The organism is Phenylobacterium koreense (assembly GCF_040545335.1).
In the GTDB taxonomy this organism is placed as follows: domain Bacteria; phylum Pseudomonadota; class Alphaproteobacteria; order Caulobacterales; family Caulobacteraceae; genus Phenylobacterium; species Phenylobacterium koreense.
In genome coordinates, this window is the sequence record NZ_JBEPLU010000001.1 from 1110051 (window position 1) to 1329628 (window position 219578).

228 protein-coding genes, 1 tRNA gene, 1 other RNA gene and 1 pseudogene (2 of these 231 cut by a window edge) are annotated in these 219578 nt (G+C 68.0%); 114 read left to right on the forward strand and 117 right to left on the reverse strand.

Annotated features, from left to right (window positions below; translation table 11 throughout):
- Window positions 1-544: the 5' portion of an NAD(P)/FAD-dependent oxidoreductase gene (locus ABID41_RS05480; RefSeq protein WP_354297269.1), read on the reverse strand. Its footprint begins 734 nt before the window's first position; the window shows 544 of its 1278 coding nt (coding positions 1-544); it begins with the start codon at window positions 542-544; its stop codon lies beyond the left edge, outside the window.
- Between the two features lie 85 nt (window positions 545-629).
- Between ABID41_RS05480 and ABID41_RS05485 the strand changes: the two genes are divergently transcribed.
- Genes ABID41_RS05485 through ABID41_RS05500 form a run of 4 tightly spaced genes read left to right on the forward strand, consistent with a single transcriptional unit; the run spans window position 630 to window position 5573 of the window.
- Entirely contained in the window at window positions 630-968 is a 339-nt protein-coding gene (locus ABID41_RS05485; RefSeq protein WP_354297270.1) for a rhodanese-like domain-containing protein, read from the forward strand.
- A 29-nt stretch (window positions 969-997) separates the two neighbouring features.
- On the forward strand, window positions 998-2035 hold the full coding sequence (locus ABID41_RS05490) for an efflux RND transporter periplasmic adaptor subunit (RefSeq protein WP_354297271.1): 1038 nt from the start codon (window positions 998-1000) through the stop codon (window positions 2033-2035).
- Window positions 2032-5244, forward strand: a complete 3213-nt coding sequence (locus ABID41_RS05495; RefSeq protein ID WP_354297272.1) for an efflux RND transporter permease subunit — start codon at window positions 2032-2034, stop codon at window positions 5242-5244. Before ABID41_RS05490 ends, ABID41_RS05495 begins: the two co-directional genes overlap by 4 nt.
- Window positions 5241-5573: an ArsR/SmtB family transcription factor gene (locus ABID41_RS05500; protein ID WP_269628132.1), complete on the forward strand. Its 333-nt coding sequence runs from the start codon at window positions 5241-5243 to the stop codon at window positions 5571-5573. Before ABID41_RS05495 ends, ABID41_RS05500 begins: the two co-directional genes overlap by 4 nt.
- A 13-nt stretch (window positions 5574-5586) precedes the next feature.
- Here ABID41_RS05500 and ABID41_RS05505 read toward each other — a convergent pair whose 3' ends face one another.
- Together ABID41_RS05505 and ABID41_RS05510 are read right to left on the reverse strand one after the other, a co-directional pair.
- Complete coding sequence (locus ABID41_RS05505) at window positions 5587-5961, reverse strand: ArsR/SmtB family transcription factor (protein WP_354297273.1); 375 nt, start codon at window positions 5959-5961, stop codon at window positions 5587-5589.
- Window positions 5958-6629, reverse strand: a complete 672-nt coding sequence (locus tag ABID41_RS05510; RefSeq protein WP_354297274.1) for a peroxiredoxin — start codon at window positions 6627-6629, stop codon at window positions 5958-5960. Before ABID41_RS05510 ends, ABID41_RS05505 begins: the two co-directional genes overlap by 4 nt.
- 92 nt (window positions 6630-6721) lie before the next feature.
- Between ABID41_RS05510 and trxC the strand changes: the two genes are divergently transcribed.
- The 7 genes from trxC to hpf all read left to right on the forward strand — a co-directional run bounded on the left by trxC (window position 6722) and on the right by hpf (window position 13284).
- A complete protein-coding gene (gene trxC, locus ABID41_RS05515) occupies window positions 6722-7165 on the forward strand; it encodes a thioredoxin TrxC (RefSeq protein ID WP_269628128.1) in 444 nt (147 codons plus the stop codon).
- A gap of 231 nt (window positions 7166-7396) precedes the next feature.
- Entirely contained in the window at window positions 7397-8017 is a 621-nt protein-coding gene (locus tag ABID41_RS05520) for a peroxiredoxin (RefSeq protein WP_374533461.1), read from the forward strand.
- Between the two features lie 68 nt (window positions 8018-8085).
- Window positions 8086-9006, forward strand: a complete 921-nt coding sequence (locus ABID41_RS05525) for an MBL fold metallo-hydrolase (RefSeq protein ID WP_293862465.1) — start codon at window positions 8086-8088, stop codon at window positions 9004-9006.
- A gap of 4 nt (window positions 9007-9010) precedes the next feature.
- On the forward strand, window positions 9011-9799 hold the full coding sequence (locus ABID41_RS05530; protein ID WP_269628125.1) for a sulfite exporter TauE/SafE family protein: 789 nt from the start codon (window positions 9011-9013) through the stop codon (window positions 9797-9799).
- 65 nt (window positions 9800-9864) lie between these two features.
- Window positions 9865-10473, forward strand: coding sequence for a class I SAM-dependent methyltransferase (locus tag ABID41_RS05535; protein WP_354297275.1), 609 nt, complete (start codon window positions 9865-9867; stop codon window positions 10471-10473).
- 1754 nt (window positions 10474-12227) lie between these two features.
- A complete protein-coding gene (locus ABID41_RS05540) occupies window positions 12228-12695 on the forward strand; it encodes a hypothetical protein (protein ID WP_331931473.1) in 468 nt (155 codons plus the stop codon).
- Between the two features lie 232 nt (window positions 12696-12927).
- Window positions 12928-13284: a ribosome hibernation-promoting factor, HPF/YfiA family gene (gene hpf / locus ABID41_RS05545; RefSeq protein ID WP_331931471.1), complete on the forward strand. Its 357-nt coding sequence runs from the start codon at window positions 12928-12930 to the stop codon at window positions 13282-13284.
- 70 nt (window positions 13285-13354) lie between these two features.
- Here hpf and ABID41_RS05550 read toward each other — a convergent pair whose 3' ends face one another.
- From ABID41_RS05550 to ABID41_RS05560, 3 genes are read right to left on the reverse strand one after another with little or no spacing between them, the layout of a single operon-like run.
- Window positions 13355-14833 carry an efflux transporter outer membrane subunit gene (locus ABID41_RS05550; RefSeq protein WP_354297276.1) on the reverse strand — a complete coding sequence of 493 codons (1479 nt, stop codon included), beginning with the start codon at window positions 14831-14833 and terminating at the stop codon, window positions 13355-13357.
- A complete protein-coding gene (locus tag ABID41_RS05555) occupies window positions 14817-16349 on the reverse strand; it encodes an MDR family MFS transporter (RefSeq protein ID WP_331927572.1) in 1533 nt (510 codons plus the stop codon). Before ABID41_RS05555 ends, ABID41_RS05550 begins: the two co-directional genes overlap by 17 nt.
- Complete coding sequence (locus ABID41_RS05560; protein WP_331927570.1) at window positions 16346-17440, reverse strand: HlyD family secretion protein; 1095 nt, start codon at window positions 17438-17440, stop codon at window positions 16346-16348. Before ABID41_RS05560 ends, ABID41_RS05555 begins: the two co-directional genes overlap by 4 nt.
- Before the next feature lie 146 nt (window positions 17441-17586).
- Here ABID41_RS05560 and ABID41_RS05565 point away from each other — a divergent pair, with 146 nt between their 5' ends.
- On the forward strand, window positions 17587-18531 hold the full coding sequence (locus ABID41_RS05565) for a LysR family transcriptional regulator (protein WP_354297277.1): 945 nt from the start codon (window positions 17587-17589) through the stop codon (window positions 18529-18531).
- Window positions 18532-18538: 7 nt separating this feature from the next.
- Here ABID41_RS05565 and ABID41_RS05570 read toward each other — a convergent pair whose 3' ends face one another.
- The gene (locus ABID41_RS05570) at window positions 18539-19930 is read right to left on the reverse strand and encodes an L-serine ammonia-lyase (RefSeq protein ID WP_331931990.1); all 1392 of its coding nucleotides are present in this window, start codon (window positions 19928-19930) and stop codon (window positions 18539-18541) included.
- 80 nt (window positions 19931-20010) lie between these two features.
- Here ABID41_RS05570 and ABID41_RS05575 point away from each other — a divergent pair, with 80 nt between their 5' ends.
- From ABID41_RS05575 to ABID41_RS05585, 3 genes are all read left to right on the forward strand, one after another.
- Window positions 20011-20559 (forward strand): GNAT family N-acetyltransferase, encoded by a 549-nt coding sequence (locus ABID41_RS05575; protein WP_354297278.1) that lies wholly within the window; start codon window positions 20011-20013, stop codon window positions 20557-20559.
- 90 nt (window positions 20560-20649) lie between these two features.
- Entirely contained in the window at window positions 20650-21762 is a 1113-nt protein-coding gene (locus ABID41_RS05580) for an S-(hydroxymethyl)glutathione dehydrogenase/class III alcohol dehydrogenase (RefSeq protein ID WP_331931553.1), read from the forward strand.
- A gap of 173 nt (window positions 21763-21935) precedes the next feature.
- A complete protein-coding gene (locus tag ABID41_RS05585; protein WP_331931554.1) occupies window positions 21936-22550 on the forward strand; it encodes a hypothetical protein in 615 nt (204 codons plus the stop codon).
- Between the two features lie 149 nt (window positions 22551-22699).
- Here the strand turns inward: ABID41_RS05585 and ABID41_RS05590 are convergent, their stop codons facing one another.
- From ABID41_RS05590 to ABID41_RS05605, 4 genes are read right to left on the reverse strand one after another with little or no spacing between them, the layout of a single operon-like run.
- Window positions 22700-23482, reverse strand: coding sequence for an aminoglycoside 3'-phosphotransferase (locus ABID41_RS05590; RefSeq protein WP_354297279.1), 783 nt, complete (start codon window positions 23480-23482; stop codon window positions 22700-22702).
- Window positions 23483-23524: 42 nt separating this feature from the next.
- Complete coding sequence (locus ABID41_RS05595; protein ID WP_331932566.1) at window positions 23525-25411, reverse strand: acetyl/propionyl/methylcrotonyl-CoA carboxylase subunit alpha; 1887 nt, start codon at window positions 25409-25411, stop codon at window positions 23525-23527.
- A 2-nt stretch (window positions 25412-25413) separates the two neighbouring features.
- Window positions 25414-27006: a carboxyl transferase domain-containing protein gene (locus tag ABID41_RS05600; protein WP_331932567.1), complete on the reverse strand. Its 1593-nt coding sequence runs from the start codon at window positions 27004-27006 to the stop codon at window positions 25414-25416.
- Window positions 27003-28160 (reverse strand): isovaleryl-CoA dehydrogenase, encoded by a 1158-nt coding sequence (locus ABID41_RS05605; protein WP_331932568.1) that lies wholly within the window; start codon window positions 28158-28160, stop codon window positions 27003-27005. The genes ABID41_RS05600 and ABID41_RS05605 overlap by 4 nt, the downstream gene beginning before the upstream one ends.
- Before the next feature lie 105 nt (window positions 28161-28265).
- Here ABID41_RS05605 and ABID41_RS05610 point away from each other — a divergent pair, with 105 nt between their 5' ends.
- Both ABID41_RS05610 and ABID41_RS05615 read left to right on the forward strand, forming a co-directional pair.
- Entirely contained in the window at window positions 28266-29123 is an 858-nt protein-coding gene (locus ABID41_RS05610) for a LysR family transcriptional regulator (protein ID WP_331932569.1), read from the forward strand.
- 179 nt (window positions 29124-29302) lie between these two features.
- Window positions 29303-32695, forward strand: a complete 3393-nt coding sequence (locus ABID41_RS05615; RefSeq protein ID WP_331932570.1) for an autotransporter family protein — start codon at window positions 29303-29305, stop codon at window positions 32693-32695.
- Between the two features lie 13 nt (window positions 32696-32708).
- Here the strand turns inward: ABID41_RS05615 and ABID41_RS05620 are convergent, their stop codons facing one another.
- The 4 genes from ABID41_RS05620 to ABID41_RS05635 form a co-directional block, all read right to left on the reverse strand.
- Window positions 32709-33125, reverse strand: coding sequence for an META domain-containing protein (locus ABID41_RS05620; RefSeq protein WP_331932571.1), 417 nt, complete (start codon window positions 33123-33125; stop codon window positions 32709-32711).
- Window positions 33126-33707, reverse strand: coding sequence for a beta/gamma crystallin-related protein (locus tag ABID41_RS05625; protein WP_331932572.1), 582 nt, complete (start codon window positions 33705-33707; stop codon window positions 33126-33128).
- 72 nt (window positions 33708-33779) lie between these two features.
- Window positions 33780-33989, reverse strand: coding sequence for a hypothetical protein (locus ABID41_RS05630; RefSeq protein WP_331932573.1), 210 nt, complete (start codon window positions 33987-33989; stop codon window positions 33780-33782).
- Between the two features lie 75 nt (window positions 33990-34064).
- Window positions 34065-34589: a GNAT family N-acetyltransferase gene (locus tag ABID41_RS05635; RefSeq protein ID WP_331932574.1), complete on the reverse strand. Its 525-nt coding sequence runs from the start codon at window positions 34587-34589 to the stop codon at window positions 34065-34067.
- A gap of 60 nt (window positions 34590-34649) precedes the next feature.
- Here ABID41_RS05635 and fghA point away from each other — a divergent pair, with 60 nt between their 5' ends.
- Window positions 34650-35483 (forward strand): S-formylglutathione hydrolase, encoded by an 834-nt coding sequence (gene fghA / locus ABID41_RS05640; RefSeq protein WP_331932575.1) that lies wholly within the window; start codon window positions 34650-34652, stop codon window positions 35481-35483.
- Between the two features lie 3 nt (window positions 35484-35486).
- Here the strand turns inward: fghA and ABID41_RS05645 are convergent, their stop codons facing one another.
- The 4 genes from ABID41_RS05645 to ABID41_RS05660 form a co-directional block, all read right to left on the reverse strand.
- Window positions 35487-36353, reverse strand: a complete 867-nt coding sequence (locus ABID41_RS05645; RefSeq protein ID WP_331932576.1) for a dienelactone hydrolase family protein — start codon at window positions 36351-36353, stop codon at window positions 35487-35489.
- Between the two features lie 80 nt (window positions 36354-36433).
- The gene (locus ABID41_RS05650) at window positions 36434-38179 is read right to left on the reverse strand and encodes a glucosidase family protein (RefSeq protein ID WP_331932577.1); all 1746 of its coding nucleotides are present in this window, start codon (window positions 38177-38179) and stop codon (window positions 36434-36436) included.
- 94 nt (window positions 38180-38273) lie between these two features.
- On the reverse strand, window positions 38274-38792 hold the full coding sequence (gene gloA, locus ABID41_RS05655) for a lactoylglutathione lyase (protein ID WP_331932578.1): 519 nt from the start codon (window positions 38790-38792) through the stop codon (window positions 38274-38276).
- Window positions 38789-39787, reverse strand: a complete 999-nt coding sequence (locus ABID41_RS05660) for a helix-turn-helix transcriptional regulator (protein WP_354297280.1) — start codon at window positions 39785-39787, stop codon at window positions 38789-38791. Before ABID41_RS05660 ends, gloA begins: the two co-directional genes overlap by 4 nt.
- 84 nt (window positions 39788-39871) lie before the next feature.
- Between ABID41_RS05660 and ABID41_RS05665 the strand changes: the two genes are divergently transcribed.
- The gene (locus tag ABID41_RS05665) at window positions 39872-40255 is read left to right on the forward strand and encodes a hypothetical protein (protein ID WP_331928597.1); all 384 of its coding nucleotides are present in this window, start codon (window positions 39872-39874) and stop codon (window positions 40253-40255) included.
- Between the two features lie 5 nt (window positions 40256-40260).
- Here ABID41_RS05665 and ABID41_RS05670 read toward each other — a convergent pair whose 3' ends face one another.
- Window positions 40261-41727, reverse strand: a complete 1467-nt coding sequence (locus ABID41_RS05670; RefSeq protein ID WP_331928595.1) for a lipopolysaccharide biosynthesis protein — start codon at window positions 41725-41727, stop codon at window positions 40261-40263.
- Between the two features lie 711 nt (window positions 41728-42438).
- On the opposite strand from ABID41_RS05670, the gene ABID41_RS05675 reads away from it, so the two are divergent.
- Together ABID41_RS05675 and ABID41_RS05680 are read left to right on the forward strand one after the other, a co-directional pair.
- A complete protein-coding gene (locus ABID41_RS05675; protein WP_331928594.1) occupies window positions 42439-42954 on the forward strand; it encodes a hypothetical protein in 516 nt (171 codons plus the stop codon).
- Between the two features lie 89 nt (window positions 42955-43043).
- Window positions 43044-44114, forward strand: coding sequence for a class I SAM-dependent methyltransferase (locus ABID41_RS05680; protein WP_331928592.1), 1071 nt, complete (start codon window positions 43044-43046; stop codon window positions 44112-44114).
- Between the two features lie 3 nt (window positions 44115-44117).
- Here the strand turns inward: ABID41_RS05680 and ABID41_RS05685 are convergent, their stop codons facing one another.
- Window positions 44118-45446 (reverse strand): SLC13 family permease, encoded by a 1329-nt coding sequence (locus tag ABID41_RS05685; protein ID WP_354297281.1) that lies wholly within the window; start codon window positions 45444-45446, stop codon window positions 44118-44120.
- A gap of 94 nt (window positions 45447-45540) precedes the next feature.
- Here ABID41_RS05685 and ABID41_RS05690 point away from each other — a divergent pair, with 94 nt between their 5' ends.
- Both ABID41_RS05690 and ABID41_RS05695 read left to right on the forward strand, forming a co-directional pair.
- Window positions 45541-46362 carry a hypothetical protein gene (locus ABID41_RS05690; RefSeq protein WP_354297282.1) on the forward strand — a complete coding sequence of 274 codons (822 nt, stop codon included), beginning with the start codon at window positions 45541-45543 and terminating at the stop codon, window positions 46360-46362.
- A 49-nt stretch (window positions 46363-46411) separates the two neighbouring features.
- The gene (locus tag ABID41_RS05695; RefSeq protein ID WP_331931986.1) at window positions 46412-46717 is read left to right on the forward strand and encodes a GNAT family N-acetyltransferase; all 306 of its coding nucleotides are present in this window, start codon (window positions 46412-46414) and stop codon (window positions 46715-46717) included.
- Window positions 46718-46737: 20 nt separating this feature from the next.
- On the opposite strand, the gene ABID41_RS05700 is transcribed toward ABID41_RS05695, so the two are convergent.
- The 4 genes from ABID41_RS05700 to ABID41_RS05715 form a co-directional block, all read right to left on the reverse strand.
- The gene (locus tag ABID41_RS05700) at window positions 46738-47034 is read right to left on the reverse strand and encodes a UBP-type zinc finger domain-containing protein (RefSeq protein WP_331931987.1); all 297 of its coding nucleotides are present in this window, start codon (window positions 47032-47034) and stop codon (window positions 46738-46740) included.
- The gene (locus tag ABID41_RS05705) at window positions 47031-47867 is read right to left on the reverse strand and encodes a hypothetical protein (RefSeq protein ID WP_331931988.1); all 837 of its coding nucleotides are present in this window, start codon (window positions 47865-47867) and stop codon (window positions 47031-47033) included. Before ABID41_RS05705 ends, ABID41_RS05700 begins: the two co-directional genes overlap by 4 nt.
- 61 nt (window positions 47868-47928) lie before the next feature.
- Window positions 47929-49005, reverse strand: a complete 1077-nt coding sequence (locus ABID41_RS05710; RefSeq protein WP_354297283.1) for an acyl-CoA dehydrogenase family protein — start codon at window positions 49003-49005, stop codon at window positions 47929-47931.
- 1 nt (window position 49006) lies between these two features.
- Window positions 49007-50194, reverse strand: coding sequence for an acyl-CoA dehydrogenase family protein (locus ABID41_RS05715; protein ID WP_331928874.1), 1188 nt, complete (start codon window positions 50192-50194; stop codon window positions 49007-49009).
- A 368-nt stretch (window positions 50195-50562) separates the two neighbouring features.
- On the opposite strand from ABID41_RS05715, the gene ABID41_RS05720 reads away from it, so the two are divergent.
- Genes ABID41_RS05720 through ABID41_RS05770 form a run of 11 tightly spaced genes read left to right on the forward strand, consistent with a single transcriptional unit; the run spans window position 50563 to window position 58250 of the window.
- Window positions 50563-50844, forward strand: a complete 282-nt coding sequence (locus ABID41_RS05720; protein WP_331928876.1) for an STAS domain-containing protein — start codon at window positions 50563-50565, stop codon at window positions 50842-50844.
- Window positions 50845-50855: 11 nt separating this feature from the next.
- On the forward strand, window positions 50856-51221 hold the full coding sequence (locus ABID41_RS05725; RefSeq protein ID WP_331928877.1) for a response regulator: 366 nt from the start codon (window positions 50856-50858) through the stop codon (window positions 51219-51221).
- A 25-nt stretch (window positions 51222-51246) separates the two neighbouring features.
- Window positions 51247-53511, forward strand: coding sequence for a chemotaxis protein CheA (locus tag ABID41_RS05730; RefSeq protein ID WP_354297284.1), 2265 nt, complete (start codon window positions 51247-51249; stop codon window positions 53509-53511).
- A 2-nt stretch (window positions 53512-53513) separates the two neighbouring features.
- Complete coding sequence (locus tag ABID41_RS05735; protein WP_414696003.1) at window positions 53514-53984, forward strand: chemotaxis protein CheW; 471 nt, start codon at window positions 53514-53516, stop codon at window positions 53982-53984.
- Window positions 53981-54859: a CheR family methyltransferase gene (locus tag ABID41_RS05740; protein WP_331932494.1), complete on the forward strand. Its 879-nt coding sequence runs from the start codon at window positions 53981-53983 to the stop codon at window positions 54857-54859. Before ABID41_RS05735 ends, ABID41_RS05740 begins: the two co-directional genes overlap by 4 nt.
- Window positions 54856-55896, forward strand: a complete 1041-nt coding sequence (locus ABID41_RS05745) for a protein-glutamate methylesterase/protein-glutamine glutaminase (protein ID WP_331932516.1) — start codon at window positions 54856-54858, stop codon at window positions 55894-55896. Before ABID41_RS05740 ends, ABID41_RS05745 begins: the two co-directional genes overlap by 4 nt.
- A complete protein-coding gene (locus ABID41_RS05750; RefSeq protein WP_331932495.1) occupies window positions 55896-56285 on the forward strand; it encodes a response regulator in 390 nt (129 codons plus the stop codon). The genes ABID41_RS05745 and ABID41_RS05750 overlap by 1 nt, the downstream gene beginning before the upstream one ends.
- The gene (locus tag ABID41_RS05755; protein WP_331932496.1) at window positions 56282-56842 is read left to right on the forward strand and encodes a chemotaxis protein CheD; all 561 of its coding nucleotides are present in this window, start codon (window positions 56282-56284) and stop codon (window positions 56840-56842) included. The genes ABID41_RS05750 and ABID41_RS05755 overlap by 4 nt, the downstream gene beginning before the upstream one ends.
- Window positions 56842-57195 carry a hypothetical protein gene (locus ABID41_RS05760; RefSeq protein WP_331932497.1) on the forward strand — a complete coding sequence of 118 codons (354 nt, stop codon included), beginning with the start codon at window positions 56842-56844 and terminating at the stop codon, window positions 57193-57195. Before ABID41_RS05755 ends, ABID41_RS05760 begins: the two co-directional genes overlap by 1 nt.
- Before the next feature lie 12 nt (window positions 57196-57207).
- Window positions 57208-57804, forward strand: a complete 597-nt coding sequence (locus ABID41_RS05765) for a response regulator (RefSeq protein ID WP_331932498.1) — start codon at window positions 57208-57210, stop codon at window positions 57802-57804.
- Window positions 57801-58250, forward strand: a complete 450-nt coding sequence (locus ABID41_RS05770; RefSeq protein WP_331932499.1) for a hypothetical protein — start codon at window positions 57801-57803, stop codon at window positions 58248-58250. Before ABID41_RS05765 ends, ABID41_RS05770 begins: the two co-directional genes overlap by 4 nt.
- Before the next feature lie 6 nt (window positions 58251-58256).
- On the opposite strand, the gene ABID41_RS05775 is transcribed toward ABID41_RS05770, so the two are convergent.
- Both ABID41_RS05775 and ABID41_RS05780 read right to left on the reverse strand, forming a co-directional pair.
- Entirely contained in the window at window positions 58257-58724 is a 468-nt protein-coding gene (locus ABID41_RS05775) for a hypothetical protein (RefSeq protein WP_331932500.1), read from the reverse strand.
- Window positions 58721-59317 (reverse strand): response regulator, encoded by a 597-nt coding sequence (locus tag ABID41_RS05780; RefSeq protein ID WP_331932501.1) that lies wholly within the window; start codon window positions 59315-59317, stop codon window positions 58721-58723. Before ABID41_RS05780 ends, ABID41_RS05775 begins: the two co-directional genes overlap by 4 nt.
- Window positions 59318-59473: 156 nt before the next feature.
- Here ABID41_RS05780 and ABID41_RS05785 point away from each other — a divergent pair, with 156 nt between their 5' ends.
- Window positions 59474-60604, forward strand: coding sequence for a zinc-binding dehydrogenase (locus ABID41_RS05785; protein ID WP_331932502.1), 1131 nt, complete (start codon window positions 59474-59476; stop codon window positions 60602-60604).
- Window positions 60605-60648: 44 nt separating this feature from the next.
- Here the strand turns inward: ABID41_RS05785 and ABID41_RS05790 are convergent, their stop codons facing one another.
- The 3 genes from ABID41_RS05790 to ABID41_RS05800 form a co-directional block, all read right to left on the reverse strand.
- Window positions 60649-63597, reverse strand: a complete 2949-nt coding sequence (locus tag ABID41_RS05790; protein WP_331932503.1) for a TonB-dependent receptor domain-containing protein — start codon at window positions 63595-63597, stop codon at window positions 60649-60651.
- Between the two features lie 338 nt (window positions 63598-63935).
- The gene (locus tag ABID41_RS05795) at window positions 63936-65075 is read right to left on the reverse strand and encodes a thiolase C-terminal domain-containing protein (protein WP_331932504.1); all 1140 of its coding nucleotides are present in this window, start codon (window positions 65073-65075) and stop codon (window positions 63936-63938) included.
- A 14-nt stretch (window positions 65076-65089) separates the two neighbouring features.
- Complete coding sequence (locus tag ABID41_RS05800; RefSeq protein WP_354297285.1) at window positions 65090-65494, reverse strand: Zn-ribbon domain-containing OB-fold protein; 405 nt, start codon at window positions 65492-65494, stop codon at window positions 65090-65092.
- Window positions 65495-65670: 176 nt separating this feature from the next.
- On the opposite strand from ABID41_RS05800, the gene ABID41_RS05805 reads away from it, so the two are divergent.
- Window positions 65671-66105, forward strand: a complete 435-nt coding sequence (locus ABID41_RS05805; RefSeq protein ID WP_331932506.1) for a DUF1810 domain-containing protein — start codon at window positions 65671-65673, stop codon at window positions 66103-66105.
- On the opposite strand, the gene ABID41_RS05810 is transcribed toward ABID41_RS05805, so the two are convergent.
- Both ABID41_RS05810 and rfbC read right to left on the reverse strand, forming a co-directional pair.
- Window positions 66102-66938, reverse strand: coding sequence for an acyl-CoA thioesterase (locus tag ABID41_RS05810; RefSeq protein WP_331932507.1), 837 nt, complete (start codon window positions 66936-66938; stop codon window positions 66102-66104). The two genes, ABID41_RS05805 and ABID41_RS05810, sit on opposite strands and share 4 nt — an antisense overlap.
- 10 nt (window positions 66939-66948) lie before the next feature.
- Window positions 66949-67503, reverse strand: a complete 555-nt coding sequence (rfbC, locus tag ABID41_RS05815; RefSeq protein ID WP_331932508.1) for a dTDP-4-dehydrorhamnose 3,5-epimerase — start codon at window positions 67501-67503, stop codon at window positions 66949-66951.
- A 30-nt stretch (window positions 67504-67533) separates the two neighbouring features.
- Between rfbC and ABID41_RS05820 the strand changes: the two genes are divergently transcribed.
- Window positions 67534-68583 carry a glycosyltransferase family 2 protein gene (locus ABID41_RS05820; RefSeq protein ID WP_331932509.1) on the forward strand — a complete coding sequence of 350 codons (1050 nt, stop codon included), beginning with the start codon at window positions 67534-67536 and terminating at the stop codon, window positions 68581-68583.
- Here the strand turns inward: ABID41_RS05820 and argE are convergent.
- From argE to ABID41_RS05840, 4 genes are all read right to left on the reverse strand, one after another.
- Window positions 68543-69724, reverse strand: a complete 1182-nt coding sequence (gene argE, locus ABID41_RS05825) for an acetylornithine deacetylase (protein ID WP_331932510.1) — start codon at window positions 69722-69724, stop codon at window positions 68543-68545. The two genes, ABID41_RS05820 and argE, sit on opposite strands and share 41 nt — an antisense overlap.
- A gap of 71 nt (window positions 69725-69795) precedes the next feature.
- Window positions 69796-70215 (reverse strand): hypothetical protein, encoded by a 420-nt coding sequence (locus tag ABID41_RS05830; RefSeq protein ID WP_331932511.1) that lies wholly within the window; start codon window positions 70213-70215, stop codon window positions 69796-69798.
- Window positions 70212-71234 carry a phosphotransferase family protein gene (locus tag ABID41_RS05835; protein ID WP_331932512.1) on the reverse strand — a complete coding sequence of 341 codons (1023 nt, stop codon included), beginning with the start codon at window positions 71232-71234 and terminating at the stop codon, window positions 70212-70214. The genes ABID41_RS05830 and ABID41_RS05835 overlap by 4 nt, the downstream gene beginning before the upstream one ends.
- Window positions 71235-71357: 123 nt before the next feature.
- A complete protein-coding gene (locus ABID41_RS05840; RefSeq protein ID WP_331932513.1) occupies window positions 71358-72488 on the reverse strand; it encodes a cytochrome P450 in 1131 nt (376 codons plus the stop codon).
- Window positions 72489-72824: 336 nt separating this feature from the next.
- Between ABID41_RS05840 and ABID41_RS05845 the strand changes: the two genes are divergently transcribed.
- Entirely contained in the window at window positions 72825-73907 is a 1083-nt protein-coding gene (locus ABID41_RS05845; RefSeq protein ID WP_331932514.1) for a hypothetical protein, read from the forward strand.
- A gap of 86 nt (window positions 73908-73993) precedes the next feature.
- Here ABID41_RS05845 and ABID41_RS05850 read toward each other — a convergent pair whose 3' ends face one another.
- Entirely contained in the window at window positions 73994-74467 is a 474-nt protein-coding gene (locus ABID41_RS05850; RefSeq protein WP_354297286.1) for a hypothetical protein, read from the reverse strand.
- A 16-nt stretch (window positions 74468-74483) separates the two neighbouring features.
- The gene (locus tag ABID41_RS05855; RefSeq protein WP_331930303.1) at window positions 74484-74957 is read right to left on the reverse strand and encodes an Lrp/AsnC family transcriptional regulator; all 474 of its coding nucleotides are present in this window, start codon (window positions 74955-74957) and stop codon (window positions 74484-74486) included.
- A gap of 178 nt (window positions 74958-75135) precedes the next feature.
- On the opposite strand from ABID41_RS05855, the gene phhA reads away from it, so the two are divergent.
- From phhA to ABID41_RS05870, 3 genes are read left to right on the forward strand one after another with little or no spacing between them, the layout of a single operon-like run.
- Window positions 75136-76011: a phenylalanine 4-monooxygenase gene (gene phhA, locus ABID41_RS05860; RefSeq protein WP_331930311.1), complete on the forward strand. Its 876-nt coding sequence runs from the start codon at window positions 75136-75138 to the stop codon at window positions 76009-76011.
- A gap of 53 nt (window positions 76012-76064) precedes the next feature.
- On the forward strand, window positions 76065-76496 hold the full coding sequence (locus ABID41_RS05865) for a PaaI family thioesterase (RefSeq protein ID WP_331930305.1): 432 nt from the start codon (window positions 76065-76067) through the stop codon (window positions 76494-76496).
- Between the two features lie 53 nt (window positions 76497-76549).
- Window positions 76550-77554, forward strand: a complete 1005-nt coding sequence (locus ABID41_RS05870; RefSeq protein ID WP_331930307.1) for a L,D-transpeptidase — start codon at window positions 76550-76552, stop codon at window positions 77552-77554.
- A gap of 2 nt (window positions 77555-77556) precedes the next feature.
- On the opposite strand, the gene ABID41_RS05875 is transcribed toward ABID41_RS05870, so the two are convergent.
- The 3 genes from ABID41_RS05875 to ABID41_RS05885 are packed head-to-tail and all read right to left on the reverse strand — an operon-like array spanning window position 77557 to window position 80431.
- Window positions 77557-78897 (reverse strand): aminotransferase class V-fold PLP-dependent enzyme, encoded by a 1341-nt coding sequence (locus ABID41_RS05875; RefSeq protein WP_354297287.1) that lies wholly within the window; start codon window positions 78895-78897, stop codon window positions 77557-77559.
- Between the two features lie 55 nt (window positions 78898-78952).
- Window positions 78953-79645, reverse strand: coding sequence for an MgtC/SapB family protein (locus ABID41_RS05880; protein ID WP_331929201.1), 693 nt, complete (start codon window positions 79643-79645; stop codon window positions 78953-78955).
- Between the two features lie 42 nt (window positions 79646-79687).
- Entirely contained in the window at window positions 79688-80431 is a 744-nt protein-coding gene (locus ABID41_RS05885; protein WP_331929199.1) for a YebC/PmpR family DNA-binding transcriptional regulator, read from the reverse strand.
- A gap of 116 nt (window positions 80432-80547) precedes the next feature.
- Here ABID41_RS05885 and ABID41_RS05890 point away from each other — a divergent pair, with 116 nt between their 5' ends.
- Window positions 80548-80766 (forward strand): hypothetical protein, encoded by a 219-nt coding sequence (locus tag ABID41_RS05890; protein ID WP_331929197.1) that lies wholly within the window; start codon window positions 80548-80550, stop codon window positions 80764-80766.
- On the opposite strand, the gene ABID41_RS05895 is transcribed toward ABID41_RS05890, so the two are convergent.
- From ABID41_RS05895 to ABID41_RS05915, 5 genes are all read right to left on the reverse strand, one after another.
- Complete coding sequence (locus tag ABID41_RS05895) at window positions 80720-81307, reverse strand: histidine phosphatase family protein (protein ID WP_331929196.1); 588 nt, start codon at window positions 81305-81307, stop codon at window positions 80720-80722. The two genes, ABID41_RS05890 and ABID41_RS05895, sit on opposite strands and share 47 nt — an antisense overlap.
- Entirely contained in the window at window positions 81304-81894 is a 591-nt protein-coding gene (locus tag ABID41_RS05900; RefSeq protein ID WP_331929194.1) for a histidine phosphatase family protein, read from the reverse strand. Before ABID41_RS05900 ends, ABID41_RS05895 begins: the two co-directional genes overlap by 4 nt.
- Window positions 81891-82679, reverse strand: coding sequence for an SDR family NAD(P)-dependent oxidoreductase (locus tag ABID41_RS05905; RefSeq protein ID WP_331929192.1), 789 nt, complete (start codon window positions 82677-82679; stop codon window positions 81891-81893). The genes ABID41_RS05900 and ABID41_RS05905 overlap by 4 nt, the downstream gene beginning before the upstream one ends.
- A gap of 26 nt (window positions 82680-82705) precedes the next feature.
- Entirely contained in the window at window positions 82706-83539 is an 834-nt protein-coding gene (locus ABID41_RS05910) for an alpha/beta fold hydrolase (RefSeq protein ID WP_331929191.1), read from the reverse strand.
- Window positions 83540-83701: 162 nt separating this feature from the next.
- On the reverse strand, window positions 83702-84664 hold the full coding sequence (locus ABID41_RS05915; RefSeq protein ID WP_331929189.1) for a quinone oxidoreductase family protein: 963 nt from the start codon (window positions 84662-84664) through the stop codon (window positions 83702-83704).
- A 217-nt stretch (window positions 84665-84881) separates the two neighbouring features.
- On the opposite strand from ABID41_RS05915, the gene ABID41_RS05920 reads away from it, so the two are divergent.
- Complete coding sequence (locus tag ABID41_RS05920; protein WP_331929188.1) at window positions 84882-85265, forward strand: hypothetical protein; 384 nt, start codon at window positions 84882-84884, stop codon at window positions 85263-85265.
- On the opposite strand, the gene ABID41_RS05925 is transcribed toward ABID41_RS05920, so the two are convergent.
- Window positions 85210-85470 (reverse strand): diacylglycerol kinase catalytic domain-containing protein, encoded by a 261-nt coding sequence (locus tag ABID41_RS05925; protein WP_331929186.1) that lies wholly within the window; start codon window positions 85468-85470, stop codon window positions 85210-85212. The genes ABID41_RS05920 and ABID41_RS05925 overlap by 56 nt on opposite strands.
- A 203-nt stretch (window positions 85471-85673) precedes the next feature.
- On the opposite strand from ABID41_RS05925, the gene ABID41_RS05930 reads away from it, so the two are divergent.
- Window positions 85674-86468 carry a site-2 protease family protein gene (locus ABID41_RS05930; RefSeq protein ID WP_331929185.1) on the forward strand — a complete coding sequence of 265 codons (795 nt, stop codon included), beginning with the start codon at window positions 85674-85676 and terminating at the stop codon, window positions 86466-86468.
- A gap of 150 nt (window positions 86469-86618) precedes the next feature.
- Here ABID41_RS05930 and ABID41_RS05935 read toward each other — a convergent pair whose 3' ends face one another.
- Together ABID41_RS05935 and ABID41_RS05940 are read right to left on the reverse strand one after the other, a co-directional pair.
- Entirely contained in the window at window positions 86619-86822 is a 204-nt protein-coding gene (locus tag ABID41_RS05935; protein ID WP_331929183.1) for a hypothetical protein, read from the reverse strand.
- A 137-nt stretch (window positions 86823-86959) separates the two neighbouring features.
- A complete protein-coding gene (locus ABID41_RS05940) occupies window positions 86960-87742 on the reverse strand; it encodes an NF038132 family protein (protein WP_331929181.1) in 783 nt (260 codons plus the stop codon).
- A gap of 406 nt (window positions 87743-88148) precedes the next feature.
- Between ABID41_RS05940 and ruvC the strand changes: the two genes are divergently transcribed.
- The 3 genes from ruvC to ruvB are packed head-to-tail and all read left to right on the forward strand — an operon-like array spanning window position 88149 to window position 90282.
- The gene (ruvC, locus tag ABID41_RS05945) at window positions 88149-88652 is read left to right on the forward strand and encodes a crossover junction endodeoxyribonuclease RuvC (protein WP_331929180.1); all 504 of its coding nucleotides are present in this window, start codon (window positions 88149-88151) and stop codon (window positions 88650-88652) included.
- The gene (gene ruvA / locus ABID41_RS05950; RefSeq protein ID WP_354297288.1) at window positions 88649-89254 is read left to right on the forward strand and encodes a Holliday junction branch migration protein RuvA; all 606 of its coding nucleotides are present in this window, start codon (window positions 88649-88651) and stop codon (window positions 89252-89254) included. The genes ruvC and ruvA overlap by 4 nt, the downstream gene beginning before the upstream one ends.
- Window positions 89251-90282 carry a Holliday junction branch migration DNA helicase RuvB gene (gene ruvB / locus ABID41_RS05955; protein ID WP_354297289.1) on the forward strand — a complete coding sequence of 344 codons (1032 nt, stop codon included), beginning with the start codon at window positions 89251-89253 and terminating at the stop codon, window positions 90280-90282. Before ruvA ends, ruvB begins: the two co-directional genes overlap by 4 nt.
- A 1-nt stretch (window position 90283) precedes the next feature.
- Here ruvB and ABID41_RS05960 read toward each other — a convergent pair whose 3' ends face one another.
- Entirely contained in the window at window positions 90284-91180 is an 897-nt protein-coding gene (locus tag ABID41_RS05960) for a LysR family transcriptional regulator (RefSeq protein ID WP_354297290.1), read from the reverse strand.
- Between the two features lie 100 nt (window positions 91181-91280).
- Here ABID41_RS05960 and ilvD point away from each other — a divergent pair, with 100 nt between their 5' ends.
- The 9 genes from ilvD to tilS all read left to right on the forward strand — a co-directional run bounded on the left by ilvD (window position 91281) and on the right by tilS (window position 100003).
- Window positions 91281-93128, forward strand: a complete 1848-nt coding sequence (gene ilvD, locus ABID41_RS05965; RefSeq protein ID WP_331932224.1) for a dihydroxy-acid dehydratase — start codon at window positions 91281-91283, stop codon at window positions 93126-93128.
- Between the two features lie 111 nt (window positions 93129-93239).
- The gene (gene ybgC, locus ABID41_RS05970) at window positions 93240-93683 is read left to right on the forward strand and encodes a tol-pal system-associated acyl-CoA thioesterase (RefSeq protein WP_331932225.1); all 444 of its coding nucleotides are present in this window, start codon (window positions 93240-93242) and stop codon (window positions 93681-93683) included.
- Between the two features lie 128 nt (window positions 93684-93811).
- Window positions 93812-94513, forward strand: coding sequence for a protein TolQ (gene tolQ / locus ABID41_RS05975; protein WP_331932226.1), 702 nt, complete (start codon window positions 93812-93814; stop codon window positions 94511-94513).
- Window positions 94514-94518: 5 nt separating this feature from the next.
- Window positions 94519-94995 carry an ExbD/TolR family protein gene (locus ABID41_RS05980; RefSeq protein WP_354297291.1) on the forward strand — a complete coding sequence of 159 codons (477 nt, stop codon included), beginning with the start codon at window positions 94519-94521 and terminating at the stop codon, window positions 94993-94995.
- Window positions 94996-95002: 7 nt separating this feature from the next.
- On the forward strand, window positions 95003-95830 hold the full coding sequence (locus tag ABID41_RS05985; protein ID WP_354297292.1) for an energy transducer TonB: 828 nt from the start codon (window positions 95003-95005) through the stop codon (window positions 95828-95830).
- Window positions 95831-95845: 15 nt separating this feature from the next.
- Window positions 95846-97141 (forward strand): Tol-Pal system beta propeller repeat protein TolB, encoded by a 1296-nt coding sequence (gene tolB, locus ABID41_RS05990; protein ID WP_331930251.1) that lies wholly within the window; start codon window positions 95846-95848, stop codon window positions 97139-97141.
- Window positions 97142-97253: 112 nt separating this feature from the next.
- Complete coding sequence (gene pal, locus ABID41_RS05995; RefSeq protein ID WP_354297293.1) at window positions 97254-97820, forward strand: peptidoglycan-associated lipoprotein Pal; 567 nt, start codon at window positions 97254-97256, stop codon at window positions 97818-97820.
- A 132-nt stretch (window positions 97821-97952) separates the two neighbouring features.
- Window positions 97953-98792 carry a tol-pal system protein YbgF gene (ybgF, locus tag ABID41_RS06000; RefSeq protein ID WP_354297294.1) on the forward strand — a complete coding sequence of 280 codons (840 nt, stop codon included), beginning with the start codon at window positions 97953-97955 and terminating at the stop codon, window positions 98790-98792.
- Window positions 98780-100003 carry a tRNA lysidine(34) synthetase TilS gene (gene tilS / locus ABID41_RS06005; RefSeq protein ID WP_354297295.1) on the forward strand — a complete coding sequence of 408 codons (1224 nt, stop codon included), beginning with the start codon at window positions 98780-98782 and terminating at the stop codon, window positions 100001-100003. The genes ybgF and tilS overlap by 13 nt, the downstream gene beginning before the upstream one ends.
- Here the strand turns inward: tilS and ABID41_RS06010 are convergent.
- Window positions 100000-100578 carry an NADPH-dependent FMN reductase gene (locus ABID41_RS06010; RefSeq protein WP_331932594.1) on the reverse strand — a complete coding sequence of 193 codons (579 nt, stop codon included), beginning with the start codon at window positions 100576-100578 and terminating at the stop codon, window positions 100000-100002. The two genes, tilS and ABID41_RS06010, sit on opposite strands and share 4 nt — an antisense overlap.
- 139 nt (window positions 100579-100717) lie before the next feature.
- Here ABID41_RS06010 and ABID41_RS06015 point away from each other — a divergent pair, with 139 nt between their 5' ends.
- Together ABID41_RS06015 and ABID41_RS06020 are read left to right on the forward strand one after the other, a co-directional pair.
- A complete protein-coding gene (locus ABID41_RS06015) occupies window positions 100718-102412 on the forward strand; it encodes a class I adenylate-forming enzyme family protein (RefSeq protein WP_354297296.1) in 1695 nt (564 codons plus the stop codon).
- Window positions 102412-104580: a beta-glucosidase gene (locus tag ABID41_RS06020; RefSeq protein ID WP_331932596.1), complete on the forward strand. Its 2169-nt coding sequence runs from the start codon at window positions 102412-102414 to the stop codon at window positions 104578-104580. Before ABID41_RS06015 ends, ABID41_RS06020 begins: the two co-directional genes overlap by 1 nt.
- A 240-nt stretch (window positions 104581-104820) precedes the next feature.
- Here the strand turns inward: ABID41_RS06020 and ABID41_RS06025 are convergent, their stop codons facing one another.
- Window positions 104821-105816 (reverse strand): aldo/keto reductase, encoded by a 996-nt coding sequence (locus ABID41_RS06025; protein ID WP_331932597.1) that lies wholly within the window; start codon window positions 105814-105816, stop codon window positions 104821-104823.
- Window positions 105817-105909: 93 nt separating this feature from the next.
- Between ABID41_RS06025 and ABID41_RS06030 the strand changes: the two genes are divergently transcribed.
- Window positions 105910-106812: a LysR family transcriptional regulator gene (locus tag ABID41_RS06030; RefSeq protein WP_354297297.1), complete on the forward strand. Its 903-nt coding sequence runs from the start codon at window positions 105910-105912 to the stop codon at window positions 106810-106812.
- 32 nt (window positions 106813-106844) lie between these two features.
- On the opposite strand, the gene ABID41_RS06035 is transcribed toward ABID41_RS06030, so the two are convergent.
- The 3 genes from ABID41_RS06035 to ABID41_RS06045 all read right to left on the reverse strand — a co-directional run bounded on the left by ABID41_RS06035 (window position 106845) and on the right by ABID41_RS06045 (window position 110345).
- Complete coding sequence (locus tag ABID41_RS06035; RefSeq protein ID WP_354297298.1) at window positions 106845-108191, reverse strand: amidohydrolase family protein; 1347 nt, start codon at window positions 108189-108191, stop codon at window positions 106845-106847.
- A complete protein-coding gene (locus tag ABID41_RS06040) occupies window positions 108191-109615 on the reverse strand; it encodes an amidohydrolase (RefSeq protein ID WP_331932385.1) in 1425 nt (474 codons plus the stop codon). Before ABID41_RS06040 ends, ABID41_RS06035 begins: the two co-directional genes overlap by 1 nt.
- A 241-nt stretch (window positions 109616-109856) precedes the next feature.
- Window positions 109857-110345: a DUF3617 domain-containing protein gene (locus ABID41_RS06045; RefSeq protein WP_354297299.1), complete on the reverse strand. Its 489-nt coding sequence runs from the start codon at window positions 110343-110345 to the stop codon at window positions 109857-109859.
- A 113-nt stretch (window positions 110346-110458) separates the two neighbouring features.
- On the opposite strand from ABID41_RS06045, the gene ABID41_RS06050 reads away from it, so the two are divergent.
- The 8 genes from ABID41_RS06050 to ABID41_RS06085 all read left to right on the forward strand — a co-directional run bounded on the left by ABID41_RS06050 (window position 110459) and on the right by ABID41_RS06085 (window position 117523).
- Window positions 110459-110935: a PaaI family thioesterase gene (locus tag ABID41_RS06050; protein WP_331932614.1), complete on the forward strand. Its 477-nt coding sequence runs from the start codon at window positions 110459-110461 to the stop codon at window positions 110933-110935.
- 3 nt (window positions 110936-110938) lie between these two features.
- Window positions 110939-111997: an alpha/beta fold hydrolase gene (locus ABID41_RS06055; protein ID WP_331932613.1), complete on the forward strand. Its 1059-nt coding sequence runs from the start codon at window positions 110939-110941 to the stop codon at window positions 111995-111997.
- 79 nt (window positions 111998-112076) lie between these two features.
- Window positions 112077-112310 (forward strand): aa3-type cytochrome c oxidase subunit IV, encoded by a 234-nt coding sequence (locus ABID41_RS06060; RefSeq protein WP_331932612.1) that lies wholly within the window; start codon window positions 112077-112079, stop codon window positions 112308-112310.
- A 209-nt stretch (window positions 112311-112519) separates the two neighbouring features.
- On the forward strand, window positions 112520-113653 hold the full coding sequence (locus ABID41_RS06065) for a Re/Si-specific NAD(P)(+) transhydrogenase subunit alpha (protein WP_331932611.1): 1134 nt from the start codon (window positions 112520-112522) through the stop codon (window positions 113651-113653).
- A 194-nt stretch (window positions 113654-113847) separates the two neighbouring features.
- On the forward strand, window positions 113848-114165 hold the full coding sequence (locus tag ABID41_RS06070) for a proton-translocating transhydrogenase family protein (RefSeq protein ID WP_331932610.1): 318 nt from the start codon (window positions 113848-113850) through the stop codon (window positions 114163-114165).
- A gap of 15 nt (window positions 114166-114180) precedes the next feature.
- Entirely contained in the window at window positions 114181-115602 is a 1422-nt protein-coding gene (locus ABID41_RS06075) for an NAD(P)(+) transhydrogenase (Re/Si-specific) subunit beta (protein WP_331932609.1), read from the forward strand.
- 144 nt (window positions 115603-115746) lie between these two features.
- A complete protein-coding gene (locus tag ABID41_RS06080) occupies window positions 115747-116580 on the forward strand; it encodes a M23 family metallopeptidase (protein WP_331932608.1) in 834 nt (277 codons plus the stop codon).
- Window positions 116581-116632: 52 nt separating this feature from the next.
- On the forward strand, window positions 116633-117523 hold the full coding sequence (locus ABID41_RS06085) for a dihydrodipicolinate synthase family protein (protein WP_354297300.1): 891 nt from the start codon (window positions 116633-116635) through the stop codon (window positions 117521-117523).
- On the opposite strand, the gene ABID41_RS06090 is transcribed toward ABID41_RS06085, so the two are convergent.
- Window positions 117520-117921 carry a hypothetical protein gene (locus ABID41_RS06090; protein WP_331931497.1) on the reverse strand — a complete coding sequence of 134 codons (402 nt, stop codon included), beginning with the start codon at window positions 117919-117921 and terminating at the stop codon, window positions 117520-117522. The two genes, ABID41_RS06085 and ABID41_RS06090, sit on opposite strands and share 4 nt — an antisense overlap.
- A 71-nt stretch (window positions 117922-117992) precedes the next feature.
- On the opposite strand from ABID41_RS06090, the gene ABID41_RS06095 reads away from it, so the two are divergent.
- A complete protein-coding gene (locus ABID41_RS06095; RefSeq protein ID WP_331931498.1) occupies window positions 117993-118868 on the forward strand; it encodes an alpha/beta fold hydrolase in 876 nt (291 codons plus the stop codon).
- Window positions 118869-118894: 26 nt separating this feature from the next.
- Here the strand turns inward: ABID41_RS06095 and ABID41_RS06100 are convergent, their stop codons facing one another.
- From ABID41_RS06100 to ABID41_RS06115, 4 genes are all read right to left on the reverse strand, one after another.
- Window positions 118895-119848, reverse strand: coding sequence for a DUF5996 family protein (locus ABID41_RS06100; protein ID WP_331931499.1), 954 nt, complete (start codon window positions 119846-119848; stop codon window positions 118895-118897).
- 13 nt (window positions 119849-119861) lie between these two features.
- Window positions 119862-121652 carry a M3 family oligoendopeptidase gene (locus tag ABID41_RS06105; RefSeq protein ID WP_354297301.1) on the reverse strand — a complete coding sequence of 597 codons (1791 nt, stop codon included), beginning with the start codon at window positions 121650-121652 and terminating at the stop codon, window positions 119862-119864.
- Between the two features lie 58 nt (window positions 121653-121710).
- Window positions 121711-123807 (reverse strand): PQQ-dependent dehydrogenase, methanol/ethanol family, encoded by a 2097-nt coding sequence (locus ABID41_RS06110; protein WP_331931501.1) that lies wholly within the window; start codon window positions 123805-123807, stop codon window positions 121711-121713.
- A gap of 80 nt (window positions 123808-123887) precedes the next feature.
- On the reverse strand, window positions 123888-124532 hold the full coding sequence (locus tag ABID41_RS06115; RefSeq protein ID WP_331931502.1) for a metal-dependent hydrolase: 645 nt from the start codon (window positions 124530-124532) through the stop codon (window positions 123888-123890).
- Between the two features lie 226 nt (window positions 124533-124758).
- On the opposite strand from ABID41_RS06115, the gene ABID41_RS06120 reads away from it, so the two are divergent.
- Entirely contained in the window at window positions 124759-126246 is a 1488-nt protein-coding gene (locus ABID41_RS06120) for a sigma-54-dependent transcriptional regulator (protein WP_331931503.1), read from the forward strand.
- A gap of 183 nt (window positions 126247-126429) precedes the next feature.
- Here the strand turns inward: ABID41_RS06120 and ABID41_RS06125 are convergent, their stop codons facing one another.
- Together ABID41_RS06125 and gapR are read right to left on the reverse strand one after the other, a co-directional pair.
- On the reverse strand, window positions 126430-126732 hold the full coding sequence (locus tag ABID41_RS06125; protein WP_331931504.1) for a hypothetical protein: 303 nt from the start codon (window positions 126730-126732) through the stop codon (window positions 126430-126432).
- Complete coding sequence (gapR, locus tag ABID41_RS06130) at window positions 126729-126995, reverse strand: nucleoid-associated protein GapR (protein WP_331931505.1); 267 nt, start codon at window positions 126993-126995, stop codon at window positions 126729-126731. The genes ABID41_RS06125 and gapR overlap by 4 nt, the downstream gene beginning before the upstream one ends.
- 133 nt (window positions 126996-127128) lie before the next feature.
- On the opposite strand from gapR, the gene folE reads away from it, so the two are divergent.
- A complete protein-coding gene (gene folE / locus ABID41_RS06135; protein ID WP_331931506.1) occupies window positions 127129-127713 on the forward strand; it encodes a GTP cyclohydrolase I FolE in 585 nt (194 codons plus the stop codon).
- A 139-nt stretch (window positions 127714-127852) separates the two neighbouring features.
- On the opposite strand, the gene ykgO is transcribed toward folE, so the two are convergent.
- Window positions 127853-127978 (reverse strand): type B 50S ribosomal protein L36, encoded by a 126-nt coding sequence (gene ykgO, locus ABID41_RS06140; RefSeq protein WP_056023006.1) that lies wholly within the window; start codon window positions 127976-127978, stop codon window positions 127853-127855.
- A gap of 143 nt (window positions 127979-128121) precedes the next feature.
- Between ykgO and ABID41_RS06145 the strand changes: the two genes are divergently transcribed.
- Window positions 128122-129411, forward strand: a complete 1290-nt coding sequence (locus ABID41_RS06145; RefSeq protein WP_354297302.1) for a lytic murein transglycosylase — start codon at window positions 128122-128124, stop codon at window positions 129409-129411.
- 208 nt (window positions 129412-129619) lie between these two features.
- Here the strand turns inward: ABID41_RS06145 and ABID41_RS06150 are convergent, their stop codons facing one another.
- The gene (locus ABID41_RS06150) at window positions 129620-130954 is read right to left on the reverse strand and encodes an MFS transporter (protein ID WP_331932563.1); all 1335 of its coding nucleotides are present in this window, start codon (window positions 130952-130954) and stop codon (window positions 129620-129622) included.
- A gap of 116 nt (window positions 130955-131070) precedes the next feature.
- Between ABID41_RS06150 and motA the strand changes: the two genes are divergently transcribed.
- A complete protein-coding gene (gene motA, locus ABID41_RS06155; RefSeq protein WP_331932562.1) occupies window positions 131071-131940 on the forward strand; it encodes a flagellar motor stator protein MotA in 870 nt (289 codons plus the stop codon).
- 50 nt (window positions 131941-131990) lie between these two features.
- Here motA and ABID41_RS06160 read toward each other — a convergent pair whose 3' ends face one another.
- Together ABID41_RS06160 and purE are read right to left on the reverse strand one after the other, a co-directional pair.
- On the reverse strand, window positions 131991-133070 hold the full coding sequence (locus ABID41_RS06160) for a 5-(carboxyamino)imidazole ribonucleotide synthase (protein WP_354297303.1): 1080 nt from the start codon (window positions 133068-133070) through the stop codon (window positions 131991-131993).
- 8 nt (window positions 133071-133078) lie between these two features.
- Window positions 133079-133570, reverse strand: a complete 492-nt coding sequence (gene purE / locus ABID41_RS06165) for a 5-(carboxyamino)imidazole ribonucleotide mutase (RefSeq protein ID WP_331928722.1) — start codon at window positions 133568-133570, stop codon at window positions 133079-133081.
- A gap of 127 nt (window positions 133571-133697) precedes the next feature.
- Here purE and ABID41_RS06170 point away from each other — a divergent pair, with 127 nt between their 5' ends.
- A complete protein-coding gene (locus tag ABID41_RS06170) occupies window positions 133698-134468 on the forward strand; it encodes a GGDEF domain-containing protein (RefSeq protein WP_331928720.1) in 771 nt (256 codons plus the stop codon).
- Between the two features lie 40 nt (window positions 134469-134508).
- A complete protein-coding gene (locus ABID41_RS06175) occupies window positions 134509-134877 on the forward strand; it encodes a VOC family protein (RefSeq protein ID WP_354297304.1) in 369 nt (122 codons plus the stop codon).
- A 6-nt stretch (window positions 134878-134883) separates the two neighbouring features.
- Here ABID41_RS06175 and ABID41_RS06180 read toward each other — a convergent pair whose 3' ends face one another.
- The 3 genes from ABID41_RS06180 to ABID41_RS06190 all read right to left on the reverse strand — a co-directional run bounded on the left by ABID41_RS06180 (window position 134884) and on the right by ABID41_RS06190 (window position 136317).
- On the reverse strand, window positions 134884-135102 hold the full coding sequence (locus ABID41_RS06180; protein WP_331932801.1) for a YdcH family protein: 219 nt from the start codon (window positions 135100-135102) through the stop codon (window positions 134884-134886).
- Window positions 135103-135269: 167 nt separating this feature from the next.
- The gene (locus ABID41_RS06185) at window positions 135270-135713 is read right to left on the reverse strand and encodes a TIGR02444 family protein (protein WP_331932800.1); all 444 of its coding nucleotides are present in this window, start codon (window positions 135711-135713) and stop codon (window positions 135270-135272) included.
- Window position 135714: 1 nt separating this feature from the next.
- Window positions 135715-136317 carry a UbiX family flavin prenyltransferase gene (locus tag ABID41_RS06190; RefSeq protein ID WP_331932799.1) on the reverse strand — a complete coding sequence of 201 codons (603 nt, stop codon included), beginning with the start codon at window positions 136315-136317 and terminating at the stop codon, window positions 135715-135717.
- A gap of 158 nt (window positions 136318-136475) precedes the next feature.
- Between ABID41_RS06190 and ABID41_RS06195 the strand changes: the two genes are divergently transcribed.
- Window positions 136476-136649: a DUF465 domain-containing protein gene (locus ABID41_RS06195; protein ID WP_331932798.1), complete on the forward strand. Its 174-nt coding sequence runs from the start codon at window positions 136476-136478 to the stop codon at window positions 136647-136649.
- A gap of 126 nt (window positions 136650-136775) precedes the next feature.
- On the opposite strand, the gene ABID41_RS06200 is transcribed toward ABID41_RS06195, so the two are convergent.
- Together ABID41_RS06200 and ABID41_RS06205 are read right to left on the reverse strand one after the other, a co-directional pair.
- Window positions 136776-137444 (reverse strand): DUF1013 domain-containing protein, encoded by a 669-nt coding sequence (locus ABID41_RS06200; protein ID WP_331932797.1) that lies wholly within the window; start codon window positions 137442-137444, stop codon window positions 136776-136778.
- A gap of 108 nt (window positions 137445-137552) precedes the next feature.
- Window positions 137553-138275, reverse strand: coding sequence for a DUF72 domain-containing protein (locus tag ABID41_RS06205; RefSeq protein WP_331932796.1), 723 nt, complete (start codon window positions 138273-138275; stop codon window positions 137553-137555).
- Window positions 138276-138396: 121 nt separating this feature from the next.
- Here ABID41_RS06205 and ABID41_RS06210 point away from each other — a divergent pair, with 121 nt between their 5' ends.
- A complete protein-coding gene (locus ABID41_RS06210; RefSeq protein WP_331932795.1) occupies window positions 138397-138747 on the forward strand; it encodes a hypothetical protein in 351 nt (116 codons plus the stop codon).
- A gap of 54 nt (window positions 138748-138801) precedes the next feature.
- On the forward strand, window positions 138802-139542 hold the full coding sequence (locus ABID41_RS06215; RefSeq protein ID WP_331932794.1) for a TylF/MycF/NovP-related O-methyltransferase: 741 nt from the start codon (window positions 138802-138804) through the stop codon (window positions 139540-139542).
- Window positions 139543-139549: 7 nt separating this feature from the next.
- On the opposite strand, the gene ribB is transcribed toward ABID41_RS06215, so the two are convergent.
- From ribB to ABID41_RS06245, 6 genes are all read right to left on the reverse strand, one after another.
- The gene (gene ribB, locus ABID41_RS06220; protein ID WP_331932793.1) at window positions 139550-140704 is read right to left on the reverse strand and encodes a 3,4-dihydroxy-2-butanone-4-phosphate synthase; all 1155 of its coding nucleotides are present in this window, start codon (window positions 140702-140704) and stop codon (window positions 139550-139552) included.
- Window positions 140701-141276: an NADPH-dependent FMN reductase gene (locus ABID41_RS06225; protein ID WP_331932792.1), complete on the reverse strand. Its 576-nt coding sequence runs from the start codon at window positions 141274-141276 to the stop codon at window positions 140701-140703. The genes ribB and ABID41_RS06225 overlap by 4 nt, the downstream gene beginning before the upstream one ends.
- A gap of 3 nt (window positions 141277-141279) precedes the next feature.
- Window positions 141280-142992 (reverse strand): class I adenylate-forming enzyme family protein, encoded by a 1713-nt coding sequence (locus ABID41_RS06230; RefSeq protein WP_331932802.1) that lies wholly within the window; start codon window positions 142990-142992, stop codon window positions 141280-141282.
- A gap of 142 nt (window positions 142993-143134) precedes the next feature.
- Complete coding sequence (locus ABID41_RS06235; RefSeq protein ID WP_331932791.1) at window positions 143135-144472, reverse strand: acyl-CoA dehydrogenase family protein; 1338 nt, start codon at window positions 144470-144472, stop codon at window positions 143135-143137.
- Between the two features lie 190 nt (window positions 144473-144662).
- Window positions 144663-146189 carry an MATE family efflux transporter gene (locus ABID41_RS06240; RefSeq protein WP_331932790.1) on the reverse strand — a complete coding sequence of 509 codons (1527 nt, stop codon included), beginning with the start codon at window positions 146187-146189 and terminating at the stop codon, window positions 144663-144665.
- Between the two features lie 145 nt (window positions 146190-146334).
- A complete protein-coding gene (locus ABID41_RS06245; protein ID WP_331932789.1) occupies window positions 146335-147738 on the reverse strand; it encodes an amino acid permease in 1404 nt (467 codons plus the stop codon).
- Between the two features lie 160 nt (window positions 147739-147898).
- Here ABID41_RS06245 and ABID41_RS06250 point away from each other — a divergent pair, with 160 nt between their 5' ends.
- Window positions 147899-149644: a DUF885 domain-containing protein gene (locus tag ABID41_RS06250; protein WP_354297305.1), complete on the forward strand. Its 1746-nt coding sequence runs from the start codon at window positions 147899-147901 to the stop codon at window positions 149642-149644.
- 101 nt (window positions 149645-149745) lie between these two features.
- On the opposite strand, the gene ABID41_RS06255 is transcribed toward ABID41_RS06250, so the two are convergent.
- Entirely contained in the window at window positions 149746-150381 is a 636-nt protein-coding gene (locus ABID41_RS06255; protein WP_331929080.1) for a TetR/AcrR family transcriptional regulator, read from the reverse strand.
- A gap of 154 nt (window positions 150382-150535) precedes the next feature.
- Here ABID41_RS06255 and ABID41_RS06260 point away from each other — a divergent pair, with 154 nt between their 5' ends.
- The 4 genes and pseudogenes from ABID41_RS06260 to ABID41_RS06275 all read left to right on the forward strand — a co-directional run bounded on the left by ABID41_RS06260 (window position 150536) and on the right by ABID41_RS06275 (window position 154147).
- A complete protein-coding gene (locus ABID41_RS06260; protein ID WP_331929078.1) occupies window positions 150536-151369 on the forward strand; it encodes a UDP-2,3-diacylglucosamine diphosphatase in 834 nt (277 codons plus the stop codon).
- A gap of 115 nt (window positions 151370-151484) precedes the next feature.
- Window positions 151485-151607 (forward strand): annotated as a pseudogene (locus ABID41_RS06265) (TetR family transcriptional regulator); the annotation flags it as partial.
- 111 nt (window positions 151608-151718) lie between these two features.
- Window positions 151719-152816, forward strand: coding sequence for a glycosyltransferase family 4 protein (locus ABID41_RS06270; protein ID WP_331929088.1), 1098 nt, complete (start codon window positions 151719-151721; stop codon window positions 152814-152816).
- Window positions 152817-152914: 98 nt separating this feature from the next.
- Window positions 152915-154147 (forward strand): bifunctional alpha/beta hydrolase/OsmC family protein, encoded by a 1233-nt coding sequence (locus ABID41_RS06275; protein ID WP_331929077.1) that lies wholly within the window; start codon window positions 152915-152917, stop codon window positions 154145-154147.
- Window positions 154148-154163: 16 nt separating this feature from the next.
- On the opposite strand, the gene phnE is transcribed toward ABID41_RS06275, so the two are convergent.
- The 3 genes from phnE to phnC are packed head-to-tail and all read right to left on the reverse strand — an operon-like array spanning window position 154164 to window position 156793.
- Window positions 154164-154973, reverse strand: coding sequence for a phosphonate ABC transporter, permease protein PhnE (gene phnE, locus ABID41_RS06280; protein ID WP_414695913.1), 810 nt, complete (start codon window positions 154971-154973; stop codon window positions 154164-154166).
- 9 nt (window positions 154974-154982) lie between these two features.
- Window positions 154983-156002 carry a phosphate/phosphite/phosphonate ABC transporter substrate-binding protein gene (gene phnD / locus ABID41_RS06285; protein WP_331929075.1) on the reverse strand — a complete coding sequence of 340 codons (1020 nt, stop codon included), beginning with the start codon at window positions 156000-156002 and terminating at the stop codon, window positions 154983-154985.
- Window positions 155999-156793, reverse strand: coding sequence for a phosphonate ABC transporter ATP-binding protein (phnC, locus tag ABID41_RS06290; protein WP_331929073.1), 795 nt, complete (start codon window positions 156791-156793; stop codon window positions 155999-156001). The genes phnD and phnC overlap by 4 nt, the downstream gene beginning before the upstream one ends.
- A 397-nt stretch (window positions 156794-157190) precedes the next feature.
- On the opposite strand from phnC, the gene ABID41_RS06295 reads away from it, so the two are divergent.
- From ABID41_RS06295 to ABID41_RS06305, 3 genes are all read left to right on the forward strand, one after another.
- On the forward strand, window positions 157191-158444 hold the full coding sequence (locus ABID41_RS06295) for a type III PLP-dependent enzyme (protein ID WP_331929072.1): 1254 nt from the start codon (window positions 157191-157193) through the stop codon (window positions 158442-158444).
- A 96-nt stretch (window positions 158445-158540) separates the two neighbouring features.
- Window positions 158541-159602: a 1,9-bis(guanidino)-5-aza-nonane synthase gene (locus ABID41_RS06300; RefSeq protein WP_331929070.1), complete on the forward strand. Its 1062-nt coding sequence runs from the start codon at window positions 158541-158543 to the stop codon at window positions 159600-159602.
- 82 nt (window positions 159603-159684) lie between these two features.
- Window positions 159685-160479, forward strand: coding sequence for an acid phosphatase (locus ABID41_RS06305; protein ID WP_331929068.1), 795 nt, complete (start codon window positions 159685-159687; stop codon window positions 160477-160479).
- 2 nt (window positions 160480-160481) lie between these two features.
- Here ABID41_RS06305 and ABID41_RS06310 read toward each other — a convergent pair whose 3' ends face one another.
- Both ABID41_RS06310 and ABID41_RS06315 read right to left on the reverse strand, forming a co-directional pair.
- Entirely contained in the window at window positions 160482-161255 is a 774-nt protein-coding gene (locus ABID41_RS06310; RefSeq protein WP_331929066.1) for a molybdopterin-binding protein, read from the reverse strand.
- Window positions 161252-162058, reverse strand: a complete 807-nt coding sequence (locus ABID41_RS06315) for a cytochrome b/b6 domain-containing protein (protein WP_331929065.1) — start codon at window positions 162056-162058, stop codon at window positions 161252-161254. The genes ABID41_RS06310 and ABID41_RS06315 overlap by 4 nt, the downstream gene beginning before the upstream one ends.
- A gap of 104 nt (window positions 162059-162162) precedes the next feature.
- On the opposite strand from ABID41_RS06315, the gene ABID41_RS06320 reads away from it, so the two are divergent.
- Window positions 162163-162357 carry a hypothetical protein gene (locus tag ABID41_RS06320; RefSeq protein WP_331929063.1) on the forward strand — a complete coding sequence of 65 codons (195 nt, stop codon included), beginning with the start codon at window positions 162163-162165 and terminating at the stop codon, window positions 162355-162357.
- Here the strand turns inward: ABID41_RS06320 and ABID41_RS06325 are convergent.
- Window positions 162354-162569 (reverse strand): alkylphosphonate utilization protein, encoded by a 216-nt coding sequence (locus tag ABID41_RS06325; protein WP_331929085.1) that lies wholly within the window; start codon window positions 162567-162569, stop codon window positions 162354-162356. The genes ABID41_RS06320 and ABID41_RS06325 overlap by 4 nt on opposite strands.
- A gap of 213 nt (window positions 162570-162782) precedes the next feature.
- Here ABID41_RS06325 and ABID41_RS06330 point away from each other — a divergent pair, with 213 nt between their 5' ends.
- Window positions 162783-163715, forward strand: a complete 933-nt coding sequence (locus ABID41_RS06330) for a thioesterase family protein (RefSeq protein WP_354297306.1) — start codon at window positions 162783-162785, stop codon at window positions 163713-163715.
- Here the strand turns inward: ABID41_RS06330 and ABID41_RS06335 are convergent.
- Window positions 163712-164590 carry an alpha/beta fold hydrolase gene (locus tag ABID41_RS06335; protein WP_331932035.1) on the reverse strand — a complete coding sequence of 293 codons (879 nt, stop codon included), beginning with the start codon at window positions 164588-164590 and terminating at the stop codon, window positions 163712-163714. The genes ABID41_RS06330 and ABID41_RS06335 overlap by 4 nt on opposite strands.
- A 261-nt stretch (window positions 164591-164851) precedes the next feature.
- Between ABID41_RS06335 and ABID41_RS06340 the strand changes: the two genes are divergently transcribed.
- The 3 genes from ABID41_RS06340 to ABID41_RS06350 all read left to right on the forward strand — a co-directional run bounded on the left by ABID41_RS06340 (window position 164852) and on the right by ABID41_RS06350 (window position 167466).
- On the forward strand, window positions 164852-165160 hold the full coding sequence (locus ABID41_RS06340) for a hypothetical protein (RefSeq protein WP_354297307.1): 309 nt from the start codon (window positions 164852-164854) through the stop codon (window positions 165158-165160).
- Window positions 165161-165240: 80 nt separating this feature from the next.
- Window positions 165241-167013, forward strand: a complete 1773-nt coding sequence (gene mnmD / locus ABID41_RS06345) for a tRNA (5-methylaminomethyl-2-thiouridine)(34)-methyltransferase MnmD (RefSeq protein WP_354297308.1) — start codon at window positions 165241-165243, stop codon at window positions 167011-167013.
- A 42-nt stretch (window positions 167014-167055) separates the two neighbouring features.
- Complete coding sequence (locus ABID41_RS06350) at window positions 167056-167466, forward strand: DUF6491 family protein (RefSeq protein ID WP_331932781.1); 411 nt, start codon at window positions 167056-167058, stop codon at window positions 167464-167466.
- A gap of 48 nt (window positions 167467-167514) precedes the next feature.
- Here ABID41_RS06350 and ABID41_RS06355 read toward each other — a convergent pair whose 3' ends face one another.
- The 6 genes from ABID41_RS06355 to ABID41_RS06380 all read right to left on the reverse strand — a co-directional run bounded on the left by ABID41_RS06355 (window position 167515) and on the right by ABID41_RS06380 (window position 177069).
- Window positions 167515-170685: a TonB-dependent receptor gene (locus ABID41_RS06355; protein ID WP_354297309.1), complete on the reverse strand. Its 3171-nt coding sequence runs from the start codon at window positions 170683-170685 to the stop codon at window positions 167515-167517.
- A 455-nt stretch (window positions 170686-171140) separates the two neighbouring features.
- Window positions 171141-174287, reverse strand: coding sequence for a TonB-dependent receptor domain-containing protein (locus ABID41_RS06360; protein ID WP_331932616.1), 3147 nt, complete (start codon window positions 174285-174287; stop codon window positions 171141-171143).
- A gap of 725 nt (window positions 174288-175012) precedes the next feature.
- Window positions 175013-175258: a hypothetical protein gene (locus ABID41_RS06365; RefSeq protein ID WP_331932617.1), complete on the reverse strand. Its 246-nt coding sequence runs from the start codon at window positions 175256-175258 to the stop codon at window positions 175013-175015.
- 96 nt (window positions 175259-175354) lie between these two features.
- Window positions 175355-175696, reverse strand: coding sequence for a DUF488 domain-containing protein (locus ABID41_RS06370; protein ID WP_331932618.1), 342 nt, complete (start codon window positions 175694-175696; stop codon window positions 175355-175357).
- A 144-nt stretch (window positions 175697-175840) separates the two neighbouring features.
- A complete protein-coding gene (locus ABID41_RS06375; protein ID WP_354297310.1) occupies window positions 175841-176260 on the reverse strand; it encodes a hypothetical protein in 420 nt (139 codons plus the stop codon).
- A complete protein-coding gene (locus ABID41_RS06380) occupies window positions 176257-177069 on the reverse strand; it encodes a hypothetical protein (RefSeq protein WP_354297311.1) in 813 nt (270 codons plus the stop codon). The genes ABID41_RS06375 and ABID41_RS06380 overlap by 4 nt, the downstream gene beginning before the upstream one ends.
- A gap of 51 nt (window positions 177070-177120) precedes the next feature.
- On the opposite strand from ABID41_RS06380, the gene ABID41_RS06385 reads away from it, so the two are divergent.
- Genes ABID41_RS06385 through ABID41_RS06415 form a run of 7 tightly spaced genes read left to right on the forward strand, consistent with a single transcriptional unit; the run spans window position 177121 to window position 186161 of the window.
- Window positions 177121-178749 carry a hypothetical protein gene (locus ABID41_RS06385; protein WP_354297312.1) on the forward strand — a complete coding sequence of 543 codons (1629 nt, stop codon included), beginning with the start codon at window positions 177121-177123 and terminating at the stop codon, window positions 178747-178749.
- Window positions 178746-179381, forward strand: coding sequence for an SPRY domain-containing protein (locus ABID41_RS06390; protein WP_354297313.1), 636 nt, complete (start codon window positions 178746-178748; stop codon window positions 179379-179381). Before ABID41_RS06385 ends, ABID41_RS06390 begins: the two co-directional genes overlap by 4 nt.
- 16 nt (window positions 179382-179397) lie before the next feature.
- Entirely contained in the window at window positions 179398-180789 is a 1392-nt protein-coding gene (locus tag ABID41_RS06395) for a hypothetical protein (RefSeq protein ID WP_354297314.1), read from the forward strand.
- Window positions 180789-181133: a hypothetical protein gene (locus ABID41_RS06400; RefSeq protein WP_354297315.1), complete on the forward strand. Its 345-nt coding sequence runs from the start codon at window positions 180789-180791 to the stop codon at window positions 181131-181133. Before ABID41_RS06395 ends, ABID41_RS06400 begins: the two co-directional genes overlap by 1 nt.
- 8 nt (window positions 181134-181141) lie before the next feature.
- Window positions 181142-182227, forward strand: a complete 1086-nt coding sequence (locus tag ABID41_RS06405; RefSeq protein ID WP_354297316.1) for a hypothetical protein — start codon at window positions 181142-181144, stop codon at window positions 182225-182227.
- Window positions 182227-184134 carry a lytic transglycosylase domain-containing protein gene (locus ABID41_RS06410; RefSeq protein ID WP_354297317.1) on the forward strand — a complete coding sequence of 636 codons (1908 nt, stop codon included), beginning with the start codon at window positions 182227-182229 and terminating at the stop codon, window positions 184132-184134. The genes ABID41_RS06405 and ABID41_RS06410 overlap by 1 nt, the downstream gene beginning before the upstream one ends.
- Entirely contained in the window at window positions 184131-186161 is a 2031-nt protein-coding gene (locus tag ABID41_RS06415) for a hypothetical protein (RefSeq protein ID WP_354297318.1), read from the forward strand. The genes ABID41_RS06410 and ABID41_RS06415 overlap by 4 nt, the downstream gene beginning before the upstream one ends.
- Here ABID41_RS06415 and ABID41_RS06420 read toward each other — a convergent pair.
- A complete protein-coding gene (locus ABID41_RS06420) occupies window positions 186154-186597 on the reverse strand; it encodes a hypothetical protein (protein ID WP_354297319.1) in 444 nt (147 codons plus the stop codon). The genes ABID41_RS06415 and ABID41_RS06420 overlap by 8 nt on opposite strands.
- Before the next feature lie 52 nt (window positions 186598-186649).
- Between ABID41_RS06420 and ABID41_RS06425 the strand changes: the two genes are divergently transcribed.
- From ABID41_RS06425 to ABID41_RS06450, 6 genes are all read left to right on the forward strand, one after another.
- Window positions 186650-187552 (forward strand): hypothetical protein, encoded by a 903-nt coding sequence (locus ABID41_RS06425; RefSeq protein WP_354297320.1) that lies wholly within the window; start codon window positions 186650-186652, stop codon window positions 187550-187552.
- Window positions 187549-188892 (forward strand): hypothetical protein, encoded by a 1344-nt coding sequence (locus ABID41_RS06430; protein WP_354297321.1) that lies wholly within the window; start codon window positions 187549-187551, stop codon window positions 188890-188892. The genes ABID41_RS06425 and ABID41_RS06430 overlap by 4 nt, the downstream gene beginning before the upstream one ends.
- Before the next feature lie 30 nt (window positions 188893-188922).
- Window positions 188923-189123, forward strand: a complete 201-nt coding sequence (locus tag ABID41_RS06435) for a hypothetical protein (RefSeq protein WP_354297322.1) — start codon at window positions 188923-188925, stop codon at window positions 189121-189123.
- Between the two features lie 3 nt (window positions 189124-189126).
- Window positions 189127-189453 (forward strand): glycoside hydrolase family protein, encoded by a 327-nt coding sequence (locus ABID41_RS06440; protein ID WP_354297323.1) that lies wholly within the window; start codon window positions 189127-189129, stop codon window positions 189451-189453.
- A 246-nt stretch (window positions 189454-189699) separates the two neighbouring features.
- Window positions 189700-189921: a hypothetical protein gene (locus ABID41_RS06445; RefSeq protein ID WP_354297324.1), complete on the forward strand. Its 222-nt coding sequence runs from the start codon at window positions 189700-189702 to the stop codon at window positions 189919-189921.
- Between the two features lie 648 nt (window positions 189922-190569).
- On the forward strand, window positions 190570-191391 hold the full coding sequence (locus tag ABID41_RS06450; RefSeq protein WP_354297325.1) for a BRO family protein: 822 nt from the start codon (window positions 190570-190572) through the stop codon (window positions 191389-191391).
- A 43-nt stretch (window positions 191392-191434) separates the two neighbouring features.
- Here ABID41_RS06450 and ABID41_RS06455 read toward each other — a convergent pair whose 3' ends face one another.
- Window positions 191435-191737, reverse strand: a complete 303-nt coding sequence (locus tag ABID41_RS06455; RefSeq protein ID WP_354297326.1) for a hypothetical protein — start codon at window positions 191735-191737, stop codon at window positions 191435-191437.
- A 68-nt stretch (window positions 191738-191805) separates the two neighbouring features.
- On the opposite strand from ABID41_RS06455, the gene ABID41_RS06460 reads away from it, so the two are divergent.
- The 3 genes from ABID41_RS06460 to ABID41_RS06470 all read left to right on the forward strand — a co-directional run bounded on the left by ABID41_RS06460 (window position 191806) and on the right by ABID41_RS06470 (window position 194074).
- Entirely contained in the window at window positions 191806-192195 is a 390-nt protein-coding gene (locus ABID41_RS06460) for a hypothetical protein (RefSeq protein WP_354297327.1), read from the forward strand.
- A 104-nt stretch (window positions 192196-192299) separates the two neighbouring features.
- Window positions 192300-192623: a hypothetical protein gene (locus tag ABID41_RS06465; protein WP_354297328.1), complete on the forward strand. Its 324-nt coding sequence runs from the start codon at window positions 192300-192302 to the stop codon at window positions 192621-192623.
- A 653-nt stretch (window positions 192624-193276) separates the two neighbouring features.
- Window positions 193277-194074 carry a hypothetical protein gene (locus ABID41_RS06470; protein ID WP_354297329.1) on the forward strand — a complete coding sequence of 266 codons (798 nt, stop codon included), beginning with the start codon at window positions 193277-193279 and terminating at the stop codon, window positions 194072-194074.
- A gap of 24 nt (window positions 194075-194098) precedes the next feature.
- On the opposite strand, the gene ABID41_RS06475 is transcribed toward ABID41_RS06470, so the two are convergent.
- The 5 genes from ABID41_RS06475 to cpdR form a co-directional block, all read right to left on the reverse strand.
- Window positions 194099-194584, reverse strand: a complete 486-nt coding sequence (locus ABID41_RS06475; protein ID WP_354297330.1) for a hypothetical protein — start codon at window positions 194582-194584, stop codon at window positions 194099-194101.
- A 309-nt stretch (window positions 194585-194893) separates the two neighbouring features.
- Window positions 194894-195193: a NadS family protein gene (gene nadS, locus ABID41_RS06480; protein WP_354297331.1), complete on the reverse strand. Its 300-nt coding sequence runs from the start codon at window positions 195191-195193 to the stop codon at window positions 194894-194896.
- A gap of 20 nt (window positions 195194-195213) precedes the next feature.
- Window positions 195214-195561, reverse strand: a complete 348-nt coding sequence (locus tag ABID41_RS06485; RefSeq protein WP_354297332.1) for a type II toxin-antitoxin system RelE/ParE family toxin — start codon at window positions 195559-195561, stop codon at window positions 195214-195216.
- A gap of 369 nt (window positions 195562-195930) precedes the next feature.
- Window positions 195931-196005: transfer RNA gene (locus tag ABID41_RS06490), tRNA-Val, on the reverse strand.
- Window positions 196006-196095: 90 nt separating this feature from the next.
- Window positions 196096-196455: a cell cycle two-component system response regulator CpdR gene (gene cpdR / locus ABID41_RS06495; protein ID WP_331932620.1), complete on the reverse strand. Its 360-nt coding sequence runs from the start codon at window positions 196453-196455 to the stop codon at window positions 196096-196098.
- Between the two features lie 112 nt (window positions 196456-196567).
- Between cpdR and ABID41_RS06500 the strand changes: the two genes are divergently transcribed.
- Window positions 196568-197464 carry an N-formylglutamate amidohydrolase gene (locus ABID41_RS06500; protein ID WP_331932621.1) on the forward strand — a complete coding sequence of 299 codons (897 nt, stop codon included), beginning with the start codon at window positions 196568-196570 and terminating at the stop codon, window positions 197462-197464.
- 6 nt (window positions 197465-197470) lie between these two features.
- Here the strand turns inward: ABID41_RS06500 and recR are convergent, their stop codons facing one another.
- From recR to ffs, 4 genes are all read right to left on the reverse strand, one after another.
- Window positions 197471-198073 carry a recombination mediator RecR gene (recR, locus tag ABID41_RS06505; protein ID WP_331932622.1) on the reverse strand — a complete coding sequence of 201 codons (603 nt, stop codon included), beginning with the start codon at window positions 198071-198073 and terminating at the stop codon, window positions 197471-197473.
- Window positions 198074-198172: 99 nt separating this feature from the next.
- On the reverse strand, window positions 198173-198496 hold the full coding sequence (locus ABID41_RS06510; RefSeq protein ID WP_331932623.1) for a YbaB/EbfC family nucleoid-associated protein: 324 nt from the start codon (window positions 198494-198496) through the stop codon (window positions 198173-198175).
- Window positions 198497-198503: 7 nt separating this feature from the next.
- Complete coding sequence (locus tag ABID41_RS06515) at window positions 198504-200297, reverse strand: DNA polymerase III subunit gamma/tau (RefSeq protein ID WP_354297333.1); 1794 nt, start codon at window positions 200295-200297, stop codon at window positions 198504-198506.
- A 78-nt stretch (window positions 200298-200375) separates the two neighbouring features.
- Window positions 200376-200474, reverse strand: an RNA gene (gene ffs, locus ABID41_RS06520) — signal recognition particle sRNA small type.
- Between the two features lie 60 nt (window positions 200475-200534).
- Between ffs and nudC the strand changes: the two genes are divergently transcribed.
- The gene (nudC, locus tag ABID41_RS06525; RefSeq protein ID WP_331930813.1) at window positions 200535-201464 is read left to right on the forward strand and encodes an NAD(+) diphosphatase; all 930 of its coding nucleotides are present in this window, start codon (window positions 200535-200537) and stop codon (window positions 201462-201464) included.
- Window positions 201465-201474: 10 nt separating this feature from the next.
- Here nudC and ABID41_RS06530 read toward each other — a convergent pair whose 3' ends face one another.
- The 3 genes from ABID41_RS06530 to ABID41_RS06540 are packed head-to-tail and all read right to left on the reverse strand — an operon-like array spanning window position 201475 to window position 203355.
- On the reverse strand, window positions 201475-201774 hold the full coding sequence (locus tag ABID41_RS06530; protein ID WP_331930811.1) for a hypothetical protein: 300 nt from the start codon (window positions 201772-201774) through the stop codon (window positions 201475-201477).
- Window positions 201771-202622, reverse strand: a complete 852-nt coding sequence (locus tag ABID41_RS06535; RefSeq protein ID WP_331930809.1) for a prephenate dehydratase — start codon at window positions 202620-202622, stop codon at window positions 201771-201773. The genes ABID41_RS06530 and ABID41_RS06535 overlap by 4 nt, the downstream gene beginning before the upstream one ends.
- Window positions 202615-203355, reverse strand: coding sequence for a 3-deoxy-manno-octulosonate cytidylyltransferase (locus ABID41_RS06540; protein WP_331930807.1), 741 nt, complete (start codon window positions 203353-203355; stop codon window positions 202615-202617). Before ABID41_RS06540 ends, ABID41_RS06535 begins: the two co-directional genes overlap by 8 nt.
- 139 nt (window positions 203356-203494) lie before the next feature.
- Here ABID41_RS06540 and ABID41_RS06545 point away from each other — a divergent pair, with 139 nt between their 5' ends.
- Entirely contained in the window at window positions 203495-204154 is a 660-nt protein-coding gene (locus tag ABID41_RS06545; RefSeq protein WP_354297334.1) for a c-type cytochrome, read from the forward strand.
- 4 nt (window positions 204155-204158) lie between these two features.
- Here the strand turns inward: ABID41_RS06545 and ABID41_RS06550 are convergent, their stop codons facing one another.
- Together ABID41_RS06550 and ABID41_RS06555 are read right to left on the reverse strand one after the other, a co-directional pair.
- On the reverse strand, window positions 204159-205004 hold the full coding sequence (locus tag ABID41_RS06550; protein ID WP_354297335.1) for a C40 family peptidase: 846 nt from the start codon (window positions 205002-205004) through the stop codon (window positions 204159-204161).
- Window positions 205001-206407, reverse strand: a complete 1407-nt coding sequence (locus ABID41_RS06555) for a leucyl aminopeptidase family protein (RefSeq protein ID WP_354297336.1) — start codon at window positions 206405-206407, stop codon at window positions 205001-205003. Before ABID41_RS06555 ends, ABID41_RS06550 begins: the two co-directional genes overlap by 4 nt.
- Before the next feature lie 79 nt (window positions 206408-206486).
- Here ABID41_RS06555 and ABID41_RS06560 point away from each other — a divergent pair, with 79 nt between their 5' ends.
- Together ABID41_RS06560 and ABID41_RS06565 are read left to right on the forward strand one after the other, a co-directional pair.
- Entirely contained in the window at window positions 206487-207329 is an 843-nt protein-coding gene (locus ABID41_RS06560; RefSeq protein ID WP_354297337.1) for a tetratricopeptide repeat protein, read from the forward strand.
- Window positions 207330-207428: 99 nt separating this feature from the next.
- Entirely contained in the window at window positions 207429-207725 is a 297-nt protein-coding gene (locus ABID41_RS06565; protein ID WP_331927790.1) for a hypothetical protein, read from the forward strand.
- A 165-nt stretch (window positions 207726-207890) separates the two neighbouring features.
- On the opposite strand, the gene ABID41_RS06570 is transcribed toward ABID41_RS06565, so the two are convergent.
- On the reverse strand, window positions 207891-208577 hold the full coding sequence (locus ABID41_RS06570) for a Crp/Fnr family transcriptional regulator (protein WP_331927792.1): 687 nt from the start codon (window positions 208575-208577) through the stop codon (window positions 207891-207893).
- A 79-nt stretch (window positions 208578-208656) separates the two neighbouring features.
- Between ABID41_RS06570 and ABID41_RS06575 the strand changes: the two genes are divergently transcribed.
- Window positions 208657-209484, forward strand: coding sequence for a TauD/TfdA dioxygenase family protein (locus ABID41_RS06575; RefSeq protein ID WP_331927794.1), 828 nt, complete (start codon window positions 208657-208659; stop codon window positions 209482-209484).
- 198 nt (window positions 209485-209682) lie between these two features.
- Window positions 209683-209868: a hypothetical protein gene (locus ABID41_RS06580; protein WP_331927795.1), complete on the forward strand. Its 186-nt coding sequence runs from the start codon at window positions 209683-209685 to the stop codon at window positions 209866-209868.
- Between the two features lie 34 nt (window positions 209869-209902).
- Here ABID41_RS06580 and ABID41_RS06585 read toward each other — a convergent pair whose 3' ends face one another.
- Window positions 209903-210361, reverse strand: coding sequence for a PaaI family thioesterase (locus ABID41_RS06585; RefSeq protein ID WP_331927797.1), 459 nt, complete (start codon window positions 210359-210361; stop codon window positions 209903-209905).
- A gap of 101 nt (window positions 210362-210462) precedes the next feature.
- On the opposite strand from ABID41_RS06585, the gene ABID41_RS06590 reads away from it, so the two are divergent.
- Window positions 210463-211059 carry a TetR/AcrR family transcriptional regulator gene (locus ABID41_RS06590; RefSeq protein WP_331927799.1) on the forward strand — a complete coding sequence of 199 codons (597 nt, stop codon included), beginning with the start codon at window positions 210463-210465 and terminating at the stop codon, window positions 211057-211059.
- Here the strand turns inward: ABID41_RS06590 and ABID41_RS06595 are convergent.
- The 8 genes from ABID41_RS06595 to ABID41_RS06630 all read right to left on the reverse strand — a co-directional run.
- Window positions 211056-212027, reverse strand: a complete 972-nt coding sequence (locus ABID41_RS06595; RefSeq protein WP_331927801.1) for a type II secretion system F family protein — start codon at window positions 212025-212027, stop codon at window positions 211056-211058. The two genes, ABID41_RS06590 and ABID41_RS06595, sit on opposite strands and share 4 nt — an antisense overlap.
- 9 nt (window positions 212028-212036) lie before the next feature.
- On the reverse strand, window positions 212037-213011 hold the full coding sequence (locus tag ABID41_RS06600; RefSeq protein ID WP_331927805.1) for a type II secretion system F family protein: 975 nt from the start codon (window positions 213009-213011) through the stop codon (window positions 212037-212039).
- Window positions 213012-213017: 6 nt separating this feature from the next.
- Entirely contained in the window at window positions 213018-214466 is a 1449-nt protein-coding gene (locus tag ABID41_RS06605; protein ID WP_354297338.1) for a CpaF family protein, read from the reverse strand.
- A complete protein-coding gene (locus ABID41_RS06610; protein ID WP_354297339.1) occupies window positions 214467-215900 on the reverse strand; it encodes an AAA family ATPase in 1434 nt (477 codons plus the stop codon).
- Window positions 215897-216580: a CpaD family pilus assembly protein gene (locus ABID41_RS06615; protein ID WP_331932580.1), complete on the reverse strand. Its 684-nt coding sequence runs from the start codon at window positions 216578-216580 to the stop codon at window positions 215897-215899. Before ABID41_RS06615 ends, ABID41_RS06610 begins: the two co-directional genes overlap by 4 nt.
- The gene (locus ABID41_RS06620; protein WP_435529979.1) at window positions 216577-218169 is read right to left on the reverse strand and encodes a type II and III secretion system protein family protein; all 1593 of its coding nucleotides are present in this window, start codon (window positions 218167-218169) and stop codon (window positions 216577-216579) included. The genes ABID41_RS06615 and ABID41_RS06620 overlap by 4 nt, the downstream gene beginning before the upstream one ends.
- On the reverse strand, window positions 218166-219011 hold the full coding sequence (gene cpaB / locus ABID41_RS06625) for a Flp pilus assembly protein CpaB (RefSeq protein WP_331929731.1): 846 nt from the start codon (window positions 219009-219011) through the stop codon (window positions 218166-218168). The genes ABID41_RS06620 and cpaB overlap by 4 nt, the downstream gene beginning before the upstream one ends.
- Before the next feature lie 139 nt (window positions 219012-219150).
- Window positions 219151-219578: the 3' portion of an A24 family peptidase gene (locus tag ABID41_RS06630; RefSeq protein WP_331929729.1), read on the reverse strand. It continues 100 nt past the right edge of the window; 428 of the gene's 528 nt are visible here — the last part of the coding sequence; the start codon falls outside the window, past its right edge; it ends in the stop codon at window positions 219151-219153.

Below are 219578 nucleotides of genomic sequence, written 5' to 3' on the forward strand. Positions count from 1 at the left end.
GGATCTTGCGCTTGCGCAGTTCGGTGTCGAGGATCAGGGCGAACTCGTAGGCCGGCCCGTAGCAGGACGCGCCCTGCACCGCGCCGACGACGATCGGGCCCGGCTGCTCCACGAAGGCGTCGAAGGCGTCGGCCGCGGCGGCGGCGTGAGAGGTCTGGCAGACTGAGACGGTGTGTCCTTGCGGCCCGAGCCCTTCGATCTCGTCGAAGGCGAGGTCCGGGCCCGTCGCGATTACAAGATAATCGTAACTGATAGAGGCGCCGTCATTGAGCTCCAGCCGCTTCTCGCCGGCATGGAGACGCTTTGCGCCCACCGAGGTGAAGCCGATCTTCTTCTTCGCGAACACCGGGGGGAGGTGGACCTGGATGGCTTCGGGCTCGCGCCAGCGAACCGCCACCCAAGGGTTGGACGGCACAAAACTATAGGCATCCGAGTCCGACACAACCATCACATCGGCGCGATCCTTGACGGCGGCCTTGATCTCAAAGGACGCGGTCGCGCCGCCGAGACCGGCTCCCAGCACGACGATCAACGGCTTGCCCATGTTGTGCTCCCTTCCGCCCTGCGGTCGCGTTGACTATATATGACGATTACATATTATAAGCAATCTACAAACTTAAGAGGCTCCCATGTTCGGATCGAAGAAAACCGGCGGCCACCGCGAGATCGGCGCGCGCGAACTGCATTCCATGCTGGAGGGCGGCGCAGCGCTTCTGATCGACGTGCGTGAGCCGGATGAGTTCGCGAACGGCCACATCGCCGGGGCCGTGAATATGCCGCTGTCGCGCTTTTCGCCGGCCGACCTTCCCGATCCGCAGGGGAAGACCGTGGTTCTGCAATGCGCGGGCGGAAAGCGGTCGGGGCAGGCGCTCGACCAATGCGCCCGGGCCCAGAGCGCCATCGACACCCACCTCGCCGGCGGGATCGGCGCATGGCGGGACGCCGGGCTTCCGGTGATCAGCGGTTAAGCGGCGCGGACAGGCGGGCGGTGAACGGCATGGCCAAGTGGGTCTGGTTGGCGGGCGCCCTGCTGGCGCTATCGGCCTGCGGGGGTGAACCGGAGCGCGAGCCGCCGGCGCCGCCCCTGCCGGCGGGCGACATCCTGCGTCTGGCGCCAAAGGAGATCGCCGACCTGAAGGTGGTCGGCGCGGAGATCGCCACGCGCGACCAGGCCGAGGCGCTGGCCCGCATTCCTGGCGTGCTGGCATCCCTCTCGGTGCGCGCGGGCGACGAGGTGCGAAAGGGCCAGAAGATCGGCCTGATCGTTGATTCCCGCCTAGGCTTCGAGACGCGCGCCTATGGCGCCCAGGTCGCCGCCGCCCAGGCCGAGGCCGCACGCGCCGACGCCGACCTCGCACGCATCCGGGACCTTTACGACAATGGCGTCTACGCCAAGGCGCGGCTCGACCAGGCCGTGGCCGCCGCGCATGCGGCCAATGCCCAGGTCGCCGCCGCGCGCGCGCAGCAGGGCGCCAGCGCCAGCGTGGCCGAGCAAGGCGCGGTCCTGGCGCCGGCGACCGGGCGTGTGCTTCGGGCGGACATTCCGGCAGGCTCGGTCGTCGCGCCGGGCATGTCGATCGCCACCGTCACCGCGGGCCCGCCGATCCTGCGCCTGATGCTGCCGGAATCGGTCGCCGGACAGGTGCGGCCCGGCGCGCGCGTGATCGTCAACGAAGCGAACATGCCTTCGAGCTCGTCTCAGGGCAGCGTGACACAGGTCTATCCCGGGATCACCGGCGGTCAGGTGCGCGTCGATGCGACTCTGCCCGGCCTCAGCGCCCAGTTCGTCGGCCGCCGCGTGAGCGCTTCCGTCGAGATCGGGACGCGCAAGGCGCTGGTGGCGCCCAAGACCTTCGTCACCACGCGCTACGGCATAGATCAGGTCCAGGTGGTGGCCGACGGCAAGCGTCTGAGCATGGTTCCAGTGCAGATCGCGCCCACCGACGATCCTGGCATGGTCGAGATCCTGAGCGGCGTGTCGCCCGGCGACGCCCTGTGGGCGCCGGCAAAGCCTGCGGGGACGGCCGGCCAATGAACCTCGGCATCTCCGGTCGCCTCACCAAAGCCACCATCGCATCACCCCTGACGCCGCTGTTCCTGCTCGCCGCGATAGCGGTCGGCTTGCTGGCGCTGATCTCCATCCCTCGGGAGGAAGAACCGCAGATCAGCGTGCCGATGGTGGACATCCAGGTGATGGCCCCCGGCTTCTCCGCCGCCGACGCGACCGAGCTGGTCGGCATCCCTCTGGAGACGATCGTCAAGAGCGTCGACGGGGTGGAGCACGTCTACACCCAGGCCCAGGACGACGGCGTGATGGTCACGGCCCGCTTCCTCGTCGGGTCGAACCCCGAGGATGCGGCCATCCGCATCGAGGAGAAGCTGCGCGCCAACTGGGACAGGAAGCCGGTCGGGATCCCCGACCCCAAGGTGACGGTGCGGGGCATCAACGACGTGCCCGCCGTCGTCCTGACCCTAACCCCCAAGCCGGGCGCCGCAGGCCAATGGAACGACGCCAGCCTCTACGACCTGGCCTCGAAGCTGCGCACCGAGATCGCCAAGGTCGACGATGTGGGCCTCACCTTCCTCGTCGGCGGCCGACCGGAGGAGATCCGCATCGCGCCCGATCCGGCAAGGCTGCGCCAATACGGCGTGCCGTTGGGCAATGTGATCGAGGCGGCGAGCCAGGCCAACCGCAGCTTTCCGCTCGGCCATATCCGCGAGGACGGCAAGGCGGTCGGCGTCACTGCGGGCCGGACCTTGTCGTCGGCGCAGGAGGTCGGGCTTCTGACCGTGCGCAGCGGCGCCGGCGCGCCCGTCTATCTGCGCGACGTCGCGACGGTCACCCAGGGGCCTCGCGAGGACCAGGCGCGAGCCTGGCGCTGGACCAAGGCGGAAAACGGCAAGTGGGATTCCGCGCCCGCCGTCAGCATAGCGTTCGCCAAGCGCGCCGGCGCCAATGCGGTCGTGGTGTCCGAGGCCATCCTCGAACGCGTCGAAAGCCTCCACGGCAAGCTGATCCCCGACGACGTCACCGTCGCCGTCACCCGCAACTATGGCGAGACGGCGAACGAGAAGGCCAACGAACTCCTGTTCCACCTGGGGCTCGCCACTGTCTCGATCGTGGTCCTGATCGGCTTCGCCATCGGCTGGCGCGAGGCCGGCGTCACCGCCGTGGTGATCCCGACCACGATCCTGCTCACCATGTTCGCCTCGAACCTGATGGGCTACACGATCAACCGGGTCAGCCTGTTCGCGCTCATCTTCTCCATCGGCATTCTCGTGGACGATGCGATCGTCATGATCGAGAACATCGCCCGCCACTGGGCGATGAACGACGGGCGCAGCCGCACCCAGGCGGCGGTCGAGGCCGTGGCCGAGGTCGGCAACCCGACCGTGGTGGCGACCCTGACCGTGGTCGCCGCCCTGCTGCCGATGCTGTTCGTCTCGGGGCTGATGGGCCCCTACATGGCCCCGATCCCGGTCAACGCCTCGGCGGCGATGATCTTCTCCTTCTTCGTCGCCGTGGTCATTGCGCCGTGGCTGATGGTCCGCTTCGCGCGGAAGACCCTCGCCCACGGCCACGGCCATGGACATGACGAGAGCGGCGGCCGGCTGGGCCGGCTCTACGCCCGCATCGCCCATCGCGTGATCGACACCCGCAAGTCGGCCCGCAACTTCCTGATCGGGGTCGGGGTGGCGACGCTCCTCGCCTGCTCGATGTTCTACTTCAAGGCCGTGACGGTGAAGCTGCTGCCGTTCGACAACAAGTCGGAGGTCCAGGTGGTGGTGGACATGCCCGAAGGCGCGGCTCTCGAAAGCACGAGCCGTGTGCTGGAGGACGTCGCCGGCGTCGCGCGCGGCCTGCCCGAAGCGACGTCGATGGAGGCCTATGTCGGCACATCGGCGCCGTTCAACTTCAACGGCCTGGTTCGTCACTATTTCCTGCGCTCGCAGCCCGAACAGGGCGACGTGATGGTGACGCTCCTCCCCAAGAGCGACCGCAGCCGCTCCAGCCACGAGATCGCGCTCGATCTGCGCCAGCAGTTGAAGGCTCTGAAACTGCCGGTCGGGGCCTCGGTCAAGGTCGTCGAGACGCCGCCGGGGCCGCCGGTGCTCGCGACGCTGCTGGCCGAAGTCTATGGTCCAGATGAAGCCACCCGCCAGAGGACCGCCGCCGAACTAGAAAAGATCTTCAAGTCCGTCCCCTTCATCGTCGACGTGGACAACAGCTTCGGCGCGCCCCGGCCCAAGCTGCGCCTCGACCTGCAGCGGGACCGCATCGACTATTACGGCCTCTCCGAGCGTGAGGTCGCCGACAGCCTCGCCATGCTGATGGGCAGCCAGACCGTGGGCTACGCCGCCCGTGGGAACGGGCGCTCGCCGCTCCCGATCACCGTCGCGCTAGAGCAAAAGGACCGGAGCTGGACGCAGACCCTTTCGAGCACGCCCATCGCACGGACGTCGAGCGGTCAGCTCATCGACCTGGGCGCCGTGGTCGAAGCCAGGACCGAGACCGGCGGCCTCGCCATCTTCCGGCGCGACGGCCGTTACGCCGACATGGTGACGGCCGAACTCGCCGGCGCCTATGAAGCGCCGATCTACGGCATGCTGGCGGTCGATCGCGCCGTGAACGAGTACGATTGGGCCGGCAAGGGCCTTTCAAAGCCCGTCATCCGGCTCAACGGGCAGCCGACGGACGAAAGCGTGTCATCCATGCTTTGGGACGGGGAATGGGAAATCACCTGGGTCACGTTCCGCGACATGGGCGCGGCCTTCATGGTCGCCCTGCTGGGGATCTATGTCCTGGTCGTCGCGCAGTTCCGCAGCTTCCGCCTGCCGCTGGTCATCCTGACCCCGGTGCCGCTGACCCTGGTCGGCATCGTCATCGGCCACATGCTGTTCCGGGCGCCGTTCACGGCGACGTCGATGATCGGCTTCATCGCCTTGGCCGGGATCATCGTGCGCAACTCGATCCTGCTGGTGGACTTCATCCGGCACGCGGCCACGGCCGACAAGCCGCTGCGGGACGTTCTCATCGAGGCTGGTACGATCCGGTTCAAGCCGATCCTCCTGACCGCGCTCGCCGCCATGATCGGCGCGGCCGTGATCCTCACCGACCCCATATTCCAGGGCCTGGCGATCTCGCTCCTGTTCGGGCTTGCCTCCTCGACCCTGCTTACTGTTCTGGTCATCCCGGCCATCTATGTGTTGCTTCGGGATGATGGGAGGCCCGCGACCCGATGATGCCCCTCGACACGCCGTTGGCGCAGTTGGCGGAACATGCGGCCGAAGCCGCGAACATCCTGAAGCTGCTCGCCAACGAGCAGCGACTGCTGCTGCTCTGCCGCCTCACCCAGGGAGAGTTGTCGGTCGGCAAGCTGGTGGAACTTTGCGAGCAGTCGCAGTCCAGCGTCTCGCAGCACCTGGGCAAGCTGCGCGCCGGCGGCCTGGTGCGCACGCGCCGCGAGGGAACGACGATCTACTATCGCCTCGCCGACGACGGCGTCCGCCAGCTGATCGATATGCTGTGCGACCAGTTCGGCCGGCCGAGGCCGCCGATCGAGGAGGAATGACGCGCCGCGCCGGCTACAGGATCTTGGCGAAGGCGGCCGCCGAACCCCGCGCGCGCGACTGAGCCCTTTTCGTCGTCACCGGCTCGCTCTTCGGGGAAAGGCCCCCCAATGCGCAAATCAGCCTCGCCGTGTCCCGCAACGCGTCCGAGGAAAGGCTGTAGAATACGAGCTTCGCATCGCGCCTCGTCTGCACCAGCTCGGCCTTGCGAAGAATGGCGAGCTGCTGCGACAGCCCCGGCTGGCCGATACCGGTGAGGGTTTCCAACTCGCCGACCGACTTTTCCCCGTTCTCGAGCAGCGTCCGCATGAGCTTCAGCCGGACGTCGTGGGCCAGCGCCTTCAGGACGTCGGTGATCGCATCGAGTTCCTTGTCCGTGAAGGTCGTCACTTGCCTGCCTTTGCCTGCCTGTCGGGCCGGGTGCGATGGAACCAGCACGCCTCGCCGGACGCATCCAGCGCGGACGCCTGATCCTGATGGGGTGGGAGGAGCACATCGTCGCCCGGCCGCCAGCCCTCGGGCGTCACCACGTTGTCGCTGTCGACCCGTTGCAGAGCGGCGATCACGCGCAGAAGTTCGTCCACCGATCTCCCGATGGTGGCCGGATAGCAGAGCTTGGCGCGCACGACGCCGTCCGGATCGATGAAGAAGGTCGCGCGCAGCGTCGCGGCGTCCGGCGCGTCCTCGGCCAGCATTCCGTAGGCTCGGCCGATGACCATCGACGGGTCTTCGACGATCGGGAAGCTGACGGTCACGCCGAAGTGCTCATGGATCGCCCGTATCCAGCCCAGGTGGGCGTAGAGGCTGTCGACCGAGATCGCGACCAGTTCACAATTGAGCGCCTTGAACCGGTCGCTCGCCCGCGACAGGGCGACGAACTCGCTCGTGCAGACTGGCGTGAAATCCGCAGGATGCGAAAACAGCAGCACCCAGCGGCCGCGATAGTCCGACAGGCTCATCTCGCCCATCGTGGTGCGCGCCTGGAAATTGGGGGCGACGTCGCCGATCTGGACCGTCCCCGGCCGCGATGGCGCGTCGTCGTCTGCACTGGGGTTCAAAATCCCACTCCCGTAACGGATTGAATCCATCTTTTACACGGTTACATCATACGGGTAAACGATCAGCCGAATTCGCCCTGGAGGACGCCCTCATGCCCGACCCCGTACTGGTGACGTGCCCGGCCTGCGCGAGCATCAACCGCATCCCCGAGGCCAAGCTCGACGCCGCACCGAAATGCGGCCGGTGCAAAGCCCCGCTGTTCCAGGGCCAGCCCATCGAGGTCGACGAGGCCGCGTTCAATCGCCACATCAATCGCGGCAGCCTGCCCGTCATTGTGGATTTCTGGGCGAACTGGTGCGGGCCGTGCCGCGCCATGGCTCCCGCGTTCAAGAGCGCGGCCGCGGAGCTGGAGCCGCACGTCCGCCTTCTGAAGGTCGACACCGAAGCAGAGCCGCGCCTGGCCGGGCGATTGGCCATACGCTCCATCCCCACCCTCATAGCCTTCAGGAACGGGAACGAGATCGCCCGAGTCGCCGGCGCCATGGACCGCACGCATCTCATGGCATGGGTAAGGCAGGTCCTATCGGCCGCCTGAGCGACGCCCCATCGCTTAGTTTCAGAAATTGAACGCAGCGGAGCGTCCAGAGACGCCTCCGCCGATCGCCGCCCGCGCAATATGCACAAGGGTTTCCAGGCCCATTGAAAAATCCGATCCTGAGCATCAATTAAATTATATTCACATGATTAAATGAAATATGTATCTCATAGCTATGCACCATAGCCGCAGGAGATCACGGTGACAGACCAAACCGACATCCGCCCCTCGATGCCGCGCATCAACGAGCCGGCGCCGGCCTTCAAGGCGAGGACCACCCACGGCGAGCGCTCGCTCGACGACTACCGGGGCAAGTGGCTGGTCCTCTTCTCCCACCCCGCGGACTTCACTCCGGTCTGCACGACCGAGTTCATGGGCTTCGCGAAAGCGGCCGACCGCTTCCAGGCGCTCAATTGCGAGCTGCTGGGCCTCTCCATCGACTCCGTGCATTCGCACATCGCCTGGATGCGCAGCATCGAGGAGAAGTTCGGGGTCGAGATCCCGTTCCCAATCATCGACGACCTGTCGATGAACGTCGCCAAGGCGTTCGGGATGATCCACCCCGGCGCGTCCGACACCTCGGCCGTGCGGGCGACCTTCCTGATCGATCCGGACGGGATCGTCCGGGCGATGGTCTACTACCCGATGTCGAACGGCCGCTCGGTCGAAGAATTCATCCGCCTGCTCACCGCGCTCCAGACGTCCGATGCGAACAAGGTGGCGACGCCGGAGAACTGGCGGCCCGGCGAGCCGGTGATCGTGCCGCCGCCCGCCACCGCAGAGGCGGCCAAGGCCCGCGCCAACGAGGGCTACGACTACACCGACTGGTACTTCAGCAAGAAGACGCTCTGAGCCGGTCGGCCGGCTTCGCGGGCCCGTCGCGCGAAGCCGGCGCCCGCTCGTCAGGAAAGGACAGGACCATGACCGACCCGCACATCGGTGAAGCCGCCCGGATCATCGCGGCCGCGAGCAAGGCGCGGCCCGCGGTCATCCGCAGCTTCTTCGACGAGGACACCTTCACCGTCACCCACGTCATCTCCGATCCGGCCACCGGCAAGGCCGCGATCATCGACAGCGTGCTCGACTTCGACCCGGCGTCGGGGCGCACCTCCTATGCGTCCGCCGACAAGGTGATCGCCTATGTCGAGAACGAGGGCCTGGAGGTCGAATGGCTGCTCGAAACCCACGCCCACGCCGACCACCTCTCCGCCGCGCCCTACCTCCAGGAAAAGCTGGGCGGCAGGCTCGCCATCGGCCGTCACATCCTCACCGTCCAGCAGGTCTTCGGAAAGATCTTCAACGAAGGCACGCGTTTCCCCCGCGACGGGTCGCAGTTCGACCGCCTGTTCGATGACGGCGACCGCTTCAGGGTCGGCTCGATCGAAGCGATCGCGCTGCACGTCCCCGGCCACACCCCGGCCGACATGACCTATGTGATCGGCGCCGCCGCGTTCATCGGCGACACGCTGTTCATGCCCGACTACGGGACCGCCCGCGCCGATTTCCCCGGCGGCGACGCACGCACGCTCTACCGCTCCATCCGGCGCCTGCTGTCGCTGCCGGACCGGACCAGCCTTCATCTCTGCCACGACTACAAGGCCCCGGGCCGCGACACCTACGCCTGGGAGACGACGGTCGGCGAGGAGCGCGAGCACAATGTCCATGTCCACGCCGGGGTGAGCGAGGACCAGTTCGTCGCCATGCGCCAGGCGCGCGATGCGACGCTCGGCATGCCACGGCTGATCCTGCCGTCCATTCAGGTCAACATGCGCGGCGGCCGCCTGCCGGAGCCGGAAGACAACGGCGCGAGCTACCTGAAGCTGCCGGTCAACAGGCTCTGACGCCATGACGCTGGAGCCCGTCCAATATCTGCTCGGCGCGGGATCGGGTTCGCTCGTCGGCTTTACGCTGGGCCTGGTCGGCGGCGGCGGGTCGATCCTCGCCGTTCCCCTCATGGTGTATCTCGTGGGCGTCGCCTCGCCGCACGTCGCGATCGGCACCAGCGCGCTTGCGGTCGCCGTCAACGCCGGAGCCAACCTCATGCCGCATGCCCGCCAAGGCGCCGTCAAATGGCGTTGCGCAGGCATGTTCGCCGCCGCCGGCGTCGCGGGCGCCTATGCCGGATCGATGCTCGGCAAGGCGTTCGACGGCCAGAAGCTGCTGTTCCTCTTCGCGCTGCTGATGATCGCCGTCGGCGCGCTGATGCTGAAGACGCGCGGCGATCCGGGCGACCCCGACGCCCAGTGCCGCCGGGAGAACGCGCCGAAGGTGCTCGGCTATGGCGCCGCGACCGGGCTGTTCTCAGGCTTCTTCGGCATTGGCGGCGGCTTCCTGATCGTGCCCGGCCTCATGGCCTCGACCGGGATGCCGATGCGCAACGCCATCGGCTCGTCTCTGGTCGCCGTCGCCGCCTTCGGGCTCACGGCCGCGCTCAACTATGCGGTTTCAGGTCTGGTCGATTGGCTGCTCGCGGCCGTATTCATCGGCGGCGGGGTGGTCGGGGGCCTGGTCGGCGCAGCGCTCTCGAAGCGGCTGTCCGCCCACAAGGGCGCGCTCAACACCATCTTCGCCCTCCTGATCTTCGCGGTCGCCGCCTACATGCTGTGGCGCAGCGCAGCGGCGATCTGGAGCTGACGCCTCCTCATCGCCCTTCACTCGTGCAAGCTTGCAACATGACGGCCCCGGAATGGAGATAGCTGATGTGGGATCAAAGATACTCGGGGGCGGACTATGTGTTCGGCGTCGAACCCAACCGCTTCCTGACCTCCTGCGGTCATCTTCTTGAACCGGGGCAGACCGCGCTCGCCGTCGCCGACGGCGAGGGGCGAAACAGCGTGTGGCTCGCCTCGCAAGGCCTGAGCGTAACGGCCTTTGACGCCTCGAACGCCGGTCTGAGCAAGGCCCGCCAGCTTGCCGCCGAGAAGCGCGTGGCGGTCGACCATCGGCTGTCGCAGATCGAAGACTGGGAATGGCGGGCCGAATGCTTCGACGTCGTCGTGGCCATCTTCATCCAGTTCGCCGCCCCCGAACTCCGATCGGTGATTTTCGAGGGCATGAAGCGCACGCTGAAGCCCGGCGGCCTTATCCTGATGGAGGGCTACAGGCCCGAACAGATCGCCTACGCCACCGGCGGACCGAGGCAGCGCGAACAACTCTATACGCGAGGCCTGCTGGAAGAGGCCTTCGCTGATTTCGAGATTCTCCAACTTGCCGAGCACGACAGCGAACTGCACGAAGGCCAAGGCCATTCGGGCATGTCCGCCTTGATCGACCTCGTCGCCAGAAAGCCGCCCGCTCCGGACGCGTAATGCGCATGACGAGATGCGCGCCTCGCGGGTGAAGCGCGCATCGGTCCCGTCAGCCACGGCGGCCAGGCTGGAGACGCGTTCGCGCCTGGCTATGCGATCCGCCAACGCTTAAAAGCGTTAAAAATCAAGACCTTAGAAAACACATTCCCCACTAGTTTCCCCCACTAGTCGGGGCATGTTTTTGCGCCCTGTGGCGCCGACATCACGGCTCACTTGGCCATGTCAGTGATGAACTGGTCGTGGTCGGCGGCCGCCTTCTGGCGTTCGGCGTCCCGCTCCTGGATGCGCTGCACCACCGAGCGCAGTCGCATCGTCCCCCCGGCTGCTTTCGATCAGAGTCTAGGGAGACCCAGGCGAACCCGCCGCGGAAACCCATCGCCGCTGCTCCGCCCAAGACGACGGCATGGCGATTTGCACCGATGCATCCAGTTGCCAAAAGGCGAGAGGTGCAAAGTGAGCAGCGCGCGCGCCCTCATAGCGAGGCTTCAGGATTGTGACGGAGCCGATGCCAACCGAGTCCTTGGCTAAGGACGCTCTCCATCTGGAACTGCGAGCAGACGACGGAAGCGACGCCGCATTAGGACAGTTGCGAGCGTCGCGCCAACAAGCAAAACAGTAGAAAGCGCAGCGACGGCGGGGCGAGCTTCACCAAAGCTGCTGCGCAACCAACTGGATGCAAGTCCCGCCAAGATCGAGCCGCAGAGGCAGAGCGAGACAAACCCGCCCCAGTTTCTTATCGATTGTAGGCGCTCAGCGACCTCGGGTGAAAGATTAGGGGGGACAAATTTTTCGAGACTTACGGACGAGGGATCGGACGCCAAAAAGGAGACCATGCCCGCCACGCAGGTAACGTTTGCGATTAGCGTTGGTACGCCGGGGGGCGCCCAGATTATTCCAAGAACGCCGAAGAAAAGGAGCACGGCCGCCACGCTGCTTCGCCAACCTGGTTTCGTCGACCTGTCTTTAATCGCAGTCATCGGTCCGCTCCGCAGCGTCTCAAATCTCACCGCTCAATTGAGCGCTGATGTCCTCCGCGATTCTCTTAACAGGACTGGCAATGGTAGCACGCATCGCCCGTAAGCGGCGCGCACCAGTGATGGAGGAACAGCCCAGATGACGCCGCCGACCTAACAAGTAGACGACGACGCCGTGCGTGAGCGGCGCTTGCAGACGCCGTCGTCGACGCGTCGGCCTGCGTCGGGACTTCCACTGCCTGCTTCAACGCCCGGGATCGCGCCGGAATGGACAATACACTGCGCTTCTCGCACGTCGTCCTCAGTGGCCTCGACGCGCGGATTTAGCCAGGGCCGGGACAGATCTCCGACACCTATTGTCGTTGGCGGGGCGCCGGCCTCAGCGAGTTCCTGAAGGCGCATGCATGCGACGAGGCTTAGTTCGCGCTCGATCGCGCCCTGGTTTGCTTCAGCCATGGTCTGGCTCCCATCGAGGATGGAACCTGACACCTAACACCGCCGAGAAGTCGTCTCCATCCGCCTTCGAGCAAATTTAAGTGATTGTTTTTACATTGTTTTTGGAGACCATTTCGCGTTTGACTGCCTCCACCGCCATTCAGTCTGAGAATTCGTCTCTCTTCCGGCGTGAGACGCGCAAGTCGCGGATAACGCGGCGGTATTTCTGCTCTCCATGCAACCGATCGGTCAGCCATACCGGCGAGCGACGCGATGACCATTCAAGCCGCCCAAATGTTCCATTTTTGTTCTTGACCAGCCCGGAAAGCGCTATAGCCTCTTTGGATGAGCCAATTGATCGACACCTTTTCGTTCCCGACGGGTGAAAACCTCGACTACGAAAGTGAGGAGGAACTCCGCGAGCTTGACGTGCTGCGAGCGGAGGCTTGGCGCTATCTGCATACATACAGCTGGGACCCGCCGATTGCGGATCTCGTTCTCGCTTTTGGCGTCGCCCCCGTCATCGCTCTCTTTCTCGCACGGCGTCAGCCTGGCGCGAGACCGGAAGACGCCGAGCGTTGGGTTGTCGTTGGCGACCTGCCGTCGATGCACTTCGAAACGGACGACACGCCGACGCCGGCTCTCGCCCTGCGGCTGTACTGCGCCATCGCGCAGGATTGGGCGGACAATGTTCTCGCGGGCCGCGACCTTTCGGAGAGCTACCCGATTCCGGTCGCTCCGACCCGTGAACTGGCCGAGAACCTTCTGGGCCGCGTCGATTTCATTCGGACGAGGCTTATTCCTCTGGCGTAGAAGGATGGCTCGGGGACAACTTGTCCGCCGACTGCCCCCCACCGCCATTCATTCCCCGAAAACATGAGCGCTTCCAGAAGCTCTTTATCGAGCAGCGAACGGAACGTTGCCCGGTCTGATTATTGTCAAGGTCACCGGACGGGCGCAGCCTAACCCTTGGATACCGGTCCGAACCGCCGCGGTTCGTTGCGGGGTCGGGCCGGCCATCGCTCAGAGGAGGCTTGGTCGTTCCATGCAAGTTCGGGTCACTGGCAAACAGGTTGATGTCGGCGCCGCTTTCCGGGAAAGGGCCGCGGATGAACTGTCGGCCTGCGTCGGCAAGCATTTCGAGCGCGGCGGCCGCGCCGACGTGGTGCTGGGCCGGGAAGGCCACGCCTTCAAGGTCGACTGCGAGGTCACGCTGACCTCGGGCCAGCAACTGACCTCGCACGGGACCGGGGAGGACGCGCACCAGGCGCTGGACGCGGCGGTCACCAGGATGGAGCAGCAGGTCCGCCGCCTCACGGAGCGGCTGAAGGATCACCACCCGCAGGCGCTCGCCAAGCAGCGGGAGCATGCCGCCCGCTTCGTCGCGCAGCCCACGGATTAGGCCGGGGGTGAAGTTCCGCGCAGAGGCTGAGATGGCGTCGTCCCGGGCGCCACCCCGGGACTGACGTCCGTCAATCGGCGCTGGCCGAAGCCTGACGCCAGTCGGCGCCGGTGGCGGCGAACAGGCGGACGGCGTCGGCCAGGCGTTGGCCCTCGGCGCGCGCCAGCGCCGACTGGGCGTTGTGCGAGCTGCGCTGGGCGTCGAGCACCTCGAGGAAGCCGCCGCCGCCATTCTGGAAGGCGAGCTTGGCCAGGCGCAGATGTTCCTCGGCCTGTTCCGAGACTCGCTGCTGAGCGGTGATCGCCTCGTCGTCAGCGGCCAGGGCCGACATGGCGTCGGCCACCTGGCCGAAGGCGGTCAGCACGGTCTGCTGGTAGCGGGCCGAAGCGATCGCCGCAGCCTCGCGCGCCTGCTGGCGCCGCGCCTTGAGCGCCCCACCGTTGAACAGCGGCGCCGTCAGGCCCGCGCCGATGTTCCAACCGGTGGCGTCGTAGGAGAACAGGTCGTCCGGCTTCAGCGAACCCTGGGCGATCGACGCGCTGAGGCCGATCTTCGGATAAAGGTCGGCGGTCGCCACGCCGATGTCGGCGGTGGCGGCGTGCAGGTCGGACTCGGCGGCCAGAATGTCCGGCCGCTTTCGCACGAGTTCCGAAGGCAGGGTCACCGGGATCTCCGAGCTGAGGCCCATTTCGGCCAGCTTGAACTCGGGAGCGGCCCAATCGGCCGGCGCTTTGCCCACCAGCACGGCCAGGGCGTGGCGGGCGGCCGAGAGTTCGCCGCGCAGCGGCGGCAGCAGCGCACGGTCGGCCTCGAGCTGGGTCTCGGCGGCGACCTTAGCGGTTCGGGTCGAGCCGCCAAGCGCGTTGGCCTTGCGCACCAGTTCGACGTTGGCCTCGTCGTCGGCGATCATTCCCTCGACCGCGTCGATCTGGGCCTGGAGGGTGGCGATGGTCACCGCCTGCAGGGCGACGTTGGCGGTCAGCGACAGATAGGCCGCGTCGGTTCGGCGCGCCTGCGCCTCCAGACGCGCCGCCGCGCCCTCCAGCTTGCGCCGTTCGCCGCCGAAGATGTCGAGATCGTAGGAGATTCCGCCGCCGACCGAATAGAGGCTGAAGGTCGGGTTGCTGAGCTGCACGTCACCGAAGCCGGTGAAGCCGAAGGCCTGCAGGTTGGCCCGCTGGCGATTGAAGCCGCCGTTGAGATCGGCCTGAGGCCCCGCCTCGCCGCGCGCCAGGGCCAGGGCCGAGCGGGCCTGCCGCAGGGTGGCGTCGGCCTCGGCCAGGGTCGGACTGTCGGCCAGGGCCTGGCGGACGACCGCATCGAGGGTCGGGGAGCCGAGGGCCGTCCACCAGGGCCCGCTCGCCGCGCCCGCGGCGTCCAGGCGAGCTTCCACGGGCGCGGCGTCGCCGGCCATGGCGTAGGCGCCGGTCGCAGGCGCGGCCGGCTGTTCGAAATCAGGCCCCACCGTGGCGCAGGCCGACAGCAGGGCGGCCAGGCTAATGCTGGCCAGGAGGGCCGCAGGGCGGCGGGCGTTAGTCGACGGCGACATGGACGTTATCTTCCGCCTTGGTCTTTGGGGTGCGCATGAGAAGGATGAGGGGCGCGCAGAGGATGGTGATCCCCAGCATCAGCCTGAAATCGTCGATGTAGGAGAGCATGGAGGCCTGGCGGTTGATCATCCCGCTGAAGCCGGCCATGGCGCTCTGGGTGTGGAAGAGCAGCGGCTCGTAGGCCTGGAACAGGGGATTGTCCGGCCGGGCGTGCTCCACCATCACGGTGCGATGGGTCTCGATCCCGCTGACGTACTTGGCCTGCATGATCGAGATGCCGGCGGCCGAGCCGATGTTGCGGATCAGGGTGAAGAGACCGGCGCCCTCGGCCCGGTACTGGGCCTGGACGGTCGCGAAGGCGATGGTCGACAGCGGCACGAAGACGAGGCCCGTCCCGACGCCCGACAGGAAGCCCGAGACGATGATCAGGTGGGTGTCCATGTCGAGTGTGAAGTGGGTCATCTGCCACAGGGACACGGCGCTGATCGTCAGGCCCGCCAGCAGGATGAGCTTGATGTTCACCCGGCCGATGAGCTGGCCCACCGCGAACATGGCGACAAAGGACCCGATCCCGCGCGGCATGCTGACCAGGCCGGTGAAGGCCACCGGATAGCCCAGCAGGGTCTGCATCATCGGCGGCAGCAGGGCGAGCGTCGAATAGAGCAGGATGCCGATGAAGAAGCCGAATATGCAGCAGGTGATGAAGTTGGCGTCCGCCAGCAGGGCGCGCGCCACGAAGGGCTTGGCCGCCGTCGCGAGCTGCACCCCGAAGATCCAGAGCGCGATGATCGTCACCACCAGATAGGTCCAGATCTCGGCCGAGCCGAACCAGTCCTGGCTGGGGCCGCGGTCGAGCAGGAGCTGGAAGGCGCCGATGGCGAGCGCCAGGCTCGCAAAGCCCAGGATGTCGAAGGGCCGCTTTTCGTCGCCCTTCTTCTCCGAGAGAAACAGGAAGACGCCGGCGAAGGCCAGGAGGCCGACCGGCAGGTTGATGAAGAACACCCAGCGCCAGTCGAGGTTGTCGGTCAGCCAGCCGCCCAGAGCCGGGCCGAGGATCGGGCCGAGCACCGCGCCGGCGCCCCACACCGCCATGGCCTGGCCGTGGCGCTCGGGTGGGTTGATGTCCAGCAGCACCGCCTGGGACAGCGGGATCAGCGCCGCGCCGAACAGGCCCTGCAGCAGGCGGAAGAGGACGATCTCCACCAGGCTCGTGGCGATGCCGCACAGCATCGAGGCGACGGTGAACCCGGCGATGGAGATCAGGAACACCGTCTTGCGGCCCAACCGATCGGCCAGGAAGCCGGTCAGCGGAGTCATGATCGTCGCCGCGACGATGTATGAGGTCAGCACCCAGGTGATCTGGTCAGCCGACGCCGAGACGCTGCCCTGGATATGCGGCAGCGCGACGTTGGCGATCGTCGTGTCCAGCGAGTTCATGATCGTCGCCAGCATGACGGCGATCGTAATGGGAACCCGGTTGGCGGCGTCGCCCTTGCCGTTGCCGGCTCCGGTCATCGCGCGGCCGCCGCCGTACGCAGCGCCGAGCGGACGTCGACCTTCACCTTGGCGCTGAGGCCGCCGCTGAGGTCGGGCGCAGCTTCATCGAGGGCCAGACGGACGGGCAGGCGCTGGACCACCTTCACCCAGTTGCCGGTGGCGTTCTCGGGCGGCAGCAGGGCGAAACTGGAGCCGGTGCCCGGGCTGAAGCTGGCCACATGGGCCTTCAGCTCATGATCGTAGGCGTCGATCTTCACCGTGGCGGCCTGGCCGACTCGCATGTGAGCGAGCTGGTCTTCCTTGAAGTTGGCCTCGATCCACGGCGTGCCGGAGATCAGCCAGAAGAGCGTCTGGGAGGCGTTGACGCGGTTGCCCACCTGGATCTGCTCGACCTTGGTCACCACGCCGTCGGCCGGGGCGGTCACCACCGTGTAGGAGAGATTGAGCTTGGCCTGGTCGAGGGCCGCCTTGGCTTGCAGCACCTTGGGATGCTGATCGACGGGCAGGGTCGCCCGGCCGCCGATGTCGGCCAGGGCCGAGGCCATCTGCTGACGGACCACCGGGATCTGCCGGCGGGCCTGCTCGGCCGCGTGGGCGGCTTCGTCTGCCTGGGCTTGGGTCGAAACGCCTGCGGCGGCCAGCGCCTTCTGGCGGGCGGCTTCGCGCTCGGTGTAGCTCACCGTCTCCTGCGCAGCCGCGAGGTCGGCCTGGCGTTGCTCGTAGACCGCGCGCGAACCGCTGACTTCATACTGCGCGGCGGCCAGCGCGGCCTCGGCCTGGGCGACCGCGACCTGATAGTCGGCGGGGTCCAGTTTGAAGAGCAACTGGCCCCTGCGGACCTGCTGGTTCTCCTTGACGTCGACCTCGATCACCCGGCCGTCGATGCTCGGGCTGATGCCTGCGCGGGCGGTCTGGACATAGGCGTTGTCGGTTGTCTGGAACCGGCCGCTTGTCAGCACGAAATAGCCAACCACCGCGATGATCAGCAGCGGGCCGCCGATCATCAACGGCCAACGCAGCCTTTGCCCGAGGGAAGGTTCCGGCGGCCGATGGCTCGCCGCGTCCTGCTCCACTTCGGCGATCGCCTGATAGCCTTCCGCGTCGCTCACGCGCTGCTCCACGTCTCTATGCGGCCGGCGAGCGCCGTCCGCGAAATTTCTGTCGGATGGGTAGGAGGCGGGCGGGGAGGCCTACCTTGACGGTGCAGATAGGCTTCCAGCTTTCATGATCCAAATGATAGTTTGTCACCACCATCATGAATGATACTCATCTTCGTAATCTCGATCTGAACCTCATGCGGGTCTTCGTGGCCTTGCTGGAGGAGGAGAGCGCCACGCGGGCGGGCGAGCAACTGGGCCTGACCCAATCGGCGGTCAGCCACGCCCTTGGCCGGCTGCGGGCGGCGCTGGGCGACGACCTCTTCGTTCGCGGCCCGCTGGGCCTGCGCGCCACGCCGAGGGCCGCGGAGATGGGCGGGGCGGTGCGCGCGGCCCTGAAGCTGCTGGAGGAGGCGATCGCCCCGGCCTTCGACCCGGAAACCACCCAGCGGGTCTTCAACGTGGCGGCCAGCGCCTATGCCTGTTCGGTGCTGATGCCGGCCGTGGTCAAGCGGCTGCTGGTCGAGGCGCCCGGCGCCAAGCTGCACCTGGCCAGCCCCACCTCGCACCTGGCCGAAGACCTCGACCGCGGCCGGCTGGACATGGCGCTGGGCGGCTTCGACCATGTCGCCGAACGCTTCACCCATACGCCGCTGTTCGAGGACACCGGGGTCTGGGTCATCCGCTCGGGCCACCCGGCGCTGGAGCATGGAGTCAGCGACGAGGTGCTGGCCGCCCTGCCCCGGCTGGTCATCGGGGCGCCCGACCCGCGCGAAACCACCCAGGGCCGAGGCGTCGGCCTGCAGCGTATCGCCAACTGGAGCGAGGAATACGCCCTGGGCGGGGTGAGCCTGCGGGAGGTCGACAGCCCGATCAGCGTGCCCGACCCCTATTCGGCCCTGGTGATGGTGGCCGACACCGACGTCGCCGCCCTGCTTCCGCGCAGGCTGGCGCAACTGGCCGAACAGGGCGGCCGGGCGGTGCTGATCGAACCGAGCCGCGAACCGACCCCGTTCGTCGTCGGGGCGGTGGTGCGCAGCGGCGAGACCGGCGCGGTCGAGTGGCTATTGAGGCTGGTCTGCGAGGTGGCGGCCGAGCTTTAGCCACCCGTCAGCACTCCACGACGTTTACGGCCAGGCCGCCCAGCGAGGTTTCCTTGTAGATTTCGCTCATGTCCTCGCCGGTGCGCTTCATGGTGGCGATGACCTTGTCCAGCGAGACGGTGTGCTGTCCATCGCCCAGCAGCGCCAGCCGCGAGGCGTCGATGGCCTTCACAGCACCCATGGCGTTGCGCTCGATGCAGGGGATCTGGACCAGCCCGCCGATGGGATCGCAGGTCAGGCCAAGATTGTGCTCCATGGCGATCTCGGCGGCGTTCTCGATCTGGGCGTTGGCGCCCCCCAGGGCCGCGGTCAGACCGGCCGCCGCCATCGAACAGGCGACGCCCACCTCGCCCTGGCAACCGACCTCCGCGCCCGAGATCGAGGCGTTGCGCTTGTAGAGCGCGCCGATGGCCGCGGCGGTCAGCAGGAAGGTTCGCCTTCCCTCCGGCCCGCCGCGGTGGAAGCGGTCGTAATATCTGAGCACCGCCGGCAGCAGCCCGGCCGCGCCATTGGTGGGGGCGGTGACGACCCGGCCGCCGGCGGCGTTCTCCTCGTTCACCGCAAGCGCCCAGAGGTTCACCCAGTCGAGCGCCGCCAGGGGGTCGGAGATGTTGCGCTCCACCTTGGCCATCAGTTCGTTGTGGATCTGGCGCGCGCGGCGGCGGACCTTCAGCCCGCCCGGCAGACAGCCCTCCTGCCGCAGGCCGCGGTCGATGCACGCCTCCATGGCCGCGAAGACATCGTCGAGGCCCTGGTTGACCTCCTCGGCCGTGCGCGTCGCCGTTTCGTTGGCGAACATCAGTTCGGCGATGGAGAGCCCGGCGGCGTCCGCCTGAGCCAACAGTTCGGCGCCGGAGGCGAAGGGATAGGGTTCGACGGCCGCCTGCGCCACCGTCGCGCCCGCCGCCATCTCGGCGGCGTCCAGCACGAAACCTCCGCCTACGGAGAAATAGACGTCTTCGGCCAGCAGCGCCTCGCCGTCATAGGCGCGCAGGGCCAGGGCGTTGGGATGCTGCGGCAGGCGCTCGCGCCCCGCCCACAGGATGTCGCGCGCCTCGTCGAAGCCGATGGTAGGGCCGACGCGGCCGAGGGGAAGCCGCCCCGTGGCCCTGATCTCCTCCAGCGCCGCCTCGGCGGCGTCCGGATCGATGGTGGCCGGTGCGAACCCGGCCAGGCCCAGCATGACCGCGCGGTCGGTGGCGTGCCCGCGGCCAGTGAGGGCCAGGGAGGCGTAAAGCTTCGCCTCCACCCGCGTCGTGCGCGCCAGCAGGCCCCGGCCCGCCAGCCGTTCGACGAAGCGGCCTGCCGCCGTCATCGGCCCCATGGTGTGCGAGCTCGAGGGGCCCACTCCCAGCTTGAACAGATCAAAGGCGCTCGCCATGCAGCTTAGGTAGGCCATCGCCGGAAAGCCGCCAAGCCGTCGCCGCAGACGGCGAGCTTGCAGGTGACGAGAGCGCAGGCCCTGGAGTAGTCGAGGGCATGGATACGGCCCTGACCATCCGCCTGGCCCTGGAGGCCGACATCCCGACGCTGCGCCAGGTGATGGAACGGGCGATCGACCAGTTGCTGCCGGCCTTCCTGCCGGCGCCGCAGGTGGCGGCCTCGCGCGAGGTGATGGGGCTGGACAGCCAACTCATCGCCGACCGCACCTATTATGTGGTCCAGGCGGGCGAGGCGATCGCCGGCTGCGGCGGCTGGAGCCGGCGCGCCACCCTGTTCGGGGGCGACCACTCGGCCGGCCGCGACGCGGCCCTGCTCGATCCGGCGACGGAAGCGGCCCGGGTGCGCGCCATGTACACCGACCCGGCCTTCACCCGCCGCGGCGTCGGCCGGATGATCCTGGCGACCTGCGAGGCCGCGGCCGCAGCCGAGGGATTCGACCGCTGCGAGATGGCCGCGACCATGGCCGGCGAGCCGCTCTACGCCGCCTGCGGCTACCGGCGCATCGAGCCCTTCGAAGCCGAAACGTCCGCCGGCGTGCGCGTGCCGCTGGTGCGGATGGGCAAGTCGATCGCGCGCCCGGCCTGATCGCCGCCGGGCTTTCACCACGCCTTCCGGGGCTTTCCCTTCGGCGCCGCTCGGCGTAGGTGGGGCGGGAAGCCATCCAACGAGGACGCCATGAAGACCCGCGCCGCCGTCGCCTTCGAAGCCAAGAAGCCGCTGGAAATCGTCGAGGTCGACCTGGAGGGCCCCAAGGCCTTCGAAGTGCTGGTCGAGATCAAGGCGACGGGCGTCTGCCACACCGACGCCTACACGCTCGACGGCCTGGATTCCGAAGGCATCTTCCCCTCGATCCTGGGTCACGAGGGCGCGGGCGTGGTGGTCGAGGTCGGCCCCGGCGTCACCAGCGTGAAGCCTGGCGACCACGTGATCCCGCTCTACACGCCCGAATGCCGGCAGTGCAAAAGCTGCCTCTCGCGCAAGACCAACCTCTGCACCGCCATCCGCGGCACGCAGGGCAAGGGCCTGATGCCCGACGGCACCAGCCGCTTCTCCTACAAGGGCCAGCAGATCGCCCACTACATGGGCTGCTCGACCTTCTCGAACTACACGGTCCTGCCCGAGATCGCGGTGGCGAAGATCCGCCCCGACGCCCCCTTCGACAAGGCCTGCTACATCGGCTGCGGCGTCACCACGGGGGTCGGCGCCGTGGTCAACACCGCCAGCGTCGAGCCGGGCGCCAACGCCGTGGTCTTCGGCCTCGGCGGCATCGGCCTCAACGTCATCCAGGGCCTGAAGATGGTGGGCGCCGACATGATCGTCGGCGTCGACATCAATCCCGACCGCGAAGAGTGGGGCCGCAAGTTCGGCATGACCCACTTCGTGAACCCCAATGACATCGGCGGCGCCGACATCGTCGCGCACCTGGTCGCCCTGACCGACGGCGGCGCGGACTACACCTTCGACTGCACCGGCAACACCAACGTCATGCGCCAGGCCCTGGAGGCCTGCCATCGCGGCTGGGGCGAGAGCATGATCATCGGCGTGGCCGAGGCGGGCAAGGAGATCTCCACCCGCCCCTTCCAACTGGTCACCGGCCGCGTCTGGAAAGGCTCGGCCTTCGGCGGCGCCCGCGGCCGCACCGACGTGCCGAAGATCGTCGACTGGTACATGGACGGGAAGATCCAGATCGACCCGATGATCACCCACGTCATGCCGCTGGAAGACATCAACAAGGCCTTCGACCTGATGCACGCGGGCGAGAGCATCAGAAGCGTGGTGGTGTTTTAGGGGGCGCACTACGGGAGTTATTGTTCCTAATTTGTTCTGGACAAATTCGGGGAAATCCTGGATGATTTGGTCATCGCTCGCCTAGTGGGTTTGAGCGGATACATCCAGCACAGCCGACCGCAATCACCGCGGGCCAGCGTGCGATTTCCCTTCAATTTGCAGAAAGAACGCAGATGGCGAAGATGCCTCTCGGCGAACCAAAAAGCGTACCCGATCCGGAAGGTGAACTCTACGACCGTGAGATGGCGAGAAGGAAGATTGCTCGCCCTACTACTCTTCAATCTTTCATTCCGGTCGTCGGGCCTGCTTGGGAGGCGGCCGCGGACTTTCAGGACGGCGACTACGCAAGCGCCGCATTCAATGGTGCGATGGCAGTAGCAGATGTTCTTCCCGTCGGGATTGCAGCGAAAGGCGTTAGGGCGGCAAGCAAGGGCGTAACGATGCTCAAAAAGGGCTCGGTCACCGCGAACGCTGCGGCAAAGTCCCTTCGACGCAAAGGCGTCGCCGGCAAAGGCCAAGAGATTCACCACACGATCCCACTAAAAGGGAAAAGCAGGACGGCACAGGACCCGCGCAACAACTACATGTTCCTCAAGGTCCTGCCCAAGGAACAACATCGACGCCTTACCGGCAGCTGGGATGGCAAGCCGCGATACGATCCGATCCGCCGCGTCTGGTATGGCACCAACGACTGGCAGAAGGCGCTTCCAACAACCCTCGTCGGCGATGCGATGGATACGCTAGAGAACTTTGTCGGCCGCGGACCGCAGCAAAGGAAGACGAACTAGGGAAGCAGCGCCCCCCAGAATTCGCACCCTCTCGCGGAGTTCCGCGAGAGGGCGCGAACAGCCGCTAAGGCCCGCATTCGCTACACGATCCCCGACGCCGAACCGGTCGTCCTGGATGTCTCAACCCCGATCTGCGACGCGCTCGCCGCTCAGAACAGCTCGTCCATCAGCCGGTAGAAGTCGCAGGCGGCCTCGTCGATCTGAGCCAGCGGATAGTGCTCGCGCAGGATCGCAGCGGCGTCGAGGTCCGGGTAGTTGTACTTAGCCGAGCGCAGGAAGAGGGCGAGGTCCTGGTAGGGGTCGGCGAGGCCCAAGCGACCGAGGTCGATCAGGCGGACGGGCCGGCCGGGGCTCCAGAGGAAGTTGGGCAGGCTGGCGTCGCCGTGGGTGAGGACGAGACGCTCCGTAGCCGGACGGGTCGCATGGGCGGCGTCCAGGGCCTGGCGGGCGGTCCAGCCGGCGCGCTCGCCGTCGAAGTCGCCCTCGTCCACCAGGCCGGCGGCGACGTGGCGTTCGGCCAGGGCGAACTTGACGTCCAGGCGCATGTCGAAGGGGCAGCCGGCGGGATCGCGGCCGTGCAGGGCGGCGAGGGCCTGCGCAGTCGCGGCCAGGCCGTCGGCAGCTTCCTGTGGCGAAAGATGCGAAACCGGACGACCAGCCAGGTTCTTCATCACCAGGGCGAGGCCGCCGTCCAGCTCGCCGCTCCAGAGAACCGGCGCCGTCGGCGCCTGCGGCCCCAGCCACTCCAGCACGGCGATCTCGCGGGCCAGCAACTCGATATTGGCAGAGGTCGAGGCGAACTTGACCACCGCCTCCCCCGCCCGCGCGACGAGGTCGCCGGACCGGCCGTGATCGACCACGCCGACGAGCGCTTCAGGCTGGGGAAGGCGCGCGGCTTCGAGGATGGCGCGGACATGCTGGGCGCTGGACATAGGGGCGAACCTAGCAGAAGCCGCGCCCGCGGCGCAGCTTGCCTAATCCGCCGCCTTGAGCCGCGCCAGGGCGACGCCCTCGCTGACCTGGTCGCCGACGCTGACGCTGATCGCCTCGACCACGCCGTCGAAGGGGGCGGCGAGCGCGTGCTCCATCTTCATGGCCTCAAGGGTCAGCAGGGTCTGGCCGCGGGCCACCGCATCACCGACCGCGACCGAAACCGCCACCACCTTGCCCGGCATGGGCGAGGCGATCGCCCCGTCCCCGCCGCCGCTGTGGGCCGCGTCCTTCATCGGCGGGCGCGGGGTCAGGACGAAGGTCTCGCCGGCGTCGAAGACCACGACCTCGCCGTCCTCGGTCAAGAGGACGTCGTCAGGCACGTCATCGGAGTAAAGCGGCGCGTCGAAGCCGCGGTCGCCCAGATAGAGCCGCATGGTGCGGCTGGACGGGGCGTTGAGCCGGAACCCGGTGAGCGCCGCCCAGGGACCGGCCGGCGCGGCGTCCTCCTCGGTCAGGGTCAGGGCCATGGCGGCGGCGGCCAGGGCGGGCTCGGTCGGGTCCGGTCGAGCGGCCAGAGCCTCGATCCGCGCCTCGATGAAGCCGGTGTCCACCTCGCCGGCGATGAAGTCGGGATGGTCCAGGCAGCGGGCGAGGAAGCCGGCGTTGGTCCTGACGGGCCAGACCTCGACCTCGCTGCATGCCTGGGCCAGCAGGTCTGAGGCGCCCTCGCGCGTGGGCGCATGGGCGATCAGCTTGGCGATCATCGGATCGTAGAAAGGGGTGATCTCGCCGCCCTCCTCGACGCCGGAATCGATGCGAACGAGGTCTTCGGGCAGGCGGAAGTGCTCCAGCACCCCGATGGAGGGCAGGAAGCCGCCGGCCGGGTTCTCCGCATAGAGCCGCGCCTCGAGGGCATGGCCGGAAAGCTCGATCTGGTGCTGGCCGAGCGGCAACGGTTCGCCGGCCGCCACGCGGATCTGCCATTCCACCAGATCGACGCCGGTCACCGCTTCGGTGACCGGATGCTCCACCTGCAGCCGGGTGTTCATTTCCATGAACCAGATCCGGTCGGGGCGCAGGCCCTCGCTGGCGTCGGCGATGAACTCCACCGTGCCGGCGCCGACATAGCCGACCGCCTTGGCGGCGTTGACTGCGGCCTGCGTGACGGCAGCGCGGGCGACCTCGCTCATGCCGGGGGCCGGGGCCTCCTCGATCACCTTCTGGTGCCGGCGCTGCAGCGAGCAGTCCCGCTCATAGAGGTGAACGACATTGCCGTGGGCATCGCCGAACACCTGCACCTCGATGTGGCGCGGGCGCTGGACATAGGTCTCCAGCAGCACGCGGTCGTCGTTGAACGACGCCAGCGCTTCCCGCTGGCAGGATGTGAGGGCGGCAGCAAAGTCCTGCGCATGCTCGACCTTGCGCATTCCCTTGCCGCCGCCGCCGGCCACCGCCTTGATGAGGACGGGATAGCCGATCTTGTCAGCCTCGGCCTTCAGCCGCTCGGCGGACTGGTCTTCGCCGAGATAGCCCGGGGTGACCGGCACCTCCGCTGCCGCCATCAGCGCTTTGGCAGCGTCCTTGAAGCCCATGGCGCGGATCGCCTCGGGCGGCGGGCCGACCCAGGTCAGGCCCGCGGCGACCACCGCCTCGGCGAAGTCGGCGTTCTCGGAGAGGAAGCCATAGCCCGGATGGATGGCGTCGGCGCCCGCGGCCAGGGCCGCGTCGATGATCTTCTCGCCGTCGAGATAGCTTTCGCGCGCCGCCGCCGGGCCGATCAGCACGGCCTCGTCGGCCATGGCCACATGCGGCGCGTCGGCGTCGGCCTCGGAATAGACGGCGACGGTGGCGAGGCCCATCGCCCGGGCGGTGCGGAAGACGCGGCAGGCGATCTCGCCGCGATTGGCGACCAGAATGCTCTTGATCATGGTCACATCCGGAAGACGCCGAACCGGGTCTCCGGGATCGGCGCGTTGAGGGCGGCGGAGATGGAGAGGCCGAGGACGTCGCGGGTCTGGACCGGATCGATGATCCCGTCGTCCCACAGGCGGGCGGTGGCGAAGTAGGGCGAGCCCTCCTCCTCGTACCTGGCGCGGATCGGGGCCTTGAAGGCCTCCGCCTCGGCTGGCGTCCACTTGTCGGCGTCGCGGTGGACGGTGGCCAGGACGCTGGCGGCCTGCTCGCCGCCCATGACGGAGATGCGGCTGTTGGGCCAGGTCCAGAGGAAGCGCGGGGAATAGGCGCGGCCGCACATGCCGTAGTTGCCGGCCCCGAAGGAGCCGCCGATCAGGACGGTGAACTTGGGAACCTCGGCGCTGGCGACGGCGGTGACCAGCTTGGCTCCGTCCTTGGCGATGCCGCCGGCCTCGTACTTCCCGCCGACCATGAAGCCGGAGATGTTCTGCAGGAAGACCAGCGGGATCTTCCGCTTGCAGGCCAGCTCGATGAAGTGCGCGCCCTTCAGTGCGCTCTCGGAGAACAGCACGCCGTTGTTGGCGAGGATCGCCACCGGATGGCCCCAGATACGGGCGAAGCCGCAGACCAGGGTCGTGCCGTAAAGCGCCTTGAACTCGTCGAAGTCGGAGCCGTCGACGACGCGGGCGATCACCTCGCGGACGTCATAGGGCGCGCGGACGTCGGTGGGGACGATGCCGTAGAGTTCCTCCGGATCGTAGGCCGGCGGGCGCGGCGCGCGCAGGTCCTGGTCGACCGTCTTGGTCGAGTTCAGGTTGGCGACGATGGAGCGGACGATGGTCAGGGCATGCTCGTCGTCCTCGGCCACATAGTCCACGACACCGGAGCGCCGGCCGTGTGTGTCGGCGCCGCCGAGTTCCTCGGCCGAGATCACCTCGCCGGTGGCGGCCTTCACCAGCGGCGGGCCGCCCAAGAAGATGGTGCCCTGGCCGCGGACGATCACCGTCTCGTCGGACATCGCCGGCACATAGGCGCCGCCGGCGGTGCAAGAGCCCATGACGCAGGCGATCTGCGCGACGCCCTCGGCGCTCATCCGCGCCTGATTGTAGAAGATGCGGCCAAAGTGGTCGCGGTCCGGGAAGACCTCGGCCTGGTGCGGCAGGTTCGCGCCGCCGGAGTCCACCAGGTAGACGCACGGCAGGCGGTTCTGCATCGCCACTTCCTGGGCGCGCAGGTGTTTCTTAACCGTGATCGGGAAATAGGCCCCGCCTTTCACCGTCGCGTCGTTGGCGACGATCATCACCTCGCGCCCAGCGACGCGACCTATGCCGGTGATGATCCCGGCGCCCGGCGCCTCGTCGCGATAGAGCCCGTGGGCGGCGAGCGCCGCCACCTCCAGGAACGGTGAGCCAGGATCGAGCAGGCGTTCGACCCGCTGGCGCGGCAGCAGCTTGCCACGCGAGGCGTGCCGATGGCGCGAGGCCTCCGAGCCGCCCAGCGCCGTCTGCGCGGTGTGCCTGGCGAGTTCCTCGGCCAGGGCGCGGTTGTGTGCGGCGTTGGCCTTGAAGGTCTCGCCGGCCTTGTCGATCGAGGTCGTGAGCCTGGTCATGCGCCCAGCAGCTCCCGCCCGATCAGGAAACGGCGAATCTCGTTGGTCCCGGCGCCGATGTCATAGAGCTTGGCGTCGCGGACCAGACGCTCGACCGGGAACTCCTTGGTGTAGCCCGCTCCGCCCAAGGCCTGCACCGCCTCCAGGCTGACGCGGACGGCGTTCTCGGAAGCCAGCAGGATCGCGCCGGCAGCGTCGAAGCGAGTGGTGAGGCCAGCGTCGCAGGCCTTGGCCACGGAGTAGACATAGGCCCGGGCCGAGTTCAGGGCCACGTACATGTCGGCGACCTTGCCCTGCATGAGTTGGAAAGAGCCGATCGGTTTGCCGAACTGCTGGCGCTCGCGGACATAGGGCAGCACCACGTCGAGGCAGGCCTGCATGATCCCCAGCGGCCCGGCGGCCAGCACCGCGCGTTCGTAGTCGAGGCCGCTCATCAGCACGCCCGCGCCGCCGTTCAGCGGCCCCAGGACGTTCTCCTCAGGGACTTCGCAGTCCTCGAACACCAGTTCGGCGGTGTCGGAGCCGCGCATGCCCATCTTGTCGAGCTTGGGCGAGACCGAGAAACCCTTCATCCCTTTCTCGATGAGGAAGGCGGTGATGCCGCGGCTCGCCTCGTCCGGCGAGGTCTTAGCGTAGACCACCAGAGTATCGGCGTGCGGCGCGTTGGTGATCCAGAACTTCGTGCCGTTCAGCACGTAGTGGTCGCCGCGATGGTCGGCGCGGAGCTTCATCGAGACCACGTCCGAGCCGGATCCCGCCTCGCTCATGGCCAGCGAGCCGACGTGCTCGCCGCTGATCAGCTTGGGCAGGTAGCGGCGCTTCTGCACGTCGGTCCCCCAGCGACGGATCTGGTTCACGCAAAGGTTGGAGTGCGCGCCGTAGGAGAGGCCGACCGAGGCCGAGGCGCGGCTGACCTCCTCCATGGCCACCACGTGTTCGAGGTAGCCGAGGCCAAGCCCGCCATACTCCTCCTCCACCGTGATCCCGTGCAGGCCAAGCTCGCCCATCTCGGGCCAGAGCTCGCGAGGGAAGGTGTTGGTGGCGTCCACCTGGGCGGCGATCGGCGCGATGCGGTCGGCGGCGAAGCGGGCGGTGGTCTCGCGGATGGCGTCGGCGGTCTCGCCGAGGCCGAACTGGAAGCTGGGACCGGTCATGGGCTCGGACTTCTCTGATGGGAGAGGCAGGTTCGCAAACCTAGGCCCGGAAGAACAATCCACAAAATTGAACGATCATGATGCATATGATAGGTCTCATCTATTATGGATCGGTACCTGCTCCGCTATTTCCTGGCCATCGTGGAGACGGGCAACTTCAGCCGCGCCGCCGCGCGCGAGAACGTGGCCCAGCCCACCCTGTCGGCCGGCATCGCCAAGCTGGAGGCCGAACTGAAGGCGCGGCTGTTCGACCGCACCAATCGCCGGGTCCACCTGACCGAGGCCGGCGCCCGCCTGCTGGTCCACGCCCGGCGGATCGAACATGAGTACAATCTCGCCCTGGCCGCGGTTTCGGGCGCACCGCAGAGTCGGCTGCTGCGCGTGGCTGTGCTGGCGACGATCCCGACGGCGCTCGTCGAGGAGATCCTGATCCGCCAGGCCGGCGGCGAGGAACGGATCGAACTGCTTGACGGCTCCGAGCGTGAGGTCGCCGCGCTGCTGGACCGCCGCCGCGTCGACCTGGCCCTGACCACCATCAGTCCGTCCACGGACCGGCTTCGCAGCGAGCGGCTGTTCGAGGAGGGCTATGGCCTGGCCCTTCCCGCCGGTCACCGGCTGGCCGGCGAGATTTCGGTGCCCGGCGAGGCCCTGGCCGACGAAGTGATGATGGTGCGCCGCCATTGCGAAGTCCTGGCCCAGACCAGTCGCTACTTCACCGGCCTGAACGTGCGGCCCTTCTTCAGCTATCGGGGAACCAGCGACGACAAGGTGCTGGCCCTGGTTCGCGCCGGGCTGGGGATCACCGTCATGCCCGACAGCCACCAGGCTGACGGCGTGGCCCGCGTGAAGCTGGACGGCTTCACGCCCAGGCGTACGATCGGGCTCGTCTATGCAGAGGAGACGGCGGGCCAAGGTGGGGACTTCGCCCAGGCGGCCAGAGAGGTGTTGAGTCCCGAGACCTAGGCGCGCAAGGAAACTCCTTCTAGTAGCGCTTTTGCATAATACCCCCATAGGTAAATATCCGATCAAGCCGCTGGAAAGACCTGATGGCTCCTTGATCGCCCTTCCTTCGATCCTGCGACCGATCCGGGCGCCGCCTTTTCGGGGCCGGCCTTCGACCCTGGTCGAATGGAGGGAACCCAATGCGCAGGCATCTCAAGGGACAGGGCCCGAAGCCGCCCCACCGCCGCGGTCGCCAGTATGCGGGCCCCCTCGGCTGGTTGCTGCTTCCAGGGCTGGCGCTGGCGGCGAGCCAGGCGAGCGCGCAGACGACAATCGCCCCCGGCGGCGCCGTGCCAGGTTCCATCGGGGCGGGGGCCACGCTGGTCTTCCAGGGCGATGCGACGCTGACCGGCGACTCGGCCCTGCCCACGAGCGCGACCACCGTGAACTTCCAGGCTGCATCCGGCTCGACGATCATCTCGATGGTCAGCAACGGCCATTTCACCAGCAATGGGGGCACAGGCGGACTAACCCTCAACCTGACCGGCGGCGACTTCGTGCTTCGGAACGGGGCCCGGCCGGCAGGATCGGGCGGCGCCATCCAGAAGATGCCGGCAGGAGCCGGAGGGCTGACCATCAATACCGACGCGACCCTTTCCCTCATCGGGAACACTGCGGGCGTGTTCGGCGGCGCGATCTATTCCGACCGAACCCTGACGATCAACGGGAGCCTGATCGCCCAGGGCAATACGGCGTTGGCCGAAGCTGGTGGAGCGATCCACGTGCAGAACGGCGACCTGACCATCATCGACGACTCCGGGGCCGGCGTGATCACCATCGACAACAATGTCGGCCGCGGCCCGGTGGTGGAGACGGACGCAGGCGGCGGCCTGTCGGACGATGATGGCATCCTGCGCGTGGGCGACGCCGACGACACGATCCAGATCACCAACAACTATTCCGGCTATCTACGCCCCGGCGGCGTCATCACCGTCGACAACACCAATTCGAACGGCGGCGGAATTCGCGCCAACAACGGAAGCGCCACCACCGCGAACGTCATCCTGACGGGCCAGTCGATCGCCCTTTCGAACAATCACGCCACACGGCACGGAGGCGCGATCTACACCAACAACGGCGCGGAGATCACCGGGCCGCTGGTCATGTCGAACAACGAGGGCTTCGGCGACGGCGGTGCGATCAAGACCCACCTCGGGTCGTTGCTGATCAACACGACCGGGACCGGCGCCACGACCATCACCGGCAACCGCGCGCTGGGAACCAGCGCAGGCACGTCGGGCGACGGCGGCGCCCTCGATGTCGGCGACAACAATCCATCGGACATCCGCATCGGCAATCCGGCCGGCGCGGTCGTCATCAGCGGCAATCAGGCCGCCGGGCGAGGCGGGGCGCTGAGCAGCTATCGGGACAACGAGATCACCGGCAGCGCCATCACCCTCAGCGGCAACCAGGCGGCCCAGGCGGGCGGCGCCATCTACACCGCCCGCAACACCACGATCGCCGGCGGGCTGACGGCCGAGGACAACAGCGCCGGAGGCCTGGGCGGCGCGATCTACAGCAACGGCGGCAATGTCACCTTGCAGGCGGTCGGCGCGGACATGAGCTTCAGCGGCAACCGGCACCAGACCGCGACGACCGCGCGGGCGAACGCCATCTATCTCGCCAGCACAGGCACGACGGCGGTCCTTACCCTCGACGCCGACACCGACCGGGCCATCACCTTCTTCGATCCGGTCGCGAGCGGGGCGATACGAACCAGCGTGATCAAGACCGGCGCCGGACGCGCCGGCTTCGACGGCTCGGAATACGTCGACGCCGCCGATCGCCACTCCACGATCTATGCCGTCACCGAGGTGAACGCCGGCGCGTTCGAGGTCGCCAACAACGCGGTCTATGGAGTGCGCGCCGCGGACGTGGGGGCGGCGGCGCCAAGCTCCTTCACGGTGGCGGGGGGCGCCACGCTGCAGGGCGGCCTGGCGGGGACGATCATCGCCAACCAGTTCGAACTGCAGGACGGCGCTACGCTTTCGGTGGCCGGCCGCCAGCCGAACGTGCGCGGGGTATTCACGATCGACGCCGACGCCGCGAACCTGGAAACCGGCAGCAACGTCCTCTTCAACACGGTGCTGAACAGCGGCGCGACCCAGGACACCGACTTGCTGGTCTTCAGCGGAGCGACGGTCACTGGCGTGGGCGCCAACGTCTTCGTCACTCGCGCGGGCGGCGCCGGCGCGGTGACCGTCGGCAACGGTATCCGGCTGGTGGACGCCCTGAACGGCGCGACGACGCCGGACGGGTTGTTCGTGCTGGGCGCCCCGGTGGCCGCCGGCCCGTACGAGTACAAGCTCTATCACGGCGGACCGGTCGCCGGCTCCGACAACGACTGGTTCCTGCGCTCGGAACTGAACTGCGCCTTGCCGGGCGCGCCCTCGCCCCCCTGCCCGGGCCCTGGACCCGGACCTGGGCCTGGGCCTGGGCCTGATCCGGGGCCTGATCCTGGTCCCGATCCCGGACCCGATCCCGGACCTGACCCAGGCCCCGACCCTGGCCCGGATCCGGGGCCTGGCCCAGCGCCGGATATTCCCGACTATCGGATCGAGACCTCGCTCTATACCGCCCTGCCAGCTCTGGCGGCGTTCTATGGCCGGGCGCTGCTCGACAACCTGCACGACCGGGTCGGCGAGGAGGAGCAGTTGCGCGGCCGCCCGGAGAGCCGCCGGAACTTCAACGGCGCCTGGGTGCGCGGGGTCATGTGGGACGGCCATCACGACGGCGGACCCTTGGGCATCTACAGCAACGAGGGGCCTGATTTCGACTACCGCCTGGCCGCGCTGCAGCTTGGCCTGGACCTCTACCGGCACGAGCACGACAACGGCCAACGGGATCACCTGGGCGCATATCTCGCCTATGGCGAGGCCAGGGCGGACGTCGACCACATCAACCACATCCGGGCCGGCACCGCGGGCATCGAAGCCTTCTCCATCGGCGGCTACTGGACCCACTATTGGGCCCGGGGCGCCTATCTGGACGCGGTTGCGCAGTACACTTGGTACGACGCCTGGGCCCGTTCCCCGCGCATGGCCGAACTGACCGGCGACGGCGACGGCTGGGCCCTGTCGCTGGAAGGCGGCTATCCCTTCCGGGTGCGTGAACACTGGGTGGTCGAACCCCAGGCACAGATCGTCTACCAGACCTTCGATGGCGGCGACGCCAACGACATCGCCGCCCACGTGACCTTCGACAGCACGAACTCCCTGGTCGGACGGCTGGGCCTGAGGGTGGCGCGGACCTGGCAGAACGACGACCCGCAGGAGCCGCTGCTGACCACCGGGTGGCTGCGCCTCAACTATCTCCACGAGTTCCTGGACGACCCCAGCACCACCTTCGACGCCGAGGACGGGCCGGTCACCTTCGAGTCCGACCTGGGCGCCAACTGGATGGAGCTCAACGGCGGCGTGACCAAGCAGATGTCGAAGAACGCTGCCCTGCTGATCAACGGCGGCTATCAGTGGAATCTCGATCAGGACAGCGAGGCCTGGACCGCGAAGGTCGGCGTGCGGTTCAACTGGTGAGGGCCTTGTGAGCCTAGTCCTTGCGGAACCTGAGCGGTCCCTGGGCGGTCCCGACCACTAGCGCGCCGTCAGGCGTGAAGGCGTAGTCGGCCGCGGTTTCCAGGGCGCGGAGGAACCTATCCTCCTGGTCCATCAGCGCGGGCGCGCAGGCCATCCGGCTGGAGCCCATCTGGCTGAGTGTGAGCTTGCCGGCGGACGGCCTGGCCCAGCTCCCGAAATAGCGGTTGCAGCCGCCAGATCCAGCCGCCGAGCCGCCCTCGGCCAGGGTCATGGTCACGTGCGAGTTGTCGATAATCCCGCCGCCGAGCAGGTCTTCGAGGCGCCATTCGGCCCCGATCAGGGCGTCGTTCCCTCCGCTGGGAGGGGCGCCCGGTGTGTTGGCGCAGGCCGACAGGACGATCGCGGCCAGGATCGGAAGAGCGTGTCGCATTCAGTTCCACTTCGAGCAAAGGACATCGGCCAAGAAGATGCGGCCGCCGACAGTTTCAGCGGCGCTGTTCCGGGCCCGGACATAGCCGATGGAGCGGCAGAAGGTATCGGCCTCGCGGGCGATGCAGGCCGCCGTTCCGCCCTCGCGCGCGCAAGCCTCGACCCGCTGTCCACGAACGTGGGGCGCAGGGAAGAACTCCGCCGCCATACCTCTCAGTGAGACGCCGTGACCCGATTGCGGAGGGAGCGGCGGAACCGGCCTGGCCGGAGCCGGGCGCACCGAACCGACGCCGCTGACGCCCAACTGGGCCTGCAGGTTGGAACTGGCGCCGCTGATCACCGTGCAGCGGCCACGGAAGGCGCGCTGTTCACAGACTTCCCAGGCGCTGCCGCCGCCGACCCGCACGCTGCGCGGCGCCCAGGTGGCCAGAAAGATCGGCATGGAGCCGGTCACGGTAAGGGTGCGGCCGGTGAAGTTGGTTCCGGAGAAGAATTGAGCGTTCGCCGCCATGCGGTCCTGGGCCAGCGACGGCCCGGCCGCGGCCGCAAGCGCGCCGCAGGCCATCAGGATTCCCAACCTCATCGCGTCCTCCCGGAATTCGCGCGTTCCAGGTGTAAATGGTCAAGCGCGGCCGTAGTTCCGTGGAAGGCGCGATCAGGCCCAGGCGGAAGGCGGCTTGCCCCGCTTGCTAACGGAGGCGAGCTTGACGTCGTCCAGCCAGATCTCGACGACGTCGCAGCTTGGATGATTGTCGAGGAAGCAGCGCGCCTCCTCCATCACTTGGGCGACATCGTCGCCCTCGGTGAACTCGGCGGTGGGCGATACACCGTCGCGGCGGCGGCCCATAAGAACGAAGCCCTGCATCTTCTTCGACCCGTCCCTTGATCTGAAAAGAGCTCCGTCACTCTGCACCCGGAAGACGAACGGGCAAGTTCACGTTTACGGGACTGTACGACCTCGCAGGTCGATGGTCATGTAGCGGGCATCATCCCCATAGCCCGCGACCTTGGCCGCGAGCGCCGCCGGCACGACGGCGGGGACGCGATAGCCCATCTTTTCCCAGAAGGCCCAGGCCCCCTGTACCGCCACAAGGTCGCCGCGTACGAGCCCCGCCGCCCTCGCCCGCTCGGCGGCGACGTCGACGAGCCGACGTCCGACGCCGTGGCCGCGCGCAGCCGGGCCCATGGCCAGATCGTGGACGAACCAGTTGTCGACGTCCGCGGCCTGCGCTCCCAGCCGCGTGCCGATCGCCGGCGGACTGGCGGCGGGCCACGGGTGGCTGAGGATGTAGGCGACCAGCTCATCGCCCGCGAACGCGCCCCAGCAGAAGCCCGGCCCGGCTAGGAGCCGGCTTTCCAGCACCTCCTGGTCCTCATGGTAGATTGGCTGATAGGCCAGGAGTTGCAGGTCCGCGACGGCGGGCATGTCGGCCGCGATCAAAGGGCGGACGATATGGTCGGTCATGATCGGCGGCTCACGAGGAAGCGGTTGGCCGCCCGCTTATAGAGCATGTAAGGGAGCCGCATGGCCCTCGAGATCATCCAGCAGCACAAGGTCCATGGCGGAACCTTGAGCTACGTGCGCCATGCGAGCCAGGCGACCGGCACGCCCATGCGCTTCAGCGTGTTCATTCCCGGCGAAGCGAAGGGTCCCCATCCCTACGCGATCTGGCTGTCGGGCCTGACCTGCACCGAGGACAACTTCACCACCAAGGCCGGCGCCTATGGCCACGCGGCGCAGGCGGGCCTGGCCATCGTCGCCCCCGACACCAGCCCTCGCGGCGAAGGCGTCGCCGACGACCCGGCCTACGACCTTGGCCAGGGCGCGGGGTTCTATGTGGACGCCACCCAGCCGCCCTGGGCGCCGCATTTTTCCATGGAGACCTACGTCACGGCCGACCTTCTGTCGGCGGTCGAAGACGGCTTTCCGCTCGATCCGGCGCGGCGGGGAATCTTCGGGCACTCCATGGGCGGCCATGGCGCGCTGACCCTGGCCCTGCGCCATCCAGAGCTCTTCCGAACCGTCTCGGCCTTCGCGCCGATCGCCTCGCCGACCCGCTGCCCCTGGGGACGAAAAGCGTTCGCCGCCTATCTGGGTCCGAACGAGACCGCCTGGGCCGAGCACGACGCCGTCCTGCTGATCGCCCAGGGCCGCGCCCGCGGACGCTCCATCCTGGTGGACCAGGGCGGAGCCGACAACTTCCTCGCCGAGCAGCTCAAGCCGGACCTGCTGGAAGCTGCGGCCAAGGAGGGCGGCGCCGACCTGACCCTGCGGATGCAGGACGGCTACGACCACTCTTATTTCTTCATCTCGAGCTTCATCGGCGACCACGTCGCCTGGCACGCGGCCCGACTTTAGTCGTTAGGCGAGCGCCCTCTTGTAGAGCGCCAGGAGCTCGGCCCAGGCCCGCTCGGCGGCTGCCTCGTTGTAGACTTGGCTGCCGCGGACGGTCCAACCGTGGGCAGCCCCCTGATAGACCTCGACCTTGGCCGGGCGGCCCGCCGAGGCGAACGCCGCCTTCAGCTTGTCCTTCGCGGCCGGATCCGCCTTGTCGTCGTTTTCGGCGATCAGCACCAGGAACTCGGCCTGTGTCTTGGGGATCAACAGGTGCGGGCTGGTCGGCTGGTCGGTCGCCAGGCCGGCGCCATGGAAACTCGCCACCGCCCCGACGCGCGAGGGGACCACGGCCGCGGTGCGGAACGCGAGCGGTCCTCCCATGCAGTAGCCCTGCGTCCCGACCTTCTTGCTGCGGTCGGTCTGAGGCTGGGCGTCCAGGAAGGCGACATAGGCCACGGCGTCGCGATCGGCGCCTTCCGGCGTCACGCTGGCCCGCAGGGGGGTGAGCTTGGCGCGGTCCTCGGGCGTGGCGAAGTTGAAGCCGCCCTCGATCACCGGCGCGGCTTTCACGCGGTAATAGAGGTTCGGCACGAGCACGACGTAACCCTCGGCCGCGAGGCGTCGGCCCATTTCACGGAACACCGGGCGCAAGCTGATCACGTCGGGCCAGACCACCACCGCAGGCCACTGGCCCTTGCCTTCCGGATAGAAGAGCGCTGCGTCGGCGACCCCGTCCGGGGTCTTCACCTGGACGTCCTTTTCCACGACCGGCGCGGCCGCGCAGGCCGCGGTCGCCACGAGGCCGGCCGCGGCCGCGCTCATCAGTCCGAACATTCGCCGCGAAACGGTGGGGTCTTCGATCAGGCCTTGGTGGATGTCGTCGTCGCACATTGGCGCGTCCTCCCTCGTCTTTGGCCGCATGGAGCCGGGCATTTGTTGCGCGGATGTTTCGCCGAGGGAAGCCTGCAACCTCAGTCGGAGTCACCGCGCAGGACCACGTCGCGGTACTTCAGGGCCACCGCCGCAGGCATGGACGACCAGCCCTGCAGTAGGGAGCCGCGGCCCCAGGGCGGCGAGAAATACTCCACTGCGCCCATCCAGCCCTCTTCGAGGCAGGTCCGCCACCAACGCAGCATCGGGTAACGCCAACCCGGCAAGCCCCGGCGCAGGCGCTCCTCGGCGTAGAGGCCATCGAGCCAGGGCCAGTCGGCGCCATTGTGATAGCGATAGGCGAAGGCGGACTTCGACCGGGTGTCGGCGCGGTGCTTGAAGGGCGGATATGAGCACATCACGCCCCAGTCGCCGAACCCTTGCGCCTGGTTGTGGCGGGTCTCCAGTTTGGCCCGGATCGCCGCCAGCACCTGCTGAGCGCGCTCCTCGGACACGGCGTCGTGGCGCAGCAGGGTGAGGCTGTCGAGGGCGAGATGATCTTCCAGCACAGGATCGACCTCGGCCAGGCCCTCGGGCGCCAGATAGTCGGCGTACCAGCCGTCCTCGCGCCAGAGCGTCGCCTCGATCACCGCGCGGGTGGACTCGGCCAGGCTGCGGGCCTCGGCCGCCAGCCCTGGCTCGATCCGCAGGCCGAGGGTCGCGATCGCGTCCAGCGCCCCGACCCAGAGGCCAAGGTCGTAGGCCACGAAGCCGCTGCGATAGACGTTATCGGTCCAGTCGCGCTCGTGCCGGGGTTTGACCGGCAGTCCCCGCTCGGTGAAGACCCGATAGCGCTGGAAGATCGCCTTGATCAGCGGCCAATGCCGCTCGGCCGGATCGTCATCCTCGCAGACGCGCACATAGTCGGCGATCGCCAGGATGAAGAGCAGCGGCGAGTCGAAGTGGTCGCTCCACCAGTCGATGGCGCGGGTATGTATCCAGTCCAGACCAAAGACCGTGGTCCGAAGCTCCTCCCAGGCCTGCGCCTGCTCGGGACCGGCGAGGATCACCCCGCTGGGCGCCTCGCCATCCGGCTGGATGCCGGAGGCCAGCATCTCGATCTCTTCGTGGACCAAGGCTGGTGCGACCTCCAGCAGCAACTGCAGGGTCCAGTAGCCGTCGCGATAATAGGTCCGCGCCGGGGTCGAGTAATGCAGGCCGGCGGCCAGGCCGTCGAAGCGGCCGCGCTCGTCGCGGCGGGCGCTGGAGAGCGCCGCATGGGTTCCCTGGATCACCATGCTGCGCAGCAGGGGATCGGCCTCCGGCAGGCGGTCGCAATGGGCTGCATAGCCATGCGCCTCGGCGATGATCGTCTCGACCGAAAACCCGATCGCCCGTTCGGCCTCGCCCGGGTCGGTCCCGGCCGCGATCACGAGGTCGGGGCCGCGCTGCTCGATGATCACATTGGCCCAGAAAAGATCGACGTACCGGCGGCCGTGCTCGCGCCGGATTCTCGATCGCGGATGCTCCATGCGGTCCCACGAGGCGCAGCGCCGCGCCGGCGAGAAGCCGCGATAGGTCACCCCGCAGATCACCATGACCGGGGCTTCCTGCGCGACGAACACGCCGCCCACCGCCGCGAGCAACATGTTCGGCGCATAGACGAAGGGGCCCTCCAGCGGCGAGAACCGCAGGCGTCCGAGGTCGCCCTCACCCCACAGCGCCAGTTGCGCGACGCCAGCCGCCGTCACCTCGCCCTGCAGCCTCGGCCCCATGATCGGCAGCAGCACCGGCTTGCGGCTCTCGACGAGGCCGTCGGGTCGCGGGGTCAGGGCAGGTTCGGGCATCGGATGCTCCACGCGGCGGACGCGAAGGAAAACGCAGCAAGCAGCGAAGCTTTCCCTCGGCCTTGCGCGAAACCCAATGCCGGCAAGGGTTCCCTTACCCTGCGGCGCGTCCGCTCGCTGCCCGCGAGGCGGTGATGAGGTCGCGGAGATTGGGGCCGGAGACGATCTCGATCCAGTAGCCGTCCGGGTCCTTGATGAAGGCCAGCCCCTTCATCGCCCCTTCATCGGGACGCTTGACGAACTCCACGCCCAGGGCGTCGAAACGCGCGCAGGCGCCGGCCACGTCGGGCACGGACAGGCCGATATGGCCAAAGCCCCGCGGCTCGGCGTTGCCGTTGTGATAGGCGAAGTCCGGATCGTCCTCGGTCCCCCAATTGTGGGTGAACTCCAGGAGGGCGGGCTGCTCGAACACCCACTTCACACGCTCGGCCGGATCGGACGGTATCTCGCCGCCCGGATAACCCATGAAGTAGAGTGAGAACTTCCCGGCCGGGAAGTCGTAGCGGTCGAGTAAGGTCATGCCGAGGACGTCGCGGTAGAAGGTCACCGTCTTCTCCGGGTCCTTGATGCGCAGCATGGTCTGGTTCAGCACGAAGCCGTCGGTGTCGCTCATTTCCGCCCGTTACCTTCTGGTGCATGAGCCCTGATCGCGGCGGCCAGTTCCTGTCGCATGACAGTCCGCAGCCGCTCCGGCCCAAGGATTTCCACCTTGTCGCCCCAGGTGAAGAGATGCCAGGCCAGCTCGCGCATCCCGCCGGCGGTGAACCGCACGATGACGTCGCCGTCCTCCTGCGGCTCCAGGCTCTGGGTCGGGTGGAAGCGCCAACCCATGGCTTCCTCGGCGCCATGGGGCAGTATGCGCAGCACCACGTCCTCCACCTCGTCCTGATAGATGCCGAAGCTGCGGTTCATGAACGCCTGCAGGGAGAAGCCCTCGGGCCGGCTGCCTACCGTCTCCAAGACCTCGATGTCGAGCACCCGGTCCAGGCGGAAGGTGCGCGGCTCGGGCGAATCCCCCTCCCCGCCAACCAGGTAGTTGGAGCGGCCGAACAGCAGGCCGAAGGGCGTCACCTCGCGCACCCGCCCCGGGGAGGAGCCGCCCTCGTAGCGGAAGCGCAGCCGGCGCAGGGACTTGATCGCCTCGCGCACGCAGCCGAGCACCACCTCGTCCTCGAAGGGCCGCGGTCCCGGGTGGATGGCCATGGTCTCGGCCTCCAGGATCGCCTCAAGGTCCGGCGCCAGCTTGCGGCGCGCGCCGGCTCGGATCGCAGAGAGCACCTTCTGCTCCAGCGACATGAGGGCGCTGGCCCGGGTGCGGGCGCCGGCGGCGCGGAACTGCTCGGCGGCGGCGCGCAGGGCCGCGAACTCGTCGGCGTTGGGGGCCTGGAATATCCCGTCCAGGCCCGCCGGGATGCGGAAGCGCCGGGTGGGCGGATCCTCCACCTCCTCCATCTGCGGGAAGGCTTCGCGCACGGCGTCGCGCATCCGCTCGACGGTGCGGCGGCCGACGCCCAGCCGATCGGCCATCTCGTCCAGGGTCAGCCCCTCGGCCGAGGCGGCCAGCATCCTGGCCAGCTCCAGCAGGCGGGCGGCCTTCTCATGACGCATTGGAACTTTCCCAGAACAAACATGCGTCCGATTCTGACGCATCCGCACTTTAACAAGAACATGCCGATTGGAAAGGAGCTTCCGATGCCCGCCGCCGCCCGAGTGACCTCATTCCGCCGTCCCTATGTCGAGCCGATGTTCCTGTTCGAAGCGCGCCGGCCGATCGTGCCCGCCAACGCCGAGATGATCGAGCAGGTCATCACCCATGCGGACGTGATGGTTCGCCAGTCCGGCGGCCGCATGAAGCTGCGCCTGACCCACGGCATGATCGCCGCCCTGCAGGCCGAGGGCCGCCTTGGGCCGGACGCTTCGCGCCTGGCCGACCTGACCGTGATCTGGGACGAGGCGGAGGGCCAGGTCGTCACCGTGCGCGACGACGCCCGCCTGCGCGACGCGGCCGCCCGCTGGGCCGACTGGGACGCCCTGTTCGACGAAGAAAGCTTCGCGCCGGTGAGCGAGGCGGCCTGACCGCCTCAACCCGGCAAGCTGGTCGTAGCCTGGCGCGCCACCACGCCTCGGACCTTTGCCAGCGCCTCCCGGCGCACCCGACCGCCGACGAACAGGATGAGCGCCAGCGCGTAGACCGCGGCGCCGAGCGCGACTGCACACGCAACGTAGAGCCACCCGTTGGCGAAGACCTCCCGTCGGCCGGAGAACAGCAGTACGGCGAGCGCCATCACCGAAGCGGCCAGGCCCTGCGGCAGGACCGCCCTGATCGCGTCCAGGATCAAACCTCCAGCGGCGCGTTTGAACACCCATAGCTGGAAGATCATCGCCAGATAGCACCGCGCGACGTAAGCCGCGGCGGTCGCCCTTAGCCCGAACGGAACAGCCAGGGCGCACAAGACCGCGGTCCCGACCAGATCGATCGCGGCCAGGCGAACGACCAGGTCCGCCCGTCCAAGCGCGGTCAGCGCCGGGCCGATGAAGAAGTTCAGCGCATAGGGCGTCACCAGCCAGGCCAGGATCTGCGCCAAGGCGATGCTGGGCGCCCATTTCGCCCCATAGATCAAAGGGATCAGCTCGTTCGCGAGCACGCCGAAACCGACGATGCAGGGAAAGGACACCGCCGCGCTGATCGCCACCATTCGCAGATATGACCGGCGAAAAGCTTCGCGATCGGATTGAAGCTTGGCCAGCATCGGCAGCGAGACCAGGGAGAAGGGTGTGATCGTGCCCTGGGAGATGAGCTCCGTCGACTTCCAGGCCATCCGGTAGAAGCCGACCGCTCCGGCGCCGAAGGCGTGCGAGATGATCAGGTCCTGCACCCGGGCGGTGAACAGGACGATGATCTGTGAGAGGGCGATGTTGCCGCCGAGCTGTAGTTGGGCCTTCAGGGTCGAAAACGAAAACTGGAAACCTGGCCGCCATCGGAAGGCGCTCCAGGCCACCAGGGTGTTGATGACCTCGGCGACGTACCGCTGGATGACCAGGCTCCAGACACCGAACCCGTTCAGCGCGGCCAGCACCGCCAGGCCGCTCGCGAAAAGCCCGCTCAACAGCGACCGCAACGCCAAGGACTTGTGCCCGAATTCCCGCAGATTGCGGGACATGTGGCTGGCTCCCAGCGCGGTGATCGGCAGCACGAAGCCGAGCGTCGCTACGACCGCGCCGCCCTCGGGTCGACCGAAAGCCACCGAGATCGGCTGCTGTGCGACCAGGCCGCCCAGCGCCAGGAACGAGGCCAGGCCCATGTTGCTCCAGAAGAGCGTGTCGGCGAGCTTCGGCGTGACCTCGCGCGCCCGATAAAAGCCGCTCACCAATCCGCCCGACACGATGATCTTGCCTGCCTCGGCGTAGACGAAGGCGACGGCGAAGAGCCCGAACTCGGCCGCCGACAGCAGCCGCGCCATCACGAAGAAGGCGACGAGATTGAAAATCTGGTCGCTGCCGAAACGCACGAAGGACCAAAACACCGACGCCGAGACCTTGCGGTCCAATCTGGGCGAGCTTGCCATGTACTACCGTGGGTTACGCGCAAACGGGGGCGCAAGAAACACCCAGTTTCACACCCCAGCAACCCACCTCGATCACGCCGGCGCCGATTGATGATCAATTGCCCATCTTACAGCAAAACGCCACCACACAGGTCACGCGAGGCCAATCATACTTGAAACAGGCTCGACCATACGCACGTACAACCCTCTAGAATCTGAGATTAATTACACAATCGGTTCCACAAGCTTCCGCGATTCTATTCGCATGGCTCGAAATTCTCGCAACGCGCAGGCCGTTAACACTTTATAAGCAAATGCAGCGAGATTGCACCACCCTCAGTTGAGGACGGGTGGCGTGATGCCTTTCCCTTGTACGGCTTTGAGTCAGGCGTTCGCGCACGGGTCGCTCGCTCCCCTCCGCGCACTCCGTTCCACGCCCGCATCGCCGCGCCAGAGCGCGCCTTGTGTCAGGCGGCCGCCCGCGGCCAGGCGGAGACCTGCGCCTTCCACGCCAAGTTCGACCGACAGCCGGAAAGTGTTGAAATGCACCCGATCCTAGCGACCCACCGAGGCTTACTGCTGGCCTCGACCACCCTGGCGTTAAGCGCCTCGCTCCTAGCCTCGAGCCCCGCCCTCGTCGCCTGCACGACAGCAGGCATTACCTTGCGACTCATTCGCAATCGCAATACAGTCGACGGGCATCAGGAGCACGCCATGCCCATTCCCGACGACCACGCCCGGCTGTCCGACCTGACCCAGGGCGAGCACATGCTGCTCTGGGCGTTCCGCGCCGCCGCCTTCGGGGTCGCCGACTGCCGCCTGGTCCGCCGCCAGTTCGAGGACGCCTGCGGCCCGGTAGGCATCGAGGCGCTGACCGCGCTGACCGTGTTCGTGAGCGAACTCGCCGCCAGCGGCCGGCGCAGGGTCACCCTGGCGGCTCCCGGATCCTATCGGCTGACCTGCGACGAACAGACGATCCTCGCCCTCTTCGCCTCCGCGCAGGCCGAGGACTACCCGCGCCTCGAGGCGCATCTGATCTGGCTGCTGGCCGATACGCCGCGCGCGCCCTTTGCGGCCGCCGCCTGCCTGGTGGCCCAGGCCTTCGCCATGAATGGCCTGCTCCTGCGACTACCGACCGTCGAGACTGCGCCCACGCCCCGCGAGCCCTCGAATCCGAAAGGAATCCTGCGATTTTCCTCGTTCGGCGCGGCCGCCTGCAATCACGCCTAGACGAGAGACGCTTCACGCACGGCAAGGTCTCTTCATTCAGCCCGACTTTGGTGGGAGAACATTGGTCTTCCAGCCCAAAGGAGGCTGACATGCCGAATGACAAACCTGTCGATCAGGGCAAGCTCGAAGCTTTTCAAGGAAAGATGGTCGGGGACATGGGCGCGGCGATCTCCGCGGCTCTCGTGCTCATCGGCGACAAGCTCGGCCTCTACCGGACCCTAGCCGAGATCGGCCCGGCCAGTTCGCTCGATCTGGCGAACGCAGCCGGCGCGGCAGAGCGCTATGTCCGCGAATGGCTCGCCGCCCAGGCGGCCTCCGGCTATGTCGAATACGACCGCACGACCGGCCGTTTCTCCATGAGCCCCGAACAGGCGATGGTCTTCGCCGACGAAGGCGGGCCGGCCTTCATGGCTGGCGGATTCGAAGTGCTCGCCGCCATGTTCCGCGACGAGCCGAAGGTCACCGACGTGTTCAAGAGCGGCAAGGGCCTGGGCTGGCACGAGCACGACTCCTGCCTGTTCCGCGGCACCGAACGGTTCTTCCGCCCGGGCTATAACGCCAACCTCACCTCGGCCTGGATACCGGCGCTGGAAGGGGTGGAAGCGCGGCTGAACGAGGGCGCGCGCGTAGCCGATGTCGGCTGCGGCCATGGCGCTTCCACCGTGCTGATGGCGAAGGCTTACCCCAAGTCGCGGTTCTACGGCTTCGACTATCACGGCCCATCGATCGAACGGGCGCGCCAGTCGGCACGCGAAGCCGGCGTGGAAGACCGCGTCGAGTTCGAGGTCGCCACCGCCAAGGACTTCAACGGCGGCGCCTATGACATGGTGGCGATCTTCGATGCGCTCCACGACATGGGCGATCCGGTCGGCGCCGCGCGCCATATCCGTGAGAACCTGGCGCCCGACGGCGCCTGGCTGCTGGTCGAACCCTATGCTCACGACGATCTGGCCGACAACCTGAACCCCATCGGTCGATTGTTCTATTCGGCCTCCACCATGATCTGCACGCCCGCCTCGCTCAGTCAGGAGGTGGGTCTGGGCCTAGGCGCCCAGGCCGGGGAGGCGAAGCTGCGCAAGGTCGCCGAAGAAGCCGGGTTCACTCGCTTCAAACGCGCCGCCGAGACGCCGTTCAACATGGTCTTCGACGTCCGCCCCTAAGGCTCAGAACGGGAAGAATATCGGGATCGCGATCATCGCGGCGACGTAGGTGACGAGGTTCAGCGGCGCGCCGACACGCACGAAGTCCATGTAGCTGTAGCCGCCCACCTGGAAGACCAGCACATTGGTCTGGTAGCCGAAGGGCGTGGCGAAGGCCGCGCTGGCGGCCATCATCACCCCGACCAGGAAGGGCCGCGGATCGACGCCCAGGCTTTCGGCCAGCGCTACGGCGACGGGCGCCAGCAACACGGCCACCGCTGCATTGGAGAGGAACTCCGTCGCCACCAGCGTCACACCGTAGAGGATGATCAAGGCGGCCAGCGGGCCGAACGGCCTGATGAAGCCGATCAGCAACTCGGTGCCGGCGGCGGCGAGGCCGGTGATCTCTATCGACATGCCGACCACCACCATTCCGGCGATCAGCAGCAGCACGTCCGGTCGAAGACCCGCGTAAGCTTCCTCGGCGCTGACGACGCGCATCAGGATCAGCGAGACCGCCCCCGCGAAGGCCGCCGCCGCGATCGGCGCCCAGCCCGCAGCCGCGGCGGCCACCACCGCCACGAACACGGCCAGCGAGAGGAAGGCCTTGCGGGGCTGCAATGGGCGGTCCGCCGCGCCGAACAAGGCGACATCTCCAAGGACCGCATCGCCGGCGCCGCCCTCATAGCCACGCTGCTCGCCGAGCGGAATCGGAGCCCGGGGCGATGCGATCTTGTCGTCCTCCTTCGGAAGAAGACGCGTGCCGACCAGATAGAGGTAGAGCGCCCCGGCCCCGGCCACGGTCAGTCCGACGGGGGTGATCTCGAAGAGGCTGAAGGCCGGCTGGCCGGCGTTGCGCGCCATGTCGTTGACGAGCAGGTTGGTCGAGGTGCCGATCAGAGTCAGCAGCCCGCCCAGCACCGTCACGTAGCTCAGCGGCATGAGGAAGCGCTTGGGTGAAAGCCCCAGAGAGGTCGCCACGTCCTTGATGATGGGCGCGGCCAGTACGACGATCGGGGTGTTGTTTAGGAAGCCGCCCACAGAGCCGCACAGGCCGATCACCAGCCAAAGCCCTCGCTCGCCCAGCCGGGCGCACATCCGCGTCGCCTGACGGATCAGCAGCCCGAGCAGGCCCGACAGCTCGATGGCGTAGGCGATGACGAACAGCGAAGCCAGCGCGAGGATGGCGGGGCTGGCGAAGGCGCCCTGCACCTCGCTCGGCCGGACGACGCCGAGCAGCAGCAGCGCGGCGGCGGCCGAAAGCGCGGCGACATCGGACCGGACCCGCCCATGAATCAGGACGCCGACAACGGCGACCAGAACGACGAGCGCCGCGATCTGATCGAAATTCATCTGTCCGTGCAGACCCGGCGAACCCGTTCACGTCAAGGTTTTTGACGCGCCTGCTCCCCGCCATGCTAGCTTGTCGGCCATGCCTCCCGCAGATGTGAAGAGAACGCTCCGTTCCCCGGCGCGCGCGGGCGCCGTCATCGCCCTGGCCCTGCTGGGCGCCTGCAGCCGCGGCGAGCAAGCCGCTCCGCCGCCCAAGATCGCGCCGCCGCCCGCCGAAAAGCCGGCTGTCCTGGCGCCGCCGCCGAACCTGGATCGGGCCGGACTCCTGGCCGCCATGGCGGACGCCGCCTCGGCCTATGCCGCGGGCGCCGCTGTGCAGAGCGCCGATCCTCTGGTGGGGCGGACCTTCGTGGCGCGCATGCCCTTCGGTTGCCTGGGCCCGCACGCGGCGAAGGACGCCCAGCCTGGCCTCGCCCGCTGGAGCTCCGGCGCCAATGGCCGGACCATCGAACTCGGCCTCGCCCCCGCCGACTGGACCAAGACCCCGCTGATGGCCGCCGCGGTCGGCGACAAGGTGTGGGAGCGAGTTGAAGGCTACTGGATCGACCGCCCCTGGCTGAAGGGCGAGGCGTGCCCGTCCACGCCGCAGGCAGGAGCTAGCCTGGTCGCACTCCCCTCACCCCAGACTATGGGGATCGCCGCGGTGTTCGCGCCTGACGACTCGCGACTGTCCCAACGCAAGGGCCGCCCCTACAGCTTCACCATCCGCGGCTCGGAGGATGTGCTGCCGGTCCCGCCGCCGGAAGGTTACCGCCTGGTGCTGGAGGGCCGGATCGTCGCCTTCCCGGACGGTCGCGCCGTCAATTGCCGCTCCGAGGGCCCCGACCAAAGACCCATCTGCATCGTGGCGACCCAGCTCGATCGCGTAGCCTTCGAAGACGGCGGGACCGGCGCTCAAATCAGCGAGTGGCGATGAGCCGGCCGCACGCTTAAGTTTGGCGTCGAATCTTCCAGAGAGGACCGCGATGATCGACCTGCCCGAAGTGGTGCGCACCGACAAACGCTTCGAGATCCGTGTCGGCGATGACGTCGCCTTCGCGGAATATCGCCTAAGGGGCGACAGCGTGATCTTTCCGCACACCGTCGTGCCCGAGGCCTTCGGCGGCCAGGGCGTGGGCAAGCGGCTGGTCGAGGCGGGCCTGGCCTTCGCGCGCGAGCAGAAGCTCTGGGTGCGGCCACACTGCCCCTTCTTCCACGCCTACATCGCCAAGCGCCCCGAGCTGCACGAACTGGTGCACCCCGACGAGCGCCCGTCGCTGATCAAGGCCTAGCGGAAACGCGCTCTAGGCGCTCAGTAGCGCCAGCCCGGCGGATGGGGCGTCGTCGCGCCTTCGAGGTCCAGCATGATCTCGTCCACATAGCACCAGCCCCAGCCGTCGGGCGGATCGTAGGTCTCCATGATCGGGTGGCTGGTGGCGTGGAAATGCTTGGTGGCGTGCTGATTGGGCGAGTCGTCGCAACACCCGACATGACCGCAGGCGCGACAGAGGCGCAAATGCACCCAGCCCGAGCCGATCTTCAGGCATTCTTCGCAGCCGTCGGCCGAGGGCGTGACCTCGCGAAGATAGGCGCCGTGCGTGCAGGTCATGGGCTCAGCCACTCCGCCAGGTTTCGATAGTAGCGTTCGACCGCCTGACGGCCGCGCGGGTCGGTGAGGATCCGATCGGAGGCCTGCTCGCTGACGAAGCTCGGGCAGCCGCTGCGCGGATCGAGATTGTAGTCGCAGAAGTGATGGAAGGTGGACTGGGCGACCGCCCGTCCCTGCCCGGGGACACGCCCTTCGAAGGCCACGATGAGGTTGAACCGCGCGCCGGTCGCCTCGCTGACTCCGGTGGCGATGACGTGCGCGTCGGGCTCGTCGGCCGGCGCTGTGACGGCGCCCTCATGCGGGTGCGAGGGCAGGAAGGCCAGGAGCCCGCCCGCCCCGTCGTCCAGCAACGGATGCGCCTCATCCTCGACCTGGATGGCCTGGAAATCGCCATTGGCGCCAGAGTGGTAGTTGGGCCAGTCGATATTGGTGGTCACCACGTCGTCGCGCCGGCGCCGACGCACGTCGGGCTCAGGGTTGGCGCTGTGGAAGTGGTGCGCCTTGCCCACTCCGCCGAGCGCGCAGACCGAGCAACCGAGATCCTGGTGGTCGCGGGTGACCAGAAGCCCTCCGCCCCCGGCGCGGAAACGGCTGATGGCGGCGCATTCGTCGGCATGGATGCCGTCGCCCGTATCCACGGCGAACAGCCAGAGCTGGTCGAAGTCGGCCTGGTCCAGGTTAGCCAGCACCGGATCGGCGCCGGCCTGTCGATCGCGGGCGACGACCTCGTGGCCCAGGCCGCGCAAATAGTTCGCCAAGATGGAGAAACGGCCGACATGCCAGTCGTCCTCCGCGGACGGAATCGTCGTCTGGATCAGTATCCGCTTGGCCATGGCCGACCTCCGACCAGTAGGCTAACGACAGGTGGCCGCCGACTGCAACCTGGACGAGGGTCTAGGCCGCCAGGCCCTGTATCTGCGCGGCGATGCGGCGGACCCGCTCGGGCCCGCCCAGCAATTGCCGATCGAGGCCGATGCGCTTGAACCAATAATGCAGGCCCAGCAGGTCGGTGATGCCCATGCCGCCATGGACCTCGGTGGCGGTGCGGGCGATGAAGCGGCCGACCTCCGACAGGTGCGCCTTAGCGTGGGCGGCCGTCAGCGAGGCCTCCTCGGGCGCGTCGTCGAAGGCGTAGGCCGCGTACCAGACCAGCGACCGGCAGGGTTCGAGTTCCGCGGCCATCTCGGCGCACATGTGCTTCACCGCCTGGAACGAGCCGATCACCCGGCCGAACTGGCGCCGCTCCTTGGCGTAGGCGACGGCTTTCTCGATCATCACCTGGGCCGCGCCCAGGGTGTCGGCCGCCAGCAGGGTCCAGGCCGCATCGCGAACAGCATCGAGGCCGTGAGCCGCCAGCGGCTCGGACTCCGTCCCCTCGAACCGCAGCTCGCCCAACCGCCGGGTGAGGTCGATGGTCGTCATGGGCTCGCGCGCAAGGCCCGCAGCATGGCCATCGACAAGATGCAGGCCGCCCGCATTGTCGGCGACCACGAACAGGTCAGCGCTCATGGCGTCCGTGACGAAGAGGGCCTTGCCGGTGAGGCGGTCCCCGTCGGCGTCGACGCCGGCCCCGTCGCGGGCGCCGGCGATCGGCTCGCTGATCGCCAGGCCTACGATGACCTCACCGGCGGCGATCTTCGGAAGCCAAGCCGACTGCTGGGCCGCCGATCCCGCGCGCGTCAAGGCCACCGAACCGGCCACCGCGCCGAGGAAGGACGTGGGCGCCACCGAGCGGCCGAGGGCCTCGGCGGCGAGCGCTGCGTCGAGCAGGCCAAGGCCAAGCCCGCCGTGCTCCTCGTCGACGACCACGCCCGGCAGGCCGAAATCGCAGAGCGCGGCCCAGATATCGGCGCCCGGGTCCTCCCGGTCGGCGGCGAACTTGCGGACGCGTTCCAGCGGCGCTGCGGCCTCCAAGACACGCGACAGGCTTTCCTGCATCAGCCGCTGGTCGGGGGTGATCGAGAAATCCATGTCAGGCGCTCGCCAGCTTCGGTTCGCGCGGCATGCCCAGGCCGCGCTCGGAGATGATGTTCTTCTGGATCTGGGCGGTGCCGCCGCCGATGATCAGGCCAAGGTCGAACATGTAGTCCCGCTGCCAGCCGCCCTTGGCGCGCAGATGCGGCCCATCCTCGTAGAGCACGCCCAGTTCGCCCAGGGCGTCGATCGCCAAGGCCGCGATCTGGTGGTTGAGTTCGCAGCCCTGCAGCTTGACCACCAGGCCGGCCATGCCCGGCGGCTCGCCGTTCAGGGACGAGGTCAGGTTCCGCAGGCCGTTGAACTTCATCGCCATGACCCGCGCCTGCAGGCGCATGGCGCGGTCGCGCAGGATCGGGTCGTCGATCAGCCGCCGTCCATCGACGCTCTCGGTCTTCATCAGCTCGATCAGCGAATGCAGCCGCGCCTCCGTGGCGTTGGGATCGCCCAGCATGCCGCGTTCGTGCTTCAGGGTGGCGTTGGCGACGAACCAGCCCTTGCCGCGCCCGCCGACCACCGCGCTCTTGGGCACGCGGACATCGGTGAAGAACACTTCGTTGAACTCGGCCGAACCGGTCATGGTCTTCAGCGGCCGCACCTCGATCCCCGGCGTCTTCATCGAGAACAGCAGGTAGGAGATGCCGTCGTGCTTGGGCGCGTCCGGCTCGGTCCGCACGAGGCAGAAGATCATGTCGGCCTGGGCCGCCGTGCTTGTCCAGATCTTCGAGCCGGAGATCAGGAAATCGTCGCCATCCTCCACCGCCTTGGTCTGCAGCGAGGCGAGGTCCGAGCCCGCGCCCGGTTCCGAATACCCCTGGCACCAGACCACCTCGCCGCGCAGGGTCGGGCCGATCCAGCGCTGCTTCTGCTCCTCCGACCCGACCTCGAGCAGGGTCGGGACCAGCATGGAGATGCCCTGGTTGGCGAAGCCTCGCGGCGCGCCGGCGGCGGTGAACTCCTCGGCGATGATGCGGGCCTTCAGGATGTCGGGCTCGGCGCCGTAACCGCCATAGACCTTCGGGATGGTGCGGGCCGCATAGCCGTTTTCGATGAGCAGGCGCTGCCACTCCAGCGCAGCCTCACGAGGACGGGCCGCCTCGCCCACATAGCGGTCCCGGTGCTTCGTCAGGAAACTGCGGACTTCCTGGCGAAAACCTTCCATTTCCGGGGTCAATCTAAGGTCCATCGGCATCCTCCCGGCCAGGATTTTCGCCTAGGCGAGCATCGCTGGAGGACCGGCGCAAGAGTGACCTTGCGGAACCGGAAATTCAGCGGCGGCGCGCCGCCCGGTAACCAATTGTAAAACGGCGCGCTCTAGCGAAAGACCGGGGGGACTTCTATTCGGCAAGGCCGGCGAAGCGCTGCTGCGGATGGCCAGCCGCGCGGCCGAAAGATCGCGGCTGGCGCCGTTAACCCGAATGGATCCAGTCACCCGGCAGGATACGGCCCCGATCGAGGCCGGACACGCGCTTGCACAGAGGTCGCAGGCCGCAGCCCGGCGGTTGGGGATTGTTCTAGACGGCCCGCAGTAGGCGGCGCCCACGGGGGAATACGATGTCGGATTCGCAAGCGCCGGCGGTGGTCAGCCTGCCGCCTATCCTTGACCTGCAGGCGGCCGAGCCTCTGCGGGCCGAGTTGCTGGCCCTGCGTGGCCGCCCGGTGCGCCTCGACGCTTCCCAGGTCACCCGGCTGGGCGGCCTTTGCCTGCAAGTGCTGATGGCTACGCGGAAAATTTGGGCCGAGGACAGCCTTAGCTTAACCGTGGATCAACCGTCGTCGGTCTTTTCAGAACAACTGGCCGCTTTCGGCGCGCCCGAGCTGCAATTCGAGGTCTAAGGGGGATTCTCGTGAGCAAGACCGTTCTGACGATCGATGACAGCCGCACCATGCGGGAAATGCTGAACCACGCGCTGGTCCAGGCCGGATACACCGTGATCCAGGCCGTGGATGGCGTGGAGGGGCTGGAAGTCCTGCAGGCCAACGGCGCCGACGTCGTCATCACCGATATCAACATGCCCCGCCTGGATGGCTTCGGGGTGATCGAGGGCGTGCGCGCCAATCCGGACTATCGGGCGACGCCGATCCTGGTGCTCACCACCGAGAGCGACGCGGCCAAGAAGGAGCGAGCTCGCGCGGCCGGCGCCACCGGCTGGATCGTGAAGCCCTTCAATCCGGTGAAGCTGGTCGAAGCCGTCCGCCGCGTCGCCGCCTGACCCATCCACGATCCGGAGCGCTCCGTTGGACCCGTTCGAGAGCATCAAGCAGACCTTCTTCCAGGAGTGCGACGAACTCCTGACCGACGCCGAGCAGGGTCTGCTGGCGATGGAGACTGGCGACGCCGACGGCGAGACGATCAACGCCGTCTTCCGGGCCGTGCACTCGGTCAAGGGCGGAGCCGGCGCCTTCGGCCTCGAGGAGTTGATCCGCTTCGCCCACGTCTTCGAGACGGTGATGGACGAGCTCCGCTCGGGGAAGATGGAGCTCACCAACGAGGTCGCCAAGACGCTGCTGCGCGCCTTCGACGTGCTGGCCGACCACGTGGCGGCCGCCCGCGACGGGACCATGGTCGACGAGGCCCGCTCCAGCGGAATGATCGCCGAACTGAAGGCGCTGATCGGCGACGACGGAATGGAGGAAGAGGGCGACCTCGGCGACGAGGACTTCGGCTTCGTGCCGATGGCGGTTTCGATCGACGACGAGCCTGTCGGCGAAGCGGCCGGCGACTTCGACCTGCCCCCGCCGGTCGCTCTGGACGAGCCGCAGGCTGCCGCCGGCGCCACCTGGATCATCGAGTTCGCCCCCAAGACCAGCATGTACGCCAAGGCCAACGAGGCCGGGCTGGTGCTGCGCGAACTGGCCCGCCTGGGCGAAAGCGAAGTGACGCTGGACGACAGCGCCCTGCCGTCGCTCGACCAGATGCAGGCCGAACACGCCTATCTGAGCTGGACCATCCGCCTGACCACCGAGGCCGACGAGGCCTCGATCCGCGAAGTATTCGAGTTCGTCGAGGACGACTGCGTCCTTTCGATCCGCTGCGAAGACGCCGCCGAGCCCGCCGCCACCCCTGTGAAAGCCTCGTCGAGCGACGATGAGCTCGCCCGCCGCAGCGCCGAGGAGCCGCTCGACATCGCCGCCCTGCTCGCGCGGGTCGCCGCCACCCCTGAGCCCGAGGCTGAAGCCGCCCCAGTCGCGGTCACGCCTGAACCTGCGCCTGAAGCCGCGCCGGCCGCTGCTGCTCCGGCCGCCGCGCCCGCCAAGACCCAAGCGCCGGCCAACACCAATACGGCGGCCGCCCCTCAGGCCACGATCCGCGTCGACCTGGACCGGGTGGATCGCCTGATCAACGCCGTGGGCGAGCTGGTCATCCAGCAGGCCATGCTGTCCCAGCGCGTCCTGGAGAGCGGACTGGCCCGGTCGTCCAATGTCGTCCTCGGCCTTGAGGACCTCGAACTGCTGACCCGGGAAATCCAGGACAGCGTGATGGCCATCCGCGCCCAGCCGGTGAAGAGCGTCTTCCAGCGCATGCCCCGCCTGGTGCGTGAGGTCGCCGACATGGTCGGCAAGCGCGTCAAGCTGGTCATGGAAGGCGAGAACACCGAAGTCGACAAGACCGTCATCGAGCGGCTCACCGACCCGATCACCCACATGTTGCGCAACGCCATCGACCACGGGCTGGAAGCGCCCGACGAGCGCGGAGCGGCCGGCAAGCCGGCCGAGGGCGTGGTCCACATGCGGGCCCTGCACCGCGGGGGACGCATCGTGATCGAGATCCAGGACGACGGCCGCGGAATCAACCGCCCGCGAGTCCGCGGCATCGCCGTCGAAAAGGGCCTGATCACCGAAGATGCGGTGCTGTCGGACGAGGAAATCGACAACCTGATCTTCCTGCCCGGCTTCTCCACCGCCGAAACCATTTCGAATGTCTCCGGCCGCGGCGTGGGGATGGACGTGGTCCGCCGCTCGATCCAGGGCCTGGGCGGGCGCATCTCGATCTCCTCGGAGCCGGGCAAGGGCTCGAAGTTCACCATGTCCCTGCCGCTGACCCTGGCGGTGCTGGACGGCATGGTCGTGACCGCCGCGGAACAGACCCTGGTGGCGCCGCTCTCGGCCATCGTCGAGAGCCTGACCCCGCGCGCCGAGGACGTGCACTATGTCGGCGGCAAGGACGCGGTGATCCGCATCCGCGAGACCTTCGTGCCGCTGATCGACGTCGGTGTGGCCCTCGGCTTCCGCGACGTCCCGACCGAGCCGTCGCAAGGCGTGGCCGTGCTGGTGGAAAGCGAAGGCGGCGGCAAGGCGGCCCTGCTGGTCGAGGCGATCCAGGGTCAGCGCCAGGTCGTGATCAAGAGCCTCGAAGCCAACTACCAGCAAATCGAAGGCATCGCCGCGGCGACCATCCTGGGCGACGGCCGCGTCGCCCTGATCCTCGACGTCGACGCCCTCGTCACCACCCAGCACCGACGCAAGCCGAGCCCTCGGGCCGAAAAGCGAATGGCAGGATGAGCATGAACGATCCGATGACCCCGGCGGCCGCCGGCGCGCGCCGCGAATTGATCGCCTTCCGCATCGCCGACCAGGAATTCTGCGTCGATATCATGCAGGTGCGTGAGATCCGCGGCTGGACGCCTGCGACTCCCCTGCCCCGCACCCCTTCGTTTATGAAGGGCGTCATCAACCTGCGCGGCGCGGTGTTGCCGATCGTGGACCTGGGCGCGCGCCTGGGCCTGACGACCAGCGAACCCAGCGCCCGCCACGTTATCATGGTGGTCAATATCGGCGGACGGACCATCGGCCTGCTGGTCGAGGCGGTCAGCGACATCATCAATGTCAGCGACGATATGGTGCAGCCTACCCCGGACGTGGCCTGCGACCAGGTGAAGACCTTCGTGAAGGGCCTGTTCGCCATCGACGGGCGCATGGTCAGTCTGATCTCGCTGGACCGCGTGCTGCCGGAGACCGAGGCCGAGGCTGCATGACGACCGGCGCCGACACGCGCGCCCGGGGGGGCGGAGCCGGCCTGGTCGAAGGCGAGTTCCTGTTCACCGACGAGGACTTCCGCAAGATCGCACAGATCCTGCACAGCCACGCCGGCATCGCGCTGGCCGAGGGCAAGGCCGCGCTTGTCTATTCGCGGCTGGCCAAGCGGCTGCGGTCGCTGGGCCTGCGCTCCTTCCGTGAGTATTGCGCCCTGGTCGAGGGCAATCAGGGTCTGGACGAGCGCCAGGCCATGATGGCCGCCCTGACCACCAATGTGACCCGCTATTTCCGCGAACCGCACCACTTCGACCACCTGCGTGAAGTGGTGATGCCGACCCTGGCCGAGCGGGCGCGCAAGGGCGGCCGCGTGCGCCTCTGGTCGGCCGCCTGCTCCAACGGCCAGGAGCCCTACTCCATGGCCATCACCGTCCTGCAGGCCCTTCCGGAGGCGGCCAGCCTGGACGTGAAGATCCTCGCCACCGACATCGACCCGAACATGATCGCCGAGGGCAAGGCGGGCGTGTATCGCGAGGACGCCGTCGCCCCGGTGCCGCTGGACCTGCGCCGCAAGTGGTTCAGGAAGGCGACCGGCGGCTGGGAAGTCGCGGACGACCTGCGCGACCTGGTGGCGTTCCGCGAGCTGAACCTCATCGGCGAATGGCCGATGCGCGGGAAGTTCGACGCCATCTTCTGCCGCAACGTGGTGATCTATTTCGACGAGCCGACCCAAGAGCGGATCTGGAGCCGTTTCGCCCCGATGCTGGAGCCGGGCGGCACGCTCTATATCGGCCATTCCGAGCGGGTCACCGGACCCGCCGCGTCCCGGTTCGAGACCACCGGCCTGACCACCTACGCACTGAAGGGAGCCGCCTGATGAGCATCGGGGTCCTGGTCGTCGACGACAGCGCGACCATGCGCGGCCTGATCGCCGCTGCGCTGAAGCGCGATCCCGACATCGAGGTGCTGGGCTTCGCCAACGATCCGATCGAGGCGCGCGAGCAGATCAAGAAGCTCAATCCCGACGTGGTCACCCTGGACGTCGAGATGCCGAAGATGAACGGCATCGAGTTCCTCGAGAAGATCATGCGGCTTCGGCCGACCCCGGTGGTGATGGTCTCGACCCTCACCCAGGCCGGCGCCGACGTGACCCTGGCGGCCCTGGAACTGGGCGCGGTGGACTGCATCGGCAAGCCGGTAGGCGGGGTCACGGCCCAGGAAGCCTTCTCGGAGCTCACCGCCAAGGTGAAGGCCGCCGCCCGCGCGCGGGTGAAGCCCTATAGCGGCCCGGCCGCTCCCGTCGAGCGGGACAGCGACTATCGCGCGTCAGACTGCGTCCTGGCGATCGGCTCGTCGACCGGTGGGGTCGAAGCGCTGATGACCATCCTGGCGACCTTTCCGGCCACCTGCCCGCCGACCGTCATCACCCAGCACATGCCGGCGACCTTCACCAAGAGTTTCGCCGCGCGGCTGGACAAGATCTCGGGGGCTCATGTCACCGAGGCCAAGGACGGCGATCGGCTGGTCCCCGGCCACGTCTACCTCGCCCCTGGCGGCGACCTGCATATGGAAGTGGCCGGCGTCTCTCAGCCCGTCATCCGTCTGCGAGCGGGCGAGCCGGTCAACGGCCACCGGCCTTCGGTGGACGTGCTGTTCGAATCGATGGCCAAATTGCACCGTCCGACGGTCGGCGTAATCTTGACCGGCATGGGCCGGGACGGCGCGGCCGGCCTGCTCACCATGCGTCAGTCCGGCGCCCGCACGCTGGGCCAGGACGAGTCCTCAAGCGTCGTCTACGGCATGCCGAGGGTCGCCTTCGAAATCGGCGCCGTCGAAAGGCAGTACGGCCTTTCCCGGATGGGCCCCGCAATATTGAACCTCTGCTCCGCCGCAGACCACCAAAGGACCGCGTGATGCCCGCAGCCGCCAGCATCAAGACCTTGATCGTCGATGACCAGCAGACCATGCGTTCGCTGATCCGCACCAGCCTGAACGCCCTGGGCATCTCCAACACCCGCGAGGCGCCGGACGGCGAGGAGGCCCTGCGCCAGTTGATCCAGGGGCCAGCGAACCTGGTGATCACCGACTTCAACATGCCCAAGCTGGACGGGCTGGGCCTGCTGCGCGCGATCCGCGCCCACGGCCCGACCTCCAAGACGGCGGTGATCATGCTGACCGGCCGCGCGGACCGCGAGCTCGTGCAGCGCGCCGTGCAGTTCGGCGTCAACAACTACCTGGTGAAGCCCTTCACCACCCAGACGTTGAAGGAAAAGATCGAAGCGGTGTTCGGCCCCCTCACATGATCGTCGAGAACGTCCCCGGACGACCTGGCAGACGGATCCATGTGGTGCAGGGCGAGCATCACATCTCGAACGATCCGGATGTCGTCTTGACCACGATCCTCGGATCGTGCGTGGCCGTGTGCATGCGCGATCCCAAAGCCGGGGTCGGAGGGATGAACCACTTTCTCCTGCCGGAAGGCCGCGCCGAGGGACTGGACGAAGGCCGCCGCTACGGCGCCTACGCCATGGAACTGCTGATCAACGACCTGCTGCGCGCCGGCGCGCGCCGTGATCGGCTGGAGGCCAAGCTGTTCGGCGGCGCGAGGATGTTCGGCGGGCTCTCGGACGTCGGCGCGTCCAACGCGGCCTTCGCGGAAAAATTCCTCCGCGACGAAGGTATTCCGGTCGTCGGATCGAGCCTGGGCGGGCTTTCGGCGCGGCGGGTTCGATACTGGCCGACCACCGGCCGCGCCCAGCAGCGGACGGTCACTGATAACGCCGAGCTAACCCATCTGCGCGAACCTGTGGCCAGAGTTCCGGCTCTCGTCTCCGACGAGGGATCGGTGGAGCTGTTCTGATGAGCCCTGTCCCCGTCCGCGCGCCCGAGGTCCTGTCGTCGATCGCCCAGGAGCTGGAGCATGCAGGCCAGCTTTGCGACCGCCTGGAGACCCTCGTCACCCAGTTGGTGCGCGCCACGCGCGGCGAGCCGCTGGCGATCGCCCTGCACGAGGCCCAGACCCTGGACGTGCTGACCCAGCATCTGGCGGCCCTGGCGACCTTCAGCCGCAACCTGTCGAGCCAGGGCGAGAGCGCCGGCTACGACCTGCGCCAGGCGGTGGCTGGAGTGACCCTCGGCGACCTGGCGGGGCGCTTGTCGGGCGTCAGCGCCGAGGCGGCCGGCGCCGACGCCGGCGACCTGGACCTTTTCTGAGACCGTCCGGTCATGGCCCTCGACCCCAAGATCAGGATCAACCTGGACCGCTCGGTAGTCCTGCTGGTCGACGACAATCCGCAGGCGCTCGAGGCGCTGTCCTCGATGTTCCGCGGCTTCGGGGTCCGCAAGCAGTTCAAGGCGGCCTCGGGGGCCGAGGCGATGCACATCGTCAAGACCCAGGAACTCGACCTCATCATCACCGACTCCTCCATGCCTGACATGGACGGCTACGACTTCGTCCGCTGGCTGCGCCGAGAGGGGCCGGACGCGGCCCGGTTCGCCCCGGTGATCATGCTGACCGGCCACGCCGCCCGCAGCATGGTGGAAAAGAGCCGCGATTCCGGCGCCAACTTCGTGGTCTCCAAGCCCTTCACCCCCGAGATCCTGCTGCAGCGGGTGTTCTGGGTGGCCAAGGATGAGCGCCAGATGGTGGTGGCCGCGAGCTATGTCGGCCCCGACCGCCGTTTCAAGAACGTCGGGCCGCCGCTCGGCATGAAGGGTCGGCGCAAGGACGACCTTTCAGGTCATGTGGGGGCTGCGACCACGCCGAACATGGATCAATCCGATATCGACATGCTGTTGAGACCTTCGAAGGTGCAGCTATGAGCGAAGCACAATTTGTCCGGGTCAAATATCGCCTGACCGAGCAGGTCGCCCAGCCGGGCGGCATGACCGCCGGCCTGGCGAGCGAACGCGCGCAACGCGAACTCGCCGCCTATGCGGGCGACGCCATGAAGTCGCTGGGCGCTATGATCTCGCGCATGGAGGCCATGAGCCGCGAGCAGACCGCCAGTCTCGACAGCGTCTATGAGGAGGCCTCGACCATCCTCGACATCGCCGGCGTGTTCGACAAGCGCATGCTCTGCGACGCCTGCTACAGCCTCTGCGAACTGGTGGATCGTCAGCGCACGCACCAGCGCCAGGACTGGGTCGCCATCGTCGTGCACGTCAACGCCCTGCGCCTCCTGTGGAGCAAGGACGGCCAGGAGCCGGACTCCCTGAAGTCCGTCGTCGACGGCCTCTGGACGATCACCGACCGCCTCGCCCCCTGACGACGTCTAGCGAGCGTATCGCTGGGTGACCTTGCGCAAGCCGGCGAGGATCACCTCGGCCCCGGCCTTGTCCGATGCGGGCGCGCGCAGCAGCAGGCGGAAGGCGGCCAGGTGGACGGCGATCGCCTCGGCGTCCCAGCATTCCTGGCCCTTCAGGTAATCGACCAGATCGGCCAGGCTGATCAGCACTGTGTCGACCGCATCCAGCCCCGAGACACTGGCGACCCCGATCGGCCTGGAGACGATCTCGTAGAGTTCGTTCACGACCACCGCGTCGTAGCCGTTCCTCGCCCGCGCGGCGCAGGTCTCGGCCTGCTCCAGCGCCGCTTCCAGTTCGGCCGCGCATTGGCGCTTGAGGCCTTCGAGCCGCTCGCCCGAGCGTGCGACCGCAACGGTTACAGGCAAGCCGCCGGGCGCCTGCAGCAGCTTGGCCAGGCGCACCGAGGGCGTGAAGATCTTCACCCCGCCGCTCATAGTTCCACGCGCCTTGTCCTGACCATGCCGTCGATGAGTTCCTGATCCATGTTGGGGCCCTCGGCCTGGCCGATCTCGCCCTTCAGGTCGTCGCGCCGGCGACCGACCATGCCCGGCGGCACGCCCGCGTTCTTGAAACGACGATCGGGGCCGACATAGGTATCGCACTCCACGAAGCACCGGCCCTCGCGGGCGATCCAGAGGATGCGTTCGAGCAGCGTGATCGGCGTCAGCGGCTTGGCCATGATGAAATGTGCGCCGCAATCGCGCGCCTTCGCGACCGCGTGGCTCGGCGTGTGGCCGGAGATGAGAAGGACCGGCACGTAGCGGTTGGGCTCGATCCGGCTGGCCCGCAGCCACTTGATGAACTCGTAGCCTTCGCCGCGCATGGCGTCGCAGATCACGAGGTCCAGCTCGACCCGGCCCACCGTCTCCTGGGCCTCCGCCACCGACTCGCAGCGATGCAGGACCTTGGCGCCGAACCCGGTGAGGATCTGCACGAGGATTCCCATCCCCATGCCCGAATCCTCCAGCAGGAGCACCGAGGCCCGCTCCAGATTGAAGCGGACGCGAGAATCCGGATTCAGCCCCATATGCTTCCCGACCAAGATCGTACGGCCAAGCTAGACCGTGGCGGTTAACAACTGATTCAGCGGCTTCCTCCCGCCCTTCGGCGCAAAGGAGAATTGCCGAGCCGCCGCGCCGTCCTTACTTGGCCTTGAGAAACAATCGGGATCGGAGGAACCCCCATGGCCGAGAGCCTGCAACTGCGTTCGCTGGTGAAGTCCAGCGGCGAACTGGAACTTTCCCTGGCGCGCGTGCCGATCCCCGAACCGGGCGCTGACGAGGTGGTGGTGCGGATCGAAGCCTCGCCGATCAATCCGTCGGACCTTGGCCTGCTGCTGGGCCCGGCCGACCTCTCCAAGCTCAAGGTGAACGGCTCAGGCGACGACGCCGTGGTGACCGCGCCCGTGCCGCAGCAGTTCCTGCGCGCCCTGACCGCGCGGCTGGACCAGTCGATGCCGGTCGGCAACGAAGGCGCCGGGGTCGTGATCGCCGCTGGCGCCTCGCCGCAGGCCCAGGGCCTGATGGGCAAGACCGTCGCCCTGCTCGGCGGCGCCATGTACGCGCAGCATCGCCTGGCGAAGGCGGCGGACGTGCTGGTGCTGCCCGATGACGCGACGCCGGCGGACGGCGCCTCGTGCTTCGTCAATCCGCTGACGGCGCTCAGCATGACCGAGGTCATGCGCCGCGAGGGCCACACCGCCCTGGTGCACACGGCCGCCGCGTCCAACCTCGGGCAGATGCTCCAGAAAATCTGCACCAAGGATGGCATCGGGCTGGTCAATATCGTCCGTAGCCAGCAGCAGGTCGAGCTGCTGAAGGGCATTGGCGCTCAGCACGTTCTGGACTCGACCGCGCCGGATTTCATGGACCGCCTGGTCGAGGCGCTGGACGCCACCGGCGCCACCCTGGCCTTCGACGCGATCGGCGGCGGCAAGCTGGCCTCGCAGATCCTGTCGGCCATGGAGATCGTCGCCAGCCGCAAGGCCACCGAATACAGCCGCTATGGCTCGGCCGTGCACAAGCAGGTCTACATCTATGGCGGCCTGGACACCCGGCCGACGGAGCTGGCCCGCAACTACGGCCTCAACTGGGGCGTCAGCGGCTGGCTGCTGACCCCGTTCCTCGCCAAGATCGGCCCGGAGGCCGCCGGCAAGCTGCGGGCCCGCGTCGCCGCCGAGTTGAAGACCACCTTCGCCAGCCACTACACGGCGCAGATCTCCCTAGCCGAGGTCCTCAAGCCGGAGGTCATCGCCGCCTACAACAAGCGCGCGACCGGAGAAAAGTATCTGGTGGCGCCGAACAAGGGCGCCTGATCGGAGAGAGGTGGCCTCGGGCGTCCCGAGGCCACCGAACCGGATCAGAACCGCTTGCGGACCCCCAGCTTGAAGGTGCGGCCCAGCGGGTTCGAGGTCAGTGCGTCGTAGTTCAGCTCCGTCCGCGCAAAGGACGGATCGCGGTCGAACACGTTCTGGACCGTGAAGGTCGCGGTCGTGTCCCAGGGCAGTTCCACGCGATAGGCGAGGTCGTGCTGGATGTAGGCCTCGATCTTCCGCCCGGAATAGGTGACCGCATTGGCCGGAACCGTCGGAGTCGGCGAGACCTGCGTGTTGGCGGCGGTGCTGGTGAACTGCGCCGTGCGCTGGTCGATGTAGCCGTCGATGTAGCGCACGGTCCAACGGAGGTTGTGCCTGTCGCGGGTGAACTCGGCATAGGCCTCGGCTTTCCACTCCGGAAGCGGATAGGCCAGGCTGTTGCCGAAGTTGGCGAAGCCCACGGCGTCGGTCTCGGGAGCGAAGGTCACGCCGCTGATCACCAGCTCGTTGACGGTGTAGTCGAGGATGTAGCTGAGGCTGCTGCCCAGTTGCAGATTGCCGCCCATCACGTCCGGAAGGTCCAGCGTCGCCAGCACGTCGATGCCCGAGGTCGTGGTATCGGGGCCGTTGATCTGCGAGAGCTTCACCGAGGCGACATTGGCCGCCGAACACGGACCGCTGAAGGTGAAGTGCTGGGCGATGAACGGATCGGACAGGTCGCACACGCCCGTGCCCGTCGGGAACGCCACGTTGAGCACCGCCTGGAGCGGCTCTGTGGTCAGCAGTTTCTCGAGCTTGAAGTCCCAGTAGTCGATCGTCGCCCGGAAGTTGCCGATGTCGAGGATCGCGCCGACGCTGTAGGTGAAGGCGGTTTCCGGCTCGAGCTCAGGATTGCCGGTCACCTCGACGGGCCGGAACGTGCCCAGGACGTTCTGCAGCGTAACGCCGGTGTCCGGGGCCAGCGAGGTCAGCGGCGGCGCGCGGAAGGTGGTGCCCACCGAGCCGCGGAAGGCCAGCCAGCCGAGCGCCTGCCAGCGCACCGAGGCCTTCGGGTTGAAGGTCGTTCCGCCCTGGTCGCCGAAGTCCTCGTATCGCGCCGCGAGCACCAGGTTGAGGTTGTCGGTGATCGGCGCGTTGAGCTCGACGAACCCAGCATAGGAGTCGCGGCTCAGGTCCTGCGGATTGAGGTTGCCCAGGAACACGAAGGGCGACGTCGGGGTCGGGAAGCAGGTGGTCGAACCGGTGATCGGGGTGTCCGGGCACGGCGTCTCGACATTGCTGCTAAGCGGGTCCGGATCGGTGTTGTACATCGTCCGCAGCCACTGGAAGCCGACGGCCCAGCCCACCTGCCCGCCCGGCAGGGTCAGGTCCGACTGGCCATTGAAGACCAGGTTGGTCTCGATGACCTCCTGGACCGTGAACTGCTCGTCCGCTCGGGTGAAGAACCAGGCCAGGAGGTCCTTGTTGGTGTTCTCCAGCGCCGGGTTGAAACCGGGATTCTGCAGACCGAGGATCGGGTGGCCCGAAATGCTGTTCGAGAACGGGTTCAGGTAGAAGCAGCCCGCTGCGGCGTTGCCGGCGTTGGCCGGGTTCTGCCAGGGACAGGCCGGCCCCCCCAGGCCGCGCAGGGCCAGTTGCAGTCGGCCGGTGACGGCGTCGTAGCCGTAGCGCTCGCTCTCGTAGCGGCCATAGGTGGTGTTGAGGTCCCAGCCCGCCTCGCCCAGGAAGCCGAGCTTGGGCGTCTCGCCCTGCAGCGAGGCCGAGAGCCGCAGGTTGCGCCGTTCGCGGTAGAGGATGGACTCTTTGTTGCCGAACAGCGGGTTGCCCCCGGTCAGGAAGGGACGCCATTGCGCCAGTTGGATCACGGCCCCGGCGGTGGGCGCCGGGCACTGGGTCGGATTGGCCGCGCAATAGGCGGCGAAGCCCGGATTGGTGATCGGCACATAGAAGAAGTTTGAGCCGGGCGGCTGGTCCGGCGCGGGCGTGGCCCAGGTCGAGACATTGGTGAAGCCGGCCGGCAGCACGGTCTGGCTGATAGGCCGGGAGGTCGTGTAGCTCGGCGTGGTGTTGACCGAAGGCGTCTCGGTGTAGGCGTACATGGCTTCCGCATGGAAGCGCAGGGTGTCGGTCAGGTCGGCGTTGAACTCGCCGTAGATCTGGGCCGAGCGAGTCTTGTCGACGATGTTGTCCCAGACCAGCGGCTGGCTGCGGCAAAGGCCATCGGCCGTGACGACGCCGCCCAGGACCGCACAGCCGACGTCGGCGCGGCGCGCGCCGACCGGGGTGAAGGTCGCCCCGACGGGAATGAAGCTCATCGGGCTGGAACCCGTAGACCAGGTGGCCTCGGGATTCTCGTGGAACTCCCGCATCGCCCAGTCGCGTTCGACGATCGGGAGGTCGGCGCGGAACTGGTAGCCGGCCGACACCAGCACGTCGAAGCGGTCCCAGGCCTTGCCGGCGGTGATGCTGGCGCTGTAGTCGCCGTCCGAACCGTCGATCGCGCGGTAGTCCGCGCTGACCTCCACGCCGGTGAAGTTCTTGCGCGTGATGAAGTTGACCACCCCGCCGATGGCGTCCGAGCCATAGGTCGAGGCCGCGCCGTCCTTCAGCACCTCAACCCGGCCGATGGCGGACATTGGCAAGGCGTTCGTGTCGTCGGCCGCGAGCCGGTGGCCGTTGAGCAGCACCAGGGTCCGCGTTGGGCCGAGGCCGCGCAGGTTCACCGAGCCTGCGCCTTCGGACGCCTGCCCGCGCCCGGAAGTGAACTGGTTGGATTCGCCGAGTACACCGCTCGAGGCGGTCAGCGACTTAATCATCTCGACCATGGTCGGAGAGCCCTGCTTCTGCAGTTCTTCCGAGGAGATCACGTCGACGGGAAGGGCCGCATCCTCCGGCGTTCCGCGAATGAAGGAGCCGGTGACCACCACCTCCTCGACCGTGGAGGCTCTCTGGTTCTGGGCGGAGGCGGAAGTCGCAGCAACTAGGGCGAGCACAGACGCACTCGCGAACACGTACGTGAATCGCACAGCTAATCTCCCCAATGGTCTGGCGCACGTTTCTTTGCCGCACGCCTAGGTTTTCCCCATCATGGGAGGAGGAACGCGATCTGCGCAATTCTTATTTTGGGTACGGGAAGCCCGGCCATTAAAATTGATGTTAATCAATTAGATAAACAGGATTACGCCCCGTAAAGCTGCATTCTTGTATCGATGGAATCGAAACAGCGTCCGACCGGCGCACGCCGACGCCTCAAGAAAACGCCCTCCCCGACGGCTGTCGGGAAGGGCGTTCCTGCCGCGCGGTGGACGCGCGGTCAGCAGTTCGGAGCGGTCTACTTCTCGTTCGTGAAGATGATCGTGCCCGAGGCCGCGAACATGCCGCCGACGCCATGGCAGACGCTGATCTTGGCGCCTTCCACCTGGGCCGGAGCGATGCCGCGCATCTGACGCACGCTCTCCTGCAGGGCGTACATGCCGTACATCCCCGAGTGCATGTAGGAGAGGCCACCGCCGTTGGTGTTCAGCGGAAGCTTGCCGCCGATCGCGGTGTTGCGCTCACGGATGAAGTCCTTGGCCTCGCCCGGCTTCACGAAGCCGAGGTCTTCCAGGCCGTAGAGCGGCAGGTGGGCGAAGGCGTCGTAGATCATCAGGTGATCGACGTCGGAGTGCTTGATGCCGGCCTCGTCGAACGCCTTCTTGCCGGAGATCTTGAACGCGGTGGACGACGTGAAGTCGTACATCTGCGAGACCATCGGGGTCTCGACGCTCTCGCCGGTGCCCAGCACGTAGACGGGCTTGTGCGGGAAGTCCTTGGCCCGGTCGGCGCTGGTCAGGATCAGGGCGCCGCCGCCGTCGGTGACGAGGCAGCACATCAGCATCCGGTAGGGCCAGGCGATCATCGGCGAGTTCAGGACGTCGTCGACGGTGATCGGGTCCTTGAAGCTGGCGCGGGGGTTCTTGGCCGCCCACTCGCGCTGGATGACCGACACCATGGCCAGGTCTTCCTCGGTCACGCCGTAGGTCTTCATGTAGCGAAGCACCGGCACCGTGAACATGGTCGGCGGCGAGGTGACGCCGAAGGGCATCTCGAACTGGCCCATGAGGCTGGAGGCCGCACGGCCGAAGCCGCCGACGCCGACCCGCGACTTGCCCGATTCCCCGTGGGTGATCAGGATGGTCTTGGCCAGGCCGGCGTTGATGGCGGCCGCGGCGTGGCGGACGTGCAGCATGAACGAGCAGCCGCCGACCGAGGTGCCGTCCGCATAGGTCGGCTTGATCCCCAGATAGTGCGCGAGCTCGACCGGGCTGATCCCGGCAGTGGCCACGCCGTCGATATCGGCGGGCGTCAGGCCAGCGTCAGCCATGGCGTTAAGGGCGGCGTCGGCGTGCAGTCCAATGACCGACACGTCCGGAATCTTGCCCATCTTCGTGGTTTCCGCGGCCCCGACGACCGCGACGGACTTAGGTTGCATATTGTCAGCCCCTCTTACGACTTGGCCGGTTGGAAGAAGGGCAGCGAGATGGTGTCGCTGAACTTTTCGAAGACGACCTCGAGCGGCATGTCGAGGACCAGCGCCTCAGGCGTCTGCGGGCAGTTGACGATGTTGGTCATCATGGTCGGGCCTTCCTCGAGCTTCACCACCGCGATGGCGTAGGGCTCGGTCCCCATGTCGGGGCGAGGCCGGTGGTTGATCACGTAGGACCACAGGACGGCCTTGCCGCTCGCCTTGAAGACTTCGACGTCGCGGGAGCCGGTCTTCGGGCAGAACGGGCGCGGCGGGAAGTAGGCTTCGCCGGTGGCCTTGTTGCGTTGCAGGAGCAGTTCGCCCCGGGCCGCCCCGTCCCAGAAATGCTGGGTCTCGGGCGTGGGTTCAGGCAAGATTCTCGCCATCTGGAAATTCGTCCCCAATCAAAATCGACGTTTGGAAATTGGCCCGCCGCGAAGCAGGCGCGGCAGCAAAGCCCGAGATAGGGGTGGTTGTCGATCCTGAGCGTGGGGTTTTCTCTAAAGAACTGGCCCGTTGGCCACGACCTAGCCTAATCGCGAGAGCCACCAGAGGAACCCCCATGTCCGATCCCTACGATCTCGCGAGGTTCATCGACGCTCAAGGGCCGGTCATCGACGAGGCGCGGGCGGAGCTGACGGCGGGGCGCAAGGCCAGTCACTGGATGTGGTTCGTCTTCCCGCAGATCGCAGGCCTGGGCGAGAGCGCCATGTCCCGGCTCTATGCGATCGGCTCGGCGGTCGAAGCGCGGGCCTATCTGGCCCATCCGGTGCTCGGCTCGCGGCTGCGGGACCTGACCGAACTGGCGTGCGAGATCCCTCAGCGGACCGCCCGGGAGGTGTTCGGCAGTCCGGACGACATGAAGTTCCGCTCCTGCATGACCCTCTTCCACGCCGTCGCGCCGCAGGAGACGGCCTTTACCACCGCCTTGGCGCGATACTTCGGTGGCGAGGAAGACGCCAGGACCCTGGCGATTCTCGCAGGCCTCAAGCCTTAGCGCGGCCGCTCGCGGTAGCGGATCAGGGCTTCCTGGGCGACGGAGGCCACCAGCTTGCCCCCTTCGTCGAAGATCGAGCCCCGGTTGAAGCCACGTCCGCCGGAGGCCGAGGGGCTGTCCTGCACATAGAGGTGCCACTTGGTGAAGTCGGTGGCGTGGTGAAACCACAGGGCATGATCGAGGCTCGCCACCTGGCCGGTCCCACCCTCCACCGCATGCGGACGCAGGGACGTGTCCAGCAGGGTCATGTCCGAGGCGTAGGCCAGGGCGCACTGGTGCACGTTGGGGTCAGAGCCCAGTGGATCGCGCGCGCGGAACCAGACCGACTGGTTCGGCTCCATCACCGGCGCCTTGCCCGGGCCATAGGGCATCGGGTCGACCGGACGGATCTCGATGGGCCAGGTGCGGCGCGGCTCGGTCTGGCCGGCGGCCTTGCGTAGCTCGTCCTCGTCCAGCAGCCCTTCGGGGCTGGGCGCCTTGGGCATCTCGATCTGATGCTCGAAGCCGGTCTCCGGCGTCTGGAAGGAGGCGGCGAGATTGAAGATCTGCTGGCCGTGCTGCAGGGCCGTGACCCGCCGCACCGAGAACGAGCCGCCGTCGCGGACCCGCTCGACCTTCAGGAGGATCGGAATCTTCGGGTCGCCGCCGCGGATGAAATAGGCGTGCATCGAGTGGCAGGTCCGCGCCTCGACCGTGCGATAGGCGGCGGTCAGCGCCTGGGCCACCACCTGGCCGCCATAGATGCGGCGGGTTTCGCCCTGGGGCGTGTGCCCGCGGAACATGTCCAGGTCGATGGGTTCGATGTCCAGGATGCGGACCAGTTCACTCGTCATCTAAGGGCCTTCAGAAGGTCGGGACCGGCATGTCCTTGAGGCGCGGCGCGATCCGGTCCTTGTCGGACAGGATCGCCTCCCCGCTGAACGGCCAGTCGATGCCGACGTCCGGATCGTTCCAGAGCAGGGCGCCCTCGGTTTCCGGCGCATATTGGCCATCGACCTTGTAGAAGAGCTCGCAATTGTCCGTGAGGGTGCAGTAGCCGTGGGCGAAGCCGCGCGGGACCAGCAGTTGCTCGCCGCCGTCGGCGGTCAGCTTGGCGCCGACCCACTTGCCGAAGGTGGGCGAACCGGCGCGGACATCGACGGCCACGTCGAAGATCTCGCCGCGCAGCACGCGCACCAGCTTGGCCTGCGGATGAGGCGCCTGCTGGAAGTGCAGCCCGCGCACCGTGCCAGCCTTGGCGTTGAAGGCCTGGTTGTCCTGCACGAAATCGTGTTCGATCCCGGCCGCCGACAGCGTGCGGCGGCTCCAGGTCTCGGAGAACCAGCCCCGCGCATCGCCATGGCGCTTTGGCGTGATAAGCAGGACCTCGGGGATTGAAAGCGGCGTGATCGACGTCATGGCTACCCGCAAGTTGGAAACCGCCACCGCATGAACGACCGCGCGCAGGAAGACAAGTCGCCAGCGCCCGCAAGCGTCCAAGTCACGGTCTGCATCATCGCTTACAATTCAGGCCCGACCCTGCGCGATTGCCTCCGTTACCTGGAGGCCCAGACCTTCCGCGACTTCGAGGCCCTGGTGATCGACAACGCCTCACCCGACCCGGGCGACGCGGAGATCGCGGCCGAATTCCCCTTCGCCCGCCTGATCCGCAACGATGAAAACCTCGGCTTCGCCGGCGCGGGCAACCAGGGCGCGCGGCTGGCCCGCGGGCGCTGGTTCGTGCTGCTGAACCCCGACGCCTATGCCGAGCCGGACTGGCTGGAGCAGTTGATCAACGCCGCCGCGCGCTATCCGAAGGTGCGGTCCTTCACCTCCCGTCAGGTGATGACCGAAGTTCCCGGCCACCTGGACGGCCTTGGCGACGTCATGTCGATCACCGGCATCCCCTATCGCGGAGGGTATCTGCAGCCCGATCCGGGAAATGTGCCTGAAGGCGAGGTCTTCTCCCCCTGCGGCGCGGCGATGATGATCGACCGCGAGCTCTTCCTCGATCTGGGCGGGTTCGACGAGTTCTTCTTCTGCTATTCGGAGGACGTGGACCTCGGCTATCGCCTGCAACTCGCCGACGAGCCGACCCTGCTGGTCCCCGGCGCCACCATCGGCCACGTAGGCTCGGCCTCCAGCGGCGGGCGCAAGTCTGAGTTCGCGGTGTTTCACGGCACCCGCAACCGCTTCTACGTGGTCTACAAGGACACGCCCTGGCCGCTGCTGCCGTTCGTCGTGCCGCTGCACCTGTTCTGCGTGGCCTACATCTCCAGCCGGCGCGAGAACCACCCGCACGCGCCCCTCGTCTGGCGCGCCTTCAAGGAGTCGTTGAAAGGCCTGCCCGTCATCCTGAAAAGCCGCCGCGCGGTGCAGCGGCGGCGGCGGGCCAGCACCCTTCAGATCGCCCGCGCCATGACCTGGAACCCGCGCGACCTCTTCGGCCGGCGCCCGGTCATCCGGCCCCTGCGGCCCACTCGATCAACCGCGCCATGAAGGCGCCGCCGCGCTCCATCTGACTGCGCTCGACATACTCGTTCGCCTGGTGCGCCTGGTCGATGGAGCCCGGCCCGCAGATGACGGTGGAGAACCCCGCCTGCTGGAACTGCCCGGCCTCGGCGGCATAGGGCACGACGCGCGCCGGGCCATTGTCGCCGGCCAGCCTGCGGGCGAAAGCCTCGGCGGCCCCGTCCTGCTCAGGCGAGAGCGGCGGCGTGCCCGAGCGTTGCACGACCTTGGCCCCGGCCTCGGCGAACAACGCTTTCAGCCGCCGGTCCAGTGCCTCGACCTCGGCATAGAAAGGGGCGAGCACCTTCAGCGGGTCCTGGCCCGGCGGGCAGCGCAGGTCGAACTGGAAGGCGCATTCGCGAGCCAGGATGTTCCCCGCCGTGCCGCCGTTCAGCAGGCCGATGGTGAGCGTGGCGTGCTTGGGGACGAAAGGAGAGGCCGGGTCGGCTTCCTCCTCCAGGCGACGGGCGAGCGCTCTGAGCGAGGCCAGCAGCGGGATCGCCTCCATCACCGCCGAGACGCCCAGGTGCGTCTGGCTGGAGTGGGCCTCCTTGCCGTTCACCGTGACCGTAAAGGTGGCGATGCCCTTGTGGCCGGACACGGCTTCCATGTTGGTGGGTTCGCCGACCACCACCAAGGCCGGGCGCGGCAGTTCGGCGCCGATCGTGCGGATCATGTCCGGCGCGCCCAGGCAGCCGATCTCCTCGTCGTAGGAGAAGGCCAGATGCACCGGACGCCTGAGCCCGGCGGCGACCAGGTCCGGCGTTGCGGCCAGCGCGAGCGCCAGGAAGCCCTTCATGTCGCAGGTTCCGCGGCCATAGATCCGGCCGTCGTCCTTCGGCGTCAGCTTGAAGGGGTCGGTCGACCAGGCCTGACCGTCCACCGGCACGACGTCGGTATGGCCCGAGAGCACCACCCCGCCCTCGATGGCCGGGCCAATGGTGGCGATCAGGTTCGATTTGCTGCCGTCCGCGTTGGGCACGCGGCGGTGGGCGACGCCGTGCCGGTCGAGATAGGACTCGACCCATTCGATCAGGGCGAGGTTGGAGAGCCTGGAGGTGGTGTCGAAGCCCACCAGGGTTTCGAGAATATCCAGGGCGCGCAGCGTCAAGCTTTCGGCGGATGACATGGGCGCGAGCCTAGCTCCTGGACGTGTGAGGTTCCAGGCTCGCCGGATGCCCCCTCAAGAAGGGGAGGATCTCAGGCCGGCGAGTTGGCCAGCTTCCGGCGCTCGGTCGAGGCGACCAGTTCGGCCCAGATGGCGGCCTGGAGATCGGTTGCGCCGCGGTGCTCGGCCCGGGCCTGCAGTTCGATCAGGGCCGCGCGCAGGGTGTCGTTGGCCGCCTTCAGCGACGAGATGCGCAGGTCCTCGTCGGCCGCGGAGGCCAGGTCGAAGAAGTCCAGCCCGATGGCCGGCCCCCGCGCCAGGAGAGTCCGGATCGCGCGGTTTTCCTCGAACAGGCGGGCGGCCATACCATCCCAGACCTCGGCGGCCATACCCAGTAGCGCCGCCGACAGACCCAGCGAACTGGCGCGGTCGGCGGGATGAACAGACGGATCGGCGTTGCGGACGGCGATGCCGGCGATCTCGGCGAGGACGGCAGGAACAGCAGGGGTCATAGGCGTCCCATCACTTTCAGAATGGCGCGATCCTGGGCGTTCTGCAGGGCCCAGGGCGGATAGGCCATGATCGGCTCGCGGTTGCCGCCGTCGATCCAGGCGCGGGCCGAGGATATCCAGATCGCCTGGCCCTTCACGCAGTTGAACAACTCCCACCAGTGGAGCGCGTCGGGGTCGGCCTTCATGCCGCTGGAGCGCTCCCAGATGGCGATCGCCTGATCGCGCGGCAGCAGGCCGCCGGCCAGGCCCGAGCCGAACGACCAGACCAGATTGAGGCTCCAGCCCAGGTCCTCCAGCGGGTCGCCCAGGTGCGCCATCTCCCAGTCGAGCACGCCGTGGATGCCGCCGGCGTCGTCGTAGAGGAAATTGCCGGTCCGGAAGTCGCCGTGCACCACGCCGATCTTCTGGGCGGGCGGCGGCATGTGGGCGCGCAACCAGCGGATGGCCGCCCGGGTGATCGGCAGCGGTTCGGCCTGGTCCTCGTCCAGCACCTTTTCCCAGTAGGAAAGCTCGTGGTCGGCGCAGCCGGCGGCGGTCACCGCGGGCATCACCCCGACCAGGCCCACGGCCGCGGGATCGGCCTTGGCGATGTCGCCGAGGATCGTCCATTTGCGCTCGCCCAGCTTAGCCAGGGTCGTGACGTAGGGCGGGGCGAACAAGGCCTGGGGCGAAGCCTGGAAACCGCAGATCTCCTCGGCGATGAAGAACGGGTGGTCGAGGGCCTCATTGGCCTCCTCGAGCCACAGCATCTCCGGCACCGGGACCGTGCTGCCTCGAAAGGCGCGATAAGCCTCGAACTCGATCCGCCGCTCGGTGTCGATCAGCGAGGCCGGCGGGTCACGCCGCAGGATCAGCCGTCGCTCGCGCCCCTCCCCGCCCTCCGACCAGGTGAGGCGGAAGCGGTAGGTTTCGCGCGAGGCGCCGCCGGAGATCCGCGTCAGGTCGGCGACGGCCACCTCAGTGGCGGCCGGCATGCGCGCGGCGATGTAGGACGCAAGGCGAGGTTCGAGAGCGCTCATACGGATAAGCCCCAAATCAGACCCTCTCCCCGCAAGAAGAGGTGGATCGCGGCGCGGGCCGCGAGACGACGGGGGCCGGCGGCGACGCCGAACAGCCCCCTCACCGGACTGCCGCCCATGGCTTCAGTGCATCGCGAAGCGGATGGGCAGCGTCTTCGGCCCGTTCACGAAGGTGGCCAGGCTCTGCTTGGGCTCGCCGGCCAGCTCGACGCTGTCGAGCCTGGGCAGCAGTTCCTCCCAGAGGATGCGCATCTCCATCTTGGCGAGGTGCTGGCCAAGGCAGACGTGGGCGCCATAACCGAAGGCCAGGTGCTTGTTCGGCTTGCGCTCGACCTTGAAGGCCGCCGGATCGTCGAAGACCTCCTCGTCGCGGTTGCCGGACGCATAGCAGAGCATCATCCAGTCGCCCTTAGCGAGCTGGCGGCCGGCGAACTGGGTGTCCTCGGTGGCCGTGCGCATGAAGGTCTTCACCGGGGTGATCCAGCGGATGCTCTCGTCCACCAGGCCCGGAATGAGCGACGGATCGGCCTTCACCTTGGCGAGCTCGCCCGGGTTCTGCGCCAGGCCCCAGATCGCGCCGGCGGTCGAGGAAGAGGTGGTGTCGTGCCCGGCGGTGGCGACGATCATGTAGTAGCTCATGGCTTCCAGCTCGGAGATCGGCTGGCCGTCGATCTGCGAATTGGCGATCACGCTGGCCACGTCGTCCTTGGGATTGGCGCGGCGATCGGCCGAAAGCCTGGCGAAATAGGCGTAGAAGTCGGCGATGACCCCCTCGGAGAGCATCTTGCTCATGTCGCGCTGCTCCAGCTGCCCGGACTTGCGGCCGAGTTCCGGGTCGGCGGCGCCGAAGAGCTCCTGGGTCAGGGTCAGCATCCGGGGCTCGTCCTCTTCCGGAACGCCCAGGATCTCCATGATCACGTGCAGCGGATAGCCAAGCGCCACCTCGCGGACGAAGTCGCACACCCCGCCCGTGGCCGCCATCTTGTCGACGGCGCGGCGGGCGATGCCGCGGATCCGGTCTTCCAGTCCCTTGATGTTGGCCGGCATGAACCAGGCCTGGGTCAGGGCGCGGTACTTCGGATGGTCCGGCGCATCCATCTGCACCAGGCTGCGCACCAGGTGCGGACTGCCGCCCATCAACTGGCGCACCGCCGTGTCGGCGGCCTTTGTGGTGATCACGGTCGAGCGATCGCCGTTGTGGAACAGGGCGTTCTGGCGGCTGATCTCGAGGATGTCGGCGTGCTTGGTCGCCACCCAGAAGGGGTCGAAACCTTCCGCCTCAGCCAGGCCAAATGGATTGTTCGCCCTAAGCCACCCATAAGTTTCGTGAATGCGACCATCCGCATAAGCGGCAGGATCGACGAGGTTCGCCGCGTGTTCGTCTGGTATGCGCGCGCCGCTGATGCCCATGGCTACTGACGTCTCTTCGCTGGTTTACGCCCCGTAAGCTTACGCGGCGTCAGCAAAAAGCCTTCTCCCTTGTCTTGTTATCTTTGATCACTTTGATACTGCGCATACGGGCGACGTCGCAATACCGTCAATCGACAAAGACAAGATCGCACCCACACGAGACGTCAGGGAGGACGCTGCATGCTGACCAAGGCCGACGATTTTCCGATCCACCAGACCGCCGAACCGATCGCGTATGCGGGCACGGACCGGAATTTCTACGATCGCTACTTCTTCAACGGCTATCAGCCGGATGGGACGGAGTTCTTCGCCGCGGCCTTCGGGGTCTATCCCCAGCTCAACGTCGCCGACGCCCATTTCTCGGTGATCCGCAACGGAATCGAGCACTGCCTGCACGCCTCCAAGGTGATCCACATGGAGCGCCTGGACCTCTCCTGCGGGCCGATTCGCATCGAGGTGATCGAGCCGCTGCAGAAGCTGAAGCTGATCGTCGAGCCGTCCAACGGCTTCGCCGCGGAGATCGTGTTCGAAGGCCGCTCCTTCCCGATCGAGGAGCCGCGCTTCACCCGCCGCAACGGGCCGCGCGCCTTCATGGACTACACGCGCCTGACCCAGAACGTCCGCTGCACCGGCTGGATCGAAGTGGACGGGGTTCGCAAGGAGCTGGCCGCCGGAACCGTCGGCACCCGCGACCGCTCCTGGGGCATCCGCCCGATCGGCGCCCCCGACCCGCAGCCGCCGGTCCCGATGACCATCACCGGCTTCTTCTGGCAGTGGACCCCGCTGAACTTCGCCGACCGCAGCGTCTTTTTCCACATCAACGCCGATCCGGACGGCCGTCCCTGGAACACCCGTGCAGTGATCGCCCCGGACGGGGCCGGGCACGACGGCTTCTACGAGACCGAAGGCGCCGCGATGGACGAGGTCGCCCTGATCCCGGGCACCCGCCACGCCAAGGGCGGAACCCTCAGCATCCCCCTCGCCCAGGGCGCCGCCAGCATCCGCTTCGAACCGTTCCTGACCTTCCTGATGCGCGGCATCGGCTATGGTGCGCCGGCCTGGCGTCATGGGGGCTACAAGGGGGACCTGGTGGTCGAGCGCGAGGACATCGACCTGGCCGCCGCCGACATGGCCGCGCCCGAGAACGTCCACATCCAGGCCCTCTCGCGCGTCACCCTGAACCTGCCGGGCGAAGCGCCGGTGACTGGCATGGGCGTCTTCGAACAGCTCATCGCCGGGCCGTATCGGCCGTACGGGGTATAGGCGTCAGGTCCTCCCCCACTGCGGGAGATGGCGCGCGCAACGCGACGGAGGGCGCCGCAGGCGGTCCCACCTATCCGCTACGTCCCCTAAAGCCCCGCCACCTTGGCGAGGTTCGGCTTCGGGATGGCCGAGATGAACGTCCCCTGGGCGTTGGCCTTGTCCCGCGCCAGTTCCGCCCAGGCCGCGGCGAAGCCGGTGGGGCTGGCCTTCGAGGGCCCGGCCAGGGCGAAGCTCGTCTTGCGTCCTGTCAGAGCGGCGGTGAGCGCCGCCCAGAGGTCGAGGTCCTCGGTCGGCGCGTCCTCGCCCTGCGGCGGCCGGCCCGCGGCGATGCGCGCCGCGAGGGTGGCGACCGCGCGGTTGTCCATCTGGATGGAGGTCTCGCCGACCGGTGCGTCCTTCAGCGCCGCCAGCAGACCTGCCAGGGCGATGCGGTCGGGGGTGGTGTAGCGATCGCCGCCGGCCTGGCCGACCGGTGCGCCCTTCCCGGCCCTGACATAGGCCCAGCCGCCGCACTTGAACGCGGTGTGGTAGCTGGTCTGGATCCAGATGCGCGTCGTCATGCGCAAGTCTATCGGCCTAACGCCCTCGCAGGGGAAGGGCCTGGGTGTTCTTCACCTCGGAAAGCGCCACCGTGGAGTGGATTTCCTGCACCGTCGGCAGGGTCAGCAGGCGGCCGAACACGAACTGCTCGTAGGTCCGCATGTCGCGCGTGACGATCCGCAGCATGAAGTCGAACGCCCCGAGGATGGTGTAGCACTCCATGACCTCCGGGAACTGGGCCATGGCCTCGGAGAACTCGGCCACATTGGCCCGGCCGTGGGCCGAGAGGCGCACATTGGCGAAGACGATCGTGTTGAAACCCAGCTTCTCGGCGTCGAGGCGGGTGATCTGGTCGCGGATATAGCCGGCCTCCTTCAGCCGGTTCAGCCGCCGCCAGCAGGGCGACTGCGACAGCCCCACGATCTCGGCCAGCTCGGCGGTCGAGAGCGAGGCGTCCTTCTGCAGGGCCTCGAGGATGCGAAGGTCGAGGTCGTCCAGGGTTTCGGCCACACCCAACTCCGGAATGTTCAATTTAACATAAGCGGAACTTTCACCACACACGACGTCGCGCAAGCAAATTATCAGCTCATCCGAGCCACAGGATAGCCATCAATCGGATAAAACGATCCATGCCGGACAAACAATCGACCAAGCTTCTCCCCGGCCCGGGCGGTAATTTTACGGGATGATGGACGCAAAGGCCGAACTGCTGAACGGGCCGCCGCCGGGAGCGGCCGCCGACTGGACCATTCCTCAGGACTGGGCGGCCTATACGCCAGGCGAGCACGCCATGTGGGACAAGCTGTTCGCCCGCCAGGCGGCCATGCTGCCCGACCGCGTCACGCCGGCCTTCATGAAGGGCCTGGACGTCCTGCGCCTGTCCAAGCCCGGCGTGCCCGACTTCGAGGAACTCTCCGAGCGCCTGCAGAAGCTGACCGGCTGGAGCGTGGTCGCCGTCCCTGGGCTGGTGCCCGACGACGTCTTCTTCGAGCACATGGCCAACCGCCGCTTCGTCGCCGGGCGCTTCATCCGCAAGCCCGAGCAGATCGACTACCTGCAGGAGCCGGACGTCTTCCACGACGTCTTCGGCCACGTGCCGCTGCTGGCCGACCCGGTCTTCGCCGACTACATGCAGGCCTATGGCGAGGGCGGGCTGCGCTCGCTGAAATTCGGCGCCCTGCACAAGCTGGCCCGCCTCTACTGGTACACGGTGGAGTTCGGCCTGATCCGTGAAGAGGGCAGGCTGCACCTCTATGGCGCCGGCATCGTCTCCAGCTATGGCGAGTCGATCTTCGCCCTGGACGATCCTTCGCCGAACCGGGTCGGCTTCGACCTGAAGCGGGTTATGCGGACCAACTACAAGATCGACGACTACCAGCAGACCTACTTCGTCATCGACAGCTTCGAAGACCTGCTGCGCCAGACCCTGGAGACGGACTTCGCGCCGCTCTACCGCGAGCTCGAGACCGCGCCGGACCTTGCGCCCGACGCCCTGGAGGAAGGCGACCGCATCTTTACGGCCGGCGCCCAGGAATATGCGAGATCCAAAGCCAAGCTCGGCTAGCCTTCCCCCGGCTTCGTCGCCATGATCCGCCCCCAATAAAAGGGGGATACGTCATGGCCGCGACCAGCAACCACACCAGCGTCGAAAAGCTCAACGGCGCGAACGAGGGCAAGCTGCCCGAGCACCTGGGCCTCACCATCACCGAGGTTCAAGACGGCAAGGTGGTGGGCCGCTTCAAGGTGCGCCCGGACCTCGTGGCCCACACCGGTTATCTGCTGGCCGGAGCCGTCCTGTCGGTCGCCGACATCCTCTGCGCCTATGGCGTCTCCACCGCCTGGCCGGAGGGCGCGAGCGGCTTCACCACCGCCGAGGTGAAGGCTAATTTCGTCGGCACTCTGCGCGAAGGCGAGGTGATCTGCACCGCCAGCCTGCTGCACGGCGGTCGCACCACCCAGGTGTGGGACGCCAAGGTCGAGGACGCCGCCACCGGCAAGCTGATGGCGGCCTTCCGCTGCACCCAGATCATCCTCTATCCGCGCGCCTAGACGGCCGTTGGAAAGAATGCACCCTAGGCGGCGTGCGTGTTGGGAGCATTCGGATGCGTGTGTGGTCGGCTGCGCTGGCGTGTGTCTTGGCGCTGGGGGCGGGCGAACTGGTCCAGGCTCAGGGTTCCAAGGTCAGTTCCGCCGCCGAGCTGGCGCGCCGGGCCGATACGCTCAAGCCCGGCCAGTGGATCTGGGCGCCGGACTCCAGCCCGACCGGCACGGTCATCGTCTATGTCGACCTGAGCCGGCAGCTCGCCACCGTCTACCGCAACGGGGTGCGGATCGCCGTCAGCACCATCTCCTCGGGCAAGCCGGGCTACGAGACGCCGACCGGCGTGTTCCAGATCCTCCAGAAGGACAAGGACCACCGCTCCAACACCTATGACAACGCCCCCATGCCCTATCAGGAGCGGCTGACCTGGGACGGGGTGGCGCTGCATGCCGGAGGCCTGCCCGGCTATCCGGAGAGCCACGGCTGCATCCACCTGCCCTACCAGTTCGCCAAGCTGCTGTTCGGCACGACATCCATGGGCGGGACCGTCATCGTCGCCGGACGCCACGGCGACCCGATCCGCGCCGATGCGGCGGGCGTGCTGGCGCCGGCCAAGGTCTCCGACCACACCCGGTTGGAGCTGACCGAAGGCCAGGCCTACCGCTGGCATCCTGAACTCTCGCCCAAGGGTCCGATCTCGGTGGTGATCTCGCGCACCGACCATCAGGCGGTGGTGCTGCGAAACGGGGTCGAGATCGGCCGCGCCCACGCGACGATCGACGGCGATTCCACCGGCGTGCGCGTGGCCACCCTGACCACCAGCAGCACCGGCGCGCCCCAATGGGTCATGGTCGGAGTGCCTGGGAACGACGCCGACGCCGGCCGCCCGGTCGACGCCAACGAGCTGGACCGCCTGCGGGTGCCGCACGGCTTCATGGAAGACCTGCAGGCGGTCATGACGCCCGGTTCCACCGTGCTGGTGACCGACTCGCCGGTGACGGCCCAGAGCACGGGCGAGCATCTGACCGTGCTCAGCGACGACGGCCCGACCGGCGAGAAGAAATAGGCTCAGGCCAGGGAAGCCACCGCCTGAAGGGCGAAGGCGATGTCCTGGGGCGTGTTGCGGATACTCGGCGTCAGGCGCACGTGCGGCGTCGCATAGGGTGCGTCCGAGCCGAGGATGCGCCAGCTCCGCAGGTGTGAGACGACGGCCTGCGCCGACATGCCGGCGACGTCGAAACTGACGATCCCCGCCGACATCTGCGAGCCCTGCGGCGTCTGCACCCTCACATGCGGCATCACCGCCAGGCCGCGCTTGAGCTGGTCGGCCAGCTCGTAGGTCCGGGCGGCCACATGCTCCTTGCCGACCATCTGCAGGAACTGGAACGCCTCGCCCATGGACCAGACCTGTTCGAAGGCCTTGAAGCCGCCGGGCGTCATGTGGGCCGCCGTGACCGGCCCGGGGTCGTAGTCGCCGATCCAGGCCGAATAGGCGCCCGAGGCCAGGAAGGTCGGGATGGTCGGGGCCAGCCGCGCCAGGGCCAGGGGGCTGAAGAAGATCACGCCGGTGCCGCGCGGCCCGAAGATCCATTTGTGGCAGCCGGAGACCAGCACATCGCAGCCAAGCTCGGGAAAGGTGGTGTTCTCGACACCGAAGCCATGCACGCCGTCCACGAAGAACAGCACCTGGTCGGCCGGCTGGCGCTGGGCGTTGATCGGCCGCAGAGCCTCGGCGATGGCGCGGATCGGCAGCTTCAGGCCGGTGGAGGAATGCACCCAGGTCAGGGCCAGGACCCGCGTCGCCGGGGTGATCCCCCCCAGCACCCGGCGCACAATCTCGGGCGTGGAGGCCGTAGCCGTTCCATCGTGCAGGACGATCTTGCGGACGCCCGCGCCGGTCCGGCGGGAGGCCAGGCGCAAGGCCTCGTGGGTGACGTAGTAGTCGTGGATGCTGGTCAGCGCCTCCTCGCCGTAGCGGAGGTTGAGGCCGGCATAGACCAGGGCGATGCCCGAGGTCGTGCTCTCGCACAGGGCCACCTGCTCCATCGGCACGCCGAAATAGGCGCCGGCGGCCCGGCGCGAGGCGTTCTGCAGGGCCTTGTTGTTGCGCTCCAGGTAGGTGATCGGGTTGCGGTCCAGCGCCTGGCGGTGACGGGAGATCGCATCGCGCACCGGCTTGGGATTGGAGGCGAAGAGCATGGCCGAGAGGTCGACCTCGCTCCAGTCGAGGTCCCACTGGCTGCGCAGCCGGTTCCAGTCGGGCGCGTGGCGCGTAACGGGCGCCGCGGGCGGAAGCGGCTGGAGCGGCGGCGCCTGGGCGGCCGCAGCGGCGGGCCCGGCGGCGAGACCCAGGGCAAGCAGCGAGCGTCGGCTAACGTCCGGCGCATCCCCGTTCAGGTTCGCCCGCATCCCAGCCTCCAGTCCCCCGTTGAACAATGCGCAGCTTGTTCAACGGTTTCCCGGGCTACTCGTGGCGCGGAGACACGTCGAAGGAGATGACGGCCGGGTCGGCCAGGAGTTTGTCCACCATGCCCTGGCAGAAATGAGCGTTGCGGCCACGCAGGGTCGAGGCGAGCTCGACGCCGGTGTCGTCCGGCAACAGGCGGGTGGCGACCGCGTCGGGCTTCAGGCCATGCTCGGCGACGAAGGCGGTGAACTGGGCGGCGGTCGGCGCGCTGCCGCGGACATAGCGGACGACGACATCCACATGCTGGATGTGCGGCAGCCACCCGTCGGCGACGCGCAGGCCGGCCAGCACCAGCAGGGTCGCCAGGGTCCCGGTGATGGCCAGCCAATGCAGGCTGATGCCGTACAGCAGCCCCAGCGAGGCGGTGATCCACAGGGAAGCGGCGGTGGTCAGGCCTCGGACCGAGAAGCCTTCGCGGAAGATCACCCCGGCGCAGAGGAAGCCGATGCCGGTCAGCACGCCGTGCGCCATCCGCACCGGGTCGATCCGGATGACGTCGTGCGGCGTCCCGGCCATCCACCTGATCTGATGCACGGCGGCGAGCATCAGCAGGGTCGAGGTCAGGCAGACCAGGATATGGGTGCGTATCCCCGCCGCGCGGCCGCGGTACTCGCGCTCGTAGCCGATCACGCCGCCGGTGGCGATGGCGGCGAGGATCGGCACGACATAGGTAGGATCGAAGAAGTCCATCGCACCGGAAACGCGCGAGCTGCGGTTAAGCTTCCGTGCGCCTTAGGCGTACTTCTCCATGTCCTCTTCGGAGATGTCGTAGTCGCCGTAGACGTTCTGCACGTCGTCGTCGTCCTCGAGCGCGTCGATCAGCTTCAGCAGCGTGGCGACGGTCTCGCCCTCGACGGCCGTGGCGCTCTTCGGACGCCAGACGATCTTGCTCGACTTGGCCTCGCCCAGCACGCCTTCCAGGGTGGCGGCGACTTCGGCGAAGTCCTCGAAGGCGGTGTAGATGACGTGGGTTTCGTCGTCGGATTCGACGTCCTGGGCGCCGGCCTCGATAGCCGCCTCCATGACCTTGTCCTCGGAGCCGACCGAGGCCGGATAGGTCAGCTCGCCCATCCGGTCGAACTGGAACGTCACCGAGCCGGAAGCGCCCAAGTTCCCGCCGTTCTTCGAGAAAATAGTCCGGATGTTCGAGGCCGCACGGTTGCGGTTGTCGGTCAGGCCCTCGACGATGATGTTCACGCCACCGGGGCCGAAGCCTTCGTAGCGGACCTCTTCGTAGTTCTCGCCGTCGCCGCCGGCGCCCTTCTTGATCGCGCGTTCGATATTGTCCTTGGGCATCGACTCGGCGCGGGCGTTGGCGACCGCCAGGCGCAGGCGCGGGTTCATCGCCGGGTCAGGCATGCCCGTCTTCGCCGCCACGGTGATTTCGCGGGAAAGCTTGGAGAACAGTTTGGACCGCGCCGCGTCCGCGCGGCCCTTGCGGTGCATGATGTTCTTGAACTTGGAATGTCCGGCCATGGGTCTCTCTGAAAGTTCAGTGGGCGGCTTCTAACGCCAGCCGCGCCCGAACGCCAGCGGCGCGGAACCTGCGCCCGCGGAAGGGGTTAGGGCTGCGCAGAGCGCAGGAGAAGGCCATGGTCGAATATTACGACGACTATCTCGACGAGGAGCCGACGCGCTCGGTGGTGCGCTGGATGGATCGGCCGCCGGTCCAGGTGGGCGTCGCGGGGCTCTCGACGGCGGTCGCCGGAGCCTTCCTGCTGGGCGTGGTCGCGGCCTTCGGCGTGCTGGCCGTAACCGGCCACTTCAGCCTTCGGCAGGTTGACAATCGAACCTCACGATCGATCCATTAGCCAAGCAGAACACGGCGTCCTGAGGCGTCTCCAGATCCCAGATCGCCTCCGGGCTTAGCCCCAGGAAGGCGCCGCGCAGGACGCGGCCCGAGCCGCCGTGGCTGACGACGATCACCTTTCTGTCGGGTTCCGGCGGCAGGCTGGCCATCCAGTCCGCGAGCCGATCGTGCACCGCCTGGTAGGTTTCGCCGCCGGGCGCGGCGAAGCGCCAGGCCTTGCTGGCCAAGGCTTTGGGGTATTCGAGCGCCAGTTCGTCGCGCAGACGCCCGTCCCATTCGCCGAAGGAGATTTCGATCACCCGCGGGTCCGTCTCGACCGGCAATCGCAAGGTTTCCCCGATGATCGAAGCGGTGGCCTGGGCCCGCCCAAGGGGGCTTGCGACAAGGCGCCAATCGGCAGGTTTTCTTACCAATCTGGCCAGCAACCTGCCGACCGCGGCGGCCTGAGCCCGCCCTTGAGCGGTCAGCGGCGAGTCGAGGCGCCCCTGCTGGCGCCCCTGGGCGTTGAAGACCGTCTCGCCGTGCCGGACCAGATAGATCAAGCCGCGAGCACCGGGCGGCAGGCCAGCCGGTCCACCCTGCCCTCGGTCAGCCGGAAGATCGCGTCCTGGGGCGTGTCCTGGATCAGGGTCAGTTGCGAGGAGAGGCCGAGATAGGCGCCGCGCAGCAGGCTGCCGGAAATGCCGTGGGCCACGGCGATCACCTTGCGCTCGCCCTCCGGCGGCAAGGCGCGCAGCCAGGCCCGCACCCGGTCGTCCACATGCTCGAACCGCTCCCCGTCCGGCGAGCGGAAGCACCAGCCAGGGCCGGTGAAGTCCTTGGGATAGGCCGCTCGGAGGTCGTCGTAGAGCTGGTTCTCCCAAACCCCGCAGCCGACCTCGATCAGCAGGGGCTCGATCTCGACCTCGAGCCCCAGGGTCTGCGCCACGATGGCGGCCGACTGGCGGGTCCGCTTCAAGGGGCTGGCGGCGATGCGCCAGCCCGGCTCGTCGCCGATCTCGCCTTTCAGGAGGTCGGCCATGGCCTGGACCTGAGCCATGCCCAGCTCGGTGAGCTGGGACTCGGTCTGGCCCTGCAGGCGGCCCTCGCGGTTGTAGTCGGTCTGACCGTGGCGCAGGAGGTAGATCATCGCTTGCGGCGCACCACCGGGTGGGACGAGGAGAGGCCGCCGTCGACGACGATGGCCTGGCCGTCCACATAGGAGCTCTCGTCCGAGGCCAGGAAGAGGCCGGCGTTGGCGATCTCGATGGGCGCGCCGGCCCGGTTCATCGGGTTGAGCTGGCCGATCTTGTTCTCGCTGCCGCGGGCGCGGGCGCCGTCGAACATCGCCTGGGTCATGCCGGTCTCGATCAGGCCCGGGCAGATGGCGTTCACCCGCACGCCGGTGCCGTAGAACTCGTTGGCCGAGGTCTGGACCAGGCTGATGACGCCGGCCTTGGAGGCCGAATAGGGCGTGCCGCCGGCGCCGGAACGGATGCCGGCCACCGAGGCGGTGCAGATGATCGAGCCGCCCTTGCCGGCCGGGATCATCACCCGGGAGGCGTGCTTCACCAGCAGGAAGGCGCCGATCAGGTTGACCCGCAGCACCTCGGCCCAGAAGGCGCCGTCCTGATCGTCAAAGGTCTTCCAGCCGCCGGAGATGCCGGCGTTGGCCCAGGCGACGTCGAGCCCGCCATATTCGGAGACCGCCTTGGCGACCAGGCTCTCGACGAAGGCCTCGTCGCCGGCGTCGCCCTGCAGCCCGACGACCTTGCCGCCGGCCTCGGCGACCAGGCGCGCGGTTTCATCGACGCTGTCCATCTTGTCGGCGACGACCAGGTTGGCGCCCTCACCCGAGAACAGCAGCGAGGCGGACCGGCCGATACCGGAACCGGCGCCGGTGATGATGGCGGTCTTGCCGGAAAGACGTCCCATGGGTGTTCCTTTTCGTCGTGAAATCTTTAGGCGCGCGCCACGGCGGCGAGAATGGCGTCGATGAAGGTGTCGTAGAGCGAAGGCGGCAGGTTGTGCCCCATGCCCGGAACGACCCGCAACTCCGCATCCGGGATCGCCCTGGCCGTCGCCTCGCCGCCGGCTACCTGGACCAGGGGATCGTCGGCGCCGTGCAGGACCACGGTCGGGACCTTAAGCTTGCCGAGGCGTTCGGTGCGGTCGCCGTCGCCGCGGATGGCGGCCATCTGGCGCTGGCTGGCGGTGGGGGTGAAGGCGCGTTCGTACTCGTCGATCACCCGCTGGCGCAGGGCCTCCTCCTCGAAGGGATAGCCGGGGCTGCCGATGATCTGGGCGTTCTTCACGCCATGGGCGACGAAGGCCTCGAAGTCGGTCTTGGGATCGGGGGCCGGCGCGGAGAGGACGGTGGCGGCGGAGGGCGCCGGGTCCAGGGTTCCAGGCGCACCGGTCGCCGACATGATCGAGGTCAGGGAGAGCACCCGGCCCGGATGCTCGATGGCGACGAGCTGGGCGATCATGCCGCCCATGGACATTCCCGCGACGTGCGCCTTGGCGACGCCCACGGCGTCGAGCACGGCCATGGCGTCGGCGGCCATGTCGGAAAGGCTGTAGGCCTGGCCCGGCTGGAACCAGGTGGACTTGCCGACGTCGCGGTTGTCGAACCGGACGACCTGGTGGCCGCGGCCCGCGAGGCGCTGGCAGAACTCGGCCGGCCAGCGGGTCATCTGCGAGCCGAGGCCGTTGATCAGGAGAATGGCCGGCGCCTCGGCGACGCCGAAGGTTTCGTACTCGAGTTCGACCGGGCCGTTGGTTGCGCGGGGCATGGCGTTCTCTCTCGGAGGCTAACCTTGAGTGTCATCCCGGCTGCAGCGAAGCGGAAGGCCGGGACCCATACACACCGATCCATCCGGAATGGGCGGCGCGTATGGATCCCGCACAAGCGCTACGCACTTTCCGGGATGACACTTGATGTCAGGGCGCGGTTCTTACGGCACGAGGACCACGCGGCCCACGGCGGCGCGGCTTTCGATGTAGGCGTGGGCGCCGGCGGCGTCCGAGAGCGGGAAGACCTTGTCGATGACGACTTCCAGTTCGCCGCGGGCGGCCTCGTCGATCAGGCGCTGGACGTTGTCGTGGACGCGGTCGGTCATGATCTCGGCCCCGAGGAAGACGCCGCGGAGCTGGCGGTTGCCGCCCATCATCGTGCCGACGTCGACCACCATCGGCTCACGGCCGGCGGCGCCGACCATGGCGACCCGGCCGCGATAGGCCAGTGCGTTGATCGAACCTTGCAAGGTGGGACCGCCGACCGAGTCGACGACCACGTCGACGCCCTTCTTGTCGGTGAGGCGCATGACCTCCTTCACCACGTCCTCGCGGGCGTAGTTGATGCCGTGATCGAGGCCGAGAGGCTTCAGGCGCTCCAGCCGCTCGTCCGAGGATGCGGTGGCGAGCACCGTGGCGCCGGCGCGCTTGGCGAGCTGGATGGCGGCCACACCGACGCCGGAGGCCCCGGCCTGGACGAGGACGGTCTCGCCGGCCTTGAGGCGGCTGGCTTCGAACAGGCAATCGTCGGCAGTGCCGAAGGTGACCGGGATCGCCGCGGCCTTCTTCACGTCGAAGCCGTCAGGGATGATCCAGCAGTTGCGGGCGGGAACAGAGCGAAGCTCGGCGTGGCTGCCCCAGTTGTTCACGGTGGCGACCTTCTGGCCGACCTTCAGGTGCGAGACCTCGGCGCCGACGGCGACGATCTCGCCGGCCGCCTGGTAACCGACCACGTGCGGGTTGGTCATCAGCGGGCCGCGGAAACGGTTGAGAGTGTCGCCGCCTTCGATGGCGATGGCCTCGACCTTGATGATCACGCCCTTGGGGTGGAGGCTGGGGTCGGGGAAGTCCTCGTAACGCAGAACCTCTGGACCGCCGTTCTCGTAATAGACAGCCGCCTTCATCCGTCTTCTCCCAATGAATTAAACAATTGTTTGCCTTGGGTCCTCCCACGCCCCGCGGGCGGACGCAAGGGAAAGCGGGTCTTGGGGACGCGCTTGAGCCCCGTCCTCGCCTCCAGAGCCTAGCCCGACGGCGGAGGGAGAAGGTCTCCGCGTCGGCGGGACGGGGGGTTCATTCCGGCCTATAAAACGTCTCGCCGAAGCCGAGAGAGGACCGCACATGCTCGCTAGGATCATCGCAGGGGTGCTGGCCGGAAGCCTGATCGCGGGGGCGGCGGAGGCCGCTTCGCCCAGGTTCGGCACGCGGGAGGGCGACCTAGGCTGCGCGGGCCTGCTGGCCGTGGCCTATGAAGGGGCCAAGGCGTCGGCCAAGCCGCAGGAGCAGGTGCTGTCGGCGACCATAGCGGCCTACGGGGTCTATATCGGGCGGCTGAGCGCGACCTCCGGCCCGATCACCCGGCAGGCGATGGGCCAGGTGGTCGACAAAATGTCGAACGAGGAGCGGAACGCCTTCGGGCGGGCCTGCCTGGCGAGGGCCGGAGAGCTGCTCAAGGCTCCTTTCGCAGGCGCCCAACCCTCAGCACGACCCCGGCCGGGAACATGAAGGCGCGCAGCCAGGCGTTGAATTCGCTCATCTCGGGCTGCAGGGTCGTCACGACGTCGCCGCCCAGGCAGATGACCACCGGATAGCCAAGGGCAAGGAGGGAACGGCCGCACTCGCGCGCGTGCTCGTCGTCCCGACAGAGCAGCGTACGGGTATCGAATGTCTCGCCCAGGTGGTTACGGCAAGAGAAGGTATATTCCGGCATACGGCTTCTCTGGAGGACCTGACCTATGAAAACACAGGCGCCGCGAGAGACAAGCTAGGTAATCACCTAATAGACCTGCGTAAAATGCGTACTCCAGAACAACCTGAAGAGCGACCGGACCAAGACTTGGACATGAGCGATATCATCGGGCCCCCAGCCGCCTTTCGACCCGCACGAGAGCCTGCCGCCGCGGTGAAGCGCCGATGAGCGAGGCGACGATCACCGAGCGTCCGCCGATCAGCCCCAACGCCTTGATCCTGCTGGCCGGCTGGATCGCCTCCGGCGTCGCCCTGGCGCTGGCGCCCAGCGAGATGGTCGGGCGGATACTGACCTTCGTCTTCGTGATCCTGGGCTGGGTGCTGGCGGTCATGGCCCACGAGTTCGGCCACGCCTTCATCGCCCACAAGGCCGGGGACCATACGATCCGCGCCAAGGGTTACCTGACCCTCGACCCGCTGAAGTACGTGGATGTCGGGGTCTCGATCGTCATCCCGATCCTGGCGGTGGTGTTGGGCGGAATCGGCTTTCCGGGCGGGGCGGTCTATCTGCGCGAGGACCTGATGCGCAGCCGCGGCTGGCGGGCGCTGGCCTCCCTGGCCGGGCCGCTGGGGACCTTGTGCGTGCTGGTGCTGCTGACCGCGATCGCCTGGGGCGTCGCCCTTTCGGCGCTGGCTACGCCGGGCGCGGCCATGCTGGTGGAAGGCCTGGCCTTCCTGGCTTTCCTGCAGGCGACCGCCTTCGTGCTGAACCTGCTGCCCGTGCCGGGGCTGGACGGCTATGGCGTGATCCGGCCGTTCCTGCCGGACGGCGTGAGGCAGGCGATGCGGCCCATCGAGGGCCTGGCGATGATCGGGCTGTTCCTGGCGATCTTCTTCATCCCCGGCGCGTCAGCGGTGATCTTCGCTCCGGCCCTGGCGATCACCGACCTCGTCGGCCTGCCGCGGGGGGCGATCCAGGCGGGGTGGGACGCGTTCCGGTTCTGGGCGCAGCGGGGATAGCGGGGCGTCGCTTCGCGACCCGGCCGCGACGAAGAGGAGTCGCGGCCACGTGCGCGCCGCCGCCTGAGAACGGCGCGGCCTGATTCATGGGCCCCGGTCTTCGGCCTGGGGCCGAAGCCGGGATGACACGCACGTTTTACCCATGTCGCCCTAAGCGCGGGAGGTCTCCGCGGGGCGGGGGGTCATCGGGCCGGAGAAGGTGCTGAGGCGCTTTTCGCCACGCCAGAGTTCAGCGCCATAGGCGTGGTCGTGGCGGGCGGCGCGCTCCATGGCGGCCACGTCGGAAGGACAGTTCCATTCCTCGACGTCCGCGAACTTGCCAGCCGAGTTGAGCAGGTAGAATCGATAGTCCATGGCTTCGCCCGTCCTTCTTGTTGGCATGGAGGACGAACCCCGCTGACGCGGAGGAGTTCCCGCCCGGCAAGGGCGACCGGGCGGGAACCTTCCCCCAGCCCCTCGAGCCGCATCGGGTCTGATGCGGCTCGGGACTCTTAGGCTGCCGCTACGCCCGCCATGCGGCGGCCGCGGCGCAACGCCGACCCCAGGCCGAAGAAGCCGAGCAGCATCATCGCCCAGGTCGAGGGTTCGGGAACGGCGTTGCCGATCGGCTCGCCGGCGATCGTCAGGCCGGCGTAGGCCATCCCGGAATCGTAATCTTCATCAAGGAAATTGGTGACGCCGAACTTGACCTTGTAGTTGCCGGTGTCACCGATGTTGTAGACCGACTTGATCCAGCCGGTGTAGCCGCAGCCTGGTCCAAAGCAGGTGTTGCTGTGGCCGCCGAGGGCGGACCATTCAGGCGCGCCGCCGACGATCGGAGTCGTGGCCGGCGTCAGGGTGGCGCTGTTGGCCGGCAAGCCGAAACCCGGGCTGGTGTTGCCCGATGGCGTCGTTCGCGCGGTGAACAGGTATGCGACGTGCGAACCAGCCGCGGTCAACAGCTCGGCAAAGCCGTATTCGGTGAACTGGGAACCGTCGGACGTGACGTAGTTGAAGTAGAAGGCGAGCGGATCGCCGGCCTGGGCGCCGAAGACATCGCTGATGAATTCGGAACCGTTGGTCCCGCCCACGCCAGCAATCTGGCCGACCCCATCGACGCCGTTGACGGTGGAGACGTAACCGTAGTTCGGCCCGCCTTCCGGCGGCGCGGTGACATCGCCGTTAGGCCCCAAAGTCCCGCAGTTGCCGACGCAGGTGCTGGCCGACGCCGCAGAGGCGCCGAACAGAGCGGCCGCGGCGACAGCCGAGCTCAACAACAGGTTTCTCACTCTCATCGTGGAAGCTCCCGCCCACGCGCGCCCCGAGCGGCGCGCGTCCTGGCCGCGGAATTTGGATACCTGTGTTATTTGAAGTCAACAGTTGTTTACCATTTACCGGCGCGGGCACGGATCATTCGCGTAAACGGCGAGAAACGCCGGGCCGACGAGAAGCAACACGATCTCGACGAGAGCGTCCGGCGACGCCCGACATCTCGGCTACAGCTACGCTTGAAGGCCTATTCCGGGGTTCACATCCCGCCCCATCCGGCTGCGTTGTTTGAATCGCTGCGCCGACTACAGCTCAGCTTTGGCGTTAAGCTTGACGGTATAAGGGGCGGGCCGTCGCTCCCCCTCAACGTTTGCTTAACCTCGCCGACGTCCTGTACGACTGCCGGAACAGATGACGAACGCGCCGATTCCCATGCTTGCCCCCCTGACCATCCTCGGCCTCGACCCTGGCCTGCGCCGCACGGGCTGGGGCGTAATCACCGTCGAGGGCGCGCGGCTGAGCCACGTGGCGCACGGAGTGATCGCGCCGAAGGACAGCCTGCCGTTCTCCGAGCGGCTGCTGGCGCTGTTCGAGGCGATCAGCGAGGTGGTCGAGCGGCACCGGCCGCACGAGGCGGCCGTGGAAGAGACCTTCATGAACAACAACGCCGCCTCGGCCCTGAAGCTGGGCCATGCGCGGGCCATGGCGATGATCGTGCCGGCGCGGGCCGGGCTGCCGGTGGCCGAGTATGCGGCGACCGTCGTCAAGAAGTCGGTGGTCGGGACCGGGGGCGCGGACAAGGACCAGGTCGGCTTCATGATCCGCCGCCTGCTGCCGACGGCCGGAGAGACCACCGCCGACGCCGCCGACGCCCTGGCGGTGGCCATCGCCCACGCCCACCACCGCAAGGTCCGCCGCCTGGGAGCGGCCGCATGATCGGGCGGCTGCGCGGGCTGGTCGCCGAGATCGGCGAGGAAGAGGCCCTGATCGACGTGGCCGGGGTCGGCTATGTGGTCCGCTGCGGATCGCGCACACTGGGCCACCTGCCGGCGCTGGGCGAGGAGACGGTGCTGCACGTGGAGAGCATCTGGTCCGAGGCCCAGGGGCTGAAGCTCTACGGATTTCTCGGCCGCGACGAGCGGCGGGCCTTCGTGGTCATGCTGGCGATCCAGGGCGTGGGGCCGAAGGCGGCCCTGGCGGTGCTGGACGTGCTGTCGCCGGCGGAGCTCGTCGGCGCGGTGGCGCGCGAGGACAAGGCCGCGCTCGGCCGGGCCAACGGGGTCGGCCCCAAGCTCGCCCTGCGGCTGATCACCGAGCTGAAGGACAAGCAGCTCACCGACGGTCCGGTGGCCGCGTTCCACGCGCCCGCCGCGCCGCCCGCCCCCAGCAACGTCGGCGAGGCGGTCGCCGCCCTGCTCGGCCTGGGCGTCGCCGAAATCAACGCCCGCCGAGTGGTCGAACAGGCCGCCCTGCGGCTGGGCGACGACGCGACGATCCCGGCGCTGATCAAGGCCGGCCTGCAGGAGCTGGGACGGTGACCCGCATCGTCTCCGGCGAGGCCCAGCCGTTCGAGGGGCACGACAAGGCGCTGCGGCCGCAGACTCTGGCCGAGTTCGTCGGCCAGGAGCAGGCCAAGGGGAACCTGAAGGTCTTCATCGAGGCGGCAAAGTCGCGCGGCGAGGCGCTGGACCACGTGCTGCTGTTCGGGCCGCCGGGCCTGGGCAAGACCACCCTGGCGCAGATCGTGGCGCGCGAACTGGGGGTGAACTTCCGGGCGACCTCGGGACCGGTGCTGGCCAAGGCCGGGGACCTGGCGGCGATCCTGACCAACCTGGAGCCACGGGACGTCCTGTTCATCGACGAGATCCACCGGCTGGCGGCGAACGTCGAGGAGATCCTCTATCCGGCCATGGAGGACCACGTCCTCGACCTGGTGATCGGCGAAGGGCCTTCGGCAAGATCGATCCGCATCGACCTGGCGCCCTTCACCCTGGTGGCGGCGACGACGCGGGCGGGCCTGCTGGCCACGCCCCTGCGCGACCGGTTCGGCATTCCGCTGCGGCTGGAGTTCTACACCCACGCCGAGCTCGGCAAGGTGCTGAGCGGGGCTGCGGCCAAGATGGGGCTCGCCCTGGGAGCCGACGGCGCGGCGGAGATCGCCGCCCGCTCGCGCGGGACGCCCCGGGTGGCCGGGCGGCTGCTGCGCCGGGTGCGCGACTTCGCCGACGCCGATGGGGTGGAGATCATCGACGCCAAGGCCGCAGCCCGGGCGCTGGCGCGGCTGGACGTCGACCAGGCCGGGCTGGATTCCCTAGACCGCCGCTACCTGCAGGCGATGATCGAGAACTACGGCGGCGGGCCGGTGGGGGTGGAGACCATCGCCTACGCCATCGCCGAGGCCAGGGACGCGGTCGAGGACGTGATCGAGCCGTTCCTGATGCAACAGGGCTTCATCCAGCGCACGCCGCGGGGGCGGATCGCCTGCGCCAAGGCCTATGCGCACCTGGGCCTGACCCCGCCGCCGCAGCCGACGCCCGGCGGCCAGCCGACGCTGTTCGACGAGTAGCTCAGGGCTGAGCCACGGCCAGGAAGCGGGCCAGGGTCGGGGTCGTGTCGGCGGCGCGCCAGACGACGCCGCTTTCGAGATAGGGCCCCTCGCCCGGCAGGCGCATGTAGCGGACGCCGGTGCGGGCGAGATTGCGCAAGGAGGCCGGGACCAGCGCCACGCCGAGGCCGGCCGAGACCAGGCTGATGATGGTCTGCATCTGGATCGCCTCCTGGACGATCCGCGCCCCGCCGCTGATGGCGGTGAGGGTCGACACCACCAGGTCGTAAAAGGCCGGCGCAGAGCGGCGCGGGAAGATGATGACCGGCGCGCCGTCCAGCGCCTCGGGCGCGAGGCGGTCGCCGGAATGGGCCAGGCGTCCCTCCTCGATCCAGCTTTCGGGCACGGCGGCGATCAGGGGCTCGACCAGCAGGCGGCGGTAGGCGAGTTCCTGCGGCAGGGCGGCGTCGGCCGGCGGGATGACGATGCCGGCATGGCCGCGGCCGTCCAGCAGGGTGGCGATCTGAACGTCGCTGGTCGCCTCGGTCAGGGCGATCTCGACCTCGGGATAGAGGGCCGAATAGCGGCGGACCAGGGTCGGCAGGATGCTGTAGTCGGCGGTGCTGACGAAGGAGAGTTCCAGCGCCCCGGCCTCGCCGTCGCGGAGCTGGCGGGCGATCTCCGGCAGGCGGCCCAGGCCGTCCAGGGCCGCGCGGACGTGGACCAGCCACTGGGCGCCGAATGGGGTCAGGGCGACGCTGCGCCGTGTACGGACGAAGAGGGGGGCGCCGAGTTCGCGCTCCAGCGCCATGATCGACTGGCTGAGCGGCGGCTGGGTCATGCCGAGCTGCTGCGCCGCCCGCCCGAAGTGCAGGGTGTCGGCCACCGCCTGGAAGTGCCGGAGCTGGCGGGTATCCATGACTTATATCCCGAGCGACTTAATCAGCACGCCCTAATATATTTCACCATGAGCCGGCGATTGGCTATCTGGTTGGCGAGATTTGCCTGAGGGTTCCGCCATGCCGACCTATCGTTCCCGCACCACCACCCATGGCCGCAACATGGCCGGCGCGCGCGGCCTGTGGCGCGCCACCGGCATGAAGGACAGCGACTTCGGCAAGCCGATCATCGCGGTGGTCAACTCGTTCACCCAGTTCGTGCCGGGCCACGTCCACCTGAAGGACCTGGGCCAACTGGTGGCGCGCGAGATCGAACGGGCCGGCGGCGTGGCCAAGGAATTCAACACCATCGCGGTGGACGACGGCATCGCCATGGGCCACGACGGCATGCTCTACAGCCTGCCCTCGCGCGAACTGATCGCCGACAGCGTCGAGTACATGGTCAACGCCCATTGCGCCGACGCGATGGTCTGCATCTCCAACTGCGACAAGATCACGCCCGGCATGCTGATGGCCTCGCTGCGGGTCAACATCCCGACGGTGTTCGTCTCCGGCGGGCCGATGGAAGCCGGCAAGGTGGTCCTGAAGGGCAAGGAAGTGGCGCTGGACCTGGTCGACGCCATGGTCGCGGCCGCCGACGACAAGATCAGCGACGAGGAGGTCGCGGCCATCGAACGCTCGGCCTGCCCGACCTGCGGCTCCTGCTCGGGGATGTTCACAGCCAATTCGATGAACTGCCTGACCGAGGCCCTGGGCCTGTCGCTGCCGGGCAACGGCTCGGTGCTGGCCACCCACGCCGACCGCGAGCGGCTGTTCCTGGAGGCCGGCCGGCTGATCGTGGACCTGGCCCAGAAGTACTACGAACAGGACGACGCCTCGGTGCTGCCGCGCTCGGTCGCCTCGTTCGAGGCCTTCGAGAACGCCATGAGCCTGGACATCGCCATGGGCGGCTCGACCAACACCGTGCTGCACCTGCTGGCCGCGGCCCACGAGGCGGGCGTCGACTTCACCATGGCCGACATCGACCGGCTGTCGCGCAAGGTGCCGTGCCTGTGCAAGGTCGCCCCGGCCAAGGCCGACGTGCACATGGAAGACGTCCACCGGGCCGGCGGCATCATGGCGATCCTCGGCCAGCTCGACCGGGCCGAACTGCTGCACACCGGCCTGCCCACCGTCCACAGCAAGACCCTGGGCGAGGCCTTGGAGCGCTGGGACATCAGCCGGACCAACAGCGAGACGGCGCAGACCTTCTTCAAGGCCGCGCCGGGCGGGGTTCCAAGCCAGATGGCGTTCAGCCAGGACCGCCGCTGGAAGGAGCTGGACCTCGACCGGCAGGGCGGCGTCATCCGCGAGGCCAAGCACGCCTTCTCGCAGGACGGCGGGCTGGCGGTGCTGGCGGGCAACCTGGCCGACGACGGCTGCATCGTGAAGACCGCGGGGGTCGACGAAGAGCTGCTGACCTTCGAGGGAACGGCGCGGGTGTTCGAGAGCCAGGACGCGGCGGTCAGCGCCATCCTGACCGGCAAGATCGTGGCCGGCGACGCGGTCATCATCCGCTACGAAGGCCCAAAGGGCGGGCCGGGCATGCAGGAGATGCTGTACCCGACCAGCTACCTGAAATCGAAAGGGCTTGGCAAAGCCTGCGCCCTGATCACCGACGGCCGCTTCTCCGGCGGGACCTCGGGCCTGTCGATCGGCCACGTCTCCCCCGAGGCGGCCGAGGGCGGCGCCATCGGCCTGGTGGAGGACGGCGACCGGATCGTCATCGACATCCCCAAGCGCGTGATCAAGCTGGACGTGCCGGACGCGGTGCTGGCGCAGCGCCGCGCGGCCATGGAGGCCAAGGGCGCCGCCGCCTGGAAGCCGGCCAGCCGGCAGCGGACGGTCTCCCCCGCCCTGCGCGCCTATGCGGCCCTGACCACCAACGCGGCCCGCGGCGCAGTGCGCGATGTCGGGCAGGTGGAGTAGGGGCTCGCGCCCTTCCCCTTGCGGGAGAAGGGCAACGAGATCCTCCCCCGACGGGGAGGGAGAAGGTGGGCGGCTGTTCAAGATGCGCCTGCGCCCGTAATGCTTGCGGGCATGCAGACCCCGATCCCCACCGCCGGCGTCATCGACGGGCGCGAGCATGTGTTGCCGGTGCGCGTCTACTACGAGGACACCGACTTCACCGGCGTCGTCTATCACGCCAACTACGTCCGCTATTTCGAGCGTGGGCGTTCGGACTTCCTGCGGGTGGCGGGCGTCCATCACGCCGACCTGCTGGACCGGGATGACCCGGCGGCCTTCGCCATCGTCCGCATGGAGCTGGAGTTCAAGCGGGCGGCGCGGATCGACGACGCCCTGGCGGTGCGGACCACCTATGACGCCGCCAAGGGGCCGCGGCTGTTCATCAGCCAGCGAATCACCCGTGACGAGGAGCTGGTCTGCGCGGCCAAGGTGGAAGCCGCCTGCATCGACCTGCAGGGCCGGCCGCGCAAACCGCCGGCGGGCATGCTGGAAACCCTCCGCCCCTTGTTTGCTTAAGGTTTCCGTAAAGGCGCCTTCACTATTTCGGCGTTAGAAGCCGGTTAACCAGACCGCACGGCCTTAAGTTCGCCACCGGGCGCGGCTTGAAAGTCGTGCGCCGCCACCAAACGGAGTCCCAGGAGAGCATGGAAGCCGCCCCGATCACCGCTGACAGCTTCAGCTTCATCAGCCTGTTCATCCGCGCCGACTGGGTCGTGAAGCTGGTGATGGTCGGGCTGATCCTCGCCTCGCTGTGGTCCTGGACCGTGATCATCGACAAGACCGTGCGGCTGACCAAACTGAACCGGCAGGCCAACGACTTCGAGGACAAGGTTTCGTCCGGCCGGCCGCTGGAGGACATCGCCGCCGAAGCCGGCGAGCGGCCCACCGCCGCCCTGCCCCGCATGCTGCAGGGCGCGCTGAAGGAATGGCGCGACGCGCGCCAGCGGGGCCTGATCAGCGAGAACCAGACCGCCTTCCTGATCCAGCGCATCGACCGTTCGCTGGACAACATCATCGCCCGTGAGAGCGCGCGGGTGGAGAACGGGCTCGGCTCGCTGGCCATCGTCGCCACCGCCTCGCCCTTCGTCGGACTGTTCGGCACCGTCTGGGGGATCATGAAGGCGTTCCAGGCCATCGCCGTCGAGAAGTCGACCAACCTGGCGGTCGTAGCGCCGTCGATCGCCGAGGCGCTGTTCGCCACCGCCATCGGCCTGATGGCCGCCATCCCGGCCTATATCGCCTACAACAAGTTCTCCACCGACGCGGGCCGCTACGCCGGCCGGCTGGAGGGCTTCGCCGACGACCTCTCGACCGCCATCCAGCGCCGCCTGGCCGAGCGGGGCTAAGGGCCATGGCGCTTTCCTCGCACGACGCCTTTTCCGCACCGGCCGCCTCGCGCCGCCGCCGCGGGCGGGCGCGCCGCGGCGCGCTGTCGGAGATCAACGTCACCCCGCTGGTGGACGTGATGCTGGTGCTGCTGATCATCTTCATGGTCTCGGCCCCGCTGCTGACCAGCGGCGTGGAGATCGAGCTGCCGAAGACCGAGGCCGGGGCCATGGAAGACCCCAAGGAGCCGCTGACGGTCTCGATCCGCCAGGACGGCTCGGTGTTCATCCAGGAGGACGCGGTGCCGTTCGGGAGCCTGGCGCCGCGGCTGCGGGCCATGGCCGGCGACGACCAGGCCAAGCCGATCTATGTGCGGGCCGACGGGCGCGCCTCCTATCAGGTCGTGGCCCAGGTGATGGCGGCGCTGTCGACCTCGGGCTTCACCAGCATCAACCTGATCACCGACACCGGCGGACCGTCGTCGGGCGGCGAACAGCGCTGAGGCGCCGATGGCCCGTGAACGGTCCGAATTTTCCGGGGCGATGGTCGCCTCCGCCCTGCTGCACGTGGGGATCTTCGCGGTCGCGCTGATCGGGTGGCCGTGGGGCAAGGAGCTTCCCATGGGCAGCGCCGTGCCGATCAACATCGTGGCCAACGCGCCCTCGACCAACCTCGCCCCCGCGGTCGAGGGTCCCGAGGAGCTGCCGGCCCAGACCGAGGAGCCGGTCCCGGACGCCCCGACCCCGCCGGCCGCGCCTGAGCCGCAGCCGGTCCCAACCCCGCCGCAGCCGACCCCGAAGGCCGCGCCCCAGCCAGCGCCGCAGGCCAAGCCCGCACCGGCCCCGACGCCGAAGCCCGCGCCCAAGCCAGCCGCCAAGACTCCGGCCAAGCCTGCGCCCAAGGCCGAGAAGGGCCTGGACCTGGACGCCCTGGCCGCCAGCGTCGCCAAGAGCGGAGGGCAGCGCTCCTCCGCCGCCAAGGGCCCTTCGCGCCCGGCCACGGCCCAGCAGGCGCGCCCTGACCTGGGCACCGGCCAGGCCGCCGCGGCCATCTCCGGCATGAGCGGCGAGATCGAGCGGCGCTGGAACCCGAACTGCGCGGTGGAGGGCGGCCGCGACGTCAAGCTGAAGCTCTCCGTGACGCTCGGGACCGGCGGCCGCGTGGTCGGCGAGGTGACCGCGGGCGGGGCCGAGCGCTCCAGCAACGCCGTGGTCCGCGCCGCCGCCGAGCGGGCGATCCGAGCGGTCTACGCCGCAGCGCCCTTTCCGAACGTGCCTCGCAGCTTTTACGGCGACCCGATCATTCTGAACTTCAACACCAGAGACGCCTGTTCCTAAATGGAGATCCGTCCCATGCGCCTGAAGACCCTGGCCCTGGCCATCGCGGCGACGCTCCTGTCGACCACAGCCCTGCCTCCTGCGGCCCACGCCCAGGTCGAGGTCGACATCAACCGCGGCGAGGTGCAGCCGATGCCGATCGCGATCCCTGCGTTCGGCGGCCAGCAGGGCGCCGAGATCGCTCAGGTGATCACCGGCAACCTCGAGCGGTCCGGCCTGTTCGCCCCGATCCCGCAGAGCGCCTATATCGAGCAGGGCATGGATGTGAACGTCCAGCCGCGCTTCCCCGACTGGAAGTCGATCAACGCCCAGGCCCTGGTGAACGGCCAGGTGACCGTCGAGGGCGGCCGGCTGACGGTGAACTTCCGCCTGTGGGACGTCTATTCCGAGCAGCAGCTCCTGGGCCTGCAGTTCACCTCGACGCCGGACAACTGGCGGCGGGTGGCGCACAAGATCTCCGATGCTGTCTATGAGCGGCTGACCGGGGAGAAGGGCTATTTCGACACCCGCGTGGTGTTCGTCTCCGAGAGCGGCGGCAAGCTGAACCGCCGCAAGCAACTGGCCATCATGGACCAGGACGGGGCCAATCCGAGCTATCTGACCGACGGCTCCTACATCGTCATGACGCCCAGGTTCTCCTCGACCAGCCAGGAGATCACCTACATGGCCCTGCGGCCGGACGGTTCGTCGATCTACCTGTTCAACCTGGAAACCGGGCGGCGCGAGACCCTGGGCAACTTCCCGGGCATGGTGTTCGCGCCGCGGTTCTCGCCGGACGGCGGCCGGGTGGCCTTCTCGGTCGAGCGGGCCGGCAACAGCGACATCTATGTGATGGACCTGCGCAGCCGCTCGTCCAGCCGCCTGACCACCGACGCCTCGATCGAGACCTCGCCTTCCTTCTCTCCGGACGGCTCGCAGATCGTCTACAACTCCGACCGCGGCGGCACGGCCCAGCTCTATGTGATGGGCGCCAGCGGCGGCGGAAGCCGGCGGATCTCCTTCGGCGAGGGCCGCTACACTACGCCGGTCTGGAGCCCGACCGGCGAATACATCGCCTTCACCAAGCAGACCGGCGGCGAATTCCATATCGGGATCATGCGCCCCGACGGGTCGGACGAGCGGATTCTGACCAGCAGCTACCTCGACGAAGGCCCCACCTGGGCGCCCAACGGCAGAGTTCTGATGTTCAGTCGTGAAACGCCTGGAGCTGGACCGCGTTTGTGGACTGTGGACGTGACGGGCCGGATTCTGCGGCCTGCGCCGTACCCGGGCTCAGGGACGGACCCGGCTTGGTCGCCGCTCCTGAATTAAAGTCTTGTTAGGTGTAATTTTCCCGCTTTCGCGGCCTTTTCAAATGTCCGGTGTCAAAAAACCCGGATAGAAGCTGAAACTGGCTGTGGGGACCCGCCGTCGTCGTAACTCTATGAATAGGAGAAGCCTCGTGCAGAGCTTCAGTATCAAGCACGCCCTTCGACTCGCGCTCGTCGCGACCGCCGCCGTTTCGGTGACGGCCTGCGCCTCGCGGCCGAAGCCGGCCGCGCCGGAACCGGCGCCGGCGCCGGCCCCTGCTCCGGCTCCGGAGCCTGCGCCCGCGCCGCCGCCCCCGACCTCGTCGGTCATTCCGGGCTCGACCCAGGACTTCGTCGTCAACGTCGGCGACCGCGTCTTCTTCGACTTCGACCAGTACGAAGTCCGCGCCGACGCCTCCCCGATCCTCGACGCCCAGGCCGCCTGGCTGGTGCGCTATCCCAACGTGCAGGTCCGCATCGAAGGCAACGCCGACGAACGCGGCACCCGCGAGTACAACCTGGCCCTCGGTTCACGTCGCGCCAACTCGGTGCGCGAGTACCTGGTCCAGCGCGGCGTCGCGCCCTCGCGCATCTCGACCGTCTCCTTCGGCAAGGAGCGTCCGATCGCTGAAGGCTCCGACGAGGAAGCGTTCCAAAAGAACCGGAACGCCCACACCGCGATCACCAGCGGCGCCCAGTAAGGCCCGTCTGGACATCGTGGGAGGGGGCCTTCGGGTCCCCTCTTCTGCATTCCTCCGCCGGCTGGCTCCATCCGCTGGCCTATGGGCGGGGAAGCCCCATTTTGGCCGTCCGTCCCACAGATGATGCCCTCCATGAAGCTCGCCCGCCTGGCTTTGCCGCTCGCCCTCGCCCTCGTCTCCACGACCGCCCTGGCCCAGACGCCGATCGACCCGCTGGACGCCCGCGACGCGCGCCGGGTCGACAAGATGGAGCAGGTGGTGCGCGAGTTGCGGTCGATCGTGTTCCAGGGCCGCGACTCCGGAAAGCCGGTGGTCGTGCAGCCGGCCGAGACCGACTACCAACTGCAGGAAGTGTCGCGCCGGATGGCGGACCTGGAGCAGGCGGTCACCCGCATGAACGGCGAGCTCGAGAACGCCGTCCGCCAGGCGGACCTCGCCAAGCGGGACGCCGAGACCCTGCGGGCTGAGAACAAGGCGCTGAACGACCGCATCGCCGGGCTGGAGAGCCGAGCCCTGGCCGACACCGTCGCGCCTGACGGCCTGGGCGGCGGACTGGCCGGCGGTCCTTCGCCGAGCGCGGGGCTGCCGGCGGGCGAGGCCTTCAGCCAGTCGCGGCAGGCCATGCTGGCCGGGGACTACGCCGCCGCCGAGGCCGGCTTCCGCGACTTCGTGGACCAGCATGGCGACAACGCCAAGGCGCCCGAGGCCCGCTACTGGCTGGGCAAGACGCTCAGCGCGCGCGGGGCGCACGCCGATGCGGCCGGGGTCTACATCGCCGCCATCCGTGGCTGGCCGAAGACGAGCTGGGCGCCGGACGCGGTGCTGGAGCTGTCACGCTCGCTGATCGCGCTGAAGAAGCCGAGCGACGCCTGCGCCACCCTGGCCGAGCTCTCCAAGCGCTATCCGAACGCGCCGGCCGGCGTGCAGAGCCGTGCGGCCCAGGCCCGCGGCCAGGCTAAGTGCGCGGCCTGACGGACGCGCTTTCCGAGCAAGTCCACGCCGTCCTCGACCGGCGCCTGAACGCCCGCTCGGCCGCACCGCTGGCGGTGGGCCTGTCCGGCGGCGGGGATTCCCGCGCCCTGACCCTGATGGCCGCGCAGTGGGCGGCCGCTCATGGCCGCAGGCTGCTGGTCCTCAGCGTGGACCACCAGATCAATCCGAAGAGCGCGGCCTGGACCCGGGATTGCGCGGCGCTGGCCCAACGGCTGGGGCTTGGCTTTCGAGCGCTGGCCTGGGAAGGCGAGAAACCGGCCCAGGGCCTGCAGGCCGCCGCAAGGGCCGCCCGGCACCGGTTGCTGGCCCAGGCCGCGCGGGAGGCCGGGGCAAGCGTCGTCCTGCTGGGCCACACGGCCGACGACCTGCGGGAGGCCGCCGCCATGCGGGCGGCGGGCTCGACCACGCCCTCGCCGCGGGAATGGGCGCCCTCCCCGGCCTGGCCCGAGGGGCGCGGGATGTTCCTGCTGCGCCCGATGCTGGAGATCGGCCGGACCGAACTGCGAGCCTGGCTGAGCGAACGGGGCGAGCGCTGGATAGATGATCCGTCTAATGACGATCTGCGCTTCGCGCGGGCCAGGGCGCGTGCGGCGGGGCGGGAAGGCGGAGCCGAGCCGGAAGCGCTGCCGGAGGATCTCGCCAGGCGCGCGCTGGAGGCGGCGGTCGATGCGGGGGGCGTCGTCAGCCTGCCGCGAGAGGGCCTGCCCGGCCGGCTGGTCGCGGCGGCCTGCCTGTGCGCCGGCGGGTCGAGCCGGCCGCCGCGGGGCGAGCGGCTGGCGCGGATCGCAAGCCTGATCGCGTCGAAAAAGGACGGCGTCGCCACCCTGGCCGGAGCGCGGATAGAGGCCGGCGAGGGCGTGGTGCGGTTCATGCGCGAGCTGGGACGCGGCGGCGGCGCGGAGCTGACGCTGGAGCCGGGGCGGCCGGCGGTGTGGGACGGCCGCTTCGAGTTGACGGCGGACTTTCCGATGAGCGTCGCGCCGCTGACCGGCCACGCCGCCCGGCTGGGCGAGGCGGAGAAGCGGGCCCTGGCGGCGATCCCGGCCAAGGCGCGGGGCGCCCTGCCCGCCGTGATCGAGCAGGACGCCGTGCGCTGCCCGATCCTGGCGCCGGTGGCGGGGCTGTCCGTCCGCGGACTGGTGCGCGAGCGGCTGCTGGCGGCCTGCGGGGCGGTGGCGCGCGAAGCCTAGAGCCCGCGGCCGGCCTTCTGCGCCGCGACGTAGGCGGCAAAGCCCCGCATGTAGTCGCGCAACTGCTCCTCGATGACCGGGTCGAGGATGGCGCCGGCGTCGTCGAACACCTTGTGGGCGCGCGAGACCATCAGCCGGCCGCCGAAATAGGGAGCGGTCCGAAGGGTGCGCAGGACCGGGAGCCACGCCTCCTGGCTGAGGATCGTGCCGAAGCCCCCCGGCGAGGCGCCGATGAACCCGACCGGCTTGCCCTCGAAGACGCGCGGAATGTCGGCCGGCGGGCGGCTGAGCCAGTCGATGGCGTTCTTGAACACGCCGGGGATGGAGTTGTTGTACTCCGGCGTCACCAGGAAGAGCCCGTCGGCGCCGGCGATGGCGTCCTTCAGCGCCTCGACCTCGGCAGGCATGCCCTGCGCCTCGACGTCGGCGTCGTAGAGCGGGACGCCGCGGATCGTCCCGATCTCGATCTGCAGCTCCGGCGGCGCCAGGCGCGCCGCGGCCCGCAGCAGGTGGGCGTTGAGGGAAGCTTGGCGGAGGCTTCCGGAGAGTCCGACGATGCGGAGGGGCTGGGTCATTCGCGTCCTGGGGGCGTGGAATCAAGCTTGGGCGAGGCTATCTCGGATCAAAGGCTCTTGCGTTCCGTAACGTCGGCCTTTGTCGTGTTGCTCAGCCGGCGACGAAGACCCCTCGCCGAACAACGACATTGGGGAGCCCATGCACTATCGCGAGCTGAAAGAGGCCTGGTCGGAACTGACGGCGCCCGGCGCGCCCTTCGAGGTCGTCGAGATCCCGGTGCGCGGAAACATGATCCGCATGTTCAAGAACGCGCCGCCGTCGGTGCGAGAACTTTGGCTTTCCACCGCCGCCTATGGCGACCGCGACTACCTGGTCTACGACCAGGATCGGCTGACCTATGCGCAGGCCCACGCGCAGGTGAACGCCATCGCCGCCTGGCTGTTCGAACAGGGCGTGAAGCCGGGCGACCGGGTGGCGATCGCCATGCGCAACTATCCCGAATGGCTGCTGATCTACTGGGCCTGCGTCTCCACCGGCGTCGCGGCGGTGGGCATGAACGCCTGGTGGGTGACCGACGAGATGGAGTACGCGCTGCAGGACTCCGCGCCCAAGGTCATCTTCGCCGACGCCGAGCGCCTGGCCCGCATCCTGGAGCGCCCGTCGATGACGGGAGGCGCCAAGGTGGTGGCCGTGCGGACCGAAGCGCCGACCGGTGTGATCCCCTATGCCGAGGTGATCGCCGGCGGCGGCGCCATGCCGGAGGTGAGCGTCGATCCGGACGCCGACGCCTGCATCTTCTACACCTCGGGCACGACCGGGGTTCCGAAGGGGGCGCAGCTCACCCATCGCGGCTGCATCGCCAACCTGCTGAACATGGGCTTCTCGGCCCAGGTGCAGGGACTGGCCGTGGCCAAGGCGACGGGGGTGGCTCCGAACCCGGCCGCCGCGCCGATCCCGGCAGGCCTGCTGACCACGCCGCTGTTCCACGTGACCGCCAACAACTGCGGAGCCTACGCCACCACGGCGGCGGGCGGCAAACTCGTCCTGATGTACCGCTGGGACGCCGGCGAGGCCCTGAGGCTGATCAAGCGGGAGAAGATCACCGCCATGAGCGGCGTGCCGACCATGGCCCGCGAGCTGATCAACCACCCCGACTTCGAAACCACCGACACCTCCAGCCTGATGACCCTCGGCGGAGGGGGCGCGCAATTGCCGCCGGACCTAGTCGGCAAGATCGACGGCCAGGTGAAGACCGCCCGGCCGAACACCGGATACGGCATGACCGAGACCAGCGGGATCATCACCGCAGTCTCGGCCGACTTCTTCGTGGACAAGCCAGAGAGCTGCGGCCCGGCCATGCCGAGCTTCGAGGTCAAGTGCGTCGACGACGACGGCGAGACCGTGCCGCCCGGCCAGGTCGGCGAGCTGTGGGTCAAGGGCGCGCCGGTCATCAAGGGCTATATCAACCGGCCCGAGGCGACGGCCGAATCCATCACCGACGGCTGGCTGCACACCGGCGACGTCGCCCGGATCGACGAGGACGGCTTCATCTTCATCGTCGACCGCAAGAAGGACATGGTCCTGCGCGGCGGCGAGAACGTCTATTGCGCCGAGGTCGAGGCGGCGATCTTTCGACATCCGTCGGTGGCCGAGGCCACGGTGTTCGGGGCGCCCGACGAGCGGCTGGGCGAAGAGGTCGGGGCGGCCGTGGTGCTGCGACCGGGCATGGAGCTGACCGCCGATGAGCTGCGCGACCACCTTGGCGGCTTGCTCGCCCGGCACAAGATCCCCCGGTACATCTGGTTCCTGAACGATCCGCTGCCGCGAAACGCCAGCGGCAAGTTCCTCAAGCGCCAGCTTCGGGAGACGCTGAAGCCGGAAGCGGCGGCCTGATGCAGCCTTGGATGGACAAGGCGCTGTCGGCGGACGAGCGGGCCAGGCTGCTGGTCGAGGCGCTGACCCTCGACGAGATGATCTCGCTGGTCCACGGGCCGATGCCGGCGATGCTGGACACCCCGCCGGGCGATGCGGCCATGGGCGCGGGCTACATTCCTGGCGTGCCGCGGGTGGGCATACCGCCCCTGAACGAGACCGACGCGAGCCTGGGGATCGCCAACCCCCGGAAGGTCCGGCCGGGAGACGGCGCGACGGGGTTGCCCTCCGGCCTGGCGCTGGCCTCCACATGGGATCCCGAACTCGCCTATCGGGCCGGGGCGATGGTCGGGTCCGAGGCGCGGGACAAGGGCTTCAACGTACTGCTGGGCGGCGGGGTCAACCTGACCCGAGAGCCGCGCTGCGGCCGCAATTTCGAGTACCTGGGCGAGGACCCGCTGCTGGCCGGGGTGCTGGCCGGCGAGGCGATCGCCGGGGCGCAATCGAACGACATCGTCTGCACGATCAAGCACTTCGCCCTGAACGACCAGGAGACCTGCCGGCACGTGGTCAACGCCGAGATCGACGAGGGAGCCCTGCGGGAGAGCGATCTGCTGGCTTTCCAGATCGCTATCGAGAGGGGCGATCCAGGCTCGGTCATGTGCGCCTACAACCGGGTGAACGGCGAGTGGGCGGGCGAGAACGACTTCCTGCTGAACCAGGTGCTCAAGCGCGACTGGGACTACCGCGGCTGGGTAATGAGCGACTGGGGCGCGGTGCATTCCACGGTCAAGGCGGCGCTGGCCGGCCTGGACCAGGAGAGCGGCGAGCAGCTCGACCGCGAGGTCTATTTCGGCGCAGCTCTGAAGGCCGCGGTTGAGCAGGGCGAAGTCCCGTTCGAGCGGTTGGCCGATATGGTCCACCGCATCCTGCGCAGCCTGATCGACAAGGGCGTGTTCGACCGCCCGGCCGAGCGGCGAGAGATCGACTACAAGGCCAATGGCGCCATCGCCCAGGCCGCGGCTGAGGCCGGGATCGTGATGCTGAAGAACGACGGCGCGCTGCCGATCGGAGAAGGCGTTCGAAAGATCGCGGTGATCGGCGCCCATGCGGACGTCGGGGTGTTGTCCGGCGGCGGGTCCTCGCAGGTGATCCCGGTCGGCGGAGCGGGGCTGGAACTCAAGGTGTCGATGGGGCCTTCCTCGGCCTTTTCGCAAGTCACCTACCATCCATCGGCGCCGCTGGCGGCCATTCAGGAGCGGGCGCAGAACCTGCAGGTGAGCTATAATCCGGGTACGGATCATAAGTCCGCCGCCGCGGCGGCGGCCGAGGCCGATCTCGCCATCGTCTTCGCCGACCAGTGGGCGACGGAGGCCGAGGACCTGCCAACGCTTTCGCTGCCGAACGGCCAGGACGAGCTGATCACGGCGGTGGCGGCGGTCAATCGCAAGATCGTCGTGGTGCTGGAGACCGGGACGCCGGTGCTCATGCCCTGGCTGGATCAGGTCTCCGCCGTGCTGCAGGCCTGGTATCCCGGCACGCGCGGCGGCGAGGCGATCGGGCGCATCCTGTTCGGCGTGACGAACCCCTCGGGTCGGCTGCCGATCAGCTTCCCGCGAGATGTGAGTGACCTGGTGCGGCCGGAGATCCCCAGCATGATCTTCGGCCCGCCGGTGGAGGGAAAGACCTTGCCGACCAGCTTCGAAGGCGTGCAGCAGCACAAGGGGCGGTTCTCGGTTCCGCATCCGGAGGGGGCGGACGTGGGCTATCGCTGGTTCGCCAAGACCGGGCGCAAGACGCTGTTCCCGTTCGGTTTCGGGCTTTCCTACACGAGCTTCTCGCATGGGCGGCCGACGGCGGAAGGCGGCGACGGCTTGAGCGTCAGCTTCGAGGTGACCAACACCGGCGCAGCGGCCGGGATCGACACGCCGCAGGTCTACGCGTTCGTCACCGGCGCGCACGGCCAGGAGAGCCAGCGGCTTGTCGGCTGGACGCGAGTGGCGTTGGCGCCGGGCGAGACCAGGACCGTAAGCGTGACCGCCGACCCGCGGCTGCTGGCCAGTTACGACGCCGCCCTGCCCGGCTGGCGCGTGGACGAGGGCGAGATCGCCGTGGCGGTCGGGGCTTCGGCCGAGGCGCTGGGGCCGCGAGTGAAGGTGAGGTTGAAGGGGACGACGCTGAGGCCGTAGCTCCTTTCCTCCCCTGCGGAGCGGGGGAGGCGGACCGGCGCAGCCGGTGGAGGGGGCAAGCCCCGAGCTCCGTGCGCGCCGCTCGCCCCCTCCACCACCCTATGGACGGTCCCCCTCCCCCATGAATGGGGGAGAAAATCGCATATGCGCCTTGACGCCGAGGCTGAAACCGCCTGGCGGCGGCTCCGTCTCGTCGCTTTGCGCCGAACCACCTCACCCAGCCGGGGAGGATCTAAGAGATCAGCGGCGTTCGCTGTCGAGCATGGCCATCTGCTCGGGATTGTAACGCTCGCCGGCCGCGGCGCCCTTGGGGACGATCGTTTCGAGTTCGGCCAGGTCGGCGGGCGTCAGGGTGAGGTCCAGGGCGCCGAGCGCCTCGGTCAGCCGGTCGGGGCGGCGGGCGCCGATCAGCGGAACGATGTCCTGCCCCTGGGCGGCGACCCAGGCGATGGCCAGTTGGGCCGGGGTCGCGCCGCGCGCGGCGGCGAAGGCCTTGAGCTTCTCGACGAGGCCCAGATTGTGCTCCAGGGCCTGACCCTGGAAGCGCGGGCTGTGGAGGCGGAAGTCGGTGGCCGCATCCTTGCCGCCCGACCAATGGCCGCTGATCAGGCCGCGGGAGAGCACGCCGTAGGCGGTGATCCCGATCCCCAGCTCGCGGCAGGTCTGCAAGACGCCATCTTCGATGCCCCGCGAGATCAGGGAGTATTCGATCTGCAGGTCGCTGATCGGATGGACAGCGGCGGCGCGCCGCAGGGTCTCCGAGCCGACCTCGGATAGGCCGATGTGCCGGACGTAGCCTGCCTGCACCATCTCGGCGATGGCGCCGACCGTGTCCTCGATGGGGACGTTGGGGTCCAGGCGAGCCGGGCGGTAGATGTCGACATAGTCCGTGCCGAGGCGCTTGAGGCTGTAGGCCAGGGCGGTCTTCACGGCGACCGGCCGAGCGTCGAAGCCGAGCCAAGCGCCGTCGGGGCCGCGCTGGGCGCCGAACTTGACGCTGACGATCGCCTGGTCGCGCGGGACCTGGCGCAGGGCCTCGCCCACCAGCAGCTCGTTGTGGCCCATGCCGTAGAAGTCGCCGGTGTCGAGGAGAGTGATCCCGGCCTCGCGGGCGACGGCGAAGGTCGCCTGGGCGGCCTCGCGGTCAGCGGGGCCATAGAGGTCGGACATGCCCATGCAGCCAAGGCCGAGGGCGGAAGAAACGGGGCCGGTGCGGCCAAGCTGGCGAGTGATCATGGCGGGTGCTCCTTCTGTTGACGCCAATCTAGGGCTGGCCCATTCATTGGATAATCCGCCCATTCACCCACAGGCCGTCCGGAAATCCGCACAATGCGAAATCTGAACCTGGCCGATCTGGAAGCCTTTGCCGCCGTCGCCCAGGAACGCAGCTTCCGCCGCGCCGCGCGTCTGCGCGGCGTGTCGGCCTCCACCCTGAGCCAGGCGGTCCGCGACCTGGAGGGCCAGCTTGGCGCGCGCCTGCTGAACCGCACGACCCGCAGCGTGCTGCCGACGGAGGCCGGGCAGAGGTTGCTGGAACGCCTGCTGCCGGCGCTGGGCGAGATCGGCGCGGCGGTGGAGGGCGTGCATGCCACGGGCGACGAGCCGGCGGGCCTGCTGCGCATCAATGCGCCGCTGCCGGCGATCGACCTGGTGCTGGCCCCGTTGGTGGCGCGCTTCCTCGAGCGCCATCCGCGCGTGCGGCTGGAGATCGTCAGCGAGTCCAGCCGCATCGACATCGTCGCCGGAGGGTTCGATGCGGGCGTCCGCTGGGAGGAGCATCTGGAGCAAGACATGATCGCCGTCCCCTTCGGGGGGACGCAGACCTATGCGCTGGTGGCCGCGCCGCAACTGATCGCGACCCACGGACGACCGCAGCACCCGCGCGACCTGGCCGGCGCGCCCGCGATCCGCCAGCGGTTCAGCAGCGGGATCATGTTCCCATGGGAGTTCGAGAAAGCCGGCGAGATCGTTCGGATCGACCCTCCGCCGCGCCTTGTCTCCACCGACATCGCGCTGCAACGGCGGGCGGCGCTGGACGGCGTTGGGTTCTGGGCGGCTTTCGACGGCTATGTGCGCGAGGACATCGCGGAGGGGCGGCTGGTGAGCCTGCTGGAGGACTGGCTGCCGAGCTTCCCCGGCCCGTCCCTCTACTATCCCAGCCGCCGCCATACGCCTGCGCCGCTGCGGGCGTTCATCGACTTCATCCAGGCCGAGCGGCAGCGGCAGAGCTGAGCGCCGGCGAGGCCGACGCCCAGGCGGAGCGACTAGCGCGGATAGGCGACCGGATAGGGCCCGGAGAGGTCCTTGTAGCGGTCGCGCAGCTCGATCTGGCGCGAGGTCAGGGGCTGGGCCTGGCCGCGGATCAGGACCGCGGTCGGCTGGGAGAGCGGTTCGAAGGGATCGCCGGTCCAGACCACGAGGTCGGCGTCCTTGCCCGGCTCCAGCGACCCGACCTGGTCGGCGACGCCGAAGATCCTGGCGGGGTTGATGGTCACCGCGGCCAGGGCCGCCTGGTAGGGCATGCCGTTGGCCACGGCGTTGCCGGCGTTGTAGCGCAGCTCGCGGATGCGGTGGGCGCCGCCGGTCCCTTCGAGCGCCACGGTCACCCCGGCGGCGGCGAGCTTGCCGGCGTTCTCCATGGTCGCGCCCAGGACCTGGAAGGTCTCGGGCCGGTCGCTGAGCGGGTCGAGGATGACCGGGACGCCGGCGGCGGCGATCTCCTGGGCGACCATCCAGCCTTCCTCGGCGCCGGAAAGGATCAGCTTCACCTTTTCCTCGCGGGCCAGCTTCAGGACCGCGCGGATGTCGGAGGCCTTGTGGACCCGGGCGATGATCGGCATGCGGCCCTCGACCACCGGGATCAGGGCGTCGAGGTCGGCCTTGGAGAGAGCCAGGTCGCGGACCCCGGCGCGCTCATAGGCGGCCTTGTTGCGCATGTAGTCGCGCACGTCGCGGAAGGCGGCCTTCAGCGCCACGATCTGGGCCCCGCGCGCGCCGCCGGCGACGCTGGCCCCGCCATCGCCGAAGGGCACGACCATGCCGACCTTGGGCTTGACCAGCGGGTCGGGCCCCTCGCCCAGGTGGATGACGGCGGCCTGGCCGGCGAACAGGGCCGCGGCTTCGGTCCCGCCGGTTCCGCCGGCCGTGAACACCTCCTCGCCGTCGTCGGCATGGAAGCTGGCCCCGCCGCCGCCGGCCGAGATCGGAGTGACGATGGCGCGGGTGATGCCGCCCATGCGGGCCACCGGGATCAGGGTGGAGGCTGGATCAAGGCCGTACTGGACATCGAACGCCGCGCCGATGTCGGGATTTACCACGGTGAGGTCGTTGCCGACGGCATGGACCTCGACCGCGCCGAGCAAGGCGTTGGGCGCGACGAAGCCGGGGGTGACCACTCCACCCTTGGCGTCGATCACCTGGGCGCCGGCTGGAGCTGCGCCCGCGCCCACCGAGACGATCTTCCCGTCGCGAACGACGACAGTTCCCTGGGCGATCTCGCCCGCCGGTCCGGCGGTGAGGATGCGGGCATTGGTGATCGCCACGGTCTGGGCGAAGGCCGGAGCGGCGATGGCGGCGGCGAGCGCCGCGAGACTGACTGCAAGCTTGCGCATCAGCGATACGCTCCCTGGCCGAGTTCGAAGTCCGACTTGGGCTGGTAGCGCGGGTCGCGGCGGTCGTAGGCGATGCCGCCGTCCAAATAGACCCGCTCGGCCTGGGCGTAGATCGAGAAAGGGTTCTTGTCCCAGACGACCACGTCGGCGCGCTTGCCGACCTCGAGGCTGCCGGTCTCCTTCTGCACGCCGATGGCCTTGGCGGGGTTGAGGGTGATCCACTTGATGGCGTCCGCCTCGGAGATGTCGAGACCGCCGGCGCGGCCGGCCGCGAGGGCCTCGGCCGCCTCCTGGTTCAGGCGCTGGATGACGTCGGGGTCGTCGGACTTGATGATCGCGCAGCCGCCGGCGGCGTGGATCAGCGGGGCGTTGGCCTCGACCGCGTCCCAGGCCTCCAGCTTGTTGCCCCACCAGTTGGCCCAGGTGGCGACGCAGATGTCCTCCTTGGCCAGGATGTCGGCGATCTTGTAGGCCTCCAGCGCGTGGTGGAAGGCGGTGATCTTGTAGCCGAACTCGTGGGAGATCCCGATCATCTGGGCCATCTCGTCGGCCCGGTAGCAGTGGTTCTCGACCAGGATCTCGCCATCGAGGACGGCGGCCAGGGTCTCGAGCTGCAGGTCGCGCTTGGGGGGATCGGCCTTTTCGCCCTTGTCCTGCTTGTCGCGATATACGTCCCACTTGCGGGCGTAGTCGGCGGCGTTGATCCAGGCGGAGCGATAGCCGGCGACGTTGCCCATGCGGGTGGAGGGCGCGCGGTTGCGGCTGCCGTAGACGCGCTTGGGGTTCTCGCCGCAGGCCATCTTCAGGCCGTAGGGCGCGCCGGGGAACTTCATGTCCTGGACGGTGCGGGCCGGGATGTTGCGCAGGGTCACCGAACGGCCGCCGATCAGGTTGCCGGAGCCGGGCAGCACCATGATGGTGGTCACGCCGCCGGCGCGGGCGCGGTTGAAGCCGGGGTCCTGCGGCCAGACCGAATGCTCGGCCCAGACGCCGGCGGTGTTGGGATCGGTGAGCTCGTTGCCGTCCGAATGGGCGTCGACCGAGGGCGAGGGATAGACGCCCAGGTGCGAGTGGGCGTCGATGAGGCCGGGGGTGACGAACTTGCCCTTGGCGTCGACGAGGTCATAGGCGGCCGGGGGAACGACGGCGGCGCCGACCGCCTCGATACGGCCGTCGCGAATCAGCACGGTCCCGTTCTCGATCCGCTCTCCGGTCCCGGTGAAGATGGTGGCGCCGACCAGGGCGGTCGGGCGGCTGGGCAGCGACCGGTAGGTCGAGGCGAAGGCCTCGGCGTTGCGGGACGAATCGAGCCCCTTAGGCAGGGCCTTGCCGCCTTGAGCGCTGTGCGAAGGCGCGGCGGCGGTGGCGCAGCCGCTCAAGGCTGCCGCCGCTGCGACGGCGAGCGCCGTCTCTAGCAATCTCATAAGTGGTCCCCCGGCGCCTGATCCCGATAAACGATAGGACGGAAACCGCATCGGCGGGAAGGGGGGACGGATTTTGTCGTCTTCGTCCGCGGCGCCCGCCTCCAGCTCGTCATCCTAGGCCTTGCGCCTAGGATCCCTTGGGCCGCTGGCATTGAGGCGGACGCGTTGGCGCTCGGTCTCGACGGCAGCAGGAGCCGAAAGAGAGGTCCTAGGCACAAGGCCTAGGATGACGACGAGGTGGTCAGCAATCTCCCAGCCGCTCGGCGGTGACGCGGATGGTGGTTTCCTTCATGGCCGGGGTCGGGGCCGGGTCCATGACGGTGCGGCTTTCCATCACGTAGCGGGTGTTGAAGTCGCCGGTGAAGCGGCTGTCGATGGTGGCCTTCATGCCGCCCGGATAGCTGCAGGCGGCGTGGGCGACGAAGTCGGCGCCTTCGCGGCGGAAGGTCTGTTCGGAGCAGGTGACGTCGGACTGCTGTTGGGCGGTCTGCATCTCCTTGAAGCTGGTCTTGGCGAGGCAGGTCTCGACCACCAGCGGCTGGGGCGCGGCGGCCAGCTCGGTGGTCATGCGCCACTTGCCGGGCTTGGGACCTTCGATGTCGGCCGCGGCGGTGGTCGCGGGCGCCGCCGGAGCCCGGGCCGTCTCGGCGGCGGGGGCGGCGGCGTCTTCCTTCTTCGAACAGGCGGCGGCCAGCAGGGCGGCCAAGGCCAGGCTCACGACGATGCGCATGCAAATTCTCCCTGAACAGCTATGCGCCGCCACCTTAACGGGTGGTCCCGCCGATAGGGAACTGGCGATCCGCGCTTGCCATTCTTCAAACGCCCGTTCATCTGCATGACGCCATGTCCGATGACCTCACAGAAGTTCAGGCCGCCGTCATTCCCGACGGCTTCGTTATCAATCTCTGGCAGCGGGGGTTCGGCCGTACGGTCGGGCCGTTCTACTCCAAGCGCGATCCCGTCACCCAGGACGAGGTGATGGCCTTCCGCGTCGAGGAGCACCACGCCAACGGCATGAACAACTGCCATGGCGGCATGCTGATGAGCTTCGCCGACATGGCCTGGGGGCGGGTGGTCTCCAACAAGCGCGAGGTCGGCTGGGTCACGGTCCGGCTGATGACCGACTTCCTGTCCGGCGCCCACATGGGCGACTGGGTCGAGGGGACCAGCGAGATCATCGGCGAGCAGGACGACCTGTTCACCGTGCGCGGGCGCATCTGGTGCGGTGACCGCACGCTGCTGACCGGCACCGCCGTCTACAAGGGCATTCGCTCGATGTCGCGCAAGCCGGGCTATCGGGAAGCGCGGGGGGGCGCTTAGGACATGGCTATGGATCCCGCGATCAAGGAAGGCGCGCCGGTCGGCTATTACGACGACGACCGCCCGGTCCACACCGCGCCCGGCGAACTGCCGCCGGAGGTCCAGGCCCCGCTGCTGCCGTTCCGCGGCCGCGAGCCCGACGCCCCGCAATGGTTCCTGGACGCCATCGCCGAGGAGCCGGAGCGCAGCCTCGTGGACTCCATGGGCAGCAAGCTCGAGCTGCTGACCTGGGGCGAGGTGGGCAAGCCCGGCCTGCTGCTGGTGCACGGCAATTCGGCCCACGCCGACTGGTGGAGCTTCATTGCGCCCTATCTGGCGGCGGACTTCCGCGTGGCCTCCATGTCGCTGGCCGGCATGGGCGCTTCGGAGTGGCGCCAGACCTACGCCTTCCAGGATTTCGCCGAGGACGCCGAGGCCTGCGCCCGGGCCGCGGGCCTCTATGAGGGCGGCAAGCCGATCTATGTGGGCCACTCGTTCGGCGGCTCGCAGGTGTTCTTCGCCGCGGCCGCGCACCCGGAGCGGATGCGCGCGGCGGTGCTGGTGGACGTCGGATTCGGCGGCCCGCCCCCGGACACCCCCGAGGGCAAGCGGATGGCCGAGGAGCAGCGCCAGCGGGTGCGCAACATTCCGACCGCCGATCGCGCCCAGCGGGTCTATCCGACCCTGGAAGCCGCACTGGCGCGCTTCCGGCTGATGCCGCCGCAGGTCGCGGGCAACCTGTTCATCGCCGACTTCATCGCCCGCCGCTCGCTGAAGCGCGCGCCCCTGGAGGACGGAGTGGGCGAGGGCTGGACCTGGCGGTTCGACCCGAACATGTGGAACAAGCTGGACCGCTCGGTGATGGAGGCCATGACCGCTGGCGGCAAGCCGAAGGTCGAGGTTCCGCTGGCGCACATCTATGGCGACCGCTCGGTGGTCATGACCCGCGGCGACGCGCACAGCCCGCTGCCGGCCGACACGCGGAAGATCGCCATTCCGGATTCGGCCCACCACGTGATGATCGACCAGCCGCTGGCGCTGGTGGCGGCCCTGCGCTCGCTGCTGAGCGTCTGGCCAGCCTGATCAAGACGAAAGCTTGAGGCGAGCCGGAGCTTCGTGTAGTCCGGCCATAACATCCTTCGAAGAGAGAGACGCCAGGACCATGGCTTCCGACTATCATCGCGGCGACATGGAAATCCAAGAGCAGGTCGCGACCTACCACCTGTTCGTGATGCTGGCGAAGTGGGGCTCGCTGGCCCTTGCCGCCCTGCTGGTCTTCCTGGTGCTGGTGTTCTGCACGCCGACCGGCTTCTTCGGCAGCCTGATCGTGGGCGCCGTGATCTCGGTGGCCGGCTGGTTCGTCCTGCGCGAACACGAGGGCGAAGCGGCCCACTAAGGGCCCCTCTTTCGGAAATCGGAGAAAGGGCGGGCGCCGTGAGGCCCCGCCCTTTTTCTTTCTGGCGGCCTGGACTCCCCCGCAGCGCCGCCAGGAACGCCGCCCATCAAACATTCGTTTGAATCGGGGTCGGCGTTCGCTGGACAACGATCGGCGGCGGCTCTTATGGTCAGCTCAAGGTTCGAATTCGAGTTGGGGGAAGCGGGCGTATGACGACCATCGCCGTCACCAAGGAACGGCGCTCGGGTGAGACGCGCGTCGCCGCCACGCCCGAGACGGTGAAGAAGCTGATCGGGGCCGGGTTCTCGGTGGTGGTCGAAGCCGCAGCCGGAACCTCCGCCGACTTCATCGACGCCGACTACCAGGCCGCCGGCGCGACCCTGGCGGCGAGCGCGGCCGAGGCGATCGGCAAGGCCGACATCCTCTTCAAGGTCCGTGCGCCCACCGACCAGGAGATCGCGGCCCTGAAGGCCGGCGCCATCGTGGTCGCCACCCTCAATCCTTACGTCGAGAAGGACGCCCTGAAGGCGCTGGCCGCCAAGGGCGCGACCGCCTTCGCCATGGAGTTCGTGCCGCGGATCACCCGGGCGCAGGTGATGGACGTGCTGTCCTCTCAGGCCAACCTTGCGGGCTATCGCGCCGTGATCGAGGCGGCCGAGGCCTATGGCAAGGCCATGCCGATGATGATGACCGCCGCCGGCACGGTGGCCGCGGCGAAGGTCTTCGTCATGGGCGTCGGCGTGGCCGGCCTGCAGGCGATCGCGACGGCCCGGCGGCTGGGGGCGGTGGTCACCGCCACCGACGTGCGTCCGGCGACCAAGGAGCAGGTGGAAAGCCTGGGCGCCAAGTTCCTGGCGGTCGAGGACGAGGAGTTCAAGAACGCCCAGACCGCCGGCGGCTACGCCAAGGAGATGAGCGCCGAGTACCAGGCCAAGCAGGCCGAACTGGTCTCCAGCCACATCGCCAAGCAGGACATCGTCATCACCACCGCCCTGATCCCCGGCCGGCCGGCGCCGCGGCTGGTGAGCGCGACCCAGGTCGCGTCCATGAGGCCGGGTTCGGTGCTGGTGGACCTGGCCATCGAGCAGGGCGGCAATGTCGAGGGGGGCCGGCTGAACGAGGTCGTGGAAACCCCCAACGGGGTGAAGATCCTGGGCAAGGCCAACCTGCCCGGCCGCATCGCCGCCGACGCCTCGGCGCTCTACGCCCGCAACCTCTTCGCGTTCGCGGGCCTGTTCCTCGACAAGGAAGGCAAGTTCGCGCCGGACTACGAGGACGAGATTCTCAAGGCCGCGCTGGTCACCAAGGGCGGGGCGGTCGTGCATCCGTCGCTGGGGGCGTGATGCCGACCGACGCAGCAAAACGAGCGTGTCATCCCGGTTTGCGCAGCAAGACCGGGACCCATATGCGCCTGAACGTGCAGGACGGCCCAGGACGCTTCCGCCGCCATCCGGTGTTCATGGGTCCCGGCCTTCGGCTTCGCCGAAACCGGGATGACACCTTCTGTGCAAAGCCCATACGAGAAAGCTGAAGAACCATGGAAGCCGTCGACCCTACAGTCTTCCGCCTGGCGATCTTCGTCCTGGCGATCTTCGTGGGCTACTACGTGGTCTGGAGCGTGACCCCGGCCCTGCACACGCCGCTGATGGCCGTCACCAACGCCATCTCCTCGGTGATCATCGTCGGCGCCCTGCTGGCCGCAGCGGCGAGCGGGACGGACGGGGAGCTGACCAAGAACGTGCTGATCTCCAAGGGCGCCGGCGCGGTCGCCGCGGCCTTCGCGGCGGTCAACATCTTCGGCGGGTTCCTCGTCACCCAGCGCATGCTGGCCATGTACAAGAAGAAGCAGAAGTAAGCGGGGTTCGGGGGAATGAACGCCAATCTCGCCGCCGTCGCCTATCTGGTTTCCGGCGTCCTCTTCATCCTGGCCCTGCGCGGCCTCTCCTCCCCGACCACCAGCCAGGCGGGCAACCGCAACGGCATGATCGGGATGGCCATCGCCGTGGGCACGGCGCTGCTGACCCTCTGGGGCCAGGGCAAGCTGGACGGCCTGACCCTGGCGCTGATCGGCGGAGGCGTGGCCATCGGCGGCGGCGTGGGCGCGGTGATCGCCCGCAAGGTCGCCATGACCTCGATGCCGCAACTGGTCGCCGCCTTCCACAGCCTGGTCGGCATGGCCGCCTGCCTGGTGGCGGTCGCCGCCATCCACACGCCGCAGGCCTATGGCATCGCAACCGCCGACGGGCACATCCACCTGAACTCGCTGATCGAGCTGTCGCTGGGCCTGGCTATCGGCGCCATCACCTTCACCGGCTCGGTGATCGCCTTCGCCAAGCTCAACGGCAACATGTCCGGCGCGCCGATACTGCTGCCTGCGCGGCACCTGCTGAACATCGTCATCGGCCTGGGCATCATCGCCCTGATCGTGGTGCTGGTGATGAGCGGCGGCCAGGCGCTGTGGGCCTTCTGGGCGATCTTCGCGCTGGCCCTGCTGATCGGCGTGACCCTGATCATCCCGATCGGCGGCGCGGACATGCCGGTCGTGGTCTCGATGCTCAACAGCTATTCGGGCTGGGCGGCGGCGGCCCTGGGCTTCACCCTGGAGAACGTCACCCTGATCATCACCGGGGCGCTGGTGGGCTCCTCCGGCGCGATCCTCTCCTACATCATGTGCAAGGGGATGAACCGGTCGTTCGTTTCGGTGATCCTGGGCGGCTTCGGCGCCGACGACAGCGCCGCGGCGGGCGGCGGCGGCAAGGTCGAGACCCGGCCGGTCAAGCAGGGCTCGGCCGACGATGCGGCCTTCATCATGAAGAACGCCAGCAAGGTGATCATCGTGCCGGGCTACGGCATGGCGGTCAGCCAGGCCCAGCACGCCCTGCGCGAAATGGCCGATACGCTGAAGGAGGAAGGCGTCGAGGTGAAGTACGCCATCCACCCGGTGGCCGGCCGGATGCCCGGGCACATGAACGTGCTGCTGGCCGAGGCCAACGTGCCCTATGACGAGGTGTTCGAGCTGGAGGACATCAACTCCGAGTTCTCGACGGCGGACGTGGCTTTCGTCATCGGCGCCAACGACGTCACCAACCCGGCGGCCAAGACCGATCCGCAAAGCCCGATCTTCGGCATGCCGATCCTGGACGTGGAAAAGGCGCGCACGGTGCTGTTCGTGAAGCGCGGCATGTCCTCGGGCTATGCCGGGGTCGAGAACGAGCTGTTCTTCCGCGACAACACCATGATGCTGTTCGGCGACGCCAAGAAGATGGTCGAGGGCATCCTCAAGGCGCTCTGAGGCCGCGGCCAAATCCCGAAATCAGCGAAGGGCGCGCGTTCATCTGCGCGCCCTTTTTTCGTCCCGAAGGCCGCCCATTAAGCTCGCCGCGGGTCGGGGGGCATCGTCGTAAGTTCGCTGGACGGGGTCGCTCAATTGATTCCGATGACTTTGGCCGCGCATGGCGGCATGCGCCATTTCTGGGCCGAGGGGCTGGTGGCCTTCGGGCTGACCCTGAGCCTCGCCGGCGCAGCCTACGGGACCGCCGTGATCTCGCCCAGGCTGGCCGACCACGCGGTTGCGCCGGCGCCCGTCGCCGCCCCTGCTCCGGCGGTCGCCGCACCACTCGAACCCGAACCTGCCTTCGACTTCGCCGAGCCCGTGCCCGGCCACGGCGTGAATTCCCCTTTCGGCCTGCGGCGAATGCCCTGGGAGAACCATGGGCGACTGCATGAGGGCGTCGACATCGCCGCCCCGTCGGGGGCCAGGGTGGTGGCGGTGGAAGATGGCATGATCACCCGCGCGGGGACCAGTTCGTCCTATGGCCGGTTCGTGGAGATCCGCCACGCCCACGGCCTCACCAGCCTCTATGCCCATCTCGGCCGCATCGATCCGGCGGCCCAGGCCGGAGCGCCCATCAAGGCCGGCGTAACCTTGGGCAGGATCGGATCGACCGGCGTCTCGACCGGCCCGCACCTGCACTTCGAGCTGCGCCGCGACGACAAGCCGCTCAACCCGACCGCCTTCATCGGCCGGGAGTTCGACACCCTGGCCGATCTGCCGCTGCGGGCGGCGAGCTATTATTCGCACAAGGTCCGCGTGGTCCATGGCTCGAAGATTCCCGCCAGCAAGACGCGGGCGATGGCGGCCAAGAAGGCGAACGACGGCGAGGTGAAGACGACCAAGGAAGGCCGCGTCATGGCGACCCTGCAGGTGGCCCGCTGCGACGAGGCCTGCGCCGCAGCGAAATCCGCGCCATCGGAAGTCGCCGCAAACTAGGCGCTCGGTGCTACAAGCTGAGCTTCCCTCGCCTCGCACACGGGAGCTCGCCTTGCTGTTCCACGGACTGTCGGCCTTTCCCATCACCCCCGCCGACGCGCAGGGGCGCGTGCTGGAAGGCGACCTGGCGCGCCTCGTCGGCCGCCTTGGCGGGGCCGGCGTGGACTCGGTCGGCCTGCTCGGCAGCACCGGCTCCTACATGTACCTCCCGCGCCAGGAACGTCGGCGGGCGGTGGAGGTCGCGGCGCAGGCCCTGGCCGGAGCGGCGCCGCTGATGGTCGGGGTCGCGGCGATGCGCACCGACGAGGCGATCGCCCTGGCGCAGGACGCCGCGGCGGCCGGGGCCGACGCCCTGCTGCTGGCGCCGGTGTCCTACACGCCGCTGGGCGAGAAGGAGGTCCATGAGCACTTCGTCGAGGTGGCCTCGGCGACCGACCTGCCGCTCTGCATCTACAACAACCCGACCACGACCCATTTCACCTTCAGCGACGTCTTGATCGCCAGGCTGGCGGCCCATCCGAAGATCGTGGCGGTGAAGAACCCGTCTGCGCCGGTCGCCGAGAACCCGGAGCGGCACGCCGCGCTCGCCGCCTTGCTGCCGGGCGGCTTCGCCCTTGGCTACAGCGGCGACTGGAACGCCGCCCGGGCGGTGCTGGCCGGCGGGGTCGGCTGGTACAGCGTGATCGCCGGGCTGCTGCCGGAGCCGGCGCTGAAGCTGATGCGGGCGGCGCAAGCCGGCGACGTCTCGGAGGTCGACCGGATCAATGCGGCGTTCGGGCCGCTCTGGGGCCTGTTCCGCGAACTGACCGGCTACCGGATCGTCTATGCCGTTGCCAACGCCATGGGGCTGACCGACGCCCAACCGCCGCGGCCGATTCTGCCTCTGGCCGCGGCCGACCAGCAGCGCGTGATGATGGCGACCCGGAAGCTCGCCGAGGTCTAGAGCCGCCGGCGGCCGAAGGCGCGCTCGGCCAGCACCCCGGCCGCCAGGATGGCGGCCACGGCCGCGACCATCATCCAGACCGGGTGGACGATGGTCGTCATGTTGAAGATCGACAGGGCCAGGACCAGCAGGGTCACGATACGGCCCGCCCAGGCGCGGCGCCCGGCGATCAGGTTGGCGCTGGAGGCGCCGGCCACCGTGCCGAACAGCCAGGCCAGCAGGATCGCAATCTTGGCCTGGAACGGGATGACCGACATGACGGTGGCCATCTGGGCCGGGTCGGTCAAATTCACGCCAGCCGGCGGCGGGAAGATCGTGTGACCGACCCCCTCGACCGCGAAGATGACGATCATGCCGACGATCAAGCCCACGATCACGCCAAGGATCAACCGCACCATCCGCCCAAAGAACTCCTGCCTCGACCGGGGCGCAACCTCGTCTAGATTGGCTCGATGCTCAAGGTTCTGAGATGACGACGGCCGGATTTCATCCGTCCCGGGGTCGGCTGGTGGACATCGGGGGACGCCGCCTGCGCGCGGTGGCGGCCGGTCCGGCCTCGAGCGCGCCGCTGATCCTGCTGGAGGCGGGCTCCTTCGGCTGCGCGGCCGATTGGGCGATCGTGCAGGAGAAGCTGGCGGCCAAGGGGCTGCGGAGCCTGGCCTATGACCGGGCCGGGTTGGGCTATTCCGATCCTGGGCCCTCGCCGCGCGACGGCCGCGCGATCGCGGCCGACCTCGAAGCTTTGCTGGCGGCACTGGGGGAGACCGGCCCGTTGGTGGCGGCGGGTCACTCGATGGCCGGGCTGATGCTGCGGGTGTTCGCGCCGCGCCACCGCGAGCAGATGCTCGGGCTGGTGCTGGTGGACGCCGTGACGCCGGAGATGATGGACGTCCGCGGGCCGGCGCTGGGATTCCACGCCTATCGCAGCGCCATGAAGCTGGTGGGGCCCTTATCCGGGGCCGGCTTCATGCGGCCGGTCTCCCTGGTGATCGGCGACCTGATCGGGCTGGAGGGCGAGGCGCGGAAGGAGAAGCGCCGGGTCTACGGCTCGGCCGTCCACGCGCGGTGGTCGGCCGACGAGGTGCAGAACTGGATGCGCACTGTCCGGCAGGCGCGCGAGCCGTTCGATCCCGACCTGCCGGTCGCGGTGGTCACGGCCGGCGATGGCGCCAAGGCCGTGCGGATGAAAGCGCTGCAGGTCGCGCCGGCCCAGGCCTCGAGGCTCGGCTATGTGGAGCATGCGCCGGGCGCCAACCATGCCAGCCTGCTGGGCAAGAGCTTCGCCGATCCGATCGTGCGGGGCGTCGAGCACGTGCTGGCCAGCGCCCTGAGCAAGGCGGCCTAGAGCCCGCTGGAAAGGGCTCTACTTTCTTAGCGTTGGAGCGCGCGGGGTTCTCCCGGCCGGCCGAAATCGCATTCGAGCTCGGCGCGCGGCCAATGACCCGCATCGGCCGCCGCCGCATAGGTCGAGGAGAGGAACGCCATCAGCGCCGCGGCGGGATCAGGCGCCGAGCGCACCGCCTCGTAGGACAGGACGAACTCGCCCAGCCCCTCATGGAAGAACGCGGCCGGCGGCTCGACGAGGCGGCCGCGGAAGCCCTCCGGTTCCGGATAGGCGTAGGAATAGAAGGCCGGATAGTCGATCGCGCCGCCCCCGGGCCAGAAGCCGGCGCTGGAGACCTCGTGCGAATAGGCCTCGCGGGCCACGGCGTCCGGCAGGTTCGGGATCCCGCCGGGATGCAGCGGGGCGGGACGGCCGGAAAAGCGGGTGACCGCCAGATCGAAGCTGCCCCAGAAGAGATGGACGGGACTGATCTTACCGAGGAAGCCGGTGCGGAACGACTCGAACACCTGGGCGATCTGGATGAGGGCGCGCCAGAGATGGAAGGCGGCGTCGGGATCGTAGGGCCGGTCCGCCACATCGGATCGGAAGAGGATGGCGCCCTCGATCTCGTTGGGCCGGCCGTCGATCCGGACCGGCAGGCCGGCGTCCGCCAGCAGGCCGCTCACGCCGTCATAGAAGCCGGCGATGGTCTGGCCGCCGAGGGGGATGGTCCCCGCAAAGCCGTTGCTGGCCCGGCAGCGCAGGACCTGGTCGATGAAGTCGAACTCCAGATCGAAGACGTCGCGACCATGCGGCACCGACGAGGTGGTGAACCCGCGCGGGGAGACATAGAGCGCCACCTGCCAGCCGTGGTTGATCCAAGGCGCGCAGGCGGTGCGCGCCTTGCCGACCACCTGGGTCATCAGGTGCAGGGTCTCGAAGGTCCCGTGGTCCTTCGCGTAGTCGAGCCGTGGCCAAAGATCCGAGACAGCGCTGGCCATGGCTCTCTCCTCCTCACACCAGGTCGTCGAACTCGTCGACGAGGCGTTCCAGTTGCGACATGCCGGCCGCCCAGAAGGCCTTTTCCCGCGGGTTGAGGCCGAAAGGCTTGAGCGCCTCGACATAGGTGCGGGTTCCACCAGCGGCGAGCAGATCCTCGTAGAGCGGCGCGAAGGCGACTGGATCCTCGCGGCGCGTCTCCATCAGGCCGCGCACCAGGAGGTCTCCGAAGGCGTAGGCGTAGACATAGAACGGCGCGTGTACGAAGTGGCTGACATAGGCCCAGTAGTGCTCGTAGCCGGGGTTCAGCTTCACCGCCGGGCCGAGGCTTTCAGCCATCACGTCCAGCCAGAGGGCGCTGATGTCCTCGGGCGCCAGCTCCCCTTGCTGCCGGGCGGCATGGAAGCGGGTCTCGAAGCGGTGGAAGGCGATCTGGCGCACGACGGTGTTGAGGCCGTCCTCGATCTTGCCGGCCAGCAGGCCCAGGCGCTCCTGCTTGGAGGCTCCGGCCAGTAGGCGTTCGAACACCAGGCCCTCGCCGAAGATCGAGGCGGTCTCGGCCAGGGTCAGGGGCGTGTCCGCCAGCAGAGTGCCGAGCGGCGAGCACAGGGTCTGATGCACGGCGTGGCCGAGTTCGTGGGCCAGGGTCAGGACATCCCGGCGCTCGCCCATATAGTTCATGAACACATAGGGATGCCGGTTGGCGGTGACCGGGTGCGAATAGGCGCCCGACTGCTTGCCGGCGCGCGGGCGCGCGTCGATCCAGGGGTGGGTGAAGAAGGTCTTGGCGGTCTCGGCGAACTTGGGCGCCAGGTCCGAGAAGCTTTCCAGCACCATGCCCTTGGCCTCGTCCCAGCCGTAGGTGCGCGGCTGGGCGGTGTCGAGCGGGGCGTTGCGGTCCCAGTAGTCGAGGGTCTTGCGGCCCATGACCTTGGCCTTCAGGGCGTAGTAGCGGTGGCTGACCGAGGGATAGGCCTCGACCACCGCGGCCTCCAGCGCCTCGACGGCGTCGGCGTCCACCTCGTTGGCGATGTGACGGGAGGCGGCCGGGTCGGGATATTTGCGCCAGCGGTCCTCGACCTGCTTCTCGAAGGCCAGGGTGTTCATCGAATGGGCGAGGATCGGGGTGCGTTCCTCCAGCGCCTTGGCCAGGCCCTGGGCGGCCTGCTTGCGGCGCGCGGCGTCGGGGTCGGAGAGCCGGTTCAGGGCTTCGGGCAGGGTCAGGCTCTCACGGCCGACCTTGGCGACCAGGCGGGCCAGGGTCTCGTCGAACAGGCGGGTCCAGTTGGCCACGGCCGGGCCGCGGTCGATGAGCATGCGCTCCAGGTCCGGGCTCAGTTCGTGCGGCCGCGACAGGCGCACGCGACGAATCCAGGGACGCCAGCGGGCGGCGGGCGGATGGGCCTTGAAGGCCTGCTCGATCTCGCTGTCCTCGAGCTGGTTGAGCTCCAGGGTGAAGAACAGGCTCTCGGCGGCGACCTGGGAGGCCCGGGCGCGCAGGTCGGCCTCGAACTTGGCCCAGGCTGCGTCGTCCCGGGCGACGGAGGCGGCGAGCGCGGCATAGGCGCCGACGCCCCAGAGGCCGTTGGTGGCGGTCTCGTAGAGATTGATCCCATGGTCTAGGACCTCGCCCAGATGCTGCGGGTCGCCGCGCAGGGCGATGAACCGGCCCTTCAGCTTGACCAGTTCGTCATTGGCGGCCTTGGCGGCGGCCAGATCGGTCTCGATCTTCGGGTCCTCGCGACCTGCATAGAGGTCGGCGAGGTTCCATTCGGGCAGGGCGTCGAGTTTGGCGGGAGCGTTCATGGAGCCAGAGATAGACCTTCGCGTGCGGGGTCGCCAGCGCGCTCCCCTCTTCGTCATCCTAGATCGCGGGGGCGCCTCCCCTGGCTTCGGAGAGAACATAGGCGCGCAGGTCCTCGGCGCCCTTGGGGTCGATGAAGCGGCTGAAGCTGGCCATGCCACGGTCGGCCAGGGCGCCGTCGATCAGGACCGACTTCCAGCTGTCGGCCGACAGCAGCATCTGCGAGCGGCGCAGGTCGGGCAGATAGGTTCCGGTGGCGTTGGGGCCGTGGCAGACTTGGCAGTTCTGGTGGAAGAGCGCGAAGCCGTGCCTGGCGTCGCCCGTGGAAGTCACGCCGCTCAGGTCGATATCGACGCGCTCGGGATGTTGATAGGCGGGGGCGACAGCCGTGCCGCCCAGCTTGAAGACCATCAGCCTGCCCGGCAGGCGCGGGCGGTCAGGCAGCATCATCGGCGCCGAGAGCGCGCCGGCCCCGCCATAGCCGACCATCTGGGCGACGTACTGCTCGCCGTCCAACTCATAGGTCATGGGGGCGGCGATGACGCCGTTGTCGGTCTTGTAGGACCAGAGCTTCTTGCCGTTGGCCGCGTCGTAGGCGGCGAACTGGCCCTCGGCCGCGCCCTGGAAGATCAGCCCGCCGCCGGTCGAGAGCACGCCCGCGTTCCAGAAATAGGGGTGCTGGATGGTGAAGCGGGCCTTCTGGGCCACCGGGTCCCAGGCGATCAGTTCGCCCTTCACCATGGCCTTGACGGCGGCGAGCTGGGCCTTGTCGCTGGGCAGGGCGTTGGCGAGGAAGTCCGTGCCGACGTTCCAGGCGCCGGGGCGATAGGTGTAGCCCTTGTCCGGGGTGTAGGCGAAGGGCACGACCTGGGCCGGGATGTAGACGAGGCCCTCCTTCGGATTGAAGGCCATGGGGTGCCAGTTGTGCGCGCCGAAGGGGGCCGGGATCTGCACGGAGGCGGCGTTTTCGTAGCGCACGCCGGGGTTTTCCATCGGTCGGCCGGTCTTTGGATCGACGCCCGAGGCCCAGGTGATCGGCACGTAGGGCTTGGCCGAGATCAGCTCGCCGGTGGCGCGGTCGAGGACGTAGAAGAAGCCGTTCTTGGGCGCCTGCATCAGCACCTTTCGCGCCGATCCGCCCACATTCATGTCAGCCAGGATGATGTGCTGGGTGGCGGTGTAGTCCCAGCTTTCGCCAGGGGTGGTCTGGTAGTGCCAGACGTACTCGCCGGTCTCGGGCTTCAGCGCCAGGATCGAGGACAGGAAGAGGTTGTCGCCCTTGCCTTCCGAGCGCTTCACATGGTTCCAGGGCGTGCCGTTGCCGACCCCGACATAGAGGATGTCGAGCTCGGGGTCGTAGGCCATGGCGTCCCAGACGGTGCCGCCGCCGCCGGTCGCCTTCCAGCCGTCGCCGAACCAGGTGGCCGCAGCCTTTTCCTTCATGACCTTGTCGGAAGCGGCGTTGTCGGGCCGGCCGTCGGGATTGGGCGTGGTGTAGAAGCGCCAGGCCAGCTTGCCGTCGGCCGCGTCATAGGCCGAGAGATAGCCGCGGACGCCGTACTCGCCGCCGCCGTTGCCGATCAGGACCTTGTCCTTGATGACCCGCGGCGCGCCGGTGATCGTATAGGGTCGCGAGGTGTCGGTGGTCTGGACCGACCAGGCTGGCGTTCCCGTCGCCGCATCGAGGGCGATCAGCCGGCCGTCGAGGGTTCCCACATAGACCCGCCCCTTCCAGACGGCGACGCCGCGGTTGACCACGTCACAGCAGGCGTCGAAGCCCTTCTTGCCCTCGACCTTCGGATCGAACGACCACTTCAGCGCGCCGGTCCTCGCGTCGAAGGCGTAGACCTTCGACCAGGCGGTGGTTGTGTAGAGCACGCCGTCGACCACCACGGGGGTCGCTTCCTGCCCGCGGTCGGTGTCGAACTCGTACATCCAGGCCAGGCCCAGCTTGCCGACGTTGGAGACGTTGATCTTGTCGAGCGGGCTGTGGCGCTGCTCGTCATAGGTCCGGCCGTAGGAGAGCCATTCGCCGTCGGTGGCCGCGGCGATGATGCGGGCGCCGTCGACATCGGCGCTCCCTTTGAGTCCGTCCTGGCCGCAGGCCGCAAGGACCATGGTCGCAGCGAGCGCCGCCGCCTGCCTCAAGCTCTTCACCGATGCGCCTCCCATTGGCCCGCTGAGCGGGGCCATTGGGTGGAACTATGCGCGGTTGGCGCGGGCCGGCAAGCGTGCCGTCAGGTCAGCTTGCGGGGACGGTCGAGCGCCCAGGCCGCAAGGGCGAGGACCAGATAGGCGGCCAGCGCCGAGACGGCGAAACCGGCGGGCTCCCCCTCCCCCGGCATCAGCATGGAGACGACCTGCACGGCTACCAGCAGGCCGGTGAAGACCAGCACCGGCGAGAGGGATCGCCCGTCACGCCCGCGCGTCCACGCCCAGGCCGAGGCGGCGAGGCCCAAGAGCCCGATCTCGACCGCCTGCTCCGGGACCGGGTAGTTCCAGAGGCCCAGCCCGACCTTGGGCCCGCCCGGCCAGAGCGCCAGGTCGGGGCGATGGACGACCAGATCCAGCAGCCAGTGGGAGAAGACCGTCAGGGCGATGGCGATACTCGCGCCCCAGGGGAATTTAGCCGCTCTAGCAAGAACGAGGCCAGTCAACGCCCACAGGACCGCGGCCGGCAGGCTGTGTGTAAAGGGCATGTGATAGAGGTCGAGGGTGCTGCCGGGCAGGGTCGGATCGATGCGGACCTTTTCTACTCCAGCGATAACCAGGGCGCTCCAGCCGATGTCCACGGCCTGGGCCGCGATCACGTAGCTCCACAAGGGCGCGCGCGGGACGACCGCCTTGGCGGCGAGGGAAGCGGCGTAGTGTCCAACGAACATGACCGGTCCTTATCCTGGGTTGAGGGCCATGGTCGGACCGGGGCGCGGCGGCCGCAACCGCCAGGGCCGAACCCCCTGCCATGCGGTTTCGTATGGTGACGCTCGTTAACCCCTGACTCAGGAGTCCGAAACCCTGCCTTTACCCAGAGGCTGTATCAAACCGGATCAACGAGAGCCTCGTCGGCCGTTCGGCGAAGACGAGCCGCGTTCCAGGTGGGTGTTTGAAATGACCAAGACAGTTCTGGTGGTGGACGACGATCCGACGCAACGGCGGCTGATTCAGGCCGTGCTGGAGCGCGAGGGCTTCGCCGTCGCCCATGCCGAGAACGGCGACGCCGCCATCAAGCACCTGCAGTCGGGAGCGTCCGCCGACGTGATCCTGCTGGACCTGGTGATGCCCGGCATCAGCGGCCAGGACACCCTGAAGGAACTGCGCGCGCGCAATTTCGCCCAGCCGGTGATCATGCTGACCGCGACAGGGGGGATCGACACCGTGGTCCAGGCCATGCAGGCCGGCGCCAGCGATTTCTTCGTCAAGCCGGCGAGCCCGGAACGGATCATCGTCTCGATCCGCAACGCGCTTTCGATGGGCGCGCTGAAGGGCGAGGTGGACCGCCTGAAGAAGCACGCCAGCGGGCGCACCAGCTTCTCGGACATGGTGGGCAATTCGCCGGCCATGACCATGGTCAAGCGCATGGGCGAGCGGGCGGCCAAGTCCTCGATCCCGATCCTGGTGACCGGCGAGAGCGGCGTCGGCAAGGAAGTCATCGCCCGGGCGGTTCACGGCTCCTCCGAGCGGGCGGGCAAACCGTTCGTCGCGGTGAACTGCGGCGCCCTGCCCGAGAACCTGGTGGAATCCATCCTGTTCGGCCACGAGAAGGGCAGCTTCACCGGCGCGACGGACAAGCACCTGGGCAAGTTCCAGGAGGCCAACGGCGGCACCCTGTTCCTCGATGAGGTGGGCGAATTGCCGCTGGACATGCAGGTCAAGCTGCTGCGGGCGCTGCAGGAGAGCGAGATCGACCCGATCGGCTCCAAGCGTTCGGTGAAGGTGGACGTGCGCATCGTCTCGGCCACCAACCGCGACCTGGCCCAGGCGGTCAACGAAGGCCGCTTCCGCGAGGACCTGTTCTATCGCCTGAACGTCTTTCCGATCGAGGCCCCGGCCCTGCGCGACCGCCGCGAGGACGTGCCGGCCCTGGTCGACCACTTCATCCGCCGGTTCAACGTCGAGGAAGGCAAGAGCGTCGTCGGGGCCTCGGCCGAGACCCTGGCCCTGCTGACCGGCTACGACTGGCCCGGCAACGTCCGCCAACTGGAGAACGCGGTCTATCGCGCCATCGTGCTGGCCGACGCGCCCTATCTGCAGGCCTACGACTTCCCGGCCATTTCCGGCGTCGCGGCCCCGCCGCCCGAGGTCGAGTCGGTGGCCAGTCAGCGGCCCCAGACCCTGCCGACCGCCGAACAACTGGTCGCCGAGATGCCGCACGACCCGCCGGTGCGGATCCTGGACGCCCGAGGCCATCTGCGGACCCTCGAGGAGATCGAGCGCGACCTTATCGCCCTGGCGATCGAGATCTATGCCGGCCACATGAGCGAGGTCGCCCGGCGCCTGGGCATCGGCCGCTCGACCCTCTACCGCAAGGTCCGCGAGCAGGGCCTGGAAGACGTGGTGAAGGGCGCCGGCGGCGAGGGCGACACGGCGGCGGCCTGAGGGGCTCGTCCGCCACCGGTTCCGAGCTAGACGCGCCCCCGTTGGGGGAGCTGTCGGCAGAAGGTCCGACTCAATCCTTCTGCGATCGTCGTCCTCGGCCGCTTGAGCGTGTCGGGGATCCACATGCACCGGCGCGCATCTGGGCCCCGGCCGTGCTTCGCAAACCGGGGCGACACGTTGTGTCTAATCTTCCGAGTAAGACTTGGGACGCCGTTTGAAGGGCTTTTTCTCGCCCTTGGCCTTGGCGGCGATCTCCCTGAGCTTCACGGCCTGCAGGACCGAGAGCGCCTCGCCCGCACCGCCCTTTTCCGGGTCGCCGAAGGCGCGGCCGTAGGTCTTTACGCGGTCCTCGACCGAGCCGAGGAACTCGCCTTCCCAGTCGGACAGCTTCACCTCGGCGCGCTCCGCCTGGCGGCGGACGCGCTTCAGTGCGTTCAGCGCGGCCCGCTTGGCCTGCGCCTTTCGATCGGGCGGGGCCCGCTTCAAATCTCTCCGATCGCCGAGAGATAGAGGTCGAGGATGGCTTCTTCCTCAAGCCGCTTGGCGCGGTCCTGCTTGCGGATGCGGACCACCTTGCGCAGCACCTTGACGTCGAAGCCGTTGCCCTTGGCCTCGGCGAAGACTTCCTTGATCTGCTCGGCGATCTCCGACTTTTCCTGCTCCAGGCGTTCGATGCGCTCGATGATGCTCTTGAGCTGGCCCTGGGCGGCCTGGTTCAGGATGTCGCCGTGGGCGTTGTCGTCGGACATGGGTTACGCGTCTCGTAAGGCTCGAGTTTGTAGGGAGGCGGCGGAAACTAGCGGGACGGCCGCCCGCTGTCATCCGCCGCGCTGAACCTTCGCCATGATCGGCCGTTCAGACGGACGACGCGGAGACGCCCACATGACCGAACCCAAAAGACCGCCGACCCAGGAAGACGCCGAGGCGGCGGTGCGGACCCTGATCGAATGGGCCGGCGACGACCCCGACCGCGAGGGCCTGCTGGACACCCCGGCGCGGGTGGCGAGGGCCTATAAGGAGCTGTTCTCGGGCTATGAGAGCGACCCGCGCGAATACCTGGAGCGCACCTTCGAGGAGGTGGGCGGCTATGACGAGCTGGTGGTGCTGCGCGACATCCGGGTGGTGAGCTTCTGCGAGCACCACATGCTGCCGTTCCTGGGCAAAGCGCATGTGGGCTACCTGCCGTCGAACCGGGTGGTGGGAATCTCGAAGCTGGCGCGGGTGGTGCACGGTTTCGCCCGGCGGCTGCAGATCCAGGAGAAGCTGACGGCGCAGATCGCCGAGTCCATCCAGGACATCCTGCAGCCCAAGGGGGTGGGCGTGGTCATCGTCTCCGAGCACAGCTGCATGACCATGCGCGGGGTGAACACGCCCGGCTCGCGCCTGACGACGAGCCACCTGCTGGGGGTGGTGCGCGACGACCCGCGCACGCGCCAGGAGTTCCTGGAGCTGGTCCGGAACGGCTGACTAGAGGAGGCCGCGGGCCTGAAGCGCGGGCCGCCTATTCGTGGCGCGGACATGCAAAAAGAACCGGTCGATTTCGGCCGGTTCCTTCAGACCTTGTCGTAGAGCGTGCGCCGGTTCCAGCGCACGCTGACCAGACATCTTAGCCTTGCTTGGCCTTGAAGCGCGGGTCGGTCTTGTTGATGACGTAGACGACGCCCTTGCGACGCACCAGCTTGCAGTCGCGGTGGCGAGTCTTGAGCGACTTGAGCGAGCTTCTGACCTTCATGGACCTATCTCGGGTACTCCGGACCAGGTCCGGTTGTTGTCTAAGAGCGGGCGCGTATACGGGCCGGGGCCAGAAGAGTCAACGCGAAAGCCATGACGGCCTTGTGATTGAGGGGTTTTACGGGCGCCGCTAGGCTGACCTTCATGGCACGTCGCGTTCTTATTGTCCTCCTGCTCGCCGGCTGCGCGAGCCCTGCCCCGTCCCCTGCGCCGCACGCCCCGCAACCGGCGCCGAGCGCCCAGGCGCCTGCACAGCCCAGCGCGCCGATCGCCCCGGCGACCTCCGGCGATGCGGGCTTCGACGCCTGGCGCGACGCCTTCCGCAGCAAGGCGGTCGCCGCAGGGCTTTCGACCATGGTCGTGGACCGCGAGCTGGCCGGCCTGACCCCGAACACGCGGGTGATCAGCCTGGACTCGGCCCAGCCGGAATTCTCCAAGCCGATCGGCGACTATATAAAGGGCGTGGTCAGCGACGAGCGCATCGCCCGCGGCCAGCGCTATCGGGTCGAGCTGCCGTTCTGGGACAGCGTGGAGCAGCAGTACGGCGTGCCCCGGGACATCCTGATGGCGGTCTGGGCCATGGAGAGCGCATTCGGGGCGGTCCAGGGCGACTTCGACGTGGTCCGTTCCATGTCGAGCCTGGCCTATCACGGCCGCCGGCGCGCCTGGGCCGAGGGCGAGCTGATCTCGGCCCTGCGGATCATCCAGTCGGGCGAGGCCACCAGGACGCAACTGAAAGGCTCCTGGGCGGGCGCCATGGGCCAGACCCAGTTCCTGCCCTCGAACTATCTCTCCACAGCGGTCGACGCGGACGGCGACAGCCGGCGCGACATCTGGCGTTCGCCCAACGACGCCCTGGCCTCGGCGGCCAACCTGCTGGCCAAGGGCGGCTGGCAACGCGGCGGCGCCTGGGCGCGGGAAGTCGCCCTGCCCCAGGGCTTCGACTACAGCCTGACGGAAGGCCCGAGGGAGCCGGTGAGCTACTGGGAAGGCCTGGGGGTGCGGACGGCGGACGGACAGGCCTGGAAGCCGTCAGAGCAGGGAGCGCCGGCCCAGCTCGTCGCGCCGGCCGGGGCGAGCGGGCCGGTCTTCCTGCTGTTCCCGAACCACTTCGCGATCCGCAAGTACAACAACTCCACCTCGTATGCGCTGGGCATCGGCCTGCTGGCCGACCGGTTCGCCGGCGGCGGGCCGCTGGTGGCGGCATGGCCGGTGGAGCAGCCGATGGCGATCGGCGACCGGATCGCGGCGCAGACGGCCTTGGCCAGGCTGGGCTTCAACCCCGGCGCGCCTGACGGGGTGGTGGGCGTCAACACCCGAACCGCCCTGCGCGCCTGGCAGAAGGCCCGTGGCCTAGTGGCCGACGGCTACCTCTCGGCGGAGATGGTGCGGCGGCTGAACGTCGAGGCCGGAGCGCTGCCGGCGCAGAACTGAGGCGCTCGTCAAAGAGAAGCCCCTCAGACGCCGCCCCCCGAAACGAAGGTGTCATCCCGGTTTGCGAAGCAAGACCGGGACCCATACGCGCCGTGCTCGACGAAGACGGCGCCGCTTAGCCGCATTTGAGAAATCTGGTGTTCATGGGTCCCGGTCTTCGGCCCGCGGCCGAAGCCGGGATGACGCGGGGGAATTAGACCCCAAGCGCTCAAACCCCGCCTTCGTCGCTCTTTTCCAGGGTCGCGATGGCCGCGTCGGCCCGGGTGGCGGGCATGGGGTCGGCGTTGCGGAGCTGTTGGTTGCGGAAGGCGAAGACCAGCATGCCGGCCAGCAGGGCCGCGCAGATCAGGAACGGAGCCGGGGCGACGTGCTCATAGAGCCAGACGAAGCCCGGGGCGAGCACGACATTGACCCCGTTGACCGCGGCGATGGCGCCGGCGACGCGGGCCTGCTCGTGCATGTCGACCGCCAGCGAGGAACCGGCGGTGAAGCCGGGCCGGGCCAGGCCGAAGCCGAGGCTGGCGATGGCGTAGCCGGCGACGACGGCCGCGTAGCTCGGCTGGAAAGCGACGATGAGGTTGCCGAGGGCGGCCACGCCGACGCCCCAACGCAGGAGCTGGCGCGGGGTCATATCGAACATGCGGATGATGCCCCACTGGGCCAGCAGGCCGGCCATCGCGCCGAACATCATGGCGATGGCGATGTAGCCCTGGGCCGCGGTCGGGCTGACGTGCAGCTTGTCGATGATCAGGAAGCCGAGGGTCTGGGCCTGGGCGGTCTGGCAGACCGCGACGATGAAGCCGTAGATCAGGAAGGGGCGCACCCGGCGGTCCAGCCACATGGGGCTTTCCTTGATGACCGCCTCGCCGGCCATGGTCCCGATGGCGGGCTCAGCCTTCACCGGCGCGGCGGGCATGTGGGTGCTTTCAGGCAGGAACTTCCAGACCACGAACAGCATGGCCGCCGCCAGCAGGGCGAAGCCGAACAAGGGGCCGGCCAGGTCGATCTTGACCCCAGGAATTACGAACAGGGGCGCGACGAAGGGGCCGATGACGGTGCCGAGGCCGAAGGCGCCGGCCAGGGCCGACATCGACTGGGTGCGCTGCTCGGGCGCGGTGTGCTCGGCCACATAGGCCTGGGTCGCGGGGTTCGAGGCCGAACCGAACAGGCCGAACAGCGCCCGCGCCAACAGGAACAGGCCGAAGATCACCATGGGCGTCGCCAGATGCAGCAGCCCCGCGCTGACCACCAGGCCGCAGGCGATCATCGAGGCCATGAACCCGGAGAGCCCGATGAGCATCAGGGGCTTGCGTCCGTAGCGGTCGGAAGCCTTGGCCCAGAAGGGCGAAGAGGCGGCCCAGAGCAAGGCCGAAAGCGAGAAGATCGCCGCCACCATCGGATCGGGAATGCCGATCGAACGGCCGATGGCCGGCAATACGGATATCATGCCGGTATTGCCCATGGCCGTGACCAGGGAGACGCCGAAAATGGTAGCGAAGACGCCTCTCGGCAGACCCGCGGGCGCTGAAACGAACTTGGGCATGCGAAGGCTGTTAAGCCGCCCCGAGCCGATGCGCAAACGCTCTCCGCAGGAACATACGGGCCATTAAGCATTAATCTGCATGGTGGCCGGCGACAGTCGCGGGGACGCTTTTTCCTATGTTTCAGATTATCGGCATCGTGCTGCTCTTCGCACTGGTGTTCGGGAGCTTTCTGATCTCCGGAGGCAACCTCGCGGTGATCTTGCATGCCCTTCCGCACGAGATGATGGCGATCGGCGGGGCGGGCGTCGCTTCGTTCCTGATCGCCAACTCGCTGCCGGTGATCAAGGGGACCGGGGCGGGCTTCGGGAAGGTGTTCAGCGGGCCGAGATGGAAGGCCAACGACTACCGCGACCTGCTCTCGCTGCTGTTCCTGCTGACCAAGACCATGAAATCCAAGGGCGTCATCGCCCTGGAGAGCCACATCGAGACGCCGCGGGAGAGCACGATCTTCGCGCGCTTCCCCAAGGTGATGAAGGACCACTTCGCCGTCGACTTCATCTGCGACACCCTGCGGATGATGACCATGAACCTCGAGGACCCGCATCAGGTCGAGGACGCCATGGAAAAGCAGCTCGAGAAGCACCATCACGAGGCGCTGGCGCCGGCGGCCGCCCTGCAGAGCCTGGCCGACGCCCTGCCCGCCCTGGGCATCGTCGCGGCCGTGCTGGGGGTCATCAAGACCATGGGCGCTATCACCGAGCCGCCGGAAGTGCTGGGCGGGATGATCGGCTCGGCCCTGGTCGGGACCTTCCTCGGGGTGTTCCTCGCCTACGGCCTGGTCGGACCGATGGCCAACCGCCTGCGCGAGGTCGTGGAGGAGGAAGGCTCCTACTACAAGATCATCCAGTCGGTGCTGGTGGCGCACCTGCACGGCAACGCCGCCCAGATCTCGGTGGAGATCGGCCGCGGCAGCGTGCCCTCCGGCGCGCAGCCGAGCTTCCTGGAACTGGAAGAGGCGCTGTCGGCGATCCCGGCGGAGGGGTAGACGCGCTCGGGGCGGACAGCCGTCAGGCCAGGCCGCTCCGATCTCAAACCCTACAAGGGCCGCAGGCGGTTGATGTGCCCCATCTTGCGGCCGGGGCGGGCTTCGTGCTTGCCGTAGAGGTGGATGCGGGTCTCGGGCTCGCCAGCGAGCTTGGCCCAGGCGGAGGCCTCGTCCCCCAGCAGGTTCAGCATCTCGACCCTGGCGTGGGCGTGGGTCGGGCCGAGCGGCCAGCCGGCGACGGCGCGGATGTGCTGTTCGAACTGGTCGACCTCGCAGCCGTCCATGGTCCAGTGGCCGGTGTTGTGGACCCGGGGCGCGATCTCGTTGACCAGCAGCTTGCCACCCTGCATCTCGAAGAGCTCGATGCCGATCACACCCACATAGTCGAGGGCGCCGAGGATCTGGGCGGCGATGCGCTCGGCCTGGGCGGCGGTGTCCTTGGAGACCTCGGCCGGGGCGAAGGAGCGGCGCAGGACGCCCTTCTCGTGGTGGTTCTCGGCCAGGGGATAGACGGCGATGCCGCCGTCGCGGCCGCGGGCGGCGATGATCGAGAGCTCGCGCACGAAGTCGGCGGGCGCTTCCAGGATCACCGGCTTGCCGCCCACCGCCTCGAAGGCGGCCGGCGCGTCGGCGATGTGCTCGACCCAGCGCTGGCCCTTGCCGTCATAGCCCTCGCGGCGGGTCTTCATCAGGACCGGCGCGCCCATGGCCGCGACCGCCTCGCGCGCAGCCTCGGCGCTGTCGGCGGCGGCGAAGGCGACGGTCGGGACGCCGGCGCCGTTGAGGAAGGTCTTCTCCGCCACGCGGTCCTGGGCGACGGCCAGGGCGAGCGCCCCCGGGGCGACCTGCACGCCGAGCGAGGTCAGGTGCTCGACCGCCGCGGCGGGGACGTTCTCGAATTCGTAGGTGACGACGCTGGCCAGCTTGGCCAGCTCGGCCAGGGCGGTCGGATCGTCATAGGCGCCGACCACCGTATGGGCGGCGACGCGGCTGGCCGGCGCATTGGGCTCGGGCTCGAGGATGGCGACGTCGAAGCCGAGACGCCCCGCAGCCAGGGCCAGCATGCGTCCAAGCTGCCCCCCACCGAGAATCCCGATCGTCGAGCCGGGGGGCAGAGGCAGGGCGGGCATGGTCGTGCTCAGTCTTCGACGGTTTCGGCGACGCTCGCCGTGTTGCGCGCGCGGAAGTCGGCAAGGCGCTGGGCCAGGGCCTCATCCGAAAGCGCCAGGATCTGGGCGGCAAGAAGGCCTGCGTTGCGGGCGCCAGGCTCGCCGATCGCCAGGGTGGCGACCGGAATCCCGCCTGGCATCTGGACGATGGAAAGCAAGGAATCCATGCCCTTGAGCGACTTGGACTCGACCGGAACGCCGAGCACCGGCAGCTCGGTCAGGGAGGCGGTCATGCCCGGCAGGTGCGCTGCGCCGCCGGCGCCGGCGATAATCACCTTGAAGCCGGCCGCCTTGGCGCCCTTGGCGAATTCGTACATGCGGTCGGGCGTGCGGTGGGCGGACACCACCTTGGCCTCGTAAGCCACCCCGAGGGCTTCGAGGCAGTCGGCTGCAGCCTTCATGGTGGGCCAATCCGAGCGGCTGCCCATGATGATGGCGACCGGCGCGTTTCCTGCGCTCATTCCCCAATGCCCCTTCGCGGAAAGGCGCGGAGTATAGGCGCCGCCCTTGCGCCCGCAAGCGAGGAGGTTCAATTTCCTAATCGATATGGTTAGCGCCGGGTTTACGGCTGGGCTTTGAAGGGCTGTCATGAAGGTCACCAGCGCGCGCACCGAGCCATTCTCGGCGATCCGCAAGCGAGCGCTTGTACACGCCGGCGCCCAGGCGGCCGCCCGGATGGCCGCTCAGGTGGACAGGACCGCGTTCCTTGGCCTGTCGGAGGCCGAGCTGACCCCGCAGGTTCAGGCCGCCCTGCTGACCCTGCTGTCGGAGATCGACGACCTGCGTGGCGAGGTGGCGCGGCTCAAGGTCAGGCTCGGCGAGATGGAGGAACTGGCCGATCGCGACCCGCTGACCCCCCTTCTCAACCGGCGCGCCTTCATGCGCGAGCTGGCGCGGGTCCGGACCTTCTCCCAGCGCTACGGATCGCCGGCGAGCCTGGTCTATTTCGACCTGGACGACTTCAAGGCGGTGAACGACCGCTACGGTCATGCCGCGGGCGACGCCTGCCTGTGCGCGGTCGCCGAGCGGCTGCTGTCCCATGTGCGCGAGAGCGACGTGGTCGGGCGGATGGGGGGCGACGAATTCGCGGTCATCCTGGCCCAGGCCGACCGTCCGACCGCCATGGCCAAGGCCGAGGCCCTGGCCGGCGCGATCGAGGCCACGCCGATCCGGTTCGGCGCCTGGACCGCCCCGCTGCATATCTCCTTCGGCGTGCGGGAGATCTCCCAGGAGCTGGCGGCGGACTCGCTGCTGTCGGAAGCCGACGCCTCGATGTTCATCAGCAAGCGCGAGCGGCGCGGCTCGATCGTCGGCCGCCAGGCAGAAGTCGCTTCCATGACGCACACGTCACCGCGCTAAAGGTCCCCGGCTCGAACAGAGCAGAAAAAGGGGAAACACCATGATCGGCTACATGACGGTCGGCGCCAACGACCTGGAGAAATCCAAGACCTTCTATGACGCCGTGCTCGCCCCGCTGGGCGCCAAGCGTTCCATGGCCAGCGACCGGATGCAGTTCTATGGCGCGCCAGGCGGCGCCGGGGCGATCGCCGTCTGCACGCCCTATGACGGCGGCCCGGCCTCGGCCGGCAACGGCGCCATGGTGGCGCTGGCCAGCCCGTCGCGCGAAGTGGTCGACCAGGTGCACGCCGCCGCCCTCGCCGCCGGCGGCGCCTGCGAAGGGACGCCCGGCGAGCGGATGCCCAACTTCTACGGCGCCTATTTCCGCGACCTGGACGGCAACAAGTTCTGCGTCTTCAAGATGGGCTAGGCCCCGTCAGGCGATGATATCGGGCGTCTGCTGATCCTTGAGGCGCTCGATCTCGTCCTTCAGGGAAAGCTTCTTCCGCTTCAGGCGGGCGATGACCATCATGTCGGGCACCGGCGACACGGCGATGGCGTCGACCGCCACGCCCAGGTCGGCATGCTCCTGGGTCAACGCATGGAGCCGGGCCTCGAGCCTGGCCTCAGGATCGTTGCTGTCGTCGTCGTTCATGCCATCACCCGCCCCAGCACTGACGCCATCATGCCACGCAGACCCACGCCGGCCTAGAGTACGATGCGATCGGACGGAATCGTCCGATCGCTGAATCGTGCTCTAGATTCAAAAGGTTGAGCGCGTTCTGATCGCAAAAGCCGGTTTCCACTTTTGCGGAACGCGCGCTAGCTCAGGGCGCGCGCCAGGCGAGCCAGGGCGTCGTCGGAAGCCGGTTTTCCCCAGGCGCGGGACGCCGCTCGAAGAGCCTCGAGGGCCGGCGTGCCCCCCGGCCTCTCGGTCATTTGCTCGAAGGTCTCCAGCAGCACCCGTTCGGCGCGCAGCTCGGCATCCTTGATGTCTTCGCGCAGGCCCTCACGGGCCCGCTCGTCGATGGGCGGAAAGGAGGGCTTGAGCCGCCGGCGGATTTCGCGGATCGGCGCGAGCACCCGGGCCTCCCAGGCCCGCGCCGTCTGGGCCGCGGAAGCGAGCAGCCTGGCGTCGGAGGTCTCGGCCCAGACGGCCCAGAGCAGGAGCGAGACGTTCTGGCCGTGATCGTCCTGCAGGGCCAGACAGGCCTCGGAGACATCGGGACGCGCATAAGCGCCCAGCGCCCACTCCCAGATCGCCAAGTCAGGCCTCCGTATCCGCGAGCGGCCCGAGGTCGACGCCCCATCTGCGCACCGGCCGCCAAGAGAGGCCGAAGATGTCGAGGGCTCGACCGACCGACTGGTCGACCATCTGCTCCAGGTTGGTCGGCCTGGCGTAGAAGGCCGGCAAAGGCGGGGCGATCACCGCCCCCATCTCCGCCAGCCGGACCATGGTGCGCAGGTGGCCCAGATGCAGCGGGCTTTCGCGCACCATCAGGACCAGGGGCCGCCGCTCCTTGAGGGTGACGTCAGCGGCGCGGGTCAGGAGGGACGAGGTCACGCCGGTGGCGATCTCGCTCATCGAGCGGACCGAGCAGGGAGCGATGACCATGCCCAGGGTCGGAAAGGAGCCCGAGGAGATCGAAGCCCCGATGTCGCCGACCTTGTGGACCACGTCCGCCCGGCCTTGCGCCTCGGCCAAGGTCAGGGACGTTTCCTGGGAAAGGGTCAGGGCTGCGGCCTTGGAGAAGATCAGGTGGCTCTCGACGCCCAGTTCGCGGCAGGCGTCCAAGACCCGCAGGCCGTAGACCACGCCGCTGGCGCCGGAGACACCGACCACCAGGCGCGAGCGCTCAGAACCGCTCATGCCCGGAACTGCCCATGACTGCTCATGACTTGTCACTCCGCGCCCGGTTTCAAGGCGTCCGCGGCCGATGCCGGACTGCAAACATATGTGATCTGACAGGCCAAACCAGCGGGTGTTCACTCCTTAGTCGAAGTAATTCGACAAGGAGATGACACGTCATGGCCGTCGAAGCCCGTATCCGTGAACTTGGCGCCCGGCATCAGAATCTCGAACAGGCGATCCGGGAAGAAACCATGAGACCGGCTGCGGACGCCATGCGGTTGAAGGAGCTGAAGCGCAAGAAGCTGAAGCTCAAGGAAGAGATGGAAGCCCTGGGCGCACAAGCCCACTAGCGACCTTCACTTCCAGTCCGCGAGGGTGGGGCCGGACGCCAGACGGCCCTGCTCGGTCGCTTCCACGGGTCCCCGGAGGCGACCGACAGGGTCGGCTGCGCTTGCCGCGCAGCCCCCTTTTCGGACCTAGTCCTCGTCGTCCTCGCCCTGGTCGAACAGCGGACGCTCCGCCTCGTAGGGCTGGTCGTCTTCGGCGAAGGCGGCGCCGGTCTCGGAGGCCGGCTCCAGGGTCGGGCCGTCGACGATCCCGCGACGGGCGTCGTCCTTGGCCTTCTTTTCGGCGGCCTTGCGCACCACGGCGTCCAGTTCGAGCTGGGTTGCGAGACCGAGGGTGACCGGATCGACCGGCTTGATGTTGGCCGCGTTCCAATGGCTGCGGTTGCGCACCTGGTCGATGGTGGCCTTGGTGGTGCCGAGCAGGCGGGCGATCTGGCTGTCGGCCACTTCCGGGTGGTTGCGGATGAACCAGGCGATGGCGTCCGGACGGTCCTGACGGCGCGACACGGGGGTGTAGCGCGGGGCCTTCTTCACCGGCTTCAGCAGTTCGGCGTGACGGCTCTTCTGAGCCTTCATGCGGTACTTCGAATTGTTCTGCGCCTTGTCCAACTCCTCGCGCGAAAGCTGGCCATTGGCGATCGGGTCGGCGCCGCGGATGTCGCGCGCCACTTCGCCGTCGGCGATGCCCTTTACTTCCAGCGGGTGCAGGCCGCAGAAGTCGGCGATCTGATCGAAGGTGAGGGACGTGTTGTCGACCAACCAGACGGCGGTCGCCTTCGGCATCAGAATGTCGGTCATAACGGTCTTTCCAAAATGACGGCGCCCGGCCTTTCGGCCGGGCGGTGCGATCAAGCAGAACGTCATATAGGCCCGTTCTGCCCGCAAGAAAACGACAATTGCTCCGGCTCAGCTTGCGATCAACTGCTTGAGAAGGGCCGCATCAGCCGGCGCCGCGCTTTTGATATCGTTGTCGAAGTAGGCGTAGACATCGGCCCCTTGCCGCCTCCAGCGCCGGATGCGGACCGCCCAGGACTTGAGCTCTGCTTGCGGATAGCGGTCGCGATACCGGCCGCCCGGCCCATGACCACGCACATAGACGAAGGGCGCGGTCTTCTCCCAGGGCGCGGGCGCATGATGATGGTCGGAAATGCAGAGGCTGACCCCACGGTCGGCCAGCAGGTCGAAGACCCTCTTCTCGAACCAACTGGAGTGGCGAAACTCGACCACATGACGGCCGCGTGGCAGCAGGTCCAGGAAATCGGCGAGACGCGCATCGTCCCGCCGCAGGCCGGGCGGCAACTGGATCAGCGACGGCCCCTCCCGGTCTCCCAGCCCGCTCATCCGATCGTAGACCAGATCGATGGAGTCCGCGCAGTCGCGGAGCTTCTTGTTGTGGGTGATGTAGCGGCTGACCTTCCAGGAAAAGCAGAAGTCCTTGGGAACCGAGGCCGCCCAGCCAGCCACGACCTTGGCGCTGGGCAGGCGATAGAAGCTGGCGTTGATCTCGGTGGTGTCGAACCGGCTGGCGTAGAAGGTCAGCAGGTCCTTGGACCTGGTCCCCTTCGGATAGAAGGGCCCCACCCAATCGCGGTAGGCCCAACCCGAGCAGCCGATCCTGAGCGCCGTCACCAGCCGCGCCTCCGTCAAGCACTCAAGGGAAAGCGATCGGCCGGCGGTTGTTCCCTGGCGACATCGGCGAAAGTCGTGCCAAGGTGGTGAAAACATCGACCCTTTAGGGAGGGCCTGGGAAATGAGAGCAGCGGTCCTGCCGATCGCCGCCGCAGCCGTGTTGTCGGCATGCGCCACGCCAAACGCGAAGGTCGCGGCCAGCGCCGCGCCCCAGGCCGATTTCAGCGCCTGGTCCTGTCGCGAGCTTGCGACCGAGTTGAGCCTCACGGAGCGGGCCTATTTCACGGCGGCGCGCCGGGAACGCCAGAGCCGCGAAGGGGCGAGCGCCCAGGCCTTCTATTCGCCCGCCTCCTATTACCCCGCTCCGCCCAAGAGCAGCGCCAAGCTGCGGGCGCGGCTGGACGACCTGCGCAAGGCCTCGCGAGCCAAGCGCTGCACGAGCCAGCAACTCATCGAGGCGACAACAGCATAACTCGTTCAACGAACTACGATTGCCGAATCGCGCAAGCCCGGTAGCAATGTCGCCATGACCGCCATCGCCCTCCCCGAAATCGGCACGCCCGCCCGCGTCGTGCGCGGCCGTTCGATCCATGACGGCTACCAGCGCGGCTGGGGCCTGATGCATGCGGGCCTGGCCGAGCAGGTGGCCCGCAGCCCGCTCTACCAGGCGGGGCTGGAGGCGTCCGGCGGGTGGTCGGTGATGGTCGAGGCCAAGCGGATGAACCTCTTCCTGATCCTGACGCGCTTCCTGGAGCGGCTCGAGGGCAAGGACGTGATCGAGTTCGGCTCCTATCGCGGAGGCAATGCGCTGTTCATGGCTCGGGTGATGTGGGAGATCGACCCGACCGCGAAGGTCTATTCCTGCGACACCTTCGCGGGCATGCCGGTGACCGACGCCGGGCGCGACCTGCACGCCAAGGGGGACTTCAGCGACACCTCCTACGAGGCGTTGCTGGATCGCCGCGACGCCCTGGGCCTGACGAACCTCGTGGTGGTGAAGGGCCTGTTCCAGGATACCTTTCCCGGGATCGCCAAGTCACGCCCGCGCTTCGGCCTCGCGCACATCGATTGCGACATCTATTCCGGCGTCAAGTACGCCCAGGACGCGGTCTGGCCGCGTATGGCGCGGGGCGGCTACCTCGTCTACGACGACGCCGACGCGCCCTCGTGCATCGGCGCCACCGAGGCCGTCGAGGACCTGATCATGAAGCGCAAGCTTCACGCCGAGCAGGTCTGGCCGCACTGGGTGTTCCGCGCGCGGCTGTGACCCGCGCTCAGTCGAACTGACGGCGCCCCACGATCCGCAGGCCATAGCCGCCGGAGCCCGGCAGGACGGTCTGGGAGTTGGACAGCAGCTCCATGTCGCGCACGCCGAGGTCCAGCAGGATCTGCGCCCCGACGCCATAGTCCCGCAGGACATTGGCCCCGTGGTCGGCGCCGGTCTCCGCGCCGTAGCGCTCGGAGAGCCAGGCCGGGTTGGAGTCGCGGATGAACACGGCGACGCCCGCGCCCTCGTAGGCGGAGATCGCCTCCAGGGCCTTCGGCACATAGTCCCGGCGCGTCTCGGCGTGGCCGAGCATGTCGGCGGCGATATCGACCCGGTGCATGCGCACGAGGGTGGCCTTGTCGGGGTCGATCTTGCCCTTGGTCAGGACTACGTGCTCGGTCTTGTCGAGGATGTTCCGGTAGATGATCATCCGGAAGCGGCCGCCGTAGGCGCTGTCGAAGGGCGTCTCCAGCACACGCTCGACCTGGCGCTCGGTGCGGCGACGATAGGCGATCAGGTCGGCGATGGTCCCGATCTTCAGGCCGTGAAGCTGGGCGAAGGAGATCAGATCCGGCAGGCGGGCCATCGACCCGTCGTCCTTCATGATCTCGCAGATGACGCCGGCCGGGTTGAGGCCGGCCATGCGGCTGATGTCCACCGCCGCCTCGGTGTGACCGGCGCGGACCAGGACGCCGCCGTCCTTGGCGACCAGCGGGAAGACGTGGCCGGGCGAGACGATGTCGTCGGCGCCCTTGGTCGGGTCCACCGCCACGGCGATGGTATGGGCCCGGTCGTGGGCGGAAATGCCGGTGGTGACCCCTTCCCGCGCCTCGATCGAGACGGTGAAGGCGGTGCCGTGGCCGGACTGATTGTCGACGGCCATCGGCGGCAGGCGCAGGGCGCGGGCGCGTTCGCCGGTGATCGACAGGCAGATCAGGCCGCGGGCGTGCTTGGCCATGAAGTTGATCTGTTCGGGCGTGGCGAACTGCGCCGGGATGATGACGTCGCCCTCGTTCTCCCGGTCCTCGGCGTCGACGAGGATGTAAGGACGGCCGTTGCGGGCGTCCTCGATGATGTCCTCGATCGGGGAGATCGCCGACTCGTGCGGCGCCTCGGCGTCGCTGGAACCGTTGGCGGGATTGACGAGGTGCGGGCGGGTCATAGTCCAGCTTTCATCTTGGCGAAGTCGAGCACCTGCTCGCCGACGGTCGCAAGCTGCCAAGCATCCTTGGCCTCGATGCAGGCGCCGTCGGCGTCGAAGAGGCCCGACGCCGCGTTCAGGGCCGCGCCGAACGGCGTCGGCCAGCCCCGCAGTGCATGTATGATCGATCGCAGCGCGGTCAAAGTGGTGCCGGCGGCCTGCCAGCCGTCGGCGGTGATGATGCAGCCCACGGCGCGATCGGTCAGATAAGGACGGGCGTCGTCGCGCAGGACTTCCAGCGAGTCCAGCGCATTCTTGATCATGCCCGAGATGGAGCCGTGATAGCCGGGGCTGGCGACGATCAGGCCGTCCGCGGCCCGCACGGCCTCGGCCAGCTCGAGCTGCGCCGGATCACGGGTGTGGTCGGACGGATTGAAGATCGGCAGGCGGGCGAGGAAGTCCCCGCCCAGCAGCCGCGTCTCGCCGCCGCCGGCCTCGACCGCGCGCAAGGCCACGGCCAGGGCGCGCTCAGATGTCGAGCCGGGACGGACGGTGCCGCCGATACCGACGATCAGCGGCTTTCGCGAACTCATTCCCTACCCCTCGAACAGTTTCTTCAGCTCGGTCTTCACGATCTTGCCGTTCGCGTTGCGCGGCAGCATTTCCGGCAGGAACACCACCTGGACCGGGACCTTGAAGGCCGCCAGCCGGCTGCGCACGAAGGCCTGGAGTTCGGCCTCGTCCGCGGTTCCGCCCGGCTTCAGGTGCACCACGGCCACGGGCTCCTCGCCCAGGGTCTTGTGGGGCTTGCCGACCAGGGCGGCGTCCATCACGTCCGGGTGGTCGTACAGCACGTTTTCCACCTCGACGCAGTAGATGTTTTCGCCGCCGCGGATGAGCATGTCCTTGGCCCGGTCGATGATATAGAGGAAGCCCTCCTCGTCGAGGCGCGCCAGGTCGCCGGTGCGCAGCCAGCCCTCGACGAAGGTTTCGGCCGTGGCCTCGGGCTTGTTCCAGTAGCCCCTCACCACCTGCGGCCCCTTCACCCACAGCTCACCCACCGCATTGGCCGGCAGGACGGTCTTGCCGTCGGCCGGATCGCGGATCTGCATCTCGCCGACCGGCGCGGCGGGCCCGGCGCTGGTGGGGCGATTCTCGTAGTCCCGGCCCATGTGCGAGGTGAAGGTGGCGGTGGTCTCGGTCATGCCCCAGCCGTTGCCGGGCTGCGAGGCGGGGAAGGTCTCGACGATCTTGCGGACCAGCTCCGGCGCCGAGGGCGCGCCGCCATAGGCCACCGAGGTCAGGGACGAGAGGTCGTACTTCTCCCGCGCCGGGTGCTCGATGAGCTGCCAGGCGATGGTCGGCACGCCGCCGGTGGAGCCGACCTTCTCGCGTTCGATGAGCTGCATGGCCTGCTCGGCGTCCCAGCGCCGCATCAGGACGATCTTGCCGCCGGAATTGAGGTTGGGCGACAGGTTGGCCGACAAGCCGGTGGCGTGGAACATCGGCACCACCAGCAGGCCGACGCGCTGGGGCAGCTTGTGCGGATCGGACTCCGGCAGGGGCAGGCCGGCGCGCAGGAAGTTGCGCGAGGCGGAAATCCCGCCGGCCATGATGTTCGAGGTCATGTTGCGATGGGTCCCGAGCGCGCCCTTGGGCTTCCCGGTGGTGCCCGAGGTGTAGAGGATGGTCGCGTCATCCTCCGGCGCCAGCGGCACGTCGGGCAGCGGGCGGTCGGGAAGTCGGCCCCAGTCGTTGACCTTGCCTATCACGTCCTCCAGGCGGCGCACCTTCGGATCGGCGGGCTCGCCCGGCAGGCGCGGGACATAGACCTTCTCCAGGCCCGGCAGCGCGCCGAAGGAATCCTGGATGCGTTCCAGGCGCTCGTCATCGACAATGGCGATCTTGGTTCCGGAATCGGCCAGCCCGTATTCCAGCTCCGGCCCGGTCCACCAGGCGTTCAGCGGCGTGACGATGGCGCCGGCGAGGATCCCGGCCCAGAAGGCCACCGGCCATTCGGGCAGATTGCGCATGATGACGGCGACCCGGTCGCCCTTCTTCACCCCATCGGCCTGGAGCTGGTGCGCCAGGGCGATGGTGGCGCGCGCGAAGCTCTCGAAGGTGGCGCGGTCGTTTTCGTAGACCAGGAACTCGCGATCCTTGAAGGTCCGGCCGTTGAGGAAGATGTCGCGGAGGGTCGGAGGCGCGTTCTTCCAGGTGCGGGTGGCGATCCCGCGGATCACCTTTTCCTCGATCTCGAAGCGCTCTCCCGGGGCGGTGAGGCGGGCATGAGCCTCGGCCACGGTCATCACAGGCCAAACGGGTACTGACGGGGCGGTCTGGGTCTCTACGTCGCTCACGAAATCCTCGATGTGAAAAACTCAAAGAAAAAAGGGCGACTCCGGAAGGAGCCGCCCACAGTAGACCGATGCTCGTCGGCTGGAAGTCCTATCAGGCGTTTTCGGACGCCTTGGCACGCTCCGCGCCCTGGGCCTTGTAGGCCTCGCGGAGTTCCTTCAGTTCCGTCGCGTACTTCTCCTCGGCCGCCTCTTTCAGGCGCGGGATGTGGTAGTTCGGGAACAGGTCGTTGTCGGCGCGGTAGTCCTTCAGGACCTGCTTGGCCAGGGTGACCTTGTGCACTTCGGTCGGGCCGTCGGCGATGCCCATGACCAGCGACGAGGTCACCATGTGCATGAAGGGCATTTCGTTGGAGACGCCCAGCGCGCCGTGCAGGTGGGCCGCCTTGGTCGCCACGTCGTTGTAGACCTTGGGCATCGCCACCTTGATGGCCGCGATGTCCTTGCGGACCAGGTTGTAGTCCTTGTGCTTGTCGATCAGCCAGGCGGTGCGCAGCACCAGCAGGCGGAACTGCTCGACCGCGATCCAGCTGTCGGCGATCTGCTCCTGGACCATCTGCAGGTCGGAGAGCTTGCCATCGCGCGTGGTGCGCGAGACGGCGCGGCGGCACATCAGGTCCAGAGCGTGCTTGCAGGCGCCGACGGTGCGCATGGCGTGGTGCACGCGGCCGCCGCCGAGACGGACCTGGGCGATCACGAACGCAGCGCCGCGCTCGCCCAGCAGGGCGTCGTAGGGCACGCGGACGTTGTTGTAGCGCACGTAGCCTTCGCTACCGCCGCCGATCTCGCCGGTGCCGACGCCGACGTTGCGGATGATCTCCACGCCGGGGGTGTCGGTGGGCACCAGGAAGATCGAGGTGCGGCGGTAGGGGTCCTTGGCGTCCGGGTCGGTGATCGCATAGAGCACCAGCACCTGCGAATAGCGGGCGTTGGTCGAGAACCACTTCTCACCGTTGATGACCCACTCGTCGCCGTCGAGCACGGCGCGGGTCTTGAAGGTCAGCGGATCGGAGCCACCGGTCGGTTCCGACATCGAGAAGGCCGAGCGGATATCGCCGTTCAGCAGCGGCCAGAGGTACTTTTCCTTCTGCTTGTCGGTGCCGTAGTGGGCGATGATCTCGGCGTTGCCGGTGTCCGGCGCCTGGCAACCGAACACGGTCGGGGCGAGGCTGTTGCGGCCCAGCTTCTCGTTCATGAGACCCAGCTTGAGCTGGCCATAGCCTTGGCCGCCGAGTTCGGGGCCGAGGTGGCAGGCCCACAGGCCCTGTTCCTTAACCTTCTCCTGCAGCGGCTTGATGAACTTCTCGCGGCCCAGCGAACCCCGGACAGCGAGGCCCAGTTGCGAGAGGGGTTCGACCTCTTCGCGCATGAAGTCCTCGATCCAGTCGAGCTTCTTCTGGAATTCGGGGTCGGTTTCGAAATCCCAAGCCATCTAACATCTCCCATTCATCCGCCCGAACGGCCGGATTTTCCAAAAATCGGTATGGTCGGCCGCGCAGCCGACGTCAAATCCTGCGCCCGGACAGCCCCTTAGCTGTCCGACCCTGTGGACATTATCAAACGCTTGTTTGCTTGACGCAACGTCCAGCAGGCGGCCGGGCCGCGTTTTTCTACGCCCTACCCTACTCGGCCGGCGCCTTGGCGGGAATCGTGACGTGCGCAGCCTCTTCCACCGCCTCGGTCTCCTCGGCGACCGCGGGGGTGGCCATGCCCGTGTCGGGCGCGGCGCCGCGCGGGATCCCGGCCATGAGCCGAGCCTTGCGCCAACCGCCGAAGCGGTAATAGCCGGCGGCCAGGACCAGCGACATGATCGAGCCCAGCGGGAAGCTCCACCAGACGGCGTCCTGGCCGAGGTGGGGTTCAAGATAGTGCGCGAACGGGACGCGCACGAACCACATGGAGATCAGCAGGCCGATCAGCGGCGGCCAGACCGAGCCTGTCGCCCGGATGATCCCGTTGAGGATGAAGGCCATGCCGAAGGGGATGAAGCCCCACAGCACGAAGGCGTTGATGTGGATGGCGATCGGGATCGAAGCGCTGCCCGCCGGCAGGAAGAGCAGCAGGACCCAGGGCTCCACCAAATAGATCAGGGCGACCGGAATGGCGGTCATCAGGGCGGCGATCATGACGCCCTTGCGCGCCACCTCGCTGACCCGGTCCATGCGGCCGGCGCCGACGTTCTGGGCGGCCATCGACGACACCGCCGCCCCCAGCGCCATGGCGGGCATCTGGATGTAGGTCCAGAGCTGGATGGCCGCGCCGTAGCCGGCCGCCGTCTGCGAGCCGTAGGCGTTGACGAAGCGGATCATGATCACCGCCGCACCTGAGATCACCAGCATCTGCAGGGCCATGGGGAAGCCCTTGACCACCAACGTCCTGATGATCGCGAACTCAGGCCAGAAAAGGCGCCAATCCTGGCGCTTGAGGATCAGGACGCTGTCGCTCCGGTAGAGGTGGATCAGCATCACCGTCAGGGTGACGGTCTGGGAGATCAGGGTGGCGGTCGCCGAGCCGGCGATCCCCAGGCGCGGGAACGGGCCGAAGCCCGTGATCAGCATCGGATTTAGGATCACGTCCATGCTGGTCGCGCAGACCGAGAACCAGAAGGGCGTGCGGCTGTCCCCCGCCCCCCGCTGCGCCATCATCACGAACGAGAAGAAGTACATGAACGGCATGGCGACGAAGATCACCCGCAGATAGGTGATCGCATCGCGTGTGGCGTCCGGCGGGGTGTTCATCACCCGCAGGATGCTCGGCGTCAGCAGGAAGCCCGCCACGCCGACCGTCAGCGAAAGAATGAAGAAGAAGGTGGTCGCCGAGCCGACCACCCGCTTGACCATGGCCAGGTCCTTGCCGCCCACCGACTGGGAGATCAACAGGTTGGCGGCCATGGTCATGCCGAACACAGCGCCCAGCATCAGGAAGAAGATGTTGTTGGCGTTGACCGTGGCGGTCAGGGCCGCCTCGCCCAGGACGTGGCTGACCCATATGGCGTTGGCCGACCCGTTCAGGGACTGGAGGATATTGGACCCCAGCACCGGCAGGGCGAAGATGATCAGCGTCTTGCCGATCGGTCCTTGGGTCAGGTCCTGCATGCCATGGGGAGCAGGTCCGCGGGCGCCGGGCGCCGGTTTCGTCGAAGAATTCATTCGCTCCCCAGTGCGCCGATGAATAGGCGCGGCCTACGTCCCGACCTCGCCCTTTGAAAAACGGACGATGTTCTGCTCACGCCCGGGAAGCAGGCGAAGCAAGTTTAGGTCGGGCGGGGGCGCGGCTTCAAGCGCCGGAAATCAGTCAGGCGTTCGCCAGCGCGCTCTGGGTCCGCCCATAGGCCAGATAGACCACCACGCCGACGCTGTTCCAGATGAGGAAATTGATCATGGTGCTGACCGGCAGGGTCGTGAAAAGATAGAGGCAGCCGATCACGGCGATCGGCCCCACCAGCCACCAGAGCGGCGTGCGGAACGGGCGCTGCGCGTCCGGAGCGCGGCGGCGCATCAGCATCATGGCGAGCGCCGTGGCGATGAAGGCCAGCAGGGTTCCGGCGTTGGCCAGGGCGGCGATCTCGTCCAGGGGCAGGAAACCGGCGATGCTGGCGGCTACGATGCCGGTCAGCACGATCACCGGCGCGGGCACGCCGCGGCGGCCGACCCTGGAAAGGCCGCGGGGCAGCAGTCCGTCGCGGGCCATGGCGAAGAAGATTCGGCTCTGGCCGAACATGAAGACCATGATCACGGTGGGCAGGGCGACCACGGCCGCGCCGGCCACCACCGCGGCCACCTGCGGATGGCCCATACCGCGCAGGATGAAGGCCAGCGGCTCGGGGCTTCTGGAAAAGACGTCATAGGGCGAGGCGCCCAGGGCCGCCGCGGCGACGATCATGTAGATCGCCGTGCAGGCGAACATCGAACCGACGATCCCGATGGTCAGGTCCTTGCCCGGGTTCTTGGTCTCCTCGGCGGCGGTCGAGATGGCGTCGAAGCCGTAGAAGGCGAAGAAGATGATCCCGGCCGCGGCGGCCACGCCCCGCTTGACGCCGTCGGCGCTCATGGCCGCTCCGAAGCCGTAGGGCGCGAAGGGCTCGAAATTCGCTGTGTCGAAGGCCGGCAGCGTCAGGGCGACGAAGGCGGCCAGGGCGAAGATCTTCACCAGCACCAGGATGAAGTTGACGGTGGCGCTCTCGCGAGTGCCGACCAGCAGCATGCCGGCGACGACGATGGTGATCAGGATGGCCGGCAGGTTGATGATCCCACCCGCATGCGGCCCGGCGAGCAGCGCTTCGGGCACGTTCCAGCCTGCCTGCAGCATCAACCCGCCCGCATAGCCGGACCAGCCGACCGCCACGGTGGAACAGACCACCGTGTATTCCAGGATCAGGCTCCAGCCGACGATCCAGGCGATCATCTCGCCCATGCCCACATAGGAATAGGCGTAGGCGCTGCCGGCCTGCGGCATCATGGTCGACATCTCCGCATAGCAGAGCGCCGCGAAGGCGCAGACCGCGCCGGCCAGGGCGAAGGAGAGGATCACCGCCGGCCCGGCCAGGCCCGCAGCGACGCCGGTCAGCGTGTAGATGCCGGTGCCGATGATCGCGCCGACGCCCAGCGCCACGAGATGAGGCCAGCTTAGGGTGCGGACGAGGGCGTGCCCGTCCTGCCTCGGCGGCTGCATCGGCTTGCGGCGCGTTGCGAAACTCATCGGCGATTCCCCCCGGAAAGAACCGCGAGCATGGACCGGGCGGCCGGCGACTTGAAGAGCGCCCTTGCCGTCAAATCCGCCCTTCAGGTTGAAAATGCCCTTGGCTGGCCGGTGGGGGGGGGCGCCAGCTTGGCTGTCCCCTTCACTTACTGGACCGATCATGCGCCCGGCTCTGCTCGCCCTCATTCTCGCGCTCGCCGCCTCGCCTGCGCTCGCGGACGACGCGGCCCTGAACCGGCTGATCTCCGAATACGAGGCCTATAGCCTCGCCGAGAACCCGATCGCCGCCGGCGACCAGGGCGATCGCGCAGCCCTGTCGCTGCTGCCGGACAACTCGCCGGCCGCCGATGCGCGGCGCGCGGCCAGCGTGAAGGACTTCCAGGCGCGGCTGAAGGCGGTGACGCCGGACGACCTCTCCGAGGAAGGCCGCATCAATCGTGAGTTTCTCGGTTGGACGCTGGAGCGGCAGGCGCGGAGCCTGGCCTTCGACGAGGCCCGGATGCCGTTCTCGTCGGACGGCGGCTTCCACTGGACCATGGGCTATATCGCCGCCTCGCTGCCGATGCGCAGCACGGCGGACGCGCGGGCCTGGATCGACCGGCTGAACGCCACGCCGGCCTATTATGACACCGAGATCGCCAACGCCCGGCGCGGCGCGGCGAGTGGCTTCACCCAGCCGCGATCCACGGTCGAACAGGTGATCTCGCGGGCGAGAGCTCAAGCGGGCGCGCCGCTCGAGACCGACCCCCTCCTGGCCCCCATCGACCGGCTGCCGGCGTCGATCCCGCAGGCCGAGCGCGCCGCCCTGCGCGCCGAGGCGCTGGCGGCGATCGCGGGCAAGGTGCGGCCGGCCCAGGTCCGCTTCGTGACCTTCCTGGAGACCGAGTACCTGCCCGAGGCCCGCAAGTCCCTGGCCGCGCGCAGCCTGCCGGGCGGCGATGACTATTATCCGTGGCTGGTGAATATCTACACGACCACCGACCTGACCCCGGACCAGGTCCATCAGAACGGGCTGGCCGAGGTGGCGCGGATCCGCAAGGAGATGGACGCGGCCATCGGCGAAACCGGCTTCAAGGGCGACTTCGCCGCCTTCCAGGCCTACCTGCGCAGCGATCCGCAGTTCTATGCCACCGACCGCCAGGACCTTCTGGAGAAGGCCTCGGAAATCGCCAAGCGCATCGACGACCAGCTTCCGGGCTGGTTCGCCACCCTGCCCCGCCTGACCTATGGCGTGCGGCCGGTCCCGGCGGACATCGAAAAGGTCTACACCACCGGCCGGTACTTCTCGGGCAATCCGAAGCTGGGGATCGCCGGCGGCTACATGGTCAATACCTATGACCTCGCCCAGCGGCCGCTCTACGAACTGCCTGCCCTGACCTTGCACGAGGCGGTCCCCGGCCACCACCTGCAGATCGCGCTGGGCCAGGAAGCCGAGGGCGTGCCGCTCTTCCGCCGCGAGGCGGACGTGGGCGCCTTCACCGAGGGCTGGGGCCTCTATGCCGAGAAGCTCGGCGGGGAGATGGGGATCTATCGCAACGCCTATGAGCGGTTCGGGCGGCTGTCCTACGAGATGTGGCGCGCCTGCCGGCTGGTGGCCGACACCGGCATCCACTGGAAGGGCTGGAGCCTGGACCAGGCGCGCGAGTGCTTCACCAGGAACACGGCGCTGTCACCGCTGAACATCGAGGTGGAGCTAGCCCGCTACGTCTCCTGGCCGGCCCAGGCGCTGGGCTACAAGACCGGCGAGATGAAGTTCGTCGAACAGCGCGAAAAGGCGCGCGCGGCCCTCGGCGACAGATTCGACATCCGCCGCTTCCACGACGCGGTGCTGCTGGCAGGCCCCATGCCGCTGAACATGCTGGAGGAGCGGGTGGACGCCTGGATCGCGGCGGAGAAGGGACGGTAACCGCCGCGGGGGCCTCGCTCGAACCATTACGCTGAAGCCGTCCTTGCGGGCGGCCTTCAGTGACTTCGCCGACAGCTCCCCCAGCGGGAAGCATCTGCAACTTACTCCGGCCAGAGTTCCTGGACGTCGCCCTTGCGGTTCAGGACGCGGACGGCGCGCTTCACGACGGTGAGGAGACGTTCCTTGCGGGCCTTCTCGTCATAGGTCAGCGCCCCCTTGGCCAGGCCTTCCAGCAGGAAGCGGCCGAGATCGCGGCTGGTCTGGAAGCGCGGATCGACGCCGGCCTGGGCCAGGGCCAGGAAGCGGTCGCCGACCTGGTTGCGGTCGAAGGCGCTTTGGGCGTTGGCCAGCCGCACGCGCAGCATGGTGTCGGTTCGCGCGGCGGCCTCGAGTTCGGCGAAGGCCACGAACGGGATCTCGTGCAGCAGCGCCCAGTAGGCGTCGATGGCGTGCTCGGCGGCGTCGACGCCGGCCGCTACCGGACCGGAGGCGGCCTGCTCGAACAGGCGCGCCCGCTCGATCTCGATATAGGCGATCGCCGCCTCGACCAGCTCTTCACGACTGGCGAAGTGATAGAGCATCGCGCCGCGCGTCAGGTTCGCGGCGTCGGCGATCATGGCGTTGGTGGCGGCGTGATAGCCGACCTCGGAGAACAGCCGCATGGCGGCGTCCAGGATACGCGCGCGAGTACGCCGAGACTTCGGCGTCTCCTTCGCAGGATAGGTTCGGGCGTCCATTGGGCCTTGGTTGACGGAAGACCTGGGGAGGGTAGGTCGTAGCAAACCAATAGTTCAAAAGGCCCTGTGACAAAAGAGGCGCTCACGGTTTCATGAGGATGACACGCAATCAGCCTAGCGGGTGTGCAGGCCTTTGCAGCCCGGAGGGCAGAGAGTGTCGGAGACGGCGACCCGCAAATACCGGAGCGTGTTTATTTCGGACGTTCACCTCGGCACCAAGGGATGCCAGGCCGAACTCCTGCTGGACTTCGTCCGGCACATCGAATGCGAGACGCTTTACCTTGTCGGCGACATCGTCGACGGGTGGAAGCTGCGCTCCGGCTGGCACTGGCCGCAGGCGCACAACGACGTCGTCCAGAAGATCCTGCGCATGGCCCGCAAGGGCGTGAAGGTGATCTACGTGCCCGGCAACCACGACGATCGGATCCGCGAGTTCGTCGGGGTCCATTTCGGCGGGGTGGTGGTGGCGCGCGACGCGATCCACGAAACCGCCGACGGCCGCCGGTTCCTGGTGCTGCACGGCGACGAGTTCGACGGGGTGGTGCAGCACGCCAAGTGGCTGGCCTTCGTCGGCGACTACGCCTACCGGGTGCTGATCGTCGCCAACACCCTCTTCAACCGCATCCGGCGACGGATGGGCTTCGGCTACTGGAGCCTCTCGGCTTTCCTCAAGACCAAGGTCAAGAACGCCTTGCAGTTCGTGGAGAACTTCGAGGCCGCGGTGGCCGACGAGGCCCGGCGGCGGGGCGTGGACGGGGTGATCTGCGGCCACATCCACAAGGCGGAGATGCGCGACATCGACGGGATCGCCTATATCAACGACGGCGATTGGGTGGAAAGCTGTTCAGCCCTGGTCGAGCACGAGGACGGGTCGCTGGAAATCCTGGAGTGGGCCAAGCTTCGCTCCTGGTCGGCGATCGACCGCACCATCCGCTTCCCCGAGCCGGCGCACGAGCCCGACCTGCTGCCGACGCCCGCCGCCGCCTGACGCGACCAATTGACAGCCAGACTGATTTGGTGACAGTTCCGCTGTCATGATGCCGCCGACCCGATACGCCTCGAGCCTGCGCGATCGACAGAAGCAGGCGACGCGCGACCAGATCATGCATGCGGTGGCCCGCAAGCTGGAATCCGGCCCGCTGGAAGACCTGAGCTTCGCCGAGATCGCGGCGGAAGCCGAAGTCGGCGAACGCACCGTCTACAGACATTTTCCGACCAAGGAAGCTCTTCTGGGCGCCTTCTGGGCCTGGCTGCAGGCCCAGGCCCTGGCCCCGACCCGCCCGGCGGCGCGGGGCCGGGAGGCCGTCGCCGCTCCGCACGAGAACGGCCACAAGCCGATGCGCATCCTGTTGGTGACGGACGCGTGGGAGCCGCAGGTGAACGGGGTGGTCCGCACCCTCACCCGCGTGGTCGGCGAGCTGAAAGGGCTGGGCCACCAGGTCGAGGTCATCAGCCCGGACCAGTTCAAGACCTTCCCCCTGCCGACCTATCCGGAGATCAAGGTCGCCTTGGCCGCCCACGAGCCGGTGCAGGAACGGTTCAAGGCCTTCGAGCCGGAGGCGATCCACATCGCCACCGAAGGGCCGCTGGGCCTGGCCGCGCGGCGGATCTGCGTGGAATGGAAGCTGCCCTTCACCACCAGCTATCACACGCGTTTTCCGGAATATGTCTCGGCCCGACTGCCTTTGCCGCTGGCGGCCGGCTACGCCTACATGAAGTGGTTCCACAAGCCGTCCGGCCGCATGATGGTGACCACGCCGACCATGCGCGACGAGCTGGAGCGGCACGGATTCGGCAATATCTCGGTCTGGTCGCGGGGCGTGGACACGGTGATGTTCCATCCCAAGCGCGAGGATGAGCCCGACGTCTATGCCGGCCTGGCGCGGCCGATCTTCCTTTCGGTCGGCCGGGTGGCGGTCGAGAAGAACATCGAGGCCTTCCTTGGCCTCGACCTGCCGGGCACCAAGGTCGTGGTGGGCGACGGGCCACAGCGCGAGGAGTTGCAGCAGCGCTATCCGGGCGTGGTCTTCACGGGGGCCAAGTTCGGGGAGGAACTGGCCGCGCATTTCGCCTGCGCAGACGTCTTCGTCTTCCCGTCCCTGACCGACACCTTCGGCCTGGTGATCCTGGAAGCCATGGCCGCAGGGGTTCCGGTGGCCGCCTATCCCGCGCCCGGCCCCATCGACATCATCCCAGGCTCCACCGCCGGCGTCCTGGCCCACAGCGCCACAGAGGGGCTGCGCGAGGCCTGCCTGGAAGCCCTGAAGCTCGATCGCAAGCAGGTGCGCGCCTTCGCCGAGGGCTTCTCATGGAAAGCCTGCGCCGAAGACTTCGTGAAGAACCTGCAACCCTATCCGGAGCCGGAAAAGACCCGGTTCTGGCGCAAGCTGCGGCGCCTGGCCCGCGTGCGCCGCCGGCGGCCCGAGGCGGCCTAGCCGGCCCTGGCGGAAGGCTCCATCCCGACAAATCCGGATGGCGCCTGGGCAATGTCGGTGGCCAATCTCTACATTGAGCCTAGCTTAAGGAGATCGCCATGGCCGAAGCCGTCCAGCACGTCGAGTTCCCCGGCCGCTCAGGTGCGACCCTGGCCGGACGCCTGGAGCTGCCGAACGGGCCGGTGCGGGGCTACGCGCTCTTCGTCCACTGCTTCACCTGCTCGAAGGACCAGATCGCCGCCAAGCGCATTTCGGCCGAGCTGGCGCGCGAGGGCCTGGCGGTGCTGCGGTTCGACTTCACCGGCCTGGGCTCCAGCGGCGGCGAGTTCGCCAGCACGAACTTCAGCTCCAACATCCAGGACATCTATTCGGCCGCGGACTATCTGCGCGACCACTACCAGGCGCCCGCGGTGCTGATCGGCCACTCCCTGGGCGGGGCGGCGGTGCTGGCGGCGGCCAAGGAGATCCCCGAGGCGCGGGCGGTCGTCACCATCGCCGCGCCGGCCGAGCCGCACCACGTCCTGAAGCATCTCGGCTCCAGCCTGGAGGAGATCAGGGCCAAGGGCGAGGCCGAGGTCGAGCTGGGCGGCCGCCGGTTCCGGGTCGCGCGGCGATTCGTGGAGGACGTGGAAAGCCATCGCCTGAGCGCGGCGATCAAGGCGATGCGCAAGCCGCTGCTGATCCTGCACTCTCCGCTCGACCACACGGTGGGCATCGAGAACGCCACCGAGATCTTCGTGGCCGCCCGCCACCCCAAGAGCTTCGTTTCGCTGGACAAGGCCGACCACCTGCTGACCGACCCGGCGGACGCGGCCTTCGCCGCCCAGGTGATCAGCGGCTGGACCAGCCGCTACCTGCCGCAGGACGAACCGCAGGGCGAGGAGCCCATCGAGCATGTGCGGGTCATGGAGACTGGCGTCGGCAAGTTCCAGAACGCTGTCCAGGCCGGCCGCCACCGGCTGTTCGCCGATGAGCCGGAGAGCGTGGGCGGCATGGATAGCGGCCCCTCGCCTTACGATTACCTGTCCATCGCCCTGGGCGCCTGCACCTCGATGACCATCAGGCTCTACGCCCAGATGAAGGGGCTGTCGCTCGGCCGGGTGCGGGTGGACGTCTCGCACGAGAAGATTCACGTCCGCGACAGCGATGCGGTCGGCGGCGGCCCGAAGAACAAGATCGACTGCTTCAGCCGGGTGATCACCGTCGAGGGCGAGGTCTCAGAGGACCTCGCCGCCAAGATCGAGGAGATCGCCGGCAAGTGCCCGGTCCATCGCACCCTTGAGGCGCGCTCCGAGGTGCGGACGGAGGTGAGGTCGGCGACGGCCGCCTGAGCCGCTCCACTGCGCCTTAGAGCAGGCGGCCGCGGATGGTCTGCGACAGCAGGTCGATCAGGGTCACGGCGACGACGATCACGATCGCGATGGCCGCGACGCGCGAATAGGCGAAGCTGTTCAGGCTGTCGAACAGGATCTGGCCGATGCCCCCCGCGCCGATCAGGCCGAGCACCGTGGCCGCCCGGCTGTTGGATTCGAAGCGGTAGAGCGCATAGGAGGTCCACAGCGGCGCGACCTGCGGGATGACGCCCCAGACCACCTCCTGCAGCGGCGCGGCGCCGGTGGCGCGCACGCCCTCGACCGGGCCTTTGTCGATGGACTCGACCGCCTCGGAGAACAGCTTGCCGAGCACCCCGCCGGTGTTCAGCGCCAGGGCCATGACCCCGGCGAACGGGCCAAGCCCCACGGCGACGACGAAGATGGTGCCGATGACCAGGTCGGGCACCGAGCGCAGGGCGTCCATCAACCGGCGGATCGGGAGCTGGACATAGGGCGGCGTGACGTTGCGCGCGCCCAGCAGCCCGAGCGGAATGGCCAGCAGGACGGCGATGGCCGTACCCCAGAGCGCGATCTGGATGGTCAGCCACATCTGGGCGATCAGGAACGTCCAGTCGGTGAAGTCCGGGCGCAGGAACTCCTGACCGAACTGGCGCATGTTCTCCGAGTTCTGGAACAGCAGCGGCAGCTTGGCCATCTCGGCCGGGCCGAAGCTGATCACCAGCAGGATGGCGATGCCGCCCCACAGGCCGAGGTCGAACAGGCGCTGGCCGAGCGGCCGCTCGGGCGGCTTCAGCAGGTCGGCTTGGGTCACGCTGGCGGTCACTTCGGATTCCTACTGGACGCTCACCGGCTCGCCGGTCTTGGCCTGGAGAGCGGCGCGCTCGGCCGCGATCCCGTCGAGCGTCTTCTGGGCCTGGGCTTCCTTGACCTTGTCACCGCTGTTGCGGGCCTCGAGCAGTTGCTCGGTCGCCTCCATCTCGCGCACTGGCAGCAGGTGGTTGTTGTCGGCGGGGCGGAAGCCGCCGATGGACAGGGCCGAGAGCAGCTTGCGCTGGCGCTCGGCCTCCGGGCCTTCGCCCTGGGCGTAGGTCAGGAAGAACTGGCGCAGCTTCTCCTTCAGGGCCGGATCGAGATCCTTGCGCCAGATGATCGGGTCCTCAGGCAGCTTGGGGCTCTCCCATATCACGCGGATCTGGTCGGCCACGGGCGACTTGCGCTCACGCTGCAGGCGGATGGCGGTTGAATTGTTGGTCGCCACGTCCAGGACGCCCTTGGCCACCGAGAACAGGTTGGCCTGATGGTTGGCGGTGCGCACCTGCTTGAAGCAGGCCTCGGGGCGGATGCCCTTGGGCGCGAAGAGGTAGGTCATCGGCGCCAGGGTGCCGGAGGTCGACTTGGCGTCGCCGATCCCGAAGGTCAGCGTCTTGTCGCACTTGAGCACGTCTTCCAGCGTGGTCTTGGAGTTGGCCGGCACGATCAGCACCGAGGTGTAGCCATCGGATCCGCTGGGATCGAAGGTCCGGGCGAACACCTCGCCGTTGGAACGGCGGACCGCTTCCAGGCCCGACTGGTTCGAGAACCATCCGGCGTCGGTCTGCTTGAAGCGCAGGGCCTCGATGAGCGCCGTGTAGTTCGAGGCGAAGAACGGCTTTACCGGAATGCCGATCGACTTTTCCATGTCGGCCAGGATCGGCTTCCAGAAGGTCTCCATGCTGGAGGAGTTCTCGGTCGCGAGGATCGAGAAGTTCAGCACCTTGGGCGGGCCGCTGGCGGGGGTCTGCTCGGACTTGCCGCAGGCCGACAGGCCAAGGGCCGCGAGGCTTGAGCCGATGAGGAGGCGGCGGTCGATCATTTCGGCGCTCCTTCCCAGAAGACGTCTTCGAATTCCGGGCCGTAGATGTCGATGAGCTGTTTGCGTTCGAGGCCGGCGGCAGGGCCGTCATAGACGATCTTGCCGGCCTTCAGGGCGACCACGCGATCGCAGTAGCGCATGGCGTAGTCGACCTGGTGCAGGGTGACGACGACCGTCAGGCCGTCCTGCTGGTTGAGCTCGCGCAGGATCTCCATGACCCGGCGGGCCGAGACGGGGTCGAGGGAGGCCACCGGCTCGTCGGCCAGGATGATCTTGGCCTTCTGGACCAGGGCGCGGGCGATGGCGCCGCGCTGCTGCTGGCCGCCGGAAAGGGTGTTGGCGCGCTGGCCGGCATATTCGGCCACGCCCACCCGGGCCAGGGCCGCCATCACCGCCTGCTTGGTCTCGGCCGGCCACAGCCCCAGCACGCCGCGCAGGAACGGGATGCGGCCGAGCGAGCCGAGGGCGACGTTGCTGAACAGGGTCAGGCGGCCGACCAGGTTGAACTGCTGGAAGATGAAGCCGATGCGGATGCGCGCCTCGCGCACCTTGCCGCTGATCTTGCCGTCCGACTGCACCACGCCGCCGAAGGCCTCGATCTTGCCGGCGCCGCCGTCGATGGTCTGCAGGCCGCTGATCGAGCGCAGCAGGGTCGACTTGCCCGAGCCCGAAGGCCCGATCAGGGCGATCATCTCGCCCTTGCCGACGTTCATCGACACGGAATCCAGGGCGCGACGAGAGCCGAAGCTCTTCGAGGCGTTCCGCACGGACAGTACGGCGGCTTCAGACATAGATGGCGATGTTTCCCGGATCAGCATGCGCAATGGTACGGAGATCGCCGACCCCTGCGACGGCTTCATGACACGAGGCTGCGCTTTTGGTCTAGCGCGAGATCGCGATCGGCTGGGCCAATCCCTCTCAATGCCTGGATAAGGCGGCCAGCGCGGACCGACCAAGCGCCTTGCTGCGCACGATCGCCGCGGGTGTAAACACTTCGGAAACCAAGTTCGCGCTTCCTCTGCAAACGCTGGCCGGGCCTGGGTTTCATGACAATTTCCAGGCGAGCGCACAAACCCCTTTACATCGAGGGTCAACGACCCTATTTCGCACGGCTCCGGCGGACCCGATGTCCTCAAAAGCGCTGCTAACGCCGGTCTAGGTTCAACAATCCGTTGGGGGTTGCGTGAGGTGCAAAGGTACCATACGCCCCTGGACCTGGTCCGTGAGCGGCCACCGGAACGCCCTGTCGCCATTGCGCGACCGGACGCGGTGGCGGTAGCGGCGCGCTGGTTCCAGGATAATTTCAAAGGCGACGTCTTCTACGCGGTGAAGGCCAATCCTTCGCCCTGGGTCATTCAGGCCCTCGTGCAGAACGGCGTGACGTCCTTCGATGTGGCCTCGGTCCCCGAGATCGAGCTGGTCGCGCAGCACGCGCCGGGTTCCCGCATGGCCTTCATGCACCCGGTGAAGAGCCGCGCGGCGATTGCGGCCGCCTATTTCGATCACGGGGTGAAGACCTTCTCGCTGGATACCCACGAGGAGCTCGAGAAGATCCTCGCGGCGACCCAGGGCGCGAAGGATCTGAACCTCATCGTCCGTCTCGGCGTCTCCGCCGAGGGCGCGGCCTATTCGCTGGCCGGCAAGTTCGGCGTCGATCCGCATCAGGCTCCGGGCCTGCTGCTGGCCGCCCGCCGCGCGACCCAGGACCTGATGGGCGTCTCGTTCCACGTGGGCAGCCAGTGCATGCGTCCGACCGCCTACCAGGCGGCGATGACCCAGGCGTCCCGCGCCCTGGTCCGCGCCGGCGTGTTCGCCGACGTGGTGGACGTGGGCGGCGGCTTCCCGTCGGTCTATCCCGGCATGGTTCCGCCGGACCTGGCCGACTACATGGACTCCATCGACCGCGGCTTCGCCGAGATGATGGTGCACGAGACGACCGAGCTGTGGTGCGAACCGGGCCGGGCGCTGGTGGCCGAGGGCTCCTCGATCCTCACCAAGGTCGAACTCAAGAAGGGCGACGCGCTCTATCTGAACGACGGTTCCTATGGGTCGCTGTTCGACGCCGCACACACCAAATGGCCCTTTCCGGTCAAGCTGCTTCGCGGCGAGAACGGCGAGGCCCACGAGGTGAAGGGCCCGCTGAAGCCCTACCGCTTCTGGGGTCCGACCTGCGACTCGCTCGACCACATGCCCGGCCCGTTCTGGCTGCCGGAGGATGTGCGCGAGGGCGACTATGTCGAGATCGGCATGCTCGGCGCCTATGGCGTGGCCATGAACACCCGCTTCAACGGCTTCGGCGATGCCGAGACCGTGGAGACGGCCGACGCGCCCATGGCCTCGATGTTCGGCCTGGCGCGGCGTTCGATCCCGGTTCCCCGCCAGGAGAGCCAGAACGTCGTGAAACTGTCGCGAGCTCGCGGAAAGAAGCGTCGGCGGAAATAAGCCGGCTGCTCGAGTGTTATAGGCGCGGCCGGTCGCTCCGTCCCGGCCGCGCCTCTTCCATTTGGACGGGCGCTCAAACTCTGAGGATTTAAGAGAATGAACGCTGACGTTCAGAAGTCGAACCGCAAGGCCGAACTGCTGGCCAACACCGTCGAGCACGTGGCGATCGACCAGTACGACGCCCGTCCGGTCATCGACGCCATGCGCAAGATGAGCTTCACCAGCCGCGACACCGCGCGCGCGGCGGACATCTGGTCGATGTCGCTGGAAGACAAGGACTGCTCGACCTGGCTGACCCTGGCAGGGTCGACCAGCGCCGGCGGCTGCATGCACATCTATCGCGACATGGTGAAGTACGGGATGATCGACACGATCGTCTCGACCGGCGCCTCGATCATCGACATGGACTTCTTCGAGGCCCTCGGCTTCAAGCACTATCAGGCCCAGTCGAACGTCGACGACCGCGACCTGCGGGAACTCTATATCGACCGCATCTACGACACCTACATCGACGAGGAAGAGCTGCAGGCCTGCGACTCGACGATCTACGAGATCGCCAACGCCCTGGAGCCCCGCCCCTATTCGTCGCGCGAGTTCATCTACGAGATGGGCAAGTGGCTGGCCGAAGGCGGCGCCAAGAAGCCGGGCTCGCTGATCGAGACCTGCTATCACGAGGGCGTGCCGATCTTCTGCCCGGCCTTCACCGATAGCTCGGCCGGCTTCGGCCTGGTGAAGCATCAGGTCGAGCGGATGAAGGCGGGCAAGCCCTACCTGACCATCGACTCGGTCGCCGACTTCCGTGAACTGACGGACATCAAGCTGGCGGCCGGCACCACCGGCCTCTTCATGGTCGGCGGCGGCGTTCCGAAGAACTTCGCCCAGGACACCGTGGTCTGCGCCGAGATCCTCGGCCACGAGGCCGAGATGCACCGCTACGCGGTCCAGATCACCGTGGCCGACGTGCGCGACGGCGCCTGCTCGTCCTCGACGCTCAAGGAAGCCTGCTCCTGGGGCAAGGTCGACGTGACCTGGGAACAGATGGTCTTCGCCGAAGCCACCACCGTGGTCCCGCTGATCGCCTCCAACGCCTGGCACAAGGGATCGTGGAAGACCCGCACCAAGCCGCGCTGGAACAAGCTCTTCGAAAAGAAGGCCTAAGCGAAACGAGAATGGCCGGGGTTCACGCCCCGGCCATTTTTGTTTAGGCCGGAGGCGGAGCCGACAGCCGCAGGGGGATGAGATGAACCGCACGCTGACCAGCCTGAGCATCACGGGAATCCTCGTCGCAGCGGCAGGCGGCGCGGCGCTCGCCCAGCACCCGCCGACCGCGCCTCAGGGCTATCTCGGCGAGGCCGCGCCCGACACCTACAAGATCCTGCCGCCCGCGCCGACGCCCGGTACGATCCGCTATCAGGCCGACCGCGCCACCTTCCTGGCCACCCGGGCGATGAAGGACTCGCCGCGCTGGTCGCTGGCGGCCGGCGACGTCGACGAGGCCGCGATCCTCAAGGACATGAGCTGCGCCATCGGCCTGGAGCTGACGCCGGACAATGCGCCGACCGTGACCAGGATTCTCACCACCATGCGCCACGACGTGCGCCGCGCGGTGAACCGTCCCAAGGACATCTACAAGCGCGAGCGTCCCTATCTGGTCGACCAGGGCGACATCTGCGTGGCCAAGACGGACGGCCTGGCCCAGAGCCCGGACTATCCCTCCGGCCACACCACCTGGGGCTGGAGCGTCGGGCTGGTGCTGGCCGAACTCCTTCCCGAACACAGCACCGAGGTCCTGTCCCGGGCCCGCGCGTTCGGCGAGAGCCGGCTGATCTGCGGCGTCCACAACATGAGCGCGGTGGAGTCCGGGCGCACCAACGGCTCGATCGTGGTCGCCGGCCTGCACGCCTCGCCCCGGTTCCGCGCCGACATGGACAAGGCTCGCAAGGAGATCGCCGCGGCCCGCAAGTCGCCCAAGGTCCCCGACGCCGCCGCCTGCGCCGCCGAGGCCGAACTGATCGCCAAGTCGCCGTACAACTAGGCTCAGATCCCCGCGTACCATTCGTAGCCGCGGTCTTCCCAGAAGCCGCCCTTGCCGCCGGCGATGCCCGTCAGGTCGGCGACGGCCTCGATCCGCATGACGTACTTGGCGTGCTTGTAGCCGAGCTGGCGTTCGACCCGCAGGCGGACGGGCGCGCCATGGGCGACCGGCAGTGGGGCGCCGTTCATGTCGTAGGCGAGGATGGTCTGCGGGTGGTAGGCGTCGACGAGGTCGATGCTCTCGTAATAGCGGCCAAGGCCCTGCGGCGCATTGGGGTCGAGGGTGTCGGCGCAGTGGAAGACGACGTAGCGAGCGTCAGGCTTCAGCCCCGCCTTGTCCAGCAGGGCGCCGAGCCGCGCCCCGGTCCACTTGCCGATCGCCGACCATCCCTCGACGCAGTCGTGGCGGGTGACCTGGGTGCGGACCGGCTGCGCGCGGAGCTCGGCCAGGGAGAGCGCCAGCGGCCGCTCGACCAGGCCGTCCACGACCAGCCGCCAGTCCGCAAAGCCATTGTCGACCAGGGCGCGATAATCGGCGTCGCCGGGCGAGATCGATCCGTTCGCCCGGAAGTCCGGGGAAATCCGGCTTTCGGGAAACTCCTGCGCCAGGGCGGTGCGGTCGACCAGCAGGCGCTGGGCGCGGCGCGTCAGGCCTTCGGCCCGGGCCAGCCCCTTCTGGACGGACGGATTGAGGGTGAGCTGGTCGCAGGCGGCCAGGACCAGGCCGCTCGCCGCGGTCGCCAGGCCCGAGAGCCATTGCCGGCGCGTACCTCTCATCGGCCGCCCTCCTGCCGAATCGCAAACTGCCCGGTGACCATGGCGCGCAGGCTGTTCCAGGGGCTGGAGAGAAGCACCATCAGCACATGGACGAGCACGAACAGCACCAACAGGCTGGCGGTGAGGAAGTGGATCGTCCGCGCCGACTGCCGCCCGCCAAAGAGCTCCGGCAGCCAGGGAAATCCGGCGTTCATGCCTGGCGACATGGAAAGCCCGGTCAGCACCATCAGCGGCAGGAGAATCAGCACCACCGCCAGATAGCTCAGCTTCTGGAGCACGTTGTAGCGCCGCGCCGCCTCGCCCTTGGCGAACCGAAGGCGGCTATGGTCGACGACCTCGCGCCAGATGTGGCCGGGCGCAAGCTGGTCGCGGCCCGGCAGCAGGTCACGGCGCAGGTGGCCGCCGGCAAACGCGGCGAGCAGATAGACGAGGCCGTTCAGCGCGAAGATCCAGGCGAAGAAGAAGTGCCAGCGTCGGCCATCGGCCAGGCTGCGATAGCTCGGCAGGGTCGCCCAGGCGGGAAAGCCCCGGACCTCGCCGCCCGAAAAGCCGAACAGGCCGGTGGTCTCGAACATCGCCGATCCGATCCTGGTCACGCCGACGGCCTGATCGCCGCGCTCCCCGGCGACCATCGCCGCCCAAGGCTGGGCGAAGGTCGAGACGTCTCCCCAATAGAGCGCCGGATGGGCGTTGAAGATCTGCAAGCCGCTGGCCAGCAGCACCAGCAGGGCCAGGACATTGATCCAGTGGGTCAACCGCACGATCAGGCTGTGGCGTCGAACAAGGACGGCCGAGGACGGCATCCGGCTTCCTCCATGTCCCAGCGACTGTGCGCCAGGGCGCCGGCGCGGTCCAGGCTGGAACGTGACGCGGCCCTGCCGGTTTTGCTGTCAGAAGGAGGAGCGCCATGCCCCGACATCAGCAAGACAAGGAACTGCAGACACCCGGTCGCCGCGCCAACGCAGCCCAGCCGCTGGATGCGGCCAAGGACAACGCCGGCGCCGAACGATACCCCGACGAGGGCCGCAGCTTCGAGACCGAGAGCTCGTCCGGCGGGCATATGGGCCCCGGCGGCGATCCCGCCGAGGGCAAGCGCGACTAGAGCTTCTTGACGAACTCGGCGCGCAGCACGAGGCCCTTGATGGACTCGTGCCGACAGTCGATCTCCTGATCATCGCCGGTCAGACGGATCGAGCGGATGACCGTCCCGCGCTTCAGGGTCTGGCCCGCGCCCTTCACCTTCAGATCCTTGATCAGGGTGACGCTGTCACCATCCGCCAGGACGTTGCCGACGGAATCGCGCACCTCCACCACGCTGGCGGCCGCGTTCCGCGCCGCAAGATCGGCTGCGCTGACCCACTCGCCCGTGGCCTCGTCATAGACGAACTCGTCATTCCCGCTCATGAAACCGTCTCCGAAGCTTTGCCCCGCCTTAACGGGGCGAATCGCCGAGAGCCAGCGCAAAGCTGGCGCCCATGCGCAAGGCCCCCTAAGTTCCGCCCACCATATTCCCGGGGAGTGTCGAGCGTGTCTGACGGCGTGGAAGTCTGGAGCGGCGGCGTCAACACCTGGGAATGCGACGAGATGGGCCACCTGAACGTGCGGTTCTGGGGCGCCAAGGCGCAGGAGGGCCTGGCTGGCCTGGCCGCGCAGCTCGGCATGCCTCGCGCGTTCGCCGCCGACGGCGAAGCGACGGTGATCGTCCGCGAGCAGCACATCCGCTTCCTGCGCGAGGCGCATGCGGGCGCGGCGCTGAGCATGACCGGCGGCGTGGTCGAAATGGGCGAGACCGACGCGCGGCTGATCCTGGTCATCCGCCATCCCGACGGACGGCCCGCGGCCACCTTCCAATTGGTCGTCGAGCACGTCACGAGCAAGGAGATGCGCCCCTTCGCCTGGTCGGCGCCCATCCGCGAACGCGCGGCCGGCCTGATGACCAAGGTCCCCGACTTCGCAGCCGCCCGTAGCATCGACCTTTCGCCGGTGACCTCGACCGCCAGTCTGCAACGGGCGCTGGGGCTGGACCTGAAGCGCATCGGCCTCGGAGTGATCGGACCGGCGGAATGCGACGTGTTCGGACGCATGCGCCCGGAGATCTTCATCGGCCGGGTGTCGGACGGGGTGGGCCGGCTGTTCGGCGAGACCCGGCCTGGCCCGGCCAGCCTCGCCGAGGACGAGCCGCAGCCGCGGATCGGCGGGGCGGTGCTGGAATACCGGGTGCTGCACCTGGCCTGGCCGGAAGCCGGCGACGGCGTCGAACTGCGCTCCGGCTTTGCGGGCTGCGACGCCCGGACCCGCCGGGTGATCCACTGGATGGTCGATCCGCAAAGCGGCCGGCCATGGGCCAGCGCCGAGGCGGTGGTGATCTCCTTCGACCTCGACAAGCGCAAGGTCGTGGACATCTCGCAGGCGGCGCAGGAGGTCTACCGCGCCGCCTCCCCCAAGGGCCTGGCGCTTTAGCCGACCGCCTTGCGCAGGGCGGCCTGGACGAGGTCCGGCCGTTCCATGGGCACGAAGTGGGTCGTGCCCGGCACGGTCTCCATCTGGATACGGCCGGCGGCGACCAGGGCGTCCAGCCGCGGATCTTCGCGGCAGGTGGAGCCCTGGGCGGCGCGGAAGATGCGCATCGGGACCCTGGCGGCCTCGAAGGCGCCCCAGGTGTCGTGGGCGTGGGAGCTGAAATTCGACGCCTCCCAGGCCGGCGAGCATGAAAGCTCGACCTCGCCGTCAGGGCGCTCGCGGAAGCCGTCGGCCACATAGTCGGCGAGCATTTCGGGCGGCCAGGTCTTGAAGGCGCCGCGCCCCGTATAGGCGGCCACGACGGCCGCCCGGTCCGGGAACACCGACCGGCGCTTCAGAGCGCCCTGGACCATCGGCGAGTTGGCGAACTGGGCCGGATCGACCTTGCTCGGGCCCGGCGTCACGACGGGATCGAACAAGACCAGACTGCGGATGCGGCGCGAATCTTCGGCCTGGGCCAGGACGCAGGCGGTGCCGCCCATCGAGTGTCCCGAGAGGACGACATCGCCCAGGTCCAGGGTGTCGAGCAGCGCCAGCAGGTCGTCGCGCAGGCCGTTCCAGGAGGTCCGCCCCTCGGTCTCGGCCGGCAGGGTCGAACGGCCATGACCACGCTGGTCGACCGCCAGGATCCGATAGTCCCGGGCCAGCGGCTCAAGGATCGCGCGATAGGTCCGGGCGTTGAAACCGTTGGCGTGGACGAAAACGATGTCCACCGGGCGGGAGGCGTCCCCGAACTCGAGCGCCGCCATGGCCCCGCCGCGGCCCGCAAGTTCGAAAAGACGCGCCCGGGGCGCATCCGTCAAAGCCGAATCCATGTAGCAATCCTCCGACAACCGCCTATATGAAGCGCCCGCTAGCGGAACGCGCAATGACCGGCCGTTGGCGGATATTCCCTCGAAAGCCTTGGTTTTCCACACAATCTCGCCCTCGGGGCGAAATGTGATCACAGAGGCGTGAATTAAAGCCTTGCCCTTGGCGCTCAGCCGGGCATATTCCAGGGCAGCGCTCGCGACCGTTCCCACACGGGTTCGCCTCGTCAGGCGCTTCTAACCTCCGTTTCCAGGGGACCCAGGGACATGACCACCGAAATCCTTCGCAAGCTGCTCGTCGCCGGCGCCGCTGTCGCCGCTCTGTCCGTCGCCGCCTGCGGCAAGCCGGCTGAAAAGGCCGACGCCGCCGCCGCCGAAGCCACCACCGAAGCTTCGACCGCTGCTGAAGCCGCCACCACCGCGACCGACGCTGCGGCCACCGCCGCCGACGCCGCCGCCGACGCGACCAAGGCCGCTGGCGACGCCGCCGCTGCTGCTCCGGCCGCCGCCGCCGACGCCGCCGCTGCTCCGGCCGCCCCGGCTGCCGACGCCGCTGCCGCTCCGGCCGCGAAGTAAGTCTTACGAACGCATCAGCGTTCTAAGCGGAGGGCCGCCCTTTGGGGCGGCCCTTTTCTTTTGTCCGCTATGATACCGCCATGAGCACGCAATCGCCGCTGACCTGGACCGAGGACGGCCAGCCCAGATCCCGTCTCTATGGCGACGTGTACTTCTCGGCGGAGGACGGCCTGGCCGAATCGCGGGCCGTATTCCTGCAGGGCTGCGGCCTTCCCGGCGCCTGGCAGGGGCGGGGACGTTTCGTGGTCGGCGAGCTGGGTTTCGGCTCGGGCCTGAACATCCTGGCCCTGATGGAGCTGTGGCGACGCACTACGCAGCCCGACGCGAGGTTGCACGTCTTCAGCATCGAGGCCCACCCGATCACCGGGGCCGAGGCCGCCCAGGCCCTGGCTCGCTGGCCTGAGCTGTCGGACCTCGTGGAGCTGCTGGTCGCCCGTTGGCCGGGGCGCGCGCGCGGCTTCCACCGGATCGAGATTCCCGAGGCCCGAACGACCATCGACCTGGCGGTGATGGACGTCGAGGCGGCGCTCGGCGCCTGGACCGGCAAGGCAGACGCCTGGTTCCTCGACGGCTTTTCCCCCGCTCTCAACCCGGCCATGTGGCGCGAAGAGATCATGGCGCTGGTGGCGCAGCGGTCCGCGCCCGGCGCTCGGGCCGCGACCTTCACGGTCGCCGGCGCGGTTCGCCGAGGCCTGGCCGCCGCCGGCTTCGAGGTCGAGAAGCGCCCAGGTTTCGGCCGCAAGCGCGAGCGGCTGGAGGCGCGCCTACCCGGTCACGCGCCGCCGCCTTCGCCGCGCACCGCGGCGATCATCGGCGCCGGCGTCGCGGGCGCCTCCCTGGCGCGGGCCTTCAGGGCCCTGGGCGTCGAACCGATCCTGATCGACGCCGAAGGCGCGGGCGCAGGCGCGTCGGGGAATCCGGCCGGCCTGGTGACGCCGCGGCTGGACGCAGGGCTCGGTCCGATCGCCGAACTCTTCGCCCAATCGCTGCGGCGGGCCGGCGCGCTCTACGAGGCCACGCCCGACGTGGTGATCGCCCGTGGCGTGCTGCAATTGGCGCAGGACGATCGCGACCCGGCGCGCTTCGCCAAGATCGCGGCATCTGACCTCTTCGAACCAGGCGACCTGACGCCCCGCGAGGCTTCGTCGGACGCGCCGGCGGCGCTGGCGATGAGCCGCGCCCTGGTGGCGCAGCCGACCTCGATCCTCAAGGCCTGGACCGGCCAGGTTCTACGGGCCCGCGTCGTCGAAGTGCAGGCGAGCGGGAGCGGCTGGCGTCTCATAGGCGAGGAGGGCGAGACCCTGCTGGAGGCCGGCGTCGTGGTCCTGGCCGCCGGCGCGGGCCTGGGAGATTTCGGCTTGACGCCGACGGTCACGCCGGTCCGCGGCCAAGCAAGCTGGATGGCGAACGCACCGCCGCCGCCCGCGGCCATGGCCTGGGGCGGATATATCGTGCCGACCCGCGATGGACTGTTGTTCGGCGCGACCCACGACCGGGGTCAGACCTCCACGGAGGTTCGCCAGGATGATCACGAGCGCAACCTGGCCACCCTGGCCGAGCGGCTGCCGGCCACCGCCGCCAGCCTCGCGGGCGAACCGCTGGAAGGTCGCGCATCGATTCGGGCGACCACCAGCGACCACCTGCCGCTGGCCGGCGCCATAGGCGGGCGCGCCGGGCTTTACGTGCTGGGCGGGCTCGGCTCGCGCGGCCTTTGCCTGGCGCCGCTGCTGGCCGAGCACGTTGCGGCCCTGGCGCTCGATGCGCCCTCCCCGCTGCCGGAAGCCGTGGCCGCGATCGTCGATCCCGACCGATTTCGAAAGCGCGCGGAACGCAAAGGCCGCAATCCGGCTTAAGTTCGACGATGAGTTGCACCAGCCCGCAAAGGGAGCATGAGCGTGATCCGAGCATCCTTAGGGGCGGGCTGCGCCGCCCTTCTCCTGCTGGCGGCGTGCGCCACCAGGGACACCGACGGACGGCAGTCGGCGGCCGGCGATAACGCCAGACGACAGTGTTTCTGGGCTCAAAGCGTCAGCGGCTTCAGCGCCATCGACGACCAGACGGTCATTGTCACGGTCGGGGTGAACAACGCCTTCCGCCTCGACCTGTTCAGTCGCTGCCCGGACGTAGACTGGAACCAGCGTATCGCCCTGGTTTCGCGCGGGGGCTCGTCCATCTGCTCGGGCCTGGACGCGACCATCATAACCCGCGGCCCGGGCGGCATGCAGCAGCGGTGCCAGGTGCGGACGGTCACCAAGCTCACGCCCGAGGAGGCGGCGGCCCTGCGGGCCCGACCAAGGTCGAGATGAGGAAAAAAGAAGGCGCCGCCCTTCGAGGGGGGCGACGCCTTAGGTCGGCTAGAAGCGCGCTTTGAGTGACACGGCGTAGACGCGGCCGAGCGGGTTCCCGCTGCCCGGGTCGTAGTTGTACTGGGTGCCCAGCGCGAACGGCGGGTCCTCATCGAAGATGTTCTGGACCGTCAGGGTCGCGGTGACGTTCCGCGGAAGTTCGACCCGATAGGTCAGGTCGTGCTGCCAGTATTCCGGGATCTTGGTCCCATCGGTCTTGAGCGCCGCAGCCAGGGCGATCGGATTCGTCTCCACGTGGGTGGTCGAGGAGATGAACCGGGTCTGCCAACGCAGGTTGTGGATGCCACGCGACCAGTTCAGGAAGCCGTTGGCCCGCAGCCTGTTGTAGCCGGTGAACAGCGAGGCCCGGTAGGTGCCGGCCCGCTCCTGCACGCCCGCGCTGTTCGAGGGGAAGCCCTCGATCATGTAGGGCGCCTCGTCGTACTTCAGCAGGTAGGTCCCGTCGAAGCCGGCGGTGAAGTCACCCCCAAGCACTTCACCGACGTCCAGGTTGGCCTGGAAGTCGAGGCCCTTGGTCTTCACGTTGCCGCCGTTGATGTACTGGGTGCGGTACGAGAGGATGTTCGCCCGTCCACAAGAGCCGGAGAAGGTGAAGCGAGCCTCGACGGCCGCATAGGCCGGGTTGCCGCAGTTACCGGTCGCCGAACCACCGGGGAACATGACGTTCAGCAGGTCCGCCGTGGTTTCCGAGGTCATCGGGTCGTCGAAGTCGAAGCTCCAGTAGTCCAGGGTGGCCCGGAAGTTCGGGAAGTTGACCGCCGCGCCGACATTGTAGGTGAAGGCGGTTTCGGGCTTCAGGTCCGGGTTGCCGAACAGGTCGTTGGCTCGATAGGTGCCGTTGGCGTTGGTCAGGCCGCGCGAGAAGTTGTCGGTGGTGATGGTCGCCGCCGGAGCGCGATAGGTGGTGCCCAGCGATCCGCGGAGCGCCAGCCAGTCGAGGGCCTGCCAGCGGACGGCGGCCTTCGGATTGAAGGTCTCGTCCTGGCTCTCATAATATTCGTAGCGGCCGGCCAGGGTGAGCTCGAGGTCCTCGGTGATCGGCACCAGCACCTCGGCGAAGGTCGAGCTGATCTTCCGGTTCACGTCGAAGGGACGCAGGTTGGCGTTGAACAGGAAGGGCCCGTTCGCCGTCGTCGGACAGAAGGGCGAGCCGTCGCCGAAGGGCGGCGAGTCCACGCAGGGCGTGGCGTTGGCGTCGTAGAGCACGTCCGGGTTCGAGATCGTCCGGTCGTACCGGTACTGCGCGCCCCAGGCCCAGGAGATCTGGTCGCCGCCCCAGCCCAGGCCCCACGGCAGTTGACCGTTCAGGACCAGGTCGGCGACGAACAGCTCGGCGGAACGGTGGTTGCGCTGCTTCTCGTCCATCCAGGCGACCACGTCGCCGCGGGCGTCGGCGGCTTCGTTGAAGCCGGGGATGGTCGAGTTGGCGATGTAGAACGGGTTGGGGCCGACCTGGGCCAAGCTTTCGGCGAAGGCGTTGGTGAACGGGTTGAAGTAATAGCAACCCATCGACGCATTGCCGGCGTTGGTCGTGAAGTTGTTGGTTTCCGCCGCCGTACACTGGTTGGCCGCGCCATCGCGGCTGCCGAAGCCGCGCAGCGCGAGCTGCAGGCGGTTAACCGACAGGTCTTCCAGGTTATAGTTGTAGTCCTGCTTCTGATAGGTCAGCGACAGGTCGAAGCCGATACCGTTGTCGAACTTGCCCTTGAAGCCGCCGGCCACGCGGGCCGTATCGACCTTGTAGCTGTAGTGGGCATGCCTATCGTCGTTATACGGATTGCCGCCGAAGCCGATCGGGCGCCAGACGCTCTGGCTCGCCGCGACGCCGTAGGCGCCGGCGTTGGCGAGGCCGGCCTGCGCGAGCGCCAGACCCGCGGCGCAGCTCGCCGCATCGACGCCGTAAGGCAGCGCCGTGCCGGTGCAGTTGGCCGCGCTCACCTGCGAGATCAGCGCCAGGAGGCCGGGGTTGGTGTTGGGGATGAAGAAGCGCGACTGCTCGCCCGTACCCGTCGCCGGAATGGGCGAAACCCCGCCGCCCGGCGAAGCGCCGGAGGGCAGTTGCGGCGCCGGGAACTGGTTCGGCCCGGTGACCGCCCAGCTCTGCAACGGCGTATCGTGCATGGCGTAGAGCACTTCGATATTCGCCGAGATATTGTCGGTGACGTCGAAGTTGAACTTGCCGTAGGCCGAGTAGTGGTGCTCGTTCTCCACCAGGTTGTCGAAGGTCGTGTACTGGAAGTTACAGACCGAGGAATCGGGCCTGACCGTGCGCGTGCCGATAAGGGTGGTCAGGCTGTAGGGCGCGCCGCCATTGGCCGCGCAGCCGATATCCGGCAGGGTTCCGGTGAAGCTCGCGGAAGTGAAGCCGGAGTTCGGCGAGCCCACCGGAGCGGTGGTCGCATAGTTGTAGCCGCCGGGGTTGCCGGTGGCCGCCCATCCGCCCAGCGGATTTTCCAGGAAGCCGTCAACGCCGGTGCGGATCGCCCAGTCGCGCTCGAAGATCGGCAGTTCGGACCGCCGACGATAGCCCAGGGTGACCAGGGCGTCGGCGCGCTCCCACTTCTTGCCCCAGGCCGCCGACAGCTCGTAGTCGCCGTCCGAACCGTCGATGAACTGGTACTGACCGCTCAGCTCGAAGCCGTCGAGATCGTTCCGGGTGATGAAGTTGACGACGCCGGCGATGGCGTCGGAGCCGTAGGTCGCGGCCGCGCCGTCCTTAAGCACCTCGACCCGGCCGATCGCGGCCGAAGGCAGGAGGTTGATGTCGACCGAGCCGTTCCCCTGTTCGGAGACCGGGACCCGCCGTCCGTTGAAGAGCACCAGGGTGCGCGCGCCGGTGGCCGCGGAATTCAGGCTGCGCAGGTTGATGGTGGCCGCGCCCGAGCCCGAACCGAAACGGTTGTTCTCGCCGATCACCGCGCCCGACGACGGAATGGTCTTGATGAACTGGACCATCGTCGGCGAACCGCGGGCTTCCAGTTCCTTGGAGCCGATCACGTCGACCGGCACGGCCGCGTCTTCCGGCGTACCCGCGATGAACGACCCGGTGACGACCACCTCCTCGACGGTGGACGCTTGCTGGGCCTGCGCCGATGTGGCGGAAATCGCCAGGGCGACAGCCAATAGAGAGCCGCCGCAGAAATATCTGCTCTTCAACATTGGTTTCCTTCCCCCTCGAGAGCCGCCCCCGTCTGACGCGGGAGCTCTAGACTCTTGAGCAGAAGGATCATCCGACGCGGCGTAAGGCTGCGCCACCATTTTTCAGGGCCGCAACATACCGTTGTCTACAAATCCACGGCGCCATGTTGGCGCGACTGAACGCCGTTCACTCGACTATGGCGGGAGTATGAGAGCTTCGCCGTTATACACGGAAAGCCTTTGCTGGGTTGGGTTTCGCTGGGGAAAGCAGGTATTTGGCCGGCCGCGATCCGGACGGCGTTCGGTTTACCCGACGGACGGATGACGGTCCGTCATTGCGATAACGATGGTCGCAAACTGTTGCAGGAAAGCCTCGCTTTGGGCCGGCGGACGGCTTGAACCTACGCATACCGGGGCCAAGAAGGCCGGAAAACGGCAAAGGGCCGCCTCGAATGAGACGGCCCTCCCCGCAACCTTTAGAAGCGCTTCTTCGCGGCGATGGCGAAGACGCGGCCCAGGGGGTTCGCACTACCCGGGTCATAGCTGTACTGGGTGCCGATCGCGAACGGCGGATCTTCGTCGAAGATGTTCTGCACGGACGCGGTCAGGGTGGTGTCCCAGGGCAGTTCGACCCGATAGGTCAGGTCGTGCTGCCAGTATTCCGGGATCTTGGTGCTCTGCTTGGTGGCGATGGCCAGGCCGATCGAGTTGCTGTCGGTCTGGGTCGTCGAGCTGATGTAGCGCATCTGCCAACGCAGGTTGTGGATGCCACGCGCCCAGTTGACGTACGCATTGGCCCGGAGGCGGTTGTAGCCGGTGAAGATCGACGCGCGGAAGGTGCCCGCACGCTTCTGCACGCCCTTCGAGGTCGGAACCCCCTCGATCATGTACGGGCTTTCGTCGTACTCGAGCAGGTAGCTGCCGTCGAAGCCGGTGGTCAGGGCGCCCTCGAACACATCGCCGACATCCAGGTTCGCCTGGAAGTCGATGCCCGAAGTCTTCACCTTGCCGCCGTTGATGTACTTCGTGCGGTACGACTGCACGTTCGCACGGCCGCAGCCGGCGTCGGTGAAGGTGAACCGCGAGCGCAGCGCCACATAGGCCGGATCGGTGCTGGTGCACACGTTCGGACCCGAGGCCGGGAAGGCTGCCGCCAGCATTTCGCTCGCGTTTTCGAGGACCAGTTGGTCTTCGAAATCGAAGCTCCAGTAGTCGACCGTGGCGCGGAACGCGCCGAAGTCGGCCATGGCGCCGATGCTGTAGGTGAAGGCGGTTTCAGCATCCAGGTCGGGGTTGCCGTACTGGTCGTTGGCGCGCCAGGTGCCGTTGGCGTTGGTCAGGCCGCGGCTGAAGTTGTCGGTGGTGATGATCGCCGACGGAGCGCGGTAGGTGGTGCCCACCGAGCCACGGAGCGCCAGCCAGTCAACCGCCTGCCAACGGACCGAAGCCTTCGGATTGAAGGTTTCGCCCTGGTCGCCGTAGGTCTCGTAGCGGGCCGCGAGGGTCAGCTCGAGATCGTCGGTGATCGGCAGCAAGGTTTCGCCGAAGACCGAGATGATCTCACGCGAGACGTTGTACTGCTCGTTGTTGGCGTTGAAGAGGTAGGGACCGGTCGGAACCAGGCAGAAGGGCTGACCGTCGCCGAACGGCGGCGAGTCCACGCAAGGCGTCGCGTTGACGTCGTGCAGGACTTCCGGGTTCTGCTTGTACTGGTCGTAGCGGTATTGAGCGCCGCCGGCCCACTTGATCGAACCGCCGGCCAGTTCCAGGGGCAGTTCGCCGTTCAGGATCACATCGGCCACGAACAGGCGGTTCTGCATCCGGTTGACCAGACGCTCGTCCATCCAGTCGACCAGCTCGCCACGCGCAGCCGCGGCGTCGTTGAAGCCGGGGATGGTCGAGTTGGCGATGTAGAACGGGTTCGGACCGACCTGGGCCAGGCTTTCGGCGAAGGCGTTGGCGAACGGGTTGAAGTAGTAGCAGCCCATCGCCGCGTTGCCGGCGTTGGTGGTCCAGTTGGCGGTTTCCGCCGCGGTGCACTGGTCGGCGGCGCCGGCGCGGCTGCCGAAGCCGCTGAGGCCTTGCTGCAGGCGGTTGACCGAGATGTCTTCCTGGACGCGGGTGTAGTCCTGCTGCTGATAGGTCAGAGCAGTATCCCACTTGATGCCCAGCGGCGCTTCGCCCTTGAAGCCGCCCGACACGCGGAAGGTGTCGACCTTGTAGCTGTAGTGGGCGTGCTTGTCCTCGGTGTACGGGTTGCCGCCGAAGCCGATCGGACGCCAGGAGGTCTGGCTGGCCACGACGCCGTTCTGGGCGGCGATCGCAGCGGACGTCCGGGCCTGATTCAGCGCCGTGAGGCAGCTCGCCGCGTCGATGCCGTAGGGCAGGACCGCGCCGTTGCAGTTGGCCGCGTTGACCTGGCCGATCAGGGCGGCGAGGCCGGGGTTGGTGTTGGGGATATAGAAGCGGCCTTGGTCCGAAGACGGGGTCGCCGGCATCGGCGAGGTCCCGCCGACCGAGAGCGGCGTCGGGAACTGGTTCGGCCCGGTCACGGCCCAGCTCTGGTTGGGCGTGTCGTGCATCGCGTAGAGCACTTCGATATTGGCCGACAGGGTGTCGGTCACGTCGAAGTTGAACTTGCCGTACGCCTGGAAGTGATCTTCGTTTTCGACCAGGTTATCGAAGGTCGTGTACTGGAACTGGCAGGAATTGGCGTCCGGCGTAATCGTCCGCGCGCCGATGACGGTCGAGATGTTGAAGGGCGCGCCGCCGTTGGCCGCGCAGCCGATGTCCGGCAGGCCCGCGCCGAGCGTAGCGGTCTGGAAGCCGCCGTTCGGGTGCGGCGTGGTGGCCGTGATGACATTATACTGGCCGGGGTTGCCGGTGCTGGCCCAGCCGCCCAGCGGGTTTTCCCGGAAGCCGTCGACGCCGGTGCGGATCGCCCAGTCGCGCTCGAAGATCGGCAGCTTGGAACGGTGGCGATAGCCGACCGTGATCAAGGCGTCGGCGTTGTCCCACTTCTTGCCCCAGGCGGCGGAGACGTCGTAGTCGCCGTCGGAACCGTCGATCAGTTGGTACTGGCCGCTGAGCTCGAAGCCGTCGAGGTCGGTGCGGGTGATGAAGTTGACCACGCCGCCGATGGCGTCGGAGCCGTAGGTGGCGGCCGCGCCGTCCTTCAGCACCTCGACGCGGCCGATCGCGGCCGTCGGCAGCAGGTTGATGTCGACCGAGTTCAGGCTCTGCGGCGAGACCGGCACGCGGCGGCCGTTGAACAGCACCAGGGTGCGCGAGCCGGTGGACGGCGAGTTCAGGTTGCGGAGGTTGATGCTGGCGGCGCCCGAACCACCGCCGAAGCGGTTGTTTTCACCAATGACGGCGCCCGACGACGGAATGGTCTTAATCAATTGCACCATGGTCGGAGAGCCGCGGGCCTCCAGCTCCTTGGTCCCGATCACGTCGACCGGCAGGGCTGCGTCCTCAGGCGTGCCGGCGATGAATGAGCCGGTGACGACCACTTCCTCAACAGTGCCGCCGCTCTCTTGAGCCGCGGCGGCGCCCGAAACCCCCAGCGCCAAGGCGACGGCGAAAATCGACCCGCTGCAGAAATATCTGCTCTTCAACATAAGCGTTTCCTTTCCCACTCGGACGCCGCGCCTCGATTGAAATGTGGCGCCTGTCTAAGTCCGAGTATGGCGATCAATGGAGGACGCTCGCCGCGGGCGCTAGGCATATTTCTAGGGTTACGAAGTTGAAACTTGAGCCGGATCGGTCTAGATTTTTGACATAACAGTCAGATTAATACCTGGCGCGCATACCGCCGCTCCGAAAAATATACATACCGGACATATAAGTTTATAACTTCTTGGTTTTAAATAACTTTACAACCCTTGGATGGAAGAAAACGGCGTTTGGATCATTCCAGAACCTCAAACTTTTCGTACGCCGAGATTTTATTGTCGAAAATCACCCGCATAACGAGTGTGGCCGGAATGCAGCGCTCCCGGGAAAAAGGCGCCGGAGCGTCAACCTCGGGTCGTTCGCAGGAAGGAAAGAAGGCGCACCGGGCCTGGACGCGCCTGATTTCGGCCGAGATGGGAGCCCCATAGGCAACGCTTGCGATTCCGCGGGCGAGCGCGCCGACGCCCCGTCAGGCCGCTGGGCCCCTGGACGCATCTCGCCAGAGGCGTGCTTGTGGAGCCAATGGCCGGGCGATCACCGACCTTTTGGGCCGCGGCGTCACTTTTTTCAGCTCTGCAATAGAGCGCCCGGGCCGGGCCCGCTCTGCAAGCCCCTCATGCACAAGGCTTTTTTTTGCGCTCCGCAGCCAAAAATGGCTGACGGCGGCGCGTCAGGAACGGGAGAGCAACAGCCGGTCGCTGGTCGGGGTGAGCCCATAGGCGACGGAACTGAGGCCGGCGGCTTGCCGGGGCTGGCGGTGGAGGAGAAGCCCCTCGGCACAGAGGCTTTCGGCCCAGGCCATCGCACTGGCCGCTCCGGGCACCGGCAGCCCGCACCGGTGAGTGACGATCACCAGCCCGCCATAGGCTTGAATGCCCTTGAGGGTCTCGAAGTCTGAAGCGTCCAGCTCGACCATGCCGGGGGAAACCCCCAACCGGCGAATTCCGTTCCGACGCGGCGCGATATTCAGGATCGCCTCGCCATTGGCCGACCGCGCAGTTGGCCGATCCGCTCACCCCGCCTTCAGGCGTTCGGCCAGCACGACCGCCTGATTGTGGGCCTCGTCCTTGGCGGAATAGAGCAGCGTCGTCGGCCCCCGCGCCAGTCCGCGCAGCTCCGCAAAGGCGGCGTTGCCGTCGAGCTCGGCGCCATATCGCACGCGGAACTCGTCCCAGCGCTCCGGCTCGTGGCCGAACCAGCGGCGCAGTTCGTCGCTGGGCGCCACCTCCCTCAGCCAGACGTCGACATGCGCGTCGGCCTTGCGTACGCCGCGCGGCCACAGCCGGTCGACCAGGACGCGCAGCCCGTCAGCCTTATCCGACGGCTCGTAGATACGCTTGATCTTCACCGACATGACCGCCCTCCATCGGCGATGGCCGCCGGCCGACACGCCCAGCGGTAGCGCCTAGACGATCTCTAACGCCTGGATCGCCTCGATCGCCTCACGATTGGCGAGCGCTTGCGCCAGCTCCGATCGAAGATCGTCTCCGCGGCCGTACTATTTGACCCGTCGCCACTCATCGGAAGTCCGATGGATGAAGAGCCTGCGCAGCACCTCATCCGAATGGCGGCTCACCCGGCGCCCCCCGTCATCAGGCGCGATCTCTTCGATGTGGACCATGGCATCGTGCATAGCGCGCATGCCTCCGATCTCGTGGAGGCGCCTTCCAAGCTGGCGCACGGCGTAGCAGAGGGCTTCCCGCACAGGATCACAGCTCAGGCGGCTGGCGAACCGCTGAGGCTCAGTCATCGACAATTCAGCGTAAGCGCTGTCGATCAGCTCCGCGGCGTTCATGATGCGCGCCAGCGGCCGGCGCCGCGGTCGCGCATCAAGCTCGATGATGGCGTCGAAGAGGCCATCGAGCGAGCCGTAGATCTGCGTGATCTCCGTCGCCGCGGTGTCGGTGAGGGCATTCATTCGAAGAGCCCCCAGTGAAGATCGACCGGAGTGACTACCGGCGCAGGTTTGCCGCCTTCGTCGGTGAAGGTCACAACAAGCCCACTGCCGAGGCGGCGCTTTGCCTTTGCGGCGCCTGCGCGTCGGTCATCACGACCCCAGTGGCCATGATAGTCGACGAGGGGGTCGCCCCCTTCGTACCGGCGCTTCTCTGCCGCCAGATAAACTGCGCGCACTTTCCACGGGCACGACGCGAGGTCGTTCATCTGCCCGCGCCCTTTTGGGGTCTCGGGATGCAGCAGCAAGAGGCGGCCGTCGGAGGGATACGAGACGATACCACCCTCGCTCTCAAAGCCGGTGATCCATTCGCGAGGGGAGAAGTCCGCGAGTTCGAGAATGGGGTGCCCCATCCCGGCTGCGTGGAGCAGATCGACGAACTGCCAGACCACCCGGCGATCTTCGTAGTGCGAACTCAGCTTGAAGCTGACCCGCCCCGCGTCATCAAACCCGTAACCGTTCTCGTCGATATCCTTCTCTAAGAGCGCCGCCTTGAGCAGAGCCGTCTTCGCGTCCGGTGCAGGAGTGCCATACAGGGCCACCTCGGCGGCGTAGAAGGCGTCATCGAGCTCCTCGTCGTCCTCCTCAGTGTCGTTGGCGATCCGTTCGGAAATGATCGGCGACCACGTTTCAACCAAGTCGCCGATGCGTGCTCGCTCCGAGGGCGGGACGAGAAAGTCGCGGAGCACAGTCTCCTTGGAGCGCCACCGCAGATGCACCGGATAATGTACTGAGGACCGCTCGATGAGCTCCGCTGGCACATCAGCGAACATCACCCGCCACGGCGAGCCCGGCTCACCGCCTTCATCAGACGATGCGATGCCGTGGGCGAACGACTGCGCATTCGTCGATCGACGCTCTCAACAAAGCTTTTCAAGGATGGCAAACGCCTCGACGCGCTCGCGTCTGGCGGCAGCGATGTCGGAATCCTGACCCACGAGCAGACTGCGACCGACAACCTCTTCGGGATGGTCGAGCGCTATCACGAGAATTGTCCGGCGCTGGTGAAGCCGGCCACCGGCGCCTCGAACGCCAAGGAGCTCAGTTTCCCGCTTCTCGACAGCGGCTATCAGGTGGCGACCGCCGGCACAAAGGCCACGGGCCGCTCAAACACGATCCAGATGTATCACGGCTCGGAGGTCGCCTTCTGGCCCAATGCCGCCGATCACTTCGCCGGCTCGATCCAGGCCGTACCAGATGAGCCCGACACCGAGATCATTCTGGAGAGCACCGGCAACGGCCTAGCTGGAGAGTTCTACGAGCGCTCGATGGACGCCATGCGCGGCCTTGGCGACTACGAACTGATCTTCGTGCCGTGGTTCTGGGAAGACGGCTACCGCCGGCCCGTTCCCGAGGGCTTCAGCCTGGACGAGGAAGAGGCGGAATACGCCGACCTTCACGGCTGCGACCTTGAGCAAATGGCCTGGCGCCGCGCGAAGATCATCGCCCGACTACGTCATCATGTCCGACAAGGGCTATGGCTACGACAGCGGGGGCGACTGGTGGTGAAGGTCGTCGTTCCATCCTTCGGCAAGGCCGGAAGCGCCGTCGCGCCCCAGGTCCCGGGCACGAGCGCGGTTTCTCAGCCTCCGGGCCCGCCTGGGCCTCCGGGTGAGCCGGGCGCGCCGGGTGGCCCCGGCCCCGAAGGTCCGCCCGGCCAGGACGGCGACGCGGCGACCATCTCCATCGGCACCGTCGAGACAGTGGATCCCGGCCAGCCCGCCGAAGTGACCAACAGCGGCACGCCCGAGGCCGCCGTCTTCGACTTCAAGATCCCCAAGGGACCGCCCGGCGACATCGAGAACTTGACCGCCCAGCAGGTCACGGACGCGCTCGGCTTCATACCGGCCGACATTGCCGGCGACACCTTCTCCGGGCCTGTGGGAATCGCCGGGGCGGCCGGAAGCGCCCGCCAACTCGTCTTCCAGACCGGCGCGGCGGCGCGCTGGACCATCAGTGCGAACGCCACCGCTGAAACCGGCGCAGGCGCGGGCTCGGATTGGTCGCTTGGCCGCTATGACGACGCCGGCGCCTTGGTCGACACGCCGGTCATCGTCCGGCGCAGCAGCGGGCGCATGGAGCTCACCGCCCTTCCGACAGCCGGCGGCCGGACGCTGGGCTATCTCGGCATTCCCCAGGACAGCAAGGCGGCGAACTACACCCTTGCACTGGTCGATGTCGGAAAGCGCCTGCTGCACGATTCCAACGTCGCCGGGCACGTCATCACCATCCCGCCGGTCGCTGACGTGGCCTTCACGACCGAAACGGCGATCGTCATCGTCAACGGCCCTGCCTCAGCGGCGCTGGCGATCAACTGCGCGGCCGGCGTCAGCCTCTATTGGGCGGGCAAGACCCCGGCCTCGGCCAATCGCAATCTGGCGGCCAATGGCGTCGCGACCTTGATGATGGTGGCGGCCAACGTCTGGATGATCAGCGGGGCAGGGCTCACGTGACGGGCATTCTCGCAGCGCTCCTGGCCGAGGGGGCTGGCGGCGTGAACACCCTCCTGAGCACGACAGACAAGCACGCCGACCTAACGGTCGCGTCCTCGGGCCTTCAGGCCACCCGGACCGCGGCGAGCAATATGTGGCGCACCGGGCGCGCGACGGTCGGGCGCAATGAAGGCAAGTGGTACTTCGAGGCCAACTGCACGACGAACGCGACCGGCGGATACCTCTTCATGGGCCTCGCTAACGCCGCTGCGACGGTGACCAACTACCTGAACCTCGACGACAATAGCGTCGGCTATCTGAGCAGCGGGCAGGTGCGTATCGGCTACAACGTCACCGGGGCGACAGCCCAGGCCTGGACGACGCCGGCCGCGGTGGCGCGCCTCGCCGTCGATCTGGACGAAAACCGCTTCTGGTGCAGCGTCGGCGCCGGAAACTGGAACGGCCGCAGCTTCGCCGACCCCTCGACGAATGTTGGGGGCGAGGTGCTTCCCGCAACCATGGTCAGCGGTGAGGGCCTCATCTACCCGGCCTACTCGATCTATCAGAACGGTCTGACGCTGAACTTCAACTTCGGCGCATCAGCCTTCGCTGGCGCGGTCCCGGCCGGCTTCTCGGCCTGGAACGGCGGCTGACCTTCAGGAAAACGACATGCCTGCCATCCCGCTCGGTCTGAGCGCGTACAAGCGCGCCGACCTGCCGCCCTCGCGGCTGCGCAACATGTTCTACGAGAAGACACCTGCGAACCTGCGCGACCAGGTGGCGCTCATACCGCGTCCCCGGCTGATGCAGTTCGCCAAGGTGGGGGGCGGACCGGTGCGTGGCCTCTTCCGTCAGGGCGGCGTGATCCAAGATCGGATCCTCGCGCTTTCGGCCGGCGACCTCTATCGGGTCGAGCCGTCAGCCGATGGGATCGGCACGCCAACGCTGATCGGGGCGGTCACTGGCGCCGGGCGCATGTCGGCGGCGGGCAACCCTACGACCGTCGTCCTGGCCTGCGGGGAGAAGGTCTATTCGACGGACGGCGAGACCCTAACGGAGATCGCCACGCCGGACGATCAGCATGTCGTCGCGGTCGATACCCTCAACTCCTACTTCCTCTTCCAGATGGCGAACTCTGGCCGGTTCTACTGGTCGGCCATCGGCGGGACCACGATCGACCCGCTCGACTATGCGACGGCCGAGAGCCAGCCGGACAACACGACTACGCTGAAGGTGATCGGGGACGTTCTCTGGCTGGTCGGCCGGCTCTCCCTGGAGCCCTGGCAACCGACCGGCGACCTCGATCTGCCGTTCCAGCGGATCAACGGCCGCATCTTCGGGATCGGCTGCAAGGACATCGACACCTGCCAAAAGCTGACTGTCGCCGGCAATGAAACCATGTGCTGGGTCGGGGCCGACGGCGTCGTCTACCGCCTGGCGCCGAATCCCGTCCGCATCAGCGACTATGGGATCGAGGAGCTGATCAAGAAGGCCACGGGTGCGCTCTACGCCACCACGGCCAGGTGGATCGGCCGCGAGTTCTACGTCCTGCACCTACCCGGCCAAGGCTCCTACGCCTGCGATCTTTCCACCGGCTTTTGGGACGAGTGGACCAGCTACGAGCGGGAACTGTTCCGCGGCGCGGTCTCGACCATCGGGCCGTCCGATCAGCCGCTCTTCGGCGACGACGAGTTTGGGACGATCTGGGAGTTCTCGGACGCCATCAAGAAGGATGCTGGCGAGCTGATCGTCTTTCGCTGGTCGGGCGTGCTCGCCAATCCTGGCGCTGCGGTCCGCTGCAACAACGTCGTGCTGAACTGCAGCGTCGGCCAGGCCGTATCGCCCGATGACGATCCGACCGTCTGGATGGCGATCTCGGACGATGGGGGCTTCGAGTACGGCGACTGGCTTCCGGCCCAACTCGGCCGCCAGGGCGAGCGCACGCTTCAGGTCCAGTGGATGCAGCTTGGCATGATCCGGCGCCAGAACCGGCTGTTCCTCTGGGAGACCGCCGAGCCGGTGACCGTCCGCAACGCCGATTACAACGAGGCTTACCGCTGATGGCGCTCTTCAAGCAGGCCTTGGCCCATGATGTGCCGATCGTCGACGGCTTCGGCCGGCCGACACCGGAGTTTCAAAGGTTCGTCGCCGCTTTGGTCGGTGCGAGCGGCGGGAGCTCGCCGATTCCCCCCGACACCTACGTCCGAACCGGCCTTATGCCGGGCTGGGGAAGTCCAACCGGCACGGTCAGCCGCGCTACCTTCGCCACCTATGCCGCCCCCACGGCCAGCGCCACCTACAACCAGGCGCAGATCCAGGCGGCTCTCACCCATCTTCAGGTCCTCTCGCAGCACGTCGCCGCGCAGATCGCGGACCTGAAAACCCTCAAAGCCTTCACCTCCTAGGGGCCGACATGATCGCTGAACTCATTTCCGCCGGCTCGTCGTTATTGGGCGGCGTCATCAACTCCGGTGCGGCCGACCGAGCGAAGGACGCTCTAGAGACCTCCAACGAACAGGCGCAGCACGCGCGCGAGCGCGCCGTCAATCAGACCCAGCAGCTACAGGCCCCGGGCGTCGCCGCCTACAATGCCGGTCTCAACGCCCTAGCTCAGCGCTTCGGCCTACCGACAAACACCGGGATCGCCCCCCAGCAGACCCGAGGGGGCGCATTCAACGCTGACGAATATCTCGCCGCAAATCCCGACGTCCTGGCCGAGTTTCAGCGGCTCTCCCCGAACGCGATCAAGAACAACCTCGGCATCGACGCGACGCCGCAGGCCTTCGCGCAGTGGCACTACAACCAGCATGGTCAGTACGAGAAGCGACCGGGCTCGCCCTCCCAGGTGGTGGACGCGCCGGCACCTGACCCGGCGGCGTCCAGCGCTCCGGCGACTTCAGGGACCACGACCAACGCACTCAACGGCTACTTCGGGAACGTCGAAGATCCCACGTGGACGCCGCCGCCGGCCTTCTCCTTCGACATCGACGATTTCAAGGACAACCCCGCCTACCAGTTCGCGCAGGAGCAGGGCTCCGGCCAGGTCATGGCGAACGCCTCGGCGACGGGCGCCTTGCAGTCCGGCGCGGCGCTCAAGCGGCTTCAGGATCGCGGCCAGCAGACGGCCTATAATTTCTACGACCAAGAGCGCAACAACGCCTACCAGCAGTGGTTGGACACCTACAAGATCGCGCGCTCCGAGTACGAAGGCGACCGCGGCTACCTCACCGATCGCTACGACCGCGGGACGGATGACATCTTCCGCCTCACCGGAATCGGCCAAACCGCCCTCAACACCACGACGAACTCCATCAACGGCCTGGGCGCGGCGGAAGCGGCCGGCCTGGAGAACATCGGCGAGGCCCGGGCGGGCAACGCCCTGGCGCAGGGCAATATATGGAGCGGCGTGCTTCAGAACCTCGGCGGGCTGGCGAGCTCGTTCGGCGGCCAAACCGGCGTCGTGAACTCCCTCAAGACCAAAACCAATCGGAAGTCGTGATGATCAACATTGCGGACAACTACCGTCGTGACCCCGACGCCTTCACCAAGGGCTTCGAGACCGGCAACGCCCTTCGCACGAACCGGGCGAGGCTGCGGGCGGGAAACGCCCTGGCAGGCGGCGACTATGGCGCCAGCGCCGGGGAGCTTGCAGCAGCCGGCCTGAACGAGGAGGCCGCGCAGGTCTCCCGCTATGGGCAATTGCAGGAGAAGGATCGCCAGGAGGCTGACCGCACCAAGCGCGAGGCGGCGCTCACCTATTTCGGCGACATGGCGAACCGGCTCCTGACGCTGAACGACAAGGGCGATGACCCGGCGCGCACGGTCGCCAACTTCGACCAGTTCTTCGCGAAGGGCCTGGCCGAGCACGGCGAGACGCCCGAGGAGATCGAGCAGCTCCGCAGCCAACTCAGCACCAAGCCGCGCGAAACCCTGATGATGCTGGGCGCGGCCTCTGCGCGCGCACGTGGCCTGCAGATCATCGGCGACGGTCTCGGCGGCTATAAGGCGGTGGACACCTCGACTGGCGAGACTGTCAAGGAGGTCGCCGGCCGTCATCGTCCAGAGTGGAAGGAGCTGACCGACGAAAACGGCGGCACCCGCTGGGTAGACCTCAACAGTTGGGAAGACGGCGAGGCGCCCGCGCCGGAGGGCGAGCAGAATCCGTACACCAGCGGGTTAGATGGCCGCTCGGCGCCAAGCAAAGACCCCTCCGGCCTGCCGCGGGGAACCGGCATGCTCTCCATGGCTCCGACGAGCGCCGAAGAAGTCATGCCGGCGCTCATCAAGCAGGAGAGCGGCGGCAACGGCAACGCCATCGGGCCGCAGACAAAGTACGGCCGCGCCCTTGGCTCGACGCAGATGCTTCCGGAGACCGCCGAGGCGATGGCGCGCAAGCTGGGCGTTCCCTGGCGTCCGGACCTCATGCGCGGCGACACGGATACCGCCCTCGCGTACCAGCGCCGCCTTGGTCAGGCCTATCTGCAGGAAGGTCTCGACGAGTACGACGGTAACCTGCGCATGGCGCTGATGCGTTACCACGGCGGCCCCGACCAAAACCTTTGGGGGCCGAAGACCCGATCCTACGCCGACAACGTCCTGGCGCACATGGAGCGCGACGGCCAGTCCTACGAGGTCGCGGCCACCGGCGACACGCCCCCGCCGCCCTCTGGAAGTGGCCGCTATCGTCGCTCGCTCCCCGGAAGCGCTCCCAAGCCGGAGAAGAAGGGCTATCGCATGCTCTCGGCCGCCGAAAAGGCGGACATGGGCTTGCCGACCGACGGCCAATATCAGGTGAGCCCCGAGGGCCAGGTCAGCCGCCTCGCTGAGGGCAAGTCGGAGCGTCCGCCCACGGAAGGGCAGATCAACAACGCTTCGCTCACCTACGCGGCATTCGGCGGCAACGACCGCATGAACGATTTGGCCCGTCGCGGGATCTACAAGCCTCAGAGCCCTCTCGAAGACCTCGTGAAACCCGGTGAAAACGGGATGGTCGTCTTTGTCGGACGGAGCGATCAGGACCGACAATTCCTCCAAGCATCGTTGGAGTTCCTCGCGCCCATCCTCCGCAAGGATACCGGCGCGGCCGTAACCTACCAAGAGCTGATCACCTACGGCAACATGTACATCCCCAGCTTCAGGGATAGCCCGCAGGTGCTCTGGCAGAAGGCGAAAGCGCGCGATACCGCGTTGCGTCGCCTCTATGGCGCAGGGCGCCGAGCCTACGATCAGGAATATGGCGCGCCGGACAAATGGCAGGTCCTTACTGATCCGCGCGCGAATCCAAACCGCGCAAAGTCGGGCCCGCCCGCTTCCGCGGTCGAGTATCTGCGCGCCAATCCCAATCTTCGCGGCGCGTTCGATCGCAAGTACGGCGCCGGCGCAGCCGCAAAGGTCCTCGGCAAATGAGCAGCAACCCGTTCGATCAGTTCGACGAAGAACCGGCCGCGCCCGCCAAGCGTCCGTCGTCGCATGCCCGAGAAGCGCGTGCGGCGAACCCCTTCGACCAGTTCGATGAACCGGAGGTCGAGAGCGAGGGCGGGATCTCCGAGCGCATCGCCAAGCGCCGCAACATGAACCCGCCCCTCCGCCGCATCGACGCAGGGGTGCGCGGCGCGGCCGACATGATGACGGCGGGCTTTGCGGATGAACTCTCGGGCGTGGTGGGCGGCCTGCCTGCGCTCATGCCCGGAGGCGAGACTTACGGCGAGGCTCGGGACCGGATCATTGAAGAAGAGCGGGCGATCGACGACCTCGACCGCCTGGACGTGCCCTGGTCGCGCCGAGCGGGCCAGGTGGCCGGTTTCGGCGCTGGTCTCGCCCTTGGCCCTGTCGTCAATCTCGGCCGCGTCGCAGCGGGCGTCCCGAACGCCTTGAGGGCGATCGGCGCAGGCGCGACCTACGGCGCCCTTGGCGCCGCCGGCAACGCCGAAGGCACGGCCATGGAGCGACTTCCTGAAGCGGGTATAGGCGCGCTCGTGGGCGGGGCTGTGGGGGCCGCGGCGATACCTGTGGCCGCAGCCGCCGGAAGGGGCGTCAATACGCTCCGGACCCGCTTCGCCCAGCCCATCGAGCGCGCCGCCAGCGCGCTGCGCGGCCGCACCAACATGAACCAGCTTCGTGGCCGGTTGGCCGAGCTGCGCGAGGCTGGGGCCGATCCGAGCTTCGTCAACGTCACCGACGAGAGCGGCCGGGGCTTCGTGCGTGCCGCGGCCTCGCGGATGACACCGGCAAGAGAGACCGTGCAGCGTCGCGCCGAGGCGTCCGCGCTCGACCTTCCCGACCGCATGGGCCAGCAGGCGCGCCGCGTCATCTCCGAAGATCCCCGCACGCCCGCGCAGATCGCCGAGGCCACGACGCGCGGCCGCACGCTGCAGGGCAATCAGCAGTTCGGCGCGGTCCGCAACGATCGTGTGGCGCTGACGGAGGACGCCGTGATGGCGCTGCGCTCAGAGGACGGGCGCGCGGCCATCAGGGACGCCGCCGCGGCCTCGCTGCGGTCCTTGGACCCCGCTGAGCGCGAGGTGGGCGCCGAGCTGAACCGGCTGGCCGGCGAAGTGCTCGACAATCCGGGCGGCGTCGAGATCAGCGTCGGGATGGCCCAGAGCATCAGCGAGGCGCTGTTCGACGCGGCTGATGCGGCCTCTCGCGCCGGGCGCAACCGGATGGCCCGCAGCCTCGGCGACATGGCTCGGGCGGTTCGCAGCAACGCCGCCGACAACGTGCCGGGCTATCGCCAGGCGCTCGACGACTTCGGCTTGGAGAGCCGGCGCCTGGAAGCGGCCGAACGCGGTGAGGACTTCCTGGCCCGGAACACCGACGAGTTCGTCGCGGACATTCCCGGCCCCGGTCAGCCGGGCAACGACTTGGCCCGGGCGACTGCTCGACGCGCGATCGAACGGGCGTCGGGCGAGAACCCCAGCGCCGCCCCTGGCGTGGCCCGCAAGCTGGCCGATGCGCCCGAGCAGCGGATGCGTAACCGCGCGCTCCTCGGCCCTGAGGACGCCGAGCGCCTCGAAAGGGCCATGGCGGCCGAAGCGCGGGTCACACGCGACATGGCCGACGTCGCCCCGCGTACGGGCTCGCAGACCCAACTGCGCACGCAGGACGCCGAGAACGTTGGCAGGTTGGCGGGAGCGGTGCAGACGGCCGCTGGTGGCCGTCGGGCTATCGTCGGGGCGATCTTCAACCGGCTGAAGACCGCCGGCCTGAACGACGCCGACGCCCAGGCGGTGGCCGACCTTTCCACGGACCCGAGGATGCTAGACGCGCTGCTGGAGAGGATCGAGGCGCAGTCAGGGCCCGACACGGCCAACTGGCTGCTTCAGATCATCAACCAGGGTGGCGCCAGGACGGCCGGCGAGCGAACGGTCCCTCGGCGTGGCGTCGAGGCTTACATCGAAGGGCGGCCCGAGGCCTACGACGTCCTCAATTGATCGGATTGCGCCGGGCCTCTTCGAGCACGCGAAGGCGCTCGGCGCGATAGGGGTTCTCGTCCTTGGGGGTCTCAAGGAACATCCCCAAGATCCCCAGCGCCATCGCCAGGCAGAACAGCACGAGCGCCACCCGGCGCACCCACCTCGAGAAGGCCGACGGCGGCTTATACCAAAGCGTGTTGCCGTGACGGTCGACCTTGTCGGTCAGATACCAGCCCTTCTGCGTCGGATGCTCGTCACCGACCCGGAGCGGTCCCCCGACCACTTCAAACTCTGCGTCGATGACGCGCCGTCTCTCGCCCATGGGTCGCAATATGGCCGAGGCGGGCGGAATCCGAAATACGCGGCCCGCGTCTTCTGCGGGCGATTTCTTCCCCTTCACATCAGTCCAAGGAACGACGATGGCCGCTCGCCAGATAATCGTTGCCGGCGCCATGCCCTCGCGCGATGCGAACGGGCGTGCGCTCCCCGGCCTATTTCGGTTCTACATGCCGAGCAGCGGGGGCGTGCCGGCGACGGTCTACACCGACCCGGCCCTGACCATCCCTCACGAGTTCCCGATCCGCTCCGACAGCGGCGGGCGCTGGCCGCAAATCTGGGCCGACGAGGAGGACACGTTCGACGTCGGTTGGTCTGACCAGCTCCATGACGCCAACATCGCGACCTATACGAACGTCCAGACCGTCAAGGACGCGCTGATCTCGAGCGCCGACATCGCCAACACGGCGGCCGACGCGGCCATCGCTGCGCAGATCGCCTCGGAGGAGATCGCCCAGAAGTTCGGTGACATGGACGCGGCCATCGCAGCAGCGGTTGCGGCGCAAGAGGGCGCGGAAGAGGCCGAGGGCGGCGCAGAGATCGCTCTTGCCGCGGCGATCGACGCCCGCAATCTCGCCCTGCAGTACCGCGACCAGGCCAAGGAATACCGCGACCAGGCGCAGGAGATCGCCGGCTTCGACCCGTCGACCTATCTGAACACCGCCACGGCGCAGGCCTTCGCCGAGGCCGCCCAGAAGCAGGCCCGCGACAATATCGGCGCCCAGCCGGTGCTCGGCGTCGTCGATCGGCAGAAGGTGGCGACGGCGGCCATCGCAGCGGGCGTGCTGACGCTCAACGCCTCGCAGGCCTCAATCTGGGTCGTTCCGTGGGATCAGAACATCACTTCCCTGGTCATCACCGGCTGGTCGCCTGGAACTGACCAGCAGACGCTTTCGCTCTGGCTCGTCGCCGCAGGCGGCGCGACCTACGACTTCGGGGCGGCCTTCAAGGCGCTGAACAACATCGTGCCCTCCCTCTCCGACGACGTCGGCGCCGAAAACCTCCTGCACTTCACCACGCGCAACGCCGGTGGGCGCGTCTGCTACAGCTTCTCTGGGTTCTTCCCCGCATGAGCCTCGCCCGTCGCATGATGACCTCCGTGGGCGGGATCACCGCTCCCGGCCAGGTCGAATATGGCCCTACGGGCCCTGGCGTTTACCACTTCACGGTCCCCGATGGCGTGTTCGAGATCAACGCGGTTGGGATCGCCGCCGGCCTGCCTGGCTCGAACGTCTCCCCCTTCACGGGCGGCACGGCCGGGAACCTGCACTGGCGAAACAAGATCGCCGTCACGCCCGGCGAGATCCTTGAGGTGCTGGTTGGGTCCTCGGTCCGCAATGCATCGCCGATCATCCCAGGCCTTCCCGCGACGCAGACGCACATTCGGCGGGGCACGGATTATCTGATCCGAGCCGGTCGAGGGAGCACGCTCTACCATACGACCTTGGGCGGCGGCGGCGGTCAGGGAGGCTCTGGCGGGTCCGGTCGGGACGCCAACGGCGGCTGCGGAGGCGGCGGCCCCGGCTACATGGGCATGGGTGGTCGAGGCGGGAACTATCTCGACACGTCCAGCGGTCAGTTTCCCGAAACCGATAGCGGCGGCGGTCGTGGCGGGGACATGAATGGCGTCCCTACCGGCTGGGCCAGTTCCCAGGGCGAAGGCACCGGACTTCTTGGCCGCTCCGCCGACAAGACAACCTCGCTGGGCGCGAAGCTCTATGGCGCCGGCGCATTCGCCGACGCTAGTTACGCCTTGAACGGCGGGGTCCGGATCACCTGGGCCGGCGGGCGCGAGTACCCCGACCGCGTCCCTGATCTTCCGAGCTCGGAAGTCGCCTTGCTCATATCGGCCGCCGGTTACACGGGCAGTCTGCCAGCGGCCTTCACCGTCCATGGCGAAGGCGCTCTGCCTGGCGACCTTGCGCTCGTCTACATCCAGGCGAACGGCTCAGGCTCGATCGCCGGCATCACGGGCGGGGACGGCGGTTGGCTTTCGAGCGGGCAGTTCCGTTGGAAGCAGCTCACCGAGGGCGATCTGGACGCGTCAGAGGCCGGAACGCTCACGATCAGCGGTTCGGGCGCCAGCATGAGCTGGGCGGTCCTCGTCTACCACGGACCGCGCACGATCGAGCGCCGGACCACGGCATTCCAAGCCGCTGACGACGTTGTGGTCCCTGGCTTCAAGAAGCGGGTGGACTGCAAGTGCGTGATCGTGATCGGCACGGACCCCGACGCGGGGGCGGGAGCGATCCCCGCGCCCGCCGGCTTCACCTCGCGGGTCTCCCGCGCCGCAACGCCGCGCTACCTAATCGCCGATATCAAGCCCAAGGCGTACGTCGACGACACCCCCGTCACCCTGACGAACATGGTCGCGACGGCCGGCGGTTCCGGCGCGCTCTACGAACTCTACTGATCCCCAAACCCAGCGCGGAGTAAGCGCCCGATGCAAATCAACGAAATCGCGCCCGAGGTGGGCGCGATAAGCCTTCGCACGCTCCCAGGTGCGACGGGGACCGCAGGCCTGGCCGTGACGGGGGAGCAGATGCTCAGCCTGTTCGTGGGCGTCCTGACGGTCATCTTCCTCGCCCTTCAGATCGCGCACCTGATCTGGAAGTGGCGTCGCGACACTGGCCCGGCGAGGTGACCCATGAACACCGCACAGAAGGCCGGGGCGGCCGGCGCAAGCATTGCCGGGCTCTTCGCAGCGCTTTCGATCGCTGCGCCTGGCCTGGTCAGGGACGAGGGGTGGGTGACGGTCACCTATGACGACCCGGCGCATGGCGCGGCTCTGCCGACCGCCTGCGCCGGGGTCACCGGGGCCAAGTACGGCGTGAAGGCCGGGAAGCGCTATTCGCAGGCCGAATGCGAAGCGATGACGGCGCGCGCGATGCTTGATCATGCTTTGGCGATCCAACATTGCACGCCGGCCGGCCTTCCGACCAAGACCCACGCAGCCTTCATCCGGTTCACCTAAGCGAAAATGGTGGCAGTTCCGCAAGCCGGATAGCTGACGATGTTCTGGCTCTACATGACGGCGGTCAGCGTTGCGGCCGCTCTCGCGTTGTTGATCGCCCATAGGCTGGTTCAGCGCTGACAACCTGGGCTGTTTGGCCGAACGTGTAGTCGCCAAGAGCCCTCTGGCCCTTACGAAGCCCTGCTGGCCTTTGGCTGGCGGGGCTTTTTGTTTGGGTGGTCGGGAGTGTCGTTGGGTCAGCCTTTCGTGCGTATCCTCATAAGGGAAAAGCTAGGCGATATGCCGAAGGCCCAGCTCCTCCATTTCCAACATGAAGCCGATGCGCTGACGCACGTGTGGCGAACCCTGCGGGCGCACCGGGAGGCCGAGTGGCCCCAGCTATTGGATCTGAGCCTTCATCGTATCGACGGTTCGGAAGTCGGCTTTGACGAATTACGGTTCTGGGCTGATTTTCGAGATGAAGGCTGAGGGCGCGGTGCGGTCAGAGGAACGCCGCGGTTAGCGCTCTCGCGCTGTTGATCACGTTAAGGACGATCATACGCTGACAACACTTTCTCACCGAGTGCAGGGTGATCCCGCAAAGCCTGACTTCTCCCCCGCCGCCCTCGGTCGGTGGGGGTCTTTTCAGTTATCAGGCGTGGGGGACGTCGGGTCACCGTCTCCGGCGGACCTTGGCGAAGTGCCGGCGTTTCGTCGGCCTTTGAAGCGCGCCACCTTCGTTTTCCCATTCCTCGCTATCTAACCGCGGCCTGAGGCGGCGAATGACCGGCTCAAGGATCGCCTCCAGCCTATTTTCACCTTTGAACCATGCGCGATTGGCGCGGCTATCGCTCATTGCGCCGCCGGGAAACAGTTTCACATTCATCCTCGTTGGCTCGCGAAGGCCCCGCACATCACCAACCGGTCAGCTCTCTAGAATGTTCCTGAACAGCTTATGCGAGCCCCGTCGGCTTCGGCCGGCGGGGCTTTTGCGATTCTGCACAATCGAAAAAGTGGCCTCAAAAAGACCACGCAAAACGCCTATCTTCCTAGCATGCGGAATCGGGTGCTAACGTGACTGGTCAATCTCACCGGCCCTCATTGGGGGCGCTGGTCGAGTTCGTCGGGGGGCGTGACATGACCGCAGATTTGGAAGTCTTCCACTTTGAAGACGACCGCCCGAGTTTCGAGAGCTTGGGACGTCAGAACGGGTTTCGGTATTGGCTCGCGTCAGACCTGATGCAGATGCTTGACTACTCGACCATGCAGCCAATCCACAACGCCGTGAACAAGGCCATGGCGGCCTGCGCTCAGCTGGGCATTCCGATTAGCGAGAATTTCTCGGAGACGAAGACAGAGAGCGGCGGCAAGGACTGCAAGCTCTCGCGGTTTGCCTGCTACCTGACCGTAATGAACGGCGATCCTAAGAAGCCGAAGGTCGCACAGGCTCAGGCCTACTTCATCACTATGGCCGAAGCCTTCCGCCTCCATGTTCAGGAGGCGGAATCCATAGAGCGAGTTGTAATTCGCGGAGAGGTCAGTGACCGTGAGACGGCGCTTAGCGCAACGGTCCACGCGCGCGGGATCGAGACGATCCAGTTCTTTCAGAACGCGGGGTATCGAGGGATGTACAATCTCGACCTCAAGCAGATCCGCTCAAAGAAGGGCGTGCCCGATGGCCGCTCGGTCCTTGACTTCATGGGCAAGACAGAGCTCGCCGCGAACCTCTTCCGGATTACTCAGACCGAAGAGAAAATTCGTAACGAGGACATCACTGGGCAGAAGCCGTTGGAACGTGCTGCAGAGCACGTCGGCAAGGGCGTGCGAAAAACGATGATCGAGCTCAGCGGCGTGGCCCCGGAGCGCTTGCCTCCGTCCGAAGACATCAAAAAGGTCAAGAGCGCGCTCAAGCGAACCGGCAAGGAATACGCGAAGCTCGACGCTCCCAGAAAGAAGTAGGGCAGCCAATCCGTCAACGCACTCGGCCAAGGCCGAACAGCCCTCAACCCCGATCGAAGCCGCTCTCCGGCCAAGGCTTACGAACGAGCCCGTGCCGCCTGTTCATGTCGCGCTCGTCGAGCACGTAGGCGAGGAACCCCTGGGTGACCTCGCCGCCGCCCAGCACGGGGATGGTGTACTCGGTCCCCTCGTAGGAGCCGGTGCGGGCGAACATCAGATAGCCCCACCAGCGGGCTTCATGTTCGGTGATCTTGTGCTCAGCGTGCGCCGCCTGAAGGCTCTCGATCACCTCGGCCGGCATGTCCGTCATGATGGAGCGAATTTCGTCGCCGGTGTGCTGCTTCATGGGGCGAGGTGATAGCCGGGGCGAACTTTGATTCGCGAGCCGAGCCTGTGTCTGCGAAGCTCTTAAGCATGACAGATCCCGCCAACGACGATCGCGAGCCTGATTTCGCCGCTGCAGCGTCGGTCCACGATATCGACTACTGGCGCGAGCACCCGGATGTTCTCAGCGTCGAACTTGTCGACCTCGATGATGATCCAGCTGACCCGTCGATCGGGCTTGCCTTCTATTTGAGGGATGATGAACCCGACGTCGTGGAAACCGACTTCGCCGACATCAGAAGCCAGAAGCCTTCGCGACCGCCGGACATCGAGTTGAGCGGCGAGGGTTTGATGGACGACGACTTCTGGCTTCGCTCGCCCAGGCTAGAGTTCGTTCAGATGATGCAGGAGCCGCCCGACGAAGCGGTTCCGGACGGTTGGTGGATGGTCCAGCTCTGGTTGAAAACGGTCGTCAACTAGCATCTCTTCAGGGCAGCGGCGTAGGCGATCCCCGCTCGGGCAGATTGGGGCTTTCGCAATCGACGCATTGCGGACGCTGGCCAAGGTGATGCTAGTTTCTGTGGATGCTTGGATCGCTGGACACCTTCACGACGCGCTGGCGGCAATACCGCGCCGACCTGATCGCAAAGGCTGAAGCGCAAACCGGCTGGGTGCCCGTTGACGCGTTCATTATGATGCCGTGGTTTCCGGTGCTCTTCGCTGGCTGCGTCCTCTGCGCCGCCCTGGACGTGGCGTTCCATCTAGGCGTGATTGGACGGACCATCGTTCTCGCGCCCTTCGCTCTCGTAGGCATTGGCGGCATGATCTACGCCGGTGGAACATACGCGTATTACGGGCTCCGCGCCGACCTCCGCCGAAGGGAGGAGGCAAAGGCCAAGGGCCCCTAGCGACCCCATCAGCGAAGTTGGCTAAGTCTGCTGTCGGTGAAGCTGGTGAGGGTACGACAACTGCGTATGCCAGTGGCGGCCGCTGCAGTCGGGGCAGTCCATCTTGAACGACCGGGCGACGTCAGCCACCGGCGTCATGAACCCTCCATCGCCGCAGTCGAACAGCCGGCGCGTGATCTTCCAGACATCATAGCCCTTGCGATAACCGCAGATCTCGCAGCCCAGCATAAGGATGCAGCCTGGGAACTTCCGTGCGTCCTCCAGCCGGTGGTCGGCTACTGCCGGGAGCTCCGGCCGGGCATGGCCTAGCTCTTCTTCGGGGGCTCGACCTGTCGAAGCACTTTCCATGTCATCCAGACCTTGCCTCGCACGCGTTCCAGCTCGAACCAGGCTTCGTCTCCCTCGAAGTCCGGAACCTCCTCCGGGTCAAGGAAGTCGGGCCGGCCCGCCCCGTGAACTAAGAAAAAGAGCGTCCTTCCGCCCTCGACCTTTGGTGGCAGGGCGCGGCGTTCCAGCCGCGCGATCTTTCTATCTCCTCGCATACGAAACGAGAACAGAAACGGAACACGCGTGTCAACGCGCAATCGACAAGCGAAGCTCCTAGACAGTCCGCGCCCAGCCGCCAAACATGAGCATTCGGCGACGGAGGACACGTGTCGAAAGACAACATCATCCCCATGGCGGTCTGGAACGACCGATGGAAGCGGGAGGACCTTCTCACCACCCGACCCCGCATCCGTCGGCCGACCACGGTGCCGGACTGCTTCGCTCGCGAGCTCAGCCAGAAGCGGCGCTATCCCTATCGACTGACTGGCCTACCCCCCGGGTACGAGGCGATTTATCGCCGTGGCGGATGGGAAAAGATTGATACGCCGCAGATAGATGAGCCCGGCTTCGAGGACCTTTACGTGCGCCTCCGGACAACCTTTGCCTGGGTGCTGGAAGGTGACCGCAAAGTCGCTGCCGTCCAGTTGCGGGAGATCGATGCGGAGCTAGTTGCGGACTGGTGTTTCTGGGAGGCCATGGATGCCCATTCCCAGGATCTCACGCGCTGGGCTGAGGTGATCCTCTCTCTTTGGCCTCCGCTCTGGATTGAGCTGTTTGGCTACGGTCCCGTTCTGGAGATTGAGAACGTATGGGTCGAGCCAAGACATCCCCGCCCCGGCATTTGGAAGCCGGTGGCGCACGCATTAGCAGATCGCATCATGCGAAAGTCGTCGATCCTGACGGCTCACGTCTTCCCCGAAGAGTACAACGGTCGAGTGCCTCGCGGAGCTCGGACGGAGCCGGCATTTGACCGTCGCAGGGACGCAATGATGCGGGTTTGTGAGAGAGAGTTTGGCCTCAAGCCTATGCCGCACTGGGGCAAGGATGGCTTCATGTGGCGTCCGCGCGCAGGACTGGAACGGATCGTAGGCAAACCGGAGTACAGGCCCAATTGGGAGGAATAGGTCGCTCCGGTCCGGCACCCGTGCTTATCGAGAGGTCGTGGCTTGAACTTCCACAATCGTGAGATCTCGCTCAGGCGACGATCCACGTCGGACAATCCGCCACCGAGCAAAAATCAGCCTTCCTGCCCCAGGCGTACCCTCGCGGCCTAGCCTGAGATTGTAGTAGACCGGGCCCCTAAAGGTAATCGCGATCCAGGCTTCTCCAGCGCCATCCACCACCAAGGCGCCGTTCGGAGTTGCCCCCATCGGCCCACGCATTTTGGTTGGAAGTGCGAACGCTTCGTCGCATTCTGGAAGCGCCTCGATCTCCAACGCACCAGTCATCGCCAGCACGGACGCATGATCTTCCGGCCGGTCAATCGCGGGCAAGGCCCATTCAGATGTGCCGTCTACCGATGCGACAAGGATGGCGAAGTCTAGACCATCGGCCCCCTTGATGCTGAAAACCCAATGCCCGCCGACCTCGTGGAGGAAGAGATCCCCCTCACCTAGTTCCGCGAACGTGCTCATGCGGAGCTCGGGCCTAATCGTTAGTGACATGCTGTTTCCACCTCGCCAGAAACCCAGACTGAGGGCTACGGCAGTTCGCTCCACGCATCGGGCAGGCCGTTGAGCGCCGATGTCTCACCCCACGAGGTGCCGTCTCGTTTCACGATGCGATCAGTAGCTATGTCGTACCGTTCAACAGGGTGCCGCCAACGGCCTTTGGTGGGCGGCATTTCCGGCCCGTGGAGGATGATCCATGGGCCAAAGCCGACCCCAGCTTCTGTCGAGCCGAGGTCCTTAGGCGCTGTAGCGATGGGCCGGAGGCTCATCCTTTCAAGCCGCCTCTAGGGCTCGCTGTACAGCTTCGGGCTCCTTCGCAATGACAGTTAGGAGGACGCGCGCTGTCGCTTCAGGGCGACGGCGACGCTGCTCCCAGTCCCGCACCGCCGCGGCGCTAAAGCCGAAGCGAGCCGCGAACTCGGCCTGCGTCAAACCCATGTTCGTTCTGATCGCCTTCACATCGATCTCGGCGGGCACATGAACTTTGGCCGGCTGAGCGCGACCTTCGACAATATCCAGCACTTCGTGCAAGCCGGACATAATCCGGTTGAAGTTGGTGTCGTCGTTCTTCATTCCACCTCTCCCGTGGTTACTCACCCGACAGCCTTGGGGGTAAGGCGAGCCAGGATTGACTTTGCTACTTGCTGCATCGTCGCCACTTCCCTGTCCGAGAAGTTCTCGCGAGAGCCCTTCGACAGGATGGCGAAGACGTAGACCGGCATTGCGCGGCGCGCGAAAAACGTCACCACGCGATACCCGCCGGATTTACCCTTCCCGCGGCCGGCGAGCCGCACCTTGCGGCAGCCACCCGATCCTGGGATCAAATCACCCGCTTCCGGGTTCGCCGCCAGGAGCAGCGATAATGCTTCGAGCTCACTTTCGGTGAGGCCTTCATCCTTGGCCTGAGCCAGGAAGCCTTCCGTGTAAGCTACTTCGTTCAACGGCGTTTCCATAGCCAAGTTGTACGGCAATGCCGCACCGTTTTCAATTGGAAACTACGGCAATGCCGCATATGTTCCCGTCACCGCTTCAATGAGCGAATCAAAATGCGAGAGCACTGGATCAGCGTTTGGGATGAACCGCAGAAGGTTCAGACGGCGCAATTGTCGAAGTCAGTTTGGATTGCCGTCGGCCACTACATGGGCGTGCGCCTCGAAACCAAAGACCGATCCGAGCGGACGGCGTTGGCCAGATGGCGTGAGAGTGCGCGATATAAGGGCGGCTAACGCCCCAATCTGGGGGCATTTCTGGGGGCGGGTGTTCGAAACACACTAAGCCGCCGGATAAGTGTCAGATTATATTGGGAAAAATGGTGGACGCGACAGGGATTGAACCTGTGACCCCTACGATGTCAACGTAGTGCTCTCCCGCTGAGCTACGCGTCCGAACCAGTCGGCTCCCTGTTGGGAACGGGAGGCGGCGGTATAGCGGCGGCCGTCTGGATGCGCAAGCGCCCCGCGACGCAATTTCTCACTTCATGCCGCAGCCATCATCCGCTCCACCTCGGAGACGATCTCGCGAAGGTGGATGGGCTTGGAAAGCACCTTGGCGCCGGCCGGCGCGCTCTCGCCTGCAGCCAGGGCGACGGCGGCGAATCCGGTGATGAACATGATCCGCAGGCCCGGATGCTTCTCGGCGGCCAGGCGCGCCACTTCGATGCCGTCCATGCCGGGCATGACGATGTCGGTGAGCAGCAGGTCCCAGCTCTCGTCGAGGGCCGCAGCGGCTTCGTCGCCGTCGGCGCAGGAGGTGACCTCGTAGCCGGCGCGCTCCAGGGCGCGCGTCAGGAAGCCGCGCAGCGAGTCGTCGTCTTCGGCCAGGAGAATACGGGGCATGGGCGCTCCGGAAGGCAGATGGTTGACCCATACAATACCCGGGGAGACGTAAATTGCCGATGAACCTGCGATCCGTTTGACCGCGGGGAAGACGCATCGTCTTATGATCCCAATGAACGCCTGGGAGCCCATCGCCGCCGGCCGGACCGCGCCCGAAGCGCCCTTCGAGGTGCGGCGCGCGAACGGCGAGCGACCGCCCCCCACACCGCTGGTCTTCGCATCCCCCCATTCCGGGCGTTCTTATCCAGACGACATGATGGCGGCCGCGGCGCTGGACGCGCTGTCGATCCGGCGCTCCGAGGACGCCTTCGTCGACGAGCTGATCGCCGCAGGTCCCGCCCACGGAGCGGCGTTGATCTGCGCAACGCTGGCGCGGGCCTATATCGACGTGAACCGCGAGGCCTTCGAGCTCGATCCGGCCATGTTCGCCGACGAACTGCCCGACTTCGCACGCTCGCGCACGGCGCGGGTGGCCGCGGGCCTCGGGGCCATCGCGCGGGTCGTCTCGGAGGGCCAGGAGATTTACGCCCGCAAGCTGACCTTCGAAGAGGCCCGGCGGCGCATCGAGGGCGTGCACGCGCCGTATCACGCCGCCCTCGCCCGCCTGCTGGGCGAAGCGCATGCGGCCCACGGCTACGCGGTCCTGATCGACTGGCACTCCATGCCGGCGGCGGCGGCCAAGGCCTGCGGCCGGGGCGGTCCCTGCGACATGGTGCTGGGCGACCGCTTCGGGGCCTCCTGCTCAGGAATTGTGACGCAGAAGGTGGAGCGTGAACTGGTCGCCCGCGGCTATCGCGTCGCCCGCAATGCGCCCTATGCCGGCGGCTACACCACCGAGCACTACGGCCGCCCGACCCGGCGCACCCACGCCCTGCAGATCGAGATCAATCGCGGCCTCTATCTGAACGAAGGCACGCTGGAGCCGACCCGCAACTTCAGGCGGCTGCAGAAGGATCTTTCGGAGGTCATCGCCGCCCTTGGCGCCGCCGACTGGAGCGGGCTGCGCTAAGCGGCGTCAGGCCGGCCGGCGGGCCCGCATGGCCTGGTTGATGGTGCCGTCGTCCAGCCAGTCGAGCTCGCCCCCGACCGGCACCCCGCGCGCCAGCATGGTGACGGTCACGCCCGTCCCTTCCAGCCGCTCGGCGAGATAGTGCGCCGTGGTCTGACCATCGACCGTGGCCGGCAGGGCGAGAATCACTTCCTTGACGCCTGGCTCGGTCGCGCGGGCGATCAGCGGCCCAATGCGCAGGGCCTCGGGGCCGATCCCGTCCAGGGCCGAGAGCAGGCCGCCCAGCACGTGATAGCGGCCCTTGAACGCCGCGGCCCGTTCCATCGCCCACAGCGCCCCCACCTCCTCCACCACGCAGATCAACGAGGGGTCGCGCTGCGGATCGGTGCAGATCGCGCAGGGGTCCTGGGTGTCGAGGGAACCGCAGACGCTGCAGGTCTTCACGCGGTCGGCGGCGATGCTCAGCGCCTCCGACAACGGCAGCAGGAGCTGGTCGCGACGTTTCAGCAGCGCCAGCGCCGCGCGCCGGGCCGACCGGGGCCCCAGCCCCGGCAGCTTGGCGAGCAGCGAGATCAGCCGCTCGATTTCGGGTCCGGCGGAGGCGGCCACTCTAGACTCCGCTCATTCCCGCGCAGGCGGGAAGCCATAGGGCTTGCGCCACCCGCTCGGCTTGGATCCCCGCCTGCGCGGGGACGAGCGGAAAAGGATTCAAAGCTTGAGCCCAGGCAGGCCCATGCCCGCCAGCGGGCCGGCGGCCTCGCGCATCAGTTCGGCCTGCTGGGCGTCCAGCTTGCGCTTGGCGTCGGCGTGGGCGGCGACGATCAGGTCGGAGATCACCTCGCCCTCGCCCGGAGCCAACAGGCTTTCGTCCATCTCCACGCTGGCGAGGTCGCCCGTACCTTTCAGGGTCACCCTCACCATGCCGCCGCCGGAGGTGCCTTCGACCACCAGTTCGGCAATCCGCGCCTGGGCGTCGGCCAGCTTCTGCTGCATGGCCTGGGCCTGCTTCATGATGGAGCCAAGGTCTTTCATCGCGGTCTCACTCGTCGTCTTCTTCGTCTTCCGGCGGCTCGGCGGCTGGTGACGTCTCCGGCAACGGGATGTTGCGGATGCTGAGGATCTCAGTCCCCGGGAAGGCCTGCATGATGGCGGTCACGAAAGGATCGGCCTCGACCTCGGCGCGGACTTCCAGCGCCTCGCGCTTCTGGCGCTCCCAGGCGCTCTCGGCCCCGCCGCCGCCGCGGGCGGCCACCAGCCAAGGCTGGCCGGTCCATTCCTTCAGCCGGCCGACCAAGCGCTGGGCCAGGTTGTTCGGCGCGCCCGGGGCCGGTTCGTATTCGATCGCGCCCTGGCGGAAGCTGATCGGCCGGACGTAGCGCTCCACGTCGAGCTGCAGGACGATGTCCCGCTTGGCCTTGATCAGGTTCATCACGTCGGCGAAGGACTGCAGGGTGGGCGCAGCCTCCCCCTGCGGCTGGGCGACCGCCATCGGACGGGCCTGGGCGCTGACGCCGCCGCCCATGCTGGCGACCGCGCCGCCGCCTCCGCCACCGCCGCCGCTCGGGCCTGGGACGCCGGGAATCGGCTCGCCGGACTGCAGGCGCCTGAGGGCCTCTTCCGGTCCCGGGAGATCGGCCGCATAGGCGAGGCGGATCAGCGCCATGTCGCAGGCCGCGGCGGCGTCGGGCGCGCGGCGGACTTCCTCATGCGCCTTCAGCAGCAATTGCCAGATGCGCGACAGGCTGCCGGCCGAGACCGAGGCCCCGATCGCCGCCAGGCGGGCCGCCTGCTCCTTGGGCAGGGTCAGGGCCTGGACCCCGATCGCCTTGGCGACCGAGGCGCCGTGGGTGTGGTCCATCAGGTCGAGCATGACCTGGCCCGGCTCGGCGCCGAAATTGTAGAGCGTGCGGAAGGTCTCGACCGCAGGCCCCGCCTGCCCGCGCATGACCTGCTCGAACAGGCTGATGGTCTGGGCGCGGTCGGCCAGCCCCAGCATGTCGCGGATGGAGGCGGCGGTGACCGTCTCGCCGGCCTGGGCCTGGACGATGGCCTGGTCCAGCATCGACTGGGCGTCGCGCATCGAGCCCTCGGCCGCCCGGGCGATCAGCAGCATGCCCTCGGCCTCGACCCGCGCGCCTTCCTTGCCGGCGATCATGTCGAGGTTCTTCACGATCACGTCCGGCTCGACCCGACGCAGGTCGAATCGCTGGCAGCGGGACAGGATCGTCACCGGCACCTTGCGGATCTCGGTGGTGGCGAAGATGAACTTGGCGTGGGGCGGCGGTTCTTCGAGGGTCTTCAGGAGCGCGTTGAACGCCCCCGTCGAGAGCATGTGCACCTCGTCGATGATGTAGACCTTGTAGCGGGCCTCGACCGGCGCGTAGCGGACCCCGTCCAGCAGTTCGCGCATGTCGTTGACGCCGGTGCGGCTGGCGGCGTCCAGCTCCAGCACGTCCATGTGCCGGCCCTCGATGATGGCGCGGCAGTGCCGGCCCTCCTGCGAAAGGTCGAGGCTGGGCTCGTGGACCGTGTCGGTGTCGTAGTTCAGGGCCCGGGCCAGCAGGCGGGCGGTGGTGGTCTTCCCGACCCCGCGGACCCCGGTGAGCATGAAGGCGTGGGCGATTCGGCCGCTGGCGAAGGCGTTGCGCAGTGTGCGCACCATCGCCTCCTGGCCGTAGAGGTCGTCAAAGGTGCGCGGGCGGTACTTGCGCGCGATGACCGTGTAGGCGGCCGACTCCTCAGCGGGCGCAGCCGGCGGCGCAGCGGGCTCGCCGAACATGTCGCTCGTATTGGGATCGCGCTCTAGCGTCTCGGGTGCTTCGTCTTCGGCCATTGGAGCCCGAGGATAGGCCCTCGGCGCGACAGCCGGAAGTGGTCCCGGATGGGCGGCCGTCGTGCGTGGGGCTTGAATGGGTGGAGACCGAACGACGACCCGGAGCGAAACTCGTTACGGCTGCTTCCTTCCGGACCTGACCGGGTTGGCGAGGCGTCCGCCCGTCGCCGATCTCCGCCCCCTATATCGCGACCTTGACGCTCGCGCGCAAGCGTCAGCGAAGCTACAACTCCGCGCATGGCGCTTTCCCGTTATCAGAACACCTTCGCTGGCAACCCCCTCAACCGCGCCAGCGAGCGCCGTGGGGACGTCTCATGGCTGACCGAAAAGCTGCTGGCGCAGGATTCCCTGGCCATCGCCCTGTGGAACGGCCAGCCCTTCGTGGAAAAATCCCCCGACGGCGGCGTGCAGATCGCCTACCTGCCCTCGCGCATGGCCGAAGACCTGTCCGGCGGCCCTGAGCGGCTGCTGTTCATGGGCCTGTGGCAGGAGACGGCGGTGTTCGCGGTCGACCTGGAAGGCGGGATGGACCCGGCCGACGGGCCGCTGGCCGGGCTGGGACGATTCGAGGACCTGCGGGGCCTGGCCCTGAAGCTGCCGGCCGCGGATGCTGCGATCATGGCCACGGCCAAGTCGATGTTCGAATGGCGCCGCCGCCACCGCCACTGCCCCTCCTGCGGCGAGCACACCGACGTGGTCGACGGCGGCTGGAAGCGCGCCTGCCCGTCCTGCAAGGCCGAGCATTTCCCGCGCACCGACCCGGTGGTCATCATGCTGGCCCTGCACGGCGATCGCTGCATGCTGGGCCGCCAGGAGGCCTGGCCCAAGGGCATGTTCTCGGCGCTGGCCGGCTTCCTCGAGCCCGGCGAATCCATCGAGGAGGCCTGCGCCCGCGAGCTCGAGGAAGAGGCGGGCCTGAAGACCCTGTCGGTCTCCTATCACTCGACCCAGCCCTGGCCTTATCCCTCGTCGCTCATGATCGGGCTGATGGCGCAGGTGGAGACCGACGAGGCGACCCCCGACCAGACCGAGCTCTCCGAAGTGCGCTGGTTCACGAGACAGGAGACGCGCGACCTGCTGGCCGGCAAGCTCGAAGGAACCTTCGTCCCCGGCCCCCTGGCCATCGCCCACCAACTCATCAAGACCTGGGCGGAAAGCGAAGACTGAGGGAGAAGTCCTAGGCCAGCTTGACGATGACCTCGACGTCGTCGCCGCGGCGGGTGCGGCGCTCCAGCCGGGCCTGGCCGATCGCGTTGGAGAGGTCGGCGACAAAGGCCCGGACCTCGGGCTTCAAGTCGCCCGCGACCACGATCGTGTAGGGCGGCGAGAGCTCGCTCATCGTCCCGAAGACCATCGAATCGACGAAGGCCTCGATGCTGGAGCCGTGACCGGGGATCGCCTGGATGACGTCCTGCAACAGTCGGCCGAACTCCTTGGGGTTGCGGCAGGCGGAGGCGTCGATCTCGACGGTCTTCATCGGCTCGCCCGGCTGCGGAAGGGATCGGCCGGATAGACGCCCAGGATCTCGAATCGCTCGGAGAAGAAGCGCAGCTCCTCGAAGGCGAGCGCCAGGCCGCGATCCTCCGGACGGCCATCGACCTCGGCGTAGAAGAAGGTCGCGGTGAAGGCGCCGTTCTCCATGTAGCTTTCCAGCTTGGTCATGTTGACGCCGTTGGTCGCGAACCCGCCCATGGCCTTGTAGAGCGCCGCCGGAAGGTTGCGGACCCGGAAGACGAAGCTGGTCACGCAGGGCGCGGTGAACGGCGGCGGCGGCGGGTTCTTGTCGGCCGTCATCACCAGGAAGCGCGTGGTGTTGTTGTGCTCGTCCTCGATGTCGCGGGCGAGGATCTCCAGGCCGTAGAGCTCGGCCGCCAGGGCCGGCGAGATCGCCGCGCGGGTCGGGTCGGGCTCGGCGGCCAGCAGCTTGGCGGCCAGCGCCGTGTCGCCCACCGCCTCGGTCTTCAGCTTCAGCCGGCGGATGGTCTTGCGGCATTGGCCCAGCGCGATCGGCATGGAGGCCGCGGTCTTCACGTCCTCCAGCTTCACGCCCGGATTGGCCATAAGCTGGAAGTGGATCGGCTTGAACCGCTCGCCGATGATCTTCAGGCCCGAAGACGGCAGCAGGTGGTGCACGTCGGCGACGCGGCCTGCGATGGAGTTCTCCACGGGGATCATGCCGAGCTGGCAGTCGCCGCTCTTCACCGCGTCGAACGCCTCCTCGAAGGTGGCGTGCGGGACGGGCTCCATCTCCGGAAAGGCCGCCACGCAGGCCTCGTGGCTGTTGGCGCCAAGCTCGCCCTGGAAGGCGATCCGTCCCTTACTCATTGTTTTTCCTTGCGAATGCGCGGGCGCGTTCGAGGTCGGCGGGGTTGTCCACCGAGATCGGTGCCTCGTCTATGACCGCCGCCCAGATCGACATGCCGAGTTCCAGGGCGCGAAGCTGTTCCAGCCGCTCACGCAACTCCAGCGGCGAGGGCGGCGCGGCCGTGAACCGCATCAGGGCCTCTCGCCGGTAGCCGTAGACGCCGTGGTGCAGCCACACCGGCGCGTCGCCATAGAGCACCGAGCGGGTGAAATAGAGCGCGCGGGCGCTGCGGCCGTCCGGCTGCATCGAGGCCACGACCTTGGGAATGTCGGGGTTCGAGCGTTCGGCGACGTCCGACTCGGCGACCATCACGGTCGAGATGTCGCAACTCGGCTGGTCGGCCAGCAGGCGCGCCGTCGCCTCGACGACGCTGGGCGCCAGGAAGGGAATGTCGCCCTGCAGATTGATGACCACGTCGTGCTCCCCGGCCGGGTCCAGGGCCTGCAGGGCGGCGACGATTCGGTCCGAGCCGGAGGGCAGGTCGGGGTCGGTGAGGATCGCCTGGCCGCCGGCGGCGCGCACCGCCTCGACGATTTCGGCGTCGCCGGCGGCCACCGCCACCGGGCCGATCCCGGCCGCCTGCGCCTGGCGCAGGACACGGACGATCATCGGGATACCCTCGATATCCGCCAGCGGTTTGCCGGGCAGTCGAGTGGCGGCCATACGCGCCGGGATAAGAACGATCGGTTTCATGACGCCCGTAAGCCACCAAAGCCTGGGTTGCGCGGGCGGCGGTAGCGTGTAAGAGAGCCGGGCGCAATAAGGGGCGGGGGAATCCCGCGCTAAGGCCAGCTTGATTCGGCTGGCCATAGAGAGGGCCGATTAAGGGACTATGAGCGACCTGACGTTCAACAAAGTCGCGGGCGCCGTACTGGCGACCGGCCTGGCCATCGTCGGCCTTCGTGAAGTCTCCGCGGGCGTGTTCGCCAAGCATCCTGTCGAAAAGCCGGGCTATGCGATCGCGGTCGCCGAGACGGCCGGCGAAGGCGCCGCCGCGGCGGAAGCGCCGATCGACTGGGGCACCGTGCTGCCGACGGCCGACGTCAAGGCCGGCGAGGCCGTGTTCGCCAAGTGCAAGTCCTGCCACACCATCGAAGCCGGCGGCCCGAACGGCACCGGCCCGAACCTGCACGGGACCCTGGGCAAGAAGCCCGGCACCCACCCGGGCTTCGCCTACTCGCCGGCCATGATCGAGCACGGCAACAAGGTCGGCGTCTGGGGCTATGAGGAAATCTCCGAGTTCCTGACCGCGCCGCAAAAGCACGTCTCCGGCACCAAGATGACCTTCGTCGGCCTGAAGAAGCCGGAAGACCGCATCGCGGTGATCGCCTACCTGCACAGCCAGGGTTCGACCCTGCCCTTCCCGGCTCCGAACCCGGCGGTCGCCGCGGCTCCGGCCGCCGAAGGCGCTGCGGCCCCGGCGGCTGAAGGCGCGGCTGCTCCTGCGGCTCCGGCAGCGGCCCCGGCCGCCGCCGCTCCGGCGACGAAATAAACTTCTAGAACAACGAGATAGGGCGGCGATAGGCGGTGGGTTCGCCCACCCCCGCCGCCACGTAGCGAGCCCTGGTTTCGGCCAGGGGCTCGATGGCGACGGCCATGTGAAACGCGTTGGCGTGAATGATCCGCGTCGCGTCGAGCATCATGGCCACGTGCCCCTTCCAGAACACCAGATCACCGCGGGCAAGCTCGCCCTCGGCGACCTCCCGGCCGCAGGCCTGCTGCTGGTCGGTGTCGCGCGGGATCGCCACGCCGCAGGCCGCCAGGGCCTGCTGCGTCAGGCCCGAGCAGTCCAGGCCCAGGCTCTCGCGCCCGCCCCAGAGATAGGGCGCCCCAAGATAGCGCTCGGCCACGCCAGCCGGGTCGGCCTCCACGGTTCCGAGCGGAGCGAGGTGCTCCTCGACCATCCAGCCGGCGCCGGCGACCTTGGCGAAGCGACCCTCGCGCGCCTCCACCGCAACCAGCGATTCCAGCGAGTAGGGACCGCCCGCCGGCGCCTTTATGGAGGGTTCGGCGAAGGCGTAGGTGCGGATGGCGGAAACCTTGTGCGTCGGGGCGCTATCGGCAGGTTTTACTGCCAATATGTCCACAAACCCGACATAGCCGTCGCGGCGCGCCTGGCCCCAGAAGAAGCCGTCGACCTCGTCGAGCACCTCAAACCCTTCTCCGAAAAGGAGTTGGTCGAGTTGCTCGGCGCTCGCGTCCGGCGCCCGCCGCAGGGCCGTGGCCGGCGAAAAACAGACGTATCGGCGCGTATCGGCATAGCGATCGGCGGTGACGATGGATTCCAGGAACCTGGCGGCCAGGTCCGGCCGGGCCAGGGTGTTGCGCGGGTCACAGCTCACGCGGCGAACCGGTCCTTGAGCATCCGATAGAGCGCGCGGATCGCCTGGGCCTCGCCGCCCGAGGGCCAGCCCGGCCGGCCGCGCGGGTTCCAGGCGAAGATGTCGAGATGCACCCAGGGGCCGGACGGCGCGAACTTCTGCAGGAAGAGGGCGGCGGTGACCGAGCCGGCCTGCGCCCAGGCGTCCGAATCGTTCTTCACGTCGGCCACGTCGGAATCGAGGCTGTCGACATAGCCCTTCCACAGCGGCATCCGCCACAGCGGGTCGGAGGCCGCGGCCATGGCCGCCTCGATCTGGCCGGCCAGCTCCTCATCGTCGGTATAGAACGGCGGCAGTTGCGGCCCCAGGGCGGCGCGCGCCGCCCCGGTCAGGGTGGCCAGGTCGATGGTCAGGGCCGGCTCCAGCTCGCCGGCGCGGGTCAGGGCGTCGGCCAAGATCAGCCGCCCCTCCGCATCGGTGTTGCCGACCTCGATGGTCAGGCCCTTGCGGCTGTCGAGCACGTCGCCGGGCCGCATGGCGTCGCCGGAGATGGCGTTCTCCACCGCCGGCACCAGGATCGAGAGCCGCACCGGCAGGCGGGCGGCCATGACCATCCGGCCGAGCGCCAGGGCGTGGGCGGCGCCGCCCATGTCCTTCTTCATCAGCCGCATGCCGGCCGAGGGCTTGATGTCGAGGCCGCCGGTGTCGAAGACCACGCCCTTGCCGACCAGGGCGACAAGCGGACGACCGGCCTCGCCCCAGGAGAGCTCGATCATCCGCGGCGCGCGCTGCGCCGCCGCGGCGCGGCCGACGGCGTGGACGGCCGGATAGTTCGCCTCCAGCAGGCCATCGCCGGTGACGACGGTGATCTGCGCGCCGTACTGCTCGGCGATTTCGCGGGCGATGGTCTCGATCTGCAGCGGCCCCATGTCGTTGGGCGGGGTGTTGACCATGTCGCGGGCGAGCGCGCAGGCGTGGGCCACGTGGCGCACCTCATCCAGGTCGATCCCCTCGACCACCAGGCGCGGATGGGCCTCGCGCTTTTGCTTGTAGCGGTCGAAGCGATAGCTCCCGAGGGCGAAGGCGAGCGCCGCCTCGGCGAGGTCCAGGCCCGCCGGCGCCGGCTCCAGGCGATAGTCGCCGGCCGGCAGCTTGGCCGCCAGGGCGCGGAAGGCCTGGGGATCGCCCCCGGCTCCCAGCCCGAACAGCACCTGGCTCGCCGCGCCGTCCTCGCCCGGCACGATCAGGAGCTGGCCGGACTTGGCCTTGAAGTCGGCGGCGGCGGCCAGGCCCTGCACGAAGGCGGGCGCGGCCTCGAGGAAGCCGGGCAGGTCCTTTTCGAGGACGGCGCGGACCGGGACCGCCGGGCCTTGCGCGCGATCGACGATGACTTCGAACATCGCTGGGGAGATCGCTTGGGACATCGGTCAGGCCTCCGGAAATTATGCTTAACGCTTCCTTTATGGGCGCGCCGGATGCTGCGACGATCATCCGGAGACCCTCATGTCCATGTGTCGCATGTCGGCCCTCGCCGCAACCGCCCTGGCTCTCGTCGTGACGGCGCCGGCGACGGCGGCCCCGTGGAGCAAGAAGGCGCCCGCCGCCGATGCGGCCGCCCTGGCCGCGCCGGCCGCTCCGCCCGCCCCCGCCCCGCGGGTGAAGGCCAGCGCCCAGCAACGGGCGGAGATCGGCCGCATGGACCCGCTGGCCAGGGCCGCCTTCTGGGCGCGGGAGGCCGAGATCGACCCCGGCGACGCCGAGGCCGGCGTCCAGCTCTCGCGGGCGCTGCGGGCCATGGGAAAATATGACGACGCGGTGCAGGCCGCCGACCGGGCGCGCGTGGCCCGGCCCGCCGACGTCGAGGTGCTGCTGGAGCTTGCAAGAGCCCATGTGGGCCGCGGCCAGGGCTTCTACGCCATCGAGCCGGGCCGCGAGGCCCAGCGCCTGGCGCCGCGCGACTGGCGCGCCCCGGCCCTGCTGGCGGTGGCCTACGAGCAGGCTAAGCGCGACGAGGAGGCCCTGGCCGCCCACCGCCAGGCCCTGGCCCTCGCCCCCGAGAACCCCGCGGTGATCGGCAACCTCGCCCTCTACTACGCCGGCCACGGCGACACGAGAGAGGCCGAGACCCTGCTGCGCCAGGCCGCCGCCAAGCCCGGCGCCCCCATCGCCGTGCGCCAGAACCTCGCTTTGGTGCTCGGCCTGCAAGGCCGCCTGGACGAAGCCGAACGCCTCGCCCGCCATGACCTCCCCCCGGAGATGGTCGAGAACAACATGGCCTGGCTGCGCAGCGCAAAGGCGGCGCCGGGCGCGAGCCGGAGATGGGCGGATATGAAGGGGCCGGAGTGAGGGAGCTTTTCGAGGCTCGCCAAGCCCACAACGTTCGCGAGCAAGCTGGACTGTAACAGCCGAACGCCTAAAGTCGCCCCAGAGATCCGGGGGGTTGCCATGAACTTTCTGCGCACTGCGCCGTTCGGCACCTTGTTCACTGCCGCTTTTGCCATCGGCGCGGCCTGTCACCTGGCCTTCCTGATCATCGAGATCATCGTCGCCCTGGCCGCGCCTGGCGTTTTCACCCTGAACGGAAGCAAGGCGACCAACCCCGGCGAAGCGCTCGGCGCTGTCGCGATCATGTTCATTGTCATGATGTTCCTGAACGCCGGCGTCTCGGCGTTCGGCTCGCTCTGTTGGCTGGCCGTCCGGCGCTGGATGCCGAAGAAGGCAGCAGCCGGCGTTGGAGTCTGACAGCCGAGAACAGGCGGAAATCCGTCTCGATGCTGCGCATCGATCCACCTCCCCCAGTGGGCAGGTGAATCCCCTATGCCCTCATCCGACCCGCTGCGCGGGCCAGCTTCTCCCGCGAGGGGAGAAGGACGAGCTTCATATCGCCCCGCCCCAGTGGGGGAGGATCTAGGCTTGCGCCGTGACGGCGCGCTGGAGGCGGGCGGCGTCGAGGATGCGGATGCGGCCGTATTCGAGCTGGACGGCGCCTTCGTCGCGCAGGGCGGCCAGGTGCAGGTTCACGGTCTTGCGGGTGAGGCCGACCATCTCGGCCAGGGACTGCTGGCTGAGGTGGAAGACGTCGTTGGGCGCGCCGGCCTGCATCATCGAGAGCAGCCGGGTGGCGATCCGCTCGCGCGGGCCGAGCGCCAGCAGGTCGGCGGCCCACTGCATGGCGACGCCGAGCTGCAGGTAGAGCAGGCCGGTGACCGCCTGCCAGACGTCCGGACGGGCGTGGGCGATGCGGCGCAGGGTCTGGTCGGAGAGGTGCAGCACCAGGCAGGGCTCGGCGCAGATGACGGTGGCCAGGCGCGGGCCGCCGCCGAAGTCGGGCGTCTGGCCCCAGGCTGCGCCGCTCTTCAGATAGGCGAGGCAGACGTCCTTCTGGTTGGAGGCGCGGCCGTAGAGCTCGGCGGCGCCCTGGACCAGAACCATGACGCCGGCGGCCTCGTCGCCCTCGGCCTGCAGCCAGGAGCCGGGATCGTGGCGGCGCAAGGCGCCCTCGGCCGCCAGCAGTTCGGCCAGGCCCTGGGGCAGCGGGATCATCCAGCGGGAGGCGCGCAGGACGGTCAGGGCGAGTTCGCGATCATTCGCCATGGAAAGTAACTTAGGTGACAATCTTGCCGCGCGCCTTAAGTCTTAAATCGAGTTCCGGTTACTCGACAGGGAGGCGATCATGACCGCGTTGGTCCGCGACACTGATGGCTGCGGCGCCGAGATCACCCAGGTAGCGGTGGCGGACGCGACCGATAGCGAGATCGATTTGATTCGGGAGACGGTGTTTCGTCGCGGGGTGGCTTTCCTGCACGACCAGCACTTGACGCCGGAGGAGCACATCGCCTTCGCCGAGCGGATCGGGCCGATCGTGGTGAACCGCTATTTTCCGCCCTCGGAGCGCTATCCGCAGATCGCCAAGGTCGAGAAGACCGAGGCTCAGACGACCAATATCGGCGGCGGCTGGCACACTGACCACAGCTATGACCAGGCGCCGGCCATGGGCTCGGTGCTGCTGGCGATCGAGACCCCGCCGAGCGGAGGCGATACGCTGTTCGCCGACATGTACGGCGCCTACGAGGCGCTGTCGGACGGGCTGAAGGCGACGCTGGCGGGTTTGCGGGCGCTGCACGCCTCGGCGCACATCTACGGCAAGGACGGGGTGTTCGGACGGACCGACCAGGCGCACCTGGCCGGGCACGACGACACGCCTTCGGCGATCCACCCGGCGGTGATCACCCACCCGGGCAGCGGTCGCAAGGCGCTCTATGTGAACCCGGCCTTCACCCTGGGATTCGAGGGCTGGACGGCGGAGGAGAGCCGGGCGCTGCTGGGCTATCTCTACCAGCATGCGGTGCAGCCGCAGTTCGTGCATCGGTTCGCGTGGAAGCCGGGCTCGATGGCGATCTGGGACAACCGGGCGACCTGGCACCAGGCGATGAACGACTACCAGGGGCATCGGCGGCTGATGCACCGGATCACCATCGCCGGGGAGCCGCTGGGGGCTTGAGGGCGGACGGCCGCCCACCCTTCCCTTCGTAGGAAGGGAGCGGGCATGGCTGCTCAGCGGGCCGCATCCTGGCCGCTTCACGGCTTGGTCTCTCCCTGTGGAAAGGGAGGGAAAGAGCCCTCCGCCGGGGGAGGAAAAAAGGACGGAACTTCGGTCTTCGGGAGGGGTTGGCTTTGGGTGACCGAAAGGAGGCTCGATATGAACAAGCAGCCTACGCCCCGGCCGCAGGACGATCGCAAGGCGCCCCCGCAACACGTCCGCGAGGACGACGATCTCCTGAAGCCGACCCCGGTCGACCGCGCCAAGGACACCCGCGGCGGCCTTTCCACTGGCGTCGACACCGGTGCGATCCAGCCCGGCAAGACCGGCAACGCTCACATCTAACCTAGACGCCTACATCTCAGCGGCGGGCGGGACGTCACCCATTGGCTGGGGCGTCCCGCGCCCGCGCATCCTCATATGGCATGACCAGTTGCTGGCCGGTCGCCTCGGCCAGGAGAACGCCGGCCTGGTCGCGGAACTCGACGCGGGCGGTGATCAGGCGGCGCGAGCGGCTGACGACCCGGGCCTCGATGTTCAGGCCGTGATTGCGGCCCATGCGGACAAAGTTGAGGTTGAGGTTGATGGTGCGGAAGGCCGCGCCGTCCGGCACGACGGTCATGGCCGCGAAGGCCAGGGCCTGGTCGGCCAGGGCGGCGACGTAGCCGCCGAACAGCGAGCCGTCCTCGGTGGCGAGGTCGGGATGCGGCGCCCAGGTCTTGCGGACCCAGCCCTCGCCCCATTCGTCGAACAGGCCGAGCTTCAGGGTGCGGGTGACGGGGGGCGGGCTCGCCTCGCCGGCGGCGAGCGCTTCGAGCCGATCGGTGGCCCAGGTCATGGAGAACCTCTTTCGCAGTTGCTGGTGCGGCGAAGGTTAGGCGCGGCTGGAACACTCTGTTATTCGACTTCTCCCAGGCGGGAGCTGCGGCGGGAAGCAGGATGGAAGAGGCTGATAATATTCGCCAAGCCCCGCGGCAGAAGCGGGCGCGGGCGTCGGTGGACTTCATCCTGGACGCCGCAACTCAGGTTCTGGAGCGCGACGGCGAGGCCGGGTTCAACACCAATGCGGTGGCCGAGCGGGCCGGCGTCAGCATCGGCACGCTCTATCGCTACTTCCCCGACAAGCTGGCCATCCTGAAGGCCATGGGGATGCGCGAAACCGTGGCCTTCCGCAAGGTGGTGGCGCAGGCGATGGCCGGCGAGACCGAGGGCCTGGCGCGCGACCGGGCGGTGATCCGGGCCTTCCTGCGCGCTTTCCAGGGACGCACGCGGGCGCGGCAGATCGCGATGATGGCGATGCTGGCCCACGCCGACCATCGCAAGCTGGCCGAGGGGTTCGGGCCGGTGGAGACCTCGTTCACGGACGCGGCTGGCAAGGCGCTGTCGCCGATCGCCGGCTTCGTGCTGTCGCGGGCGGTGCAGGGGGCGATGCGGGCGGCCGTGCTGGAGGGCGCGGACTTCCTGCTGTGCCAGGAGTTCGAGGACGAGCTGGTGAAGCTGTCGCGGGCCTATCTCGGCTATGGGCCGAAGGCCTAACCGGCGCCGAGCATGTCCTTCACCCGCAGGGCGGCGGGGCCGAGGATGACGATGAAGAGGACCGGCAGGAAGAAGACGATCATCGGCACGGTCAGCTTGGCCGGGAGCTGGGCGGCCTTCTTCTCGGCGGCCGAGAGGCGCATGTCGCGGTTCTCCTTGGCCATGACCCGCAGGGCCGTTCCCAGCGGGGTGCCGTAGCGCTCGGCCTGGATCATCGCGGTGGTCACCGACTTGATGCCCGGATGGTTGGTGCGGCGGGCCAGGCCCTCATAGGCCAGGCGTCGCTCGGGCAGGTAGGAGACCTCGGCGGCCAGGAGGGAGAGCTCCTCGGCCAGCTCGATGGAGGTCCCGCCGATCTCCTGGCTGACCTTCTGGACGGCGGCCTCGATGGACATGCCGCTCTCGACGCAGATCAGCAGCAGGTCGAGGGCGTCGGGGAAGGCGCCGACGATCGACTCGCGGCGCTTCTGGGCCATGTTGGTGATGAAGACGTTGGGCGCGTAGTAGCCGGCGGTCAGCGCCCCCACCGTCAGCGCCAGCCGCATCATCGGCGGCAGGCCGAAGTCGTTGGCCAGGAAGAGATAGCCGCCGACGAGGGCTGCGAAGACGAAGGGCAGGACGAAGCGGAAGAAGTAGAAGGTGGTCACCGGCCGCGGGCCGCGATAGCCGGCCTGGGCGAGCTTTTCGACGACTTGCGGGTCTTCCAGCAGGCGCGAGAGCTGGAGGCGGTCGACGACGTTCTTGTAGAGCCCCTCGTCCACATGACGCAGGCCGCTCTGGCCGCCCTTGGCCAGGGCGGCGCGGGACTTGCGGCGCAGCTCCTCGCGGCGGCTGGACACCGACTTCAGCCGGTTCTCCAGATTGCTGCGGTTCAGCATCGGCAAGGCGATGGTGACGATGGTGGCAAAGGCCACCAGGGCCACGAAGGCGGCGACCAGGTTCTCGGGATTGGTGAGCGTCTCGATCACGGCCGATCCCTAGAGCTTGAAGTTGATCATCTTGCGCATGGCGAGGATGCCGCAGGTCATCCAGACCGCGCCGATGCCGAGCAGGATGTGGCCGCGGGGATCGGTGAACAGCAGGCGCACATAGTCCGGCGCGGTGATGAACAGCAGGAGCGCGACGAGCGGCGGCAGGGAGCCGATGATCGAGGCCGAGGCGACGGCCTCGGCGGCCAGGGCCTTGACCTTCTCGCGCATCAGCTTGCGGGCGCGGATGACGCTGGAGAGGTTGCCCAGGGCCTCGGCGAGGTTGCCGCCGGTCTTGGCCTGGATGCCGAGCACGATGGCCAAGAAGCGGACCTCGGAGGTCGGCATCTCGGCGTGCATCTTCTCGAGGGCCTGGTCCATGCTCATGCCCATGCCGACGCTTTCCACCAGGCGGTTGAACTGGCCGGCCAGCGGCTCGGGCGACTCCTTGGCGATGACCCGCAGGCTGTCGTGGACCGGCAGGCCGGACTTGATGCCGCGCACCACGATGTCGAGGGCGTCGGGGAAGGCGGCGGTGAACTTCTTGACCCGCCCGGCGGTGAGGAAGCCGAGCACCCAGCGCGGCAGGCCAAGACCCGCGGCGAAGGCCAGGCCAATCCCGATCAGCGGCGGCTGGCGCAGGACCAGGGCGATCAGGAAGGCGACCACGGCGAGGCCGGCGCTGGCGATCCAGAAGACGGTGACGGAGATCTCCAGCCCGGCCTGCTTGAGGCGCGCGGCGATGCTGAGGCGCGCCTTCTTCTGCGCGCGGTCCTGCTCCTTGAGGGTCTGGACGATCTGCTTGCGGCGCTGTTCCTGGGCCCCGCCGGGGCGGCGCACCGCCTCGCGCGCGGCATCGCGGCCGGTGACGGACTGGGCGCGCTTGAGGGTCTTGGCGCTGGCGGTCGAGGACGGCCCGGCCAGGGCAAAGCCGAGGCCGGCGACCACCACGAAACCGAGGAAGGCGGCGAGCAGGGGCAGCAGCATCGCCTATTCCGCCGCGTCGAGCGCTTCGGCGAGCTCGCGCTCCAGGCCGTAATAGCGGGCTCGGTCCCAGAAGCGCGGACGGCCGATGCCGGTGGAGCGATGGCGGCCGAGCACCCTGCCCTGCTCGTCGTCGCCGCTGATCTCGTAGACGAAGAGGTCCTGGGTGACGATGACGTCGCCTTCCAGGCCGACGACCTCGGTGATGTGGGTGATGCGGCGCGAGCCGTCGCGCAGGCGCGCGGCCTGGACGATGAGGTCCACCGAGCCGACGATCATCTCGCGGATGGTGCGCGAGGGCAGGCCGTAGCCGCCCATGGTGATCATCGACTCCAGGCGGCTGATCGCCTCGCGCGGGCTGTTGGCGTGCAGGGTGCCCATTGAGCCGTCGTGGCCGGTGTTCATGGCCTGCAGCAGGTCGAAGGCCTCGGCGCCGCGGACTTCGCCGACGATGATCCGTTCGGGACGCATCCGCAGGCAGTTGCGGACCAGGTCGCGCATGGTGATCTGGCCCTGTCCCTCGAGGTTGGGCGGGCGGGTCTCCAGGCGGACGACGTGGGGCTGCTGAAGCTGCAGCTCGGCGGCGTCCTCGCAGGTGATCACGCGCTCGGTGGGGTCGATGAAGGCGGTCAGGGTGTTGAGCAGGGTGGTCTTGCCCGAGCCGGTTCCGCCCGAAATGACCACGTTGCATCGGCAGGCGCCGATGACGCCCAGGACCCGCGCGCCTTCCGGACTGATGGAGCCGAACTCCACCAGGTTCTTCATGGTCAGCTTGTCCTTGCGGAACTTCCGGATGGTCAGGGTTGGCCCGTCGAGCGCCAGCGGCGGGGCGATGACGTTGACGCGGCTGCCGTCGGGAAGGCGCGCGTCGCAGATGGGCGAGCTTTCATCGACGCGGCGGCCGACCTGGCTGACGATCCGCTGGCAGATGTTCATGAGCTGAACATTGTCGCGGAAGCGGACATTGGTGAGCTGGACCTTGCCGCCGACCTCGATGAACACCCGGCCGGCGCCGTTGACCATGATGTCGGCGATGTCGTCGCGGGCCAGCAGCGGCTCCAGCGGGCCATAGCCGAGGACGTCGTTGATGATGTCCTGGACGAGGGTGTCCTGCTCGGCCACCGACATCGAAACGTTCTTGATCGCCACCAACTCGGCGACGATGTCGCGGATCTCCTCGGCCGCGTGGCGGGGATCGAGCTGGGCGAGCTGCGCCAGGTCGATGGTGTTGAGCAGGGCGTTGAAGATCGTGGTCTTGGTGGCGTGGTAGTATTCGCTCTGCTCACGGACAACCTGGGTCGCGGGCTTGGCGGCCGCGGCAGGTTTCGGCTGGGCCGGGGCCGGAGAAGGCGCCTGGGCCGCCGGCTTGCGCGCAGCGGCCGCCGGCTCCGCGCCTGGAGGCGGGGCTGGGCGCGGCGCGGCCGCGACGGCGGCGGTGGGGCGCTTGCCGAACATCTACTTCTTCTTGAAGAGGCCGGAGAGCAGCGAGGCCTTGCGGACGACGGGCGGCTCGCGCCGGGCGATCTGCTGGGCCAGATGCTCGATGCCCTCGGCCGAGCGGGACTTGGGCCCGACCTCGGAGATCATCTGGCCGTTGTTGGCCGCCAGGCCGAACAGCTTGGGATCGAAGGGCAGGCAGAGCGCCGGTTCGAGGTCCAGCGCCTCGCCGAAGTCCTTCACCGGGATCTCCGGGCGCCCGGGGACGCCGACCTGGTTGAGCACCAGCCGCGGCGGGGCGTCGTTGGGCCGCGCGCGGCGGACCAGGTCGATCATGTTCTTGGCGTTGCGCAGCGAGGCGAGGTCGGGCGTAGCGACGATCACCACGTCATCCGAGGAGAGCAGGACCTTGCGCTTCCAGGCGGTCCAGACGTGCGGCAGGTCGAGGACGACGAAGGGCGCGGCGGCGCGGATCTTCTGGGTGACCTCCTCGAAGGCCTCGGTGGCGATATCGTAGTCGCCGTCGAGACTGGCCGGAGCGGCGAAGAGCGAAAGACGGTCGGTGCAGCGGACCATCATCCGGTCCATCAGCACCGGATCGAGGCGGTCTGGCTGGGAGAGGGCGTCGACGACGCCGTGAACCGGGTCCTGGTTGAAGTCGAGCCCGGCGGTGCCGAAGGCGAGGTCGAGGTCAACCAGCACGGCGCCGGTCTGCAGTCGCTCGGTGATGGCGTGGGCGACGTTGTGGGCGATGGTCGAGGCCCCTGCCCCGCCCTTGGCGCCGCAGAAGGCCACCTGGCGGCCTATGAACGGCGCAGAGGGGTCGGCGTAGAGGCCGGTGGCGGTACGCACCAGCAGGAGCGCGCTCATCGGCGGCACCAGATAGTCCGAGACCCCGCGGCGCATCAGCTCGCGATAGAGGGCAATGTCGTTGGCGGTGCCGATGACCACGACCTTGGTGCCGGGGTCGCAGACCTCGGCCAGACGGTCGAGCTGATCGAGCAGCACCGGCGCCGGCTCGAGGCTTTCGACCATCAACAGGGACGGGGTCGGCTCGCTCCGATAGGCGGCCAGGGCGGCCGGCAGCCCGCCGGTGCGAACGCGCATGGAGCCGCGCTCCATGCGCCGGTCGGCGGCGGCGCGCTCGGCGAACTCGGCGGTTTCGCCAGAGGCGCAGAAGAAGTGGACGGAGATGCGCGGCAGGACCGGCTCGCCGAAGGCGGCCTCGGCGCCGGCGATGATCTCGTGGACCGGGTTGGGCGTCGCGGGCGCGGCTTCCGGCGCCGGCGTGGCCTCCTGGGCGATGGGCGGCGGCTCAGGCTCAGCCGACCGTTCAGGCGAAGGCTCGGGCGAGACCTCGGGCAGGACGGCCGCAGGCGGCGGCGGACCGAAGTCGTCGTCCGCCTCGAACTCCAGGTCGAAGGGATCGCGGCCTTCCTGCGGCTTGATCATTTGACCACGTCCGAGATTCGGGTGGAGCTCTCTTCCTTGGCCGAGCCGGTCTTCTCGCCCAGGCGGTACTTGCCGAGCACCACGCCACGACGCTGGGCGTCGGCGGGCGTGACCTGGGCCGGCGCCAGCAGGTCGCGGGGATCGGTCACCTGGGCCGCCAGATTGGCGGTGACGGCGCAGCCGAAGTTGGGCTGGACCTCGTTGTTCGCCGAGTGGGCGATGTTGGTCCACTCCTGGCCGCAGCGCGGGACATCCACCCGATAGCGCTGGCGGCCGACGATCAGGGGGGCGAGCGGGTCGCCGCCGGCGTCGTAGCTGGCCAGGGTGATCTGCGAGGCCGGCACGCCGCCGCCCGAAAGCTGCAGGCGGACCCCGTCGCTGGTCTTGCCGACCGCAGCGGGATCGGCGCCGCCGAGGGGCGCGTGAAGGGTGATCTGCCCACCGCCCGAGGCGCGCCAGTCGGCGACGAAGACCCCGATCGCCTGGGCCTGGGTCAATGAGAGGCCGTCGGCGTGGATGGCAAGGCGGATCTCGTCCGGCTGCACGGCCACGCGATTGGACCAGAGCTCGGTGGGCGTGCGGGCCAGAGCCGCCGGCCCGGAGGTCGCCGTGGGCGCCGCCGAACAGGCCGCCAGGGCGGCGCTGGCGAGGACGGGGATCAGAATACGGGATGCGTTCATTCGATCACGTAGCCGTATGGCCCCTGGTAGGTGCGCCCGCCATTGGCCGGCGGCGTGGCTTTGTAGGCTCGGGTGAGTTCGCCCAGCAGCAGGGTCGAGACGTCGTCGGCCACGCGCAGGCCGTCCACCGGCGTCTGCAGGCGATCGGGCGATGTCGCCTCGACGATGTAGGGGGTGATGATGATGACCAGTTCGGTCTCGCCGGCCAGGTAGTCACGCGAGCGGAAGAGGCTGCCCAGCACCGGCAGGGTAGTGACGCCGGGCAAGGCGTCCAGGTTCTGCTTGGTGTTCTCCTGCAACAGGCCGGCGATCATCATGGCGCCGCCGGAGGGGAGTTCGACCACTGTCTCGGCGCGGCGAACGGTCAGGGCCGGGATGGTCAGGCGCGCGTTGGTGGCGTCCGACACCAGGGAGAAGGCGCCCTGGCTGGTGAGTTCTGAGACCTCGGTCGAGACCTTCAGCGAGATGCGGCCGCTGGAGAGCACCACCGGCGTGAAGGCCAGGCCCACGCCGAAGGGCTTGAAGCTGACGGTGACGCCCCTGTCGTTGTCCTGGGCGACCGGGATCGGGAATTCGCCGCCGGCCAGGAACCTGGCGGACTCTCCTGAAATGGCCGAGAGGTTCGGCTCGGCCAGGGTGCGCACCAGGCCGACCCGTTCGAAGGCCTTCAGCGTCGCCTCGCCCTTGTTGAGCCCCGGACTGCCCGCCGTGTCCTTGATGGTCGCGGTGTCCCAGTTCGAGGCCTGGTCGGCGCTGCGTACCACGACGTCGCACATCTTCTCCGGGTCGAAGGTGCAGGGGAACTGCATGACCGGCTGCTTGGTCGTGTTGGTCTGCCAGCCGCCGGTGACCCCGCCGAGCAAGGCGCCGTTGACGGCGAAACTGGCCGCCGTGCCCCAGACGTACTGGGTTTCGCCGAGCTGGCCGAGGACGGCGTTGAGGTTGAAGCCGAGCTGCTTGATGACGTTGCGCTGCATCTCGACGATACGGACCTTCAGCATCACCTGGTCCTTGCCGGCGATGCTGAGCATGTTGATGACCTGCTCGGGCTTGCCGACCGCGGCCTTGGCGATCTGCACGGCCTTGTCGGCGTCGGCGAGGTTGGCGACCTGGCCCGAGAGAATGAGGCTCTCGTTCATGGCGTCGACCCGGACCTGGGCGCCGGGCAGCACCCGGTTGATGGTCTGGGCGACGGCGCTGGGGTCCTGGTCCACCCGTATGTCGAGGGAGAGGATGCGGCGGCCGGCGGAGTCGAAGAACACCGCGTCGGTGGAGCCGTTCTTCAGGCCGAGGATGAAGATTCGCCGCGGCGAGCGCAGCATGGCGTCGGCCACGGCGGGGTTTGTCACCAGAACGTCGCGGGCGTCCACCGGCAGCTCGACGATGGCCGACTTGCCCATGGGCAGGGAGAGGGTCTGGCTAGCCGCGCCGCCGGCCAGGTTGACCCGGACCACTGCCGACTGGGCGGACATTCCAGCGGCCATGGCCGGCGCGAGCGCCTCGCCCGCCTGGGCCAGGGCGGCTGTGGGCGCGAGGAGGCAGGCCGCCAGGGCGGCGAGCGCGACCAGTTTGCGGCGCAAGGTCATCATGGGTTGCCGGCCTCCGCCGCTTGGCCGCCCCGGAAGACGCGGACCCCCGAGACCCGCTCGGTCACGCCGCGGCCGGGACCGCCGCCGATGTCGGCATAGGAGCGCAGGGCCAGTTGCAGGTCGCCCTGGGCCTTGCCGCGGGCGATGACCTCGATGTCGGAGGCGGGAATCTCCAGGGTGGCGACGCCGCCGACGATGGTCTTCGCGTCCTTTTCCGGATCGACCTTCTGGTCGATGGCCAGGACCCGCACGTTGCGCATCAGGACCTCGGTGACCGGGCCGCGCTCGCCCGAGGACTTACGGCTCTGCAGCACGTCCACCCGGTCGCCGGGCAGGATGAAGCCGCCGGCGGCGTTCTCGGCGTTGATGGGGACGGACATGGCGCGCATGCCGGGAGTCAGCACCACGGCCATGAAGCCGCTCTGGCCGGCGCGGACCACCTTGCGAGCGACCATCGGCTCGCCCTTGGCGAAGGCTTCCTTGACGATGGCGCCTTCGAACACCTGGATCGCATTGCCGGGGGCGACCATGTCGTTGGCGACGCGGACCGCCTTCTGCACCGCCTTGTCGGGCATCTTGGCCGGGAGGGCCGGCGCGGCTCCGTCGGTGATCAGGTTGGCGTTGAGGGCGTCGGCGGGCCAGGGCTGCCAGCCGAGGTCGGAGGGAGCGAGCCGCGTGCCGACCGGCAGGTCGCGCTGGGCCACCAGCACCTGGACGACCGCTTTTTCGGGGGCCGCGGCCACCACCTGGCGCTTGGGCGTGACCATGCCCTTGACGATGAAGGCGAGCCCGAGCGCGGCGACCGCGGCGACGACGAGAATGGCGATACGGGCCGGGCTCATGTTCGCTTACTCGGCGCTCCGCATTAGGGCGTGTCGCTCGGCGCGCCTGCCGTCCGCAGGCGCCCTTGATTCGTTCGGCCGGCCTTTTGCCCCCTGGGGTTATGTGCAGGCGCCATGGTTAACGCGCTCTAAAGCCAAGCTAGATACCGGCGAGCCCGCCCCAGGCCTGCATGAGGGCGCTGGCCGGGAAGGCGAAGAGGGCGCCGGCCGCGATGGCCACGCCATAGGGCACGTTCTCGCCCGGATCGGCGAGCCGGCCGAACCAGGCCGGGCCGGCCATGACATAGGGCCGGAAAAGCGGCGAGCGCAGGCTGAGCAGCGCCATGGCCAGGGCGCCGCCGGCGCAGGCCGTGAAGAGGACATAGGGCAGGACCGCCGCCGGGCCGAGCCAGAGGGCTGCGGCGGCGAACAGCTTGGCGTCCCCTCCCCCGATCCAGCGCAGGGCGAACATGCCCATGCCGGCCACGAGGGCCAGGAAGCCGACGAGGAGATGGCCGCCGAACGCCTCCAAGCTGACGCCCCCGGCGAGGGCCGCGGGCAGAAAGCCGAGGATCAGGACGGCGGAGA

Bases quoted from the DNA above. Each gene is read 5' to 3' on its own strand.
- ABID41_RS05485 (WP_354297270.1), top strand. From the start codon at position 630: ATGTTCGGATCGAAGAAAACCGGCGGCCACCGCGAGATCGGCGCGCGC.
- ABID41_RS05490 (WP_354297271.1), top strand. From the start codon at position 998: ATGGCCAAGTGGGTCTGGTTGGCGGGCGCCCTGCTGGCGCTATCGGCC.
- ABID41_RS05495 (WP_354297272.1), top strand. From the start codon at position 2,032: ATGAACCTCGGCATCTCCGGTCGCCTCACCAAAGCCACCATCGCATCA.
- ABID41_RS05500 (WP_269628132.1), top strand. From the start codon at position 5,241: ATGATGCCCCTCGACACGCCGTTGGCGCAGTTGGCGGAACATGCGGCC.
- trxC (WP_269628128.1), top strand. From the start codon at position 6,722: ATGCCCGACCCCGTACTGGTGACGTGCCCGGCCTGCGCGAGCATCAAC.
- ABID41_RS05520 (WP_374533461.1), top strand. From the start codon at position 7,397: ATGCCGCGCATCAACGAGCCGGCGCCGGCCTTCAAGGCGAGGACCACC.
- ABID41_RS05525 (WP_293862465.1), top strand. From the start codon at position 8,086: ATGACCGACCCGCACATCGGTGAAGCCGCCCGGATCATCGCGGCCGCG.
- ABID41_RS05530 (WP_269628125.1), top strand. From the start codon at position 9,011: ATGACGCTGGAGCCCGTCCAATATCTGCTCGGCGCGGGATCGGGTTCG.
- ABID41_RS05535 (WP_354297275.1), top strand. From the start codon at position 9,865: ATGTGGGATCAAAGATACTCGGGGGCGGACTATGTGTTCGGCGTCGAA.
- ABID41_RS05540 (WP_331931473.1), top strand. From the start codon at position 12,228: ATGAGCCAATTGATCGACACCTTTTCGTTCCCGACGGGTGAAAACCTC.
- hpf (WP_331931471.1), top strand. From the start codon at position 12,928: ATGCAAGTTCGGGTCACTGGCAAACAGGTTGATGTCGGCGCCGCTTTC.
- ABID41_RS05550 (WP_354297276.1), bottom strand. From the start codon at position 14,833: ATGTCGCCGTCGACTAACGCCCGCCGCCCTGCGGCCCTCCTGGCCAGC.
- ABID41_RS05555 (WP_331927572.1), bottom strand. From the start codon at position 16,349: ATGACCGGAGCCGGCAACGGCAAGGGCGACGCCGCCAACCGGGTTCCC.
- ABID41_RS05565 (WP_354297277.1), top strand. From the start codon at position 17,587: ATGAATGATACTCATCTTCGTAATCTCGATCTGAACCTCATGCGGGTC.
- ABID41_RS05570 (WP_331931990.1), bottom strand. From the start codon at position 19,930: ATGGCCTACCTAAGCTGCATGGCGAGCGCCTTTGATCTGTTCAAGCTG.
- ABID41_RS05575 (WP_354297278.1), top strand. From the start codon at position 20,011: ATGGATACGGCCCTGACCATCCGCCTGGCCCTGGAGGCCGACATCCCG.
- ABID41_RS05580 (WP_331931553.1), top strand. From the start codon at position 20,650: ATGAAGACCCGCGCCGCCGTCGCCTTCGAAGCCAAGAAGCCGCTGGAA.
- ABID41_RS05585 (WP_331931554.1), top strand. From the start codon at position 21,936: ATGGCGAAGATGCCTCTCGGCGAACCAAAAAGCGTACCCGATCCGGAA.
- ABID41_RS05590 (WP_354297279.1), bottom strand. From the start codon at position 23,482: ATGTCCAGCGCCCAGCATGTCCGCGCCATCCTCGAAGCCGCGCGCCTT.
- ABID41_RS05595 (WP_331932566.1), bottom strand. From the start codon at position 25,411: ATGATCAAGAGCATTCTGGTCGCCAATCGCGGCGAGATCGCCTGCCGC.
- ABID41_RS05600 (WP_331932567.1), bottom strand. From the start codon at position 27,006: ATGACCAGGCTCACGACCTCGATCGACAAGGCCGGCGAGACCTTCAAG.
- ABID41_RS05605 (WP_331932568.1), bottom strand. From the start codon at position 28,160: ATGACCGGTCCCAGCTTCCAGTTCGGCCTCGGCGAGACCGCCGACGCC.
- ABID41_RS05610 (WP_331932569.1), top strand. From the start codon at position 28,266: ATGGATCGGTACCTGCTCCGCTATTTCCTGGCCATCGTGGAGACGGGC.
- ABID41_RS05615 (WP_331932570.1), top strand. From the start codon at position 29,303: ATGCGCAGGCATCTCAAGGGACAGGGCCCGAAGCCGCCCCACCGCCGC.
- ABID41_RS05620 (WP_331932571.1), bottom strand. From the start codon at position 33,125: ATGCGACACGCTCTTCCGATCCTGGCCGCGATCGTCCTGTCGGCCTGC.
- ABID41_RS05625 (WP_331932572.1), bottom strand. From the start codon at position 33,707: ATGAGGTTGGGAATCCTGATGGCCTGCGGCGCGCTTGCGGCCGCGGCC.
- ABID41_RS05630 (WP_331932573.1), bottom strand. From the start codon at position 33,989: ATGCAGGGCTTCGTTCTTATGGGCCGCCGCCGCGACGGTGTATCGCCC.
- ABID41_RS05635 (WP_331932574.1), bottom strand. From the start codon at position 34,589: ATGACCGACCATATCGTCCGCCCTTTGATCGCGGCCGACATGCCCGCC.
- fghA (WP_331932575.1), top strand. From the start codon at position 34,650: ATGGCCCTCGAGATCATCCAGCAGCACAAGGTCCATGGCGGAACCTTG.
- ABID41_RS05645 (WP_331932576.1), bottom strand. From the start codon at position 36,353: ATGTGCGACGACGACATCCACCAAGGCCTGATCGAAGACCCCACCGTT.
- ABID41_RS05650 (WP_331932577.1), bottom strand. From the start codon at position 38,179: ATGCCCGAACCTGCCCTGACCCCGCGACCCGACGGCCTCGTCGAGAGC.
- gloA (WP_331932578.1), bottom strand. From the start codon at position 38,792: ATGAGCGACACCGACGGCTTCGTGCTGAACCAGACCATGCTGCGCATC.
- ABID41_RS05660 (WP_354297280.1), bottom strand. From the start codon at position 39,787: ATGCGTCATGAGAAGGCCGCCCGCCTGCTGGAGCTGGCCAGGATGCTG.
- ABID41_RS05665 (WP_331928597.1), top strand. From the start codon at position 39,872: ATGCCCGCCGCCGCCCGAGTGACCTCATTCCGCCGTCCCTATGTCGAG.
- ABID41_RS05675 (WP_331928594.1), top strand. From the start codon at position 42,439: ATGCCCATTCCCGACGACCACGCCCGGCTGTCCGACCTGACCCAGGGC.
- ABID41_RS05680 (WP_331928592.1), top strand. From the start codon at position 43,044: ATGCCGAATGACAAACCTGTCGATCAGGGCAAGCTCGAAGCTTTTCAA.
- ABID41_RS05685 (WP_354297281.1), bottom strand. From the start codon at position 45,446: ATGAATTTCGATCAGATCGCGGCGCTCGTCGTTCTGGTCGCCGTTGTC.
- ABID41_RS05695 (WP_331931986.1), top strand. From the start codon at position 46,412: ATGATCGACCTGCCCGAAGTGGTGCGCACCGACAAACGCTTCGAGATC.
- ABID41_RS05700 (WP_331931987.1), bottom strand. From the start codon at position 47,034: ATGACCTGCACGCACGGCGCCTATCTTCGCGAGGTCACGCCCTCGGCC.
- ABID41_RS05705 (WP_331931988.1), bottom strand. From the start codon at position 47,867: ATGGCCAAGCGGATACTGATCCAGACGACGATTCCGTCCGCGGAGGAC.
- ABID41_RS05710 (WP_354297283.1), bottom strand. From the start codon at position 49,005: ATGGATTTCTCGATCACCCCCGACCAGCGGCTGATGCAGGAAAGCCTG.
- ABID41_RS05715 (WP_331928874.1), bottom strand. From the start codon at position 50,194: ATGGACCTTAGATTGACCCCGGAAATGGAAGGTTTTCGCCAGGAAGTC.
- ABID41_RS05720 (WP_331928876.1), top strand. From the start codon at position 50,563: ATGTCGGATTCGCAAGCGCCGGCGGTGGTCAGCCTGCCGCCTATCCTT.
- ABID41_RS05735 (WP_414696003.1), top strand. From the start codon at position 53,514: ATGAACGATCCGATGACCCCGGCGGCCGCCGGCGCGCGCCGCGAATTG.
- ABID41_RS05740 (WP_331932494.1), top strand. From the start codon at position 53,981: ATGACGACCGGCGCCGACACGCGCGCCCGGGGGGGCGGAGCCGGCCTG.
- ABID41_RS05750 (WP_331932495.1), top strand. From the start codon at position 55,896: ATGCCCGCAGCCGCCAGCATCAAGACCTTGATCGTCGATGACCAGCAG.
- ABID41_RS05755 (WP_331932496.1), top strand. From the start codon at position 56,282: ATGATCGTCGAGAACGTCCCCGGACGACCTGGCAGACGGATCCATGTG.
- ABID41_RS05760 (WP_331932497.1), top strand. From the start codon at position 56,842: ATGAGCCCTGTCCCCGTCCGCGCGCCCGAGGTCCTGTCGTCGATCGCC.
- ABID41_RS05765 (WP_331932498.1), top strand. From the start codon at position 57,208: ATGGCCCTCGACCCCAAGATCAGGATCAACCTGGACCGCTCGGTAGTC.
- ABID41_RS05770 (WP_331932499.1), top strand. From the start codon at position 57,801: ATGAGCGAAGCACAATTTGTCCGGGTCAAATATCGCCTGACCGAGCAG.
- ABID41_RS05775 (WP_331932500.1), bottom strand. From the start codon at position 58,724: ATGAGCGGCGGGGTGAAGATCTTCACGCCCTCGGTGCGCCTGGCCAAG.
- ABID41_RS05780 (WP_331932501.1), bottom strand. From the start codon at position 59,317: ATGGGGCTGAATCCGGATTCTCGCGTCCGCTTCAATCTGGAGCGGGCC.
- ABID41_RS05785 (WP_331932502.1), top strand. From the start codon at position 59,474: ATGGCCGAGAGCCTGCAACTGCGTTCGCTGGTGAAGTCCAGCGGCGAA.
- ABID41_RS05795 (WP_331932504.1), bottom strand. From the start codon at position 65,075: ATGCAACCTAAGTCCGTCGCGGTCGTCGGGGCCGCGGAAACCACGAAG.
- ABID41_RS05800 (WP_354297285.1), bottom strand. From the start codon at position 65,494: ATGGCGAGAATCTTGCCTGAACCCACGCCCGAGACCCAGCATTTCTGG.
- ABID41_RS05805 (WP_331932506.1), top strand. From the start codon at position 65,671: ATGTCCGATCCCTACGATCTCGCGAGGTTCATCGACGCTCAAGGGCCG.
- ABID41_RS05810 (WP_331932507.1), bottom strand. From the start codon at position 66,938: ATGACGAGTGAACTGGTCCGCATCCTGGACATCGAACCCATCGACCTG.
- rfbC (WP_331932508.1), bottom strand. From the start codon at position 67,503: ATGACGTCGATCACGCCGCTTTCAATCCCCGAGGTCCTGCTTATCACG.
- ABID41_RS05820 (WP_331932509.1), top strand. From the start codon at position 67,534: ATGAACGACCGCGCGCAGGAAGACAAGTCGCCAGCGCCCGCAAGCGTC.
- argE (WP_331932510.1), bottom strand. From the start codon at position 69,724: ATGTCATCCGCCGAAAGCTTGACGCTGCGCGCCCTGGATATTCTCGAA.
- ABID41_RS05830 (WP_331932511.1), bottom strand. From the start codon at position 70,215: ATGACCCCTGCTGTTCCTGCCGTCCTCGCCGAGATCGCCGGCATCGCC.
- ABID41_RS05835 (WP_331932512.1), bottom strand. From the start codon at position 71,234: ATGAGCGCTCTCGAACCTCGCCTTGCGTCCTACATCGCCGCGCGCATG.
- ABID41_RS05845 (WP_331932514.1), top strand. From the start codon at position 72,825: ATGCTGACCAAGGCCGACGATTTTCCGATCCACCAGACCGCCGAACCG.
- ABID41_RS05850 (WP_354297286.1), bottom strand. From the start codon at position 74,467: ATGACGACGCGCATCTGGATCCAGACCAGCTACCACACCGCGTTCAAG.
- phhA (WP_331930311.1), top strand. From the start codon at position 75,136: ATGGACGCAAAGGCCGAACTGCTGAACGGGCCGCCGCCGGGAGCGGCC.
- ABID41_RS05865 (WP_331930305.1), top strand. From the start codon at position 76,065: ATGGCCGCGACCAGCAACCACACCAGCGTCGAAAAGCTCAACGGCGCG.
- ABID41_RS05870 (WP_331930307.1), top strand. From the start codon at position 76,550: ATGCGTGTGTGGTCGGCTGCGCTGGCGTGTGTCTTGGCGCTGGGGGCG.
- ABID41_RS05875 (WP_354297287.1), bottom strand. From the start codon at position 78,897: ATGCGGGCGAACCTGAACGGGGATGCGCCGGACGTTAGCCGACGCTCG.
- ABID41_RS05880 (WP_331929201.1), bottom strand. From the start codon at position 79,645: ATGGACTTCTTCGATCCTACCTATGTCGTGCCGATCCTCGCCGCCATC.
- ABID41_RS05885 (WP_331929199.1), bottom strand. From the start codon at position 80,431: ATGGCCGGACATTCCAAGTTCAAGAACATCATGCACCGCAAGGGCCGC.
- ABID41_RS05890 (WP_331929197.1), top strand. From the start codon at position 80,548: ATGGTCGAATATTACGACGACTATCTCGACGAGGAGCCGACGCGCTCG.
- ABID41_RS05900 (WP_331929194.1), bottom strand. From the start codon at position 81,894: ATGATCTACCTCCTGCGCCACGGTCAGACCGACTACAACCGCGAGGGC.
- ABID41_RS05905 (WP_331929192.1), bottom strand. From the start codon at position 82,679: ATGGGACGTCTTTCCGGCAAGACCGCCATCATCACCGGCGCCGGTTCC.
- ABID41_RS05910 (WP_331929191.1), bottom strand. From the start codon at position 83,539: ATGCCCCGCGCAACCAACGGCCCGGTCGAACTCGAGTACGAAACCTTC.
- ABID41_RS05915 (WP_331929189.1), bottom strand. From the start codon at position 84,664: ATGAAGGCGGCTGTCTATTACGAGAACGGCGGTCCAGAGGTTCTGCGT.
- ABID41_RS05920 (WP_331929188.1), top strand. From the start codon at position 84,882: ATGCTCGCTAGGATCATCGCAGGGGTGCTGGCCGGAAGCCTGATCGCG.
- ABID41_RS05925 (WP_331929186.1), bottom strand. From the start codon at position 85,470: ATGCCGGAATATACCTTCTCTTGCCGTAACCACCTGGGCGAGACATTC.
- ABID41_RS05930 (WP_331929185.1), top strand. From the start codon at position 85,674: ATGAGCGAGGCGACGATCACCGAGCGTCCGCCGATCAGCCCCAACGCC.
- ABID41_RS05935 (WP_331929183.1), bottom strand. From the start codon at position 86,822: ATGGACTATCGATTCTACCTGCTCAACTCGGCTGGCAAGTTCGCGGAC.
- ABID41_RS05940 (WP_331929181.1), bottom strand. From the start codon at position 87,742: ATGAGAGTGAGAAACCTGTTGTTGAGCTCGGCTGTCGCCGCGGCCGCT.
- ruvC (WP_331929180.1), top strand. From the start codon at position 88,149: ATGCTTGCCCCCCTGACCATCCTCGGCCTCGACCCTGGCCTGCGCCGC.
- ruvA (WP_354297288.1), top strand. From the start codon at position 88,649: ATGATCGGGCGGCTGCGCGGGCTGGTCGCCGAGATCGGCGAGGAAGAG.
- ABID41_RS05960 (WP_354297290.1), bottom strand. From the start codon at position 91,180: ATGGATACCCGCCAGCTCCGGCACTTCCAGGCGGTGGCCGACACCCTG.
- ilvD (WP_331932224.1), top strand. From the start codon at position 91,281: ATGCCGACCTATCGTTCCCGCACCACCACCCATGGCCGCAACATGGCC.
- ybgC (WP_331932225.1), top strand. From the start codon at position 93,240: ATGCAGACCCCGATCCCCACCGCCGGCGTCATCGACGGGCGCGAGCAT.
- tolQ (WP_331932226.1), top strand. From the start codon at position 93,812: ATGGAAGCCGCCCCGATCACCGCTGACAGCTTCAGCTTCATCAGCCTG.
- ABID41_RS05980 (WP_354297291.1), top strand. From the start codon at position 94,519: ATGGCGCTTTCCTCGCACGACGCCTTTTCCGCACCGGCCGCCTCGCGC.
- ABID41_RS05985 (WP_354297292.1), top strand. From the start codon at position 95,003: ATGGCCCGTGAACGGTCCGAATTTTCCGGGGCGATGGTCGCCTCCGCC.
- tolB (WP_331930251.1), top strand. From the start codon at position 95,846: ATGCGCCTGAAGACCCTGGCCCTGGCCATCGCGGCGACGCTCCTGTCG.
- pal (WP_354297293.1), top strand. From the start codon at position 97,254: ATGAATAGGAGAAGCCTCGTGCAGAGCTTCAGTATCAAGCACGCCCTT.
- ybgF (WP_354297294.1), top strand. From the start codon at position 97,953: ATGAAGCTCGCCCGCCTGGCTTTGCCGCTCGCCCTCGCCCTCGTCTCC.
- ABID41_RS06010 (WP_331932594.1), bottom strand. From the start codon at position 100,578: ATGACCCAGCCCCTCCGCATCGTCGGACTCTCCGGAAGCCTCCGCCAA.
- ABID41_RS06015 (WP_354297296.1), top strand. From the start codon at position 100,718: ATGCACTATCGCGAGCTGAAAGAGGCCTGGTCGGAACTGACGGCGCCC.
- ABID41_RS06020 (WP_331932596.1), top strand. From the start codon at position 102,412: ATGCAGCCTTGGATGGACAAGGCGCTGTCGGCGGACGAGCGGGCCAGG.
- ABID41_RS06025 (WP_331932597.1), bottom strand. From the start codon at position 105,816: ATGATCACTCGCCAGCTTGGCCGCACCGGCCCCGTTTCTTCCGCCCTC.
- ABID41_RS06030 (WP_354297297.1), top strand. From the start codon at position 105,910: ATGCGAAATCTGAACCTGGCCGATCTGGAAGCCTTTGCCGCCGTCGCC.
- ABID41_RS06035 (WP_354297298.1), bottom strand. From the start codon at position 108,191: ATGCGCAAGCTTGCAGTCAGTCTCGCGGCGCTCGCCGCCGCCATCGCC.
- ABID41_RS06040 (WP_331932385.1), bottom strand. From the start codon at position 109,615: ATGAGATTGCTAGAGACGGCGCTCGCCGTCGCAGCGGCGGCAGCCTTG.
- ABID41_RS06045 (WP_354297299.1), bottom strand. From the start codon at position 110,345: ATGCGCATCGTCGTGAGCCTGGCCTTGGCCGCCCTGCTGGCCGCCGCC.
- ABID41_RS06050 (WP_331932614.1), top strand. From the start codon at position 110,459: ATGTCCGATGACCTCACAGAAGTTCAGGCCGCCGTCATTCCCGACGGC.
- ABID41_RS06055 (WP_331932613.1), top strand. From the start codon at position 110,939: ATGGCTATGGATCCCGCGATCAAGGAAGGCGCGCCGGTCGGCTATTAC.
- ABID41_RS06060 (WP_331932612.1), top strand. From the start codon at position 112,077: ATGGCTTCCGACTATCATCGCGGCGACATGGAAATCCAAGAGCAGGTC.
- ABID41_RS06065 (WP_331932611.1), top strand. From the start codon at position 112,520: ATGACGACCATCGCCGTCACCAAGGAACGGCGCTCGGGTGAGACGCGC.
- ABID41_RS06070 (WP_331932610.1), top strand. From the start codon at position 113,848: ATGGAAGCCGTCGACCCTACAGTCTTCCGCCTGGCGATCTTCGTCCTG.
- ABID41_RS06075 (WP_331932609.1), top strand. From the start codon at position 114,181: ATGAACGCCAATCTCGCCGCCGTCGCCTATCTGGTTTCCGGCGTCCTC.
- ABID41_RS06080 (WP_331932608.1), top strand. From the start codon at position 115,747: ATGACTTTGGCCGCGCATGGCGGCATGCGCCATTTCTGGGCCGAGGGG.
- ABID41_RS06090 (WP_331931497.1), bottom strand. From the start codon at position 117,921: ATGGTGCGGTTGATCCTTGGCGTGATCGTGGGCTTGATCGTCGGCATG.
- ABID41_RS06095 (WP_331931498.1), top strand. From the start codon at position 117,993: ATGACGACGGCCGGATTTCATCCGTCCCGGGGTCGGCTGGTGGACATC.
- ABID41_RS06100 (WP_331931499.1), bottom strand. From the start codon at position 119,848: ATGGCCAGCGCTGTCTCGGATCTTTGGCCACGGCTCGACTACGCGAAG.
- ABID41_RS06105 (WP_354297301.1), bottom strand. From the start codon at position 121,652: ATGAACGCTCCCGCCAAACTCGACGCCCTGCCCGAATGGAACCTCGCC.
- ABID41_RS06115 (WP_331931502.1), bottom strand. From the start codon at position 124,532: ATGTTCGTTGGACACTACGCCGCTTCCCTCGCCGCCAAGGCGGTCGTC.
- ABID41_RS06120 (WP_331931503.1), top strand. From the start codon at position 124,759: ATGACCAAGACAGTTCTGGTGGTGGACGACGATCCGACGCAACGGCGG.
- gapR (WP_331931505.1), bottom strand. From the start codon at position 126,995: ATGTCCGACGACAACGCCCACGGCGACATCCTGAACCAGGCCGCCCAG.
- folE (WP_331931506.1), top strand. From the start codon at position 127,129: ATGACCGAACCCAAAAGACCGCCGACCCAGGAAGACGCCGAGGCGGCG.
- ykgO (WP_056023006.1), bottom strand. From the start codon at position 127,978: ATGAAGGTCAGAAGCTCGCTCAAGTCGCTCAAGACTCGCCACCGCGAC.
- ABID41_RS06145 (WP_354297302.1), top strand. From the start codon at position 128,122: ATGGCACGTCGCGTTCTTATTGTCCTCCTGCTCGCCGGCTGCGCGAGC.
- ABID41_RS06150 (WP_331932563.1), bottom strand. From the start codon at position 130,954: ATGCCCAAGTTCGTTTCAGCGCCCGCGGGTCTGCCGAGAGGCGTCTTC.
- motA (WP_331932562.1), top strand. From the start codon at position 131,071: ATGTTTCAGATTATCGGCATCGTGCTGCTCTTCGCACTGGTGTTCGGG.
- ABID41_RS06160 (WP_354297303.1), bottom strand. From the start codon at position 133,070: ATGCCCGCCCTGCCTCTGCCCCCCGGCTCGACGATCGGGATTCTCGGT.
- purE (WP_331928722.1), bottom strand. From the start codon at position 133,570: ATGAGCGCAGGAAACGCGCCGGTCGCCATCATCATGGGCAGCCGCTCG.
- ABID41_RS06170 (WP_331928720.1), top strand. From the start codon at position 133,698: ATGAAGGTCACCAGCGCGCGCACCGAGCCATTCTCGGCGATCCGCAAG.
- ABID41_RS06175 (WP_354297304.1), top strand. From the start codon at position 134,509: ATGATCGGCTACATGACGGTCGGCGCCAACGACCTGGAGAAATCCAAG.
- ABID41_RS06180 (WP_331932801.1), bottom strand. From the start codon at position 135,102: ATGAACGACGACGACAGCAACGATCCTGAGGCCAGGCTCGAGGCCCGG.
- ABID41_RS06190 (WP_331932799.1), bottom strand. From the start codon at position 136,317: ATGAGCGGTTCTGAGCGCTCGCGCCTGGTGGTCGGTGTCTCCGGCGCC.
- ABID41_RS06195 (WP_331932798.1), top strand. From the start codon at position 136,476: ATGGCCGTCGAAGCCCGTATCCGTGAACTTGGCGCCCGGCATCAGAAT.
- ABID41_RS06200 (WP_331932797.1), bottom strand. From the start codon at position 137,444: ATGACCGACATTCTGATGCCGAAGGCGACCGCCGTCTGGTTGGTCGAC.
- ABID41_RS06210 (WP_331932795.1), top strand. From the start codon at position 138,397: ATGAGAGCAGCGGTCCTGCCGATCGCCGCCGCAGCCGTGTTGTCGGCA.
- ABID41_RS06215 (WP_331932794.1), top strand. From the start codon at position 138,802: ATGACCGCCATCGCCCTCCCCGAAATCGGCACGCCCGCCCGCGTCGTG.
- ribB (WP_331932793.1), bottom strand. From the start codon at position 140,704: ATGACCCGCCCGCACCTCGTCAATCCCGCCAACGGTTCCAGCGACGCC.
- ABID41_RS06225 (WP_331932792.1), bottom strand. From the start codon at position 141,276: ATGAGTTCGCGAAAGCCGCTGATCGTCGGTATCGGCGGCACCGTCCGT.
- ABID41_RS06230 (WP_331932802.1), bottom strand. From the start codon at position 142,992: ATGACCGTGGCCGAGGCTCATGCCCGCCTCACCGCCCCGGGAGAGCGC.
- ABID41_RS06235 (WP_331932791.1), bottom strand. From the start codon at position 144,472: ATGGCTTGGGATTTCGAAACCGACCCCGAATTCCAGAAGAAGCTCGAC.
- ABID41_RS06240 (WP_331932790.1), bottom strand. From the start codon at position 146,189: ATGAATTCTTCGACGAAACCGGCGCCCGGCGCCCGCGGACCTGCTCCC.
- ABID41_RS06245 (WP_331932789.1), bottom strand. From the start codon at position 147,738: ATGAGTTTCGCAACGCGCCGCAAGCCGATGCAGCCGCCGAGGCAGGAC.
- ABID41_RS06250 (WP_354297305.1), top strand. From the start codon at position 147,899: ATGCGCCCGGCTCTGCTCGCCCTCATTCTCGCGCTCGCCGCCTCGCCT.
- ABID41_RS06255 (WP_331929080.1), bottom strand. From the start codon at position 150,381: ATGGACGCCCGAACCTATCCTGCGAAGGAGACGCCGAAGTCTCGGCGT.
- ABID41_RS06270 (WP_331929088.1), top strand. From the start codon at position 151,719: ATGCGCATCCTGTTGGTGACGGACGCGTGGGAGCCGCAGGTGAACGGG.
- ABID41_RS06275 (WP_331929077.1), top strand. From the start codon at position 152,915: ATGGCCGAAGCCGTCCAGCACGTCGAGTTCCCCGGCCGCTCAGGTGCG.
- phnD (WP_331929075.1), bottom strand. From the start codon at position 156,002: ATGATCGACCGCCGCCTCCTCATCGGCTCAAGCCTCGCGGCCCTTGGC.
- phnC (WP_331929073.1), bottom strand. From the start codon at position 156,793: ATGTCTGAAGCCGCCGTACTGTCCGTGCGGAACGCCTCGAAGAGCTTC.
- ABID41_RS06300 (WP_331929070.1), top strand. From the start codon at position 158,541: ATGAACGCTGACGTTCAGAAGTCGAACCGCAAGGCCGAACTGCTGGCC.
- ABID41_RS06305 (WP_331929068.1), top strand. From the start codon at position 159,685: ATGAACCGCACGCTGACCAGCCTGAGCATCACGGGAATCCTCGTCGCA.
- ABID41_RS06310 (WP_331929066.1), bottom strand. From the start codon at position 161,255: ATGAGAGGTACGCGCCGGCAATGGCTCTCGGGCCTGGCGACCGCGGCG.
- ABID41_RS06315 (WP_331929065.1), bottom strand. From the start codon at position 162,058: ATGCCGTCCTCGGCCGTCCTTGTTCGACGCCACAGCCTGATCGTGCGG.
- ABID41_RS06320 (WP_331929063.1), top strand. From the start codon at position 162,163: ATGCCCCGACATCAGCAAGACAAGGAACTGCAGACACCCGGTCGCCGC.
- ABID41_RS06335 (WP_331932035.1), bottom strand. From the start codon at position 164,590: ATGGATTCGGCTTTGACGGATGCGCCCCGGGCGCGTCTTTTCGAACTT.
- ABID41_RS06340 (WP_354297307.1), top strand. From the start codon at position 164,852: ATGACCACCGAAATCCTTCGCAAGCTGCTCGTCGCCGGCGCCGCTGTC.
- mnmD (WP_354297308.1), top strand. From the start codon at position 165,241: ATGAGCACGCAATCGCCGCTGACCTGGACCGAGGACGGCCAGCCCAGA.
- ABID41_RS06355 (WP_354297309.1), bottom strand. From the start codon at position 170,685: ATGTTGAAGAGCAGATATTTCTGCGGCGGCTCTCTATTGGCTGTCGCC.
- ABID41_RS06360 (WP_331932616.1), bottom strand. From the start codon at position 174,287: ATGTTGAAGAGCAGATATTTCTGCAGCGGGTCGATTTTCGCCGTCGCC.
- ABID41_RS06365 (WP_331932617.1), bottom strand. From the start codon at position 175,258: ATGGTCGAGCTGGACGCTTCAGACTTCGAGACCCTCAAGGGCATTCAA.
- ABID41_RS06370 (WP_331932618.1), bottom strand. From the start codon at position 175,696: ATGTCGGTGAAGATCAAGCGTATCTACGAGCCGTCGGATAAGGCTGAC.
- ABID41_RS06375 (WP_354297310.1), bottom strand. From the start codon at position 176,260: ATGAATGCCCTCACCGACACCGCGGCGACGGAGATCACGCAGATCTAC.
- ABID41_RS06380 (WP_354297311.1), bottom strand. From the start codon at position 177,069: ATGTTCGCTGATGTGCCAGCGGAGCTCATCGAGCGGTCCTCAGTACAT.
- ABID41_RS06395 (WP_354297314.1), top strand. From the start codon at position 179,398: ATGCCTGCCATCCCGCTCGGTCTGAGCGCGTACAAGCGCGCCGACCTG.
- ABID41_RS06400 (WP_354297315.1), top strand. From the start codon at position 180,789: ATGGCGCTCTTCAAGCAGGCCTTGGCCCATGATGTGCCGATCGTCGAC.
- ABID41_RS06405 (WP_354297316.1), top strand. From the start codon at position 181,142: ATGATCGCTGAACTCATTTCCGCCGGCTCGTCGTTATTGGGCGGCGTC.
- ABID41_RS06410 (WP_354297317.1), top strand. From the start codon at position 182,227: ATGATCAACATTGCGGACAACTACCGTCGTGACCCCGACGCCTTCACC.
- ABID41_RS06415 (WP_354297318.1), top strand. From the start codon at position 184,131: ATGAGCAGCAACCCGTTCGATCAGTTCGACGAAGAACCGGCCGCGCCC.
- ABID41_RS06420 (WP_354297319.1), bottom strand. From the start codon at position 186,597: ATGGCGCCGGCAACGATTATCTGGCGAGCGGCCATCGTCGTTCCTTGG.
- ABID41_RS06425 (WP_354297320.1), top strand. From the start codon at position 186,650: ATGCCGAGCAGCGGGGGCGTGCCGGCGACGGTCTACACCGACCCGGCC.
- ABID41_RS06430 (WP_354297321.1), top strand. From the start codon at position 187,549: ATGAGCCTCGCCCGTCGCATGATGACCTCCGTGGGCGGGATCACCGCT.
- ABID41_RS06435 (WP_354297322.1), top strand. From the start codon at position 188,923: ATGCAAATCAACGAAATCGCGCCCGAGGTGGGCGCGATAAGCCTTCGC.
- ABID41_RS06440 (WP_354297323.1), top strand. From the start codon at position 189,127: ATGAACACCGCACAGAAGGCCGGGGCGGCCGGCGCAAGCATTGCCGGG.
- ABID41_RS06450 (WP_354297325.1), top strand. From the start codon at position 190,570: ATGACCGCAGATTTGGAAGTCTTCCACTTTGAAGACGACCGCCCGAGT.
- ABID41_RS06455 (WP_354297326.1), bottom strand. From the start codon at position 191,737: ATGAAGCAGCACACCGGCGACGAAATTCGCTCCATCATGACGGACATG.
- ABID41_RS06460 (WP_354297327.1), top strand. From the start codon at position 191,806: ATGACAGATCCCGCCAACGACGATCGCGAGCCTGATTTCGCCGCTGCA.
- ABID41_RS06465 (WP_354297328.1), top strand. From the start codon at position 192,300: ATGCTTGGATCGCTGGACACCTTCACGACGCGCTGGCGGCAATACCGC.
- ABID41_RS06475 (WP_354297330.1), bottom strand. From the start codon at position 194,584: ATGAGCACGTTCGCGGAACTAGGTGAGGGGGATCTCTTCCTCCACGAG.
- nadS (WP_354297331.1), bottom strand. From the start codon at position 195,193: ATGAAGAACGACGACACCAACTTCAACCGGATTATGTCCGGCTTGCAC.
- cpdR (WP_331932620.1), bottom strand. From the start codon at position 196,455: ATGCCCCGTATTCTCCTGGCCGAAGACGACGACTCGCTGCGCGGCTTC.
- ABID41_RS06500 (WP_331932621.1), top strand. From the start codon at position 196,568: ATGAACGCCTGGGAGCCCATCGCCGCCGGCCGGACCGCGCCCGAAGCG.
- ABID41_RS06510 (WP_331932623.1), bottom strand. From the start codon at position 198,496: ATGAAAGACCTTGGCTCCATCATGAAGCAGGCCCAGGCCATGCAGCAG.
- ABID41_RS06515 (WP_354297333.1), bottom strand. From the start codon at position 200,297: ATGGCCGAAGACGAAGCACCCGAGACGCTAGAGCGCGATCCCAATACG.
- nudC (WP_331930813.1), top strand. From the start codon at position 200,535: ATGGCGCTTTCCCGTTATCAGAACACCTTCGCTGGCAACCCCCTCAAC.
- ABID41_RS06530 (WP_331930811.1), bottom strand. From the start codon at position 201,774: ATGAAGACCGTCGAGATCGACGCCTCCGCCTGCCGCAACCCCAAGGAG.
- ABID41_RS06535 (WP_331930809.1), bottom strand. From the start codon at position 202,622: ATGAGTAAGGGACGGATCGCCTTCCAGGGCGAGCTTGGCGCCAACAGC.
- ABID41_RS06540 (WP_331930807.1), bottom strand. From the start codon at position 203,355: ATGAAACCGATCGTTCTTATCCCGGCGCGTATGGCCGCCACTCGACTG.
- ABID41_RS06545 (WP_354297334.1), top strand. From the start codon at position 203,495: ATGAGCGACCTGACGTTCAACAAAGTCGCGGGCGCCGTACTGGCGACC.
- ABID41_RS06555 (WP_354297336.1), bottom strand. From the start codon at position 206,407: ATGTCCCAAGCGATCTCCCCAGCGATGTTCGAAGTCATCGTCGATCGC.
- ABID41_RS06560 (WP_354297337.1), top strand. From the start codon at position 206,487: ATGTCCATGTGTCGCATGTCGGCCCTCGCCGCAACCGCCCTGGCTCTC.
- ABID41_RS06565 (WP_331927790.1), top strand. From the start codon at position 207,429: ATGAACTTTCTGCGCACTGCGCCGTTCGGCACCTTGTTCACTGCCGCT.
- ABID41_RS06570 (WP_331927792.1), bottom strand. From the start codon at position 208,577: ATGGCGAATGATCGCGAACTCGCCCTGACCGTCCTGCGCGCCTCCCGC.
- ABID41_RS06575 (WP_331927794.1), top strand. From the start codon at position 208,657: ATGACCGCGTTGGTCCGCGACACTGATGGCTGCGGCGCCGAGATCACC.
- ABID41_RS06580 (WP_331927795.1), top strand. From the start codon at position 209,683: ATGAACAAGCAGCCTACGCCCCGGCCGCAGGACGATCGCAAGGCGCCC.
- ABID41_RS06585 (WP_331927797.1), bottom strand. From the start codon at position 210,361: ATGACCTGGGCCACCGATCGGCTCGAAGCGCTCGCCGCCGGCGAGGCG.
- ABID41_RS06590 (WP_331927799.1), top strand. From the start codon at position 210,463: ATGGAAGAGGCTGATAATATTCGCCAAGCCCCGCGGCAGAAGCGGGCG.
- ABID41_RS06605 (WP_354297338.1), bottom strand. From the start codon at position 214,466: ATGTTCGGCAAGCGCCCCACCGCCGCCGTCGCGGCCGCGCCGCGCCCA.
- ABID41_RS06610 (WP_354297339.1), bottom strand. From the start codon at position 215,900: ATGATCAAGCCGCAGGAAGGCCGCGATCCCTTCGACCTGGAGTTCGAG.
- ABID41_RS06615 (WP_331932580.1), bottom strand. From the start codon at position 216,580: ATGAACGCATCCCGTATTCTGATCCCCGTCCTCGCCAGCGCCGCCCTG.
- ABID41_RS06620 (WP_435529979.1), bottom strand. From the start codon at position 218,169: ATGATGACCTTGCGCCGCAAACTGGTCGCGCTCGCCGCCCTGGCGGCC.
- cpaB (WP_331929731.1), bottom strand. From the start codon at position 219,011: ATGAGCCCGGCCCGTATCGCCATTCTCGTCGTCGCCGCGGTCGCCGCG.